Here is a 230,686-nt window from a genome sequence, read left to right on the forward strand (position 1 = left end):
GCCGCTCCCCCCCCACTCCCCGAGAGGAGGCCGACGATGCCGGAAGCGACTCCCCACTCCGGCGGGCACGCCTACCCGCCCGCCCACGCCTCCCAGCACACCTCGGCACACTCCGTCGCCCGCTCCGAACACACCCCGCACCAGGTGCCGATGCCTTCGGAGGCCTCGGCCCTGCCACCGGGCCTGAGCTCTTCTGATGCCTCGACCCCGCCGGGCCTGGTTCCTTCGGGGTCCACGGGCCTGTCCCACACCTCCGGCGGCCCGGGTCCCACGGCCGGCTCCGGGGGCTTCCCGGCGCCCCCGGCCCGGCAGCCGCTCCGCGTCATCGTCGCGGACGACAACCCCGTCGTCCGCGCAGGCCTCACCGTCCTGCTCTCCGGCCGCGACGACATCGAGGTCGTGGCGGAAGCGGCAGACGGCCGCCAGGCCTACGAGGCGGCCCAGCGCCACCGCCCCGACGTCGTCCTGCTCGACGTCCGCATGCCCGGCGTCGACGGCATCTCCGCCCTGCCGTATCTGGTGCGCATCGCCCCGGTCATGATGCTCACCTACAGCCGCGAGAGCGAGATCGTCCACGAGGCGCTGCGGCTCGGCGCCGGCGGCTATCTGGTCCACGGCGAGTTCACCGCGGACCAACTCGTCTCCGCCATAAGAGACATCAAGGAAGGCAGGGCCCACTTCACGCCTACGGCGGCGGGGGCGCTGCTCGCGCACGTACGGCAGGACCAGGGTCCGGGCGCCGGTTCGCCGTCGCTCCCCGATGGTCTTGGCAGGGCGGCGGATGCGACTGCATACGAAAATTCCCCTACGGCAACGCCGCAGCCATCTCCTCAACTCGCCCAGCAAAGCGGCTACTACCAGCAACAACCCGCCGCCTCCCCCTATCGTTCGCAACAAAGTCTTTCGCAACTGCAACCGAATGTGGCACAGTCGTCGTCTGGATCCTCGAGTGCGTCCCCAGGGTGGGGACGAGCGGATCAGGGCGCCCCTGACCGGGAGAGCTTCGGGCTGAGTTCGAGGGAGGCGGAGATCATGGACCTCATCACATCCGGCATGAACAACCAGCAGATCGCCGCCACCTGCTTCATCAGCGAAAAGACCGTCAAGAACCACATCAACCGGATCTTCGCCAAGCTGCACAGCACCAGCCGCAGCGAGGCCGTGGCCAAGTGGCTCGGCACGGCGCCCGGTTCGGTCACGGGGAGAGGGGCCACGGGTCGTGGCTGAACGGGGGAACGGGGGGCCGTGCTCGCGGGCCCAGCGCGTGGGCGGCCGGGCCCAGAGCACGCTTTGGGCCCGGGATTGGGCCCTGGGGCCCTCTGGTGGGACCGGTGTTCCGGCGTACGTTTCGGGTGTCGAAAGCGAGACCGGCAAGGAGGAAGCCGGTAACGCGAGTAGCACCACAGGGACTTACACGTCGGCCGGTCGGCGGCCGGCCGATACCGGAAGGGAACACGACCATGAGCAACTGGATCAACACCACCGTCGCGTACCTGCAGACCCGCGCCGCCCGCAACGACAAGGGCCAGACCGCGGTCGAGTACCTGGGGATCATCGCGGTGGTCGTGGCGATCGTCCTGGCGATCACGGGTACGGACATCGGCAACTCCATCTACACCGCGATCACGGACAAGATCTCCGAGGTCACCGGCGGCTGATGCGGGTCCGTAAGTACGGCGACGCAGGGCAGGTCTTCCCCATCTACATCACGGTGGTGGCGGGCCTGCTCTTCCTCGCGTTCGCGTACCTTGCGGTCGGCCAGGCCGCGGCGACACGGAACGGCGCGCAGACGGCGGCGGACGCCGCCGCCCTCGCGGCGGCTCAGGACCGGCGGGACCAGCTCGCGGGCAGATGGCTGGACAAGCTGCTCGACCCGGGCCTCTGGCAGGACATCTTCGACGGTGACGTGGACGGGCTCGACCCCTCGTGCTGGCGGGCGGAGCAGCTCGCAGACGACAACGACGCGCACGTCGTGCAGGGCGGCTGCACACCTAAGTGGTTCCCGCTGGGCTACACGGTCAAGGTCAAGACCAACGAGCCCGTCGGCGAAACGATCGTCCCCGGCACGGAACAGAAGTACGCGACGGCCGATGCCACGGCCGTGATCGAGCCGCGCTGCACGTTCCTGCTCCCCGACGAGGACAACGGCAACAACGTTGACCTGCCGCAGCTCAACTGCAGGAACAAGAACTGGGACCTCGACCCGAAGGATCCGTCGGGTCTCCCCGGTCCCGAGGACCTCTTCGACGTCCATCTGGCCGACTGACATAGAGAACGACGAACAAAGGAAGCGGAACTCATGAGCATTCGGTTCACTACGACGGCCCGCAGGGGGATGGCCGCAGCGGCGGTTGCGGTCAGCTTGGCCCTCGGCGTGGCCGGCTGCAACAGCGGCGACGACAAGGGCGGTGACACGTCGGCGTCCGCTTCCAAGGACACCGGCTCGGATCCGAGTGCTCAAGAAGGTCAGTCGGACGAGCCGCTGGCTGAGCTCAAGGGGCAGGACGGGCTACTGCTCACCATCACTTCGGCACAGCGTGACTCCGGCGGCTTCGTCACTGTGAACGGCAGCCTGAAGAACGACGGCTCGCAGAATGTCACCGTGCCTGCCGCGGTGAGGGGGAATGAAACCGAGATTCTCCGCAACGGTATGTCGTTCGGCGGCGCCACCCTTGTGGACTCCAAGGAGAAGAAGCGCTACTACGTGCTGCGCGACACCGAGGGGCGTCCGCTCACGACCACGGGCTTCACCCGGGTCAAGGCGGGTGACTCTCTGGCGGTCTTCATCCAGTTCCCGGCCCCGCCCGAGAGCACGACCGAAGTGAGCTTCCAGCTCCCCACCTTCGCGTCCGGCACCGTCAAGATCTCCGGGTGAGGCATAGACCATGACCCACACCCGAACCCAAGCCCCCCGCCTGGCGATCGTCCTCGCCGCGGCCTCCGTCATGGTCGCCACGAACGTCTTCGGCGCCGTGTCCGCCCATGCGGACGACAGCCCGAGCTACCCGCCGGGCACCGAACCGACCGCGAGTGCGCCGGTCGAGGTCGACGCGAACGACCCCGACCTGAAGCTCGTCGACGGCGCCACCCTCGCCGACCCCAAGGTCCTGGACATCAAGTCCGTCATCGAGGACGAAGGAGGGGAGGAGCGCCGCGAGGACACCAACTCGGACGTGAAGTTCGCGCTGCAGGCCGAGGTGCTGTTCGGCAAGGACAGCGCGAAGCTCAGCAGCCGGGCGGAGTCGCGGATCGCCGAGATCGCCGAGGAGATCAAGGCGCAGAACGCGAAGAAGGTCCGCGTCTTCGGCTTCACCGACAACCTGGGCTCGTCGGCCCACGGCGACGTCCTGTCCCGCCAGCGCGCGACTGCGGTGCACAACGTACTGGAAGAGGAGCTGGCGGACTCGGGCATCACGTACGAGGTACGCGGCTACGGCGAGCAGTATCCGATCGCGGACAACTCGACGGAGACGGGCCGCAAGAAGAACCGCCGCGTCGAGGTCTCTTTCCCACGCACCGAAAGCTGACGGCTGAACCCACGAGGCCGGTCCTGTAGGGACTCATGCTGCGGTCGTCATCGAACGGCCGATGTCGTACGGAGGTCATGTACGGCATCGGTCGTGAGACTCGCGAGGTTGGCCGACGCGCGGCGGCACGGGCTGCGGACACGGGCTGCGGGCACGGGTTGCGGGCACCGGCTGCAGGCACGGGCTGTGGGCGCGGCGGCGGGATCCGTTGGCGCTTGGTGCGCCGGAGCTGCAGGAACGGTCGGCGCGGCTCCGACTGCCGCCCGCGCAATGGGAGTTGGCCCGCAGCGGGAGTTCCGGCGGCCGGGCCTTGGCTAATCTGCACGGGTGACCACCGACCTGACCCTGCTGCCGCGTGTCGCCTATCGCGGACAGGAGATAACCGCGCCCCGGCTCCGCGGTCTCCTCGCGCTGCTCGCGGGCGACTTGCGCACGGGCTGCAGCACCGAGCGGCTTGTGGAAGGGCTGTGGCTGCCGGACGAGTTGCCGGAGCGGCCGGGAAAGGCGCTGCAGGTCCTCGTGTCCAGGGCGCGGTCGCAGCTGGGCGCCGACGTCATCGCCAGCACGCCGACCGGATACCGGCTCGCCCTCGCCGAGGACCAGGTCGACAGCTCAGCCCTGCTGCTGCACGCCGCCGCCAGCGCGGACCGGGCCAGGGCGGGGGACCACGCGGGATCGCTGGCCGCGGCCGAGGCCGGGCTCGCGCTGTGGGAGGGCACCCCTGACGAGGCGTACGACAGCGACGACCCCGTAGCCGCGTTGCGCACCGAGCGCGCCCCCGTCCGCGGCACCCTCATACGCGCGCGGGCGCTCGCGCTCGCCCGCCTCGGACGACACGCGGAGGCGGCCGGGCCGCTGGCCGTGGCCGCATCGGAGCATCCGCGCGACGAGGAAGTGCTCGCCGAGCTGCTGCGCGGCGAGGCGGCGACGGCGGGACCGTCCGCCGCGCTGATGCGGTACGAGGCGTACCGCCGTGAGCTCCGCGACGAGCTCGGCACGGATCCGGGCGCCGGGCTCAAGGCCGTACAGCGGGACTTGCTGAGCGGTGAGTCGCCCGTGGTCCGGCACGGCGTGCCGCACGAGCCGAACCCGCTCCTCGGCCGGGACGAGGACATCGCGGCGGTGCAGAGGCTGCTGCGCGCCTCCCGCGCCGTCACCGTCGTCGGCCCCGGCGGTCTCGGCAAGACCCGGCTCTCGCACGCCGTCAGCCGCCGGGCCGAGCAGCGCGTGGTGCATTTCGTGCCGCTCGCCGGCGTCACCGCGGACGAGGACGTGGCCGCGGAGGTGGCCTCCGCGCTCGGCGCGGGCGAGGGACGGCCCGGCGCCGTGAGCGGCCAACCCTCGGCCGACCCGGTGTCCGGCATCCTCGGCGTGCTCGGCTCCGGGCCCGCGCTGCTGGTCCTCGACAACTGCGAGCAGGTCATCCGTGGCGCCGCCGACCTCGTACAGGCCCTGGTCTCGTCCTCGAAGGACCTCCGGGTGCTCGCCACCAGCCGGGCCCCGCTGGGCCTCACATCGGAGGCGGTGTACGCGCTGCCGGAGCTCGGTCTCGACACCTCCATCGAGCTGTTCACGCAGCGGGCCCGGGCTGCCAGGCCCGGCGTGGAGCTGCCGCCGGACGCGGTGGCCGGGCTGTGCCGCCACCTCGACGGGCTGCCGCTCGCCGTGGAGCTGGCCGCGGCGCGGGTGCGGGTGATGTCGGTGTCGGAGATCGCCCGCCGCCTCGGCGACCGGTTCGCGCTGCTGCGCGGCGGGGCCCGGGACGTGCCGGAGCGCCACCGCACACTGCACGCGGTCGTGGACTGGAGCTGGAACCTGCTCGCGGAGGACGCCAGGGCCGCGCTGCGCACGCTGTCCGTCTTCCCCGGCGGCTTCTCGGGCGAGGCGGCGGAGCAGGTGCTGGGCGAGGACGCGCTGTCTCTGCTGGAGCAGTTGGCCGATCAGTCGCTGCTCACCGTCGCCGACACCACGGCCGGAGTGCGGTTCAGGATGCTGGAGACCGTACGGGAGTTCAGCGCGGCCCGACGCGCGGAGGCGGGCGAGGACGAGGAGGCCGTGGACCGGCTCCTCGCCTGGGCGCGGGACTTCGGGGTCGCGAACCACGACTGGCTCTTCCGCTCGGAACCGCTGACCGACTTGGAGCGGATCAGGGCCGAGCAGGACAACCTCGTGCTGGCCCTGCGGCATGCCCTGGCCCGTACGGACGGCCCCACCACTGCCGCCCTCACCGCCGTCCTAGCCGCCCTGTGGTCCATCGGTTCCAGCTACCCCCGCCTCGCCGCCCTCGCCGCGGACACCGGCCCGCCGCTGTCGCACTATTACCCCGAGCCCGAATACGTCGAAGTCGCCCGCGCCGCCGCGGTGTTGTGCACGGTGAGCCTGTTCATGGGCTACGGCCCGCACGTCGTACGCCAGCTCGTCACCCTCAGGCGGCTGCCCCCGGCCCCGCCGGACACGCTGCTGCGCGCCATCGCGCTGGTGCTGAGCTCGGTCCCCGAGATGCTGCCGCCCGACTATGAAGTGCTGCAGAAGCTCTGCGACAGCGAGCAGCCGCTGCTCGCCGGCACCGCCGAGTGCGTCGCCACCTACGTCTGGGAGTCGGAGCACGACATCGACCGCGCGCTCGCCTCGGCTCGGCGGATCATCGCCGCGCTGGGGCCGGTCGACAACCCGTTCCTGCAGGTCATGGGCCACTCCCGGCTGAGCGAGCTGTGCTTGCAGACGGAGCGGGGCGAGGAAGCGTACGGACACCTCAAGGCGGCGCTCCAGGCGCTGCTGCGGCTCCGCGACGAGCACGACCTCATCGGCATCCGCTGGAGCCTCGTCCTCGCCTGCCTCCACCGCGGCGACCCCGACGAGGCCGAGTACTGGCTGCGGCAGGCGGAGGGCGCCAACACCACGCAGCAGGACGACTACAGCATGGACATCCTCGGGCGCGCCGAGATCGCGCTCGCCCGCGGACTGACGGAGGTCGGGCTGGGCCTGTGGCGCAGCGCCGTGCAGCCGCTGCCCGCAGTCGGCTCGATACACGGCGGCGACCCCTTCTTCGACCGGTGGGTGCTGGAGATCCTGGCGGTGGCGGTGACGGCGCACGCGCACGCCGGCCGTCTCGAGCTCGTCGCGGAGCCGGTCGACCGACTGCGGCAGGGGCTACGGACCCTGCTCTCCGGTCCGTCCGGCTCGCCCATGGAGCTCCCGGTGTTCGGGACGGTGCTGCACGCGCTCGGCCTGGCGGGGCTCGCGTCCGGCGACACCACCGCCGTACGGATGATCGCGCTGGCCGAACGGCTGCGGGTGCTGCGCTCGTTCCAGCCGACGATGTCGGCGGACCGCGCCCGGAAGGCGGTCGGGGCCGCCGGGAACGCTGCCAGGGCGGCGTACGCCGACGCGGTGTCGGAGTACGCCGCCCTGGAGCGGGACGAGCTGCGGGAGGCGGCCCGCGCTGTCATGGCGGTTACTTCGGGTCTCGGTTGAACAGTGCCGTCGACCAGCGGTAGCCGAGCGCGGTCAGGCCGAGGCACCAGGCGATGGCAATCCACCCGTTGTTGCCGATCTCGGTGCCGAGCAGCAGGCCGCGCAGGGTCTCGATGGCCGGGGTGAACGGCTGGTACTCGGCGATCGGCTGGAACCAGCCGGGCATGGTGTCGGCCGGGATGAAGGCGCTGGAGATGAGCGGCAGGAGGATCAGCGGCATGGCCATGTTGCTGGCGGCCTCGGGGTTCGGGCTGGCCATGCCCATCCCGACCGCGATCCAGGTGAGCGCCAGGGTGAACAGTGCGAGCAGTCCGAACGCCGCCAGCCACTCCAGGGCCGTGGCGTCCGTCGACCTGAAGCCCATGGCCACGGCGACGGCGCCGACGAGTACCAGGCTGGCGAGCACCTGCAGCACGCTGCCGACGACGTGCCCGACGAGCACGGAGCCGCGGTAGACCGCCATCGTGCGGAAGCGGGCGATGAGGCCCTCGGTCATGTCCATGGAGACAGAGATCGCGGCCCCGATCACGGTACTGCCGATGGTCATCAGCAGGAGGCCCGGGACGATGTAGGCGATGTAGTCGGAGCGGTCGGCGCCGCCGCCACCGATGCCCGCGCTCATCACGTCTCCGAAGATGTAGACGAAGAGCAGCAGCAGCATGATCGGCGTGAGCAGCAGGTTCAGGGTGAGGGAGGGGTAGCGCCGCGCGTGCAGCAGGTTGCGGCGCAGCATCGTGGACGAGTCGCGTACGGCGAGGGAGAGGGCGCTCATCGGACAGTCTCCTTGGGCTCGTTGGGCTGGCTGGGGACGTTGGTGGAGCCGGTCAGGGCGAAGAACACGTCGTCGAGGTCGGGGGTGTGCACGGTCAGCTCGTCCGCCTCGATGCCGGCCGAGTCCAGCCAGTCGAGGATGGAGCGCAGCTCGCGCTGGCTGCCGCCGCTGGGGATCTGCAGCGCCAGCGCCTCGTCGTCCCTGGTGACCTCGCGGAGAGCGACGACGGCGGACTGGTACGCCGACGGGTCGGTGAAGCGGAGCCGGACGTGCCCGCCCGGGATGAGCCGCTTCAGCTCGTCGGCGGTACCCTCGGCGGCGATCTTGCCGTTGTTGAGCACGCCGATACGGTCAGCCAGCTCGTCGGCCTCCTCCAGGTACTGGGTGGTGAGGAAGACGGTGACACCGCCCGTGACGAGCTCGCGGATGATCCCCCACATGTTGTGGCGGCTGCGAGGGTCGAGGCCGGTGGTCGGCTCGTCGAGGAAGATGATCCGCGGATTGCCGACGAGGGTCATGGCGATGTCGAGGCGGCGCTTCATGCCGCCGGAGTAGGTGGAGACGGGCTTCTTCGCGGCCTCCACCAGGTCGAAGCGCTCGAGGAGTTCGGCGGCGGTGCGGCGGCCCTCGCTGCGGGAGAGGTGGTGCAGGTCCGCCATGAGGAGCATGTTCTCCTCGCCGGTGATCAGGCCGTCGACGGCGGAGAACTGCCCGGTGACGCCGATCGCGGCGCGGACCGCCTGCGGGTTGACGGCGATGTCGTGGCCGCCGACGTGCAGTTCGCCCGCGTCGGCGGTGATGAGGGTGGAGAGGATCTTGACGGCGGTGGTCTTGCCGGCGCCGTTCGGGCCGAGCAGCGAGAAGACCGTGCCGGCTGGCACCGCCAGGTCGATGCCGTCGAGGACCGTCTTGTCCCCGTAGGCCTTGCGCAGCCCCTTGGCCGCGATGGCGAGTGAGTGCGATGTCGTTGAAGTCATGCCGCAGAGGTTGCGGCAGGGCGCATTCAGCGCGGTTTCAGGATGGTTTCAGCGCCCTGGAACCGGGCGGCGGAGGGGCAATGCCTCATTGCCCCTCCCTGCTGTTGCGGCCTTAAGCGCGGGCGTATTACAGCAGGTGATCGGCCTTGCCCGCCTTGATGTCCTGGATGAGCGTACGGAGGGCTTCGCGGGTGTCGGTGACGTAGTGGTCTTCTTGTCCGGCGACGGTGATGTAGGCGTTGCCCTGGTCGTCGGTCCCTATGCGGAAGCAGGCCGATCCTTCAGCGCAGAATGGGTCTTCCCACCGGATGTCAGCCATGGAGTGTCCCCTCATAGGTCGCGCGCGATGGCGAGGATGAAGTCGCGTGAGTTTTCGACTGAGAGGCTAACTCGCTCCATACCGTCCAGCTGGGACCGGTACTTTGCCAGCTGCGCTTCTTGGTAGAGGAAGTCAGGGCCGTGCGTACTGTCGACTTGGACGGTGTCGAGTTGCGGTACCGGGCCGTCCGCGTAGATCACGGTCTGCCCCGCGCCGGGGAAGGCTCCGGCCTCGAAGGTGATGACGCGCAGTGTGATGTTGTCGCGCTCGGACGCTGTGAGCAGGTGCTCCAACTGGGCGCGGGCGACCGCGCGTCCACCGAACTGCATGCGCAGGGCGGCCTCATGGACGATGCCCACGTAGCCGGTCGGATGGTCCCCTTCCAGTACCTGCTGTCGCTCCAGCCTGTGAGCGACCCGCAACGCGATCTCGTGTTGTGGCATGGGTGGGACGCCCATCCGGAAAACGGTGCGCGCGTAGTCGTCCGTCTGGAGCAGGCCTGGAATGTGGACGGTGTGCGCAGTCCGCAGCCGTACGGCATGCCACTCGAACTCGGCGATGTCCAGCAACCCGGCGGGTAGGGTGCCGCGGTACTTCTCCCACCAGCCGCGGGTCGATTGGGTCATGGCGGCCAACGCTTCGACGTACTTCTCGTCGCGACAGTCGCAGTTGCAGGCCAGGGTCCGTAGACGCTCCGGGCTGATGGGGCGCAGACCCGCCTCCATGTTTGAGAGCCTGCCGCGATCCACGCCCAGGAGCCCGGCAGCGTACTCCGCGGAGGTGCCTGCCGCAGTCCGCAGCTTCCGCAGCTCGTTGCCCAGCCTCTGCTGTCGTTGAGTCGGCGCTGTCCTCTGGGCCATGAAGTTCCTTCCCTCTGCAGGCTGTTGAGAGTCTGCCGTCTGATCGGCGTCGGGTACCACGCGCGGTTATTAGTATCCGCAGACGAGGACAAATTTGCCCCTGCGTGCCCTACAGTATGTGACAGGTCGCTTACCGCACGACGTAATCGGAAGCGCATCGCGCGAGCCTGCCCGCAGCCTCCTGCCCTGGGAGGGGCGGGCCCGCGCCAGGGAGACAGGCCACCGGTCGTGTGGAGACGGCAGTCGCCGTACAGGCACCACCGCTCAACGATCAACGCACCCCCGAGGGAGTCGTCGTGTCCGTAACCATCTCGTCCTGCCCGAGCCCAACCCCTGTACAGCCGACGCCACCCCCCACCCCCGAAGCCCTGGCGTACAGCCTCACGCTGCCCGCCGCCCCGGCGAGCCCGGCGGTCGCAAGGGCGGCGGCCCGTACGATCCTGCGGACCCACGGCCTGCAGGACGTGACGGACGCGGCGGTGCAGGTGGTGGGCGAACTGGCGGCGTGCGCCTGCCGGTTCACGCCCACTGCCGAGGTGTACGTGTCGCTGCGCTACAGGGAGGGCGCGTTGAGGGTGATCCTGTACGACGGGCACCCGCGGCACACGCACCCCCGCCTCGCGGCGGCCTGCGAGGCGCGGCGCCGGGCGGACCTGCGGGTGCTGGCCTGCGTGGTACGGGCGTGCGGCGGCGACTGGGGCTTCGGCGAGGCCCGCGAACCTACGGGCGGTACGCGGATGTGGGCGGTGCTGTCCAGGCAGGGCGCCCGCACGTACACGCGACCGGACCGCACGCTCACGGAAGACCGAGGGGCCGGGTGACCGCAGAGACCGCCCGGCTCGCAGACGGCGCGGTTCGCAGGCCGCCCGGTTCGGGTTGCTCGGCTCGCAGGCGCCGCCCGCTGCTCAGGGCGCCGGGTGGTGAACGCCGAGCGCCCGCCGAATCGCGGAGATCATCGTCGCGGGGGAGCGGAACACCTCCTCCGCGGTGAACCGCAGGACGAACGGCACCTCGGTGCACTGTTGAAGGTCGTCGAAGCGGACGATGTCGCGGAGAAGGCGGCCAAGGAGGCCGACGAGGCGGCAGACGCGGCCGAGAAGGAGGCCAGGCATTCCGGGTCTTCGAAGTCGAGCGGTGCGGCCCTCTGCCAGCGCCTGCCCGTATGGTCTTCGCCCACGAGGATGTGACACTTCAGCGCCGAGTGTCACATCCTCGTGCCTCACCACTCGGGCGCCTGCGCTCCCCGGGCACCTCGACTTCGAAGACCCGGGAATCCGGCTGCACCCTCTCGGCGCCCCGCCACACCGCCCCGTACGTCGTCAACCCCGGCCTCACCGGCTCGTCCGGCACAGGCACCACGATCATCGCCGCAGGTCCGTCGAGCTCCCCCCCCACGTCATCCTCGCTGAGGACGGTTGCGACGAGCAGGCCAAGCCCTCACACCCCCACGGCGCGGACCCGGTCCCCGCAGAGCTTGTTCATGTCGTCCACGTCGGACGTGACGATGATGCGAGGGCCGGAGTAGCCCAAGGCCGTCGCGGCCACAACGGAGTCGACGGCGTACTTGTGGCCGTGCAGGTTCGCGTTCCGGAGCAGGTCGATGGCGCGCCACGTGACAGCGTCCGTGACGGGGAGAACCTCGAGCCGCGACACATGCCACCGGAGACGGTCCATGCGGATCTTGGAGTGCCAGGCTTCGATCAACGTCAGGTTGCTGACGGCGACGAGGGTGTCCTTGGCCTGGGCTGTACGGATCAGTCCCGTGACGTATGGGTCGTTGGCCATGAACTTGCTCAGCCCCTGACTGTCGAGGAGCAGTACGCCGTGGCTCAACTGGCTTTGTGTCCGCGCCACTCCGGATCCCCGTCCCCCTCGCGCTCTTCCACGGCGCGTTCGTCAGCCGCCATGGTCTCGGCCTCACGGAAGATCTCCTCGGCCCACTCCTGGATTCCGGGGGAGGGCGGGCCGATCTCCGCTTCCTTCGCCTGGAGCAGTTCCTCCAGCAGATCGCGCTGTATCTGCCGTTCCACCGCCGCGCTGACGTACGCCGAGAAGCCGCGTGCGCCCACCCGCGCCTTGACCGCCGCGATACGGCCCGCGGGCATGGACACGCTCACCTTCTGGGCCGGGCCCTCGTCCTTGCCGTACTGCTCCGGGGAGTCCATGTCTGGAGAGTAGCAAAACGATTCGCAATCCGTTTGTGCCAGCTTTCGTGCAGTCCGCGCACACGGTGCGTTTGTGCTGGTGAAGGCGGTGATCGTCACGCGCCGTCACTCGAACCGGTCAATGTGGATCAGGTGCTGTAGTGACCTCAAGCCGAGAGCGACCCCGGTGCCGGGGCTGCCGGTGAACTCCGTACTTCATGGGTCCCTCAACGCTGCTGTGGCCGACGTGAATTGGGGCCCTCCTTTGGGCCCGTGGGCCCATGTGGGTTGAGGCGGCGGAACTTTACGCTCTGGGCTCGTATTGATGAGGGGGATCTGACTGCCTTTGCCCCTGAACTCATCCTCCTGACGGCGAGTTGAGGAGTGGCATGTCTGCGTTTGGGGGCGTTCCGGCGATCGGCGGTGGCGGGTCCTCGTCGACGGGGAGCGGACGGCGGCAGGATCTGCCCGGACCGCTGTCGGTCGCGCTTGTCCTCGTCCACACCCTGTTCGCGTTCACGGTGCTGGGCGGGGTCGGGCTCCTGCTGACCGCCGCGTCGCTCGACGCTGTCGACGGCTGGCTGCTGGGGCAGGTGGTGTTCGCGGCGGCGCCGGGCACGATCGGGTGGGTGCTCGCCCGCCGGTCCTGGACCGGCGGCCTATGGGTGTGGCGGGGCTTGCTCGCCCTGCAGGCATGGCTGATCGCCGCCGCGATCGGCAATATCGGCGACGGCTCGGCCCGGGGCTTCACCCAGCTCTTCCTGCCCGTACTGATTGTCGTGTTCCTGACTCGCCGGGGGAGCCGGGAGTGGTTCCGTCTGGCGGATCGGGAGCGGGCGGAGCGTCGTCCGTTCTCGTTGGCGCGGATGATCCGCTGGCGTCGGGACGGCGGCCAGACCGCGGTGGAGTACGCGGGTCTGGTGGCCGTGGTCGCGGCGATCATCGTCGCGCTGCTGGTCAGTGGTCTGGGGACGCAGATCGCCACCGGGCTTCAGTCGGCGGTGTGCCGGGTGACCGGTGCGGCGTGTCCTGCGGACACGGGGGACGGCAGCGAGGAGGTCCAGGCCGGGGACGGCCGGGACGAGACGGGCGGTGACGGGGGAGCCGACGGCGGCACGGACTCGGGGGCGGACGGGGGTACGAACGCGGGGGCGGACGGGGGAGCCAACGCGGGGGCCGACGGCGGTACGGATGCAGGCGCCGACGGGGGATCCAACGCCGGGGCCAACGCAGGCGCCGACGGCGGCACGGACGCCGGCCAGAACCAGGACGGCCAGGAAAACGGCGGCCAGGACGCCGGCCAAGGCAACGAGGACGGCGGAACCGCTGACGGCGGCACCGGCAACGGCGGCACCGGCGACAACGGATCCGCTGCTACCGGTTCGGGCGGCACCGGCTCCAGCTCCGGCACCGGCTCGGCCGGCCAGGGCAGCGGCGGCTCCGCCTCGTCCGGCCAAACCAGCGGAGCAGACGGCGCCTCCGGCGAGGACTCCGCCTCGTACACCGAGGAGACCGACGAGGAGAAGAACGCCGCCGCGGAGGACGAGCCCGGGTGGGAGGAGGACGAGCAGGCCGCCGAGGACGGCGGTGACGAGGGCGGCGACGAGGGCTGCTTCTCCGGCTTCGGCGCCTTCTTCGGGTGCGCGGGCGACCAGATCAAACAGGTCGGCGAAGGTCTGTTCGTCGACGGCATCTGGGGCGACGTCACAGGCATCTGGGACACGGTCACCAACCCGGGCGAGGCCTGGGAGGGACTGAAGGACTACGGCAGCTCGCTCGGCGACCAGTGGTCGGAGGACTCCAAGGACGCGGGCGAGAAGTGGGAGAACGGCGACTACTTCGACGCCCTCACCGACTGGGGCGGCGCGTCGCTGAACACCGGGGTCACGGTCCTGGACGACATGTTCGTGGGCGACGGGGTCCGCGACCAGTGGAACAACGGCGAGAAGACCCGCGCCGTCACCAACGTCGTCTGGAACATCGGCTCGCTCTTCATCCCCGGCTATGGCGAGGCCAAGGTCGTCCAGAAGCTCGGCAAGCTGGGCAAACTCGGCAAGCTGGGCGAGAACGCCGCCGACGCGGCGGCGGACGCCCGTAAAGCGGCCAAGGCCGGCGACGCCGACGCCGCCGAGAAGGCCGCGAAGGAGGCCGACGACGCAGCGGACGAGGCCGAGGAGAAGGCCAGGAATTCCGGCTGCACCCTCACCTCGGGGCCCCGCCGGACCATCCCGTACGGCGATGCCCCCGGCCTGACCGGGTCCTCCGGTACGGGCACCACGGTCCTCGCCGCCGGCGGTACCCGCTCCCCGTATGTCCTCCTGGCCGAGACCGTCTGCGACGAGGAGGCCAAGAAGCAGGCGGAGGAGGCCCGCAAGCAGGCCGACGAGGCCGCGAAGGCCGAGAAGGAGGCGAAGAAGGAAGAGAGCCGCAAGAAGGTCGCCAAGTGGAAGAAGCCGACCTGGTACAAGGACCTGAAGAACCCGCGGAAGGGCTCCAAGGACGGCGGCGACGGCCAGTGGAAGGCCAAGAACTCGGTGGCGTACTGGCCGAGCATGGAACGCTGGATGCGCTACCAGGAGCAGGTCTCCGGGGTGAAGCGCGGCAAGGAATACGCTGTCAAGGACCCGAGGACCGGCAGGGACGTCGACTTCGACGGCTGGGACTCATCGCGGCAGACTTACGTCGAGGCGAAGTTCGGGTACGGCAAGAAGGTCGACAGCGACGGAAACCTTCAGAAGGCCCAGGCGGACAAGTTCATCGAGCAGGCGCGGCGCCAGCTGCGGGCAGCGAACGGGAAGCCGGTCGAATGGAACTTCTCCAACAAGCGGGCGGCTGACGCGGCACAGAAGGCCTTTGACGACGCCGACGTGGACGTGGTGGTCAAGTACACCCCGGTGGAGAAGTAGGAACCCCGGTGGAGAAGTAGGAACAGAGGAGCGCGCGTATGTCGGGCGAAGTGGTCGTGAAGGTGTCCTGGGGGCCCAGGCCCGAGACACCTCTGCAGCTGGCTCAGCGCTGGCTGGAGCTCCTGACCGGGCTGACCAGGCTGTCGGAGGGTGCGCCGGCCGAGTGGCGCTGGGACGAGGACGCCGGCCCGGGTGGGCTCGTCCCGGCGAACGCCGAGGAATTCGCGGCGGCGCTCGAGGCGGCCAACACGCATGACGACCTGGACATCCTCGGCTACACCGCCAACGTCGTAGCCACCCAGCCGGATGGCGCGTACGTACGAGGCAAGGTGATCGCGGGAGGCTCGGACGAGCACTCCCCGTTCACGGCGGTGCTGCAGCTCTTCCCCGCATCCGGCTCGTCGGCCGTTCCGCTGGCGGGCAAGTACGCCGAGGTCCTGGCGCTGTTGGCGGCCGCATGGGACCCGGACCACGGGCTGACCTACGACCGGCCGTTGTTCAACGAGCTCAGGTCGGCTTACGGTCTGCGGGCCTCCCACCCGCGCTCGGGGTGGGCGGTGTACCTGTCCGAGAACCGCGCCGCGCGCATCCCGGACGACTTCCACGCGCCCCGCCGGCTTCCCACCGAACACGGTGGAGTCGTCCTGGACCTCGCGGAGAGCCCCGGCGAGACACCGTCCACGCAGACGGTGCTGGCCGCCCACAAAGCCCTTGCCGAGAGCGGCGCCCTGGAACCCATGAGCGCACCCGCCCCCAGAGCCAAACTGTGAGTGGTTCCTCGATGCGTGTGCAGCAGTACGTCTCCCGGATCGACGAACTCCTCGCCCGCCCCTTGAACAGCGACGACGACTACCACCTCGTCATCCTGCACGAGAGCCGTGACTTCGCTCCCCCGAACGACGACTGGGACGAGCTCATGCGGACCAGTGAGGAGTTCGAGGAGGAACTGGGGGAGTTGGCGGCGGTGCTCGATGCCCGATGGGGCCCGCACGAGTCCATGTCCATGGAGGACTACTCCTCCATGGATCCGGACGACGACGAATTGCCGCCCTTCTTCGGCGAGCTCGTCGAGAGCGGATACTTCGGCGACCTGCTGTACTGGCGCGTCGGCGACCGCATCGTTGCGGCGAGCGTCGGCCATGAGGACAAGGAACAGCCGGTCGTGCTGTTCACCGGGGTGGTGACCGGCTCCGCCGAGGGGTTCCCCGAGTAGCAGGGCCGAGCCCGGCCGGATCGCGCGTGGTCGGCGCGTGCTCGACTCTGCGTCCTGCGCGGCCGAGATCGGTCGGACCGGGCGTGGTCGGCGCGTGCTCGCCCGCGTCCTGCGCTCAGACCGCCGTCTTCTTCGGCACGATGTTCGCGTTGAGACGGAACAGGTTTCCGGGGTCGTACGCCGCCTTCACCGCTGCCAGCCGCTCGTAGTTGGGGCCGTAGCCCTCGCGCAGGAGCTGATCGCCCTCCTCGAGGAAGCCGGGGAAGTTCAGGTAGATGCCTCCGGCCGAGAGCGGGCGCAGGCCGGCGAAGGTGTCGCGCACCCACGCCACGTTCGCGGCCGAGTCGGCCTCGGCCTCCCAGTTCCCCTCGATCCCGATCAGGTACGGGACGCCCCGGTTGGCGAAGGCGGTGTCCTCATCGGCCGGCTGTGCCATGGCGCCGCCCTGGTACCAGACGTCGATGGTCGAGGCCGGCGACGGCGCCGCGGCCGCGTGTTCGACAAGCCGTTCGATCAGCGTGTCGCTGAGTTCCGGCACGTTCAGGGACTTCCAGTAGTAGCGCCCGCCGTCCGGGTAGTCCTCGTCCAGGACGGTCTGCGCCTGTACGTAGGTGAGGCCGCCGCTGAGATCGCAGATCGGCTCGGTGATCTCCCGGAGCGGCCGCAGCGCCTGCTCGCCCTCCGCCGGGTCACCGGGAAAGAGGGCGAGGACCGCCACGAAGGGCTCTCCGTGGGCCTCCGCCGGGAATTCCTCGATCCCCGGAACCCGGCCGAGCACCCCGAGCGGACCGACCCCGTCGGGCGCCTTGGACACGTACTGCTCACAGGACCGCAGCACCTCTGCGGCACGGTCCGCTGGGTAGTACACGTTGCAGAAGAAGACCTCCGGGCCCACGGGATACAGGCGGTACTCGAACGAGGTCACGACGCCGAAGTTGCCGCCGCCTCCGCGGATCGCCCAGAACAGGTCGTCGTTCTCGCCCTCACTGGCGGTGAGCAGGTGCCCGTCGGCGGTGACGACCGTCGCGGACACGAGGTTGTCGCAGCTCAGCCCGTACATACGCCGAAGCCAGCCCATGCCCCCGGAGAGCGTGAGACCGGCGATCCCCGTCGCCGACACCACGCCCAGGGGAGCGGCCAGGCCATGGCGCTGGGTCGCGCGGTCGACGTCCGCCAGCGTGCAGCCACCCTGCGCACGCGCCGTCCGCCCCTCAGGGTCGACGTCGACCCCGGTCATGCCCGACAGATCGATGACCAGCCCGCCGTCGCAGACCGCATGCCCGGCCACGCCGTGCCCGCCCCCGCGCACCGCGAGCGGCAGTCCGTTGTCGCGGGCGAAGTTCACGGCCGCGACCACGTCCTCGTCGCCGTCGCACCGCGCCACCAGCGCGGGGCGCCTGTCGATCAGGCCGTTCCAGACCTCGCGGGCCTCGTCGTAGCCGGGCTCCCCGGGCCGTACGAGCTGCCCACGCAGCCTCGAGGCGAACTCGTTCACGAGTTCGCCCGCCGGCCTGTCCCCGGGGCTGTCCGTGCCTGTGCCTCGGCTCATGCAGCCCACCTCCCGCGCCGTCCGGCGTTCACCTTCAGGATCAGGCCGAGCGGGACGAGCCGCCATCCGGGCTCGTTGCGGATGTGCCCCGTATCTGTTCCCGGCGGGCGTATAACCTGCTTGGTTTTCCGGTAACTCCCTTGCAGGTGCAGGCAGATGGCTAGAATTCGGGTCAGCCTGCCGACTGTGACAGATGGTGCGGATGTGTCTTTCGGGGCTGATGCGCTTCACGTTAGGCTTCCTTGAGTTTTCAAGCATGTGGCTGGGGCGGGGGACACGTGTGCCCTGCGCCGGTCAGTCGGCAGGACCGAACTCAAGGAACACGTAAGGAACCCCCCCATGGCTGTTCCCCCCTCCCACCCCTCTTCCTCCGGGCCCTCCACGCCTTCCCAGCCCTCCGCCGCGGCGGTCCCCACGCCCGCCTCGCACCGCGCCAAGTCCCGCCTCACGCGCCGCGGTTTGATCGGCGCCGCGAGTGCCGTCGCCGCCGGGGCGGTGGTCACCCCCGCCGTCATGGCCGCCACCACCGACTCCACCGACTCCACCGACTCCAGCGGCGCGAGCGGTGCCCCGCAGGACGGCACGACCGCAGAGACGTTCCCCAGGACCCGCTCCAAGGCGGCCACCGGCGAAGCACCCGTCGAGGCCGCCTTTCCCATCGCCTACGTCGGCATCCGCTGGGAGGGCACGAACTCGGTGGACGGCGGCGGCATCCGCCTGCACGACGCCGACGGCGCCGGCGGGGACTGGAAGTCCCTGAGCGGCAGCGGCTGTTCGGACGCGAACGGCGGCGCGCTGCTCGTCCCCGCCGGCAGTGCGTCCGGGTACGAGGTGAAGGCGCCCGAAGGCGCCACCGGGCTGCGGTCGGTCGCCCTCGACACCAGCAACGGACCCGAGCGCAAGGTCGACGTCCCGTCGGACACCACCCGCGTACGCGGCGTCGCCTATCTGTCGCGGCCGGCCTGGGGCGCCGACGAGTCCAAGCGGTTCAAGCAGGACGGCACGGAGAACACGCCGACCGCGTACTACCCCTTCCAGACCATCACCGTCCACCACACCGCCACGGTCAACAACGACCCCGACCCCGCCGCCACCGTCCGCGCCATCTACGAGCTGCACGCGATCACCAACGACTGGGGCGACATCGGCTATCACTTCCTCATCGACGAGGAAGGCCGCGTCTACGAGGGTCGCTACTCCGGCGACGACGGCATCCCCGCCCATGACGGTGAGGGCAAGCTCGTCACCGCCTTCCACGCCGCCGGCTACAACTCCGGCAACCTCGGCATCGCCCTCCTCGGCAACCTGATGGAGCAGGGCCCGACGGACGCGGCCCGCGCCTCCCTCACCCGGCTGGTCCGCGTGCTGTGCCGTTTCCACGGCCTCGACCCGGGGGCCCAGCTCACCTACACGAACCCCATCAACGGCACGCAGAAGGACGTCCCGTCGATCAGCGGTCACCGCGACTGGATGGCGACGGAGTGCCCCGGCGAGGTCATGTACGGGGAGCTGGCGCTGCTCCGTGAGGCGGCCGCGGGCCGCTCGTGAGCGTCCGGAACCTGTGAGGCGCGTCGCCGAGGGTCTCCCCGGTCCAGTAGGGCGGGCCGTCCCGCGATGACGAAGGGCACCCAGGTCTCTAGGGCACCTGGGTGCTGTGCTCCACCGTCACCCGCGCACCCGGCCGCAGCCCCCACCCAGCCATCGTCCCCGCCCCCGACTCCAGGACGTGCCGGGCCCTCAGGCGCGGAAGGGTGAGACGGCCCGGCTTGAGGGTCTGGACGGTCAGGACGTTCAGGTTGCGGTCCAGGCAGGCGACATCGATCGCGAACCGCATGCGGAAGGTGTGCACGCTGCTCGCCGGGGACAGCAGGATCGCACCGTCGATTCCGTCGCGCCCGAGGAGGCCGCGCGTGCGGGCGCGGTACGAGGTCGCCAGCTCCAACGGGACCGTGACGGCGGGCCCTTCGGCGCCATCGCCGTCCCCGTGTACGACCAGCTTCGCCCGGCCGTCGCGCCAGCGTCCCATCGCCCGCCCCTGTCCGTCCGTTGCCCGTTCGTCCGTTGTCCTTCGACTGCTGTTGCCTGCCCTTCGGCGGCGTCCCCGACCGTATCCGCACCACACTGGGTCCTGTCATGGGCCCACGGGCCCATGCCCCTCGGCGCGTCGGCCAATAGGGTCACCCGCGTGTACCCGCTGCTGATCGCCGCGGCTGCCGCCTGGGGCGCCGCAACCGGGGCCCTGCTGCCCCGCGCCGCCTACCGGCTCGCCGTCGAACCCGAGGAGCCGTGGCGCGGCGACTGCCCCGCCGGGCACCCCATCACGGGGCCGTTCGGCGGCTGGGTGGGGCGCGCGCGGTGCGCGGACGGAACGGCGTACGGGCCGCACACGGCAGTCGTCGCCGTCGTCACCGCGCTGGCGTGCGCGCTGCTCGCCGCGGCCACAGGACCCCGTCCCGAACTGGCGGTCTGGCTGCTCGCCGCGCCCGTGGCCGTGCTGCTCGCGCTCACCGACTACGCCGTGCACCGGCTGCCCGACGTACTCACCCTGCCGCTCGCCGCCGCGGCCGCCCTGCTGCTCGGGCTCGCCGCCCTGCTGCCGGGTAGCGCGGGCTCCTGGCCCACGGCGCTGCTCGGTGCGGTCGTGCTCGGCGGCGCGTACTTCGTACTCTTCCTGATCAACCCCGGCGGCATGGGCTTCGGCGACGTCAAGCTGGCGGTCGGCCTCGGCGCGGCCCTCGGCTGGTACGGGTGGACGATCCTGCTCACGGGCGCCTTCGCCGGTCTGCTGTTCGGTGCCGTCTACGGGCTGTCGCTGATGGCACTGCGCAGGGCGGGCCGCAAGTCGGCGATCCCCCTCGGGCCATTCATGATCGGCGGGGCGTTCGTGGGCCTGGTGCTGGGAGGGCTCGCGGCGGGCTGAGACAGACACGCCGTCAGGCCTGGGCCGGCCCCCGCATCGCGCCCTCGGGCGCCGCGAAATTCGGTCGCGGGCCACCGCGCCCCGCTGGGACGATCACCCCATGGACAGGTTCGAGAAACTCGTCGCGGAAGCGGAGGCCGCCCCCGTCGACGGGTGGGACTTCTCCTGGTTCGAGGGCCGGGCCACGGAGGAGCGGCCCTCGTGGGGGTACGCGCGGGCGATGGGGGAGCGGATGGCGCGGGCCTCGGCCGCGCTGGACATCCAGACCGGCGGAGGGGAGGTCCTCGCCTCCGCCGCGAAGCTCCCGCCGCTGACCGCCGCCACGGAGGGCTGGCCGCCCAACGCCGCCAAGGCCACCGCACTGCTGCGCCCGCGCGGCGCGGTCGTCGTGGCCGCGCCGGAGGACGCGCCGCTGCCGTTCGCGGACGAGGCGTTCGACCTGGTGGTGAGCCGGCACCCGGTGCGCGCGCACTGGGACGAGATCGCGCGGGTGCTGGTGCCCGGCGGTACGTACTTCTCTCAGGAGGTCGGGCCGGCGAGCGCCTTCGAGGTCGTGGAGTACTTCCTCGGGCCGCAGCCGGAGGAGGTGCGCAGCGGGCGGCATCCCGACGCCGCGCGGGCCGCGGCCGAGGCGGCGGGTCTTGAGGTCGTCGACCTGCGGTCGGAGCGGCTGGGGATGGAGTTCTACGACGTCGGGGCGGTCGTCCACTTCCTGCGCAAGGTCGTCTGGATGGTGCCCGGGTTCACGGTCGAGCAGTACCGGCCGCGGCTGCGTGAGCTGCACGAGCAGATCGAGGCGGAGGGGCCCTTCACGGCCCACAGCGCCCGCTTCCTCATCGAGGCGCGCAAGCCGGCGCCCGCCTGAGCCGTCACCCGGACCCCGTGGGAGCGGGCGCAAAACGTCGCTGGACGACTTCGGAGAGTAGTTGTCGCGCGCCAATGCACGCAGCATCACTCACGAAGGGTTATGGTGGAAACCCCCCCTCGGGCCGGTCCGTCTCCCCCCCACGGACCGGCCCGTTTTTCTTTGCCGGCTGAAGCCTGCCGATCGAAGCCTGCCGGCTGAAGCCGCGCGGCTGTGACGAACCCTGTGCCCGAGTCGACATCTTCCGGCGGTAGGGTGTCGCCCTCGGGGACTGTCGTCCGCTGCACGGCCACACGGAGGGACTGACCACACGTGAACTTGCGCGACCTGGTGTACGGACTTTACGCACGCCGGGTGGAAGGCCGTCTGGACCACGACCAGGTCCCGAAGCACATCGGGGTCATCCTGGACGGCAACCGGCGCTGGGCGAAGGCCTCCGGTGGCACGACCGCGCAGGGACACCGCGCCGGGGCCGACAAGATCGCCGAGTTCCTCGGATGGTGTGCCGAGACGGACGTCAAGGTCGTCACTCTCTGGATGCTGTCCACCGACAACCTCGCCCGCCCCGAGGAAGAGCTCGTCCCGCTGCTCGGCATCATCGAGGACGCGGTACGCGACCTCGCCGCCGACGGCCGCTGGCGCGTCCACCACGTCGGCACGCTCGATCTGCTGCCGGCCGGCACCCAGTCCGTACTGAAGGAGGCCGAGCAGGCCACCCAGGGCAACACGGGGATACTCGTCAACATCGCCGTCGGCTACGGCGGTCGCCAGGAGATCGCCGACGCCGTCCGCTCCCTCCTTCTGGACCACGCCCAGAAGGGCACCACCTTCGAGGAGCTCGCGGAGCTCGTCGACATCGACGTCATCTCCGAGCACCTCTACACGCGCGGCCAGCCCGACCCGGACCTCGTCATCCGCACCAGCGGCGAGCAGCGCCTGTCGGGCTTCATGCTGTGGCAGTCGGCCCACTCCGAGTACTACTTCTGTGAGGTCTTCTGGCCGGCCTTCCGCAAGGTCGACTTCCTCCGCGCCCTGCGTGACTACGCGGCACGGCACCGGCGTTACGGCGGATAGCCGGCTGACCCCTGGGGCACGAGTAACGCAGAGTTCACCAACGCGCCGTCATATGCCATGGCATGGCTGCGCGTGTTCGAGGGAATAAGCCTTCCAGGTCGACGCCCGTGCTCGTGGGCGTCGTATCTCAGCGGACGGCACGGGGCCGTCCGCCCGGGAGGCCCTTTGCACCAGGACGACCGCGCGGGGAGCATCATCTCCGTCGGAAGCTGGAGGGCCGGCGCTCGGCCCGCGCATCGCGGCCGGGACCGGTCCCGATCCCTTTCGTCGCTCCCCGACCTCATCCGAGGGGGTACGTCCTTCCGTGGTGACCAGCACAAAGCGCCACAAGCCAGACCGGCGCACCTACGTTCTCGACACCAGCGTCCTGCTGGCCGATCCGAACGCCCTGTCCCGCTTCGACGAGCACGAGGTCGTGCTGCCTGTCGTGGTGGTCACGGAACTCGAGGCCAAGAGGCACCATCCTGAACTCGGCTACTTCGCCCGGCAGGCGCTGCGCCTGCTCGACGACTACCGGGTGAAGTACGGACGCCTCGACGCCCCGATACCGATCGGGGACCTCGGCGGGACCGTCCGGGTCGAGTTGAACCACTCCGACCCCGGCGTGCTCCCGGCGGGATACCGGCTGGGGGACAACGACTCCCGGATCCTCGCGGTGGCCCGCAACCTCCAGGCCGAGGGGTACGACGTCACGGTCGTGTCGAAGGACCTGCCGCTGCGCATCAAGGCGTCGTCGGTGGGCCTGCTCGCCGAGGAGTACCGGGCGGAACTCGCCATCACGGACTCCGGCTGGACGGGAATGTCCGAACTCACCCTTTCGGGAGAGCAGGTGGACCTCCTCTTCGAGGAGGAGACCCTGTATGTCCCGGAGGCGGCCGAGATTCCGGTGCACACCGGTCTGGTGATCCACTCGGAGCGGGGCAACGCGCTGGGCCGGGTCACCTCGGAGGGCAACGTCCGTCTCGTACGCGGCGATCGGGAGGCGTTCGGCATCAAGGGCCGCAGCGCCGAGCAGCGGATCGCGCTGGATCTGCTGCTCGACCCGGACGTCGGGATCGTGTCGATGGGCGGCCGGGCCGGCACCGGCAAGTCGGCGCTGGCGCTGTGCGCGGGGCTCGAGGCCGTGCTGGAGCGCAGGCAGCACCAGAAGGTGATGGTCTTCCGGCCGCTGTACGCGGTGGGCGGGCAGGAGCTCGGCTATCTGCCCGGCAGCGAGGCCGAGAAGATGAGCCCGTGGGCGCAGGCGGTCTTCGACACCCTGTCCGCGGTGACGAGTCGCGAGGTCATCGAGGAGGTGACCGCGCGGGGGATGCTGGAGGTGCTGCCGCTCACCCACATCCGCGGCCGGTCCCTGCACGACGCCTTCGTGATCGTCGACGAGGCGCAGTCGCTGGAACGGAACGTCCTGCTGACCGTTCTGTCCCGGATCGGGGCGAACTCCCGTGTCGTACTGACCCATGACGTCGCCCAGCGCGACAATCTGCGGGTCGGCCGGTACGACGGAGTCGTCGCCGTCGTCGAGAAACTGAAGGGGCATCCGCTCTTCGCGCATGTCACGCTCACCCGGTCCGAGCGCTCGCAGATTGCGGCACTTGTGACCGAAATGCTGGAGGACGGGCAGATCTGACCCATCCGTACCAGCTCGTCCCTGATCGCCCAATGAGTGGCGGTTACACGGGAGTTGGCGCCGTCCGGCAAAGGCGTAGAGCCTAGCCGGGCGGCGTCTTGGCGTGTTCGCTTTTCCGGAAAACTCCGGGGTCAAACGACGTGTGAGCTTTCACACGTACCTCAGAATTGCCTTGCAGTGTCCGGCTGCGGCAGTGTGTGGGTCCTGTCAGGCCCCGCATACGACACTTGTGTCCCGCCAGCAGTACGGCGTAACAGAACTACATAGAGACCGTCGTATGCCGCCCGAGCACCACGCGGCGCTCCCCGCAGGGGAGTTGCCCACCGGGCCCGTGCCTCCCGTGACCCGTCGTTGGGAGGCCAGTGCCAGGGGCACGATTGCGTCCGCGAGGGTCACCCACAAGCGGGCGATGCTGGAAGGAAACCGTGTGAGCCGGATCTCGGTCCGGGGATTCGCGGTGGCGTCCGCCACTGCGGTCACCACTGTTGGCGCCGTCGTGGGCGTTGCCTCGGGCAGCACCCAGCAGCCCTCGAACGACTTCGAGGCAACGGCAGGCGACGCGACCCTCCTCGCAGACATCCCCGCGGGCCAGCAGGCGCAGGTGCAGACCGCGTCACTGACGCAGCAGGCCGACGCGCAGGCCATCGCCGCCGACGCCGCCGCGAAGAAGTCCGCCGAGGAATCGGCGCGCAAGCAGGCCGCCGAGGACGCGATCGCCAAGCAGAAGGCCGCGGAGAAGGCCGAGCAGGAGGCCAAGGAGCGCCAGGAGGCCGAGGAAGCGGCCAGCCGCAGCGCGGCCCGCGACGCCTCCGACTTCGCCACCCAGAGCTCGTACACCATCGCCGAGATCCAGGCGATGGCACGGCAGATGGTTGCCGGCGACCAGTGGACGTGCTTCAGCAACATCGTGGACCACGAATCCGACTGGAACTACAAGGCCGTCAACCCCTCCTCGGGCGCCTATGGTCTCTTCCAGGCGCTGCCCGGCTCCAAGATGTCGTCCGCCGGCGCCGACTGGCAGACCAACCCTGCCACCCAGATCAAGTGGGGCCTGAACTACATGAACGAGCGCTACGGCAGCCCCTGCGGCGCCTGGTCGTTCTGGCAGGCCAACCACTGGTACTGAGCATCCCGGCCGCTCCGGAGCCGCTCAACCTTACGAAGCCCCTCACCGTCCTACGGTGGGGGGCTTCGGCCATGTACGGTCGGACCGGACCACTCCGGGGGGAGTGGTGGGGACATACGGGGGGAAGAGGACGGATATGTCGCGAGTGCCAGGGTGGCTCGACCGGTTCGGCGCCGGAGTGAGCCGTATGGGAGAGCGGCTGGCCGAGCGCCGCGCTCAAGCCGAGAAGGAGGACGCGGACGACGGACTCCCGCCGGTCGGCGGCGACCTCTCCGATCCGGCTGCCGGCCATGAGGTGCCGCCCAGGTCAGGTCAGGGCTCCGGCCCGGCCGATGTCCCAGCAGGGACGCCCGTCGCTCCCGGTGTGATCACCCGGCCCGATCCCGCCGCCGCCGTGCCCTGGGGTGTACGCGTCGCGGCCGAGGCCGGCTGGCGGATGCTCGTCCTCGCGGGCACGCTCTGGGTGCTGATGCGGATCATCAGCGCCGTGCAGCTCGTGGTGCTGGCGTTCGTCGCCGCTCTGCTCATCACCGCACTGCTGCAGCCCACCGTGGCGCGGCTGCGCAGGTACGGCGTGCCCCGCGGGCCGGCCACCGCACTCACCGCGGTCCTCGGGTTCGTCGTGATGGGCCTCGTCGGCTGGTTCGTGGCCTGGCAGGTCATGGAGAACATCGACAACCTCTCCGACCAGGTCCAGGACGGCATCGAAGAGCTCAGGAACTGGCTGCTCAACAGCCCGTTCCATGTGACGGAGACGCAGATCAACGAGATCGCCAAGAATCTGCGTGAGGCGATCAGCTCGAATACGGATGCGATCACGTCCGCGGGACTGGAAGGCGTCACGGTCGTCGTCGAGGCGCTGACCGGGATCCTGCTCGCGATGTTCTCGACGCTGTTCCTGCTCTACGACGGGCGGCGCGTCTGGGAGTGGACGCTCAAGCTGGTCCCCGCGAACGCCCGCCCGGGTGTCGCGGGTGCGGGGCCTCGGGCCTGGCGGACGCTGACGGCGTATGTGCGCGGCACGGTGGTAGTGGCCCTGATCGACGCCATCTTCATCGGGCTCGGCATCTACTTCCTCGATGTGCCGATGGCCGTGCCGCTGGCCGTCTTCATCTTCCTGTTCGCGTTCATCCCGCTGGTGGGTGCCGTGGTGTCGGGCGCGCTGGCGGTGGTGGTCGCGCTGGTGACGCAGGGGGTCTTCACGGCCCTCATGACGCTGGTGGTGGTGCTGGCCGTCCAGCAGATCGAGGGCCACATCCTGCAGCCGTTCATCCTGGGACGCGCGGTTCGTGTGCATCCGCTTGCGGTCGTGCTGTCGGTCGCCGCGGGTGGGATGGTGGCGGGAATCGGGGGAGCGGTGGTGGCGGTGCCGCTTGTCGCGGTGACCAACACCGTCGTCGGTTATCTGCGGGCGTACGACCGGGGGGTCGCCGGGCTCCGGCAGTCGCCGCGGCCGCATGGGTCCACTGCCGCGGGCGTTGCGCCGACGGAACGTCCGCCTTCTTCTGGCGGGGCGCCTTAGGAGGCGGCGGCTTCGCCGGACGGGCTGTTTTCAGCCCGTCCGGCGCTTGAGCACGAGCCCGTTAGGGCTACAGGGGGTCTGGGGCGCAGCCCCAGCCGGGAGGCGGGGCCTACTCGGCCAGCACCGCCTCCGCGTCCAGCGTCGTGCCGACCGCCTGGATCACCGCGGCGATCTTGAACGCCTCCTGGACCGTCTCGCGGTCGACGCCCGCCTTGCGGAGCACCTGCTCGTGCGAGTCGAGGCACTGCCCGCAGCCGTTGATCGCGGACACCGCGAGGGACCACAGCTCGAAGTCGGTCTTGTCCACGCCGGGGTTGCCGATGACGTTCATCCGCAGACCGGCGCGCAGCGTCCCGTACTCCGGGTCGGAGAGCAGGTGGCGCGTGCGGTAGAAGACGTTGTTCATCGCCATGACGGCGGCGGCCGACTTCGCCGCGGCGTACGCCTCGGGCGAGAGGTTCGCCTTCGCCTCGGGCTCCAGCTCGCGCAGGACCCGGGGGGAACGGGAAGCGATCGCGCACGCGAGCACCGTGCCCCACAGCTGCTGCTGCGGCAGTTCGGAGTTGCCGATCACCGAACCGAGGTTCAGGCGAAGGTCCTTGGCGTAGTCCGGTACGGCGGACTTCAGTTCGTCGAGAGCCATGTCAGTCAGACCTCGTTCACTCGCCGGAGAGGAGCTTGACCGGGTCGAGGGTGTCCTCGCCCTGCTTCCAGTTGCACGGGCACAGCTCGTCCGTCTGCAGCGCGTCGAGGACCCGCAGGACCTCCTTGGGATTACGGCCGACGGAGCCCGCAGTCACCATGGTGAACTGAATCTCGTTGTTCGGGTCGATGATGAAGACCGCGCGCTGCGCGAAGCCGTCCTCGCCCTCGACGCCGCAGTCGCGCATCAGCTCGTGCTTGGAGTCGGCCAGCATCGGGAAGGGCAGGTCACGCAGGTCGGCGTGGTCCTTGCGCCAGGCGTGGTGGACGAACTCGGAGTCGCCGGAGACGCCGAGGATCTGGGCGTCACGGTCGGCGAACTCGTCGTTCAGCTTGCCGAAGGCCGCGATCTCGGTGGGGCACACGAAGGTGAAGTCCTTCGGCCAGAAGAACACCACGCGCCACTTGCCCTCGTAGGACTTGTGGTTGATCTGCTCGAACTCCTTGCCGCTCTCCAGCGACACACAGGCGGTCAGGTCGTACGTGGGAAACTGGTCACCGACAGTGAGCACGAGCTCTCCTTGCAGCAAAAGGGAACCCCGCTTGCGGGATTTCCATGGGTTGGACTGATCACGAGGGTGGCACACGCTGCATTGATTAGTGAAATAGCTAGACTCGGTCAGGTTGATTGGTGGTGGCTATCAGTAGCGGTAGGTAATCGATGGCGTTGAGCGATACGGGGCGGCAAGTGGTGTGCGGTGACGGTTCGTGCATGGTGGTGAGCGACAGGTGAGTAAGCGGAGTGCGGCGCCGGGGAGCGGGCGGGCGCGTCAGCCGAGCCTTGCGCAGCTGCGAGCCTTCGCCGCCGTGGCCGAGCATCTGCACTTCCGGGACGCGGCCGCCGCGATCGGCATGAGCCAGCCCGCGCTGTCCGGCGCCGTCTCGGCTCTGGAGGAGGTTCTCGGCGTACAGCTCCTTGAGCGGACCACGCGCAAGGTGCTGCTGTCGCCCGCGGGGGAGCGGCTCGCGGCGCGGGCGAAGGCCGTACTGGCCGAGGTCGGGGCGCTCCTCGAGGAGGCCGAGGCGGTCCGTGCGCCCTTCACGGGCGAACTGAGGCTCGGTGTGATCCCTACCGTGGCCCCGTATCTGCTGCCGACCGTGCTCCGGCTGCTCCACGACACCTACCCGGACCTCGATCTCCAGGTGCACGAGGAGCAGACCGCGTCCCTGCTGGACGGGCTGGCCGCCGGGCGACTCGATCTGCTGCTGCTTGCGGTGCCCCTCGGCGTCCCCGGCGTCACCGAACTGCCGTTGTTCGACGAGGATTTCGTGCTCGTCACCCCGCTCGACCACTGGCTCGGCGGGCGCGAGGGGATTCCGCGGGAGGCCCTGCGGGAGCTGAAGCTGCTGCTGCTTGACGAGGGGCACTGTCTGCGGGACCAGGCCCTCGAGATCTGCCGGGAGGTGGGCCGCGACGACGCTCCGGTGACGACGACCGCGGCCGGCCTCTCGACGCTCGTGCAGCTCGTCGCGGGCGGTGTCGGTGTGACGCTGCTGCCGCGGACGGCCGTGAAGGTGGAGACCACTCGCAGCAATCAGCTGCTCACCGGTTACTTCGCGGAGCCCGCGCCGAGCCGGCGTATCGCCCTGGCGATGCGGACGGGAGCTGCGCGGTGCGCGGAGTACGAGGAGCTTGCCGGGGCCCTGCGGGAGGCGTTGCGGCCGCTGCCCGTGCGGGTGCTCTGACCTGCGCGGGTGACGCCGGGGCGACTGCCCGCGGCGGCGCGCCTGAGTGGCATTCGTGATGCTGTGGGTCAGTTGTGAGCCGTTCGCGCGCAACCTTCCGGGCGCTCCACTCGTCGGTTCCATGGGGACAGGTGCTCATTCTCACGTCCGGAAAAGACCGGATCGGGAGACCTTTGCCCCAGGGTGCGGTGTTAGCTTTCTGAGCTGACTTGGCCGGTATGCCTGTGAGGTCGCTGATGCGCCTGTGAGGCATACGCAGACGAGAACGAAGCGGAGCGGAACGGACGCATGGGACGAGCGGAAGAGCGACGAGCGCGGCAGCGCGGTGCGCGCCGGGCGGCGCACGTGCGCTCCTCCGGCGCCGAGCGCGGGGTGATACGCCGCCTCTTCACCTGGAAGAAGATCCTCGGGACGTTCTTCGGACTCTGCCTGCTGGGCATGGGCGCCTTCGTCGTCCTGTACATGGTCGTGGACGTGCCCAAGGGCAACGCGGACGCTCAGAAGCAGAGCAACATCTACAAGTACAGCGACGGCTCGGTGCTCGTCCGCACCGGTACGGTCAACCGCGAGATCGTGGAACTGGCCGATGTGCCCAAGGAGGTCCAGCGGACCTTCGTCGCCGCCGAGAACAAGTCCTTCTACAAGGACGCCGGCGTCGACTTCAAGGGCACCGCCCGCGGTCTCATCAACACCCTGTCCGGCAAGGGCAAGCAGGGTGGTTCGACGATCACCCAGCAGTACGTGAAGAACTACTACCTGAGCCAGGACCAGACCGTCACGCGCAAGCTGAAGGAACTGGTCATCTCGCTCAAGGTCGACCAGCAGTACTCCAAGGACGACATCCTCGCCGGGTACATCAACACCAGCTACTACGGCCGCGGCGCCTACGGCATCCAGGCCGCGGCCCAGTCGTACTACGGCGTCGACGCCAATGATCTCGACGTGGCCCAGGGGGCGTATCTCGCGGCGCTGCTGCAGGCCCCGAGCCAGTACGACTGGGCGGTCGCGTCGGACGAGGGCCGGAAGCTCGTCAAGGCCCGCTGGAAGTACGTCCTGAACAACATGGTCGAGGAGGGGTGGCTGTCCGCCTCAGATCTCCAGGGCCTGAAGTTCCCCGTCCCGGACGACCCCAAGGCGGCGCCCGGTCTGGAGGGCCAGACCGGCTATCTGGTGGACGCGGCCAAGGAAGCGCTGGAGAAGCAGCTCGTCGCCAAGGGCACAGCCGCCGACATGGACGAGGCCAAGGCGGTGGTCGACGCCGGCGGCTGGACCGTCACTCTCAACATCGACAAGAAGAAGCAGAAGCTGCTGGAGAAGGCCGTCAAGGCGAAGCTCACCAGCCGGCTGGACCCCGAGAAGCGCAAGGTCGACGCGAACGTCCAGGCAGGTGCCGCGTCCGTCGACCCCAGGACGGGCAAGGTCCTCGCGCTCTACGGCGGCCAGGACTTCACCAAGCACTACCGGAACAACGCCACCCGGCGTGACTACCAGGTCGCCTCGACCTTCAAGCCGCTGATCCTCGCGGCCGCGCTGGAGAACGGCTCCGAGACGCAGGACGGCCGGCCGATCACGGCGTCCACGGTCTACGACGGCACGAGCGAGCGCCCCGTCGTGGACGACGGCCGGAAGGTCGGGTTCGCGCCGCCGAACGAGGACGACGTCAACTACGGCGACGTCTCCGTGCAGACGGCGATGAACAAGTCCATCAACTCCGTCTTCGCTCAGATGGGCGTCGACGTGGGCATGGACGAGGTCATGAAGACCGCGGGCGAGCTCGGCATGGACGTCGACGGCCTGCAGTCCGTGCCCGCCCAGACCCTCGGTTCCATGGGCGCGAGCCCGCTGGAGATGGCCGGGATCTACGCGACGCTCGACAACCACGGCAAGAAGGTCACCCCGGCGATCGTGAAGTCCGCCAAGCACAAGGACCGCACGGTCGACTTCCCGGACCCGGTCGGCGAGCAGGTGATCAGCCGCGAGGCCGCCGACTCCGTGACCTCCGTGCTCACCGGCGTGGTGGACGACGGTACGGCCCGGCTCTCGGTGCGCGAGGCCCCGAACCGCAACGGCCAGCAGGTCGCCGGCAAGACGGGTACGTCCGACAACAACAAGTCGGCCTGGTTCACCGGCTACACGCCGAAGCTCGTCACGTCCGTCGGACTGTTCGGCGAGGGTGCCGTGGGCACCGCGAACGAGAGCAAGCAGGTCACGCTGAAGGGCGCGGCGGGCGGCGGCCGTGTCAACGGTGGTGGTTTCCCGGCCGAGATATGGGCGGCGTACACCTTCGGCGCGATGGGGTCGACGAGCGAGTTCGATCTCGACACGGACATGGGAGCGGCCGTGACGCCGACCGTCGAGCCCACGCCGACCGTCGAGGAGACGCCGTCGGACACGCCCTCGGCGCCGCCGACCAGCACCGAGCCGACCACGGAGGCGCCTACGAGTGAGGCGCCTACGGAGCAGCCGACCGTCGAGCCGACGGATGGGGCCACGACTCGGCAGCCGACTGCGCCGGCGACCACGCCGACGGTCGGGATCCCGGAGAATCCCGATGACAGCCGGGGTGACGGGGACTCCGGCTGACAGGCTGCGGCGCAAGCCGAAGGCGCCCGGAACTGAAGGTTCCGGGCGCCTTCGCGTCGGGGTGCGGTGCCCGACGCGTGAGGGAGTCAGCCGCCGTTGACTCGTTTGGCGATGCGGTCGCCCAGTTCCTTGTCGATGTTGCGCCAGTACTGGAGGGCGCGGTCCAGGACGGGGCGGGAGACGCCCGCGCTGAGGTGGCCGCTGACGTTGGACACCAGGCGTTCGCGGGCCGCGTCGTCCAGGACCTCCCGGACCAGCGTGCCCGGCTGACCCCAGTCGTCGTCCTCGCTGTGCAGCGCGTACGCCTCGCGGACCATCTCGCCCGCCGCATGCCAGCCCGCGGGCTCGCCGAAGGTCTCCGTGGCAGCCGCCGGCCCGCCGTACGAGTTGGGCGCGTACACGGCGCCGACGTTCGCCGGCTCGTACCGCATCGGGCCGTCCTTCGCGTACGAGTGGACGGCCGACCGCGGGCGGTTCGGCGGCAGCTGCGCGTAGTTGGGGCCGATCCGGTAGCGGTGCGTGTCCGGGTACGAGAAGAGCCGGCCGAGCAGCATCTTGTCCGGGGACGGGCCGATGCCCGGCACCAGGTTCGAGGGCTCGAAGGCGGCCTGTTCGATATGGACGAAGAAATCCTCCGGATTCTTGTTCAGCGTCATCCGGCCGACCTCGATCAGCGGGTAGTCGCCGTGCGGCCACACCTTGGTCAGGTCGAACGGGTTGAAGCGGTAGTCCGGCGCGTCCTCGAACGGCATGACCTGCACGTGCATCGTCCACGACGGGGCGTTGCCGGAGGCGATCGAGTCGAACAGGTCACGGCGGTGGATGTCGCCGTCCGTGCCCGCGAGCTCGTCGGCCTCGGCCTGGGTGAGGAAGTCGATGCCCTGGTCGGTCTTGATGTGGTACTTGACCCAGAACTTCTCGCCGCCTCCGTTGACCCACATATAGGTGTGGGAGCTGTAGCCGTTCATGTTGCGGTACGTCTTCGGGACGCCCCGGTCGCCCATCAGCCACGTCACCATGTGCGCGGACTCGGGGGACAGGGTCCAGAAGTCCCACTGCATGTTGTTGTCGCGCAGGCCGCTGTCGGGACGGCGCTTCTGGGAGCGGATGAAGTCCTGGAATTTCATCGGGTCGCGTACGAAGAAGACCGGCGTGTTGTTGCCGACCAGGTCGTAGTTACCGTGCTCCGTGTAGAACTTGAGCGCGAAGCCGCGTGGGTCGCGCCAGGTGTCGGGGGAGCCCTGCTCCCCGGCGACCGTCGAGAAACGCGCCAGCATCTCCGTCCGCTTCCCCGGTTGGAAGAGGTCGGCCTTGGTGAACTGGCTGACGTCGTTGGTGACTTCGAAGATTCCGTACGCGCCGGCGCCCTTGGCGTGCACCACCCGCTCGGGGACCCGTTCGCGGTTGAACTGGGCCATCTTCTCGATGAGGTAGTGATCCTGGAGAAGGACGGGGCCGGTATCGCCGACCGTGAGCGAATGCTCGTCGCTCTCCACCGGTACTCCGGCGTTCGTCGTGGTGTACGGAACCTTATGTACTGCTTCGGTCACGAGCGTCCTCCCGTCGTGCATTTGGGATAGGTCAGGTCGCTTCGCCCACCACAGCAGTCAACTCCGCCAACGCGACGTCGGCAACATTTGGATCTTGTCCAAGGTGAAACTCGTACAAAAGTCCCGGGTCAGCCGATGCTGGGGCTTCCCCGGGACGGCCTCAGCCCGACGAGGGCGTCGGCAGTTCGAACCAGACCACCTTCCCGGTGCTCAGCCGGGTCGCGCCCCAGCGGCGGGCCAGCTTGTTGACCAGGAAGAGCCCGCGCCCGCCCTCGTCCGTGGCCCGCGCCTGGCGCAGCCGCGGCAGCTGGGGCACGTCGTCGCCGACCTCGCACCGCAGCACGTCGGTGCGCAGCAGACGCAGCGTGACCGGGCGTGACGTATAGCGAACGGCGTTCGTGACCACCTCGCTGACCAGCAGTTCCACCGAGTCCGTCAGTTCCTCCAGGTCCCAGCGGGCCAGTGCCTTGCGGGCCAGCCCGCGGGCGCGGCGCGGTGCCGCGTCCTCCGGGTCCAGGTTCCAGTACGCGACGTCGCTCGGCGCGATCCCGTTGAAGCGCGCCGCGAGCAGCGCGATGTCGTCGTCCCGGTCACCCGGGCCGAGCATGTCGAGCACCTCGTCGCACAGCGCCTCCAGCGGCGGCGGGTGGTCCGGGCCGGTCAGCTGCGCGGTCGCGGAGAGCCGCTCGCGCAGCTGCTCTATGCCGGTCCACACGTCACGCAGCCGGGACTCGACGAGACCGTCCGTGTACAGCAGCAGCGTGGCCCCGGCGGGCGCGTCCAGCTCGACGGCCTCGAAGTCGACGCCGCCTACACCGATCGGGGCGCCGGGCGGCACCCGCAACACCTCGGCGCGGCCGCCCAAGTGCAGCAGCACCGGCGGCGGATGGCCCGCATTGGCGATGGTGATGCGGTGCGTCACCGGGTCGTAGACGGCGTACAGGCAGGTCGCCATGCGGTCCGTGCCGAGCCGCTGCGCCTGCTCGTCGAGGTGGTGCAGCACCTCCTGGGGCGGCAGGTCCAGTCCGGCCAGGGTCTGCGCGGTCGTCCGCAGCTGGCCCATGATCGCCGCCGAGGTCATGGAGTGGCCCATGACGTCGCCGACGACGAGGGCGACGCGGTTGCCGGGCAGCGGGATCGCGTCGTACCAGTCGCCGCCGACCCGGGCCGTCTCGGCGGCCGGCAGATAACGGGACGCGAGCCGCACGCCGTGCGGCTGGGGCAGCGACTCGGGCAGCATCGTGCGCTGCAGCTCGTCGGCGATGTACGCCTCGCGGTCGTACAGGACCGCCTTGTCGATGCCGAGCGCGCTGTGCGTGGCGAGCTGGGCGGCGACCAGCAGATCCTCGCTCTCGAACGCCGGCCGGTCAGGACGGCGCAGGAACACCGCGGCACCGATGACACGCCGACGGCCGCGCAGCGGAGCCAGGATCGTGTGCTGCCCGCCCGGTACCTGCCGCTCCCCTCCGAGCAGTTCGGGCAGCGCGCCCAGCGCGGCGGTAGCGTCCGCGAACACGGGACGTACGCCGCGCAGCACCTCGGCGAGCGGACCGCCAGGCCGCACCTCGCACAGCTCCGTGGTCCCCGTGACATCGGGCTGCAGCTGCAGCCCCGGAAACAGCCCCGGCGGCAGGCCGCCGTCGGTGTCCGCGTCCTCGGTTCCGTCCTCGATCCGCCGCAGCCGGTCGGTGCGCCGCAGCCGCAGGACGACGGGCCCGGAGGGCCGCTCGTCGCCGACCGGCAGCGGGTCGCGCAGATACACCAGGATCGCGTCGGAGAACGTCGGCACGGTGGCCCGGCACAGCCCCATCACGATCTCGTCGAGGTCCATGCCCCGCGCGATACGCCGGGTCGCGGCCCCGACGAACCGCAGCCGGTCGCCGTCGCGCTGCATCGCGGCAGGGCCGAGCGAGGGCGAGGGCGCCCCGGTCAGGGAGCGTGATCCCGCCTCGCCCGGGTGGAGCCCGGCCTCGGGGCTCTCTCTCGCGTCGGCCCAGTGCGTACTGTCGGCGCCTCGCTGAAGCGGTGCGCCCTGAGGTGCGGGGCGCGGACGATGAGGGTCGGGTTCGGCGGTCGAGGGCTGGGAGTGCTCGGTGCCGGCGCTGCCCACAGGGCCCACGGGACCGGATCCGGCAGGCCCGGCGGACCGGGCAGCTCCGGGGGGATCGGCAGGTCCGGAGGGCCCGGCAGCTCCGGGGGGACCGGCAGGTCCGGAGGGCCAGGCTCCGGAGGGCGTGCCGGAGGCGTCCGCGGCGCCGGATGCGTTTCCGGGACCGGCGGGGCCCGCGGCGTCGGACGCGTTCCCGGGACCAGCGGGGCCCGCGGCGCGCGGATTGCCGCCGCGCGGCCCGGTCGTGCCGTGCGCGGCCGAGGGGTCGCCGGGTCGGCCCTGCGCAGGTAAGGCGACCATGCCCGCTGCGTCAGGGACTTCCGGGTTCTCCGGGGTACGCAGCAGCGCCCCGCGCGGGTCCGCGGGGGCGGGAGGCGGGGCAGCGGTGGGCTGCCCGCGCTCGTGGGAGGTGGGGTGCTCCGTCACGCGTGTCGAATCCGTCCGTCCGGGGCTGCGCGCCGTGCGCGCCATGGGTCTCAGGAGCGCTGGCAGTTGAGGAACAGGTGCTGTTCGGGATCGGGGCCACTCCTGCTCGTGGTGGTTCCCCCGCGCCGGCCGAGCCGGGAGTGGGAGAGGAGCCGGGAGCCTGGGGGAGCATCGGGCATCGCCGGAACGCACGCGAACGTGTCCTCCCCGGCGATCCCGGAATCCTCGTCGCGCACGCCCTGGCGCAGTTCGTTCCGCAGAGAGGCCGATACCCGGAATACGTGTGCCAAGAACTGATTCTCGGTCCCCTGCCGACGAGGCGTCGGACAGCCACCGGACCGGCCCCTGCGATGGGCCCGGTACGCCCCGGCCATACCGTCCGCCCGGTACGGCGTCGCGCCACCGTACCGTTCGTAAGCCTCGCTACCCTCGCTCACGTCCCGCCGCCCCTCGATGACGTCGTGTCAGGCCTTGTCCCTGTGAAAGGAGTTGATGCTGTGCTGCTGCTGTGTACTTGCGGAGGACGATCCTACGTTTGCCCTACGGGGGCGCATCAAGGGTCTCATGACGGCACTCGAGCGGGCGTGCGATCCCAGTCGTCCGGAAGGAGCGGTATCGACCATTCCGGGTCCGGCCGCCAGTGCTGCCAGCCGTCCGAATAGGGCGCCCCCCACGAGCGGATCACCTCGACGGCATCGCGCCCGGCCCGGCGTACGGCCGCGGCCTGAGCGGCGTCCATCAGACCGGCCTGCTGCGCCTGCGCGAACTCGTCCTCGTCGCGCCACTGCCAGGTGCGGTCCGGATACACGCAGATGTCCAGGAAGTGGTCCTCGGAGTCGATTCCGCCGGCCCAACGCACACGCGGCTCCTCCAGGTTCACGTACCAGTTCTTGAACCGCCAGCCCGGCTCCCAGAACAGCCATACGGACCAGGCCTCACCGGGTCGCGCCAGCTTCAGCACGCCCGTGCCGAACCAGCGGTCGCGCCGCACCGTGCGCGGCTTCGTGTACCGCGTGTCCAGCGGCTCCACATGCACCGGCGTGCCGTCCGCGAGGACCGGCTTCACACACTCCGTACCGGGCGCCATCCATACGGCGAGCAGCTCGGCGGTGTCCTGGACGACGGTCACGGGACGGCAGATGTGGAAGCGGTCGCCGGCGTTCTCCCGGTAACGCCACAGGATGTGGTCGCCGGGAGCCCAGTGCGCCGTGCCGCTTCCGTCCATGAGTCCGCTCGCCCTGTCTGTCATGCGCAGATATTAGGTGCCCAGGGCATACGACGCTGCGGTGCCCGTCACGGATGCAGGAGTGGCAACACGGATGCGCCATGGCGAAACACGAATGCGCCATGGCGCAACATGACCGCAATGGAAAACCGCGGTGCGGGCCGCTACGGGTGTGTCATCCGCAGGACGTCCAGCGCCTCGTCCAGCTGCTCGAGCGTCAGGTCGCCCCGCTCGACGTACCCGGACTCCAGGACCACCTGGCGAATCGTCTTCCGCTCGGCCAGCGCCCGCTTCGCCACCTTCGCCGCCTCTTCGTATCCGATGTACCTGTTCAGCGGGGTCACGACGGACGGCGAGGACTCGGCGTACTCACGGGCCCGCTCGCGGTTCGCGGTGATGCCGTCCACGGTCCGGTCGGCCAGCAGCCGTGAGGCGTTCGCGAGGAGCCGGACGGACTCCAGCACGTTCTTGGCGATCACCGGCAGCATGACGTTGAGCTCGAAGTTCCCCGCGGCACCGGCCACCGTGACCGTCGTGTCATTGCCGGTGACCTGCGCGGCGACCATCAGTACGGCCTCGGGGACGACCGGGTTGACCTTGCCCGGCATGATCGACGAACCGGGCTGGAGGTCGGGCAGGGCGATCTCGGCGAGCCCGGTGCGCGGACCGCTCGACATCCACCGCAGATCGTTCGCGATCTTCGTCAGCCCGACCGCGATGGTCCGGAGCTGGCCGCTCGTCTCGACGATGCCGTCACGCGCGCCCTGCGCCTCGAAGTGGTTGCGCGCCTCGGTGAGCGGCAGCCCGGTGGCCCGCGCCACCTCGGCGATCACGGCGGCCGAGAAACCGGGAGGTGTGTTGATACCGGTGCCCACGGCCGTGCCCCCGAGCGGCAGTTCGGCCAGCCGCGGCAGCGAGGCCCGCAGCCGCTCCACGCCGTACCGCACCTGCGCGGCGTACCCGCCGAACTCCTGGCCGAGGGTCACGGGCGTGGCGTCCATGAGATGCGTACGCCCGGACTTCACGACATCGGCGAACTCGTCCGACTTCCGCTCCAGGGAGGCCGCCAGATGCTCGAGAGCCGGGATCAGATCGTGCGTCACGGCGGCGGTGGCGGCGATATGGATGGAGGACGGGAAGACGTCGTTCGAGGACTGCGAGGCGTTCACGTGATCGTTCGGGTGGACGGGACGCCCGAGCCGCTCGGTGGCGAGCGTGGCCAGCACCTCGTTGGTGTTCATGTTGGAGGAGGTGCCAGACCCCGTCTGAAACACATCGACGGGGAAGTGCTCGTCCCACCGCCCCTCGGCGACCTCCTGCGCCGCGTCCACGATGGCGTCCGCGATGTCCTTGTCGAGCACGCCGAGTTCGGCGTTCACCTTGGCCGCCGCCGCCTTGATACGCGCCAGCGCCTCGATGTGCGCGCGCTCGAGGCGCTGCCCGGAGATGGGGAAGTTCTCCACGGCCCGCTGCGTCTGCGCCCGCCACTTGGCGTGCGCGGGGACGCGCACTTCGCCCATGGAGTCGTGCTCGATGCGGTAGCGCTGGTCGCCGTTGTCTTCGGTCGTCGTCATCGTCGTACCTCCAGGGAGGAGAGCGTTGGGTCGGTGGGGCGTATTCCCCTTTCGGGATCTTCCCCTCTCAGGGCTTTGCTCTCAGGCGCGAGTAGGACTCCGGTAGGCCTTCCCGATCACGCGGGTAGGGAGCCTGTCGGTCGCATGCGGCTGATGGACGGTTTGACGGAGGTTCGGGATGGGTGCAGTGACGTCGCAGCGGGACAGGGATTTCCTGGACGGCGGGGTCCAGCTCGGCGACCCCTGGCAGGGAGTGGACAGGGAGGCCCTGGCGCGGGCCGTCCGTGAGCAGTCCGAGCGGCCGGTGCCCGGTGTGGACGACATGGCGTCCTATCTCGCGGCCCAGGTGTCGGACACCTCGCACCGCGAGGTGGTGGGGCCGCTTCTGGCTGGTCAGGGCGCGAGCGGTGTCGTGGTGCGGCGTGGCGTGGTCATCGCCTCGTGGGGCCACCCGACACGCGAGGAGATGGCCTACAGCGTGACCAAGAGCGTCCTGTCCCTGGTGGCTGGCGTCGCCTTCGACGACGGGCTGCTGCGCCTGGACGAACCTGTGTCCACGTCGGTCGACCTGCCACAGTTCGCCGACGCCCATGGGCGCGCGATCACGTGGCGGCATCTGCTCGACCAGACCAGCCAGTGGGAGGGCGAGCTGTGGGGCAAGCCGACACGAGTCGACGCTCAGAGCACCCGTGAGGGCACGGAGTCGGCGGGCGGCCCGCCCGGCGAGGGCTGGGCCTACAACGACGTACGCGTGAACCTCACCGCCCTCGCGCTCACGGCCTTGTCGGGCCGCTCCCTGCCGGACGTCCTGCGCGAGGGGATCATGACGGCGATGGTTGAACGACGACCGCACGGTGTGGCCCACAGCGCCCGCGACCGGGCGCTGCGCCCGTGGCAACGGCGGCAGCCACCTGCTGTGGGTCGATCCCGCGCGTGACCTGGTGATCAGCTCGCGCTGGGGGGCGGAGGTCGAGTCGCTCCTGGTGGGCGTCTCGCGGGCCGTGGCGCCCAGCGCGTGAGGCACGGGTGGGCGGTGCGCTACCGGTGAAGGCCGGGCATCGCCCAGTCCGTCGCGTTGTGCTCGCAGGAGCCGACCCAGCAGTTCAGCAAGGTACCGACGAGGTGCCGGTCGGCGGTGGGCCAGGAGTCAGTCGTCCTGGTCATCCTCCCGTCCGAGTGGGCGAAGAGCTCCTTGGTAGTCGCCGGTGGTTACTAGGTCATCGACGATCCGGACCATGGCGGGAATGCCAGCCTCCCGGACGATGAGCCCGTCCCAGCAGTAGAAGTAGCCTCCGTCCAGACATTCGCCTGTGTTCTTCCAGCGGTCCATCAGGTGCCGCACCTCATCGAGAGTGAGCACTGTCCCAGACCATCGGTTGCCACTGGCGAAGGTCACCCACATGTCGACGTTGCACACCTCATCCAAGTCTTCGCCTGCTCCCGGCACGAAACAGATCTCGTACTCGTCCCGCTTGACCCGGTAGAACGGCCCATCCCACACAGTGCCCCCAAGATGCTGTCGCCACATTCATAGCTGGCTCGATCGACTCGGCGCGGAAGCCACCACCGCGAATCGCGGGCCCACCACAGCGGTAGCAGGTCGAGCGGGGAACCGCGGTGTCAGCAACGCCAGGTCAGCCTGGCCACGGGACCAAGCGCTGTCGGTGGAGCCTTCTACAGTGCCCCCATGGGAAGCCACTTCCAAACCATCGTCGACCTGGACGCCACTGCCGTAGACGCTTCGGTACTCGCAGCCCGCGGCCGCGACTGGCTGGTTGCGGAAGGGGTAGTCCTCGCTGAGCGCACCAATTGCGTTCTCGGCGCCCCGCTGGGCCACCCGCCGGGCCCACTCTGGGCCAAGGCCGTCAGCCAAGAGGACTGGGAGCCCAGCGACGGACTCAACATCGAGAGCGGACGGACCGTGTTCCACGGCGGCCAGGGCGACGCCATGTACGCCATCTGCCCACGCTGCGCGGCATCCACAGACCTGTACACCGACCACTGGGACGTGATCGAGGGTGCCTGGGACCCGTTCGAGAAGGCTATCGAGACCTGGTACGACACGGGCAGGTCCACCGTCAGCTGCCAGCACTGCAATTGTTCCAGTGATCTGGCCGCGTGGACTTGGGCAGACGATTACTACGCTTTCGGGTACCTGGGTTTTGAGTTCTGGGACTGGCCCGAGTTCAGCCCCCGCTTTCTCAACCGCTTCGCACAGGCACTGGGGGGCCATCGCACGGTCCTGGTCGGGGGAAAGCTGTGAAGAAGCGTTGAGGCCCGCCGTCGAGGGCCACCGAGGTCGTTGATGCCCAACTTGTCAAACTGGCCTGATAGGACGGCATGAAATGAGCCCCACCAGCGTTCATGCGGGCTTCATGCGATCTGCGGTCCGCAAGTGGCTATGAGAGCGCGGAGTTGGCGCGGTCCGGTGGACAGCATCACCTCCGGCTCGTCGCTCTCGCGGAGCAGGATCGTTCCGTCCGGAGTGGCGGTCACGTACACGCAATCGGAGCCGTCCGGGCTGAACGTCGACTTCTGCCAGGCGAACGGGGGTATGTTGGCCACTGCTTCACAGGCTCCGGATGATGTCGGCGATGAGTTCGCGTGAGGCCTCTGGCTTGAGCGCGACGGCCTCCATGCGGTCGAGGATAATGCGGTACTTGGTCAACTGGGCCTGGGCGTCAAGGAAGTCACAGCCGTGGTGGGTGTCCAGCTGCACGGTGTCGAGGTGCGGGTCCGTGCCGTGCACGTAGTTGATCGACTGGCCGTTGCCGGGGAATCCCGAGCAGCTGTAGGGGATCACGCGGATGGTGATGTGGTCCTCTTCGCTCAGTTCGAGCAGATGGGTGAGCTGGGCGCGGGCGGTGTCCGGGCCGCCGTACTGGATGTGCAGGGCGGCCTCGTGGAGCAGCGCCGTGTAAGGCGGCGGGTTGTCGCGATGCAGGACCGTCTGCCGCTTGATGCGGTGTGAGAGTCGGTGCTCGATCTCGTGCGGGCGGAAGGCGGGTACCGCCTCGCGCAGCATGGCGCGGGTGTGGTCCGGGGTCTGGAGCAGCGCCGGGATGTGGATGGTCAGAGCGACCCTCAACGCCGTGGCGTGGTACTCCATTTCGGCGAGGTCGATGAGGTCGGGCGGCAGGTGGTCGCGGTACTCGTCCCACCATCCCCGCACCCGCCGACCGGTCATAGCAGCCAGAGCGTCCACGAGTGACTCGTCTGGGCAGGCGTACGTGAGGGCGATGGCGCGTACGCGGTCCGCGCTCACGGGGTAGCGGCCTGCCTCGATCATGCTCACCCGCGCCTGCTGCAAGCCCAGTTGCTGGGCCGCCTCGGTCGAGGAGAGCCCGGCGTGTTCCCGGAGCTTGCGCAACTCGGCGCCGAGTCGGCGCTGGCGCAGGGTGGGGGTGTTGGTGGGCGGCACTGCCCTTCCTCTCGCGTTGATGAGCGGCTCGGTCCGTGTCCGTCCCTCACACAGGTGATTCCACTACGAGTTATCACCTTCAAGGTGGCAGATCTATCACCTTACGCTCTACGGTCGTGGCATCAGCTGGCTCAACTGGCCTGGCCCGTAAGCCGGAAGCGCACCGCGCTGCCCTGCCCGCGCGGCACTGCCACCGCATGGCCGGACGCGTTGAGCGAACCAAGTCACCTACCGCAGGAGGCGTTCATGGTCACCGTATCCCCGCCCCAGTCAGAAGGGTCGCCGTTCTGGTCGTACGCCCTCCACCTGCCGTACGACCCCCGGGCCGCACGTATCGCCCGCCGAACCCTGCGGGCGGTGCTCGCCGAGCACGCTATGACTGAATTGGCCGAACCAGCAGAGCTGTTGACGTCCGAACTGGTCACCAACGCCTACCGGCACTCCAAGGGGCCCGCCGCTCTACGGCTGCGCGCGCTCGACGGCGGGCGGCTGCGGCTGAGCGTGTGGGACACCGATCCGCGCATCCCGCCTCCCTTCGACTGCGGGAGCGGTGCGCTTCGCCCCGTGGCCGTATCGGGGGATGTCGAGAGCGGGCGCGGGCTGTTTCTCGCATGCCATTACGCGCAGGCATGGGGCGGCTGGCGCCTGGGCGATGACCTGCTCGGACGGGGCGGAAAGCTGCTGTGGTGTGAACTCGGTGTCGCCCGGTTTCCTGCCCCAAACGGCACCGCCCTCACCTGCGACGCGACGCAGGTGAGGGCGGCCCATCAGACAGATGCGGTTACGCCAGCCCCGGCCCCCGCACCGGAATGCTCGTGAACGTAGGCGCCGGCGCCGGGTCCTGGAAGAAGTCGTTCCCCTTGTCGTCTACGACGATGAAGGCGGGGAAGTCCTCCACCTCGATCTTCCAGACCGCCTCCATGCCGAGCTCCTCGTACTCGACGACCTCGACCTTCTTGATGCAGTCCTGGGCGAGGCGGGCGGCGGGGCCGCCGATGGAGCCGAGGTAGAAGCCGCCGTGAGCGTCGCACGCGTCCGTGACCTGCTTGCTGCGGTTGCCCTTGGCGAGCATGATCTTGGAGCCGCCCGCGGCCTGGAACTGCTCCACGTAGGAGTCCATGCGGCCGGCCGTGGTCGGGCCGAACGAGCCGGACGCGTAGCCCTCGGGGGTCTTCGCCGGGCCCGCGTAGTAGACCGGGTGGTCCTTCAGGTACTGCGGCATCTCCTCGCCCGCGTCCAGCCGCTCCTTGATCTTGGCGTGGGCGATGTCGCGGGCCACGACCAGCGGGCCGGAGAGGGACAGGCGGGTCTTCACCGGGTACTTCGTCAGCTCGGCGAGGATGTCGTCCATCGGCTGGTTCAGGTCGATCTTCACGACGTCGGAGGACTCGTCCAGGTGCTCGTCCGTCGTGTCCGGCAGGAAGCGCGCCGGGTCCGTCTCCAGCTGCTCCAGGAACACGCCCTCGGCGGTGATCTTCGCGACCGCCTGGCGGTCGGCCGAGCAGGAGACGGCGATGGCGACCGGGCAGGACGCGCCGTGGCGGGGGAGGCGGACGACCCGGACGTCGTGGCAGAAGTACTTGCCGCCGAACTGCGCGCCGATGCCGATCTTCTGCGTCAGCTCGAAGACCTTCTCCTCCAGCTCCTTGTCCCGGAAGCCGTTGCCCAGCGGAGAGCCCTCGCTCGGCAGCTCGTCGAGGTAGTGCGCGGACGCGTACTTCGCGGTCTTCAGGGCGTACTCGGCGCTCGTACCGCCGACGACGATCGCCAGGTGGTACGGCGGGCAGGCGGCCGTACCGAGCGAGCGGATCTTCTCCTCGAGGAACTTCATCATGGAGGCCTCGTTGAGGACCGCCTTCGTCTCCTGGTACAGGAAGGACTTGTTGGCGGAGCCGCCGCCCTTCGCCATGAACAGGAACTTGTACGCGCCGCCGTCCGTCGCGTACAGCTCGATCTGCGCCGGGAGGTTGGAGCCGGTGTTCTTCTCCTCCCACATGGTGAGCGGAGCCATCTGCGAGTAGCGCAGGTTGAGGTTCAGATACGCGTCGTAGATGCCGCGGCTCAGGGCCTCCTCGTCACCGCCCTCCGTGAGGACGTTCTGGCCGCGCTTGCCCATGACGATCGCGGTGCCGGTGTCCTGGCACATCGGGAGCACGCCCGCGGCCGCGATGTTCGCGTTCTTGAGCAGGTCGAGGGCCACGAACTTGTCGTTCGACGACGCCTCGGGGTCGTCGATGATGCGCCGCAGCTGCGCGAGGTGCGCCGGGCGGAGGTAGTGCTGGATGTCGTGGATGGCCTCCTCGGCGAGCTTGCGCAGCGCCTCCGGCTCGACCTTGAGGAACGTCCGCCCGTCGGCCTCGAAGGTGGAGACACCCTCGGAGGTCACCAGCCGGTACGGCGTGGTGTCCTCTCCCGTCGGCAGCAGATCGGTATATGCGAACTCCGGCATTTCGCCCATTCCTCACTCGACAGACGCGGCGGCTGGCCCTCATCGGCAGCGCTCACAGCGTCCACCAGCGTAGAACTTGGCGAGTCGGGCGAGGTTGTGAGGTAAGGCTCAGTTCGATTGCTTCCGGCCGACCGCGCCGGGTCGTTCTCGGCCGGACTGTGGGGTAGTCGCGATCTATCGCGTTTGGGTACGCTGCTGTCGTGGACCTCGAGAAGCAAGACTCAGCGAAGGCTCAAGGCGACGGCCGGGCTCCGGTGGCGGAACCGGATCCGGGTCCTGTTCAGGAGTCGATGCGCGAGCCCGTGGCGCTCCGCGCCTCCGACGCGGACCGCGACCGGATCGCGGACATCCTCCGTGAGGCCCTCGCCGAGGGCAGGCTCACGGCCGACGAGCACGCCGAGCGGATCGACGGCGTCTATCGCGCGAAAACCCTCGGCGAACTCGAGCCGCTGGTCCGGGACCTTCCGGCGGGCCGCGATGCCACCGGCTCCGGCTCCGGCACCGACTTCCCCTCCGCGGCGTACGACCCGGCGCCGTCGCGGCCGACCGCGGGCGCGGTGCCGTCTGTCGCCGACGAGAACCTGGTCGCCGTCTTCAGCAGCTCCGTCCGCAAGGGCCGTTGGCGCGTGGGCCGCAGGACCCATGCGTACGCGATCTTCGGCAGCGTCGAGATCGACCTCAGCGAGGCGATCTTCGAGTACCAGCAGGTCGTGATCAAGGCGGTCTCGGTCTTCGGCAACGTGGAGATCCGCGTCCCGGAGAACATCTCGCTGCGCGGCAACGGCGGCGGCGTGCTGGGCAACTTCGAGGTGGACACGCTCGACTCGGCCGAGCGCGACGCCCCCGTGGTCTTCGTCGACGGCATGGCCGTCCTCGGCAATATCGAGGCGAGGCCCAAGCGGGGCAAGCTCGTGCGCGACCTGCAGGACCGTATCGACCGCCACATGCGCAAGCACTTGGGGCACTGAGCCGGTTCAGCGGTTGGGGCACTCAGCCGGTTCCAACGGTGGCACTGAGCCGGTTCAGCAGTGGGGGCACTGGAGCTGGTTCCGCAGGTGGGGTCCTGAGCCGGTTCGCGGTTCCCGGGGCTCCGGAGGGCGGCGAGTCGGCACGGCTTTTGTGCGGCGAACTTTCGTGCATCGGAACTCAGTGCATAGGCGCGCGCACAGCGGGTAGACCATGCTCCATCGCCGCTCGCTCGCGAAGCCGTCGTCAGGAGTAGACCGTGCTGCAACCGCCGCATCAGTCCCTGCAGGTAGCTGCCGTTCCGCCCCGGCGGGTCCCAGTGCGAGACCGCGATCAGGACAATCCATGGCACACCGAGGCCGTGTGCCGCCGCGATGAGGCCGGACTGTTCTTCGCCCCGTCAAAGGAACCCACCGCCGCCCGGCTGTCTCGCGAAGAGGCCGCCAAGCGCGTCTGCGCCCGCTGTCCCGTCATGGTCGAGTGCCGCGAGCACGCGCTGCTGCAGCCCGAGCCGTACGGCGTGTGGGGCGGCCTGACCGCCGCCGAGCGCCGCGTGGTCCTGGCCCGCCGCCGCAGGCGCGAGCTGGAGCTGAAGAAGGCGGCCCGGGCCGCCGATCCGATAGCCGCGGCCGGGTAGCCGGTAGCCCGTGGTCCATACGTGAAATGGGGCGCCCTCCCGCACAGAGGGCGCCCCATATCGCGTGGCCGTGGACCCGGCAGTCAAGCGCTTGGACCAGGCACTCAACTGCTTGGACCGGGCACTCAACTGCTTGGACCAGTCGGTCCAGACGGTCGGTTACTGCGCGCGGTCGAAGTCGATGGCGCTGTAGGCGCGCAGCTTCGACAGGCGGTGTACCGAGTCGATCTGCCGGATCGTGCCGGACTTCGACCGCATGACCAGCGACGACGTCGACGCCGTTTCCGCGCGGTACCGCACACCGCGCAGCAGCTCGCCGTCGGTGATGCCGGTCGCGACGAAGAACACGTTCTCGCCGGAGACCAGGTCGTTGGTGGAGAGGACGCGGTCGAGGTCATGGCCGGCGTCGAGGGCGCGCTGCCGCTCCTCGTCGTCCTTGGGCCACAGCTTGCCCTGGATGGTGCCGCCCAGGCACTTGATCGCGCACGCCGAGATGATGCCCTCCGGCGTACCGCCGATGCCCATCAGCAGGTCGATGCCGCTGCCCTCGCGGACGGCCAGGATGGAGCCCGCGACATCGCCGTCGGAGATCAGCTTGATGCGGGCGCCGGTCTCCCGGATCTCCTTGATGATCCCCTCGTGGCGGGGCCGGTCGAGGATGACGACGGTCACGTCCCCGGCAGAGCACCCCTTGGCCTTGGCGACCCGGCGGATGTTGACGGAGACGGGAGCGTTGATGTCGACGAAGTCCGCGGCTTCGGGGCCGGTGACCAGCTTGTCCATATAGAAGACGGCGGACGGGTCGAACATGGTGCCGCGGTCGGCGGCGGCCAGCACCGCGATGGCGTTCGGCATGCCTTTGGCGCACAGTGTGGTGCCGTCGATCGGGTCGACCGCGATGTCGCACTCGGCCCCCGTGCTGTCGCCGATGCGCTCTCCGTTGAAGAGCATCGGCGCCTCGTCCTTCTCGCCCTCGCCGATGACGACGACGCCGTTCATCGAGACGGTGGAGACGAGGGTGCGCATGGCCCGTACCGCAGCGCCGTCGGCGCCGTTCTTGTCCCCGCGGCCCACCCAGCGGCCCGCGGCCATCGCTGCGGCCTCGGTGACCCGGACGAGCTCCATGGCGAGGTTGCGGTCGGGGGCCTCGGGTGAGACCTCGAGTTCGGAAGGCAGATGATTCTCGGTCATCGAGACGCACCTTTCTGATACGAACAGGGCAGCGCCCGAAGGGCTCTTTGGAAGGGCGGTGGTGGGAGACGGGCGGGCGGCCGACTGAGGGTGATGAGTCCCGACTCTATCGGCAGGCTGACAAAATGAGCAGTGGGCCCCACGTATGAGCGGATGGGGAGCGGGCGGGCATAGCGCTCGTCACAGTTGTCGCGTTCGGGGCAGGGGGGTGCCGGGGCGTGGACGGGGACCTGCGACGATGGGGGCGTGGCAGGTACGAAAGGCAAGCAGACCGTGCGGGACATGGTGCTGTCGTTGGGCGTGATCATTCTGGTCGCGTTCTTCATATACCTCTTCATCCCGCACGACGGCACTCAAACACCCCTGAAGCGTGTCGACTACCGCGTCGATCTGCTGACGGCACGCCGCGCGGCGGCGTACCCGGTGGCGGCGCCGGAGGGCCTGCCCAAGGAGTGGAAGCCGACGTCGGTGCGGTTCCAGGGCGCCGACCACGACGCATGGCATCTGGGCTTCCACACGGCCGACGGCCAGTACGTCGCCGTGGAGCAGTCCACCGACAAGCCGGCCGACTTCATCGAGCAGAAGAGCCAGGGCGCAGAGAAGACGAAGGTCGCCGAGCAGATCGGCGACCAGACGTGGCACCGCTACGAGGGCCCGAAGTACGACGCGCTCGTACTCGAGGGCGACGGCTACACGACGGTGATCACGGGCACGGGTTCGTTCGGCCAGCTGACGAAGATGGCGGGCGCACTGAAGACGTCGTGAGTGGTGCGCTGACCGTTGTGGGCAGTCGTTCCGCTGGGGCGGAACCGGCGGGCACAACACCACGACGGCGGGTGCCTCGAGAAGTACGTGAAGGAAACGGAAAGGCCCCCGGCGATGCGCCGGGGGCCTTCCTCATGCCGTTCAGGGACGTCAGACCGTGGTGACGACCTGCTCGAACCCCAGTCGCGGAGAACGCGGGAACCACGCGTCCTCACCGGGCTTGCCGATGTTGACGATGATCAGCGGGGTGTGGTCGCCGTCCAGGAACTCCTTCTGGACACCCTCGAAGTCGAAGCCGGTCATCGGGCCGGCGGCCAGCCCGGCGGCGCGGACGCCGACGATGAAGTACGCGGCCTGGAGGGCGGCGTTCAGCCCGGCGGCCTGCTCGCGGACCGGGCGCTCCGAGAAGAAGACGTCCTTGGCCTGCGGGAAGTGCGGGAAGAGCTCCGGCAGCTCCTCGTGGAACTCGTTGTCCGCGGAGAGGATCGCGACGAGCGGGGCGGAGGCCGTCTTCGGCTGGTTGCCCTCGGCCATGTGCTTCACGAGGCGCTCACGGGCCTCGGGGGAGCGGACCAGGGTGACGCGCAGCGGGGACTGGTTGAAGGCGGTCGGACCGTACTTGACCAGGTCGTAGATCGCCTGCACCTGCTCGTCCGTCACCGGCTCGTCGGTGAAGGTGTTCGCGGTGCGGGCCTCACGGAAGAGCAGGTCCTGGGCGGCGGGGTCAAGAACGAGGGACATGAAATGAACCTTCTCGAGATACGCGGTCGATCCGGTGGATCAGGGCGATCCATGGATCAAGCTGGCAGGAACGACCGTACGCAGATTACGTTTAAAGTTCAACCAAAGCTTGGGCTCGGGTGACCGGTTTCACAAACCTGTAACGCCTGCGGAGGGCCGCACCCTTGTGGGGGCTGACAGTTCCACGATGCCGGGCGCATGCCGGTCTCCTCCACGGCCGATGTGCCTGCTCCGTACGGACGAGATGCCCTCTCCCCATGGCCGATGGGCCCGGACCACGGGCCACCGGCTGCGGTCAGCCGCCAGTCGGCTGCGGTCAGCCGTCAGCCGCCAGTCACCCGTCGGCTGCGGTCAGCCGCCTGCCGCCGCTCGTCAGTCGTCGGCGCCGCCCGCCGCGGCGCCGTTCCCCGTACCGTCGCCGGTTTCCGTTTCCTCGTCGGCGAGCGCGGCGTCCAGCCGGGCCCGCGCCCCCTCCAGCCAGCGTCGGCACACCTTGGCCAGCTCCTCGCCCCGCTCCCACAGGGCCAGTGACTCCTCGAGCGTGGTACCGCCCGCCTCGAGGCGGCGTACGACCTCGATCAGCTCGTCCCGCGCCTGCTCGTATCCGAGGGTGCCCGCCGCCTCGTTCGCCCCGGCCTCGTCCGTCCTGCTGGTCATGCGCCCACCCTATGCGTCGACTCGTCCCGCCCTGCCGGCCCCGCTGCTCGCACCGTGAACTCGCCTTCCGCGACCCGCGCCCGGAGCTCCTCGTCCACCGCCACCTCGTCCGGCGCCCGGACCACGTGGCCGTCCGCCTTCTGCAGGACCGCGTACCCGCGCTGCAGCGTCGCCGCGGGGGAGAGCGCCACCACGCGCGCGTGCGTATGCGTGAGCTCCGAGTCCGCGCGGTCCAGGCAGTGGGCCAGCGTGCGGCGGCTGCGCGCAAGCAGCGCCTCGATGTGCTGCTCGCGCTCCTCGACCATGCGGTGCGGATCCTGCATGCAGGGCCTGGTCAGGGCGTGTGCGAGGCCACGCTCCTCGCGGTCGACGAAGGCCTCGGCGCAGCGCCGGGCCCGGTTCCTCAGCGACTGCACCCGCTCGAGCTCCTCGCCGACGTCCGGCACGACCTTCTTGGCGGCATCGGTCGGTGTGGAGGCGCGCAGGTCCGCCACGAAGTCGAGGAGCGGGTTGTCCGGTTCGTGCCCGATCGCAGACACCACCGGCGTACGACAGGACGCCACCGCCCGTACCAGCTGCTCGTCCGAGAACGGGAGCAGGTCCTCCACGCTGCCGCCGCCGCGCGCCACGATGATCACGTCGACCTCGTCGAGCGCGTCCAGGTCCTTCACGGCCTGCACGACCTGCGGAACGGCGTGCACGCCCTGCACGGCGACGTTGCGTACCTCGAAGCGGACCGCCGGCCAGCGGTGCCGGGCGTTCTCCAGTACGTCCCGCTCGGCGGCCGATGCGCGGCCGCAGACCAGGCCGATGAGCTGCGGCAGGAACGGCAGCGGCTTCTTGCGCTCTGCGGCGAACAGGCCCTCGCCCGCCAGCGACTTCTTCAGGTGTTCGAGGCGCGCGAGCAGCTCGCCCACGCCCACCGGCCGTATCTCCGCCGCTCGCAGCGACAGCTGCCCACGCGGCGCGTACCACTCCGGTTTCGCGAGCACCACGACGCGGGCGCCCTCGGACACGACGTCCGCCACCGCGTCGAACACCTGGCGATAGCAGGTGACGCCGACCGAGATGTCGTACGACGGGTCGCGCAGCGTCATGAAGACGACGCCCGCACCCGGGCGCCGCGAGAGCTGGGTGATCTGGCCCTCGACCCATACGGCCCCGAGCCGGTCGATCCAGCCCCCGATGAGCCGCGACACCTCACCGACGGGCAGCGGTGCTTCGGCAGACGTGTTCACAGCCATGCGGCGAGCCTAGCCGCCGACACCGACAATCCCGGGGCCTCCTTTGCGAGCGGGCGGCTCCTTTACGAGCGGTCCGCACGCGCGCGTAGCGAACACCGAGCCCCACGCGCGCGTGAGCAAGCGCGTGAGCGAACCTGGAGTGGATCTTCGGCCCGCCAGGTGCGGCCTTACGATGGTGGGCATGACTGCTTCGCCTTCCCGCAAGGTCCTGCTCGCCGCCCCCCGTGGCTACTGCGCGGGTGTGGACCGCGCCGTCATCGCCGTCGAGAAGGCCCTGGAGCAGTACGGGGCCCCGATCTACGTCCGCCACGAGATCGTCCACAACAAGTACGTCGTGCAGACCCTGGAGCGGAAGGGCGCGATCTTCGTCGAGCAGACGGCGGAGGTCCCCGAGGGGTCGATCGTGATGTTCTCGGCGCACGGTGTCGCGCCGGTCGTCCACGAAGAGGCGGCCAAGGGCAAGCTCGCGACGATCGACGCGACCTGCCCGCTGGTCACCAAGGTGCACAAGGAAGCCGTCCGCTTCGCCAACGATGACTACGACATCCTCCTGATCGGCCACGAGGGCCACGAGGAGGTCATCGGCACGTCCGGTGAGGCCCCCGACCACATCACGCTGGTCGACGGCCCCGAGGACGTCGCGAAGGTCGAGGTGCGCGACCCGTCGAAGGTCGTCTGGCTCTCCCAGACCACGCTCTCCGTCGACGAGACCATGGAGACGGTCGACGCGCTCAAGGAGAAGTTCCCGCAGCTCATCTCCCCGCCCAGCGACGACATCTGCTACGCCACGCAGAACCGGCAGCTGGCCGTGAAGCAGATGGGCGCCGAGGCCGACCTCGTCATCGTCGTCGGCTCCCGCAACTCCTCCAACTCCAAGCGGCTGGTCGAGGTCGCCAAGCTCGCGGGCGCGCGCGAGGCGTATCTCGTCGACTTCGCCGAGGAGATCGACGAGGCCTGGCTGGAGGGCGTGACGACGGTCGGTGTCACGTCCGGCGCCTCCGTCCCCGAGGTGCTCGTGGAGGGCGTACTGGAGTACCTCGCCGCCCGCGGCTTCGAGGACGTGGAGATCGTCAAGGCCGCCGAGGAGTCGATCACCTTCTCGCTGCCCAAGGAGCTCCGCCGCGATCTGCGCGCCGAGGCGGCGGCGCTGATCGCGGAGCGCACCGAGAAGAAGTAACCGTCGAGGTGACCGTCACGCCGCCCGGAAGTGAGTGTCAGCAGGGCGCCGTAACGTAGTGCTCATGCAGATCTTCGGCGTGGACATCGGCGGCTCAGGGATCAAGGGCGCTCCCGTGGACCTGGACCGCGGAGACCTGGTGGACGACCGTTTCAAGGTGCTGACCCCGCACCCGGCCACGCCGGACGGGGTCGCAGACTGCGTCAAGGAGGTCGTCGACCACTTCGAGTGGAGCGGCCCGGTCGGCATCACGTTCCCCGGCGTGGTCACCGGTGGGTCCACCGTCCGTACGGCGGCCAATGTCGACAAGAGCTGGATCGACGTCGACGCGCGCGCCCTGCTGAGCGAGCGGCTCGGCGGCCTCCCGGTGACGGTGCTGAACGACGCGGACGCGGCGGGCGTGGCCGAGATGCACTTCGGTGCGGGGCGTGATCGCAAGGGGACGGTCATTCTGCTGACCTTCGGTACCGGCATCGGCAGCGCCGTGTTCATCGACGGCGCGCTCGTGCCGAACACCGAGCTGGGCCACCTGGAGCTGCACGGCCACGACGCCGAGAAGCACGCCTCGACGAAGGTCAAGGACGACGAGGGCCTGAGCTGGGAGCAGTGGGCGCGCCGCGTGCAGAAGTATCTGGCGCATGTCGAGATGCTCTTCTCGCCCGAGCTGTTCATCATCGGCGGCGGGGTCAGCCGCAAGGCACAGAAGTTCCTGCCGCTGATCAAGGGCATCAAGGCCGAGATGGTCCCCGCGGAGCTGCAGAACAACGCGGGCATCGTGGGCGCGGCGATGCGGGCGGCGGAGCGGGCGTAGACGCGCGGCGCGGGCGAGCGGATCCCGGCGCCCGCGGCGCGTCGGGCGGTACGGGCGCGTCAGCCGGTACTGGCGCATCAGCCGGTACGGCGCCTCAGGCCGTACGGGCGCGTCAGCCGGTACGGCGCCTCAGCCGTACGGCACCTCGGGCGTTTTCAGCGCCTCAGCCGTACGGCACCTCGGGCGTTTTCAGCGCCTCAGCCGTACGGCACCTCGGGCGTTTTCAGCACCTCAGCCGTACGGCACCTCAGACCGAAGGGCGCCGCAGGCCCTACGCGCTTCAGACCGAAGGGCGCCGCAGGCCCTACGCGCCTCAGGCCATAGGGCTCCTCAGGCCGTACGGCGTCGCGGCCGCGGCGGCCGTGGTGGCCGACGCCGCAGCTGTGCACGCCGCCGCGCCATTAGCCTGATCTTTCGTACGGTCGTGATGACCCCGGCGATCAGCGTGCCGCCGTACAACCAGCCGGCGTGCATCGCCAGCGCCGTGACCAGTCCCATGATCCGCTGGCCGAAGCCGCCCGAGCCCTCCATGATCGGCAGCAGCCCGACGACGAAGGCGATCGGCACCACGATCGGCGCGGTGACCAGGTCGGCTGGCCGTACCCAGAGCGCGGTCAGCGCGCTCACCGGCAGGAAGAGCACGCCGTACACGATGAGCGAGCCGCCGAACACCACCTGGTCCACACAGGCGAGCACGAACATGGAGGCGGTGCAGAACAGCCCGATGCCGATCCCCGTGAGGCGCGGATTCGGCATCCGGCGGGCGGCCTGCACCAGCCTGCGCACCGTGCGTACGTAGGACGCCGCGGGCTGGCGTGGACGGGGCGCCGCCCGCTGGACCGTGGCAGGCCGGCCACGTCCGCTCTGCGGGGGAAGAGGCGCGGTGCGTCGCGGCCGGGGCTGAGGGGGACGCATCCTGTGTTGCTCCACCGGTCCAACCTAGGTCGGGTAATAGGCGGAATACGTCCTGAGACACGCGTTTTGGCCGACCTTGGCCATCCGTTCGCCGCACTCGCACCAACCCCGACCGACGACGACGGACTCGGACGCGCACGGTGACCGCTTCCGTATACGGAAGCGGGGCTCCGGTACGGCCGCGGGAGTCCGAGCGTGGAACCCGGGACTCCAGGACGGCGAAAGCCCGGGCTCACCGCACGCCGTAGACTGGTGGATCGGCCCGCTGCTCGGGCTCGCCGTCCACCCAGCCCTCACGTACGGGAAGTCGCAACGTGTCGCTCACGATCGGAATCGTCGGTCTGCCGAATGTCGGCAAGTCGACCCTGTTCAACGCCCTGACCAAGAACGACGTGCTGGCGGCCAACTACCCGTTCGCCACGATCGAGCCCAACGTCGGCGTGGTCGGTGTCCCGGACACCCGCCTCACCAAGCTGGCCGAAATCTTCTCCTCACAGCGGACCCTGCCCGCCACGGTCGACTTCGTCGACATCGCCGGCATCGTGCGCGGTGCGAGCGAGGGCGAGGGCCTGGGCAACAAGTTCCTCGCGAACATCCGCGAGTCCGACGCGATCTGCCAGGTCATCCGCGCCTTCAAGGACGAGAACGTCGTCCACGTCGACGGCAAGGTCTCGCCGAAGGACGACATCGAGACGATCAACACCGAGCTGATCCTCGCCGACCTGCAGACCATCGAGAAGGTCCTGCCGCGCCTCCAGAAGGAGTCGCGGATCAAGAAGGACATCCAGCCGAAGGTCAAGGCGGTCGAGGAGGCGAAGGAGATCCTGGAGGGCGGCCGGACCCTGTTCGCGGCCGGCATCAGGCAGGGCGAGGCCAACGAGGACCTCCTCCACGACCTGCACCTGCTCACCGTCAAGCCCTTCCTCTACGTCTTCAACGTCGACGAGGAAGAGCTCATCGACGAGGCCTTCAAGGCGGAGCAGCGCGCCCTGGTCGCTCCTGCCGAGGCGATTTTCCTCAACGCGAAGCTGGAGCAGGACCTCGCCGAGCTCGACGAGGACGAGGCCCTCGAACTCCTCCAGTCCGTCGGCCAGGACGAGCCCGGCCTCGCCACGCTGGCCCGCGTCGGCTTCAACACCCTCGGCCTGCAGACGTACCTGACGGCGGGCCCCAAGGAGTCCCGCGCCTGGACGATCAAGAGGGGCGCCACGGCCCCCGAGGCGGCCGGCGTCATCCACACCGACTTCCAGAAGGGCTTCATCAAGGCCGAGGTCATCTCCTTCGAGGACCTGGTCGAGAGCGGCTCCGTCCACGACGCCCGCGCGGCCGGCAAGGCCCGCATGGAGGGCAAGGACTATGTGATGCGGGACGGGGACGTGGTGGAGTTCCGCTTCAACGTTTAGTCGCCGCCATAGCGTCGGTGCGGCGATCTGACAAACGTGCAGGTCAGACGGGGTCGGTCCTATTCGGGTCGGCCCCGTTCGCGTACCCGGTGCTGGTTCCGTGCTGGTTTTCCTGATGTCTCGTCACCTTTCGTCGTCCCTGGTCATCCGTACCGCTGCTGGGTCGACGCTGGGTTGGAGCGATGGCGCGCCTGCGGGATCTGCGGGGCGTCGGCCGCGAAATCCATAGCCGACGGGCCGTTGCGCTGGCCCCCGGGTCGGTGCTGGGCTGGTGGTCACAGTTCGGTGCTGTCACGGCTGTTGTGCGGCCGTCGTCGCGTCCGGCAGCGGCCGGACGGGTGCGTGCTGACTGACGCTACGCGTTGACGGACAAAAATATGAGCCCTGGGTTATATTTGTGGGGTGGCATGGGAGATCGTGCTCTTGGAGCCGGTGAACGACTGGTTCCTGGAGCTGTGCGACGCCGAACCGGAGACCGCTGTGTTGGTCGAGCGGGCGATCGATCGTCTGGCGATGGTGGGGCCCGCGTTGGGCAGGCCGTTGGTCGATACGCTGTGCGGGAGCAGCCAGCCTGGCGAACCTGAAGGAGTTACGGCCGGGGTCGAGGGGACGCACGGAGCTGCGCTCCTGGTGGCGGAGACAAGGCCGGCAGGTGGTCGCAGTGGTACGACGAGGCCATTCCGCTGGCCGAGAAGCGCTACGCGGCTTATCGCGAGGAGAAGAGCGCGCAGCAGGATCGGCAGACGAAGGGAGACGCACGATGAGCCCGGCACGTCGTTGGCAGGACGTGAAGGCGGAGGCGCACCGCCGTAATCCGCGGATGGACGATCCGGAACTGCGTGAGCGCGCCGATGCCCGGCTGGACGCTCAGGTCGCTGGCTACCACCTGCGGGAACTGCGCAAGCTTGTCGGCAAGACGCAGGCGGAGGTCGCCGCGCTGGTCGGGGTGTCGCAGTCCCGCATCTCGCAGATCGAGAACGGCGACATCGAGGCGATGGAACTGGAGACGCTGCGGGCGTACGCGGCTGCCCTCGGCGGCCGTGTCGATGTGACCGTGTCCATCGGCCCGCACGCGGTCAAGGTGGCGTGAAAGGCCGAGATCGGGGAGTGTCTTGTCCCTCAGACAGTCCCGGCCCTGGGCATCGTGGGGCCCATCGACACCGGTTCGTGGCAGCGTCGGCAAGGGACGATGGACTCCGCGGTCGACACCTTCGGCAGGGATACCGGGTTCATCGCGATCAGCGGTGGGGAATACAGGTCGTTCCGCCTGGATACCGACGACAGAATCGGCCAGCACTAATGTGATGACGGGCAAGGGTGCGGCGGTTCGAAAATGGGCGATAAGGTTCCCTGGCGGGAGCATTTCGACGTGGTTGAGGCGGAACGTATGACCGGCGGTAGTTCTTATGGGAGTCATCCGGAATACCTTCCGGACTTCATGAACGACCCCCGTGACGATGACGGCCGGCAGGTGGTGAAGCTGGATCTCGCCGAGAACCGCGCACTGGCGGCAGCGACGCTGAGCAGATTTCCGGCTGCCACCGGCGACGTGATCGACTTCGAATCCACTCCGTTCGAAGACCGCCTCTGGTGGGACGATGAGGAGCACTGGACGAGGATGGCGGCGGAGCTGCTCTCCTCGTACGTACAGCGGGGTGAGCGGATCGCCGTCATGTGGGGCAACTACCTGATGCCGGCCGTGACCATGCCTGCGGATGTCGCGGTGCGACACGCGCGGGACATCCTGGACGCCGGGCCGCACTTCTGGATCCACCCGCTTGGCGGTTCGGTGCTCATCGAATGCCTAATGGATGGACAGGTGACGGTCGTGACAATTCCGTCAGGCTAAGTACAGAACCCGCGAGAACGCCCCGCCGAGGAATCGGCGCTGCCGCTGAATGCGGTGCGGTGAGAACGGTGTACGGTCCCACGTCCTGGCGTGTGAATGAGGACTCATCGAAGAAGTGAGCCGGGATCGTGATGCGTTCGGAGCTCGTGGTCGGGACTCGGGGGAAATGGTGATGGGTCAGCGTGAGGTTGAATCCTCCCGGCACACGCGTGAGGACGAAGACATCCGGCGGGCGGAACGCGCCTGATGTCATGGCCAGGGTGAACGACTGTGCGTCACGGGCCCTCAGCCAGCGCTTCACCTCTTCGTTCCGCTCCTCATGGCGGCCCAGAGGGTTGGAGTAACCCGGAGTGCTGGTGAGGTAGGACCAGTAGGGACGCACGGACGTAAGACGGTGGACATCGGTCAGTACGACGAGTTCCTCGGGTTGCTTCCCGGTGGCCTTTTCGATGGCTTCGGCAAGCGGTGCCAGCCACTCGTCCGTCCTGCCTGGATCTGGGACACGGGTGGTCCGGGCGGGACGTGAGCCGTCACTGAGCGGGTAGCTCTGGCGGTATGCCAGATCGACTTCCCTGGTCAGAGCGGCATGCGCGTGTTGGAGGGTGGAGACGGCGAGGACGGCCGCCAGGCCGGCGAAGACGGGAAGGGACGCCCGCCACGACACCTGCGGCCTTCGGCGTACGGCGACCAGCAGTTCCCCGACGGCAAGGATCCCCGCGCAGTAGAGGTCGGAGAGCAGTACCGGGTGAACGCGGAACGACAGCAGGGTGGTTCCCGCGGCGATGGCCAGCTGGGACAGCACCGACCACGCGTAGCAGCAGCACACGAGACAGAGCAGCCCACCGGCGACCGCGTGCTTACGGGCGCGCAGGAGCAGCCAGGCAGTTCCCGTCAGACACAGAACAGCCGGCGGGTCCAGCGAGGTCATCGGCAGCAGATAGGTGATCTGCTGGTACGGGATGAACTTCAGAGCCGTGGTCGACGGTGATCCGAGGGGCAGGGACGCGAGCCAGTAGGGGAGCAGCACGACACAGCCCGCCGGCGCCGCCACACCTGCGACAACGGCGGTACGGAGGAGAAGGGTTGCGCCGCACCCGGGGTGCCGCGCGAAGCGGATTCCGACGAGAACAAGCAGGCAGAAGGCCCAGAACGCGGCCAGCATGGTGTAGCACAGGACGGCGAGCCCGAGTGAGGCCCCAAGGGACGCGAGCGCCCGCCATCGAGTCCGGTCGTCGCCCAGCACCCGGTACGCGATCACTGTCAAGGGCGGCAGCGCGGCCCCCACCAGCCAGGCGTAGGGCTCCCGGACGCCGAGCGACGGTTCGACGAATGCGCACACGCTGGTGGCGCCGGCGAGGAGCATGGCGAGCCGGGCGGTGACCAGCAGCCTCCACAGGGAGAGTGCCACGGCCGCGGCCAAGGCGGTGGAGAGAATGCTCAGCGGTTTGAAGACGGCCCACCCGTCGATCCCGAGGAGAGCCGCGGTGCGCCCGGCGGCCCAGAACCAACCGGGCGGGTACAGCGGCGGGACGCCTTGGTAGGCGAAGTCGGCCAGGTGGGGCGACGAGACGAACCGCGTCACGTACGCGATGCGGAACTGGTTGTCGGAGGCCAGTCCTCCCAGAAACCACCGCGTCCCGTGCAACGGAACGGCCAGGAGAAGCGTGGGGAGGGCTGACACGGCCGCGTACCCGGCCCAGGGAAGTGCGGCCGAGGCCCGGAGACTGGTAGCCAGGACCGTCACCACCGCCACCAGTGTCGCCGAGCAGAGCGATGCGAGAACGGTCGGCAGCAGTGACGGCTCGGGGATGGACAACCGCAGCACCGCGAACTGAAGCAGCAGGCTGACGGCGACCGCGATGGCGGCCCCGGCAACGGCCTCGATGACAAACCGAGTGAAGGTGAGCTGGAACGTCCGGGGGGCGGTGGGGCGCCCCGCGGGCGGCCGCTGAGCGGTCGACACCGGTGGACGGAGCTTTTGCAGAGTGGTCATGAGAGGGGGACCCTCCGGCGGAGATTCCGGTACGAGCGCCAAGCCCGGCGCAGCGCGGGGCTCAAGCGGTGTGAGGTGAGCAGTCGATCGCCGAGCGGACCGATGGGCAGCCCGCCGGGAAGCCGAAGACGGGTCAGCCGGCCCAGGCCGAAGTTCCTCCGGACCACGGCACTGCCCTTGTGCTGGGCGAGGAACTGCTCTGCGTCGCGACGGAGTTGGGGATACGCCTGAGGGTGCATGCAGTACGTCAGGGTCTTGACCAGGGGCCCGGGGTCGTCACCGCCGACGGGGGCACCTCCCCGGTCCTTGTCGCGCTGGGGGAGGGAGGGTGAGGACAGCCCGGCGTACGCGATCGCAAGAGGGATGCGGTTGCTGTTCGAGTAGGGCCTGAGACTGCTCAGCACGGTTTCGGTCCCGACTCGGAAGGCCGGGATTCCATAGAGGGTCCGTGCGGTGAACAGCCCTGTGGAGAAGCAGCCGATGACCGCGCTGGGCCGGACTTCCTGGAAGAGCACTTCGGCAGGTACGGGCGCCGTCGTGGAGCGGAACTCGACCCCGAGGTCCGCCGCGGACTTGCACAGCGCCTCTGTCTGTGTCCCGGGGGCACTCGGATGTGCCTTGAACACCACATGCCGGTGCCCTGCCTCCGCGGCCTGACGCAGCATCCTGAGATGGAGCCTGTCCTCCTCCTGGGCGCTGATGATTCCGGCAGCGGACAGATACTGGCCGAGAATGACCGCGGGTGCTTCACCCCCACGCAGTGGCGCGACGACGTCCGCCGCTTCCCGAGTGCGTGCCAGCTCGGCGAACACCGACCGCAGCGCGTCGTGCGGGATGGCCCGATGGGCCGGCGTGCGGTGGCCGAAGGCAGCCTCGTCCAGGACCAGCGGGCGCAGGCCCGGCACGAGGTCGGGGTGTACGAGATCCTCGATCCGCTGCAGAACCTGGTGCGGGATGCGGCTGCGCAGAGGGCCGTATGCCATCAGGCCGTCGGCATAGACATGGATGGGGCTGTCGCTGAACACCCTGGCAAGCGCCTGGCCGGGTGAGGTCTGGATGGACTCGACGACCAGTGAGACCGGCTCCTCGGGACCGATCCCCCAGCTGCTGCTCAGGACCCGCTGCAGGAGCGGGATGTCGCAGGGGCGGGGAGACCAGTCCCACGGGTGGTTGGGATGAATGGCGTCGTTCCAGGAGACCACCTCGTCGAACCGCTTGCGCAGGACGGCGAATCCGAGACGCTCCTCCCAGCTGGGAGTGGCCTCGGGCACGGCGGTGTTCGTCGAGGTCACCAGGACGCGACGCACGGGACCGGATGAGGCCAGGAGGCCGGCATCAAGGGCCGCGCACACGGTGGCAAGACCGTAGACGGTGGACACTTCGGTGATCTGGACCGTCACGGCCGCCGCCCTCCCTTGGGCCGGTACATCGACAGCAGACGATTGCGCCGCCGCTCGTCCATGCGGTGGATGACGTCCGCGAAAAGGTCCTGCGGAAGCGTGGCCGCGAACTGCCGGTAACGACGGCAGAAGCGCCGGGCCGTGGATCGCTGGTAGCCGGAGACCTGCTCGATGTGGTGGTGCACGATGCCGAGGAACGAGCGGATGGCCTTGGGCAGCAGGTGCTCGCTCATCGGATGCGATGCCACCTCGTTGATCACGTTCTCGAAGGCGGGCAGGAAGTCCAGCTGCCGGTCGTCGACCGCTCGGGTCAGGGACGTACGCACGTCTCTGCGGTAGCGCAGTCCGTCAAGTCCGACCACGGCGTACGACGTGGCGTTCATGTGAAGCCGCCAGGTCCAGTGCCGGTCTTCGCACGTGCGCAGTGCCGGGTCGAACGTGAGGAGTCCGGAGTCGACGAGTCGGCGGCTGTATACGCCGGACCAGGTGTTCGGATAGTCGATCATGGTCTCGCGCTGCTCGATGGCGACACCGTCAAGAGGGTGCAGGACCTGACGTCGGCGGTGCTCGGGGGCCCGGCACAGGGTGCGCCGTGTCCCTGTGACCCTGATGTGGTCGACCTTGATGAAGTCGGTGCCGAGGTCTGCCGCGGCCGCGGCGAGCCTCGGGTAGTACCCGGGGGCGAGCCAGTCGTCTCCGTCCAGGTACGTGATGTACTCACCGCCGGCCCGCGCGGTGCCCGAGTTGCGAGTGGCGGACACGCCACGGTTCTCCGAGTGCCGGATGAGGGTGCTGTTGGGAAGCGCGTGCACCGCTTCCTCCAGCAGCCTGGGGGTGTCGTCCGTCGAGTTGTCGTCGACGAAGACGAATTCGATGTCCGTACCTGCGTTGCGCTTCAGGGTCGCGATGCAGTCGGGCAGGTACGGCGCGACGTTGTAGCAGGCGATGACGGAGGTCAGCTTCACAGCAGTACCGTTTCTGCGGGCTGTTCGGGCTGTTCGGGCTGTTCGGGGACGCGGCGGAGCTTCTTCGGCCGGCCGGACTCCCAGTCGTGGACCTTCTTGGCCGCGACGCAGCCGCCCTCGGGGGCCACGTCGATCTGAGGAAACGTTTCTTCTGGCTGGGACGCTTCTTCTGAGGCGCTGTTGTGGTTGATGTCGATCTCGCAGGTGATGCCAGCGGACTGACCCGGGTCTGCAGAGCGGCTTCCGGGCATGCGAGGGCTGGGTGGGGGGTTCGTCACAAGGGGTTCCTTCCAAGGGAGGAGTCGCGACCTGGGTGCTGCCCGGACCACGAGCGGAACTCCGCCCACGGAGCAAGGTTCTTGCCGGGAACGCCCTGGAGCCCGCCGCGGGCGGGGATCGCGGCCAGGGCGGATGACATGGCACTCCTTGGGGGACGGCCAGTGCGTTCACGTGGCCAACGCGACAGGTTTCACCCGGGTTGTCGGCCTTAATGCGAAGTTCATCCGGATTCATCCGATGTTCATCCGCCTGCGCCATCGGCCGTGGGCTGACAGGACTCCTCGGACATGGCGTTCCGGACAGGAGGCCGGTACGGGCTCCTTGAAAGCCGCTCGCCGACCGGCCGCCCGGAGGTCCGATGGCCCTGTCCTACCGCCCTGCGCAGTCGGGCCACGGCCTTCGACGACTGACGCGACCGGCGGGGCGGACCGGCCGGCGCTCGCAGGCTGCCGCAGCGAACCGCCCCGCCCGTCACCGCACGCTCAACTCCCGTACCTCCCCCGGCTCGTCCTCCTCGTCTCCGGTCAGCGTGACGCGTACGTACCGTGCGGCGGCCCCCGGCTCGGGCGCCTGCCAGTGCGCCCCGTCCGTCGACGTCTGCGTCGTGTACGCGCGCGTGCCCGTCACCTGGATCTCGGAGAGCGGTGCCGTGCGGGCGAGCTCGACGGTCAGGGAGGCGCCGGGGTCCTCGGGGCGCCAGTACGTCGCGGCGTTGCCGTCGACGGCCGCCGCCGCGTACAGGCCGGGTTCCTCGGAGGTCGCCGTCGCCGGGCGGCAGCGGGCCGTGTTCGCCGTCGGCTCCAGGTCAGGGCGGCGGGTCTTGAGACGGGCGGGGAAGCCCTCGCTCACCGTCACGCGCCCCTGCGGCGACTCGACGGTGAACGGCTCGCCGGACACCAGCTGTACCGTCGTCTCCTCCGGTCCGATGGCGATGTCGTACGTACGCCCCTGCCAGCGCAGCCCCGACAGCCGCACACCGTCCTCGAGTTGGGGCGGCAGCGTCGGGTCCAGACGGACCGTGTTCTCGCGGAGGCGCAGGCCCGTCAGGCCGTGGGTGAAGACCTGCAGGAAACCGCCCTTGCCGGTGAGGAAGTCCTGTGCGGGCGAGCCCGCGAGCGGGTCGCCCGCACCCGCCTTGTCGCCGCGGGCCTCCGAGAAGAGCGCGAACGGACCGCGCGCGAAGGGCCGGTAGGCGCGCTGCAGGAAGGTGTACGCCGCGCAGCCCGGCTCACCGATCGCCGCGGCGTCGATCGCGTGGACGGAGTCCGTCATCGCGGGGCCGTCCGGGTCGGTCCGCTCGGTGTAGTAGTCGAGCGTGGCGGCCGCGGCGCCGTCCGGCATGGGCCACTCCAGCGGGTACATCAGCAGCACCGTGTCCGCCTGCTTGATCTGCGACCCCGCATAGCCGTCGTACTGCAGGAAGACCTTGCGGCCCGCGTCGTACGGGATCCGCATGCCGTCGGCGATCCTCGTCCAGGCGGGCGGGGCGGTGGCGCCGACGAGGGCGGACGCGCGCGTGGCGTTGCGCAGGGCGGTGGTGGCCACGGCGTTGGTGTAGACGGCGTCGTCGACGCCGTTGCTGTACTCGTCGGGGCCTGCCACGTTCTTGACCGAGTAGCTGCCGTCGCTGTTCGCCGTCACGCGGGACGTCCAGTACTCCGCGAGGCCGCGCAGCAGCGGCCAGCCGCGCGAGCGCAGCCACCCGCGGTCGCCCGTGGCCAGGTAGTACTGCCAGGCGGCCAGCGCGATGTCGCCCTGGAGGTGGTTCTGGGTGAGGCAGTGCGGCGGGTCCCAGCTCTGGCACTCCGAGTACAGCGCGCCGCGGCTCGCGCTGGTCCACGGGTAGAACAGGCCCTTGACGGAGGTGCGGGCGGCATTCTGAGCGGCGGCAGCGCGCGTCCTGTACCGGTACTCCAGGACGGTCCGGGCGAGTTCGGGGCGCATGGCCAGCAGCGCGGGGAACATCCACGTCTCGGCGTCCCAGAACACCATGCCCGCGTAGTTGTCGCTGGTCAGGCCGGTGGGCGCGATGCTGTCGCGGGCGCCGCGGCGCGTGCCGGACAGCAGCCCGTACTGCGCGGAACGCACCCAGAGCTGGATGTCCGGCCGCCCCGGCACCTCGATGGACGACGACCACAGGCGGCGCCATGCGGCGGTGTGGGCGGCGAACAGGGCGGGCCAGCCGCGCCGGGCGGCCAGTTGCGAGGCCCTCTGCGCGGCCGCGCGCGGGGAGCGGGAGGTGAGCGCGGTGTCCACCCCGACGTACTTCGAGACGTCGTACGTCCTTCCGCTGCGGACGGCGAAGGTGGCGGACTGCGCGGCGCTCAACTCCCGTGCGCCACCGGCCCGGCGGAACTCTCCCGGCGCTCGCAGCGTCGAGGCCACGGCGCCGTCCACGCCCGTGCCGTCCGTGCGGAAGGCGACGTCCATGGTGCGCTCCCCGGCCGCGCCGCCGCCCGTCTGGGCGATGCGCCGGGCGCCGCGCCCGTCGATCCGGTCGGTGACCGTCGCCTCGCCGTCCCAGTGCGGCGTCAGCCGCAGCCGTACGGCTGCGGTGTGCGCGGCGGTCCGGTCCGTCAGTACGTCGTACACCAGGTCCGTGCGGCGGCCGTCGGCCGCGGTCCAGGTGACCGCCGTGCGGACGAAACCGCAGCGCAGGAACAGCGTCTGCCGGTAGTTCGAGACACGGCTGCCGGGGCCGTACGTCTCATCGCCCGCGGTGACGTCCAGGCCCGTCCAGGCGGGCAGGGCGGCGATCGCCTCCCGGCCCTCGGTGTTCGCCGGACCGCGGCCGTACAGTCCGGTGACGAACGCGCCGTCGTAACGCGGTGTGTACAGCGGCCATCCGGTCTTCTCGCCCGTCGCCGCGTATCCGGCGCCGGCGGGCGGTACACGGGCGCCGAGATATCCGTTGCCCACGTACGCGTGGTACTTGTCCTCCGGATCGATCCGGTGCGTCGTGGGCGCCCAGCCGGACGAGGGTTCGCAGACGCCGACGGGACGCGGGCCCTCGGCGTGCGCGGCGGGATGCGGCAGGATCAGGGCGGCCGCGGCGAACGAGGCGATGAGCGGGTGGGTACGCGAGACGTTCACCCCCCGACGATGCGCCGGTGCCGTGCCACCGCCCGGCGCACGGCACGCGGGTGTCCCTCGGACGGGGGACCGGCTCCGGTGGCGGACCCCGCCCCTCACGCCCCGGACGAGGCCGCGAGCCCCGACTTCAGGCCTGCCCCGCACAGCGGCACCACCGCCGTACGGTCCCCGAGCGCCCCCTCCCGTACCGCGGCCCAGCACGCGGCGGCCGTCGACTCCACATAGAGCCCCCGCGACGCCAGATCGAGCTGTGCGTGCCGGATCTGGTCCTCCGTGACCGTCAGGAACGTACCGCCCAAGTCCCTTACGGCACGCAGGATCTGCCGCGCCCGCGGCGGCCGCGGAATCGCGATGCCTTCGGCGAGGGTGTCGGCGGCCGGGGTCTCCTCCACGAGATCGTCGGCGTCCGCACGCCAGGCCGCGGCGAGCGGGGCGACCGCCGCGGCCTGCACCGCCCACAGCGCGGGACGCCGGTCGAGCAGCCCGGCGCCGTACAGCTCGGCGACTGCGAGGAAGGCGCCCAGCAGCAGCGTGCCGTTGCCTGCGGGCACCACAAGGACCTGGGGCAGCCGCCCGCCGAGGTCTTCCCACAGCTCGTGGACATAGGTCTTGGTGCCGTGCAGGAAGTACGGGTTGTAGGCGTGGCTCGCATAGAACGCGTCCGGGTCGTCGGCCGCCTCGCGTGCCACCGCCGCCGTCGCCTCACGTCCGCCGCGGACGACCTCCACGCGCGCGCCGTGCGCACCGATCTGCTCCAGCTTCTTCGACGACGTACCGAACGGGACGTACACCGTGCAGGGCAGCGCGGCGCGGGCGCAGTACGCCGCGATCGCCGTGCCCGCGTTGCCGCTGCTGTCGGCGATGATCCGCGACGGCCGCAGCTGGAGCGCCAGTTCTGCGAGCATGACGGCGCCGCGGTCCTTGAACGACAGGGTCGGCATCAGATAGTCGAGTTTCGCCGAAATACCGTCCTTCAGGGCCACAAGCGGCGTCCGGCCCTCGCCGAGGGAGACCGAGGGCGTGGCCAGCGGCAGCACCTCGGCGTACCGCCACAGCGAATTCACGCGCCCGATCAGCGATTTCAGCGGCGCGGGCGTGGGCGAGAAGTCCAGGTCGAGAGGGCCGCGGCAGAGCGGGCAACACCAGGCGAGCGACCCCGCGGGCACGCGCGTGCCGTCGGTCGGGCAGAAGGAGTCCGGCAGTGGCGTCATGGAATCAGGCTAGATTGTGCTGTTTGTTGACGTTGTGTCATGGCGACCGCGCCCCTGGCAATCGGTCCGCAACCACCCGGCCGCCCACGAGCCGGGATCCATCGCGGCGCCCGCGCTCCACCCCAGGGGCCCGCTGCCCCTACGATGCGCCAAGTCGTACGCACGTTCTGCACGCACGTGCTCCGTGTTCTGGCAGAGGAGCAAGCAACTCGTGGACATACCGCCGCCGCCCCGCCCCGGCGGCCCTCAGCAGCCGCCACAGAACCCTTACGCCCCTCCGGGCCAGAACCCGTACGGCGAGCCCCCGTACGGCGAGCCCCCGTCCCCCCCCACCCCGCCCATGGGGCCCCAGCCTCCAGTCGGCGCCCAGCCTCCCCTGGCCGCCCAGCCCCTGCCCCCGTACCAGCCCTGGCCGCAGCCGCCGTACTTCGCGCCCGCCCCACCGCCCGGCCAGCCGCCCGTCAACGGGCTCGCCATCGCGGCCCTCGTGCTCGGCATCCTCTGCTTCCTGCCCGCCGTCGGCCTGGTCCTAGGCCTCGTCGCGCTGGCGCAGATCGAAAAGAGGGGCGAGCGCGGCAAGGGCATGGCCGTCGCCGGGATGGCCATGTCCGGGCTCGGCGTGGTGCTGCTGGTCCTCTCCCTCGTCACAGGCGCCGCGAGCGACTTCGCCGACGGATTCCGCGACGCCGCCCGGGAGTCGAGCGAGAACGGCGGCACGTTCTCGCTCGACAAGGGCCAGTGCTTCGACTCGCTCGGCGACTCGCTCGAAGGCACGGCGTACGACGTGGACAAGGTGCCGTGCCCGGGCGGGCACGACGGCGAGGTTTTCGCGACCTTCCGGATGACCGGCGGAACGTACCCCGGCGACAGCCGGATCACCGAGGTCGCCGACGAGAAGTGCTACGCGCTCCAGGACTCCTACGTGATGGACACCTGGGCGATGCCGGACGACGTCGACGTCTACTACTTCACGCCCACCCGCGAGAGCTGGGGGCTCGGCGACCGCGAGATCACCTGCTTCTTCGGCAGCATGAACGAGGGCGGCATCCTGAGGGGCTCGCTGCGCCGCGACGAGACGACCCTCGACGACGACCAGGTCGCCTATCTGAAGGCGGCCAACGTCCTGAACGCCGCGTACGCCTCGGCGCCCGAGGAGGAGTACGTCGACGACGATCTGCCCGGCCACAAGCGATGGGCGGGCCGGGTGTCGTCGGCGCTCGCCGACGAGGCGCGCGGGCTGCGCTCGCACGACTGGCCGGCCACGGCGGACAAACAGGTCGCCGCGCTCCTGCGCGACATCGAGGCGGCCCGGAAGCACTGGGCCCTGGCCGCCCGCGCCACCGACGCGGACACCTTCTACGTGCATTACGTGGCCGGGGACAAGCTCCTCGGCCACGAGAAGGCGATTGCAGTGCGCAAGGCTCTGGGGCTTGAAACGACGCTGAGCGATGAGGCGCCGGGCGGGAGCGGCACGGAAACCGGCGCCGAGGTGTGAGCGCGCACGCGACACGGAAGTCTCGTCCTGATCGCTGCGCTCCGGAGGCGGCCCGGAAAGCTCCTGCGTAAAACGCAGGACATCACAGTGAGTAATTCTTTGGCCCTTGGTTGCGGCCAACAACCGACGGTTGCCAGGCTGTTGCTGTCTGTCAATCTGAGGGGAGTGGCACGTGACCTTCGGTGAGCAGCCGGCCTATCTGCGCGTCGCGGGCGATCTGAGAAAGAAGATCGTCAACGGCTCGCTGCCGCCGCACACCCGGCTGCCGTCGCAGGCCCGGATCCGTGAGGAGTACGGCGTCTCGGACACTGTGGCGCTCGAGGCTCGCAAGGTGCTGATGGCCGAAGGGCTCGTCGAGGGCCGCTCGGGATCCGGCACCTATGTGCGCGAGCGGCCCGTGCCCCGCCGTATCGCCCGCTCCGGATTCCGGCCGCCGAGCGGCGCCAGCCCCTTCCGCCAGGAGCAGGCCGACACCGCGGCGCGCGGCACCTGGGAGTCCCAAAGCGCGCAGGCGGAGGCGAGCGCCGCGATCGCCGAGCGCCTCGCGGTCGCTTCCGGCGACCGCGTGATGTGCACGAAGTACGTCTTCCGGGACGCGGGCGAGGCGATGATGCTCTCCACGTCCTGGGAGCCCCTCGCCCTCACGGGGCGCACGCCGGTCATGCTCCCCGAAGAGGGGCCACTCGGCGGCATGGGAGTGGCCGAGCGCATGGCGGCGATCGATCTGGTCGTGGACAACGTGACGGAGGAGGTCGGCGCGCGCCCGGGGCTGGCGGAGGAGCTCCAGGCGCTCGGCGGGGTCCCCGGCCATGTCGTGATCGTCATCCAGCGGACGTACTTCGCATCGGGGCGACCGGTCGAAACCGCCGATCTCGTCGTGCCCGCCGACCGGTACCGCATCGCGTATCACCTGCCGGTGAAGTGAGAGGGGCCTCGGTCCGGGCCGTTCCGCCCGACTGAGAGGGGGCGTGAGAAGGGGCGCATCCTGCGGGATGCGCCCCTTCTCATGTTTTGCCACCTGCTCCGATGCCCTTCGACTGTGGCTGGTTGCGTATCTCTTTGTGAAAACCCGTATCCGCTGCGTGAAGGTCGGGCGTAGGCTCAGGCATATGCGGATTGCGGTTTCCTTAGAGAGCGGGGCAGGGCAGGTGGCGGTGGCGAGAAGAGGAGGAGGGGCGCGATGAACGACAGCATGGCGACACTCCCATGGCTCGTCATACGCCAGGACGACAACGGCAACCGCTATCGCGTGGGCAGGTACGCGACCAGGGCGGAGGCACAGAAGATCGCCGACAGTCTCGACGGCCGCGGGCACAAGCAGCTCTACTGGGTCGAGCGGATCGGCCAGAACGGCGTGTCGGACCGCGACCAGAACGGTATGCGCTGACCGCGACCGGAACGGTATGCGCTGACCGCCACCTGGTCGTTCCTGCCGTGTAGGCAGCCCACATGAACGCGCACTGCCGGCTCCCGTAGGCTCCGGCGCATGAGCGAACGGATCGTGGTGGTCGGCGCCGCCCTGTATGACCGGGGACGCTTGCTGGCCGCGCGCCGTAGTGCGCCCCCCGAACTGGCCGGCCGCTGGGAACTGCCGGGCGGCAAGGTCGAGCCCGGCGAGCTTCCCGAGCAGGCGCTCGTGCGTGAACTGCGCGAGGAGCTGGGTGTCGAGGCGGAGGCGGTGGCGCGCGTGCCCGGCGAGTGGCCGCTGAAGCCGGGGTACGCGCTGCAGGTGTGGACCGCGCGCCTGGTCTCCGGGGAGCCGGAAGCCCTCCAGGATCACGACGAACTTCGCTGGCTCGGCCCCGACGAGATCTGGGACGTGACCTGGCTGGACGCGGACGTCCCCGCGGTCAAGGAGACGACGCGGCGCCACGCGGCCCAGCGATCTCCGGGCGCCTGACGCGGCTCCCGGCGGGAGAGTCCCACCGGAATCCCGGCCGATCGCCCCGTCGCCCTGCAGCGCCGAATCGCCGGAAACCACCGCCGTATGGACGCCGTACAGAAGACGCGGCGCACGCTTGCCGGGGCATCTCGGCGGGGATGCCCCGTACGTGGTAATGCGCCAGAGGTACCGGGTATGGGGTGGGTGAACCCCCATGAACGGCCCCACGGAACCGGACGGCAATCCCTCGTCGCCCCAGTTCGTCTTGGAAGTGGTCGGCGTGAGCGACGACTCCGACGGCGACTGCGCCGAGTGGACCTTCCCTGCGCAGCCCGGCGCCGTACGCACCGCCCGGGCCCTCGTCCGCAAACGGCTGGCCGACTGGGGACTCGACCCGCTCGGTGACATCGCCGCCCTGCTCGTCAGCGAGCTGGTGACCAATTCCCTGCGCTACGCCTCCGGTCCCATAGGCGTGCGACTGGTGCGGCTCGCGTCGATCGGTGCCCTGCTCGTCGAGGTCTCCGACCCGCTTCCGGATCCGCCGCACACGCGCCCCGCCGCACCCGACGACGAGGGGGGCCGCGGACTCCAGCTGGTGGCGCGCACGGCGCGCCGCTGGGGCACGCGGCGTGGCGAACGCGGCAAGACGGTGTGGTTCGAACTGCCGCTGCCGGGTTAGTGCACCGGTCAAGCCGGTGAGAAGACGGTGAGGAGACAGTAGAGCTGGTCAGGGCGTTCTGGGCTGGTCGGGCGGATCGAACAGGTTCAAACCCGTCCGGACGTTACGGACCAAAAATCGTCGAGACCGTGCTGTGATCGTGAACGCCGTGTCGTGTGGCTCCGTAGTGCTGGATACTGCGGGCAGCCGCCTCCGGTGACCGGTGCCGGACGCGGTGAGCTGGAGGGGACGGTTCGCGTGAGCGAGAAACCAGCGAAGGCCACGGCGTCCAAGGACCCGTCGGGCGACGCGACATGGCAGAGCAGTCCACCCGGTTCGATCTACGACTACATCAAGGTCGCCTCGTTCTCGATCGGCCCCGATGGCCTGATCGACCAGTGGAGCCGACGCGCCGAGCAGCTCTTCGGCCTGTCGGCCAGGGATGCCGTGGGCAAGGACCCCATCGAGGCGTTCGTGCCGGACGACCTGCGTGAAAGCGGTCGCCGCAAGATGGCGGAGATACTCGACGGCCGCGAGTGGACGGGCGCCGTCCCGTTCCGTTTGCCCGCCCAGCGGCACGGCGACAGCGATGCAGGCCAGGTCGGCGGTGTGGACAGCGATGCCGGTTCGGTCAGGGCGACCGGTCCGGGCGCCGCCGCCGGTGGCGACAGTACCCCCCGTAAGGGCCGTGCCTACGGTGCGGACGGGATCGCCGAGATCTATGTGATGCCCACCGAGACGGAGTCCGGCGAACAGGCCGCCGTCTGCATCGTCGTCGACGTCCGGACACTGCGCCGCATCGAGACGGATCTCGCCGCCTCGCAGGCTATTTTCGGCCAATCTCCGTTCGGCTTCCTGCTGCTCGACACGGATCTGCGGGTCCGGCGGGTCAACAAGCGCTTCGCCACGGTCTTCGGCGGCGACGTCGACCAGCACCGCGGGCGAGGCGTCCACGACTATCTGCCGCGCCCCGAGGCCGACCGCGTGACCGCAACGCTGCGCCGTGTCCTGGAGACCGGCGAAGCCGTCACCGAGATGCTGATCACCGGCACCGTCCCCGGCTCGCTGGAGCGGCGCCACTGGTCCATCAACCTCTATCGCGTGCACAGCGGAACGGGCAGGCCGATCGGGATCGCCTGGCTCGGCACCGACGTCACCGCCCGCCGCGCCGCCGCACGCGAGGCCGCACATGCCCGCCGTAACCTCGCCCTGCTGAACGAGGCCGGCGCCCGCATCGGCAACTCCCTCGATCTGGAGACCACCGCCCGCGAACTCCTCGACGTCACCGTCCCGGGCTTCTGCGACCTTGCCTCAGTCGACCTCTATCAAGGCCTTCTCGAAGGCGACGAGACGCCGACCGGGGTCTGGGGCACGACGTCGCGGCGGGAGTCCGCGACCGGCAGCGCCGCACTGCGCCGCGTCGCCTTCGCGAGCGCCGTCGCCGACACGCCGTACATGGCGGGACCCGCGCCCGTCGCCGCGGGAGCCGTCCACCACTACCCCTTCAACTCGGCCCACGCCGAAGCCCTGCGCACGGCCCGCCCCCAGCTCGTCCCCGCCGGGGACGGGAACCTCATCCAGTCCACGCTCGCCGTGCCGATGGTCGCCCACGACACCGTCGTCGGCCTCGCCCAGTTCTCCCGTACGAAGGGCAGCGAGCCGTTCGGCGAACGGGACCGGGCCCTCGCCGTCGAACTCGCCGCACGCGCCGCCGTCTGTATCGACAACGCCCGTCTCTACCGCCGCGAGCATCAGCGCGCCCTGATCCTGCAGCGCTCGCTCCTCCCGCCCGGCGCCCCCGAGGCGGCCGGGCTCGACATCGCCTGCCGCTATCTGCCGGGCAACGCCGCCACCGAGGTCGGCGGCGACTGGTTCGACGTCATCGAACTGCCCGGCCACCGCACGGCGCTCGTCGTCGGCGACGTCATGGGCCGCGGTCTGCGCGCCGCCGTGGCGATGGGCGAACTCCGCACGGCCGTACGCACCTTGGCGCTGCTCGACCTGGAACCGGCGGAGGTGCTCTCCGCGCTGGACGAGATCGCCCGCGGACTGGGCACCCCCGGTGGCGTCCGGCAGGCCACGCGCGCGGCACGCCAGTCCCAGGACGCCGACCTCTCCGAGGTCTACCTCGCCACCTGCGTGTACGCGGTCTACGACTCCGTGACGCGCCGCTGCACCTTCGCCAACGCCGGTCATCTCCCGCCGGCCCTCGTCGAGCCCGGCGAGCCGGCCCTCATGCTCGACGTACCGCCGGGCATGCCGCTCGGTGTCGGCGGCGAACCGTTCGAGGAGGTCGAGGTCGAACTTCCCGAAGGCGCCCTGCTCGCGCTCTACACCGACGGGCTCGTCGAGTCCCGCGACCATCCGCTCGACGAGGGCCTGCAGGCCTTGCTCGGCGCCCTCGCCGATCCCGGCCCGGCCCTCGAGGACGTCTGCGACCACGTCCTGGGCGCCCTCGACACCCACCACGGCGAGGACGACATCGCGCTGCTCATGGCCCGCGTCCAGGGCCTGCCAGCGGACGCCGTCGGCGACTGGACGCTGCCGCGCGAACCGCGCAGCGTCGGCCGGGCCCGCGAGTACGCCCGCGCCCAGCTGCTGTCCTGGGACCTGGAACCCCTGGTCGACACCACGGAGCTGCTGGTCAGCGAGCTGGTGACCAACGCCCTGCGCTACGGCGAGGGCGACATCAGGCTCCGGCTCCTGCTCGACCGTACGCTCGTGTGCGAGGTGTGGGACGCCGGACTCGTCCAGCCGCGCCGCCGCAGAGCGCGCGTCACGGACGAGGGCGGCCGCGGACTGCAGCTCGTCGGGCTGCTGAGCGCGTCGTGGGGCTCACGGCGGACGCACCGAGGCAAGACGGTGTGGTTCGAACTACCCCTGCCCGACGGGGACTCGGGGCCGGGAGATCCTACGGAGGCTCTGCTCAGCCTCTTCTGAGGGCGGACCTGGTTCGGGCCGCGGTTCAGACTGCGGTTCAGACCGCGGTTCAGGCGTGCGCTTTGAGCGCGGCCAGGCGGGCCTCGATCTCCGCCGCGTCGCCCATGCTGTCGAGCTGCTCGAACTGCGCGTCCAGCGAGGAGTCGGCGAGTTCCTGCTTGCCGAGTGCCCTCGCCTCCTCGCGGCGTACCTTCTCCTCGAAGCGGCTCAACTCGGTGGTCGGATCGAGCACATTGATGTTCTTGGCGGCGTCCAGCATCTGGTTCTGCGCCTGGGCGGTCTTGGAGCGCGCCACCAACTGGTCGCGCCGGGACTGGAGTTCCGTCAGCTTGACCTTCATCTGGTCGAGACCGGACTTCAGCTTGTCGACGACCTCCCGTTGCGTGGCGATCGTCGGTTCGGCGTCCTTCGCCTCGCGCTCCGCCTGCAACTGCCGCTGCAGCGCCACCTTGGCGAGGCTGTCGAACTTGTCTCCCTCGGCGCCGGAACCGGAGGCCCGCAGCTCGTCCGCCTTCTTACTGGCGGCCTGCGCCTTCCTGCCCCACTCGGTGGCGGCCTCCACGTCCTCCTGGTGGTCCTGCTCCAGCAGGCGCAGATTGCCGATGGTGGTCGCGACCGCCTGCTCGGCCTCGCGGATGTTGTGGCTGTAGTCGCGGATCAGCTGGTCCAGCATCTTCTGCGGGTCCTCCGCCTGGTCCAGCAGGGCGTTGATGTTCGCCTTCGCCAGCTGTGCGACGCGGCCGAGGATCGTCTGCTTGGTCATGGGACCACCTCTCGTTCTCGCTTCCCCGAGTTGCGTTGCCTGGACTGCCTCGCTCAGAACCTGCCGCCCCCACCCCTCCGCCCGCGTGTCCCTCCGCCGCCGAAGCTGCCGGGGGCGCCCCCGCCGAAACCTCCACCCAAGCCCCCGCCGAAGCCGCCGCCGCGTCCCCCGCCGAAGCCGCCCCCGCCACCCGTCCCACGGCCCATACCGCCGAGGATGCCCCCGAGCACGATGCCGCCGAGCACCGCACCGCCCATGCCGCCCCCGCGCCCGCCGCCCATCGGACCGCCGTACCCGTACGGATTGCCGTACATCCGCACATCCCGCTCGGCCAGCTGCTGCGCGTCGCGGGCCAGCGCATCCGCCCGCTGGGCCTCGGCGAGCGCCGCCGTGGGATCGGCGGAAGCCCTGGGTGCCGGTCCGGCGCCGCCCGTGTCGTCGGCAGCCGCGGAGGCCTGCGCCAGCGCGAGGTGCCGCTGTGCCTCGGCGAGACGTGTCCTGGCCTCGCTGCCCACCGCGGCCCGGTGCGTCGTGATGAAGTCCGACGCGGCGCCCACGGCGCTGCGCGCGGTGAGCAGGGCCTGGTCGAGCAGGGCGCGGGCCTTCTGGTTGCTCACCTCGCGGGCGCGCGCTCCCGCGAGGGCGTCGTCGAGGGCCGCGTCGGCCTCCTCCACCCGGCGCAGCGCGTCGATGGGGTCGTACGAGCCCGTGGCGACCTGCGTCCGCACCTCGCCGACGACCGACTCCGCGCGGGCGATACGTCCGTGCAGGTCGGCGGTGGAGATGCCCTCGGGGGTGCCGACGAGCATGCCCCGCGCCTCCGCGAGGTCGGTCTCGGTCTCGGTCAGCGCGCCGGGCAGCTTGCCGACCGCCTCCGCGAGCTCCTTCGCCAGCCGGTCGACGGCGTCCACGAACGTGCCCGCCTGGTCGACGGCGCCCTCGGCGGCCCGCAGATGCACCGCGGCCGTGCCGCCCGCGCCTGCCCCGACGGCCTCGCGGGCCTGGCCGATGTGGGTCGCGGCGAACGCCAGCCGGTCCTTGGCCTGCTCGACGTGGCCCGTGACGGGCAGGACCGCGGTGGACGCGTACCGCGTGCCGAGCGCGGTGAGCGTGGCCTGCGCGGTGTCGGTGCGCCCGGTGATGTCCCGCAGCCTCGCCTCGGCGTGCTCCAGCGCCTGGGGCGCGTTCTGCTCCAGGGCGCGCAGCCGGTCGAAGCCCTCGGCCTCCGCGTCGAGCCGGCGATCGGCCTCGGTGCAGCGCGCGATGATCTCGTCCAGCATGTGGCGCTTCGTCGCATCGTCCTCCGGGATCGCGTCGTCGAGCTGCTGCCGCAGCCGGAAGGCCGCCGTGAGCTCCGACTTCGCGTACGCGAGCGCCTCACCGAACGGCGCGGCCGCCTCCTCGCCGAACTGGGCGGTGGCGAAGCCGAGTTCCTCGGTGCTGGTGCGGACCGCGTCGTCCGTCTCGACGAGCAGCTGCCTCGCCCGCTGGTCGAGCTCGGGCAGGGGCACGGCCTGCTGGCCGCGCCCGCCCCAGCCCCCACCGGGGGTGGTACGGGTCTGGACGCGCCTCTTGCGCCGGGTGTACGTGTACGCGGCGAGGGCCGCTGCGGCGCCGAGCGCCGCGATCGGCAGCATGAGGTCACCGATGAGGGCTTCGCCGTCGGCGCCGCCGCCGGGATCGGCCTCGCCCGGGGTGATCGCCGGAGTGGGCACGGGCCGGCCCGCGAGGACCGCGCCGATGCCGTTCGCCGCACCGATGGCGGCGCCCGCCCAGTCGTTCTGCCGCAGCGCCGGTTCGATGGCGGTCCCCGCGACGTCTCGCAGCTCGGCGTCGGTCAGCCGCATGTCCTGGTCCACGGAGTACGCGTACTGCCGGTCGTGCGTGGCGACGGCCAGCAGTACGTCGTTCAGGCCGAGGCCGTTGCGCTGGGCCGTCGCGTCGGCCCAGCTCTGTGCGGTGCGGCCGGAGAAGTCACGTACGTAGGCGACGAAGAGCTGGACACCCTGCTCGCTGTCGAGATCGTCCAGTGCCGCCGCGACGTCGCTCTTGCGGTCGCCGAGCGCGTCGACCCTGTCGGTGATCTGGCCGGTCCGCGACAGCGTGATCGGGTCGTCGGCACGGGCGCCCGTGGCGGGCGCGACGAGCCAGCACAGTGCCGCCAGCGCGCAGAGCAGGGTATACGCGAGGCGCAGGGAGTGCGGGAGGCGTATGCCGCTGGCCGACGGACCTCGGCTCCGGGGAAGCGTCACGTTTGTGAGGGTATGACCGCTTCTGGCCTATCGCGACCGGGCCCGCCCCGGGCTGGGGCGGGACCTGCGGAGACCGGCATCCCGGCGCCATGACGAGGGCGGCGGGCCGGAGCGGCCGAGACCGTCCCCTCTCCTCATGGCCTCACCGTCCTCATGGCCTCACGGTGATCGCCGCCCGATCTTCGACCCCAGCCACACCAGTGGGTCGTACTTCCGGTCGACCGCCCGCTCCTTCAGCGGGATCAGGGCGTTGTCAGTGATCTTGATCCCCTCGGGGCAGACCTCCGTGCAGCACTTGGTGATGTTGCAGTAGCCGAGACCGTGCTCGTCCTGGGCCGTGCGTTTGCGGTCGACGCCGGTCCTCTCGGCCTCGTCCAGCGGATGCATGTCCAGTTCGGCAACCCGCATCAGGAAGCGAGGGCCGGCGAACGCCGCCTTGTTCTCCTCGTGGTCGCGGACCACATGGCAGGTGTCCTGGCACAGGAAGCACTCGATGCACTTGCGGAACTCCTGCGAGCGGTCGACGTCCTCCTGCTGCATCCGGTACTCACCGGGACCCAGCCCCGCGGGCGGCACGAACGAGGGGATCTCCCGCGCCTTCTCGTAGTTGAAACCGACGTCCGTCACGAGATCCCGGACCACCGGGAACGCCCGCAGCGGCGTCACCGTGATCGTCTCCTCGCGGGAGAACACGGACATGCGGGTCATGCACATCAGCCGCGGACGCCCGTTGATCTCGGCGCTGCACGAACCGCACTTGCCCGCCTTGCAGTTCCAGCGGACCGCGAGATCGGGGACCTGGGTCGCCTGGAGGCGGTGGATGATGTCGAGCACCACCTCGCCGTCGTTCACCTCGACCTTGAAGTCCTCGAGCCCGCCGCCCTCGGCGTCCCCCCGCCAGACCTTGAATCGCGCCTCGTAAGAACTCATTCGTACAGCTCCTCTTCGGCGAGGTACTTGACCAGCTCCTCCTTGTCGAACAGGGCGAGCAGGTCGGGTCGGATGGGCTCCGTCGTCTCCCGGGCCAGGGAGATCTGGCCGCGGACGGGGTCGGTGGCCGCGAGACCGCCCGTCGGGTCGGCGAGCCGACAGAGCAGATTGATGTGCCGCCACTCGCGGTCCATCGTCGGATGGTCCTCGCGGGTGTGGCCGCCGCGGCTCTCCGTACGCTCCAGCGCGGCCCGCGCGATGCATTCGCTGACCAGCAGCATGTTGCGCAGGTCGAGGGCCAGGTGCCAGCCGGGGTTGAACTGGCGGTGCCCCTCGACCCCGGCCCGCCGCGCCCTCACCCGCAGCTCCGCGAGCTTCCGCAGCGCCTGCTCCATCTCCGCCTCGCGGCGGATGATGCCGACGAGGTCGTTCATCGTCTGCTGGAGCTCCTGGTGGAGGGTGTACGGGTTCTCGGGCGGCTCGCCGGGCGTCGGGCCCTCCGCCGAGAACGGGCGCAGCGCCTCGGCCGCCGCCGCGTCCACCTGCTCGGCGTCCACGGCCGGGCGGCGCTCCCCGGTGAGCCCGGACGCGTACTGCGCCGCGTGCAGCCCCGCCCGCCGCCCGAAGACCAGCAGGTCGGAGAGGGAATTGCCGCCGAGGCGGTTGGAGCCGTGCATGCCGCCCGCGACCTCCCCGGCCGCGTACAGCCCTGCCACCCCGCGGGCCGCCGCCGTGTCCGAGTCGACCGCGATGCCGCCCATCACGTAGTGGCAGGTCGGGCCGACCTCCATCGCCTCGGCCGTGATGTCGACGTCGGCGAGCTCCTTGAACTGGTGGTACATGGACGGCAGCCGCCGCTTGATCACCTCGGCGGGCATACGCGTCGACACGTCCAGGTAGACCCCGCCGTGCGGGGTGCCGCGCCCCGCCTTCACCTCGGCATTGATCGCCCGCGCCACCTCGTCGCGCGGCAGCAGCTCGGGCGGGCGCCGGTTGTTGTCCGGGTCGTCGTACCAGCGGTCCGCCTCGTCCTCCGACTCGGCGTACTTGTCCTTGAAGACGTCGGGGATGTAGTCGAACATGAACCGCTTGCCGTCGGAATTGCGCAGCACACCGCCGTCACCGCGGACCGACTCGGTGACGAGGATGCCCTTCACCGACGGGGGCCAGACCATGCCGGTCGGGTGGAACTGCACGAACTCCATGTTCAGCAGCGGCGCACCCGCGAGCAGCGCCAGAGCGTGCCCGTCGCCCGTGTACTCCCACGAGTTCGACGTGACCTTGAAGGACTTGCCGATGCCGCCGGTGGCCACGACCACCGAGGGTGCCTCCAGGACGAAGAAGCGGCCGGTCTCGCGGTCGTAGCAGAAGACCCCCGAGACGCGGCCGTCAGCGTCCTTGAGTACGCGGGTCACCGTGCACTCCTGGAAGACCTTCAGCCGCGCCTCGTAGTCGCCGAACTCGCGCTTGTCCTCCTGCTGCAGCGACACGATCTTCTGCTGGAGCGTGCGGATCAGCTCCAGGCCCGTGCGGTCGCCGACATGCGCGAGCCGCGGATACTCGTGCCCGCCGAAGTTGCGCTGCGAGATCCGCCCGTCCTTCGTACGGTCGAAGAGCGCGCCCCACGTCTCCAGCTCCCAGACCCGGTCCGGGGCCTCCTGGGCGTGCAACTCCGCCATCCGCCACTGGTTGAGGAACTTGCCGCCGCGCATGGTGTCGCGGAAGTGCACCTGCCAGTTGTCGCGCTCGTTGACGTTGCCCATGGCCGCAGCGATGCCGCCCTCGGCCATCACCGTGTGCGCCTTGCCGAACAGTGACTTGCAGATCACGGCCGTACGCGCACCCTGCTCACGCGCCTCGATCGCGGCCCGCAGCCCCGCGCCGCCGGCGCCCACCACCACGACGTCCCACTGCTGCCGCTCCACCTGTGACATCAGGCACCTTCCATTTCAAAACAGCCTCGGATCGTCGAAGGCGCCGCTGGCGAGCAGAAACACGTAGAAGTCGGCGAGCGCGACGCTCACCAGCGAGGTCCAGGCCAGGAGCATGTGCCGGGCGTTGAGCCTGCCCACCCACTGCCACAGCCGGTAGCGCACGGGGTGCTTGGAGAAGTGCTTCAGCTTGCCGCCGACGATGTGCCGGCAGGAGTGGCAGGAGAGCGTGTACGCCCAGATCAGCACGATGTTGACCAGGAAGACGAGAGTGCCCAGGCCCATGTGGCCCCACTCGTAGTTCTCGTCGCGGAAGGCGAGGACCGTGTCGTACGTCAGGATCCCGGCGACCGGGAGCGCCGTGTAGAAGAAGTAGCGGTGGATGTTCTGCAGGATCAGCGGGAAGCGGGTCTCACCGGTGTACTTCTTGTGCGGCTCGGCGACGGCGCAGGCGGGCGGGGACGCCCAGAAGCCCCGGTAGTACGCCTTGCGGTAGTAGTAGCAGGTCAGCCGGAAGCCCAGCGGGAAGATCAGGATGAGCAGGGCGGGGGAGAGGCCCCACCAGCTGCCGAAGATCTCCCAGTTCGGGCCCCCGCGCATCGGCTCGCAGTTCTCGGCCAGGCAGGGCGAGTAGAACGGCGAGACGTAGGGCGCCGCGTAGTAGTCCGCGTTCGCGAAGGCCCGCCACGTCGAGTAGACGACGAAGGCCAGCAACCCGGCCGCGGTGGCGGCAGGCGCCAGCCACCAGCGGTCGGTCCGCAGATGCGGGGCGGCGATGGCGGCGCGGGTGCCTTCTCGTACCCCGCCCGTATTCAGATGTGGTTCGGTGCCGGTGGCCAATGAAGTTCCACTCCCTCTTTTTGTGGCTCGGTTCGCCTCCGGGGCGGCAAAGCCGGTGTCGAGAGTGCGACCGTGCTCAGCCCTCCTTCGTCGGGCCTCCGCGCGCTCGCCCTCTCGACACCGGCGCGCCCCTTCGGCTCACTCGCCGAGTGGCCCGGGCCGGTCAGGGAGCGCGCCGGTCGCGGGCGCCCAGGCCCTCGTCGTCCGAGTCCGTCCACAGCGCGCTGTCGTACGGCGTGTCCGGGATGCCCACGAGCTCGGGTTTCTTCTGTACCCCGAGGGCGGGGGCCGCCTCGCGCAGCAGCGCGACGCTCTCACGCAGATGATCGGCGTCGGTGCGCACCCGGCGGATCTCCAGGCTGCGTCCGACGTGCTGTTCGAGCCGGCCGACGGACCGGACGAGGTCGTCGATGCAGCGTTGTACGGCGGTCAGATCGTCCTGCAGGGACATGACTTGCCCTCACTTCCGCGGTTGCGGTGGCAACGCTCACGCGCCTGCGAGTGTCGCGCGTCACATCTCGCCTGTGAAGGGATCTGCCCGGATTCCTGGTCCGCGCGCCACGCATGCGCCCCTTACGCGCCCCCGATCGGCCCAGTAGTCACAGGGGACGTCGCCATGTGCAGCAGCCTCACCGGAATCGCTTGCCACTTCCGCCGCGCGGGTGACCTTGGAGCCTCTCTCTGTCGTGTCGCTACCGACAAACCCACACGATCCACTTCAGTGGGGCGATACGTGTGATCAGCACCATACTCCGCACAGCATTCCGTACACCCTGAGCAGTCCCGGTCCGATCCGGCCCGGACCGGACCGGCGGCGGGCAGGCCGCGCGAGCCCCGGAGGTACCAGTGATGTCTCTCGACGGCGTCAGGCTGCGCCCTGTCATGCGATGCGTCGCGTTCCTCGCGGCAGGAGTGCTCGCCGTGCCCGCCATGGCCGGCTGCAGCAGCGGTAGCGAAAAGGCCGGCCGTCCGGTCGCCGGCCAGGACATCGCGTCGGCGGGGCGCGAGCTGATCAGCGACGGCGGCACCCTCCACTGGGCCGTCGACGCCCTGCCCGAGACGCTCAACGCCTTCCAGGCCGACGCCGACGCGACCACCTCCCGGATCGCCGGCGCCGTCCTGCCGTCCCTGTTCCGGCTCGACGAGCTGGGCCGGCCGCAGCGCAACCCCGCCTTCCTGGAGTCCGCCGAGATCGTCGAGCGCGAGCCCAAGCAGGTGGTGCTCTACAAGATCAACCAGCAGGCGGTGTGGAGCGACGGCCGCGAGATCGGCGCCGCCGACTTCACCGCACAGTGGCGCGCCCTGTCCGGCAAGGACACCGCGTACTGGACCGCGCGCAACGCCGGCTACGACCGGATCGAGAAGATCGAGCGAGGCGCCAGCGACCTGGAGGTACGGGTCACCTTCGCCAAGCCGTACGCGGACTGGCGCTCGCTGTTCTCGCCGCTGTACCCGAAGGACGTCATGGGCACCCCGGACACCTTCAACGACGGTGCGCGGTCCAAGCTGAAGGCCACCGCCGGGCCCTTCACCCTCACGAAGATCGACCGTGCCGCGGGCGATGTGACGCTGGAACGCAATCCGCGCTGGTGGGGCAACCCGGCCAAGCTCTCCACGATTGTGCTGCGTGCCGTGCCACGCGACGAGCGGGCCGCCGCGCTCGCCGAGGGCAGACTCGACCTCGCCGACGTCGAGCCGGCCGACGCCCAGCGCATCGCACTCGCCACCCGCGACAAGGGAGCCGACGGGGCACCCGTGCACGGGCCCGTCGCCGAGACCAGTCCCGCCCAGGCGCTGCGGTCCTGGGCCGTCGCGAACGGCTCGGACGCACAGGCTGCCCAGGCCGAGAAGCTCGCCCGCGAGCAGCGCAGCGAGGCGGCCGAGCAGTACACCAAGGAGCAGGCGAGCCTGCGCGACTACGTCCTCCGCAAGTCACTGGAGCCCGCCTACACGCAGCTCGCGCTCAACGGCTCCCAGGGCCCGCTCGCCGACGAACGCGTACGCCGCGCCGTGGCCCGCGCCCTCGACCGCGAGGAGCTCGCCCGGCTCGTGCTGACACCGCTCGGGCTGCCCGCTGAGCCGGTCGGCAACCATCTCGCACTGGCCGGCCAGGCGGCGTACGCCGACAACAGCGGGGCCCTCGGCGGCCAGGACACGGAGGCGGCGCGGGCGCTGCTCGCGGACGCCGGATGGGTGCCGGGCGGCACGACGAAGGACGGAAACGCCGCGGGCAGCGAGGCCCGGGACTCCGGGAAGTCCGCGGACGGGGCGCCGGGCGGATCATCCGGCGGCTCCGGCAGTTCCTCCGACTCAGACGACTCGGTGGACTCCGGGACGTACGACGAGGCCGGTGCGGCGGAGGAAGCCGCCGAGGACGACGACGGTACGTACATCGTCGGACAGGAGGACGACAAGCCCGGCAACAGCGGCAGCTCCGTGCTCGCGCCCGCTCCGGCCGTCGCTCTCCAGCGCGCCGCGCTCGTCCGCCAGGCAGATGCCCTGGTCATGCCCGGTGAGGCCGACAGGGAGAAGCTGCAGGATCCGCGAGGGCAGGACGGCCGGCAGCAGGCCAGGCGGGGCGGCGTCCCCGGCGCGTACGCACCGAAGGGAACGGCCGCCCCCAAGACGAGCGGCACCCCGCAGAACACGGCGTCCCCGGCCGGTGCCGTGGCCGACGGCGCCGCCGCAGGCCAGCTGGCCAAGGACGGCAAGCCGCTCACGCTCCGCTTCGTACTGCCCTCGGGCCCCGGATCGGAACAGCTGCGGGCCGTGGGCGACCGGATCACGCGGATGCTCGAGCGCATCGGGATCCGCACGGAGACGTCCAAGGTCTCCGACGACAGCTACTTCAAGGACCACATCGCGTCCGGCCAGTACGACCTGGCGCTGTACTCGTGGCCCGCGACCGCCTTCCCCGCCACCGACAACCGGCCGATCTTCGCCAAGCCGGTGGCCGCCGCGGACGGCTCGCTGAGCATCGAGCAGAACTACACGCGGGTCGGCACCGACCACATCGACCAGCTCTTCGACCAGGCGATCGCCGAGCTGGACGAGAAGGAGGCGGCCTCGCTCGTCAAGCAGGCCGACGCCCGCATCTGGGCCGCGGCCGGCTCCATCCCCCTCTACCAGCGCCCCCAGCTGGTGGCCGCCCGCCCGAACCTCGCCAACGCAGGCGCTTTCGGTTTCGAGACGCCGGTCTACGAGGACATGGGCTACCTGAAGTCGGGGGTCCACCAGGGCGCACCCAAGGGAAGCCCGAGCCACTGACAGGGCTGCCGAAGGGGGCCACCCAATGGCCCCCGCAAGCCCCACCCCGGAGCGCACCGTACGATGGGGTGAGGCCGTGGCGTGTCCAGCCCGGCAGGGCCCGCGTACCGAAGACGTACGCGCAGGCCGTCCACTCACCCCGGGAGAAGCGCCGCACCATGGCCACGCGCCAAGACATCCGCAACGTCGCCATCGTCGCCCACGTCGACCACGGCAAGACCACCCTCGTCGACGGCATGCTCAAGCAGGCCGGCGCCTTCGCAGCCCACGCCGCCGAGAACCTCGACGATCGGATGATGGACTCGAACGACCTGGAGCGTGAGAAGGGCATCACGATCCTCGCCAAGAACACCGCGGTGAAGTATCACCCGAAGGCCGGCGGCGAGCCCATCACCATCAACATCATCGACACCCCCGGCCACGCCGACTTCGGCGGCGAGGTCGAGCGCGGCCTGTCGATGGTCGACGGCGTGGTCCTCCTCGTCGACGCCTCCGAGGGCCCGCTGCCGCAGACCCGTTTCGTGCTGCGCAAGGCGCTCGCCGCCCGGCTCCCGGTGATCCTCTGCATCAACAAGACGGACCGCCCGGACTCCCGTATCGACGAGGTCGTCAACGAGACGTACGACCTGTTCCTCGACCTGGACGCGGACGAGGACCAGATCGAGTTCCCGATCGTCTACGCCTGCGCCCGTGACGGCGTGGCCTCGCTGACCAAGCCGGAGGACGGCACCGTCCCGGCCGACAGCGACAGCCTGGAGCCGTTCTTCTCGACGATCCTGGACACCATCCCGGCCCCGTCGTACGACGAGGAGGCGCCGCTCCAGGCCCACGTCACCAACCTGGACGCGGACAACTTCCTCGGCCGTATCGCGCTGCTCCGTGTCGAGCAGGGCGAGCTGCGCAAGGGCCAGACCGTCACGTGGATCAAGCGCGACGGCACGATGTCCAACGTGCGCATCACCGAGCTGCTGATGACCGAGGCGCTCACCCGCAAGCCCGCCGAGAAGGCCGGCCCGGGTGACATCTGCGCAGTCGCCGGTATCCCGGACATCATGATCGGCGAGACCCTCGCCGACCCCGAGAACCCGATCGCGCTGCCGCTGATCACGGTCGACGAGCCCGCGATCTCCATGACCATCGGTACGAACACCTCGCCGCTGGTCGGCCGCGGCGGCACCGGCAAGGGCGCGGACAACAAGGCGGCGGTCAAGGACCGCAAGGTCACCGCCCGCCAGGTCAAGGACCGCCTCGACCGCGAGCTGATCGGTAACGTCTCGCTCCGCGTGCTCGACACCGAGCGCCCGGACGCCTGGGAGGTCCAGGGCCGTGGCGAGCTGGCGCTGGCGATCCTCGTCGAGCAGATGCGACGCGAGGGCTTCGAGCTGACCATCGGCAAGCCGCAGGTCGTCACCAAGGAGGTCGACGGCAAGGTCTACGAGCCGGTCGAGCGTATGACGATCGACGTGCCCGAGGAGCACATGGGTGCGGTCACGCAGCTCATGGGCGTCCGCAAGGGCCGGATGGACAACATGTCCAACCACGGCTCCGGCTGGGTCCGCATGGAGTTCGTCGTACCGTCCCGCGGCCTGATCGGCTTCCGTACGGAGTTCCTGACCGGCACGCGCGGCACGGGCATCGCCCACTCCATCCACGAGGGCCACGAGCCGTGGTTCGGCACGCTGACGACCCGTAACAACGGTTCGCTGGTCGCCGACCGTTCCGGCGCCGTCACCGCGTTCGCGATGACGAACCTGCAGGAGCGCGGTGTGCTGTTCACCGACCCCGGCACCGAGGTGTACGAGGGCATGATCGTCGGCGAGAACTCGCGCTCCGACGACATGGACGTGAACATCACCAAGGAGAAGAAGCTCACGAACATGCGGTCGTCCTCGGCCGACTCGTTCGAGGCGATCGTCCCGCCGCGCAAGCTGTCGCTGGAGCAGTCGCTGGAGTTCTGCCGCGACGACGAGTGCGTCGAGGTCACCCCGGAGGCCGTCCGTATCCGCAAGGTGGTCCTGGACGCCCGCGACCGCGCCCGCTCGGCCTCGCGCGCGAAGCACGCCTGACGCTGGGCGCTGTGCCGTAAGGGGCGCCCCGCGCAGCCTGAGGCTGCGCGGGGCGCTCGGCATTTGCCGTCCCAGTGCCGAGTGCCCAGTGCCTTGAGGGCCTGGGATGCCCCCAGCGGGCGCACATTCCGGCACGTCCCCTTCGGCGCGTATGCGGCTGCCGGTCGGTGGCCGGTTCTGGCCCGCGGTGGGCGGCCGCGCCGGCCTGCGCTCGCCGAACATATGTCCCGACGCCGGCGGACACAGCATCGGCATTCGTCCGAAACATCTGGCCGGTACCACAGAGCCCGGACGCCCCTGACAGGTGGCGCCCGAAGCCTGTCGTACCGGAATGCCCCAAGTTGCGGATTGGGCCCCATCGGCGCCGCCAAGGAAGCCCGTCAGACCCGTATCTACGCGCGGGGACTGGCAGCTACCCTTCCTGTTATGGGCAGGCGAGGGTTGTGGCAGGGGTTGTCGGGAAGGGTATGGCAGATCATCGCCATGTTCACAACTGGTATTCCTTGGCTGACCGTCCGGAATGCGGACGCTGGTGCCCGATAGATATGTAACGCGTCCGTTTCGCGGCCATCTATCTCGGATCGGTTTGTCCGGATTTTGGACTAAGTAGGCGTCAGGTGTGATCGAACCGAGACCAAAAGGGTGTGGCCGGGTCGTAGCCCATGGCTAATAGTTAGGCGCGTAGAGCTCGGGTCAATGGGTCACGCGCTGTGGGGAGCGCCGACTCACGAGCACACTGGGGCACCGGATCTTTTCGCCGTCAGGGGTGGCGGCGTCGTTTCATGTGCACCCTCTTGACGTGAACAAGTGGACTCATGAGGAGGAGAACCCATGCGCGGTGCCAAGAGCGCCAAGTGGGTCGCGGGGGCAATCGTCGTCGCGCTGGCAGCAACGGCCTGTGGTGGCGGCAGCGGCGAGGACGAGCCGAAGGACAAGGGCGCGCTCGCGGGCTACGTCTCGATCGATGTCGGCGAGCCGCAGAAGCCGCTGATCCCGGCGGACACCAACGAGACCAACGGCTCGTACGTCATCCAGTCCCTGTTCACTCAGCTTCTGGACTTCGACGCCAAGGGCGAGATCGTCTACACGAACGCCGAGTCCGTCACCACCGAGGACTCCAAGACCTGGACGGTCAAGCTCAAGAGCGGCTGGAAGTTCCACAACGGCGAGGACGTCACGGCGCAGTCGTACGTCGACGCCTGGAACTGGTACGCGAACATCAAGAACAACCAGCAGAACTCGTTCTGGTTCGCTGACATCGCCGGCTACGACGACGTCCACCCGGAGAAGGGCGACCCGAAGGCCGACAAGATGTCCGGTCTGAAGGTCGTGGACGACACCACCTTCACCATCGACCTGAAGGAACGCGTTCCGTACTTCAACTACAAGCTCGGCTACACCACGTTCGCCCCGCTTCCGAAGGTCTTCTACGACGACCCGAAGGCGTTCGGCCAGAAGCCGGTCGGCAACGGTCCGTACAAGTTCGAGAAGTGGACCCACAAGAAGCTGATCCAGGTCCAGGCCTGGGACGACTACAAGGGCCCCAACAAGGCCGCGAACAAGGGCATCCAGTTCAAGAACTACGCCACCCTCGAGGCGGCGTACCAGGATGTCGTCTCCGGCAACCTGGACATCATCCGCCAGGTCGGCCCGACGGACCTGCCGAAGTACAAGCAGGACCTCGGTGACGGCGCCATCGAGGAGCCGTACGCGGCCATCCAGTCGCTGGTCCCGGCCTTCTACTCCAAGACGTTCAAGGACGTCGACCCGAAGGTCATCCAGGGTCTGTCCATGGCGATCGACCGCGACACGATCACCAAGACCGTCCTGAACAACACCCGTACGCCCGCGACGAGCTTCACGCCGCCGCAGGTCAAGGGCAACCAGGACCTGGACACGGACGTCTTCACGTACGACCCGAAGAAGGCCAAGGAGCTCATCGAAGAGGGCGGCGGCGTCCCGGGCAACAAGGTCTGGATCCAGTACAACACCGACGGCGGCCACAAGGAGTGGGTGACCGCGGTCTGCGAGTCGATCCGCAACGCCACCGGTGTCGACTGCGTCGGCGACGCGAAGCCGGACTTCGCCACCGACCTCGAGGCGCGCGACAACGACGAGGTGAAGTCGATGTACCGCGGCGGCTGGGTCGCCGACTACCCGGTCAACGTCAACTTCATCAAGGAGCTCTACCACACCAACGCCGAGTCCAACAACGGCCGTTTCTCCAACAAGGAGATCGACGCGCTGATGGCGGAGGGCGACAAGGCAGAGTCCCTGGACGAGGCCGTCAAGGCCTACCAGGAAGTCGAGAAGAAGCTCGTCGACGAGATGCCGGCCATCCCGCTGTGGTACTACCGCATCAACGGTGGCCACGGTAAGGGCGTGGACAATGTCAACGTGGACTTCCACGGCGACCTCGAGCTGACCCAGGTCACCACCAAGTAAGCGCCCACGGGCCAATTCCCACTAGGCCGTCAGTCCGCCGCCGCCGATCCGTCGGCGGTGGCGGAGGGCCGCGGGGGCCGCTCCTCACCGAGCGGCCCCCGCGACTGCAGTCATCCCTCACGGAGGCACACCCATGGGGCGTTATGTCGCACGACGACTGCTCCAGATGATCCCGGTGTTCATCGGGTCGACACTGCTGATCTTTCTCATGATGTACGCCTTGCCCGGCGATCCCGTCAGGGCGCTCATGGGAGACCAGGCGTACGACCCGGCCGTGGTCGAGAGCATCCGCCACGACCTTGGTCTCGACCTGCCCATCTGGCAGCAGTATCTGAACTACCTGGGTGGCCTTTTCCAGGGCGACTTCGGTACCGAGATCGGGAGCCAGCGTCCCGTCGCGGACATCATCGCTGACGCGTTCCCGGTCACCATCCGCCTCACCCTGTTCGCGTTCGCGTTCACGGTGCTCGTCGGCATCGGCCTCGGCGTCATTGCCGGGCTCCGCCCGGACTCCGTCCGGGACCGAGGGCTGCTGACCCTCACCCTGGTACTGATCTCCATGCCCTCCTTCGTGCTGGGCTACCTCATGCAGTACCTCTTCGCCTTCCAGTGGGGCCTCACCACGCCGACCGTGCAGGACTCCGAGAACTTCGGCGACCTGTTCCTGCCGGCAATCGTCCTCGGCTCCCTCTCACTGGCGTACGTGGCCCGGCTGACTCGTACGTCGATGGCGGAGAACCTGCGAGCCGACTACATGCGCACCGCGGTGGCCAAGGGGCTGCCGCGCGGCCGGATCGTCGGCGTCCACCTGATGCGCAACTCCCTGATCCCCGTGGTCACCTTCCTGGGAACCGACATCGGCAACCTGATGACCGGGGCGATCGTCACCGAGGGCATCTTCAACGTTCAGGGTGTCGGCGACGCCATCTACGAGGCGCTGTTCCGCCGTGAGGGTGCCACGGTCGTGGGTATCGCCTCTCTCATCGTGATCGTCTACCTCGTCGCCAGCCTGCTCGTCGACCTGCTTTACGCGGTCCTGGACCCGAGGATCCGGTATGCCTGAGAAGACCGCTGAGAAGGCCGGGAAGACCGTGGCGAACGACCTGGGCCAGGGAACCGCCGCCGTTGCCGGCGATTCCGGCCCCGCACCGGCGAAGGCGCGCAGCCTGTGGTCCGACGCCTGGCACGACCTGCGCCGCAACCCGCTCTTCCTCGCCTCGGCCGTGCTGATTGTGCTGCTGCTCGTCATGGCGGCCGCGCCGGGCCTGTTCACCAGCGCATCCCCGCGCGACGCCGACCTGGCCAAGCACTACCTCCAGCACCCGAACTGGGGCAACTTCTTCGCCCCGGACTGGCTCGGATACGACGGCCAAGGACGCTCCATCTATGCCCGAGTCGTCTACGGCGCCCGCGCCTCGATCCTCGTCGCCGTCGGCGTGACCCTGCTGGTGGCCGTGCTCGGCACCGCGGTCGGCATGACCGCCGGCTATTTCGGGGGCTGGCTCGACAGCTTGCTCTCCCGTATCACCGACGTCTTCATGGCCATCCCGTATCTGCTCGGCGCTCTGGTCGTCCTCACCACCTTCGAGGTGCGTTCGGTCTGGGTCGTGATGCTGGCGATGGCCTTCCTGGGGTGGACCCAGATCGCCCGCGTCGCCCGTGGTTCCGTGATCACCATCAAGCACGCGGACTACGTCGTCGCGGCCAAGGCGCTCGGCGCCTCCACGACACGCATCATGCTGAAGCACATCCTGCCCAACGCCCTCGCCCCGATCATCGTCGTGGCGACCATCGCGCTGGGCGGTTACATCGCGGCCGAGGCCACGCTGTCCTTCCTCGGCGTCGGACTCGCAGATCCGACGGTGTCCTGGGGCGTGGACGTTTCCACTGGCCGTGAGCAACTGCGCAACGCGCCGTACGTGCTGATCATTCCGTCGGTGATGGTCTCGATCACGGTCCTGTCGTTCCTCATGTTCGGCGATGCTGTACGCAACGCCCTCGACCCCAAGCTGCGCTGAGGGAGGCGTACGTGACCATCATCGACAAGCCTGCGGACGTTCCCGCGCCGCGTGCCGGGGGCGACTTCGACGGCCCGCTGCTCGAAGTCCGTGACCTGCACGTGGAGTTCCACACCCGGGACGGCGTCGCCAAGGCCGTCAACGGTGTCAACTACACCGTCAGCGCGGGCGAGACGCTCGCCGTGCTCGGCGAATCCGGTTCGGGAAAGTCCGTGACCGCTCAGGCGATCATGGGCATCCTCGACATGCCGCCGGCACGGATCCCCCAGGGGGAGATCTTCTTCCGCGGCGAGGACATGCTCAGGATGTCCGGCGAGGAGCGACGGAAGATCCGCGGCCGGAAGATCGCGATGATCTTCCAGGACGCGCTCTCCTCCCTCAATCCGGTCCTCTCCGTGGGCTACCAGCTCGGCGAGATGTTCCGCGTCCACCAGGGCCTCTCCAAGAAGGAGGCCAAGCTCAAGGCCATCGAACTGATGGACAGGGTGCGTATCCCGGCCGCCAAGGAGCGCGTGGGCGACTACCCGCACCAGTTCTCCGGCGGTATGCGCCAGCGCATCATGATCGCCATGGCGCTGGCCCTCGAGCCCGATCTGATCATCGCCGACGAGCCCACCACGGCCCTCGACGTGACGGTCCAGGCGCAGGTCATGGACCTGCTCGCGGAGCTCCAGCGCGAGTACAACATGGGTCTGATCCTGATCACCCACGACCTCGGCGTGGTCGCCGACGTCGCGGACAAGATCGCGGTCATGTACGCGGGCCGGATCGTCGAGACGGCGCCCGTGAACGAGCTGTACAAGCGCCCGGCCCACCCGTACACACGCGGCCTGCTGGACTCGATCCCGCGCCTGGACCAGAAGGGCCAGGAGCTGTACGCGATCAAGGGTCTGCCGCCCAACCTGACCCGCATCCCGTCCGGTTGCGCATTCAACCCGCGCTGCCCGAAGGCGCAGGACATCTGCCGTACCGAGGTGCCGGCACTGCTTCCCGTCACCGAGCGGGACGGCAGTGAGCTGGTCGGCCGCGGCAGCGCGTGCCACTTCTGGAAGGAGACGATCCATGGCTGAGCTCAGCAAGGCGGGTGAGCCGCAGGACGCCCTGGACGCGACTCCGAACGTCACCGACGTGGAGGTGGTCGACGCCCACTCCGACGCCGAGGCGGTCGCGGCCATCGAAGCCCCCGTCGAGCGCGGTGAGCCGATCCTTCAGGTCCGCAACCTGGTGAAGCACTTCCCGCTGACCCAGGGGATCCTCTTCAAGCGGCAGATCGGCGCGGTCAAGGCCGTGGACGGGGTCTCCTTCGACCTGTACCAGGGCGAGACTCTGGGCATCGTGGGCGAGTCCGGCTGTGGCAAGTCCACCGTCGCCAAGCTTCTGATGACCCTGGAGAAGGCGACCGCGGGCGAGGTCTTCTACAAGGGCCAGGACATCACCAAGCTGTCCGGGCGCGCGCTGAAGGCCGTACGCCGGAACATCCAGATGGTGTTCCAGGACCCGTACACCTCGCTCAACCCCCGTATGACGGTGGGCGACATCATCGGGGAGCCCTTCGACATCCACCCCGAGGTGGCGCCGAAGGGCGACCGGCGGCGGAAGGTCCAGGAGCTCCTGGACGTCGTCGGCCTCAACCCCGAGTACATCAACCGTTATCCGCACCAGTTCTCGGGCGGTCAGCGCCAGCGCATCGGCATCGCCCGCGGCCTCGCGCTCAACCCCGAGATCATCATCTGCGACGAGCCGGTCTCCGCCCTGGACGTGTCCGTCCAGGCGCAGGTCATCAACCTGATGGAGAAGCTGCAGGACGAGTTCAACCTGTCCTACATCTTCATCGCGCACGACCTGTCGATCGTCCGGCACATCTCGGACCGGGTCGGCGTGATGTACCTCGGCAAGATGGCCGAGATCGGCACGGACACCCAGATCTACGACCACCCGACGCACCCCTACACGCAGGCGCTGCTGTCGGCGGTCCCGGTGCCCGACCCGGAGGCCCGCGAGGGTCGCGAGCGGATCATCCTCACCGGGGACGTGCCCTCGCCCGCCAACCCGCCGTCCGGCTGCCGCTTCCGCACCCGCTGCTGGAAGGCCCAGGACAAGTGCGCCACCGAGGTACCGCTGCTCGCGGTCCCCGAGCGGTTCGCGTCCTCGGACTCCCCGGCCGCGCACGAGTCGGCGTGCCACTTCGCGGAGGAGAAGGACGTGGTGCACGCGGCGTGAGGCCGTGATGTACGTCGATCGGGCGCCCGGGGCCGGAAGCGGCTCCGGGCGCCCGTCGTTGTGGCGGTGCCGCGGCGCACGTCCGGCCGGGCCGTACCGCGGTCCTGCGGGAGCATGGCGGCAGATGATCCCCATGCCCTGGAAGGTATGCATGTCTGAGCATGTCGGCTCCGTCGGCGCCCTGCAGTGTGTCGTACTGGACTGCCCCGATCCCCGCGCTCTCGCCCGCTTCTACCGCGGGCTTCTCGGCGGTGAGGTCGACCGGCCCGATCCGCGGTGGTCGCTGGACGACGACTGGTCGACCCTGCACACCGACTCCGGTCTGGTGCTGGCCTTCCAGCGGGTCGGCGACTATCGGCCGCCACGGTGGCCCGGCCCGTCCGCGCCGCAGCAGTTCCACCTGGACATCGGAGTCGACGACCTCGACCGGGCCGAGGCCCAGGCCCTGGAGCTGGGCGCCGTCTGCCTCGGCGACGGAGGCGGAACCCGCGGTTGGCGCGTGTACGCGGACCCTGCGGGCCACCCGTTCTGCCTGGTGCGCGACTGACGGCGCCGCATCACCCCGAGGACCTGTTCAGCGGGGCTGACATCTGGGGTTGCCCCGTGCCGAGGCGGTTCCCACAGGGAGACGGCACCCGAGACCACGTCGGCTCCGGTGCCGCGATCGCCGCCGTCGCCGCAGTGTGCGTTGCCATCACCGTTGTCTCCCGGCCGTTCGTGGTGCGCGCCCGTGCCGTCCGTGTCGAGATGCCGACGCATGAGTCACGCCCACGCTCGGTTGCGTCGGCGGGGACGGCTTGGGCATGGCCGGGGCGCGGCCCCTGTACATGGGGTGTGGGCCGCGCCCCGGTTTCCCGTGTGGAGTCAGTCGGACCGTGCTCGGGTCAATGGGCCGGGGACTGGCTCCTCGGCCGGGCGTTGATCGGGGGGAGCGATCGGGCCTTGGCCGCGGGCTTTCTGTGGGTGGTCAGGCCCCCCGGGCAGGGGCCTTGAGGTCCTTGGTACTCGTCGAACCTTTGGATTCGGTGTGCGGGACCGATGACTCCGGATAGTGGCATGCCGTCAGATGGCCCTCCCGGCTTCCCTCCGCCCGTACCAGCGGCGGAGTCTCGCTCGCGCACCGGTCGGTCGCCTTCCAGCAGCGGGTGCGGAAGCGGCAGCCCGAGGGCGGGTTCAGTGGCGAGGGCACGTCACCGGCGAGCCGGATGCGTTCGCGGGCCGGCGCCGCGTCGTCCGCCGCCACCTCCGGGACAGCCGACAGCAGCGCGCGGGTGTACGGGTGGCGCGGGTTGCCGTAGAGCTGGTCGCGGTCGGCGATCTCCACGATCCGGCCCAGATACATCACGGCGACGCGCTGCGAGAAGTGGCGTACGACGGCCAGGTCGTGGGCGATGAAGAGGAAGGCGATGCCCAGGTCCTTCTGCAGCTCCTGCAGGAGGTTCACCACCTGCGCCTGGATCGAGACGTCCAGCGCCGAGACCGGCTCGTCCGCCACGATCAGCTTCGGTTCGAGGGCGAGCGCCCTGGCCACCCCGATACGCTGCCGCTGGCCGCCCGAGAACTCGTGCGGGAAGCGGTTGTAGTGCTCCGGGTTCAGACCCACGATCTCGAGGAGTTCGCGGACGCGCCGCTCGCGGCCGCCCGGCGGCTCGATGCCGTTGATCTCCATCGGGCCGGAGACGATCCTGCCCACGGTCTGCCGCGGGTTGAGCGAGGCGTACGGGTCCTGGAAGATCATCTGGATCTCCGGGCGGACGGGGGCCAGCTGCCGTCGCGAGGCGTGGGTGATGTCCCGGCCGCGGTATGTGATCCTGCCGCCGGTCGGTTCCAGGAGCCGGGTGATCAGCCGGCCCGTCGTCGACTTCCCGCAGCCGGACTCGCCGACCAGACCCAGGCTCTCACCGGCCGCGACCGTGAAGTCCAGCCCGTCCACGGCCTGTACGGCGCCGATCCTCCGCCGGAACGGAAAGCCGCCCATGACCGGGAAGTGCTTGGTGAGCCCGGAGACCTCCAGGAGCGGAGCCCCGGGCGAGGGGAGGCCCGCGGGAGCCGGGGATACCGCCGGAACCGGGGGTGTCGTGCTGCTCATGATGCTGAAGTCCCGTCAGTGTCAGGTCAGTTGGGCTGGATTCCGGCGAAGTCGGCGAAGAACTCCACTCGCTGGGCGGGGCTCAGATGGCACGCGGCCCCGCGCCCGTCCACCACCTCCAGCGGCGGCTGCGCGCCCGCACACAGCCCGCCCGCGACCTGCTCGAAAAACGCGCACCGGGGATGGAACCGGCACCCCGTCGGCGGATTGAGCAGGCTCGGCGGCGCGCCCGGGATCGGCGACAGCGGTACGTCGACGGGATGGTCGAGGGTCGGCATCGAGCCCAGCAGTCCCCAGGTGTACGGGTGCTGGGGCGCCCGCAGTACCTCCCTCTTCGTGCCGCGCTCCACACACCGCCCGCCGTACATCACCAGCACGTCGTCCGCGATGTCGGCGATGACGCCCAGGTCGTGGGTGATGAAGATGATCGACGTGCCGGTCTCCTGCTGGAGGTCCTTCAGGAGGTCCATGATCTGCGCCTGGACCGTCACGTCCAGCGCGGTCGTCGGCTCGTCGGCGATCAGCAGCGCCGGATCGCACACCAGCGCCATCGCGATCATCGCGCGCTGGCGCATACCGCCCGAGAACTGGTGCGGATAGTCGTCCACCCGCAGCTCCGGCTGCGGGATGCCCACCTTGGCCAGCATCTCGACCGCACGTTTCCCGGCCTCCTTCCGGGAGGCTCCGGTGTGCTTGCGGTACGTCTCGCCGATCTGCCTCCCGACGGTGTGGTACGGCGACAGGGACGCCAGCGCGTCCTGGAAGATCATGGACATCTTGTTGCCGCGCAGCCGCTCGAGCTGCCGCTCGGTGGCTGTCAGCACATCCTGGCCGTCCAGCACGATCTCGCCGTCGATCTCGGTGGTGCTTGGGTCGTGCAGGCCCAGGATCGCCAGGCTGGTGACGGACTTGCCGGAGCCCGACTCGCCGACGATGCCCAGCGTCCTGCCGCGCTCGAGGTCGAAGGAGAGCCCGTCGACGGCCTTGACGATGCCGTCCTCGGTGGAGAAGTGGACACGCAGATCGCGTACGGAGAGGAAGGGGGTGCTCATGGATCTCTCGGCTCTCCCTAGGCGAGGCGGACGCGCGGGTCGATGAAGGCGTACAGGGCGTCGACGGCGATGTTGAGGACGACGATGGCGCCGGCAGCCACCAGCGTGACCCCGAGCAGCATCGGCAGGTCGTTGTTGTTGACCGCGTCCACGGACAGCGCCCCGATGCCGTGGAGGCCGAACGTCGCCTCCGTGATGATCGCGCCACCGAAGAGACCGCCGAGGTCGAGGCCGAAGATGGTGATGATCGGGCCCATCGCACCCCGCCAGGCGAAGTGGAAGAAGACGGCATGGCGGGAGAGGCCCTTGGCGCGCGCCGTGCGCACGTAGTCCTCGCCGAGCGCCTCGACCAGCTGGGAGCGGGTCATGCGGGTGTAGTTCGCGGTGAAGATCAGCGCGAGGATGAGCCACGGCAGCAGCAGCCCCTTGAACCAGCCCATCGGGTTCTGCGTCAGCGGTATGTCCTGGGGACGACTGAGGATGTGCCACTGGTCGACCAGGTAGTACATGGCGACCAGGCCGACGATGTAGATCTGCAGGGAAGAGCCGATCAGCGACGCGGACGAGGCGATCTTGTCCACTGTTCTGCCCTGCTTGACCGCGGCGAGCATGCCGGCGCCCACACCGAAGAGGACGAACACGACCGCACTGCCGAGGGCGAGCGCGAGCGTGGTCGGGAAGCGGTTGAGGATCAGGCCCAGAACCGGCTCGTGATAGTGGAACGAGTAGCCGAGGCACGGTGCCGGACAGCGGCCGAACGAGGCGTAGTCGCGGCCGGTGAACAGGGCCTGGAGCCAGTGCCAGTACTGGACGGGCAGCGGGTCGGCGATCCCCAGGTTGCGCCGCACCAGCGCCAGGGTCTGCGGCGTGCAGGTCTTGCCGCAGGCGAGCCGGGCAGGGTCGCGCGGTGCGACATAGAAGAGGAGGAAGGTGATCGCGCTGATGATCAGCAGGATCACCACGGCGCCGAGGATCCGGCGGACGAGGAAGCGGAACATGGCGATGGTTTCCCTGGCAGATGCCGGCGGGCGACGGGCCCCCTGCACGGTGGGGCCCCCGGTCATGGGGATCCCCACTTGAGCGCAGTCCTGAGTGGGGGAGAGGCCGGGACCGGAGGGTGGTCGAAGTGCTTGGGGCCGGATGGGTGGGGCGGGGCGCCACGAAAGCGCCCCGCCGGGGGCGTCAGGCCTTGGCGTAGAGCTTGTACATGATGAAGGCGGAGAACAGCGGGTCGAAGAGCGCGCCGCCGACCTTCGAGCCGTGGAGGTAGAAGCGGCGCTGGTAGGTCTCCGGGATGATGGGCGCCTCATCCTTCATGATCTCGTTGTCCAGCGTTGCCCACGCCGTGCCCGCCTTCTTCGGGTCGGCGATCACGGCGTTCTTCTTGATCGCCTCGTTGACCCACTTGACGTTGAGCTGGGAGACGTTGTTGGAGCCGTTGCCGATGGTGCCGCCGTCGAACAGTGGCTGGATGACCGTGTAGCCGGTCGGCCAGTCCGGAGCCCAGCCGAACCACATCACGTCGAACTTGTTGTCGACCTGCTGGGCCTGGTCGTAGTACGAGGTGGAGTCGATCGGCTTGATGACCGGGTCGAAGCCCGCCGCCTTGAGGGCGTTCTCGATGACGACCTTGGTCTTGTTGTAGGTGTCGCTGATGGGATAGGCGTAGACGATCTTCCGGCCGAGCTGGCCCGCCTCCTTCAGCAACTTCTTCGCCGTCTCCGGGTCGCCCTGCGGCTTCTTCAGCTTGCCGTAGACGTCGGCGTGCTCGTAGCCGAGTATGTCGGGGCTCAGGATGGAGGACGCGTAGTCACCGGCGGACGGACCACCGTAGATCTTGCGGATCTGCTCCAGCGGCCAGGCGTATATGAGGGCCTGGCGCACCTTGAGGTCGGTGACGCGCTTGGTGTTGACGGCGTAGTAGTAGAGGCCGCTCAGCAGGCCGTTGATGGTGCGCTTCTTCAGCTCGGGGTCAGTGAGCACCTTCTGCATGCGCTCGGCTGGTATCCCGTAGTACGCCATGACGGCGTACTGGTCGTCGCCGGAGTCGGCGATGAGGCGGTCCGTCTGCGCGAGCGCCTGGGGGCCGAACTCGAAGGCGAAGGAGTCCGGGTAGGCGTTGCGGATCGGGTCGGTGGCCGGGTCCCAGTGCTTGTTGCGCACAAGCGTCATCGATTTGTCGACGGAGTGCTGAGAGATCCGGTACGGGCCGGCGGAGACCGGGTCCTTGTCGTACTTCTCCTTGGTGTCGTGCTTGACGGGCACGGCGCCGTAGGACTGCATCGCCAGCGTGAAATTGAGGTCCGGGCGGGCCAGCTTCAGCTTGAACGTGATGGTCTTCTTGGCGGTGTCGGTGTCGATCGAGTCGAGGTGCCTGCCGCTGAAGGGGCCCTTGTACTTGGCGCGGAAGTCCGTCCTGCCGGTCAGGTCGGTCTGGAGGTAGGTGGCGCCCTCGGTTGTGAAGCTCGAGAAGCCGCGCTCGATGCCGTGCCGGACGTCCTCGACGGTCAGCTCGCTGCCGTCCTCCCACTTGAGGCCGTTCTTCAGGGTGAAGGTCCAGGTCTTGCCGCCGTCGGACATGGTGCCCGCATCGGTGGCGAGGTCGCCGACCAGCTTCATGGACCCGTCCGGCGCGATCTTGTAGCCGGTGAGGCAGCGGACGTACAGGTTGGCGACCGTGGAGTTCCACGAGAAGTAGATGCGCTGCGGGTCGAGGTGGGAGAAGTCGTCCGGGGCGATGCCGCGGATCGTGCCGCCCTTGCGCGCGCCGCTCACCTCGGGGGCGGGTCCGGTCGAGTCATCCTTCGTCCCCACGGTGACCGAGGCGCCGGTGTACTTGGTGGCGCCGGCGTGCGCGGTGCCGCCGCCGGTCCCGCCACCGCCGCTGCTGCACGCGGAGAGCGCCATGGAGCCGCCGACGGCGACCGACGTGGCGATGACGAAGTTTCTACGGGAAAGGGACATGGTTTCCTGTCCTGAATCGATGAGAGAGGCTGATGGTCCGGCGGGCCCCGTCGCCCGGGCCGGTAGGGAAGGGGGCGACAGTTCAGCGCTTGGTCTTCGGGTCCAGTGCGTCGCGTACGGAGTCGCCCAGGAGGTTGAAGGCGATCACGAAGATCACCATCGACAGGCCCGGGAAGAGCATGAACGTGATGTCTGACTCGTAGTACTTGGCGCCGTTCTGGATCATCACGCCCCAGTCCGGGGTGGGGTCGGACAAGCCCACTCCCAGGAAGGCGAGGGCCGCCTCGGTGGTGACGAACATCGGGAGTGCGAGAGTCGCCTGGATGAGAATCGGCGTCCACAGATTGGGCAGCAGCTCCTTGAAGATGATCCGGGCGGGTGAGGCGCCGGTCACCTTGGACGCCTCCACGAACTCCCGTTCGCGCAGGGCGAGTACCTCGCCGCGTAGCAGACGTGCGATGGGGGCCCAGCCGAAGGCCGTCATGACGGAGATGAGGCTGACGACGGTCAGCCAGATGGGCGTGTTCTCCTCAGGAGAGACCATGATCGAGATGAGGACGGGCCAGAAGGCGATGAAGAAGAGGGTCGACGGAAAGGCCAGCAGGATGTCGATCACGCGGCCGATCAGGTAGTCGGTCCTTCCGCCGAGGTAGCCGACGGTGATGCCGACGACGATGCCGAGCGCGGTCACCAGCAGGGTGGTCGCCGTCGCGATGAGCAACGAGTTGCGGATGCCGTAGATCAAGAAGGTGAAGACGTCCCGTCCGAGCTGGGGCTCGATGCCGAACCAGAAGTGGCTGCTGATGCCGCCGTTGGGCTTGACCGGAAAGCCGAAGTCGTTGAGCAGGCTCGGGTCGTTCTGCCCGTACGTGGTGTACGGATTCTTTCCGTACACCGTCGCTATCAGCGGCGCGCAGATCGCGACCACGAAGAAGAACAGCACCACGTAGGCCGAGACCACACCCGTCCTGTCCCGTTTGAAACGGCGCCAGGCGAGTCGCCCGGGCGAGCGGCCCTCACCGCCCTGGGGTGCGGAGAGCTCCGCCACGGTGATGGCGCTGTCGGGCACCACCTCAAGAGGGGCGGCCACAGAAGAAGTTGGCAGGGTCATGGTGCTCCTGGCTCCTGGCCCGAAGGGTCGAGAAATCCGCAGGCGAGGCCACGGGTTAAGCGGACTCTCGCAACGCGATTCGTGAAGGGTCAATGAATCCCGGAAGTCCTTGAGGTGGTCTTTTGCCGTTTGACCCGCGCTCGACCAAACGGCGGGCCGGGCTTGTGGTTGCCATGGCAGAACCGAGAGCACGATCCGGACGCACCGGGTTGAATGCATCAATCGGTTCGATAACCGGGCGCCTGCGTCTCGCAATACGTACATCCGGATGGCCCTGGCCTGCTTCGGGCGGGGTGAATGTGTGGTTCATGACGTATGAGGCGATATTGGGCGGTACGTAACCCAGGCTTGAGGCAGAGCAGCGGGACCGGCCGCGGGACCGAGCAAGGGACCGAGCAAGGGACCGAACGCGGGACCTGGCAGGGGACCGAGGACGGCACCGAGCACTCCGAGGAGGAACTCCATGCGTGGAGCCACGCACGCCCGGTGGATCGTGAGCGCGGTGGCGGTCGCACTCGCGGCGACGGCATGCGGAAGCGCGGGCGACGGCGGCACCGGAGGCAGCGACGGCTCCGGAATCCTGAGCTCCTCCTGGGGCGACCCGCAGAACCCGCTCGAGCCGGCGAACACCAACGAGGTGCAGGGCGGCAAGGTCCTGGACATGATCTTCCGCGGCCTGAAGCGGTACGACGCGAAGACCGGCGAGGCCAAGAACATGCTCGCCGAGAAGATCGAGACCTCCGACTCGCAGAACTTCACGATCACCGTCAAGGACGGCTGGACGTTCAGCAATGGCGAGAAGGTCACCGCGAAGTCCTTCGTGGACGCCTGGAACTACGGCGCAAGCCTGAAGAACAACCAGCGGAACGCCTATTTCTTCGGCTATATCGACGGATTCGACCAGGTCCACCCGACATCCGGCGACCAGACCGCCGAGACGCTGTCCGGACTGAAGGTCGTCGACGACACGACATTCACCGTCCGGCTCAACCAGCGGTTCTCGACGTTCCCCGACACCCTCGGCTACGTGGCCTTCGCCCCGCTTCCCCGGGCGTTCTTCGACGACCACGACGCCTGGCTGAAGAAACCGGTCGGCAACGGCCCCTACACCGTCGACTCGTACACCAGGGGCTCGCAGATGTCCCTGCGCAGATGGGACGGATATCCGGGGGGCGACAAGGCGCAGAACGGGGGAGTGGACCTCAAGGTCTACACCGACAACAACACCGCCTACACCGACCTCATGGCGGGAAATCTCGACCTCGTCGACGATGTCCCGGCATCCCAGCTCAGAAATGTCCAGGCCGATCTCGGTGATCGCTACATCAACACCCCGGCCGGCATCATCCAGACCATCGCCTTCCCCTTCTACGAAGAGGCATGGTCGAAGCCGGGGACGGAGAAGGTCCGCAAGGGCCTGTCCATGGCCATCGACCGGAACCAGATCACCGACACGATCTTCCAGAAGACCCGCACCCCGGCCACCGACTGGACATCGCCGGTCCTCGGTGAGGAAGGCGGCTTCAAGGAGGGGCTGTGCGGCGAGGCCTGCGAGTACCGCCCGGACGAGGCGAAGAGGCTGGTCCAGGAGGGCGGCGGCCTTCCCGGCGGACAGGTCAGGATCTCGTACAACGCGGACACCGGCTCGCACAAGGAGTGGGTGGACGCGGTCTGCAATTCCATCAACAACGCGCTCGGCAATGACAGGGCCTGCGTCGGAAACCCGGTCGGCACGTTCGCCGACTTCCGCAACCAGATCACCCAGTCCAAGCTGACGGGCCCTTTCCGGGCCGGCTGGCAGATGGACTATCCACTGATCCAGAACTTCCTGCAGCCGCTCTACTACACGGGCGCCTCGTCCAACGACGGAAAATGGTCGAACAAGGAATTCGACGACCTCGTGGACAGGGCCAACGCCGAGACCGAGGCGCCGAAGGCCGTCGGCATCTTCCAGCAGGCGGAGGAGGTGGTCCGGGACAACATGGCCGCCATTCCCCTCTGGTACCAGAACGGCAGCGCCGGATATTCGGAGAGGATCTCCAATGTGGCGCTGAACCAGTTCAGCGTTCCGGTGTACGAAGAAATCAAGGTCGGCTGACCACCCAAGGAGCCACCCCTCGGAGCCCGCCATGGGACGCTATGTGATCCGGCGTCTGTTGCAGATGATCCCGGTCTTTCTCGGCGCCACCCTGCTGATCTTCCTGATGGTGAACGTGATGGGCGATCCCGTCGCGGGGCTGTGCGGAGAGCGGCAGTGCGACCCGGCGACGGCCGCCCAGCTCAAGAAGGAATTCGGCCTCGACAAGCCCGTGTGGCAGCAATACCTGACGTACATGGGCAACGTCTTCACCGGTGATTTCGGGACCGCGTTCAACGGCCAACCGGTCACCGAGCTGATGGGGTCCGCCTTCCCCGTGACGATCCGGCTCACGATCGTCGCGATCGTCTTCGAGATCGTCATCGGCATCACGCTCGGCGTGCTCACGGGGCTGCGCCGCGGCCGGCCCGTCGACACCACCGTGCTGTTGGTGACGCTGGTCGTCATCTCGATCCCGACCTTCGTCACCGGTCTGCTGCTCCAGCTGCTGCTCGGCGTCGAATGGGGCCTCATCAAGCCGTCCGTGTCCCCCGACGCCCCGTTCGACGAACTCCTCGTACCCGGGCTCGTCCTGGCGTCGGTCTCACTCGCGTACGTCACCCGGCTGACCCGCACCTCGATCGCCGAGAACCGCCGCGCTGACTACGTCCGCACCGCCATCGCCAAGGGCCTGCCCCGGCAGAGGGTGATCACCCGGCATCTGCTGCGCAACTCCCTGATCCCCGTGGTCACCTTCATCGGCACGGACATCGGCGCGCTGATGGGCGGCGCGATCGTCACGGAGCGGATCTTCAACATCCACGGCGTCGGCTACCAGCTCTACCAGGGCATCCTGCGGCAGAACACCCAGACCGTCGTCGGCTTCGTGACCGTCCTTGTGCTGGTCTTCCTGGTGGCCAACCTGCTCGTCGACCTCCTCTACGCCGTACTCGACCCGAGGATCCGCTATGCCTGAGACCGAGCGGCCGGAGGCGCTGCGGGGGTCCGCAGGCCGTCCCCCTGAAGATGGCCGTATCGCCGCGACCGGGGCGGGCGGCGCGATGGACCTCGCGGCGAGCGAGGCGACGACGCTCGAGAGGGCACCGGTCCTACCCGGCGTTCCGGGCCTACCCGGCGGGGGCCCGTCCGGGAAACCGCGCTCGCTCTGGTCCGACGCCTGGCACGACCTGCGCCGCAACCCCGTCTTCGTCGTCTCCGGCCTGGTCATCGTCTTCCTGGTCCTCATCGCGCTCTGGCCCTCGCTGATCGCCTCGGGCAACCCGCTCAGCTGCGACCTCGCCAAGGCCCAGGAGGGCTCACAGCCCGGACACCCCTTCGGCTTCGACGGCCAGGGCTGCGACGTCTACACGAGGACCGTGTACGGCGCCCGCACCTCGGTCACCGTCGGCGTCTGCGCCACCCTCGGTGTCGCCCTCCTCGGCTCGGTCCTCGGCGGACTTGCCGGATTCTTCGGCGGCGCCTGGGACGCGATCCTCTCCCGCGTCACGGACATCTTCTTCGCCATCCCCGTCGTCCTCGGCGGTCTGGTGCTGCTGTCCGTGGTGACCAGCTCGACCGTGTGGCCCGTCGTCGGATTCATGGTGCTGCTCGGCTGGCCGCAGATCTCCCGTATCGCCCGCGGGGCGGTCATCACCGCCAAGCAGCACGACTACGTGCAGGCCGCGCGGGCCCTCGGCGCCTCCAGTACGCGGATCCTGCTGCGGCACATCACGCCCAACGCGATCGCCCCGGTCATCGTCGTGGCGACCATCGCGCTCGGTACGTTCATCGCGCTCGAGGCGACCCTCTCGTACCTCGGGGTCGGGCTGAAGCCGCCCACCGTGAGCTGGGGCATCGACATCTCCGCGGCCTCCCCGTACATCCGTAACGCCCCGCACATGCTGCTCTGGCCGGCCGGCGCGCTGGCGATCACGGTGCTCGCGTTCATCATGCTCGGCGACGCCGTGCGCGACGCCCTCGATCCCAAGCTGAGGTGAGGAGGGCAGGGAAGATGCTGCTCGAAGTGCGCGACTTGCACGTGGAGTTCACGACCCGGGACGGAGTCGCCAAGGCCGTCAACGGGGTGGATCTCCACGTGGACGAGGGCGAGACGCTGGCGGTCCTCGGCGAGTCCGGCTCCGGGAAGTCGGTGACCGCGCAGGCCGTCATGGGCATCCTGGACATCCCGCCCGCCCGGATCACCGGCGGCGAGGTCCTCTTCCAGGGTCGGGATCAGCTGTTGCTCAAGGAGGACGAGCGGCGGAAGGTCCGCGGCGCCGGAATGGCGATGATCTTCCAGGACGCGCTGTCCTCGCTGAACCCCGTGCTGAGCGTCGGCGACCAGCTCGGCGAGATGTTCCGCGTCCACCAGGGGCTGTCGCGGAAGGACGCCAGGGCGAAGGCCGTCGAGCTCATGGAGCGGGTGCGGATCCCGGCCGCGAAGGAGCGCGTCGGGCAGTATCCGCACCAGTTCTCCGGCGGCATGCGTCAGCGCATCATGATCGCCATGGCGCTGGCGCTGGAGCCCGCCCTGATCATCGCCGACGAGCCGACGACCGCCCTCGACGTCACGGTCCAGGCCCAGGTCATGGACCTGCTGGCCGACCTGCAGCGCGAGTACCACATGGGTCTCGTCCTGATCACCCACGACCTGGGCGTGGTCGCGGACGTCGCCGACCGGATCGCCGTCATGTACGCGGGCCGCATCGTGGAGTCGGCACCCGTCCACGACATCTACAAGGCACCAGCCCACCCCTATACGAAGGGCCTGCTCGAGTCGATCCCGCGCCTCGACCGCAAGGGGCAGGACCTCTACGCCATCAAGGGACTGCCGCCGAACCTGATGAACATCCCGCCCGGCTGCGCCTTCCACCCGCGCTGCCCGCTGGCCCAGGACGTGTGCCGCACCGACGTTCCCGACCTCTTCGAGGTCTCCGGGGAACGCAGGAGCGCGTGCTTCTACTGGAGGGAGACACTCCATGGCTGAGCCGTACGCGCAGGCCCCGGAGGTGGCCCCGCCCGCCCGCGGCGAGCCCATCCTCCAGGTGCGCGGCCTCGTCAAATACTTCCCGCTCACCCAGGGCATCGTCCTCAAGAAGCAGGTCGGCTCGGTCAAGGCCGTCGACGGCGTCGACTTCGACCTGGGGCACGGCGAGACCCTCGGCATCGTCGGCGAGTCCGGGTGCGGCAAGTCGACGGTCGCGAAGCTCCTCGTCCAGCTGGAGAGGCCGACGGCCGGGCGGATCACGTACCGAGGCGAGGACATCGGCGCGCTGTCCGGCCGCGCCCTGAGAGCCGTACGCCGCAACATCCAGATGGTCTTCCAGGACCCCTACACGTCCCTCAACCCCCGCATGACCGTGGGCGACATCATCGGGGAGCCCTTCGAGATCCATCCCGAGGCCGCCCCGAAGGGCTCACGCCGACAGCGCGTTCAGGAGCTCCTCGACGTGGTGGGCCTCAACCCCGAGTTCATCAACCGCTATCCGCACCAGTTCTCCGGCGGCCAGCGGCAGCGCATCGGCATCGCCCGCGGGCTCGCCTTGCGCCCCGAGATCATCGTCGCCGACGAGCCGGTCTCCGCCCTCGACGTGTCGGTACAGGCGCAGGTCATCAACCTGATGGAGAAGCTGCAGGACGAGTTCGACCTCTCGTATGTCTTCATCGCCCACGACCTGTCCATCGTGCGGCACATCTCGGACCGGGTCGGGGTGATGTACCTGGGCCGGATCGTCGAGATCGGCACGGACGAGGAGATCTACGAGCACCCCACGCACCCCTACACGCAGGCGCTGCTCTCCGCCGTCCCCGTGCCGGACCCGGAGGCGCGCGAGCACCGCGAGCGAATCGTCCTCACCGGGGACGTGCCCTCACCGGCCAACATCCCGTCCGGCTGCCGCTTCCGCACCCGCTGCTGGAAGGCGCAGAAGCGGTGCGAGATCGAGGTGCCCCTGCTTGCGGTGCCGGAGGAATTCCGGACGGCGCCAGGGCCCGCGGCCCATGACTCGGCCTGCCACTTCGCCGAGGAGAAACACGTCGTCCCCACGCAGTAAGCGACATAACACGATAAATACCCATCAATTTCGTTAACACGTAGGCAACTTGCCTGACGCAGCTCCGATATACGGACGCGTCACGCTGAACAGCGTACGGCCGTGCGGGTGCCGTAGACCGGCCGGGGCGCGCCATGTCGCCCCGGCCGGTTGCATGTCCGGGACCGGTGAGCCGGTCCCGGACAGCAAAGGTTCGGGCTCCGCCGCCGGTCAGCCCGTCGCCAGGCCCAGGGACCGCTTGAGGAAGTCCACCTGGAGCAGCAGCAGGTTCTCCGCCACCTGCTCCTGCGGGGTCATGTGCGTCACACCGGACAGCGGCAGCACCTCGTGCGGCCGGCCCGCCGCCAGCAGGGCCGAGGACAGACGCAGAGTGTGGGCCGCCACCACATTGTCGTCGGCCAGACCGTGGATGATCATCAGCGGGCGATGCGCATCGGCAGGATCGGACAATCCGTCGTCGGTCACCAGCGAACTCGTCGCATACGTTTCCGGGGTGCGGCCCGGATCGCCGAGATAGCGCTCCGTGTAGTGCGTGTCGTACAGCCGCCAGTCCGTGACCGGAGCGCCCGCGATGGCCGCATGGAAGACATCCGGCCGACGCAGTACCGCGAGCGCCGCCAGATAGCCGCCGTACGACCAGCCGCGGATCGCCACCCGCGTCAGATCCAGCGGATACGACTCGGCCAGCCCCGACAGAGCGTCGATCTGGTCGTCGAGCGTGACCGTGAAGTCGCCGCGGATCGCCTTCTCCCAAGCGGGGGAGCGACCGGGCGTGCCCCGCCCGTCCGCGACGACCACCGCGAAGCCCTGGTCGGCGAACCACTGCGAGGTCAGGTGCGCGTTGTGCGCCGCCACGACGCGCTGGGCGTGCGGGCCGCCGTACGGGTCGAGCAGCACGGGCAGCGGGCCCTGGCCCTCCGCGTAACCGGTGGGGAGCAGGACGGCGCACGGGATCCGGCGCGTGCCCCCTTGCGTGAGCGTCACGCGCGGGGTGAGTACCGGACGCTCCGCGTACGACGCCACGGTCGCCACCCTCTTGCCCTCGCGCAGAACCTGCACATGCGCGCCCGGGGCGTCGAGCGTCGCCGAGACGAGAACCGTCACACCGCCCGAGCGCACCGCCGAATGCACGCCGGGCTCCTGCGAGACGCGCTCCACGCCGAGCTCGTTGACGCGGTACACATGCACCTCGCCGGTCTCGGGACCGGCCGCCGCGTCCCCCGCCGACGCCGAGACCAGCACATCGTCGCCCGTCACGTCGAGCACCGCGCGGACATGCAGCTGCGGCCCCGTCAGCGGGCGCTCGCCCACCGCCAGCACCCGCGCCCCGCCCTCGTCGGCGATCCGCACCAGCTGCCCGCTCGGCGACCAGCACGGCACACCGGCGAACAGCTCCAGCCAGCCCGTGTCCCCTGCGGCGCCGTCCGCGTGCACCATGCGCGTCGACCCGTCGTCCGGGTTCACCGCCAGATACACCTGGCTGAGCTGGTCGCGCGCCTGCACCAGCAGCAGCGGCGCCCCGGACTCCGACCAGTGCACCCGCGCCAGATACGGGTGGCGGGCGCGGTCCCACACGACCTCGGTGCGCGAGCCGTCCAGGCCGAGGACGAAGAGGCGCACCTCCGCGTTGTCCGTACCGGCCGCCGGATACGCCACGCGCGCCGGCTCACGGTCCGGTTGCGCCGGGTCCGCGATCCACCAGCGCCGTACGGGGGCGTCATCCACCCGCGCGACCAGCAGCCGGTCCGAGTCCGGCGACCACCAGAAGCCGCGCGAACGCGCCATCTCCTCGGCCGCGATGAACTCCGCCAGGCCGTACGTCACGGTGCCGGACTCCGGTTCCGCGAGGGCCCGGTCGTCGTCGCCCTCGGCACCCACGACGCGCAGTGCGCCCCGGACGACGTACGCGACGTGCCGTCCGTCCGGAGACGGGCGCGGGTCGATCACCGGTCCGGGGACGCGCAGTTCGCGGGCCGTGCCGGCGCGCAGCTCCGCGGTGAAAAGCCGGCCCGAGAGCGCGAACGCCGCCAACTCCACGGCCGTGTCGGTCGCATAGCCGACGATGCCCGCCGCGCCCTCGCGGCTGCGCTCGCGGCGCGCCCGCTCCTCGGCCGAGAGGCGCTCCGTCGCGCCGCCCAGCAGCACCGCCGGATCGGCGGCGACGCGCTCCCCGCCGTCCGCGACATCCAGGACCCAGAGAAGGTTCGCCCGTTCGGTACCGGAACGGGAGCGCAGAAACGCGACGTGGGACCCGTCGGGCGCCACCGTGAAGGCGCGCGGCGCTCCGAGCGAGAAGCGCTGCGTACGGGCATGCTGACGCGGAAATGAGACAGGCTCGGTGGTCATCCTCCGAGCCTAGGCCGACAGGGCCTGGTCCATGCGCCCCCTCGTGCTGCCGTGCTCCGATCCATGACCGCGAATGCATAGTTATGATCCATAGCGCCGGACGGGAGCCACCGGATCTTCCCCATGCCGGTGATCGTGCTGACCGTACACACGGCCGCGGTGATCAAGGCGCGGGACGAGTTCTTGGGAGGTGGGCCGCCGTGGCACTCTCGATTTCGGCGGTGGTGCTGCTGGCGATCATCGTCTTCATTCTGGTGAAGAAGTCAGGCCTCAAGGCCGGGCATGCGATCGTGTGCGTGCTCCTGGGCTTCTACCTGGCGAGTTCCTCGATAGCGCCCACGATCAGCGAGCTGACCACCAATGTGGCCGGGATGATCGGCTCCATAAAGTTCTGAGCCATCCGCCTGCCTCTTTCCGTTGCGGCGCCCTCGATCGTTCCGTCACACCGCCCTCGTAGTCTTGGGCGCATGACGGACCTGCCCGCCCCCAAGCTCTCGGCGCCTCCCCCGAGCTCTCGGCTTCGCTCGAGCAGGGGGAACTCCCACGAGCAGGGGGGACCCCTACGGCGTCTGCTGCTCGTGCATGCGCACCCCGACGACGAGTCGATCAACAATGGCGCGACCATGGCCAAGTACGCGGCCGAGGGCGCCCAGGTCACGCTCGTGACCTGCACCCTCGGCGAGGAGGGCGAGGTCATCCCGGCGGAGCTGGCACATCTGGCGCCCGACCGCGACGATCTCCTGGGCGAGTACCGGGTGCGGGAGCTCGCCGCCGCGATGTCCGAGCTGGGCGTCACCGATCACCGCTTCCTCGGCGGCGCCGGGCGGTACCGCGACTCGGGAATGATGGGCGCCCCGCAGAACCGGCGGCCGCACTCCTTCTGGCAGGCCGACGTCGACGAGGCCGCGGCCGCGCTGGTCGAGATCATCCGCGAGGTCCGCCCGCAGGTGCTCATCACGTACGACCCCGACGGCGGGTACGGCCACCCCGACCACATCCAGGCGCACCGCGTCGCGATGCGCGCCGCGGACCTCGCCGCCGAGCCCGCCTACCGCCGGGACCTCGGCGAGCCGCACACCATCGCGAAGATCTACTGGAACCGGGCCCCGCGTTCCGTGGTCGAGGAGGGCTTCGCCCGCCTGAAGGACGCGCTCGCCGAGCTGCCGTTCCCGGCCTCCGCCTCGGTCGACGACGTGCCGGGCGTGGTGGACGACGACGTGATCACCACGGTGATCGACGGCGGCGGCTTCGCCGCGGCCAAGGCGGCGGCCATGTGTGCCCATGCCACGCAGATCGAGGTCGTCGAGCCGTGGTTCGCCCTGTCGAACCGGCTCGCACAGCCGCTGTCCGCGGCGGAGTACTACGAGTTGGTGCGGGGCGAGCGGGGCGAGCGGGGCGACGGCGTCTCCGGCGGGTCGCCGGAGACGGATCTGTTCGCCGGCGTGACTGAGGCGGGAAAGGGTGCTGCCTGATGGGCGCGACGGGAAAGCCGGGAGAGGGCAGGTCCCGGGCGGGCAGGCCGGGGGTGAGCAAGTCGGCTGCGGGTGAGTCCGGGGCGGGCAGGTCCGCAGCGAATAGGTCCGCTGCGGGCAAGTCCGGTTCCGCGGCGGCCGGTTCGGTGGGTTCGGGTGGCGCCGACGGGAGCTATCTCGCCCAGCCGCCGAGGCCGGGGCGCGTGGGGGCCTACGCAGGGCTGTTGGTGCTCGGCGCACTGGTCGGTGCCGCCGGGGCGCTCGTCCAAGGGGCCTGGTTCCCGGGCGGGTTGCTGCTCGCGCTGGCCGGTGCGGCGGGGCTGTTCCTCGGCGGGGCGCGCGCGACCGGCACCAGAGGCGGGGCCCTGGCGTCCGCCGCCGGGTGGCTGGTTGCCGTCATCCTGCTCACCGCGACCCGTCCCGAAGGGGATTTCGTCTTCGCCGCGGGATCCGGCTCCTATCTCTTCCTGCTCGGTGGCATCGCCGTCGCTGTGATGTGCGCCACCCTTGGGCAATCCCGGCAACCTGACGGCCCACCTGCCCGACTTGCCAAGTGACGTACCACTTCGTCGTATCAGGAGGGGGCCCGGGCCGCACTTCTTTCCTCCGCGGTCGCGGGTTACCGGCCGACAGCGGCCAGTATGGTGGTGCCGCCGCCGAGCCTCCCCCCAGAGCACCATCGAGACGGGCGGCGGAGCCAACCGGGAGAACCTGCCTTGAGTCGTGAAACTGACACTTCGTCCTCCGGGCCCCAGGGGCGCGGCGGAGCCGCATATCCGTCGGGCACGCCGCCGTACGGGATTCCCGTCCAGGGCGCCGCTCCCGAGGAGGGCGCCGACGCCCCTGCGCGGCCCGAGGAGCGCAAGACCGAGACGACGCTGACCACGCGGATCAGAATCAACATCCCGGGTTCGCGGCCCATTCCGCCCGTCGTCATGCGGACACCGGTCTCCGACGCGGAAGCGGCGGCGAAGAGTGGGAACGGCCCGTCGGGCCGCACAGAAGACACCGAGGGTGCGGGGCGTCCGCGCAGCGGCGCGGGCGCGTCCGCGCCGGGCAGCGCCTCGTCCGGGTCGGCTGCCGGGTCCGCCGCGTCCGGGTCCTCGGCGCCGTCCGGTTCGTCCACCTCCGCTGCGCCTTCCGCGCCGGCGGAGGAGAAGACCAGCGACTGGTTCGCGCCGCGCAAGCCGGCCGCGGGCCGTGGCGGCGGCACGGGTGGCGGCTCGGCCAACTCCCGTACGACGCCCGACGGCTCCGGCCCGCAGGGGCCAGGGGCCGGTGCGGGCACGGGACTTGGTGCCGGTGCGGGTCCGAGGCCTGGGACCGGGGCAGGCGCGAGGCCTGGGACCGGGGCAGGCGCGAGGCCTGGGACCGGGGCTGGTGCGGGGCTTGGGGGCGGGGCCGGACTTGGCGCCGGTGCGGCCGCCACCGGTGGTGCCGGGCGCGGACCCGGGTCCGCGGGCGCCGGTGCCTCCGGTGCGGCGGGCGCGGGACTCGGTGCCGGACCGGGACGTTCCGGGCCGTTCGGCTCCGGGCCCTCGACGCCTGGCGCTTCGGGTGCGGCGGGCCCGGCCGGTCCGGGTGGCCCCGGCGGTCTCGGTGGCCCCGGTGCGGCGGGTCCGTCCCGGGCTTCCGGCCCGGGTGCCGGAGCAAACGGAGGCGGTTCATCGCTCGGGCCCGACCAGCAGCGCAGCGGCCTTCCGTACTTCTCCGACGGCGGCAACGGCCGCGGCCCCGCCGGCCCCACCGGTGGCCCCGCGACCGGCGAAGGCCCCCTGTTCGTACCGCCGGGGGACCCCGCACCGCCGAGCCCGCGCATGAGCGACGACACCGCGATACTCACTCCCCAGCGGCCCGCGCCCGTACCGGGTCCGGGTGGTCCGGTAGGTCCCGGTACCGGAGTGCCGGGTATCCCGGACCACGTCTCCGGGCACACCGTCACCAGCGGCATCCCCGTCGTGCCCCCGGCGTCTACCTCTCCGTTCGCGCCCGGCGGGCACCCCGACGGGCCGGTGCCGCAAACCGCCCCGAGGCCGCCCGAGCCGACCGGGCAGGCCGCTGCGCCTCCCAGGAAGAAGGGGCGCAGCAAGCTGGTGCTCATGGCCGTCGCCGTCGTCGGTGTGGCCGGTGTCGCGTACGGCGCCGGGCTGCTGATGAACCGCTCCGACGTGCCCAAGGGCACCACGGTGCTCGGCGTCGACATCGGCGGCGGCACCCGCGACGAGGCCGTCAAGAAGCTCGACGACGCCCTGGGCGACCGTACGACCAAGGCGCTCCAGCTGTCGGTGGACGGCGAGAAGGTCGCACTCGAGCCGGATCAGGCGGGTCTGCGGCTCGACAGCCAGGCCACGGTCAGCGCCGCCGCGGGCAGTGACTACAACCCCGTGTCGGTGATCGGCTCGCTGTTCGGCGGCGAGCGTGTCGTCGACCCGGTGATGCCCGTCGACGGGGAGAAGCTGCATGCCGCGCTGGAGCGCGTCGCGGGCAGCTCCGGCTCCGTGACCGAGGGCACGATCAAGTTCCAGTCGGGCAAGGCCGTCGCCGTCTACGGCAAGGCCGGCAAGGGCATAGAGGCCGCCAAGGCGGTGACGGCGGTCGAGGAGGCGTACCGCGCCCAGGTGGAGACCGGGCAGACCAACCCGGTACAGCTCCCCACCACCACGCGCCAGCCCACCATCACCAACGCCGAGGTCGACCGCATGATGAAGGCGTTCGCGAAGCCCGCGATGTCCGGACTCGTGACGGTGCAGACCGATGCGACGCACTTGGTGAGTTTCAGCCCGGAGCGTTCGATCTACAAGTTCCTGAGCGTGCGGGCGGTCGACGGCAAGCTGGTCGAGCACTACGACCTCCAGGTGCTCAAGAGCCTGTACGGCAGCGCCTTCGACGGCGTCACGATCACCAAGGGCAACGGCAGCAAGAAGGCGGTCAGCCCGCAGGACGTGGCATCCGCGCTCGGTCAGGCGCTGCGCGGGAAGACGGCCGCGGCACGCGTGGTGACGATCCCGACGAATCCTCAGTGATGGGCCCTCGGGCCGGGGCGGCCCTCGCCCGGTGCGTTGACGTCAGTTGAGCATCGCCCGGGCCGCCCGGGCCTGGCCGCGGATGCGGTCGGCTGCCGGCTCGTCGACCGCGGCCACCACGTCCGCGTATGCGTCGAGTTCCTTGGCGCCCGTGAGGAAGTCGCCGCGCTGGACGAGGAGCTGGGCGTGTTCATGGCGTAGGCGGGCCGGGTGGGACGGCAGGAGCAGGGACAGCTCGACCGCCCACAGCGACACGTCCGAGCGCTCGGGGCGGGCGGCGGCCCAGGCGCGGATGTTGTTCAGGATGCGCAGGATCACATCGAGCGGGTCGGCGGGCGCCAGCATCGACGGGTCGAGCGGTGCGCCGGTGGCGCCTGCCACCAGCAGTTCGGCGTCGGGGCCCGTCAGCACTCGGCCGCCGTCGAACGGATCCGCAAGCACCTGATCTTCGGGTGGGCCGAACCCCACGACGAAGTGGCCTGGCAGCGCCACCCCGTACACCGGTGCGCCCGCCCGCCGGGCGACCTCCATCCAGACCACCGACAGCAGGATCGGCAGGCCACGGCGGTGGCGCAGGACCTCGTGCAGGAGCGAGGACTCCAGGCGCTGGTAGTCGCCCGGCGTGCCGCGGAAGTCGCAGCGGCGGCCGAGCAGCTCGGCGAGGGCGGCGGCCCAGGAGCGCGAGCCGCCGGGCCGGAACGGCAGCAGTCCGGCCAGCCGGTCGAGCTCGATCTGAGCCGCGTCCATGCCCGCCTCGTCCAGCGTCGGGTCGGCCTCCGCGGCCACCAGCAGACACAGCAGCGACAGATCCGGCCGCTCGGCCCGCACCTCCTCGGCGAACCGCCGCCGCCCTTCACTGACGTGCTCTGCGCGCATATGTGCCTCGTGCCCTCTCAGGGGGCGTTCGATACGGGGGCTGGTCTTCCGCGGGCGCCGCCGTCACGTCGCGTCGGGCGCCCGATAGTGGTGGTACGAGTGGTGCGTAGAGAACCCCAGATCGTCGTACAGCGCCCGCGCACCCTCGTTGTCGTCCTCCACCTGCAGCCACGCGGCAGACGCCCCCTCGTCCAGGGCCCGGCGGGCAAGGGCCGCCATCACTGCGGTCGCCAGACCTTGGCGCCGGTGCGCGGGATCCACCTCGACCGCCATGAAGCCCGCCCAACGGCCGTCCACCACACAGCGGCCGATCGCCGCGGGTACCTCCCCGGCTGCACCGGGTACGTACGCGAACCACACAGAGGGGCCGCCGGCCAGTACCGCCCGCACATGGGGCCCCGGCACACCAGTCCGCTGGTAACGCCGGAGCCACCCCTCCCCGGCCTCGTCGAGCGAGCGCGCCAGCCGCACCCGCGCCACCGCGTCATCCGCGCCCGCGTCCGCGATCGGCGCCAGCGGCGCGATCCGCAGCAGCGCGGTCACTTCACGGACCCACCCACGCCGCTCCAGCTCGGCGCAGAGCACCTCCTGCGTGCCCTCCGCGCCGGTGGCCGTCTGGATGTACGCGGGCAGCCCCCGCTTCCCGTACCAGTCCTGGACGTACGAGAGCGCCTCGTCGAGCGGCATGCCCGGATCGCCGGCCGGCAGGACGGAGTTCGCGCGCCGCGTGAATCCGCCGGCCGCCCGCAGCTCCCATCCGCCGAGCCGCTCACTCTCCACGGGTGGCCAGGCCCGCGCGGTGACCCGCGCCAGCTCCTCGTACGACGCCGCAGGACCCCGTCGACGCGCCGGAGCGGACGGCACCACCTTCGCTGCGACCAGGGAGGATTCCGGGATACGGACGCTCTCTCCGGTCCGCCGTGTGATCACCAGCACACCCTCGTCCCAGGATGTGAGAACGCCGACCGTGTCGGTGAACTTCTCACCCTCGGCAGCGTGTTCCTCCAAGCGCCGTACCGATACGCGTTTGCCCACGTCAGAGGCGGAAATACGGACCTCGAGCCGACCGCCCGCCATGAATTCCACAGCTGTGTCCACCCCTCCTGTTCGGATCATGCCCAGGAACGGAGATACTAGGTGCGGGCATCGACGACGCCGCGCTCCCGCGCGCCAGGCGGCGGAGCCTGAAGCGGCCCGCCAGCGCCCTATCGAGGAGGAACGACAGCGTGACCTACGTCATCGCGCAGCCTTGTGTCGACGTGAAGGACAAGGCGTGCATCGAGGAGTGCCCGGTCGACTGCATCTACGAGGGCTCCCGGTCCTTGTACATCCACCCGGACGAATGCGTCGACTGTGGTGCCTGTGAGCCGGTCTGCCCGGTCGAGGCGATCTTCTACGAGGACGACACTCCGGAAGAGTGGAAGGACTACTACAAGGCGAACGTCGAGTTCTTCGACGAGCTCGGCTCGCCCGGCGGCGCCAGCAAGCTCGGCCTGATCGAGCGCGACCACCCGTTCATCGCCGCGCTGCCGCCGCAGAACCAGTAAGCGGCCCGCTGGGAGGATCGATCCCAGCCGTCGCCGAAGGAGCGTCGCCTCGGTCCCGTACGGTCGCCCGCCGTGCGGGACCGAGGCGTTTGCCCGTATGCGCAGCGCACACAGCGCACATACGGAAGGCAGGTACGGAACGTACGAACGTACGAGAAAGTGAGCCCGATCCCCGTGTCCGCAGTCTCCGACAGGCTTCCCGCCTTCCCCTGGGACAAGCTCGAGCCGTACAAGGCGACAGCCGCCGCGCACCCCGGTGGCATCGTCGACCTGTCCGTCGGCACCCCGGTCGACCCGGTTCCGGAGCTGATCCAGAACGCCCTGATCGCGGCCGCCGACTCCCCGGGCTATCCCACCGTGTGGGGCACGCCCGAGCTGCGGGACGCCCTTACCGGATGGTGCGAGCGTCGCCTGGGCGCACAGGGCATCACGCACCACCACGTCCTGCCGGTCGTCGGCTCCAAGGAGCTCGTCGCCTGGCTGCCGACGCAGCTCGGCCTGGGCCCCGGAGACAAGGTCGCGTACCCCCGGCTCGCCTACCCGACGTACGAGGTCGGCGCCCGCCTGGCCCGCGCGGACCACGTCGCCTACGACACGGAGACATTTGCGGCTGCCGCCGCGGGCACCCAGCTGGACCCCACCGGCCTGAAGCTGCTCTGGCTCAACTCGCCCTCGAACCCGACCGGCCGGGTGCTGGCCAAGGACGAGCTGACCCGCATCGTCGCCTGGGCGCGCGAGCACGGCATCCTCGTCTTCAGCGACGAGTGCTACATCGAGCTGGGCTGGGAGGCGGACCCGCTGTCCGTGCTGCATCCGGACGTGTGCGGCGGCTCGTACGAGGGGATCGTCTCCGTCCACTCACTGTCGAAGCGCTCGAACCTGGCGGGCTACCGGGCCGCGTTCCTGGCCGGGGACCCGGCCGTGCTCGGCGACCTGCTGCAGATCCGCAAGCACGGCGGGATGATGACGTCCGCGCCCACCCAGGCCGCCGTGGTCGCGGCGCTCGGAGACGAGCGCCACGTCCACGAGCAGCGCGAACGGTACGCCGCGCGCCGTGCCGCTCTGCGCGACGCCCTGCTGAGGCACGGCTTCCGCATCGAGCACAGCGAGGCGAGCCTCTACCTGTGGGCCAGCCGCGACGAGTCCTGCTGGAACACCGTCGCCCACCTCGCCGACCTCGGCATCCTGGTCGCCCCGGGCGACTTCTACGGCCCAGCGGGCGACCACTTCGTACGCGTCGCGTTCACGGCAACGGACGAGCGAGTGGCGGAGGCGGTACGGCGCCTGGGCTGACCGGTCCCGTTGTGGGCAGGCGTTCCGCCTGGGGCGGACGCGAAGGGGTCCAGGAAGCCTCAAGCTTCCTGGACCCCTTCGCGTAAAAACCGAGGCGCTCAGCCGAGCGGCAGCTCGGCACCCGGCAGCGGCACTGCAGGCAGGCCCGCCGTGGACCCAACGGCGTCCCCGACCGCCCCCTCCGCCTGCCCCACAACGGGCGCAACGGTGGACTCGGCAGCAGGCGCGACGGACTCGACGGCGCCGGCGTCGAGCGCGGTCAGCCCGCTCAGGCTGGGCGCGGCGGTGGGAAGGTCAACGGCGCTGGCGGAGCCGGCCGCACCGACCACGGGCGCCGCTCCCGCAGCGACGAGCAGCGCGGCACGGGCGATCCGACGGGTCAGAGGGAGGGACATGGTGCTCCTTAAGAACGGAAGAGAAACGTCGAGGAGTCCCGGCCGGTTCGGCGGGCCGATCCGCTTGATCGCCCCCGGCGCTCGGACGCAGTGACTACCGCTCGAAGACCGCGAAGGTTGCGGTGACCCAACGTAAAGAGTTGGCAATGCGTCGCATTATCGGCTCGGGATAAAAGCGGGCAAATCATTACTATCCGAACCCGCTGCTGATTCCTTACTCCGCTGTGTTCTCAAGGGTGTCGGCCGTCGGTGCGATCGCAGGCCAAAGCATCTGCGGGACGTGGCCGGAGCGCCCCTCACGGGTGAGGGTCCGAACTACTGGCCGCACACGATGCGAACCTCGTCGACGGCCTTCCCGCCGCTGCCCGCGGTGCGCTGACCGGCACCGTCGGAGGTGTCGCCGAGCGCGCTGTCGCCGGCCGACTCCTCCGTGCGCCACCCGTCCTCGGAGTCCTCGGCGGTCCACACCCGGCCCGCATACGAGACCCGGTCGATACCCAGCGCGGACGCGTTGGCCACGGCCCAGTGCGCGAGCTCCCAGCCGCGCCGCTGGGCGGCCCCGCCCGCGGACGACGCGGTCGAGGCGACCGGCACGACCACGGTGCCGCTCTCGCGGGCCGACGGTGACGCAGACGGCGAGGCTGCGGCTCTGTCCGACACGGTCGCGGCGCTGTCCTGCAGCACGTCCGTACCGAAGTCGCGTACGAGGGCCGTGCGCACCCGCGACGGGTCGGCGGCCTCGGTAGCCGGACCCGTCGTGCAGGTCAGGGACGCGGCAGCGCGGCCGGTCAGCGCGGCCGCCAGCAGCGTGGCATCCGGCTCGTGCTTCGCGTACGCCTGTGGATAGCCGCTGCGCTGCACGCGCTGCGCGGCGACCGTCAGCGGGAGCCGCGAATATCCAGGGACCTTGGCCAGGTGCTCGTAGAACTCTCCCGCCGAGTAGGCCGGGTCCATGATCTCTTTCGGCGTCCCCCAGCCCTGCGAGGGCCTCTGCTGGAACAGGCCGAGCGAATCCCGGTCGCCGTGGCTGATGTTGCGCAGCGCGGACTCCTGGAGCGCGGTGGCCAGCGCGATCGTCACCGCCCGCTCCGGCATGCCGCGCGAGGTGCCGACCGCCGAGATCGTCGCGGCGTTCACCGCCTGCTCGGGGGTGAGCTCGTACGGCGCCCCGTCGCCGTCGCCCGCGACGACCTCGCAGCGCGGAGCGCCCCGGTCCCCGTAGAGGTACTGCACGATCAGATAGGCCGTGAGCGCGAGAAGGGTCGCGACAGCCATGCCGATACGCAGGAGGCGGCCGCGCCGTACGAGGGTGGGTGGCTGTGACACGCGTACAAGGTACTGGAGAGTCACAAGGGGGCTGACGGGCCGGTACCGGAGAGTCACGAGGGTGCCGACAGGCCGGTCACGCCCTGGGCGTTAGGGTCACAGCATGGACAGCACCCCGCTTGACCTCACGCTGGATGCCGCGAAGCTCACCGCTCAGCTCGTCGACTTCCCGTCCGAGAGCGGCCAGGAGAAGCCGCTCGCCGACGCCGTGGAGGCGGCGCTGCGTGCGCTGCCGCACCTCACGGTGGACCGGTACGGCAACAACGTGGTGGCGCGTACGCATCTCGGACGCTCGGAGCGGGTGATCCTCGCCGGGCATATCGACACCGTGCCGATCGCGGACAACGTGCCGTCCCGGCTCGACGAGGACGGCGTGCTGTGGGGCTGCGGAACCTGCGACATGAAGGCGGGCGTGGCGGTGCAGCTGCGCATCGCGGCCACCGTGCCCGAGCCCAATCGTGATCTGACGTTCATCTTCTACGACAACGAGGAGGTCGAAGCCCATCTGAACGGCCTGGGGCATGTGGCTGACGCCCACCCCGACTGGCTCGAGGGTGACTTTGCGATCCTCCTCGAGCCCTCCGACGGGCAGGTCGAGGGCGGCTGCCAGGGCACGCTGCGCGTCCTACTGAAGACCAAGGGGGAGCGGGCGCACTCGGCGCGCAGCTGGATGGGGTCCAACGCCATCCACGCGGCCGCCCCGATCCTCGCCCGCCTGGCCGCGTACGAGCCGCGTTACCCCGTGATCGACGGGCTCGAGTACCGCGAGGGCCTCAACGCCGTCCGTATCGAGGGCGGCGTGGCCGGCAACGTCATTCCTGACGAGTGCGTCGTCGCCGTCAACTTCCGGTACGCGCCGGACCGCAGTGAGGAAGAGGCCCTTGCACATGTGCGCGAGGTCTTCGCGGACTGTGGTGTCGAGGAGTTCGTCGTCGACGACCACAGCGGCGGCGCGCTGCCCGGCCTCTCGCACCCGGCCGCGGCGGCCTTCATCGAGGCCGTCGGCGGGACCCCGCAGCCCAAGTACGGCTGGACCGACGTCTCCCGCTTCAGCGCCCTCGGCGTCCCCGCCGTCAACTACGGTCCCGGCAACCCGCACCTGGCGCACAAGCGCGACGAGCGCGTCGAGACCGCGAAGATCCTCGCGGGCGAGGAGCGCCTGCGCGCCTGGCTGACGGCCTGAGCGGTCCTCGCCGGGCCGCGGGCCATCCCGGGGCCAGTCCCCCGGGGCCGACGGGGGTCTGTACCCGGGGCCGACCCTGGTCTGTGCCCGGGGCCGACCGGGGTCTGTCCCTTGGACTGACCGTGGCCCGTCCCCGAGGTCCGTCCCCGTGGTCCGTCCCTGGTGTCGCTCCGCAGTTCGTCGGACATGCCGTGTTACGGCATTCGTAACACCCGTGGACCTACGCTGATACGGCAAGACCGTCAGCGGAAGGGGACGTACATGGGGAGTCCGGAAGGGCAGGGTCCGCCACCGGAGGAGCAGCGCCTCGGGCCGGTGGTGCGGCGACGGCAGCAGGTCAAGCCCGGCACGACCGATCAGCGGCTGCTGGACACCGTCGGCGATTCCGACTGGGTGCACACCGATCCGTGGCGGGTCATGCGCATACAGTCGGAGTTCGTGGAAGGCTTCGGCGCCCTCGCCGAGCTTCCCAGCGCGATCAGCGTCTTCGGCTCTGCGCGCACACGACCGGGCGAACCCGAGTACGAGGCCGGTGTACGCCTCGGCAAGGGCCTCGCCGAGGCGGGTTTCGCGGTGATCACGGGCGGCGGGCCCGGCGCGATGGAGGCCGCCAACAAGGGAGCGCGGGAGGCGGGCGGCATCTCCGTCGGCCTCGGCATCGAGCTCCCCTACGAGGAGGGCCTGAACCCGCACGTCGACATCGGCGTCAACTTCCGCTACTTCTTCGTCCGCAAGACGATGTTCGTGAAGTACGCGCAGGGGTTCGTGGTCCTGCCCGGCGGGTTCGGCACCCTCGACGAACTGTTCGAGGCGCTCACCCTCGTCCAGACCCGCAAGGTGACCCGCTTCCCGATCGTCCTGTTCGGCTCGTACTACTGGGGCGGACTCGTCGACTGGCTGCACAACACGGTGATCTCGCAGGGCAAGGCGTCCCAGCGCGATCTGCTGCTGTTCCACGTCACGGACGACGTGGAGGAGGCGGTGGGGCTGGTGACGAAGGAAGTGGGCCGCTGAGCTCAGGCGAGCCCTCGGCGGGCGACCGCCGGGGGCCGGTGGCCCGCGATGGACGCCACCATGTCCAGCACCTGCTTCGTCTCCGCCACCTCGTGCACGCGATAGACCTGGGCGCCCAGCCACGCCGAGACGGCCGTCGTCGCCAGGGTGCCCAGGACCCGCTCCTTGACCGGCTTGTCGAGGGTCTCGCCGACGAAGTCCTTGTTGGACAGCGAGACGAGCACGGGCCAGCCCGTCTCCACCATCTCGCCCAGCCGGCGCGTCGCCTCGAGGCTGTGCCGGGTGTTCTTGCCGAAGTCGTGCCCCGGATCGATCAGCACCGACTCGCGAGGCACCCCCAGCGCCACCGCCCGCTCGGCCAGACCCAGGGTGACCTGCAGGATGTCGGCCATCACGTCGTCGTACCCGGTCCGGTGCGGGCGCGTCCGCGGCTGCACGCCCCCCGCGTGCGTGCACACCAGGCCCACGCCGTGCCGTGCCGCGACCTCGGCCAGCTTCGGGTCGACTCCGCCCCACGCGTCGTTCAGCAGATCCGCGCCCGCCCCGCAGACCGCCTCGCCGACCTCGTGCCGCCAGGTGTCGACGCTGATGATCACGTCGGGGAACCGCCTGCGCACCTCGGCCACGAAGCCGACCGTGCGGCGCGCCTCCTCCTCGGCCGAGACCTCCTCCCCGGGACCGGCCTTTACCCCACCGATGTCGATGATGGCAGCGCCCTCTGACACCGCCTGCTCTACGCGGGCCAGTGCGGGCTCGTCCCGGAACGTGGCGCCCTGATCGTAGAAGGAGTCCGGGGTCCGGTTCACGATCGCCATGATCACCGGCTCGTGCGCCTCGAACTCGCGCCTGCCCAGCCTGAGCATCCCCTGTGACCCTCCTGATCGGATTTCCCTGTTCGGCCGCCTGCGACCTTAACTGTCAGCGTCGCATGGCACGATCGGACTCTGACGGTTTCGAGGCCTTGGCTTCGTGCCGGCGGTGTCTGCGCAGGCATTCCGTTCGGGACATTCCGCTCGGAACATTCCGAGCGGGCTTTTCGTACGGATATGTCGTACGAGCGGTTATGGGCAGTACGAGCAGTATTCAGCAGTCGGCATCGGAGCGTGGGGGCCCGGAGAGATGGTCTTGTTCTTGTTCTTGGTCATCGCGCTCGTCGTGGTGGTCGCGGCGGTGACGCTGGCCGTCGTGGGCGGCGGCGACAGCGCCGCGCTGCCGGAGGCGCCACCCGAGCGGCTCGCGGACCCGCTGCCCCCGGACCGCCCGGTGGGCCGCGCCGACGTGGAATCGCTGCGCTTCCCGGTGACCGTCCGCGGCTACCGCATGGCGGACGTGGACGACGCGCTGGGTCGCATCGGCGCCGAGCTGGCCGAGCGTGACGCGAGGATCGAGGAGCTCGAGACGGCGCTGGCCGGCGCCCGCACACGTTCCGCCGGCGGGTTCGCAGAGCCCTCCAACGGGTTCGCTGAGCCCTCCGGCGGATTCACTGGTCCTGGCGGGTTCGCAGAGCCTTCCGGCGGATTCGCGCGCCCCGGCGGTCGCGCAGGCTCCGGCGGCCCCGGCCTGTCCGAGCCGTACGGATCCGGGCCCGATCCGTACGGCGCCAAGGCCCCCGAGGACACCCCCGGCCGTCCGACGCCGGAGGACGACCGATGACCGGCGCCGCGCTGGCAGGCCCCGACGGAGTGCTGCGCTGCCCCTGGTCCCTGTCCGCCGAGGAGTATGTGGCGTACCACGACGAGGAGTGGGGCCGCCCGGTCCACGGCGACGACGCGCTGTACGAGCGGCTGTGCCTGGAGGCGTTCCAGTCGGGGCTGTCGTGGATCACCATCCTGCGCCGCCGCGAGGGTTTCCGCGCCGCCTTCGCGGACTTCAAGATCGCATCGGTGGCGGCCTTCACGGACGCCGACCGCGAGCGCCTGCTCGCAGACCCGGGCATCATCCGCAACGGCGCCAAGATCGACGCGACGCTCGCCAACGCGCGCGTGCTCGCCGACTGGCCCCTTGGAGAGCTGGACGCCCTGATCTGGTCGTTCGCACCGGATCCGGCGTCCCGCCAGGTCCCGCGCTCCCTCGCGGACGTCCCCGCGGTCACGGACGAGTCGACGGCGCTGTCCAAGGCCCTCAAGAAGCGCGGCCTGCGCTTCATCGGCCCCACTACGGCGTATGCGCTGATGCAGGCCTGCGGCCTGGTCGACGACCACCTGGCGGACTGCGTCGCGCGAGGTGGGTCCTTCAGCCCGTCTGGGGGCACCTCCTGGGGGCACCCCCAGCGTTAGCTGGGGGCTTGAGGGCGAGCCCGAAGGGCGATCGGGGGTCTGGGGGCAGAGCCCACCCACCCAGTTTCGGGACGGGGTGGGATCGGGGAGAGCCCCACACGCCCTCAGCCACCCACCTGCCTAGCGACCGAGATACGTCGGCTTCGCCTTCTGCACGAAGGCCTGGACCGCGATCGCGTGGTCCTCGGAACCGCCCGCCCGGGTCTGGAGCTCGTCCTCCTTCTCCAGCGTCTCGTCGAGCGAGTGGGACGCCCCGTACGCGACCGACTCCTTGAGCGCGGCATACGCCAGCGTCGGGCCCTCGGCCAGCGCCCGGGCCACCTTCTGGGCCTCGGCGGCCAGGTCGGCCGCCGGTACGAGGCGGCTCGCGATGCCCAGCTCGTACGCCTCCTGCGCCTTGATGGTGCGGGGGAAGAGCAGCAGATCGGCGGCGCGGCCCGGTCCGACGACCCGGGGCAGCGTCCAGGAGACGCCCGAGTCGGCGGTCAGCGCGACCCCGGCGAAGGAGGTGTTGAAGCTCGCCGTGTCCGCTACGACGCGGTAGTCGGCGGCCAGGGCGAAGCCGAAGCCGGCGCCGGCGGCGACGCCGTTGACGCCCGCCACCACGGGCTTCGGCATTCCCGTGAGGGCCCGGACGATGGGGTTGTAGTGATCCCGGACCGTATTCATGGTGGCGCCCGTGCCCGCCTCGCGGTCCGCGGCCAGCAGGCCGATGTGCTCCTTGAGGTCCTGGCCGACGCAGAACGCCCGGTCCCCGGCGGCCGTGAGCAGCACGGCGCGGACCGCCTCGTCCCGGGCGGCCGACTCGGCCGCGTCCCGGAGGGCGGCCTTGGTCTCGGTGTTCAGCGCGTTCATCGCCTCTGGGCGGTTCAGCGTGATCGTCGCGAGTCCGTCGTGCACTTCGTAGAGCACAGTGTCGGCCATGGCGGGCCCCTCCTGGTAGCGGCTCGGGCGTCGTTCTCGGCGCCCCAGGACAGCATGTCGGAGATCATCCGGCGTGGGCATGTGACCTGGGTCAAAGAATTCCGCTCCGGCCGAACGCGCGATTCGGAGCAGTATCGCAACCACATCGCCGAATTGAGTGGTTTTGCGAAAGTGCGTTGCCCAAGCGATGCCTACCGATGTTGGTCATCGGGTCCTGAGATGCGGGATAATGGCCTGGAAGCAATGTGTTCGAGGCCGGTGAGGCGTGCCCTTCGTGGGCCGACGGCTGACGATGAGCGGTTTCAGGAAGGGGAACGAGCATGGCGGCCATGAAGCCGCGGACGGGTGATGGCCCGCTCGAGGTGACCAAGGAGGGGCGGGGCATCGTCATGCGCGTTCCGCTCGAAGGCGGCGGACGGCTTGTCGTCGAGCTGACCCCGGACGAGGCCGACGCGCTCGGCGACGCCCTCAAGAAGGTCGTCGGCTGACGTAGAACGCCCGCACCTTTTTGCAGCTGCCCCGGCATCGTACGTCGTGCCGGGGCGGAGCTGTATCAGGGGTCTTTCCTATTTCTTGACCGCTATTTCTTGACCGCGCAGAGCAGCCCGTCGCCCACCGGCAGCAGCGAAGACACCAGGTCCTGGCTCTCCCTCACCGCGCGCAGCAACTCACGCTGGCGCAGCACCTCGGCCGGCTGCGGGCCGGGGCCGATCGTCCGGCCGTCGGAGAAAACGCCCTCGAAACAGACGAGACCGCCGGGGCGCAGGAGCCGCAACGATTCAGCGAGATAGTCGAGGTACTCCATGCGGTCGCCGTCGCAGAAGACGAGGTCATAGCCGCTGTCCGCGAGCCGCGGCAGTACGTCGAGGGCGCGGCCGGGGATGAACCGGGCCCGGTTGCCGGCGAAACCGGCGGCGCGGAAGGCCTGGCGGGCGAACTGCTGGCGCTCAGGCTCGGGGTCCACCGTGGTCAGAACTCCGTCGGAGCGCATCCCGTGCAGCAGATGGATTCCGGACACGCCGGTCCCGGTGCCGATTTCGGCCACGGCCTTGGCGCCCACGGTGGCGGCGAGCATCCGCAGCGCGGCGCCCGTGCTGGGCGACACCGGGCGCAGCCCTGCGTCCTGGGCCCGGTCGCGGGCCCAGAGCAGTGCCTCGTCCTCGGCGACATAGGCGTCGGCGAACGCCCAGCTCGTCTGCCGGTAGCCGGTAATGGCCCTCTCCTGTCCCCGTAGTTGCCTGGCCGTGACTGTAGCCGTTGGCCCCGGGAACCCGCAGATGGGACCGGGCGTTTAGAGGGGTGGGAAGGGAACGGGGGGCAAGCGGATGGATCAGGACGGCAAGCAAGTCCAGACGCAAGACCAGAAGCGCACACCAAATTCACGGAAAAGCGCTTATACGGAGCTAACGGGCGAGGTGGCTATGGTAGGGGCTCCACTGGACACCACCAGAGCCGACAGGGGAGGTGCGGCTGCGCCTGTGGATCGGAGAAGAGCGTTTCGGCGCTTTCTCAGGTCGGCGGGTGAGCCGAAATCCGTGATTGACACCGCTGACCGATTCCGCACCCAGCCCTTCAAGGGCATGGGAGGTGCGTCCACCGCTGAATCCGCTCAGACCGCGACCTTCGCCGCCGACGCGGATTCCCAGGCGTGGACCCCGCCCACCTGGGAGGAGATCGTCAGCACCCACAGCGGGCGGGTCTACCGGCTGGCGTACCGTCTGACCGGGAACCAGCACGACGCCGAGGACCTCACCCAGGAGGTCTTCGTCCGCGTCTTCCGCTCCCTGTCGACATACACGCCGGGCACCTTCGAGGGCTGGCTGCACCGCATCACGACGAACCTGTTCCTGGACATGGTCCGCCGCAAGCAGCGCATCCGGTTCGACGCCCTCGGCGAGGACGCGGCGGAGCGGCTGCCCAGCCGCGAGCCCACTCCGCAGCAGGCCTTCCACGACACGCACTTCGACGCCGATGTCCAGCAGGCCCTGGACACCCTGGCGCCCGAGTTCCGCGCCGCCGTCGTGCTGTGCGACATCGAAGGCCTGTCGTACGAGGAGATCGCCGCGACTCTGGGCGTCAAGCTCGGTACCGTCCGCAGCCGGATCCACCGTGGCCGCTCGCAGCTGCGCAAGGCCCTCAAGCACCGGTCGCCCGAGGCGCGTGCGGAGCGTCGCTCCGTCGCCGCGACCGCAGTCCCCGCTCTGGGGGGAGGGGGCGCGACCGCGTGAGTGGATCACGTCCGACCCCCGCAGAGCAGCATCTCGGAGACCGGCTCGCCGCCCTCGTCGACGGCGAGCTCGGCCATGACGCACGCGAGCGTGTGCTCGCACATCTCGCCACCTGTCCGAAATGCAAGGCCGAGGCCGACGCCCAGCGACGGCTGAAGAACGTCTTCGCGGAAGCCGCCCCTCCGCCGCCCTCCGAAACCTTCCTCGCACGCCTTCAGGGGCTGCCCGGAGGTGATGACAGCGAAGGAGATCCCTTCGGCGGGGGAGGCCTCGGGGGGAACGGAGTCTTCGGAGTAAGGCAAGGGGCGTCCTTCCGGTACGTCCCCTCGGCTGGCCACGCCGGGTTGCTCCCCGGCGAGGACCGTGGCTTCCGCATCCATGACGTAGGCCGTCACGACAGCCGCTCCGCGTCGCGCGGACGGCGGTTCGCCTTCGCCGCCGCCGGTGCGGTGTCGCTGGCCGCGATCGCGCTGGGCGGGGTGTCCGCGGGCGAGCCGGCGGGGACCGCCGACCCCCGTGGCGGATCGGGCCCCGGCTCCAATGTGACACCGGTCCGTACGCAGAGTGCGGGCGTCGTCGGTGCTCCCGATTCCCTGCGTCGCCGCAACAACGGTCCCCTGCTGGGGCAGGGACAGCGGCTGGGCGGTGCCCTCTCGGGTCCGGTGGACTCCACGGGGATCGGTGCCCCGCTGCTGCCCGGGCCGCCCTCACCGGCTTTCGGTACGGGGCTCGGCACAGGGCAGACACTGCACCCGCTCATGGCGCCGCTCATGGCCGGTGGCGCCGCCATGTCCCCGCTCATACGTCCGGTGCCGCCCGCCCTCATGGCGACGGCTGACGCACCCGCGGCGCTCATGGGCCCCACGAGTCCGGTGTGGGAGCTTGCCGCGACGCCGGTGCCGGCACCCTCGTCGACCGGTACGTCTACGGCACCCCTTGGCTGACCCCTGCTCTGCGCCACGGCACCTCTCGCTCTGAGTCCGGGCTCAACCTTGCTCTGCGCCGGGGCGCCTGAACCTGGTTGAATCGCGGGGTGGGCCGCGCCGGTATGGACATCGACGTGCGCGGAGTTGACGATTTCGGTCCGCGGTGATCACCGCGGCGCTGCCCGCGGACCGCCGCGGGCCGGGGTGTGGGGAGAGCATGGACGAGGGGAAGCCCACGAAGCCGAAGTGGTGGAGCCGCCCCCGGCCACATGAGCCGGGCGCCGGCGCCGAGCCGCAGGCGGCGGGCGGTGACGTACGACAAGGGCCGGGTGGCGGGCATGTTTCGGAGGGCTCCGGCGGGGGTGCCGAGCCGCGGGTGCCGGGCGGTGAGTCGTCCCCGCAGGCGTTGGGCGGTGAGTCGTCCGCTCCGGTGATGGGCAGCGAGTCGTCCCCGCAGGGGATGGGCAACGGGTCGTCCCCGGCGCTGGGCGTGGACCGCACCGAGGCGGCGGTCGTGGCCGTGCCAGAGGGCCCGGGCAGCGGGGACGCGTCCGAGGCCGTGGGCGCCGATGCCGCTAGTGCGGTGAATGATGCTAGTGCGGTGAACGATCGGGACCCGGCACAGGGCACCGCGGCGTACGGCACCTCGGGCCATGACGCCCAGGCGCTCAGTACCGCCGCGCATGACACTCCCACACCTCCGTACGGCAGTCCCACGCCTCCGTACGGCAGTCCCACGCCTCCGTACGGCGGTCCGTCGTCGGCCGTGCCCGCGCGGGGACCCGGCCCGCAGCCCCCGCACCACCCGGAGCACCACCTTGCCCAGGGCTCCGTGGCGCCGCAGGTGCGGCCGCAGGGCCCTGTCCCGCAGCAGGTGCCGCCGCAAGGTCCCGTGCCGCAGCAGGTGGCGCCGCAGGCATCCGTCCCGCAGCAGATGCCGCCGCAGGGCCCTGTCCCGCAACAGGTCCCGCCGCAGCCCCCGATCCCGCAGCAAGCGCCGCCCCAAGGTCCCGTCCCCCAACAAACGTTGCCGCAAGGGGAAGTGCCGCAGCACGCATCGGTGCACGACGCCGTGCCAGCACCCCAGCCCCACATCCCTCACGGCCAGCAGCCCCGGGAGCCCCAGCCCCACATCCCTCAGGGCCCCCAGCCCCAACCCCATCCCACAAGCGTTTCGGGTGGGCCCTGGCAGCAGTACGACCCCTGGCGGGCCGCGCCGCTGCAGCAGAACGGATCCGTGCAGGTGTCCCCGGAGCAGCGGCGGAAGCGGGCCACGAGGGTACTGGTCATCGGGTCCGCGCTCATCGCTCTCGTATCGGGCGGTGTGGGCGGCGCGATCGGTGCCTACCTGGAGCGCAACGGCGGAGTGAGCGAGGTCCAACTCCCGCAAGTCGGCGCGGAGTCACCGGACCGTGCCCCGGGCAGCGTCGCCGGAATCGCGGCCAGCGCGCTGCCCAGCGTCGTGACGCTCCATGTGAGCGGCGCCGAGGAGCAGGGCACCGGCACCGGGTTCGTCCTCGACGACAAGGGCCACATCCTCACCAACAACCACGTCGTGGAGCCCGCGGGCACAGGCGGCGACATAACGGTGACGTTCAGCGGGGGCCAGACCGCCCAGGCGGAGGTCGTGGGACGCGACAGCGGCTACGACCTCGCCGTCGTCAGGGTCTCCGGTGTGAGCGGCCTCAAGCCGCTGCCGCTCGGGAACTCAGACAACGTCCGGGTCGGCGATCCGGTCGTGGCCATCGGCGCCCCCTTCGACCTGGCCAACACCGTGACGTCCGGCATCATCAGCGCCAAGGAGCGGCCCATCACGGCGGGCGGCGAGAAGGGCGACGGCAGCGACATCTCGTACGTCGACGCCCTGCAGACGGACGCCCCCATCAACCCCGGCAATTCGGGCGGACCTCTGGTTGACTCCAGGGCCCGCGTCATCGGCATCAACAGCGCCATCCGGTCCGCCGACAGCGGATCGGGTCTGGACGGCGGCCAGGCCGGCTCGATCGGGCTGGGCTTCGCGATCCCCATCAACCAGGGCAAGCGCGTCGCCGAGGAGCTCATCAACACCGGCAAGGCGACGCATCCTGTGATCGGCGTCACGCTCGACATGGACTACTCGGGCGACGGCGCCCGCGTCGCCGCGAAGGGCAACGACGGCGGCCCGCCGGTCAACGAGAGCGGCCCCGGCGACAAGGCGGGGATCGCGGCGGGCGACGTCATCACCGAGGTCGACGGCCAGCGCGTTCACTCGGGCGAGGAGCTCATCGTGAAGATCCGCGCCCATCGCCCCGGCGACCGCCTGGAGCTGACCCTGAAGCGCGACGGAAATGAGAAGAAGGTCACACTGGTGCTCGGCTCGTCGGAGGGCGACTGAGGGCCGCCCGGACGACCGACGGCTGCCCGAGGGCTGTCCGGCGGTCGTTCGAGCAGACACCGGCTGACGGCGGCCGTCCGGGCGGTGTCTGGGAGCCGGCTGTGAATTCCCCGCGAATCGGCCGTGCATATCAATCCGGGGCGCCCGGGACAGTACCGGATCGACAGGATCGGCGGGTACCGTGGAGCCGGTCCGGACCACGCACGACCTGCCGCGGGCCGAGGACATCGCAAGGAGCTGAAGGTGTTCAATGACATAGGGCCACTCGAGCTGGTGACGCTCGTCGTCCTTGCCGTGCTCGTCTTCGGCCCGGACAAGCTCCCCAAAATGATCCAGGACGTCTCGCGGACCGTCCGTAAGATCCGTGAGTTCTCGGAGAGCGCCAAGCAGGACATCCGGGAGGAACTGGGCCCGGAGTTCAAGGACTTCGAGTTCGAGGACCTCAACCCCAAGACGTTCATCCGCAAGCAGCTGGACAACGACGACCTGGGGCTGAAGGAGATCCGTAACGGCTTCGACCTCAAGAAGGAGATGGCCGAGGTCACGGACGCCGTGCACGGCCGCGACAGCGACTCCGGCACCGCATCGTCCGGTTCGTCGGGGGCCGCCGGCGGCAGCGTCGACATGACCAAGAAGCGCCAGAGCCTCGAACGGGACGAGCGCCCGCCCTTCGACGCCGACGCGACCTGAGCCGGTGCGCGCGGCGCGGCCCGTGCGCCCCGCGCCCGGTTTGTCCGGTACGCCATTCGGTCTATAAACCTTTCGACCGGTACGACCCACGTATTTCCGGCATACCGCACTCCCGGAACCGGTGTGGCTATCCTGCCTTGTTGTTGTACGGACTGGACGTGAGGTCGCCCGTGGGGGGCGGGCCGCCCTGGTCCGACGAGAGCGAGGAGGCGTCCGGCCAGATGGAGACGACAAGTCGGGTAGGCGCGCAGCAGCCGACCGTGGAGGGTGGACAACAGGCCCTCGCCGACCGGGAGACGGTCGAAGATTTCCTGCTGGCGCCCTTCCCCTGGTACGGCCTGGACGAGGCCTTCACAGGTCCGCGTCGGCTGCTGGGGGTCGGCACCGCCGCCGACGGTTCCGTGGAACACGGTTCGATCGCCCATGGCGACGAGCCCACCGTGCGCGGCGATGCCGCGGAGGGCAAGGAGCGCTTCACGGTCGTGGTGACCATCGCGGCGAACCCCGTACGGCGCAGCGCCGACGGGACGGGGGTGCTCGAGGCGACCTCGGTGTCCTCCGCGGCCTGGCTCGCCGGGGTCGGTCTGCTGTCGTTCACCTGGCCGGCCCAGATGGACCACACGCTGCGTGACGACTGGCTGGAGCAGCAGACGGAGACCGCGTGGGCGCTCGCGGACGACCTCACGGGGGCCGCGTGGTCGACGCTGTCGCTGCCGGTCGACGGGGTGCCGACGCCGTTCCACTACCGCGAGTCCGAGTTCGGGTGGGTGCTGGCCGGGTCCACGCCGGAAGGGGTGCATGTGGGGGCGTATGGGCGGGGGATGAGTGCGTATGGGGTGGGGTTCTCGATGATCAAGGACATCACGACATACGCCTGAGCGGTGGGCTGAGCCGAAGAGGGGCGCCGTCTTGTGACGGCGCCCCCTTCCGTTTCAACTGGGCGACCCACCACGGCGGTGCCGCCCACAACGGCTACGTCCGCAACGGCAAGCGGTGTGCCCTAGAACTTATTCCTCGGCGTGATGCCGAGGGACATGCCCGACAGGCCTCGTTGGCGGCCGCCCAGTTTGCCGGCGATCGTGCGGAGGGCCGTGCCCGCCGGGGAGTCCGGGTCCGTCAGGACGACAGGCTTGCCCTCGTCGCCGCCCTCGCGCAGGCGTACGTCGATCGGGATGGAGCCGAGGACCGGGACGTTGGTGCCGGTGGTCTTCGTCAGGCCCTCGGCGACCGCCTGGCCGCCGCCCGTGCCGAACACGTCGACCATCTCGTCGCAGTGCGGGCACGGCAGGCCCGACATGTTCTCGACGACGCCGACGATCTTCTGGTGCGTCTGGACGGCGATGGCGCCGGCCCGCTCGGCGACCTCGGCCGCCGCCTGCTGGGGCGTGGTGACGACGAGGATCTCGGCGTTCGGGACGAGCTGCGCGACCGAGATCGCGATGTCGCCCGTGCCCGGCGGCAGGTCGAGGAGCAGGACGTCCAGGTCGCCCCAGAAGACGTCCGCGAGGAACTGCTGCAGCGCGCGGTGCAGCATCGGGCCGCGCCAGACGACGGGCGCGTTGCCGGGCGTGAACATGCCGATCGAGATGACCTTCACGCCGTTCGCGGACGGCGGCATGATCATGTTCTCTACCTGGGTCGGACGTCCGTCGACGCCCAGCATCCGGGGCACGGAGTGGCCGTAGATGTCCGCGTCCACGACGCCGACCTTCAGCCCGTCCGCCGCCATCGCGGCCGCCAGGTTCACCGTCACCGAGGACTTGCCGACGCCGCCCTTGCCGGACGCCACCGCGTACACGCGCGTCAGCGAACCCGGCTTGGCGAACGGCACCTCGCGCTCGGCCTGTCCGCCGCGCAGCGCGGCGGCGAGCTCGCGACGCTGCTCGTCGCTCATCACGTCCAGCGATACGTCGACGCGTGTGACGCCCTCGACCTTCGAGACCGCGTCCGTCACGCGCTTCGTGATCGTGTCGCGCATCGGACAGCCGGAGACCGTGAGGTAGACGGCGACCGCGACGGCACCGTCCTCACCGATCTCCACCGACTTGACCATCCCCAGCTCGGTGATGGGTCGTCCGATCTCGGGGTCGTTCACCGTCGCCAGTGCTGCGAGCACCGCGTCTTCCGTAGCCATACGCACGATGGTACGGCGCCGGGCCCCGCCGCCGGAAAGGCCCTCAGCGGTCGCTTAGGTCACTTGTCAGGCGTCGCCGAGATCACGTTGGCGGCCGCCGTCAGGGCGGATGAGGACCTGCTGTTCCTCGAGGTCCCTGATCAGGTCCTGGATTTCGGAGCGGATCCAGTCGCGCGTAGCCACCTCTCCCAGGCCCATGCGCAGCGCGGCGATCTCGCGCGTGAGGTACTCGGTGTCCGAGATGGAGCGCTCGTTCTGCTTGCGGTCCTGTTCGTACTGGACGCGGTCGCGGTCGGCCTGGCGGTTCTGTGCGAGCAGGATGAGCGGGGCGGCGTAGGAGGCCTGCAGCGAGAGCATCAGCGTCAGGAAGATGAACGGGAACTCGTCGAAGCGCAGCCCCGCCGGGCCGAGGACGTTCCAGGTGACCCACACGATGATGGTGACGGTCATCCAGGAGATGAACCGCCAGGTGCCGAGGAACCGGGCGATGCGCTCCGACATCCGCCCGAAGGCCTCCGGGTCGTACTCGGGCAGCACCCTGCGGCGCTGGGGCAGCGGCTGGTCCAGGCGGAACCTGGGCTGCAGGGGCGCCTCGGTGCGGCTCTCCCGATCGCGGTCAGGCGCCACCGCCGACCTCCCCGGCCATGTGGAACTCCGTCTCCCGCCAGTCCTCGGGCAGCATGTGGTCGAGTACGTCGTCCACCGTGACCGCGCCGAGGAGCGATCCGCTGTCGTCCACGACGGGCGCGGCCACCATGTCGTACGTCGCGAAGAACCCTGCCACCTCGGGCAGCACGGTGTCGGGGGAGAGCGCCTGCGGATCCTCGTCGAGCAGCGCGCCGACCAGCGTGAACGGCGGGTCGCGCAGCAGCCGCTGGAAGTGGACGGTGCCCAGGTACTTGCCGGTCGGGGTCTCGTCCGGCGGGCGGCACACATAGACCTGGGCGGCGAGCGCGGGCGACAGGTCTGGGTTGCGGACGCGCGCGAGGGCGTCGGCGACCGTCGCGTCGGGCCGCAGCACGATCGGCTCGGTCGTCATCATCCCGCCCGCCGTGCGTTCCTCGTACGCCAGCAGCCGGCGCATGTCGGCGGCGTCGTCCGGCTTCATCAGGTTCAGCAGCCGCTCCTGGTCGTCCTCCGGCAGCTCGGAGAGCAGATCGGCCGCGTCGTCCGGGTCCATGGCCTCCAGAACGTCGGCCGCGCGCTCCTCCTGGAGCTTTCCGAGGATCTCGATCTGGTCGTCCTCGGGCAGCTCCTCGAGTACGTCGGCGAGCCGGTCGTCGTCCAGGGCCGCGGCGACCTCGGCACGGCGCTTGGCGGACAGGTGGTGCAGCACGTTCGCCAGGTCGGCGGGGCGCAGCTGCTCGAAGGTGGCCAGCAGCCTCTCGGCGCCCTGGCCCGTCTCCTCGAGCGAGAAGCCCGTGACGGCCGACCACTCGACGGTGAGCGTCTCGCCCTTGTGTCGCCGGAAGGCGCCGCCCGCCCGCCTGCCGGCGCTCGACCAGGAGAGCCCTCCGCGCTTCTCCGGCTCCTTCCGTACGAACACACGGTCGATCTCCCAGTCGCGCCGGGCCGGCAGCGAGTGGATCGACACGTCGAGGACGGTCACTTCCTCGCCCGTCTCGGCGAGGCGTACCCGGCGGTCGAGCATCTCGCCGAGGACGAGCCGCTCGGTCGGCCGCTGCTCGAAGCGCCGTACGTTCAGGACGCCGGTGGTGATGACCTGGCCCGACTCGATGCCGGTCACCCGGGTCATGGGGAGGAAGATCCGGCGGCGGCTGGAGAGTTCGACGACGAGCCCGAGGAGCCGCGGCGGCCGGCGCCCGACCCGGAGCATGGCGACGAGATCGCGCACACGCCCCACCTGATCGCCGTTCGGGTCGAAGACGGAGACACCGGCGAGATGCGAGACGAAGATCCTGGGGGCGCTCGCTGCCATGCCACGCGCCTCCTTTTCGCACCGATTCGTCCCCCTGTTATGGGCTTCAGGCTAGCCCGTCCAGGTCGCATGCGCCCTGGTGGGCGGTCCGGACGGACTGACTCCGATACGACGAGGAGGCACAGGTACGCTGCCGTACGCCGTCGTGGACAATCGCATGAGAGGCAGCCCCACCTGTGTCTGCATTTCGCCTGGGTCGCATCCGCAGGGCCATGGGGGTACCGCCCTCGCCCTTCAGGCGATGGGGTCTTGTCGGCACGATGTGCGTGGGGCTGCTCGCCGTGGGGGGTGCGCTGACGGGCTGCGGAAGCGAGGACCCGGACGCGGGCACGAACGGAGTCGGCAAGCTGTCCGCGACGCAGATCCAGGCCAAGACCCGCAAGGCCGCCGAGGCCGCGGCCTCGCTCCGGCTCTCCGGCAAAGTGGTGGTGAGCGGCCGCACGTACAAGCTCGACATGCGCCTCAAGGACGAGGGCGGCAGCGGATCGGTCACCACGAAGGGCAGCACGTTCTGGCTGCTACGGGTCGGCACGCACCTCTATCTGAAGGCTGACGCGCAGTTCTGGACCCAGGACGAAGGGGCGGACGACGCCGAGTCGGCCGGTGCCGCCGACAAACTCGACGGCATGTACGTGAAGGTGCCGCAGGGCGACCCCTCGTACAAGCAGCTCAGCGGCTTCACGGACAAGGACGTCCTGCTCGACGGCCTGCTGTCGCTGCACGGCACGCTGGCCAAGGGGGACCGGGGGACCGCGGACGGGGCCCGCACCATCGAGATCACCGGGGACAAGGGCGCGGGCGGCACGCTCGCGGTGTCCCTCGAGGGCAAGCCCTACCCCCTCCTTCTCGAGCGCGCGGGGAACGCCGGCACGCTCGAACTCTCCGAGTGGGGCAGGGAGTTCAAGCTCCAGGAGCCCACGGACAAGCAGATGGTGGACTACGGGAAGCAGCTGCCCCGGTAGCAGCGGCGGCGGCCCTCATGCCCGGCCGCGGCCCGAAGGCGTACGTCCCGTCGGTGCGGCAAGTGCGTGGAAACGGCGCGCGATGCGGTGCCCTGCCAGTGCGTACGCGATGAGTGCGCCCGCGGTGTTGAGGATCACATCGTCCACATCGAAGGCGCGCCCGCGGACGACGGCGCCCTGCGCGAGCTCCACCAGCACCATCACGAGCGCGGTCAGCACCACGACGCGCACCAGCCGCAGCCGGCGCGGCACCAGCACCGGCAGTAGAAGCCCGAACGGCGCCCCGAGCAGCAGATTGCCGCCGATCTGCCGGCATGCGGCGAGGAATGGATAGTCCTCCGCGTACTGCCGCAGCGAGTGGCCCGGCGTCAGATTGGCGCCCGCGACCTGTGTGGACGCCGGAGACGGCGTCAGCGTCAGCCTGGCCAGCACGGCGGAGAACGCGACGAGCGCGACGAAGGCCGCGCCGAACATCGCCAGGCGCAGCAGCGTCCGGCCCCAGGGGCGGGGAGCGCGGGAGCGCCTTTTCCTTTCGTTGCGACGGCGGCCCGGCCGCAGGACCGCGGTGCTTCCCTGCCTCATCACAGCCGCTGCCTCATCACAGCCGGTGCCAGCGTGCGTGTGCGAAGGAGTGCAGACCGAACGCGGCGAGACCCAGGGCGATGACACCGAGGAGCCAGGGGCCTGCGGGGGCCTCGGCGAACGAGCGCAGTGTGTCGTCCACCCCCTTGGCCTCGCCGGGCTCGTACCGCACGGCCGCCGCGAGGGCGAATCCCCCGACCGCCGCCAGCACGATCCCGCGCACCGCGCCGCCGAACAGCCCGCAGGCATCGACCCAGGGGCGCAGCAGCGGCGGTATCGCGGCACCGTCGAGATCCCGCCGGTGGTGCCCGAGCAGCGCCCGGCCCGCCAGCCAGAAGCCCGCCACCACCAGCGCCACCGCCACGGCGCCGACGAGCCAGCGCCCGCCCGGCAGGTCCAGCGCCTTCGCCGTGACGTCCTGCGACTGGCGGTCGCTCGAGCCGCTGCCGCTGCTCTTGTCGCCGAGTGCGAACGCGAGAACGGAGTAGGCGACGAATCCGTAGAAGAGAAAACGGCCGACCGACAGCAGCCGCATGCCCGTCCGCTGACCGGCCGGCCCACCGCCCCCGGACACCGCTTCGGACAACCGCCACAAGGCCATGCCCGCGAGGCCGACCCCGAGCGCCCACAGCAGGACGCCCCCGAAGGGCTTGCCGGACATCTCGGCGAGCACACCACCGCGGTCCGCCTGCCGCCCCTCATGGTCGTTGAGGGCGATCCTCAGGGCCAGCACCCCGACCAGGAAGTACAGCACCCCGCGCGCGACGAAACCGGCCCGGGCGCCGGCCGACACCGCGGTCCGGTCGTGCGGGGCGCCGACCGCCCCGCCGGGAGCCGCCCTCCACAACCGCATGTGCCCTGGCCGCCACAGATGTCCCTCACGCGTCGCCATAGGTGACCTTCACCTCCTCGAACCCGAGGGAGCGCAGCAGGCCGTCGAGCATGCTGGTGGTGTTCTTCTCCGCGCGCGCCGTCAGTCCGCTCTCCTCGGCCGCGTCCGCGATATGCCGCACCGCCAGTCGCTGCACGGCCCGCTCACCGTTGGGGTTGTCGGAGAAGAGGTCACCGAGCCGGTCCAGCAGGCCCCGCTGCTTGGACACGGCGTACGAGCGGTCCGCGTCCAGCGCGGGTTTGCCCAGCCGGGCGTGCGGCAGCTTGAGGGAGGCCACCGTGCGGTCGTCGTTGACGACGACGTCGTCCTTCCCGATCTTCCCGAGGTCGACATAGGCGTCCACGGTGCCCGCGCCGACGTACAGGGTCCGTGTCCCGCGGATCGCGTCGGGCAGGAGCCGGGCGTCCTTCTCCAGGTCCACGACCACCTGGAAGTTGCCCGATGCCGCGTCGTAACGGCTGATGTCCTGAAGAGACTTGAGGAGCGCGGGGCCGGAGCGGTCGTGGGTGTCCTCCCCGAATAAGTCGCCGGGCCCCGGCAGCAGATCGAAACGGCTCACGGCGAACAGCGCGGCGAAGACCAGCACGGCAGCGCCGGCCACACGGGCCCACCAGGTCACACGCTTGCCAGACGTCATGGCGGCGGTACTCCTTTCCCCCTCCATGAGTGCCCGCAGCACGCGCGATCAGGCACCGGACGCGCTGGTCGGCTGGATGTCGCCGGTGGGCCCGGGACCGGGAGTCCCGATGGCGCCTGGTCGGCTGGACATCGCCGCGGGGGACCGGCCTCCGGCTTCGGCGACGCGCGTGGGAGCTACCGGCGCTTCCGGCGGAGGAGAAGGCGGGGCAGCGCCGCCGGGATCGGGCGGCGGGTCGTCGCCCCGCTGGGCAGGGGCGCGGCGGCCAGCGAGCCGTCGGGCAGGTCCGCCGTCGTCCCCAGCGGCTCCAGGCGCAGTACGCGGCACTCGCGCGCCCAGCGCCCAGGCATCGCCTCGCCGTCCGGTGCGTTCAGCCGCTTGCCCTTGAGCTCGGCGACGGCGGCCTCCCATTCGGCCGAGCCCGCGGGGAGTTCCGTGATCTTCGCGGCCCACTCGACGATGCGGCCGCCCTTGTCCTTGCTGCGCACGGTGACGGTCGCGGTGCCCCCGTCGGCGAGACCGGGGAGCGGCTGCTCGCCGGGACCGTCGCCGACCACATGGGCGGCGCCCTCGTGCCACGCGTGCCACAGCGCCCGGGCAGGGCCGCTGCCCTGGACCCAGATGAGCCCGGACTTCTTGGTGGCCTCCTCGACGAGGGCCTGGTCGAGCAGGGGTTCCGTCATGGGACCAGCCTAAGCGGCCCCGGGGAAGTGCGGGCACGCCCCCGGGGCCGCCCGACACGCACTCTCGCCGCACCGGCCAAAGGCCCAAGTAGCTCCGCTACGAGGGCCTTCGTCCGGCACGCCGAGAGCACGCACCGAACGACGCGGGAACGCACCCGCACTTCCCCGGCACCGCTTAGTGAGGCCCGGGCAGCGCGGGGCAACCGCGTCGGCCGACAGCGGTCCGCCTCGCCCGGGACCCCTCAGAGCCAGCCGTTCCGCTTCAGCGTGCGGTGGATGGTCAGACAGATGCCCACCGTCACCCCGAGCACCAGCGGGTACCCGAACTTCCAGTGCAGCTCCGGCATGTACTCGAAGTTCATCCCGTACACACCGCAGACCATGGTCGGCACGGCGATGATCGCCGCCCAGGACGTGATCTTGCGCATGTCCTCGTTCTGCGCGACCGATGCCTGCGCGAGGTTGGCCTGCAGGATCGAGTTGAGCAGCTCGTCGAAGCCGACGACCTGCTCCTGCACGCGCGCGAGGTGGTCCGCCACGTCCCGGAAGTACTTCTGGATGTCCGGGTCGATCAGCCGCATCGGCCGCTCGCTCAGCAGCTGCATGGGCCGCGCGAGCGGCGCGACCGCCCGCTTGAACTCCAGGACCTCGCGCTTGAGCTGGTAGATCCGCCCGGCGTCGACACCGCGCGACACTCCGCCCTTACGGCCCGGCGTGAACACCTCGGTCTCGACCTCGTCGATGTCGTCCTGCATGGCGTCGGCGACCGCGAGATAGCCGTCGACGACATGGTCGGCGATGGCGTGCAGCACGGCCGACGGTCCTTTGGCGAGCAGCTCGGGCTCGTCCTGCAGCCGGTGCCGCAGTGCGCGCAGCGACCCCTGGCCGCCGTGCCGCACGGTGATGAAGAAGTCCCGGCCGGTGAAGCACATGACCTCACCGGTCTCCACGATCTCGCTGGTCGCGGTGAGTTCGGCGTGCTCGACGTAGTGGATGGTCTTGAAGACGGCGAACAGCGTGTCGTCGTAGCGCTCCAGCTTGGGCCGCTGGTGGGCGTGGACCGCGTCCTCGACGGCCAGCGGGTGCAGTCCGAACTCGGCCGCGATGCCGGCGAATTCGGCCTCCGTGGGCTCGTGCAGCCCGATCCAGGCGAAACCGCCGTCGCGGCGGACCTGGAGCATCGCCTCGTGGGGCGTCAGGGTGTCGTCACAGGTGACGCGGTGGCCGTCGCGGTAGACGGCGCAGTCGACGACCGCGGAGGGCGTCGAGGCGTCACGGGTCGTGTCGTACGCGCTGTTGCCTCCCCCAAGCTCTCGGCTTCGCTCGAGCAGGGGGGACCCCCACCGCTCCTTGCGCGGCGAGGGGCGGACCGCGGCTCGCAGGTCACGGATCATCGACATGGGCAGGCTCCTTCGCAACAGAGCCGCCGGCGACGGGTGGAACTACCCGGAATGAGGACGTCCATACTTCGATGTTTGGCTCGTCCACAAAGCGGGGAGCACCGCATCGTCGCGGTGGCAGCTTCGCCGCTGACTCAGATCAGCAGTACTGAGACCAGCGGTACTGATACAGATCAGACAGATCAGGCGGAAACGAAGTGCTCTTCCGTCGAGCGCCGGAAATGCGCGCGCAGGGTGGGTCAGCTTGCGAAGCAGACAGCTCGCGAAGCTGTGTGACTCAGCGGCCGGAAGAGCGGGTGGTACTGCACGGTCGACTTCGGTCCATTGCAGCCCCACCTCCTCCGGCCGGTCCCCCGTAGGGGATGTCCCAGCGGTCGGGGCGCGGGAGCGACTCCAGCTGCTGCTGCGAGGGGCCCCGTCCGTGTGCTTCCCGACCGGCGGCTCAGCTTATCAGCGAACTGAAGTGTCAAGTCCCCAGTTTGCCCGTCACTGACGAGTTCTATGCTCGCCGCATGGCTGATGTTCTTCCTCTGGTGGAGGCCCGTTTGCGCACTGCGCTGGGCGAACCGGACGCCCGTGCTGCGGTGACGTTCCTCGGAACGGACCGCATCGAGATCCTGAGGTTCACGGAGGGAGACATCGTGAGATACGCCACGCTCGGGATGTCCGCGGCCCCCATGGCCGACCCCACTTCCCCCCTGGCGGACCCGGTCAAGGGCCCGCGCGCGGAGCTCCTCCTCTCCGTGCGGGCGGGACTCGCCGACACCGACAAGGTGCTGCGCCCGCTCGCCGTACTGGCCGCATCGCCCCAGGTCGAAGGGGTGATCGTGGCCCCGGGCGCCTCGCTCGACGTGGGCGAACCGCTGTGGCCCGGTGCTCCGTTCACCTCCGTGCTGGTGGCGGAGTCCGGCGGCCTCGTCGAGGACCTGGACCTGGACGCGCCCCTGGATCCCGTACGTTTCCTGCCGCTGCTCCCGATGACGCCGAACGAGGCCGCGTGGAAGCGGGTGCACGGCGCGGGGGCGCTCCAGGAGCGGTGGCTCGGCAGCGGGACGGACCTGCGTGATCCGCTGCGCAGGTCCGTCCCCCTCGACTGAGAACCGACCGTGATCATGTGACCTGAATCTGAATCGGTCCGGCGGTCGCGCACTCCGGACGGGTGATCGTCCTTGACGCGGCGACGGCCGGGGAGGACCGTTGAGCCCTATGAGGGGCGAACCCAGTTGCCCGAAGTGTGGTGGCCGGGTCAGGGCTCCCGGACTCTTTGCCGACTCCTGGCAGTGTGATGTGCACGGGACCGTGCACCCGCTGCAGCCCGTGATCCCGCCCAGCGTCGAGGCCCTCAGCGTCGTGGTGCACCGTGCGCAGGTCCCGGTGTGGATGCCGTGGCCGCTGCCGGTCGGCTGGCTCTTCACGGGGGTGGCCTCCGCGGGTGACGACCGCACCGGCGGGCGCGCGACCGCGGTGGCCTGTTCCGGGCCCGGACCGCTCGGCGGCATGGGCGAGTTGGTGCTGGTCGCCGAGGAGCTCGGCGTCGGGCTCGGCGCGCGGTACGCGGGCATCGAGGGCCCGGACCCCGGCCCCTACCTGGACGTCGAGAAACCGCCCCAGGCCAAGGTCCTCGCCGCCGGCAGGCCGACCCCGCTCTGGCTTGTGGCCGGTACGCCCGACGACCGCGCCGTCTTCGCGGGCGAGGCCCGCGGGCTGTGGCTGTGGGCGGTCGTGTGGCCGGAGCAGTCGGGCCTGCTGATGTACGACGAGCTGGTGCTGACGGATCTGCGCGAGGCGGGAGCGGAGATGGACCTGCTGCCGTGCGGGGCCCTGACACCGCGGATTCTGTCGCCGTGAGACACTTGAGCGCCTTCGCGTACGGTGGAGGTCGGCGGCTCTGACCGCAACCATCAAGTGAGCAACCACCGCGGCGAGCAACCACGTCCGCGAGAGCGGCGCCGGTTCAGGCGCAAGGAGGGGTGTCGTGCGCATCGATCTGCACACCCACTCCACCGCCTCGGACGGCACGGACACGCCGGCCGACCTCGTCCGCAACGCGGCGGCCGCCGGCCTGGACGTCGTCGCGCTGACCGACCACGACACCACCCGCGGGCACGCCGAGGCGATCGCCGCCGTGCCCGCCGGCCTGACGCTCGTCACCGGCGCCGAACTCTCCTGCCGCCTGAACGGCGTGCCCCTGCACATGCTGGCGTACCTGTTCGACGCCGAGGAGCCCGAGCTGCTGCGCGAGCGCGAGCTGGTGCGTGACGACCGGGTGCCGCGGGCGAAGGGCATGATCGCCAAGCTCCAGGAGCTGGGAGTCCCGGTCACCTGGGAGCAGGTCGCGCGTATCGCGGGCGACGGCTCGGTGGGGCGTCCGCACATCGCGGAGGCGCTCGTCGAGCTCGGCGTCGTCTCCAGCGTCTCTGACGCCTTCACGCCCGACTGGATCGCCAACGGCGGACGCGCGTACGTCGAGAAGCACGAGCTCGACCCCTTCGACGCCATCCGGCTGATCAAGGCCGCGGGCGGCGTGGCCGTCTTCGCGCATCCGCTCGCCGTCAAGCGCGGGGAGGTCGTCCCCGAGACCGCGATCGCGGAGCTCGCCGCCGCCGGACTCGACGGCATCGAGGTCGACCACATGGACCACGACCAGGCGACCCGCGCTCGGCTGCGCGGGCTCGCCGCCGAGCTTGGGCTGCTGACCACCGGGTCCAGCGACTACCACGGCAGCCGCAAGACGTGCGTGCTCGGCGAGTTCACCACCGACCCCGAGATCTTCGGGGAGATCACGCGACGGGCCACCGGGGCGTTTCCGGTCCCGGGTACCGGCGGACGCCTGTAGTCCCCGCGGCCCGCACCGCATGCTCCGCGGCCCGCACCGCGCACATCTGAGGCCCCGCACTCCGCGCACCACACCACACACCGCCTGATTCCGCGGCCCAGCGCCGCGCCTCAAGCTCCGCCTGGTACGGCTCGGCGGCGGTAAGTCCGTCCGCCCGCCCCCAGTGCCTTTCGTACGCCCGCCCCAACACCCCGCAAGGCCTTCCGTGTTCGATCTCGCTGTCTTCGGCTCCCTCTTCCTCACCCTCTTTGTGATCATGGATCCCCCCGGGGTCACCCCGATCTTCCTCGCGCTGACCTCGGGCCGTCCCGCCAAGGCGCAGCGGAAGATGGCGTTCCAGGCCGTGTGCGTGGCCTTCGGGGTGATCGCGGTGTTCGGCCTGCTCGGTCACCAGATCCTGGACTATCTGCACGTCTCCGTCCCCGCGCTGATGATCGCGGGCGGTCTCCTGCTCCTCCTGATCGCACTCGACCTGCTCACCGGCAAGACCGACGAGCCGAAGCAGACCAAGGACGTCAACGTCGCACTCGTACCGCTCGGCATGCCGCTGCTCGCCGGTCCCGGCGCGATCGTCTCGGTGATCCTGGCGGTGCAGAAGGCCGACAGCCTCGGCACGCAGCTGTCGGTGTGGGCGGCGATCGTGGCGATCCATCTCGTGCTGTGGGTGGTGATGCGCTACTCGCTGCTGATCATCCGCGTGATCAAGGACGGTGGTGTGGTGCTGGTGACGCGGCTCGCGGGCATGATGCTCTCCGCCATCGCCGTGCAGCAGATCATCAACGGCGTCACGCAGGTGATCCAGGGCGCCTGAGCTGCGCCCTTCGTCCGCGCCCGAGTCTGTGGCCGTACGGCAGAGCCCCCGTACCTGTGTGTACGGGGGCTCTGAAGTGCTGTGCAGCGTCGTCGATGCGGCGGCGTCATCGGCGGCGTCGATACGACGCGTTACGAGCTGTCGCGGCGCTTTACCGATGCGTCGCGAGCCGGTACGGCGTTATGAGGCCGAGGCTTCGGCCGGTCGGATGTACAGGCGCTGCCCGATGGCGGCGGCCTGCTGCACGATCCGCTTGACGGAGGCGGCGTCCACGACGGTGCTGTCCACGGCGGTGCCGTCGACGTCGTCAAGGCGCATGATCTCGAAGCGCATCAAGGCTTCTCCCTTCGTCTGGTGATCCTCCTGAAGGAGAACTGCTGTGATCCGGGACACAAGTCTCGCCCCGGGCTGAGGCCGGGCAGTTGCCCGACCGTTAAGAGTGGATTGCGTGGCTACAGTGCATCGCGTTCCGAATAGTCACAACACGTTGCATGGGGCCAACATTCCCTACGCTAAGGAAATTTTTCGCGAGCCTAAGTACGACCCGTAGGTGGACCGCTTGTGCTCTCTCCGTGACCACGCGGACAATGAGGCACATATGAACGACGAACCCGTGGGACGCGACGGACCTGCGGCGCTGGGCGCCCGCATCGACCGCACCAACGAGCTGCTCGAGCGCATGCTCGCCGAGGTGGCGAAAACCCCGTCGACCCACGCGATCTTCGTCGACGCCGGCTATCTCTACGCGGCCGCGGGCCGCCTCGCCGCCGGCACGGAGGACCGCAGGGCCTTCGACCTCGACGCCGAAGGGCTCATCGACGCACTGATCGACAAGGCCCGCTCGATCTTCGCGGACAGCCGGCTGCTGCGCGTGTACTGGTACGACGGCGCCCGCCGCCGTATCCACACCGCGGAACAGCAGTCGATCGCGGAGCTGCCGGACGTCAAGGTACGGCTCGGCAACCTCAACTCCAACAACCAGCAGAAGGGCGTCGACTCCCTGATCAGAACCGATCTGGAGTCACTGGCACGCCATCGTGCGATCAGTGACGCGGCGCTCATAGGCGGTGACGAGGACCTCGTGCCCGCGGTCGAGGCGGCGCAGGGATACGGGGCACGCGTCCACCTCTGGGGCGTCGAGGCGCCGGAGGGCCGCAACCAGGCGGAGCCCCTGCTCTGGGAGGTCGACAGTCAGCGCACCTTCGACCTCGAGTTCTTCAAGCCGTACATCACACGGCGAACCGTTCCTTCGTACGAGACGCCGTCGGTGCCGCGGCCCACACGCGAGGAGGTGCGGTTCGTGGGTGCCCAGATCGCGGCGAAGTGGCTGGCGGCGCGGGGGCGGGAGAGCCTGGCGGAGCTGCTGCCCGGGCATCCGTATCTGCCTGGTTCGTTCGACCAGGACCTGCTGGTGGAGGCGGAGGGGCTGCTGCAGTACTCGCTGCGCGGCCAGTCGGACCTGCGGCGGTCGCTGCGGGACGGCTTCTGGGAGCACCTGCAGGCGCAGTACTGAGGCGCGCGTTGCGGGCCTCGTGCTTCTGCGGCGGCGCCTGTGCGGCCGGATCCCGTGCTTCTGAGGCGGATCCCGTGCTTCTGAGGCGGCGCCTGTGCGGTCCGGTCCTGTGCTTCTGAGGCGGTGCTTGTGCGGTCCGGTCCTGTGCTTCTGAGGCGGTGCTTGTGCGGCCGGGACCCGTGCTGAGGCGAACGTCCGCGTGGTCGGGCCCCGTGCTGAGGCGAACGCTCAGCGTGGCCAGGCCCCCGTGCTGAGGCGGACGCCCGCGCGGCGCGCAGTGTTTGCGGCAGCGCTCAGCACGCGTCCCAGAACGCGGCGATTGCCGCCGCCGTCTCCTGCGGGCGGTCCGTGTTGGGGGAGTGCTCGGCCCCGCGTACGACGGTGCGGTGCGCGGCGAGACGTAGGGCCATGTCGTCCAGGAGCGGCACCGGCCAGGTGTCGTCGCGCTCGCCGGACAGCACGTGTTTGGGCAGCGGTACGGCGCCGAGCTCGGTGACGCGGTCGGGTTCGGTGCACAGCTGGGCGCCGGTGGCGATGAGCTGGGCGGGGCTGTTGCGCAGCCAGCGGTGCCGCAGGTGCCATGCGCCGTCGAGCCCCGGATCGGGGTCCGGGTCGTCCGGGTCGCCGTCCACGTCCGTGTCCTCGGGCGTCTCGATGGCCTGCATGGCCTCCCACACCTCTGCCATGTCCATCAGCGACAGGGCGTCCTGCAGCAGCTTCACGCGTTGCTGCTGGGAGGGCGAGATCTGGGCGGGTCCCGAGGCCATGAGGGTGAGCGAGACGAAGGGCGCGTGGTCCAGGAGGACGGCCGCGCGGGCGATCTGGCCGCCGAGCGAGTGGCCGACGAGGTGCACGCGTGTGCCGAGCGCGGCGGCCTGGGCGAGGACGTCACGCGCCAACTCGGCCTGTGCGTACGGTGCTTGGTCGTGGAGTGGACCGTCCGACTCGTACTGTCCGCGGCCGTCGACGGCGACGGTGCGGTAGCCGGCGGCGGCGAGCAGGGGGTGGAGGGCGATGAAGTCCTCCTTGCTTCCGGTGTAACCGGGGAGAAGGAGGGCGGTCCCCTTGTGAGGCCGACCCGTTGCCGGCGGTGCGTCGATGGCTGCGAAGTCGCCTCGCTCGGTGACGAGACGACGGGCCCGGGCGCCGGGCGGCGGGGCGAAGGTGGGCGGCCTGCTCATGCGACGAGGCTAGCGGGTCGTCCGGACTCGTCAGGTGACCGAGCGCACAGCCCGTCCGGCGTTGGAGGGCGAGCATTTCAGCCCGTCTGGGGGCACCCCCAGCGTTAGCTGGGGGAGTTTGAGGACGAGTGCATCCAGCCCGTCCGGCGTTTGAGGACGAGCCCGAAGGGCGATCCGGGGGTCTGGGGGCGGAGCCGCCCAGTTTCGGGAAGGGGCGGGGTAGGGGAAGAAGAAGCGCGCCCGGGCCGCCCCGCAGGCACAGGCGCATGGCGCACCGAAGCGTGATGGCCCGGCCCCACGAAGGGGACCGGGCCATCACGCATGGTGGGTCAGGCTTCCGCGCCCTCCGCAACGGCGGCCTTCGGGGCAGCCTTGCGGGTGCGGCGGCGGGGCTTGGCCTCGGCCTCGGGCGCCGTGGCTTCGGCAGCGGGCGTGGCCTCGGCGGCGACGCTCTTGCGGGTGCGGCGGCGGGGCTTGGCCTCGGTCACGTCGGTGTCCGTGGTGCCTTCGGCCGTGGCCACCGCAGCGTCCGCAGCCTTGCGGGTGCGGCGCTTGGGCTTGGCCTCGGTCTCCTCGGCCGCGGTCGCGGTGCCTTCGGCCGTGGTCACCGCAGCGTCCGCAGCCTTGCGGGTGCGGCGGCGGGGCTTGGCCTCGGCCTCGGGCGCCGTGGCTTCGGCGGCGGGCGTGGCCTCGGCGGCGACGCTCTTGCGGGTGCGGCGGCGGGGCGCGGCCTCGGTCGCGTCGGTGTCCGTGGTGCCTTCGGCCGTGGTCACCGCGGCTTCCGCGGCCTTGCGGGTGCGGCGCTTGGGCTTGGCCTCGGTCTCCTCGGCGGCGGTCGCGGTGGCTTCCGCGCCTTCCGCCGTGGTCACCGCCGCCTCCGCAGCCTTCCGGGTGCGGCGGCGGGGCTTCGCCTCGGCCTCGGGCGCCGTCTGGGCGGGGATTCCGGCCTCGACGGCCGCAACCGTCTCGGCCGCTGTCGCAGGGGCGGCCTCAGTGGCCGTCGCGGCTGCCGAGCCCGCGGACCTGCGGGTACGGCGGCGACGAGGCGCCTCGGTGGTCGTCTCCGACGCGGGCGCGACCGCGGCAGCCAGCTCAGCCGAAGCTGCCGCGTCCGCAGCCGATGCCGTCTGCTCGGGCACCAGCGTGATCGGCGCATCGGCGACGGCAACAGCGGACGCCGCAGCCGACGCCTCGCCCGTCACTCCGCCGCGGGTACGTCGACGACGACGCGGCGTACGCGCCTCAGCCGACTCGGTCGCGGAAGCGGAAGCCGAGAGCGACGGCTCAGCGACCTCCGAAGCCGTGGCGTCAGCCGTCGTGGCAGCGGCCGCGTCCAGCGGCGCTCCACCGCGCGTACGGCGGCGCCTCCGCGGCGTACGCGCCGGGCGCTCCTGCTCGGCCTCCGCGGACTGCGGACGCCCACCGCGACCACCGCGGCCACGCGGCCCGCGGCCACCCGTCTCGCCGAGATCCTCGATCTCCTCGGCCGCCAGTCCCTCACGGGTGCGCTCGGAGCGGGGGAGGACACCCTTCGTACCCTCGGGGATCCGCAGCTCCTCGAAGAGGTGCGGCGAGGTCGAGTACGTCTCCGGCGGGTCGTTGAAGGGCAGGTCCAGCGCCTTGTTGATCAGCTGCCAGCGCGGGATGTCGTCCCAGTCGACCAGCGTGATCGCCGTACCGGTGTTGCCCGCACGGCCCGTGCGGCCGACGCGGTGCAGGTACGTTTTCTCTTCTTCCGGCGACTGGTAGTTGATGACGTGCGTGACGCCTTCGACGTCGATGCCGCGGGCGGCGACGTCGGTGCAGACGAGCACGTCCACCTTGCCGTTGCGGAAGGCCCGCAGGGCCTGCTCGCGCGCGCCCTGGCCGAGGTCGCCGTGCACGGCGCCGGAGGCGAACCCGCGGCGCTGCAGTTGCTCGGCGATGTCCGCGGCCGTCCGCTTCGTACGGCAGAAGATCATGGCGAGACCGCGGCCCTCGGCCTGCAGTATGCGCGAGACCATCTCCGGCTTGTCCATGGAGTGCGCGCGGTACACGTGCTGCGAGATGTTGGCGACCGTCGCGCCCTCGTCGTCCGGCGCGGTGGCGCGGATGTGCGTGGGCTGCGACATGTAGCGGCGGGCGAGGCCGATGACGGCGCCCGGCATGGTCGCGGAGAAGAGCATCGTCTGGCGGCGGGCCGGCAGCATGTTGATGATCTTCTCGACGTCGGGCAGGAAGCCCAGGTCGAGCATCTCGTCGGCCTCGTCGAGGACCAGGCATTTGACGTGGCCGAGATTGAGCTTCTTCTGGCCGGCGAGGTCGAGGAGTCGTCCCGGGGTGCCGACGACGACGTCGACGCCCTTCTTCAGGGCCTCGACCTGCGGCTCGTAGGCCCGGCCGCCGTAGATCGCGAGGACGCGGACGTTGCGGACCTTGCCCGCGGTGAGCAGGTCGTTGGTGACCTGCGTGCACAGCTCGCGGGTGGGGACGACGACGAGCGCCTGCGGGGCGTCGGTCAGCTGCTCGGGCTGCGCCCGGCCGGCCTCGACGTCCGCCGGAACGGTGACGCGCTCGAGGAGGGGGAGACCGAAGCCCAGTGTCTTGCCGGTACCGGTCTTGGCCTGGCCGATGACGTCGGTGCCGGAGAGCGCGACGGGGAGCGTCATCTCCTGGATGGGGAAGGGATTGATGATGCCGACGGCCTCGAGGGCCTCGGCGGTCTCGGGAAGGATTCCGAGCTCTCGGAAAGTCGTACGCTGCGTAGTCAGGGTGTTGCCTCTTCTGTGTGGTGCGGTGCGAGGCGAACGCGGGGGTCGTGACCGTGCCGTCATGACGCCGGCCGCCTTTGTGTCGCGGGGCGGACGGCGCGGGACCACTGCCGACGCTCTAGCGCTCGAACCGCTGAGGGCCCCTCCATGGGAAGCCGTACGCACTGTCGCGTACGGCTTGGAGGGCTGTCGGGTCGGAGCCGATCGGGCCACCGACCGGGCATCCTCATTCGTGCGGCCCGTCGGTTTACCGTCATCATGCGGCGATGAACCCGGCGGGCGCATTACCACTGTACCCCGGAACGGCGCACACTCGATGGCCGAATTGGTCACGTAGTCGTCGTCACAGTGATTGACCAGGGACTTCCGTGCGACGGCAAGCGGACTATTGTGCGCTGCATGACCTCGCCTGACAACGCCCCTGACAAAGCCGCCGGCGCATCCGCTGAGCCGACCGGAATCGCCGCCCAGGACTGGGCGACGGCCTCCGCCGACCCCCAGTACCGTGCTGCGGTCGTCGATCTGCTCGGCGCCCTGGCGTACGGGGAGCTGGCGGCGTTCGAGCGCCTCGCGGAGGACGCGAAGCTGGCGCCGACGCTCGCCGACAAGGCTGAGCTGGCGAAGATGGCGTCGGCCGAGTTCCACCACTTCGAGCAGCTCAGGGACCGGCTCGCGTCCATCGGCGAGGAGCCGACCGGCGCGATGGAGCCGTTCGTGGCCGCGTACGAGGGCTTCCACAAGCAGACGGCGCCGTCGGACTGGCTGGAGGGCCTGGTCAAGGCCTACGTCGGCGACTCGATCGCGAGCGACTTCTACCGCGAGGTGGCAGCGCGTCTGGACTCGGACACGCGCGCTCTGGTGCTGGGTGTCCTCGACGACACCGGGCATGCGACGTTCGCCGTGGAGAAGGTCCGCGCCGCCATCGACGCGGACCCGCGCGTGGGCGGGCGGCTCGCGCTGTGGGCGCGGCGGCTGATGGGCGAGGCTCTGTCGCAGTCGCAGCGGGTGGTCGCGGAGCGCGACGCGCTGTCGACGATGCTGGTGGGCGGTGTCGCGGACGGGTTCGACCTCGCGGAGGTCGGGCGGATGTTCTCGCGGATCACCGAGGCGCACACGAAGCGGATGGCCGCCCTGGGACTGGCGGCCTAGTACGAACGACGACCTGCGGCGGGTAGTCGTTGCGTGCCCTTGAGGCGCCTCCCGGCATCGGCCGGGGGAGCAGCGAATGCCCGCAGCGGCCGGATCGATCCCTGGGCTGGGGTCCTTCGCTCCGGTTACCTGGGGACCTTCGCGACCTGGGGCCTTCGAGGCGTTACCTGGGGTGCCTTCTAGGCGGTGGCTGATCGGCGCAGTCCCGCCGGCCGGATCAACAGCGAGAGCAGAGCCGCCGCGACGGCCAGCGCGCCGAGCAGCGTGAGCGCCGTGTGTCCCGCACCCAGGGCGCTGTGCGTCACGAACGCACCGAACAACGCGCCGACGACGCCCGTCGGCAGGACGAGAGTGCGGGCGGGGAGACGGTGCGGCAGAAGCCGCGTCGCCAGCCAGGCGAGTGCAAGACCGATGAATGCGGAGCCGAGCGCTTCCAAGACCATCTGTGGTTCCCTCCCGCGCGGCCATGTCGTGCCGGTCGTAGCCCGTCTTACCCGGGGCGTCCGGAACGCAATCCTCCGCTGAGGGGAACATGTGGCGCAACTGTGAAGATGCCCTCGCAATGCCCGTCACGCCTGCAGGGCGGCCCTGCATGCGTGACGGGCCGCGCCCACGGGTGAAGCCGTACTCCGTCCGCAGTGCACGCAACTGACGCAACACAGGGGTGCGGCCCGGCAGTTGTCTGCCGGGCCGCACCCCTGACTGGTCTCGCTCGCGCCTGTTCGGGCCTTTTCGCGCCTAGAGGGCGCTGAAGCCCACCTTGCGGGCGGTCGGCTCGCCGATCTCCACGTACGCGAGACGGTCGGCCGGCACCAGGACCTTGCGGCCGTGGTCGTCCACGAGGCTCAGCAGCGGCGCCTTCCCGGAGAGCGCCTCGGACACCGCCTTCTCGACCTCCTCGGCGCTCTGACCGCTCTCCAGAACGATCTCGCGGGGCGCGTACTGCACGCCGATCTTGACCTCCACGGCTTTGTCCCTCCGACGGTCAGTGATGTGCGCGGCCGTCCGCGCGGTACCAGCACACATTAGCCCGGTGAGGGGACGCTCAGCCGTCGGGCGTGCACGCCGGTAGCGAACAGCGGACGGGAACAAACCATGCGGTCGGCGCGGCGGAAGGCCCTCTCTGTGGCTTGTATGGCCTGTATGGGCCCGTACGGCAACGGCATGGATGGCCCGTACGGGCAGGCGTGGACGGCCCGTACGGCAGGCGTGGACGGCTCGTACGGCAGACTCGGCCGACGTCAGTGCTGGTCGGTGCCGTGCAGCGGGAAACCCGCGATACCGCGCCACGCCAGTGACGTAAGCAGCTGCACCGCCTGGTCGCGCGACACGCTGCGGTCGCTGTGCAGCCAGTACCGCGCCACGACCTGCGCCAGGCCGCCCAGGCCGGACGCCAGCAGCATGGACTCGCCCCTGGACAGACCGGTGTCCTCCGCGATGACCTCGCAGATCGCCTCCGCGCACTGGAGTGTGACCCTGTCCACGCGCTCGCGGACCGCGGACTCGTTCGTCAGATCGGACTCGAAGACGAGCCGGAACGCGCCGCCCTCGTCCTCGACGTAGGCGAAGTAGGCGTCCATCGTGGCCGCCACGCGCTGCTTGTTGTCGGTCGTCGACGCCAGTGCCGTGCGCACCGACTGCAGCAGAGACTCGCAGTGCTGGTCCAGCAGGGCGAGGTACAGGTCGAGCTTGCCGGGGAAGTGCTGGTAGAGGACGGGCTTGCTGACTCCCGCGCGCTCGGCGATGTCGTCCATCGCCGCCGCGTGATAGCCCTGCGCGACGAATACCTCCTGTGCCGCGCCCAGCAGCTGGTTCCGTCGGGCACGGCGCGGCAGGCGCGTACCTCGCGGGCGTGCCGCCTCTGTCTGCTCGATGGCTGTCACGCCGCCTCCCAAGATCGTCCATGTGCGGTGTGCGCCCGCGTCCGCCATCGTACTTTTCAGTAACCGTGGTGTGCGCGGTGCGAGTGCAGAATTTCACGGACCGGACAGGGTTGGAACGGAACATAAACGGCCGGACGGGGGCAAGATCCCCTGGTGGTCGGCCACGGGTGGCCTGTCATCGCCGGCCCGTCATTGGTGGTCAGGCACGTCGGGCACCGGTACGGGGCATCGGTCCCGGTCATCGATCTCGGTCATCGGTAGTCGTCCTCGTCGAGGGCGACCACGCGCGCCTGTTCCACCCGGTCCGCCTCGTTGGCCTTGTCCGGGTCCGAGTCCTGCAGTGAGTCGTCGCGGTCCGGCGCGAGGTCGGCGTGCTGCTCGGCGGCGTCCGCCTCCGGAGCCTCGACGTCGGTGGTGGGTGCGGCTTCCGCGGCGTCCTCGAACGTCTCGGGGTCGGTGGGGTCGACGGTCATGTGTCCTCTTCCCGGCGGTGTGAGCGCGCTCGTTGTCCGAGTGCAGTCGGTGCAGTCGGTGCAGTCGGTGCAGTCGGTGCAATCGGTGCAATCGGTGCAATCGGTCCGAGTGTTCTCATGGGTGTCGAGTCGTCTTCTCGTGCGGTCCGAGTCTCTGCACGGTCCAGACCGACGAACCGTGCGTGCATGTGAACGTTCGAGTGCTCTCCCTAAGAGCGTAGGAAACACCCGATTCCAGCGCTACGCGATCTGTGACGGCGAACACACAAACAGGTGCGTGATCGTCTCGTAACATTGCCGCATGTCTTCGACCGAGCTGCCGCATGCCCTTGCCGCCACTGTCACGCCCAGGGTGGGCGCTGTCAGGGTCGCGGCCGGCGAGCGGCTCCGCTCGGTGACCCTTTCGGGACTCACGCTGAACGTCCGTTCGCGGCCGCCGGCCCGCGAAGGGCTGCCGCCGGCTCTCTATATCCACGGGCTCGGCGGCTCCTCGCAGAACTGGTCGGAGCTGATGCTGCTGCTCGAGGGCGTCGTGGACGGCGAGGCGGTCGACCTGCCCGGCTTCGGGGACTCCCCGCCGCCGGACGACGGCGACTACTCGGTCACCGGGCACGCCCGGGCCGTCATCCGCTATCTCGACGCGCAGGCGCGCGGGCCCGTGCATCTCTTCGGGAACTCGCTGGGCGGGGCGGTCGCCACACGCGTCGCCGCGGTCCGGCCCGATCTGGTGCGAACGCTGACCCTGATCTCGCCCGCACTGCCGGAGCTCCGGGTGCAGCGCGGTGCGGTGCCGACGGCCCTGCTCGCGCTGCCCGGGGTCAGCATGCTGTTCACCCGGATGACGCGGGGCTGGACGGCAGAGCAGCGGGTCCGCGGCGTCATGCAGCTCTGTTACGGCGATCCCGGGCGGGTCTCGGCGGAGGGGTTCCGGGCCGCGGTCGAGGAGATGGAACGACGGCTCCAGCTCCCCTACTTCTGGGACGCCATGGCACGTTCGGCGCGCGGCATCGTGAACGCGTACACGCTGGGCGGCCAGCACGGGCTGTGGCGCCAGACCGAGCGGGTGCTCGCCCCGACCCAGCTCATCTACGGCGGCCGTGACCAGCTGGTCGCGTACCGCATGGCGCAGCGCGCGGCGCGCGCTTTCCGCGACTCCCGGCTGCTGACCCTGCCTGACGCCGGGCACGTGGCGATGATGGAGTATCCGGAGGCGGTCGCGAAGGCCTTCCGGGAACTGCTTGCCGAAACGGGCACGCGGACCGACGTGGACGCAGGGAGCTGAGACGGCGCGTGGGACGTCATAGCCGCCGGGGCCCGGTGGACAACCGCCGTAGCCCGGCAGACACCGGCGTCACCGCCGAGAGGCAGGCAGCAGATGTACGGGCAGGCGTAGCCGCGCAGCCGGAGGCGTGGCCGGGGACCCGCACGGCTCCCGCGGATCCCGGCTCTGCACATCGGCCGGGACCAGGGCGGCCTGCGGATCAGGGGCAGGCCCGGCCGGGCCCGCAGCGGACACAGGTGCCGGGGCAGGCGCCGACGCCTCGACCGGAGGGGACTCGGACTCCAGCGGACGGCGCCCCGCGGATGTGGGACGGGACGCCGGCTCGTGGCGTCCCGCGGGTGCCCGACGGCACGCCTGCGCACGGGTTTCCGAGGGAGCACGACGGTACGTCTGCGCAGGGGTTTCCGAGGGAGCAGGGCACCCTCGGGCGTGGTGTTCCGCAGATGCCCGATGGCACTCCAGCGCGCGGAGTTCCGCGGATGTGGGACGGGACTCCGGCGCGTGGGGTTCCGCGGGTGCCTGATGGCACGCCTGCCCCTGGGATTCCTCGGTTCGCGGACGGGACTCCGGCGCGTGGGGTTCCGCGGCTGCCTGATGGGACTCCGGCCCATGGGGTTCCCCGGGCGCCGGACGGCACTCCGGCGGGTGGGGTTCCGCGGATGTGGGACGGGACCCCTGCTCGTGGCGTCCCGCGGCTGCCTGATGGCACGCCGGCCCATGGGGTTCCCCGGGGCACGGATGGCACTCCCGCGCGCGGGGTCCCGCGGATTCCTGACGGGACCCCGCCCAACGGGGTTCCCCGGATGTGGGACGGCACGCCGGCTCGTGGTGTCCCGCGTATACCCGAGGGCACCCCCGCCCATGACGTGCCGCACGTGCGAGGGGGGCACCCCGAGGGGCCGGAGTCGGAGCCAGGTGGTGGCTGGGGCGCCCGTGGTGGTGGGCCGCGGATGGGCGCTTCGTACGCCGCTCCGGTCGCGCCTGCGGGTCCGCGGATCCCCGGGCCGCGCAAGGACTACGTCGACGCGTTCGATGACGACGACGTGTTCGCCCCACGCAACGCCCCCATGGCCGATCGGGCGGCGAACCCCACGGCGCCCGCCGGCCCGCACGCACCCGTCACCGACTGGCGTACGGCTGACGATGCCGATGAGCCGACAACATTCGCACCCGGCGGACCCGAGGACCCCGACGGCCTCGCCGGGCCGAACCGCGCCAAGGACACCGGGGGCGGCAAGGGCCGCGCGCTGGCCGGGGTCGCGGCCGCCGCCGTCACCACCGTTCTCGCCGTGGTCGTCGCCGGACAGGTGACCGGGGGCTACGACACCGCCGACACGCAGACGCAGGCCGCGGACGCCGAACGGGGCACCGACGCCCAGGCCTCGCGTTCCGACGGCCGGGCCACTCCCTCCAAGACGGCGATCGCGGTCCCGGCGACGTACGCCCAGAAGATGAGCAAGAAGTACGCACTCGACCCGCAGATGAAGGCGTCGGGGAAGTTCGCGGTGGTCGCGGGATTCGACAAGGCGCCCGGCACGGGACAGTTGTTCCGCTACCGCGTGGATGTCGAGCAGGGACTCGGACTGGACGGCGAGCTCTTCGCGCAGGCCGTGCAGAAGACCCTGAACGACGACCGGAGTTGGGCCCACAACGGCGGCCGCACCTTCGAGCGGGTCTCATCGGGCAAGGTCGATTTCGTCATCACGCTGGCGAGCCCGGGCACGACGGGAGTCTGGTGCGCCAAGTCCGGGCTCGACACGACTGAGGACAACGTCTCCTGCGATTCGGCTGCCACGGAACGCGTCATGATCAACGCCTACCGCTGGGCGCAGGGCGCGAAGACCTACGGCGACCGGATCTACGCGTACCGGCAGATGCTCATCAACCACGAGGTCGGCCACCGCCTCGGCTTCAACCATGTGACCTGCAGCAGGAACGGCGCGCTCGCACCGGTCATGCAGCAGCAGACGAAGTTCCTGACGTACGGCGGAATCACCTGCAAGGCCAACCCTTGGCCGTATCCGGGGAATTGAGCATCCGACGCAGCATTGCCGCAGCCGTTACGCGGCTTGGGCGTGACGTTGACGCAGCGTAGCCAAATGATCTCCTAGCGCGACAAAACGCGCCCCGCACGGGAAAGTTACGTCCGTTCACCCCTTTTGGTGGCGCGATGGACAACCGTCCATCGCGCCACCGGCATGTCCGCATACGTTCGTCCTGCTGCGGGCCGCCCGGCCGACATGGCGGCCACCTATGGCAGATCGGGGGTGCACTCGTGCGCATCGGACTACTTACGGAGGGTGGCTATCCGTATATGAGCGGTGATGCCAGGCTCTGGTGCGACCGGCTCGTGCGCGGGCTCGGGCAGCACGAATTCGACGTCTACGCGTTCAGCCGCAGCCGGCAGCAGGAGGACGAGGGCTGGATCGCGCTGCCGCCGCAGGTCAACCGGGTGCGGACGGCACCGCTGTGGTCGGCGGACGGCGGAGGCGTGACGTACGGGCGGCGCGCGCGACGGCGGTTCGCCGAGTGCTACGGCGAGTTGGCGGCGGCGCTGTGTGGGGGCGCGGCCGGCGGCGCGGGTGGAGTCGCGGGTGGCGTGCGCAGCGCAGGGGGCGCACGCGGGGCGCGCGGTCACGGCGGGGACGAGGTGTCGGCGGACGGGGTCTCGGGGGCTTCGGTGCCGCGTTCCCTGCAGGGCTCCACGGAGGTGTCCAGCGGCGACGACAGGTGCGTCGGCACCGAGGAGGACCGTTTCTGCAACGCGCTGTACGGGCTCGCCGAACTCGCCCGCGACGAGGGCGGACTGACCGCCGCCCTCCGCTCCGAGACGGCGGTGCAGGCGCTCGAGCGCGCCTGCCGCGCGCCCGGCGCGCCGCGCGCCGCGCAGCTTGCCCGGGTGCCCGACCTGCTCGCCGTCACCGCCCATCTGGAGCAGGCCCTGCGCCCCCTCTCCCTCGACTGGTACGAGGACGACGGGCTCGGCTCGGTCGATCTGTGCCACGCCACGTCCGGCGGCGCAGCCGCACTGGCCGGACTGCTGGCAAAGGACTTCTCCGGGGTGCCCCTGCTCGTCACCGAGTACGGCGTGCAGTTGCGGGCGCACTACCTGGCGGCCCAGGAGGAGCGCTGGCGCGCACCGGTGCGCGCGCTGCTCGCCGCGTTCCACGGCCGGCTCGCCGCCGAGGTCTACCGGAAGGCCACGCTCATCACGCCCGGCAACACACACGCCCGGCGCTGGCAGGAGCGGTGCGGCGCCGACCGGGCCAAGCTGCGCACCGTCTACCCCGGCATGGAGGCGTCCCACTTCGCGGAGGTCGGCGAGAGCACCGAGTGCGCCGACCCCGGAACGCTCGTCTGGGTCGGCCGTATCGAGCCCGGCAAGGACCTGGTCTCGCTGCTGCACGCCTTCGCGGAGATCCGCAAGGAAGAGCCCAAGGCGCGGCTGCGGATCGTCGGTGCGCCCGCCGACGGCGCGGAGGCAGCGACGTATCTCGCCAACTGCCGTGCACTGGCCGCGCAATTGTTCCCCGACGAGGCGGAGGGCGTGCACGCCGTCGGGGACAACCCGGTGTCGTTCGAGGAGTTGGGCGCTCCCGAGGTGCCGGATGTGGCGGAGGCGTATGCGGCCGGGAGCGTCGTCGTGCTGTCGAGCGTCGTGGAGGGCTTCCCCATCGGCCTCGTCGAAGCGATGTTCTGCGGGCGCGCGACCGTGTCCACGGACGTCGGCGCCGTGGTGGAGGTCATCGGCGGCACCGGGCTCGTCGTACCGCCGCGCAATCCGCGCGCGCTCGCGGAGGCCTGCCTCGCGCTGCTGCGCGATCCCGAGCGGCGCGCGCGGCTGGGTGCGGCGGCGCGTGCGCGGGCGCTCGAACTGTTCACCGTCGAGCAGAACATCGCGGCGTTCGGCTCCCTCTACCTGGAGGTCGTCTCGCACTGCCCCGTACGCCGTGAGGCCGTGGACGACGCCGGAGAACCACTCCCCTTCGGCTTGCCGCCCGAGGCCCATGTGCCGGGCAGCTGGACGGGGTTGGCCGACATCGCGGATCAGTCCGGGGGCGGGCCGGCCGGAGGGCCGGTGTCCGGGCGGACCGCGCCGCGTTGGGTGACGCCGACCGGGGCGGCGGGCGGGGCCCGGGCCGGGTTCCCCGCTGGCGCCCGGGCCGCCTTCGGTTCGGGGGAGGGGGCGCTGTGAGCATGCAGGGCACGGAGGAGGCGCTGGCTGAGGTGGGCGCGGCGGGCGTGGCGGGGGCCTCGGGATCGGATGCTGCGTCCGGCGATGCGTCGGACGCGTTGTCCGAGATTTTCGACGCGACTCGTAAGCCTGGGGGGCCGGGGGCCTGGGACAGCCGGTCGGAGGCTCTGCTTTCGCCGGAGCCGGAGCCGGAGCCGGAGCCGGAGCCGGAGCCGGAGCGGGGGCGCGAGCGGGAGCCAGGGGCGAGGTCGGAGCCTGGGCCGGGGTCTGAGCCGGGGTCGGCTTCGGAGCCGCCGTCGGGGCCGGATCCGGGGGCGGCGCCGGAGCGTGAGGCACAGGCCGGGGAAGGGCCGGATGTCTGTGGTGAATCGAACGCCTGGGCGCTGTTGGACCCGTGGGCTCGGTTGGGCTCTGGACTCGGGTCGGAGCGCGAGTCCCTGGCGCGGGGAGGGTCCGAAACCGAGGCGGAGGGCCACACGATCACTTCGGAGGAGGGCGGTTGGCCGTCGCTGACGGAAGGCGAACCCGTGTCTCCGGCGAAGGGTGACGCGGTGTCTCCAGCGAAGGGCGACGCCATGTCTGCGGCGGAGGGCGAATCCATGGCGACGGCAGCGGGCCGTTCCAGGGCTGCGGTGGATGGCGGCGAACTGATCCGACGCGGTTCGGCCGAGGCGCGCGGTCCGGTGTCCACGGGTTCTGGAGATGCTCCCTCGGATGACGGCAGCCACAGCTGGAGCACCACTGACCGGGCCCTCCGCGACGGGGCCGGCGACGGCGACGGCGGTCGTCGTGGCGGTCCCTCTCGCACCGCAGCCCGTACCGAGGGACGCGACGCGCCGCGCGACGGGCGTCAGGACCGGAGCGAACGGCGGCCCGACGGCGCCCGGCGCCGGGCCGTCGACCCCGTCAAGGGCCTGATGCACCAGCACCGCGAGCTCTGCGAGCAGGCCATTGACCCGCTGGAGATCGCCGCCGGGCTCGAGGCACATGGCGTGACCGACCGGACGGCCGCACGATTCCGGCACAGGGACGTCTTCTCGCTCGCCGAGGAGATGTACGCGCGCGTGCCGCGCGCCGGCGAGCCCGCCGAGGCACCCACGGCGCCCGGCGCGCCCGAGGAACGCGCCGGATGGGCCGCGATGGCACTGCTGCCCGGCGCCGTGTGCGTCCTCGTGGTCGCCGGGATGCACTTCCTCGGGGGGCAACTCCGGCTGGCGGTCGGCATCGGTGGCGCCATCGCCGTCACGGCCACCCTGTGTCTCGCGCTCCGCCACGGACCACTGCGCTCGCCGGGACGTACGGGGACCGCCACGCGCGCGTGGACGTGCTGGCTCATCGCGTACGCGGTGTGCGGCGACGGCTTGCTGACAGCCGCCCTCGCGGGCGGGCCCGACGAGCCCTTGCCACTTGCCACGGCGCCTGCCCTCGGCCTCGCGCTCGCCGTGGCACCCGCCACCTGGGGCGCGTACCTCTTCGCGGCCAAGGCCCGGAGCAAACTGGCCCTCAGCCGTGGCCTGGACGAGTTCGGCGCGGCCGTACGGCCCCTGCTGCTCGGCATCTTCGCGCTGTTCTTTACCGCGCTGGGTGCGCTGCTCGGGCTGTCCGGGGCGGTTCTCGGCGAGGCCCCCGCATACGCGGGAGCCGGTGCCCTCGGTGCACTGCTGCTGCTCGCCCGGCTCCTCGCCGTGCACGGTGCCGGCCACGTTCCCGCCGCCGTGCTCGGCGCTGCGGGCGGCCTGGAGATGCTGGCCCTGGCCTCGGCGTTCGCGGGACGCGTGCCCGGTTGCTCCGTCCTGGCCGCTCCCGTCGAAGCCGCCGTCGACGCCGGAGGGCCCGGACTCGTCCCAGCCGCCGTCTGCGGGGTCGCGGCTCTGATGCTGCTGATCCACGCGGTCCGGGGGCTGGCGGCCGCGTCCGCCCATGCGACGCCCGAGGACGCGTCGTGAGCCGCCCGCGCGCGGCTTCCCGCACCTGCGGCCCGGACCCGGCGCCACACCCGTCTGCACCTGCCTCACCCTCCGCCCGCGGTGTCCGCACCGCGGGACCCCTCGACCCAAGGCAAGACCCCGAAGGAGAAGCCCAGATGACCACCACCCTCCCTGGAGAGTCCGTCCCAGGAGCCGCCCGATGAGGGTGTTGCTGATCGGAGCCAACGGATACCTCGGACGGTTCGTCGCCGACCGGCTGGTGGCCGACCCGGCCGTCCAGCTCACCACGCTCGGCCGCGGCGATGACGCGGACGTGCGGTTCGACCTCGCCAGCGGCAGCCCCGGCGCGCTCACCCGCTTCCTGGACGCCGTGCACCCAGGGGTCGTCATCAACTGCGCGGGCGCCACCCGAGGCGGCGCGCGGGAGCTGACCCGGCACAACACCGTCGCCGTCGCCACCGTCTGCGAGGCCATGCGGCGCAGCGGCTGCGCGGCGCGGCTCGTACAGATCGGCTGCGGCGCCGAGTACGGGCCGAGCCAGCCCGGATCGTCCACCGCCGAGGACGCCGTACCGCGCCCTGGCGGCCCGTACGGCGTCAGCAAGCTCGCCGCGACCGAGCTGGTCCTCGGGTCGGGGCTCGACGCGGTGGTGCTGCGCGTGTTCTCGCCCGCCGGGCCGGGTACGCCCGCCGGATCCCCGCTCGGCCGGCTCGCCGAGGCCATGCGCCGCGCCATGCAGTCCGGCGACGGCGAGCTCAAACTCGGCGGACTCGGCGTACAACGCGACTTCGTCGACGTACGTGATGTGGCGCGCGCCGTACACGCCGCCTCCCTGTCAGCCGCCCAGGGCGTCGTCAACATCGGCTCGGGGCGCGCCGTGCGGCTGCGGGACGCCGCCGCCGTCCTCGCCCGGGTGGCCGGTTACGGCGGTGCGCTGCACGAACTCGACACACCGCCCGGTCCGGTGCGGCCGGTCCTCGGGCACCCCCGCCCCGACCCCGACCACCCGTCCCCGCCAGCCACAGCCTTCCCCTATCCGGACGGCTGCGGCAGCTGGCAGCAGGCCGATGTGCGCACTGCACGCGACCGTCTCGGCTGGCGGCCCCGGATCAACCTCGAGGAATCCCTCGCCGACATCTGGATGGAGGCAGCATGCCGTATCTGACCAGTACCGCCACGGGAACCGCGAGCACCGACGTACGTCTCGGGTTCGGCATCCCCGGCTACGCCCACCCCCTCGTCGCCCCCGTGGAGTGGGCCGAACTCGCCCGCCCGGGCACCCCCCTGCACTGGGTGGTACTGAATGTCGCGGGCGGGCCGGGCGTCTGGCCCGACCCCCACTGCCTGGAGGCCGTGGGCCGGGTGCGGAACACCGCACGGGCGCAGGCACGCGACGCCGCGCAGGGCGGGCGCCGGCCGGCGGGCGCGGGGCGTGTTCTCGGTCACCTGGACGCGCGATACGGCGCCCGCGCCTTCGGTGAGCTCGTCTCCGACGCGCACCGCTATCTCGACTGGTACCAGGTCGACGGCTTCCTCATCGACCACTGCCCGACCGAGCGCGCCGCGCTGCCGGAGATACGGCGGACGGTCGCCGCGCTACGCGCACTCCTCGAAGAGCCCCACATCGTGTTCGGGCACGGCACCCACCCCTACCCGGGCTACGCCGAGGTCGCCGACCAGCTGGTGACCTTCGCCGGGTCGTGGAGCGACTACCGCTGGTCGCAGGTGGCCGAGTGGACCGCCGACCATCCGCCCGAACGCTTCTGCCACCTGGTGCACGGCGTGCCCCGCGGCCACCTCGACGAGGCGCTGCGGATCGCACGCTGGCAGGGTGCGTCGACCATCTACTTCACCGATCGCACCCCTCGCGCGGGCTCAGCCGATCCCTGGGCGGGCATGCCCGGCTACTGGGACGAAATCGTCTCGCTGCTCGGACCACCTGTCTCGGAATGAAGAGGGGCGTGGCAGTGTTACACGCAGAACAACCTTCCGTAATACCGACCAACGGAGTCCCCGTGTCGCTGCCACCCCTGGTCGAGCCAGCTGCTGAGCTCACCGTAGACGAGGTCCGCAGGTACTCCCGCCACCTGATCATCCCGGATGTCGGGATGGACGGGCAGAAGCGGCTGAAGAACGCCAAGGTGCTGTGTGTGGGCGCCGGCGGCCTCGGATCGCCGGCCCTGATGTACCTGGCCGCGGCCGGCGTCGGCACGCTCGGAATCGTGGAGTTCGACGAGGTCGACGAGTCGAACCTGCAGCGCCAGATCATCCACAGCCAGGCGGACATCGGCCGCTCCAAGGCGGAGTCCGCGCGTGACTCCGTCAAGGGCATCAACCCGTACGTGAACGTGATCCTTCACGAAGAGCGGCTCGAGGCCGAGAACGTGATGGACATCTTCAGCCAGTACGACCTGATCGTCGACGGCACGGACAACTTCGCGACCCGCTACCTGGTCAACGACGCGTGCGTGCTGCTGAACAAGCCGTACGTCTGGGGTTCCATCTACCGCTTCGACGGCCAGGCCTCCGTCTTCTGGTCCGAGCACGGCCCCTGCTACCGCTGCCTCTACCCGGAGCCCCCGCCGCCGGGCATGGTCCCCTCCTGCGCCGAGGGCGGCGTGCTGGGTGTGCTCTGCGCGTCCATCGGCTCCATCCAGGTCAACGAGGCCATCAAGCTCCTCGCGGGCATCGGCGAGCCGCTCGTCGGCCGCCTGATGATCTACGACGCCCTGGAGATGCAGTACCGCCAGGTCAAGGTCCGCAAGGACCCGAACTGCGCGGTCTGCGGTGAGAACCCGACCGTCACCGAGCTCATCGACTACGAGGCCTTCTGCGGCGTCGTGTCCGAGGAGGCCCAGGAGGCGGCCGCCGGTTCGACGATCACTCCCAAGCAGCTCAAGGAGTGGATCGACGACGGCGAGAACATCGACATCATCGATGTCCGCGAGCCGAACGAGTACGAGATCGTCTCGATCCCCGGCGCCCGTCTGATCCCGAAGAACGAGTTCCTGATGGGCAACGCCCTGCAGGACCTCCCGCAGGACAAGAAGATCGTCCTGCACTGCAAGACGGGTGTCCGCAGTGCGGAAGTCCTCGCCGTGCTGAAGTCCGCGGGCTTCGCGGACGCGGTGCACGTCGGCGGCGGTGTGATCGGCTGGGTCAACCAGATCGAGCCCGAGAAGCCGGTCTACTAGGCCGCGTCGGGCCACCAGGCCTGGCACGCCTCGCTCTCCGGAAGGGGCCTTGCTCGCGACATGCGAGCGGGGCCCCTTCTGTGTGCCAAGCGAGGCTCCCTCCGTGTGCCAAGCGGGGCCCTCCGTGTGCCGAGGCACGCGGCGCTGGGACGCGGGTGTCAGGAGCAGACCTTGCCGTCCTTCGGCACCGTGCCGTCCAGCAGGTAGTCGTTCACCGACTCGTCGACGCAGTCGCTTCCGCTTCCGTACGCGCCGTGGCCCTCGCCCTTCCAGGTGAGCTCCACGCCGACGCCCTCGCCCAGCTCGTCAGCCATCTTGCGGGCGCCCTCGTACGGCGTGGCGGGGTCACCCGTGTTGCCGACGACCAGGATCGGCGCGGCGCCCGGTGCGCTCACCTCAGGGCTGTCGTACAGACCCGGCACGGGCCAGTCGTGGCACCAGCCCGCCGTGTCCCAGCCCAGGAACTCCCCGAAGACCGGCGATATCTTCCGGAATTCGGCCAGCCGCTTCTCGGCCTCCTCGGGCGTCGGGCGGTCCTTGGTGTCCAGGCAGGAGATCGCACGCTGGGCATGGCTCTGCGTGCTGTAGTGCCCCGACGGGTCCCGCTCGTTGTAGGCGTCGGCCAGCGCCAGCAGTTCCGTGCCGTCGCCCGCCTCCGCCGACTCGAGGGCGCTGGTCAGCGCGGGCCAGTACTGCCGGCTGTACAAGGTCACCGTGATCCCTGTGGTCGCGAGGGTCTGGTTGAGCTCACGGTCGCTCGACGTCGGCAGGGGCTTCGCGTCTATTCGCTCGAGAAGATCCACGATCTTCTGTGTGCCCTGCTTCGGGTCCTGGCCGGTGGACTTCAGGTAGTTGTCCAGGGCCCGCTGGAAGCCTCGGGTCTGGTTCTCGGCATGGCCCACCGCGCCGACGCTGGGGTCCACCACGGCGTCGAGCACCAGGCGGCCCGTCCTTCCTGGGAACAGGTGTGCGTACACACCGCCCAGTTCTGTGCCGTACGAGATGCCCATGTAGTGCAGCTTGTCGTCGCCGAGGACCTGGCGCATCAGGTCCATGTCGCGGGCGGCCTCCTCCGTGGAGACGTGAGCCAGCAGCTTCCCCGCGTCGCGTTCGCAGCCCTCGCCGAACTCGGCCGCGTCCTTGAAGTACCTCTTCTCCTCCGTCGCCGTGTCCGGCGTCAGGTCGACCGACTCGGCCGCCTGGATCTCCTTGTCGCTGCGGCAGCGCACACCCTCGCTGGCGGCGACCCCGCGCGGGTCGAAGCTCACCAGGTCGTACCGCTCGCGCAGCGTCGCGTACTGGTCGGCGAAGGACGGGAGCATCGAGACGCCCGAACCGCCCGGACCGCCGAAGTTGAACAGCAGCGAGCCTATGCGCTCACCCTCGCCCGTGGACCTGGCGCGGATGAGCGCGATGTCGATCGTCTCGCCGTCCGGTTTCGCGTAATCCAGCGGCACCTTCAGGGTCGCGCACTGCCAGTGGCTGCCCGGGGCGGGAGCGTCCGCGGTCGCCTTGCAGCGGCCCCAGGCGAGCTTTTGGGAGGTGAGGGACGCCGGCAGGTCCGAGCCCTCGGCGCCCGGGGACGAAGGGGCGGTCGCCGACGGCTTCGCGTCCTCCGACGTGCCGCCCGAGCCGCTGCAGCCGGTCGCCAGCAGTACTGCGGCGGCCAGAGCTGCTGACCGTACGAAGCGCGGCATGGCGCGTCCTTCCCCCTCGAAGCCCCACGAACGACTGTCAGGCCATAGTAGGCAGCGCCACCGACAACGGCAGGCGGGCCCGACCGGCCGGTGGCAGTGCGGCAGTGGCGGGCTGACGGCAGCCACGGCGCGCAGCGGCTCACGAGCGGACAGTGCCCACCGTGCCGTACAGGCGCACCGCGCACCGGCGTCACGCGCAGACCGTGCCCGCCTTCGGCACCGAGCCGTCGAGCAGATAGTTGTTCACGGCGCCCGTCACGCACGTGTTGCCGCTGTCGTAGGCGCCGTGCCCCTGGCCCTTGTACGTCAGTTCCACGCCGACGCCCTTGCCCAGTGCCTGGGCCATCCTGCGCGCGCCCTCGTACGGCGTGGCCGGGTCGCCGGTGTTGCCGATGACCAGGATCGGCGCCGCCCCGGCCGCGCTCACATCGGGGTGGTCGGCAGCTCCGGGGACGGCCCAGTCGGTGCAGCCGAGCAGGCCCCAGGCGAGATAGTCGCCGAACATCGGGGACTCCTTGCGGAACTCCTGGAGGTTCGCCTCCACGTCCGCCATGGTGTAGCGCGGCTTGTCGTCGGAGCAGTTGATGGCGACGTTGGCCGGCACGAGGTTGCTGTACTCGCCGTCCTCGTTGCGTCCGGTCAGCGAGTCCGACAGGAACATCAGGATCTGGCCGTTGCCCTCGTACGCCTGCTGCAGCCCCTCGGTGAGGTACTCCCAGAAGTCCTTCGAGTACAGCGCCTGCAGAATGCCGTTCATGGCGAAGGTCTGGGTCAGGTCCCGCGGGAAGATGCCGGGGATCGGCTTGGCCTCCAGGTCCTTCAGCAGCTTCGCGATGCGGTCCTTCACGTCCTGCACGGTGTCGCCGACCGGGCATTCCTCGACCTTGGACGTGCAGTCCTTCGCGTAGTTGTCGAGCGCGAGCTGGAACCCGCCGGCCTGGCCGAGGGAGCTCTCCTCGGGCGTCACGGTGGGGTCGACGACGGCGTCGAACACGGCACGGCCCACCCTCTTCGGGAACAGATGTGCGTAGACGCCGCCCAGTTCCGTGCCGTACGAGATGCCGAAGTAGTGCAGCTTGTCGTCGCCCAGGACCTGGCGCATCAGGTCCATGTCGCGGGCCGTGTCCGTGGTGCGGACATGGGGAATGATCTTGCCAGAGTTCTTCTCACAGGCGGCGTTGAACGACTTGGTGTTGTCGAGGAGCGCCGTCTGCTCCGCGGTGTCGTCGGGGGTGCCGTCCTGCTCGAAGAACTCGTCGAGCTGCTCGTCGTTCTCGCACACCACGGGGGCGCTGCGGCCGACGCCGCGCGGATCGAAGCTCACCAGGTCGTAGCGGGTGCGCAGCTTGGTGTACTGCTCGCCGAAGGCGGGCAGCGCGGTCACGCCCGATCCTCCCGGGCCGCCGAAGTTGAAGACGAGGGAGCCGATCCGTTTCTCCTTGGGGCCGCTGGCCTGGGCGCGGATGAGCGCGATGCCGATCGTGTCGCCCTTGGGGTCGCTCCAGTCGAGCGGCGCCTTCATGGTGGCGCACTCCCATTCGTCGCCGCCCGGCAGCGGTGAGGGGGACTCACTGCTGCCCTCCAGCGGCGACGGGACCGGGCAGGGTGCCCACTTCAGCTGCTGAGCCGTCAGGTCCTCGTCCTTCGGACTGTCGTCGGTGCAGCCCGCGACCGTGACGGAGAGCAGGGCGGCGGTGGCGAGCAGGGCGGCAGTACGCAGACGGGCTGGGTTCGGCATGCCTTCATCCTGCGGCGGCACCGAACCTCCCGCGCGCGGGGCGCGGGCCGTGCGGGTGAGTTGCGGGGGAGCCCGGGAGCGGTGTCGGGAGAGGGCGGGAGGCGGGCGGCCCGTGAGCGGCGGGGGAGGCGGTGAGCCGCGGTGGCCGGCGCCTCAGAGCGCGCCCTTATGTGTCGTAGCGCGCCCCTTGTCTTTCGGAGCGCACCCTTATGCGGCAGAGCACACCCTTTCCACTCAGAGCGCACCCTTGCGCGTCAGATGGTTGAAGAACAGCCAGCCCGGAAGCACCGGCAGCCACAGCGTCAGCAGGCGGTACAGCAGCACCGCGGGCGTCGCCACCTCCAGCGGCAGCCCCACCGCCACCAGGCCGAACGTCAGCGCGCCCTCGACCGCCCCGATACCGCCGGGCGTGGGCGCCGCCGACCCCAGCGCGTTACCGGCGAGGAAGACGACGGCGACACTGGCGAGGCTCAGCGACGTCGTGTCGTGGCCGAAGGCCCGGATCGACGCGTCCAGGCACATCACGAAGCACGCGGTCAGCAGCAGGACACCGCCGATTCCGGTGACCAGCTTCTGCGGCCTCTGCAGTACGTCGAGCATGCGCGGCACGACACCGGCGAACAGCGACCGCACGCGTGTGACCACGAACTTCCGCAGGAACGGGATCGACGTCACGACCAGCAGCAGCACCGCGACCGTCAGCAGGCCCGCGATGACCGTGCGGGACGGCGACAGCGAAGGCGTCTTCTCCGTACCCGTCAGATAGCCGAAGGCGAGCAGCAGCAGAATGTGCGATCCCAGGCCGACCAGCTGGGACGCGCCGACGCTCGACACCGCGAGCCCTGGCCGCACCCCGGCGCGCTGCAGGAAGCGCGTGTTCAGGGCGACACCGCCCACCGCCGCGGGCGCCACGATCTTCACGAACGACCCGGCGACCTGCGCCGCCACGGCCCTCAGGAACGGCACCCGCTCCGGTACGAAGCCCAGCAGGCTCATGGCCGCTGCGAAGTAGCTGAGCGCCGCGAACAGCACGGCCGCTGCCACCCAGCCCCACTCGGCCTGGGTGAAGAGCGTGCCGAAGTTGATGTGGGTCAGCTGCGTCAGCAGGAAGTACGCACCGATCGCCCCGGCCATGAAGCTGACCAGTGTGCGCGGCCTGATCCGTTCGAGGCGGGCCGGTTCGACGGGCGCCTGCGGCCTGATGAGCAGCACCTGGTGGCGGATCTGGGTGAGCAGATCCTCCTCGCGTGCCTCCTCCAGGGCTTCGTCGATCGCCCGCTTCTCCGCGCGTTTCGCCGCGCGGACCGCGTGCTTCTCGGCTCGGGCGCCCTCTTTACCGGACCGTTTGTCCAGTACAGACCGGTCTGCCGCGGCCTCCGCCTCCTCCGGGGACGCCGCCTTGCCCGTCGCGGCCGCTGCCAGGACCGCCTCGCGTTCGCGGTGCGAGCGCTCGCGGGCCAGCCTGCGCAGCGTCGCGCGCTGGGTGCGGGTCAGCGCGATCGGCTGCAGCAGCGGCAGACAGTCCGCGACGGCGTCAGGACCCAGCACGGCGACCGCCGAGGCGACCGCCCGTTCGGCGCCCACCCGCAGCCCGAGGGTGGTCAGCAGCTGCGCGATGTCCATGCGCAGCAACAGATCGCCGGCCGCGATCTCTCCGCCGCGCAGATCGGTGAGCATCACCTTGCCGGAACGGTCCACCAGGATCGCGTCCCCCGCGAGCCTCCGGTGCGCGATACGCCGCGACTGCAGCGCCTGCACCTGGCGCCAGGTGTCGTGCAGCAGCTCGTCGGTGATCTCCTCGTCCGGCACCGCGTCCAGGGTGCGGCCGCCCAGGTGCTCGTAGACGAGAATCACCGCGTCCGGGCCGAGCTCGGACGTCGCGATCAGCCGGGGGGCGTTGGCGCCGGCCGCGATCGCCGCGTACGCGAGGAGGGCCTCCTGCTCCAGTGCCTGGCGCAGCGACTGCAGGCTTCTGCGGGTCGTGATGCCGCGCAGCGTCAGCCTGCGCCATACGCGGTAGAAGAAGCCCTGCGCCTGCTGCTCACGGTCGACCACCGTGACGTCCAGGGGTGGGCCGTCCTCCAGCGTGACGAAGTAGCGCCGACCGCGGTCCCCGTTCTCCGAGGCGGCGTCCGGCGGCTCGACGCGGGCCGCGCTGACCGGGTGGAATCCGACGTGCCGCAGGCCTGCGAGCAGGGTCTGGCCGGTCGGCTGGACGTTCGGGGAACCGACCGCGTACAGCGTTCCGTACGCCACGGTCCAGCCGATGAGCACCGTCAGGATGATCGAGAACGCCGTCGTGTAGCCGGTGACGAGCATCGAGAAGGCGTCGAGCAGCACCACCACCCACAGCACCGCCCGCCAGCGCGGCCTGCGCGACATGCCGACGGCCGTCATGTACGCGATGACGGGGGCGAGATAGCCGTGGACCGGGTCGGTGAGGGCGTTCATGTCGCCCGGCGACGGCTGGGTCAGCGCGTCCTGGATGGAGTCGGGAGCGGCTCTCGCGACCCACAGGTCGGTGGCGAGTGTCACGCCGTGTGCGAGCACCGCCGCCAGGACGCCGTCCGCGATGCGCAGACCGTCCCGCTTGATCAACCGCTCGATCGCGAAGGCGACGGGCACGAGGAGGATCGCGATGCTGGACGCCAGACCCGCGATCTTGATCAGCAGGTCGGGCGCCTGGCCCGTGCCCTTGTTGATGTCCTGCTCGAGCCCCGTCGTGGTGCCGTGCGCGAACCCCGCGATCGCCAGCACCACGACGATCGCCAGGATGCCGACGAGCAGCCGCATCAGGTCGGAGGGACGGTGCACGCGCGCGGGGAGCAGCGGTTCGTCGCCCTCGAGCTCTTCGGCGTGGGGGTCGGTGGTCTGGTGCCGGGGGCCTGCGGTGGTCTGGTGCCGGGCGCCGGCCTTGCCCGAGGTCTCCTGGGTTTTCTCCGGGCCGTGAGCCTTCTTCATGCTGGTCTTCGGGCTCGGTTCGGCGGCGTCCGCGGTGTCCGGGCCAGTGCCCTGGTCAGAGCCGCGTCCGGTGTCCTGACCAGCGTCCCGGTCGGTCTCCGGGCGCGAGGCATCCGCAGAGGTGCCCGCCGTCTCATCGGGGTGCACGCCCTGCTGCTCCGTCGTCTCTTCCTGATCTCGTATCACCAGACACCGCCCGCACGATGGTGGCATGCCCCGCCGACAGACGTGGGCATCAGGGTGCATTGCGGGGGAGCAAGGCCCCGCCGAAGCCCTCCGCTCCGCCGCTCGGCCCTTGTGCGTGCACACTCCGTCAGGACCCGGTCACGGTGTCGGTGGTGTGCGGCAGGATGGGTCGGATGAGCGAGGAGAGCCCCCCGGCGGGGGACCTGCCGGAGCCCCCGGCGGGAGAGCTGCCGGAGTACGCGGAGCGGGTGCTGGAGGTCGCGGAGCTGATCCCGCCGGGCCGAGTGATGACGTACGGCGACGTGGCCGAGTGGCTGGCGGAGGGAGGTCCCCGCCAGGTCGGCCGTGTGATGGCGCTCTACGGAGGCGCGGTGCCGTGGTGGCGCGTGGTGCGCGCGGACGGAGCCCTGCTGCCCGGCCACGAGCTCGAGGCGCTGGGGCACTATCGCGCGGAGGGCACCCCGCTGCGAGAGGCGGGCCGCTCGGCGGACGGACATCTGCCGCGTATCGACATGAGGCGCGCGAGATGGGACGGCGAAGAAGCCACCCAGGAAGGAGGCACCTAGGACCGAGGCACCTGGGACGCAGGCACCTGGGACGCAGGCACCTGGGACGCAGGCACCTGGGAAGCAGGCACCTGGGAAGCAGGCACCTGGGAAGGAGGGACCCAGGACGGCTCGCAGTGCTCCCCCGGAAAGGGAACCGGGGTACACAGGCGGGTTCACACCAGAAAGCTTCCGGCATTCCGGGGCGTCGCGGAGAACCTGTGGCCCGTACGGGGGAACCGGGCCGCCTTCGGAGACCGCGATACTTGGGCCGCGGGCACCGGGACCTTCCCCCGCCCTCGGCCGGGAGCGCCTCGCGCTCACCGCCCTCGACGCAGCCACCGCTCCACCCGTGCGGCTGCTGCCCCACAACCAGCACATCCACCAGGACCGGCGAACCACGTGAGCTCCTCTTCTTCCACCCGGCGCCTGTCGCACCCCCAGGTACGACAGGGGACCCGTGGCGCGTACCGACTGGTGCGTACCCCGCCGGCTCCGGTGGATCCCCCTCGTCTGGACGCACGACAGCGCGCGGTGGTTGACCATCCGGGCGGTCCCCTGCTCGTCCTGGCGGGACCGGGCACGGGCAAGACCACCACCCTGGTGGAGGCCGTCGCCGCGCGGATCGCGAAAGGCACCGACCCGGAGCGCATCCTGGTCCTGACCTTCAGCCGCAAGGCGGCCGTGGAGCTGCGCGACCGTATGGCGCTGCGCATCGGAGCCGCAAGCGCCCCGCAGGCCACCACCTTCCATTCATTCTGCTACGCACTCGTACGGGCCTATCAGGACGCCGAGATGTTCGTGGAGCCGCTGCGGCTGCTTTCCGGACCCGAGCAGGACGTGACGGTGCGCGAACTCCTGGCCGGCCAGGCCGCACTCGCACAGGAGGGGCTGCTCCATGTCCGGTGGCCGGACGAGCTGCGCGCCTGCCTGACGACGCGGGGCTTCGCCGACGAGGTGCGCGCCGTGCTGGCCCGCAGCCGTGAGCTCGGCCTGGGGCCGGACTCGCTGGCGGCCTTCGCCGCGCGTATCGGCCGCCCGGACTGGGGGGCCGCGGCCGCGTTCCTCGCCGAGTACCTCGACGTACTCGACATGCAGGGAGTCCTCGACTACGCGGAACTGGTGCACCGCGCGGTGCTGCTCGCCCAGCGGCCCGACGTCGCGGACGAGCTGTCCGCGCGCTATGACGCGGTCTTCGTGGACGAGTACCAGGACACCGATGCCGCGCAGGTACGGCTGCTGGGGGCGCTGGCCGGGAACGGCGGAGGGACGCCACTGCGTGGGGGCGCCCGCGCGCGGGGGGCCGATGTGCCGGGGGCCGATGTGCGGGGGTCTGGTGTCGCACGGGGGTCTGGCGTCGAACAGGGCGCTGGCGTCGAACGAGGCTCTGGCGCGTGGGGCGGTGGTGCTCGTGGGGCTGGTGCGCGGGGCGATGGTGCGCGCGGGGTTGGCGCGCGGGGCGACGGTGCGCGTGGGGCTGGCGCGCGCGGGGCCGGCCGCACGCTCGTCGCGTTCGGCGATCCGGACCAGTCGATCTACGCGTTCCGGGGCGCCGATGTGAACGGCATCCTGGAGTTCCCGGAGACCTTCCGCCGCGCGGACGGCACACCGGCGCCCGTGGAGGTGCTGCGCACCTCCCGCCGCTCGGGTTCCGCACTGCTCGCGGCCACCCGGCTGCTCGCCCAGCGCATGCCGCTGACACGCCTGCCCGCCGACAAGGTGCGGGCGCACCGTGAGCTGACCGCGGTGCGGGACGGCGGCCGCGTCGAGGTCTACACGTATCCGACGCCCGGCACGGAGCTCGACAACATCGCGGACATCCTGCGCCGGGCCCACCTCGAGGACGGCGTCCCCTGGAGCGAGATGGCCGTCCTGGTGCGCGCCGGTTCTCGCACCATCCCCTCGGTACGCCGCGCCCTGACCACGGCAGGCGTACCGCTCGACATCGACGGCGACGACCTCCCGCTGCGCCACGAACCGGCGGTCACCCCGCTGCTCACCGCCCTCAGGGCGGTGGCGACGGCGGCGCTGGCACAGGGCGAGCAGGGTGCGCCCGAGGAGCCCGGCGCGCCCGAGGATCCGCCCGTTGCCGAGGCGTCCCAGGAGCCCCCCGCTTCGGACGCGCCTCAGGAGCCGCCCGCTGCCGAGCGGTCGGCCGCGCCCGAGGAGCCCGGGGAGTCGCCCGCGCCCGCCGCACCCGGAGAGTCGCCCGCGCCCGCCGCACCCGGAGAGTCGCCCGCGCCCGCCGCACCCGGGCAGTCGCCCGCGCCCGCCGCACCCGGGCAGTCGCCCGCGCCCGCCGCACCCGGGCAGTCGCCCGCGCCCGCCGCACCCGGGCAGTCGCCCGCGCACGTCGCGGCTGGCGCGTCCGGCGCGCCCAGCCCGCCCTGGCTCGACACCGAGACCGCGCTCACCCTCCTCACCTCACCCCTCGCCGGCATGGACGCCGCCGATCTACGCCGTCTGGGCCGCGCCCTGCGCGAGGAGGAGCGGGCCGGCGGCAACCATGTGCCGCCGCCCTCCGACGCGCTGCTCGCGCGCGCCCTCGCCGAGCCCGAGCGCCTCGCCGCGCACGACCCGTCGTACGCGCGCGGGGCCCAGCGCCTGGGCGCTCTGCTGCGCAAGGCGCGGGAGCTCCTCGCGGGCGGGGGAACCGCGGAAGAGGCCCTGTGGGAGCTCTGGGACGGCACCCCGTGGCCACGGCGGCTCGAGCGGACCGCACGCCGCGGCGGCGCCGCGGGGCGCAACGCGGACCGCGACCTCGACGCGGTGTGCGCGCTGTTCGCGACGGCCGCTCGTGCCGAAGAGCGCACCGGCGGCCGCGGAGCCCTCAACTTCCTCGAGGAGATCGAGGCGCAGGACATCGCCGCGGACACGCTCGCCGGCAGGGCGGTACGGCCCGACGCCGTACGCCTGATGACCGCCCACCGCTCCAAGGGCCTTCAGTGGCGGCTCGTCGTCGTCGCGGGCGTGCAGGAGGGCCTGTGGCCCGACCTGCGCCGCCGCGGCTCCCTCCTGGAGGCCGACCGCATCGGACGCGACGGCCTCGCAGAGCCGCTCACTCCCGGCGCGCTCCTCGCCGAGGAGCGCCGCCTGTTCTACGTGGCCGCCACGCGCGCGCGGGAACGCCTCGTCGTGACCGCCGTGAAGGCGCCCGCGGACGACGGCGACCAGCCCTCGCGCTTCCTCACCGAGTTCGGCGTCGAACCCAAGGACGTCACCGGCCGCCCCCGCCGCCCGTTGTCCGTCGCTGCCCTGGTCGCCGAACTGCGCGTCACCACGGTCGACCCGCGCGTCTCCGAGCCACTCCGCGAGGCAGCCGCCCGGCGCCTGGCCCGCCTCGCCGCACTCACCGACGAGGACGGCAGGCCGCTCGTACCGTCCGCGCATCCGTACCGCTGGTGGGGCATGTACGACCCCACGCAGAGCAAGGTGCCGCTGCGGGACCGCGACCAGCCCGTCGTACTCTCCGGAAGCTCCCTCGACCAGCTCGCCAACACCTGCGCCCTGCAGTGGTTCCTCGGCCGTGAGGTGAAGGCCGACGCGCCTGCGACCGCCGCCCAGGGCTTCGGCAACGTCGTGCACGTCCTGGCCGATGAGGTCGCCTCCGGCCGTACGCCGGCCGACCTCGCCGTCCTCATGGAGCGCCTCGACTCGGTGTGGGACGCGCTCGCCTTCGACGCGCCCTGGAAGTCCGCGCAGGAGAAAGAGCACGCGCGCGTGGCGCTCGAACGCTTCCTCCAGTGGCATGTGACAGACCGCGGGGGCCGGACCCCGGTCGCAAGCGAACACGACTTCGACGTGACCCTCGAGGCGGGCTCCTACGAAGTACGCATCCGGGGCTCCATGGACCGCGTCGAACAGGACGCGGAAGGCCGCGCGTACGTCGTCGACTTCAAGACCGGCAAACAATCGGTGAGTACCGCCGACGTGGCCCGCCACCCCCAGCTCGCCGTCTACCAGCTGGCCGTCCGCGAAGGCGCCGTCGATGAGTTCTTCGACGGCGAGCGACCCGAACCGGGCGGTGCCGAACTCGTCCAGTTGCGTCAAGGCGCCATCAGGAAGAACGGCGGCGAGGACTTCCCCAAGGTCCAGGATCAGAAGCCGCTTTCCGGCGACTGGGTCGGCGACCTGCTGGCCACCGCCGCGGGCAAGGTCCTCGACGAACGCTTCACCCCCGCCGCCGGCCAGCACTGCACGCACTGCGCATTCCGCGCCTCGTGCAGCGCACGCCCCGAGGGACGGCACGTGGTCGAGTGACGCAGCGGGTCGCACCAGGGTGACGCGGCGTTCGCACGAGGGGTGAGGCGGTGGTCCGCAACCGGAGTGACATACCGCACCACACGCGCTGACCTGCGCTTCTTCCGGCCAGGGCGGCAGAAGCGGTCCGGGCTGTCAGCGGGCGCGGCTAGCCTCTCTGAGGTGTCGGCCCGTATCACTGACCCCGAGCAGCTCAAGGAGCTCCTCGGGATTCCGTTCACCCCGGAGCAGATGGCGTGCATCACCGCACCGCCCGCTCCGCAGGTGATCGTGGCCGGAGCCGGGTCCGGCAAGACGACCGTGATGGCGGCACGCGTGGTGTGGCTCGTCGGCACCGGCCAGGTCGCCCCGGAGCAGGTCCTCGGCCTGACCTTCACCAACAAGGCCGCCGGCGAGCTGGCCGAGCGCGTACGGAAAGCACTGATCAAGGCGGGGGTCACCGATCCCGACGTCATCGACCCCGACAACCCGCCGGGCGAGCCCGTCATCTCCACGTACCACGCCTTCGCGGGCCGCCTGCTCACCGACCACGGACTGCGCATCGGCGTGGAGCCCACGGCCCGGCTGCTGGCCGACGCCACCCGCTTCCAGCTCGCCGCGCGCGTGCTGCGCGAGGCGCCGGGCCCCTATCCGGCGCTGACCCGCTCCTTCCCGGACCTCGTCAGCGATCTGCTGGCGCTCGACGCCGAGCTCGCCGAGCATCTTGTACGCCCCGAGGAGCTGCGGGCGTACGACGCCGAGCTGCTGCACACCCTGGGGCGCGCGAAGCTCACCAACGCCGACCTGCGCAAAGTCCCCGAGGCGGCCGAGGCCCGGCGGGAACTGGCCGAGCTCGTGGCGCGCTACCGGGCGGCCAAACGCGACCGCGACCTCCTCGACTTCGGCGACCAGATCGCCCTCTCCGCGACACTGGCCAGCACACGGCCCGAGGTCGGCGCGATCCTGCGCGACGAGTTCCGCGTCGTGCTGCTCGACGAGTACCAGGACACGTCGGTCGCCCAGCGGATCCTGCTGGCGGGCGTGTTCGGCGGCGGCACCGGCCACCCCGTGACCGCCGTCGGTGACCCCTGCCAGGCGATCTACGGCTGGCGCGGCGCCTCCGTCGCCAACCTCGACGACTTCCCCGAGCACTTCCCGGGGGCCGACGGCCGGCCCGCCACCCGCTTCGCGCTGAGCGAGAACCGCCGCAGCGGCGGCCGCCTCCTCGACCTCGCCAACGGCCTCGCCGAGCCCCTGCGCGCGATGCACGCGGGCGTGGAGGCCCTGCGGCCCGCACCCGGCGCCGAGCGGGACGGCGTCGTGCGCTGCGCCCTGCTGCGCACCCACGCCGAGGAGATCGACTGGCTCGCGGACTCGATCGCCCACCTCGTCCGCACGGGCAAGGCGCCCGGCGAGATCGCCGTGCTGTGCCGCACGGCGGCCGACTTCGCCGAGATCCAAGGAGCCCTCGTCGCCCGCGAGATCCCCGTCGAGGTCGTGGGCCTGTCCGGGCTGCTTCATCTGCCGGAGGTCGCCGATCTCGTCGCCGTCTGCGAGGTCCTCCAGGACCCGGGCGCCAACGCCTCCCTCGTACGGCTGCTGACCGGCCCCCGCTGGCGCATCGGCCCCCGCGACCTCGCCCTCCTGGGCCGCCGCGCCCGCCTCCTCGTCGCGCACGCACGCGTGGGGGACCAGGACGATCCCGACCGGCGGCTCGCCGAAGCCGTCGAGGGCGTCGATCCGGCCGAGGTCATATCGCTCGCCGACGCACTGGACACGTTCCTGGAGACCCCGTTCGACGCGGATGGCGCGGCAGGGGACGACGACGGGCTGCCCTTCTCGGCGGACGCACGCGTACGGTTCGCGCGCCTCGCCGCCGAACTGCGCGACCTGCGCCGCTCCCTGTCCGACCCGCTGATGGACGTACTGCACCGCGTCCTGGCCGTCACCGGCCTTGAGGTCGAACTCTCCGCCTCACCCCACGCGCTGGCCGCCCGACGCCGGGAAACGCTGTCGAACTTCCTCGACATAGCCGCGTCCTTCGCCGCCAACGAGGGCGAGGCGAGCCTGCTCGCGTTCCTCGGCTTCCTCCGTACCGCCGCCCAGTACGAGAAGGGGCTCGACAACGCCCTTCCCGGCGGCGAGAACACGGTCAAGGTCCTGACCGCCCACAAGTCCAAGGGGCTGGAATGGGACGTCGTCGCCGTTCCGGGCCTGGTCACGGGTACCTTCCCCAGCACCCAGGGCCGCGAGAAGTGGACCGCCCAGGGCAAGGTCCTGCCCCACGCCCTGCGCGGCGACGCGGCCACGCTGCCCGACATCCAGGCCTGGGACGCGAAGGGCATGAAGGCCTTCCACGAGGCGATGAAGGACCACCAGCGCACGGAGGAACTCCGCCTCGGCTACGTCACGTTCACCCGCCCCCGCTCCCTCCTGCTCGCCTCCGGCCACTGGTGGGGCCCGTCCCAGAAGAAGCCACGCGGACCGTCGGACTTCCTCCAGGCCCTGCACGACCACTGCGCGGCAGGCCACGGCGAGATCGAGGCATGGGCCGAAGCACCGGACGAGGACGAGGAGAACCCGGCCCTGCGGCAGACGTCCGGCGACCACGCCTGGCCGCTCCCGCTGGACGAGGCGGCAACGGCCCGCCGCCGCGCGGCTGCCGCCACGGTGCTCGCGTATCTGGAGCGGCAGACGGGGGGCGCAGACGCTCCCACAGGGGGCGCGGGCACCACGGAGGCCGCCCGCGCCCACGCTGAGGCGCACCCGGCGGCGTACAGCGTCCCGACCGCGCACGACGCCGCATCCGCGTACGACGACCCGGAATGGCCCCCTCCGCCCGAGGACGACGAGCCCCCGTACGAGGACGGAGACTTCCCCGAGGGGGATATCCCGGAAGGGGACTCCCCGGAGCGGGACGTCCCTGAGGAGGTCTTTCCCGAGGAGGTCTTCCCCGAGGACGACACAGCCGACTGGGACTCCTGGACGCCCGAGCGTCCCACCGTCCCCAGCCAAGCCACCGCCCACGCGCGCGTGCCGCACCAGTCGCCGCCGCCGGACATCCGCCCGCACCCCGCCGACACAGACGGCGACGCCACGGTCCTGCCGGAGGTCTTCACCCCGGAGGCCCACACCCCCGAGGAGGCCCGCACCATCGCCTCCTGGGACCGCGATCTGGACGCCCTCACGGGTGAACTCCTCCGGGCCCGGGAAGGCGTCAGGGACGTCCCCGTGCCGTCCTCGCTCACCGCCTCCCAGCTGCTGCGCCTCGCCGCCGACCCGGACGGCTTCGCACAGGACCTGGCCCGCCCCATGCCCCGCCCGCCGGGCCGCGCCGCGCGCCGCGGCACGCGCTTCCACGCCTGGCTGGAAACCCGCTTCGACGCGCTGCACCTGCCGATGCTCGATCCGCTCGATCCGGAGGAGCTGCCCGGCAGCGAGGCGGAGATCGCCGACGAACGCGACCTCGAGGCACTCAAGGAGGCCTTCGAGCGCACCCCGTACGCGCACCGCACCCCGTACCGCGTCGAAGTGCCCGTGCAGCTGGTGATCGCCGGCCGCGTCATCCGCGGCCGCATCGACGCCGTCTACAAGGACGGCGACGGCGACGACACCACGTACGAGATCATCGACTGGAAGACCGGCCGTACGAGCCCGGTGGCCTCTGCCGTCGGCGACCCGCTCCAGCTCGCGGTCTACCGCCTGGCCTGGGCCGAGCAGCACGGCGTCCCGCTCGAGTCCGTACAGGCCGCGTTCGTCCATGTGCGCAGCGGGGAGAGCGTTCGCCCCCACCGTCTTCCCGGCCGCGCCGAGCTGGAACGCATCCTGCTCGCGCGGCCGGAGCCGGGGGACCGGGATCCGGCGTCCCAGGAAGCGCCCGGGCGCACCTCCGCGGACCCCCGTGGCGGGGAGCCCGCGGCACCGCCCGGACAAGCCCCCGGCGAACCCCGGAACGCGGCCCTCGACGAGCCCCGGGAAGCGTCCCCGGAGGAACCGCCGGACGAGCCCGCCCACGTGGGCCGATAAGGTCGTGAGCATGAGCAAGCCCGTTGACAGTGCCGTCAGCGCCGTCCGTACGTACATCCAGCACCACCGTGAGGCCTTCCTCGACGATCTCGCCGAGTGGCTGCGCATCCCGTCCGTCTCGGCCCAGCCCGACCACGCGGGCGACGTACGGCGCAGCGCCGACTGGCTCGCCGCGAAGCTCAAGGAGACCGGATTCCCGGTCGCCGAGGTCTGGGAGACCGCAGGCGCACCCGCCGTCTACGCCGAATGGCCATCGGACGACGCCGGGGCGCCCACCGTGCTGGTCTACGGCCACCACGACGTGCAGCCCGCCGCCCGCGAGGACGGCTGGGACACCGACCCCTTCGAACCGGTCGTCCGCGGAAACCGCCTCCACGCGCGCGGGGCGGCCGACGACAAGGGGCAGGTGTTCTTCCACACACTCGGTGTACGGGCCCACCTCGCCGCGACCGGCCGCGCCACCCCCGCCGTCCACCTGAAGCTCCTCATCGAGGGCGAGGAGGAGTCCGGCTCGCCGCACTTCCGTGCCCTCGTGGAGGAGCACGCCGACCGCCTCGCCGCGGACGCGGTGATCGTCTCCGACACCGGCATGTGGTCCGAGACCACACCCACCGTCTGCACGGGCATGCGCGGCCTCGCGGACTGCGAGATCCAGCTCCACGGCCCCGACCAGGACATCCACTCGGGCTCCTTCGGCGGCGCCGTACCGAACCCCGCCACCGCCGCCGCCCGCCTCGTCGCGGCTCTCCACGACGACCACGCGCGCGTGGCGATCCCCGGCTTCTACGACGGCATCAAGGAACTCACGCCCCACGAGCGTGAACTCTTCGCCGAGCTGCCCTTCGACGAAGAACAGTGGCTGCGCACGGCCAAGTCGTACGCCACCCACGGCGAGGCCGGACACACCACCCTGGAGCGCATCTGGGCCCGCCCCACCGCCGAGGTCAACGGCATCGGCGGCGGCTACCAGGGCCCCGGCGGCAAGACGATCATCCCGTCCTCCGCGATGCTCAAGCTCTCCTTCCGGCTGGTCGCGGGCCAGGACCCGGACCACATCGAAAAGGCCGTACGCGCCTGGGTCGCCGAACAGCTCCCCGCCGGCATCCGGCACGAGATCACCTTCGGCGGCGCCACGCGCCCGTGCCTCACGCCGCTCGACCACCCGGCCCTCCAGTCCCTCGTACGCGCCATGGGGCGCGCGTTCGGGCAGGAGATCCTCTTCACCCGCGAGGGCGGCTCCGGACCGGCCGCGGACCTGCAGGACGTACTCGCCGCACCCGTCCTCTTCCTCGGCATCTCGGTGCCCTCCGACGGCTGGCACGCGCCCAACGAGAAAGTCGAGCTCGACCTCCTCATCAAAGGCGTCGAGACCACCGCATACCTGTGGGCGGACCTCGCGGAGAACTGGCGCGATGCAGGCTGACGCTCCCGTGAACCACCGGGGCAGGCGCCCGCACCACCTGCCGGGGGCCCAGCAGCCGACGCCAGGCACACTGGGAACACACGTCCGCACGCCCACGGCCCGCCGCACCCCGGCCCGCCGAACCTCCTGCTCAACCGCCGCGCAGCAACACCCAAACCATCGGGGGAGTTGGAAGCACCTGTGACCACCTGGACCGACCGCACCGGCAACCGCCCGCTCGCCCTCACCGCACCGAGCGGCATCGACCGCGCCGCCCACCACCGCCTCGACGAGGCATGGCTGGCCGCGGCGTGGAGCCACCCGACGACCCGCGTCTTCGTCGTCTCCGGCGGTCAGGTGCTCATCGACGAGACCCCGGACGGCACCACGGAACTCGTCACCACGCCGTCCTTCGAAGCCCCCCTCACCGAAGCCCACCGCTACTTCCTGGGCACCGATGACGACGGCGTCAGCTACTTCGCCCTGCAGAAGGACTCCCTGCCCGGCCGCATGGACCAGTCCGCACGCCCCGCGGGCCTCCGCGAAGCGGGCCTCCTGCTGTCCCCCCGCGACACCGGCCTCATGGTGCACGCCGTCGCCCTGGAGAACTGGCAGCGCCTCCACCGCTTCTGCTCCCGCTGCGGCGAACGCACCGTCATCGCCGCCGCCGGCCACATCCGCCGCTGCCCCGCCTGCGGCGCCGAGCACTACCCGCGCACCGACCCCGCCGTGATCATGCTCGTGACCGACGACGAGGACCGCGCACTGCTAGGCCGCCAGGTCCACTGGCCGGAAGGCCGCTTCTCGACCCTCGCCGGCTTCGTCGAACCCGGCGAGTCGATAGAGCAGTCGGTACGCCGTGAGGTACTCGAAGAGGCAGGCATCACAGTCGGCGACGTCGAATACGTCGCAAGCCAGCCCTGGCCCTTCCCCTCCAGCCTCATGCTGGGCTTCATGGCCCGCGCCACCTCGTCCGAGATCGACGTCGACGGCGAGGAGATCCACGAGGCGCGCTGGTTCTCCCGGGACGAGCTGCGGGCCGCCTTCGAGTCCGGGGAGGTCCTGCCCCCCTACGGGATCTCGATAGCGGCCCGCCTGATCGAGCTCTGGTACGGCAAGCCCCTGCCGACACGGCCCGGCCCTGTCGCCTAGCCGACGTCGACGCGGGCGCTGTAGGGCCGGTGCAGCCATCGCCGCCCCGGCCGGCCCACGGCCCGTCCTCAGACGCCGAGGGCCTGCTTCACCTGCGCGAGGCTCGGGTTCGTCATGACCACCGGCTCGCCGCCCGAGACGGGAACGATCGATACGGTGGGAACCGTCTGGTTCCCGCCGTTCGCCTTCTCGACGAACGCCGCGGACTGCGGGTCCTGCTCGATGTTGATCTCCGCGTACGCGATGCCCTCGCGGTCAAGCTGGCTCTTCAGCCGACGGCAGTAACCGCACCACGTCGTGCTGTACATCGTCACGGAACCCTGCATGTCTCTCGCGCTCCCTTGTCGTGTTGCTCGTAGGTCTGCTTGCAGTGAGAGGAACGTACGTGACACGGGCAACCATTCCCGCCACGTAAGGGCCACACCTCTCCCGCATTAGTACGACTGCGACCACCCGCCTGTGGACAACCCGCTCACCGGTCTCCGGCGACCTGGCAGCATGGCGGGGTGACACCAGCAACGCACTCCACCCTCTTCCCGCAGGTTCCGGACAGCGCCGACGCCGTGCTCGACGGGCTCGACCCCGAGCAGCGCGAGGTCGCGACCGCCCTGCACGGACCGGTGTGCGTACTGGCCGGAGCAGGCACGGGCAAAACGCGGGCGATCACCCACCGCATCGCGTACGGGGTCCGCGCCGGAATCCTGCAGCCGTCCAGCGTCCTCGCCGTCACCTTCACCAACCGCGCCGCAGGCGAGATGCGCGGCCGCCTCCGCCAGCTCGGCGCCGCCGGAGTCCAGGCACGCACCTTCCACTCCGCCGCCCTGCGCCAGCTCCAGTACTTCTGGCCGAAAGCCGTCGGCGGGCAGCTGCCCCGGCTCGTGGAACGCAAAATACAGCTCGTCGCCGACGCCGCAGCCGCCTGCCGCATCCGCCTCGACCGGAACGAGCTGCGCGACGTCACCGCCGAGATCGAATGGTCCAAGGTCACCCAGACCGTCCCGTCGGACTACCTCGCCGCGGCCGCCAAGGCCGGCCGTGACGTCCCCCGCGACCCGGCCGAGATCTCACAGCTCTACGCCACCTACGAGGACCTCAAGCGCGAGCGCTCCGTCATCGACTTCGAGGACGTACTGCTGCTGACCGTCGCGATCCTCCAGGACCGCCACGACATCGCAGACCACGTCCGCAGCCAGTACCAGCACTTCGTCGTCGACGAGTACCAGGACGTCAGCCCGCTCCAGCAGCGCCTCCTGGAACTCTGGCTCGGCGACCGCGACAGCCTGTGCGTCGTCGGCGACGCAAGCCAGACCATCTACTCCTTCACCGGCGCCACCCCCGACCACCTGCTCAACTTCCGGACCCGGCACCCCGGCGCCACCGTCGTCAAACTCGTCCGCGACTACCGCTCCTCGCCCCAGATCGTCCACCTCGCCAACGGCCTGCTCTCCCACGCCCGCGGCCGCGCCGCCGAACACCGCCTCGAGCTGGTCTCCCAGCGGAAGCCCGGCCCCGAACCCGTCTACGCCGAGTACCTGGACGAGCCCGCCGAAGCCGAAGGCGCCGCCCACCGCATCCGCGATCTCATCGCCTCCGGCGTCCCCGCCAGCGAGATCGCAGTCCTCTTCCGTACGAACAGCCAGTCCGAGACATACGAGCAGGCGCTCGCGGACGCAGGCGTGCCCTACCAGCTGCGCGGCGCCGAACGGTTCTTCGAACGCACCGAAGTACGCGAAGCAGGCGCCGCCCTGCGCGGGGCCGCCCGCTTCGGCGCCAACGACACCCTCCTCGACGACGCCGTCGACCTGCCCTCCCAGGTGCGGGCGGTCCTCTCCACCAAGGGCTGGACCACACAACCCCCGGCCGGCTCCGGTGCCGTCCGTGAACGCTGGGAGTCACTCGCCGCTCTCGTCCGTCTCGCCGAGGACTGCGCCCGAGCCCAGCCGTCAGCCACCCTCGGCGACCTCGTCGCCGAACTCGACGAGCGCGCAGCCGCCCAGCACGCCCCCACGGTCGAAGGCGTCACCCTCGCCTCCCTGCACGCGGCGAAAGGCCTCGAATGGGACGCCGTGTTCCTCGTCGGTGTCGCGGAAGGCATGATGCCGATCACCTATGCCAAAACGGACGAACAGATAGAGGAAGAGCGGCGGCTCCTCTACGTGGGCGTCACCCGGGCGCGGCAGCACGTGTTCGTGTCCTGGGCGCTGTCCCGCTCGCCCGGCGGCCGCCCGAGCCGCCGCCCCAGCCGCTTCCTCGACGGTTTGCGACCCGGCTCCTCCACAGCCGCGACCCGCGGTGCCGGGGCCCCGGTCGCCGCGGGCGGCATCGAGTACGGCTCCAGGGGCACCGGCACCACCGCCGCAAGGCCCCGTCGCCAGCCCAGGACACCTGCCCGCTGCCGTGTCTGCGGCCGCACCCTCACCGACGCCGGCGAAATGAAACTGATGCGCTGTGAGGACTGCCCGTCGGACATGGACGAAGGCCTCTACGAACGACTCCGCGACTGGCGCGCCAACGAGGCCCGGCAGCTGGGGCAGCCCGCGTTCTGCGTCTTCACCGACAAGACACTCATGGCGATCGCCGAGGCCGCACCCGACGAGGAGGCCGAACTGGCTCGTATCCCTGGGGTCGGAGTGCGCAAACTCAACCGGTTCGGAGCCGATGTGTTGGCCATCTGCGCAGGTGAGACCCCTGGGAGCCACCAGTAGGCCGACTGACGCAAACTCGTCGGAAAAATAGTTTGCGCATGCCCCGGCAATCCCCATAGGTTCTTAAGCACGGAAACGGCGGCTTCTCGAAGCCCCGGTTCCGTGCTGTACTTAAAAGCCGTCGGACCGGTCCTGACCGGTCCCCTGAGACGCCGAGAGGAGGCGATTCCAGTGATCAGCATCAACACCAGCTCCGTCAGCACCGTCAAAATGACCGATCGCTCGGTCGTCGCTTCCTGCCTGCTCGGCCTCTCCAACCTGGGCACCGGTCTGTCCGGCATTCCCGCCGTGCGTCCGGCGTCCTCCGTGTCTCCCTCGGGTCTTGAGATCCGGGAGCGCAATGAGCGACCGACCCAGGCACCGGAAGCAGTAGCAGCAGTGGCACAGGCCTCGGCCTATGCCTTTGCGGCGGCCGGTGCCGGATCCCGCAAGCAGACGCAGCACCACACGATGTGGGCCTTCCGTGGGCTCGAACCCTGGAGTGATCCAGCCTGATATGCCATCAGGCCGGCGCCTTCAGGGCCGCGGAACCCCATCCGGGATCCGCGGCCCTTCTGTTTTCCCCCAACGGGGACGACGGAGCGAAGGGGCCTCGGGACAAGAAAGACCCGGTACAACCAGCCGCCACCCGGCCAACAGGCCGGAACGACCAGACGAGGAAGACGAACCGTGCAACTCGAAGCGCACGCCCCGTCCGTACCGCCTTCCGAAACGATCCCCCCGCCCGGCCTCACGGAGGACTCCACCTTGACCCCGCTCACTGCGCTCTCCGCGCTCGACGACGCCATCGAGAACCTCGGCGTACCCGTCCCCTGCCGCTCCTACGACCCGGAGGTCTTCTTCGCCGAGTCGCCGGCCGATGTCGAGTACGCCAAGTCCCTCTGCCGCACCTGCCCGCTGATCGAGGCCTGCCTCGCCGGCGCCAAGGAGCGGCGTGAGCCGTGGGGCGTCTGGGGCGGCGAGCTCTTCGTCCAGGGCGTCGTGGTTGCCCGCAAGCGGCCGCGTGGCCGCCCGCGCAAGAACCCGGTCGTCGCATGAACGCCACCGGAACGATCGACCGCCCTCACACGCACGACCCCCAGAAGCAGGCCCCGATGACGACGTCCACCAGCGAGCCCGTCGGCTCCGCGACCCCAGACTTCACCACCACCGGCGCGACCGACTCGCGCCAGAACAGGACCCGAGAGATGCAACTCATCCCAGAAGCCCTGGCTCGTGCGCATATGCACGACCGACTGCGTGAGGCCGAGGCGGAACGCCAGGCCGTGCGCCTGGCCGTCGCCCGGCGGATGCAGCGCCGCGCCGAGCGCGCGTCGCTCCGCGCCCGCCGCGCCCTGGCCCTGGCCGTGATGCAGTAACGGCCGCAGCCGCACACCACGCGTACATGCGCTCCCCGCGGGGGCCGGTCCGAACAGACCGGCCCCCGCGGTGCGTTACCCGACGACGCCTGATTCGGCGGTACCGTCACGACGTGACGTGTCTTCCCGGGGACAGTGAGATCGGTGGCCCTGCAGCGGCGCCCCAGCCTCCCGCGCGGACCCAGAGCCCTGCCCGGCTGCCGGACGACGAGGGCATCATGTGCGCCCGCTGCGGCACACGGGCTGAGGTCGCACCGCTCACCTGGACCTGCTCCGTGGAGAACGGCACGCGCAGCTACTTCTGTGATGCGTGTGCGCGCACCCATCTGAGGGCGATTGAGGGACGGCTGGACTCTGCTTGGTGGTGACACCTGGATGACTCTTGCTGAACCTCCCGGGCCCCTCCCTCCGCCGCTACGAGCGCGCAATGGCCGTACACACGGCGGTGGGAGACAGCTCGGCAGCCCTGATCTCGCTGTTTCGGCTCGCTGTCACGCCTCAGCCGCCGGCTCCTCCTCGGTGAGATCGGCGAACTCCTCCAGGGTGTCGAAGTCGCCCGTGCGGGGCTCGCTCTCGACGAAGCCCGGCAGCCAGGCCTCGAGCTCTTCCCTCAGCCGGACCCTGGCGCCCAGCTGGCACAGCACGCCGATGGTGCTCAGCGTCACCCGGTGTATCAGCAGATACGACGGTGGCAGGTTAAGCCGCTTGCCCAACTGGTAGGCGGGGGAGCGGGGATCGGCAATGCGCGCCGCCTGGCTGCGCATCCAGCTTCGGGTGAACTCGAACTCCTCGACCTGTGCCGGCTCGATGATCGGCAGTAGATAGTCGAGCACCGCCTCCGGGTCGAGCTCCACCTCCTCGTTGACGAAGCCTTCCTCGCGCAGCTTTGAGTAGACCGACTCGGCTTGGCCGACGAGCGCCATGCGCAGCGAGTCACCGATCGTGGACGGGAGTCCCCCGGGCAGCCGGTCCACCGTGCCGAAGTCCAGTACCCCGAGCCGCCAGTCGTCGTTGTCGCCGGGCAACAGCCGGAAGTTGCCCGGGTGCGGGTCCGCGTGCAGCAGGCCGGTGCGGGCCGGCCCCGAGAAGAGAAAGCGGGCCAGCAGCTGCCCTGCCCGGTCGCGCTGCTCGGGGAGGCCGTCGGCGATCACCTCCGACAGCGGTACCCCGTCGATCCACTCGGTGACCAGCACCTGCTCGCACTGGTGCACCACGGCGGGCACCAGCACATCCGGGTCGTCCGCGAACACTTCGGCATGGACCTGCTGGGCCTGTGCCTCCAGTCCGTAGTCGAGCTCCTCGGACACCCGGTCCCGTAGTTCCGCGATGAGAGGCTTGATGTCCACCCCAGGGATCAGAGGCCCCAGCAACCGTGCAAATCGGCTGAGTTGGTTCAAATCAGACAGCAGCGCCTCTCCGGCGCCCGGGTACTGCACTTTGACGGCAACCTCGCGCCCGTCGTGCCACACGGCCCGGTGCACCTGGCCGATCGACGCGGCCGCGGCGGGCTTGTCCTCGAACTGCAGGAAATGTTCGCGCCACTCCTCGCCGAGCCGCTCCTCCAGTACGGAGTGCACGGTGCGGGTCGGCATGGGCGGAGCCGCCTCCTGCAGTTTGGTCAGCGCGGCACGGTAGGGCCCGGCGATCTCCTCCGGCAGCGCGGACTCGAAGACGGACAGGGCCTGCCCGAACTTCATGGCGCCGCCCTTCAGCTCCCCGAGCACCTTGAACAGCTGTTCCGCGGTGCGCTGTTGCAGCTCGCGCCCCACGATCTCCGCAGACTTGCCGCCGATGCGCTTGCCCAGCCCCCACGTGGCGCGCCCGGCGAATCCGAGCGGCAGCGCGGCGAGCTTGGCGGTACGGGTGACCGCCTTCCGGGGAAGATCAGACATGCGCCCCTCCAATTCCCAGACAGCCGTACCCTGTGCGGCGGTCACCCGGCCATTGTCTCGTGCCGCTCCCCGTCACCCGAGGTCTGTTCACTCTTACCTTGCTCGATGGCTCCGCACGGGCATGCCGGGTGCGGCCACATGGGTCGCGGATGCCAGTCGAGTCCTGGTAGTGACGCTTCCCAGCGGGCTCCCGTGCTCGCCGGTGATCCCCCGTCCAGAAAGGCCAGGGCGTGTGCCGCCGCCAGTCCTGCGACCGCCATCGCCAGAGCGGCATCGCAGGCGGCGACATGACGCTGATGGCCTGAGCGCCACTGAGCCACCAGACGCGGCCACGTGGGATCCCGGTCCGCGCGTCCCAGCGACAGACAGCCCGCACAGGCCGTCGTGCCGGGCAGGACCAAGGGGCCGACCACGCCGGTGCCTTCCACCACGCCCGCGTAGAGGTGAGGTGTCCCGGAGGCGACGAGGGGTTCCGCGGCGGCCGGGTCAGGGACGTGGGCGGCCAGGCCGTCGCGCGGGGCGAGGATCACAAGGGACAGCCCCGGCTCGCCTGCTGTCGTCTGATCTGACCTGGTACGGCGGGGTACGCGGTCGGGGGCCGCTCGTCGTACGGCCTGACGAGCGGCTTCCGTCCTGCGGTCGCCGACGGAGTCGGCGGACAGGCCACCGGGTGCCACGTCACACGGTTCGACGCATCCGACGTCCTGTACGTCGATGTGGCCCACACCGGCTGCCGCCAGGACGGAGGCCATGACCGCTCCCACCCGGCCCGCGCCCTGGATCTGCACGCGCAGGGCGCGGCGTGCGGCCAACTTCGTCATGGCGCCGCCCGGTTCTGACGTGACGACCGAGAGCGACGCAAGGTCGGGCTGCAGGCGCTGAAGGGTGCTTTCGCGCTTGCGCAGGGCTTCGGCGGCAGGGCCGCCGCCTGTCGCATCGTCCAGGAGCCCTGCTGCGGACAGGCGCTCAACGAGCCTGTCTACATGTCCGTCGGGCAGCCCTATGCGCCGGCCTTCGTCGCGCAGGAGCTCCAGTCCGCGGGTCCCGTCCAGCAGGGTCAGGAAGCTGCCGGTGGCCGTGTCCACCGGGCCGAGCACGACCGCGTGTGCGGGTGCCACACCGAACTGCACGGTGTTGCGGTCGCGCCAGCCGCGCCGCAGCGCGGGTTTCAGGATCGGATGCATGGCTGTCCCCCGTTGCCAACGTGGATTCGCCGAGAGATCAGCTCAGGTCTCGGCATGCGTGTTCCAGGCCGGCGAAGCGTCGGTGCCTCCGCCGGTCGGTGTCGATGGCCAGCATGCAGCGGTCGGGCAGAAGGATGCGCTGAGTTGTCCACAGGCAGTGGGGATTAGTCGTATAAATCAAGTGTTCGGGGAGTGGATCGGTGGCGAACCCTCCGGGAGGCAGGACTTCCCCTACGTCCAGCGGGTAACGTCGGGGCGTGTCCGCCGACCCGTTGCACCGCGCCGGAACCCCACAGCGCAGCACGACCAGCCCGCCGTCAGGCGGCTCGCGGGCGAGCGCGGTCGAGGTCCGCAGGAGCGCTCGCCGACGCAGAACCGTCTCCGCATACCGCGAGGGCGATCGCACCGTCGTGCTGATCCCCGCCCGTATGTCCGAGGCCGAGGAGCAGCGCTGGGTCAGGGTCATGCTCGACAAACTCGCTGCCCAGGAGAGCAAGCGGGTTCTGGGGGATGCCGAGCTGACGGAGCGCGCCGAGCGGCTGTCGGAGCAGTATTTCGGCGGTCGGGCGCGGCCCACATCGGTCCGATGGGTGACCAATCAGAACACACGCTGGGGCTCCTGCACCCCGTCGGAGGGCAGCATCCGTCTTTCGCACCGGTTGCAGGGCATGCCCGAGTACGTCGTGGACTACGTCCTCGTCCACGAGCTGGCCCACCTTCTGGTCCCCGGCCACGGGCCGGGGTTCTGGCGGCTTCTCGAGGCGTATCCGCGCACAGAGCGGGCTCGGGGCTATCTCGAAGGGGTCGTCGCGGCCGACCGGCTGCCGCATGTGCCGGCCGCTCGCCGCGAATGACAGCGGAGCGCGAAGTGGCGGCCGCGCACGTACACGGCCCGCCATGAAAGGCCTCGTCCGCCGTTCCGCACGCCGCGCGAGCGGGACTGACCGTACGTCACCCTGTCCGAAGCGTTGATTCTGTACCGGCTCTGTATCGACTGCGTCGGTTGTCAGCACTTGCGGTTAGCCTGGCGCGACGTAATCAACTCTGGGATGGGGGACGGTCTTACGCATGGCCAGGGAATTCCAACGCGGCCACAAGGCCAAGATCAGTGATCTCACCGCGGGGACCGATCTGTATGTGGGTGTGCAGATCTCTGGCCCCGGGCTGACGTTCGACATCAGCTGCTTCGGTCTCGACGCCAACGAGCAGCTCTCGGACGACCGCTATTTCGTCTTCTTCAACCAGCCGAAGACGCCCGAGGACGCGATTCAGCTGCTCGGTGCGCAGGCCGGCGACACGGAGTCCTTCCGCGTCACGCTCGACCGGATACCGGCGCACATCCACAAGCTGTCCTTCACCGCGACCATCGACGGCGCCGGGCAGATGTCGCAGATCGCGCCGGGTTGCATCCGGATCGTCGCGGGAGGTGAGGAGGTTGCGCGCTACGCCTTCAGCGGCGCGGAGTTCTCCACCGAACGCGCCGTGATGCTGGGCGACTTCTACCTGAAGGACGCATGGCGGTTCGCCGCCGTCGGGCAGGGCTTCGACGGCGGACTCGATGCACTGCTGAAGAATTTCGGCGGTGAGGTCGCGGAAGAGGAGTCGGCGGCGCAGGAGCCCCAGGAGACTGGTGCCCCCGGGTTCGCCCCGCCCGCGCAGACCGCCCCGGCCCCGTCGTTCGGCGTCCCCGCCACCCCCCAGACGCCTCAGGCACCGCCGCCCGCCCCGTCGTTCGGCGCGCCCAACATCCCCCCTCAGGCCCCCGCGCCCGCACCCGCACCGGCACCCGCGCCTGGGAACCCGCAGATGTACACGGCGCCGACGGTCGCCGGCCCGATGACCCCGCCCGCCCCCGCCCCCGCCCCCGCGCCCTTCGCGACCCAGCCGCCGGGGCCGCCCGTCGGCCCACCCGGGGTGCCGGGCCAGCCCTTCGGCGGTGTCCAGGCGCCGGGCCCGGTCCCCGCCGAGGCCGGACTGCGCGTCGTCCTGACCAAATACGCCGAGGTCGCCGTAGGAGACCGGTGGACCGAGCAGAACGCGCAGCAGGTCAGGGCCACCCTCACCAAGGGCCAGCCCATCCTCGCCAAGCAGGGCAGCATGGTCGCCTACCAAGGCGACATCGACTTCGCCTACAAAGGTTCCGGCCTGCTGGGCAAGCTCACGGGTCAGCTCACCGGCCAGGGCATGTCCCTCATGCGCTGTTCCGGCGACGGCGAGGTGTTCCTCGCGGACGAGGCCAGCCGGCTCTTCGTGATCCGTCTCGAGGGCGACCAGCTCTACACCAGCGCGCACGGCGTTCTCGCCTTCGACGAGTCGCTGGACACAGAGATCCGCCGCATCGAGGGCGTCGGGCTGCCCGGCGGCGGCTTCTTCTCGATGCTCTTCTCCGGCACCGGAGCAGTCGTCGTCAAGACGCGCGGCATCCCGGTCGTCCTCCCGGTCGGCCCCGCGACGTACGTCGACGGCAACGCCGTGATCGCGTGGTCGGCGGGCGCACAGGCCGTCACCACCACCGCGCTGCGGCTGCGCCGCTCCGGCTACGCCAGCAGCCAGTCCGAGGCGATCAACCTCCAGTTCCGGGGCGCCCCTGGCAACTTCGTCGTCGTCCAGCCCTTCGAGGTGTGAGGCAGGCCATGGATACGAACATGCTCACCGCCCACCGCGCCGTCTCCACCGGCGTACGCATGGCCGTGCACAGCGCCAAGACGCTGAAGGTCACGATGGTCACGGGCCAGGACCTGATCGCCAAGTCCGGATCGATGATCGCGTACGACGGCTATGTGCAGTTCGAAGCGCCCCCCGCCACGCTGCGCCGCTCCGCCGAGGAGATGGTCACCGGAGAGGGCGGCAGGCTCATGCTCTGCCGCGGCGACGGCGATCTCTATCTCGCGGACTACGGAGCCGACGTCCTCGTGGTCCACCTCGCGGACGAGGCGCTGTCGGTCAACGGCGCGACGCTCCTTGCCTGCGACGCCACCCTCCAGCTCGCCATCGAGCCGGTCAAGGGCCTCGCCAAGCTCTCCGGCTCCGGCCTGACGAACCTCGTCATCCGTGGCACCGGCTGGGTCGCCCTCGTCAGCCGGGGCATCCCGACCGTGCTCGACTGCGCCGAGCGCGAGACGTACGTCGACCCCGACGCACTCGTCGCGTGGACCACCAATCTCGACATGAAGGCACGCCGCACGATCAAGGCGGGCGCCCTCATCGGCCGGGGCAGCGGTGAGGCACTGCAGGTCGGCTTCAAGGGCCAGGGCTTCGTGGTCGTCCAGCCCAGCGAGGACACCGGCGACCGATTCAAGATCCGGGGCTGAGAGGAGCACCCATGCACAGCACACTCTTCGCGCACGTCCCGGTGGAGTCCACCGACCGGTACACGCTGCAGAACCCTCAGCTGCTCAAGGTCGACGTGAACCGGGGAACCGGAGCCATCCTCGCCCGGCAGGGCGCGATGGTCGCCTTCGAGGGCCAGATCGAGTTCGACAGCCAGTACCGCAGCCGGAGCTGGCGCAACGTCGAGCGGATGACCAACGAGCGACTTGAACTGATGCGCTGCAAAGGCAACGGGAACGTCTACCTTGCCAACTTCGCGCAGCACATCCATGTCATGGAGGTCGGCCAGGGCATCACGGTCGACAGCTCCTCCGTCCTCGCCTTCGACGGTACGCTCGGCGTCGGCATCGTCGCCGTGGACAGCGCCGTCGGCGTCGCCTCGGCGGGCGCGTACAACCTGGAGCTGACCGGAGCGGGCAAGGTCGCCCTGCTGACCTCCGGCGAGCCGCTCCTCCTGGAGGTCGCCCCGGACCGCAATGTCTGCGCGGACGCCGACGCGGTGATCGCCTGGTCCACATCGCTGCACACGCAGATGCAGGCGCCGACCTCGACCTCCGCCGTCTGGCGCCGCAGGGGCTCGACCGGTGAGGGCTGGGAGATGCAGTTCCAGGGCCATGGCCACGTGCTCGTCCAGCCGAGCGAGCTGCTGCCTCCGCAGCATCTGCGGAGCTCCGGCCTCCTCGGCCAGTTCGGCATGGGCGGCGGCGGGCTGCGGGGCAACTCCCTGGGCGGCAACCGCAGCTGACCGCGCGGACGGCCGCGAAAGGGGCGGCCCCGCTCGGCGGGACCGCCCCTTCAGCAGCCTCGTGGCGAACCGGCTGCAAGAGCCGGCTGTGAAGGCTCAGAGCCTTGCGCGGGTGGCCTTCACCAGGTGCACAACGGACTCGTCGGCGACGTCCGCCACCTCGTCGTATCCGAACCAGCGCAGGTCCAGCGACTCGTCGCTGATCGACTCGACCGCCCCCGCAGGGGCGAGCGCCGCGTACTGCACATCCAGATGCCATGCGCAGGGCGTCAGATGCCGGTCCAGGCGCACCGGACCCCCGCCGAGCAGGCTCAGCCCGGCGATGCCCGACTCCTCGGTGGCCTCGCGCAGCGCCGCATCAGCGAGCGTCGCGTCGCCGGGCTCGCAGTGGCCGCCCATCTGCAGCCACTTGCGGATCTTCCCGTGGAGGGTGAGCAGCACACGCTCGTGCCCGGGGTCGATCACCAGGGCGCTCCCGGTGATGTGCCCGGCCGAGCAGGCCTTCCACATCCCGTCCGGATACGTCTTCAGATGGTCGAGATACGCCTGGCGCAGCTCTGCCTGGTCCTCGTGGCTCTCGTAGCTCTCCAGTACGAGGACGGCGTCGTCGTGAAGGCTCACTTGCCGTCGTGGCCCTCGCTGTCGTCGCTGCCGGTGTCCTCGGGATCGTCCTTCTTGACGCCTTCCGACTCGTCCTTGCGGAGGTTCGGCGCTTCGGAGGTGCCGCCCGCCGCCTCGCCGAGCATCTTGTCCAGCTCGGAGAAGTCCAGATGCTCGCGGTGCACGAAGCCGTCCGGGTCGTCCAGGTCGGAGGCGGTCGGCAGCATGTCCGGGTGGGCCCACAGGCCGTCCCGGCCGTCGACCCCGCGCGCGTCCGTCAGCGAGGCCCACAGGCGCGACGCGTCGCGCAGCCGGCGCGGACGCAGCTCGAGCCCGATCAGCGTCGCGAACGTCTGCTCGGCGGGGCCGCCCGTCGCGCGGCGCCTGCGCAGCGTCTCGCGCAGCGCGTTCGCCGACGACAGACGCGGCTTGGCCGCCTCGTGCACCACGGCGTCCACCCAGCCCTCGACGAGCGCCAGCGCCGTCTCCAGACGGGCCAGCGCGGCCTTCTGCTCGGGGGTGTCCTCCGGCTGGAACATGCCCTGCTGGAGGGCGTCCTGCAGCTGCTCCGGGTTCTGCGGGTCGAGCTGGCCGACGACGTCCTCCAGCTTCGCCGTGTCGACCTTGATCCCGCGCGCGTACCCCTCGACCGCACCGAACAGGTGCGAGCGCAGCCACGGCACATGCGCAAAGAGCCGCTGGTGGGCCGCCTCACGCAGCGCCAGATAGAGCCGGACCTCGTCCTTGGGGATGCCCAGGTCCTTGCCGAACGCCTCGATGTTCGCCGGCAGCAGCGCGGCCTTTCCGGCCGGGCCGAGCGGCAGGCCGATGTCCGTCGAACCGACGACCTCGCCCGCGAGCACGCCCACGGCCTGCCCGATCTGCGTACCGAACATGGCGCCGCCCATGGAGCGCATCATGCCGAGCAGCGGGCCTGCCATGGCCTGCATCTCCTCGGGCAGGACATCGCCCATGGCCGCGCCGACGCGCTCGGCGACCGGGTCCACGAGGTCCTTCCACACCGGAAGGGTCGCCTCGACCCACTCGGCGCGGCTCCAGGCCAGCGCGGATCCCGCCCCCGACGGCAGTGACGTCACGCCGTCCAGCCACAGGTCGGCCAGGCGCACGGCCTCCTCGACGGCCGCGCGATCAGCGGGGCCGACGCTCGCGTCCTTCGTGCCGTCGGGCGTGCCCTGGGAGACGGTCTGGCGGGCGATCTGCTTGGCCATGTCCCAGTTCACAGGGCCGCCCTCGTAGGAGAGCATCTGGCCAAGCTGCTGGAAGGCGGCGCCCAGGTCGGAGGGGTTCAGCGACCCGAACATCGCGGCGAACGGATTGTCCGCGCCGCCCGGACCGCCTGCTCCCGGCAGCCCTCCGAAACCGAAGGGGTTGGCAGGTCCCTGACCACCACCGCCGCCCTGCTGGTCCTTCTTCTTGCCCTCGTCGCCGTTCTCCGGCTCCTCCGGCGGAAGGCCGAATCCGAATGGGGTGTCACTCACGGGATTCCTCGGCTTGTTGGGCCGCCGGTACGACACCGGCGGCGGCTGCCCGAACTTCACCACCCAGCGTAGACACCATGACCGGATCGGGCCTCAGTGCTTCGCCGACGGGGGGCCTGCGGCAGGATGGATGCCACCTGGTACGTGCGCGTTATTCACGAACGTACTGAAGACAACCGCTGGAGACGCCTGGTGAGTTCCCCAGATCCGCAGGTTCGCGCACCGCGAAACCCATCAACCCACCCGTCGCCCGGCCGCCACCCCTCAACGACGGCGCTTCGGGCCGGTGAGTCGACTGCCTCGCGCGGGCCCGTCGTAGCGGTCACCGGCGCCGCGTCCGGCGTCGGGGCGCTGCTGACCGAGCGTCTCGCCGCCAGCGACGAGATCAAGCAGGTCGTGGCCATCGACGAACGCCGCGGAGAGTGCGCGTCCGCCCAGTGGCACATCCTCGACGTACGGGACCCGGCGATCGCCGAGCGGCTGCGCGGAGCGGACGTCGTGGTGCACCTGGCCGTCGACCTGGACCTGGGGACGGACCCGGCCGCCCGCACCGCGTACAACGTGCGGGGCGCCCAGACCGTGCTGACCGCCGCGGCCGCAGCGGGCGTCCACCGTGTGGTGCTGTGCACCTCCGCCATGGTCTACGGGGCGCTGCCCGACAACGAGCTCCCGCTCTCGGAGGACGCGGAGCTGCGCGCCACCGCCGAGGGCACGGGCGTCGGCGACCTGCTCGAGATCGAGCGGCTCGCGCGCCGAGCGCCGCGGGCACATCCCGGGCTCAACGTCACCGTGGTCAGACCCGCCGTCCTGGTCGGCGGTACTGACACCGCGCTCACCCGCTACTTCGAGTCGCCCCGGCTCCTCGTCGTCGCCGGCTCCCACCCCGCGTGGCAGTTCTGCCACGTCGAGGACCTGTGCAGCGCCCTGGAGTACGCCGTGCTGGAGAAGGTCGACGGTGAGCTGGCCGTCGGCTGTGACGGATGGCTGGAACAGGAGGAGATCGAGGAGCTCAGCGGGGTCCGCCGCATGGAGCTGCCCTCCGCGGTCGCCCTGGGGGCCGCCGCCCGGCTGCACCGCATCGGGCTCACGCCGTCGCCGGCGGGCGACCTCGCGTACACGATGTACCCGTGGGTCGTCAGCGTCAGCCGGCTCCACGACGCCGGGTGGCGGCCGCAGTGGACCAACGAGGAGGTCCTCGCCGAGCTGCTCGAGGAGGTCGCCGGGCGGCACACCGTGGCCGGGCGGCGGCTTGGGCGCAAGGACGCGACCGCGGCGGGGGCGGCCGGGGCGACGGTGGCTCTGCTGGGGGCGGCGGCTGTGGTTCGGCGGGCTCGGAAGGCTCGGCGGCGGGGCTGAGGGGCGCCGGGCTGCGCCCTGCCCTGTCCAGGTGGGCCTCTCGCGCGCGGTGCCCGCCGTCGTGGGCTGCGTCCACCGTCCCCCAGCTATCGCGGGGAGGTGCCTCCAGCCCTGTGGAACGCCTGCACACAGCGGAGCGGGAAGACTGTCCACAGCTCGTGCGGGGCGTCTGCCCGGCTGTCGGTGTTGTGCGGCACCATGGGGCTATGGCACCCACCTATGACCACCCCGGTGAGCAGGCCGGGCAGGATCCCATCCGGCTTCTTGCGCTTCGTGACAGTGCGCTTTCTGTCGACGAGGTCTTCCGGGCCGCCGGTGACGATGCCGCGGGTGGCACCGCGCTGTTCGTCGGGACGGTGCGCAACCACGACGGCGGCTCCGACGTGGACGCGCTCGGATACTCCTCCCATCCGACCGCCGAGGCGGAGATGCGCCGCATCGCGGAGAAGGTCGTCGCCGAGTACCCGGTACGTGCGCTCGCCGCCGTCCATCGCGTCGGCGACCTGCGGGTGGGCGACATCGCGGTGGTCGTCGCCGTGTCCTGCCCGCACCGGGCGGAGGCCTTCGAGGCGTGCCGCAAGTTGATCGACGATCTGAAGCACGAAGTTCCGATCTGGAAGCACCAGAAGTTCTCGGACGGGACAGAGGAATGGGTGGGCGCGTAGCGGCGTCGTCGGGGAGTGGTGGTCGGGCGACGGGAGGGCGGGTCGGCGCGTAGCGCCGTCGTCGAGGGGTGGGTGCCAGGCGCCATGCCGACGTGCCTACTTGCCGAAAAACATTCCAGTTGCGTAACCGCACCCCTGCCGTGAGCGTTGACGGTGCGGATGGTTAATCTGCTGATCAGTCAGTTGCGGTCGCTTGTGGGGTTGGGAGGACGGGATGGCGGCGCTCGCGTGGTTGCTGATTCCGCTTGTGGCCGCGATCGGGGCGGGCGTGTGGGGCAGCTGGGCCACCAGGCACCGCGGAGCGGGGGACGGCCCGGAGCTCGCCGGCTATGAGCGCTTCCGCGAGGCGATGGAGAGGTCCCACGGCACCGACGTGGCCTGACCCGTCCCCGGGCCCCGTACGGACGGCCCCGGCAGTGCACTGACAGACCCGTCCCGTACTGTCGTTCCATGCCACGCCGCACTGCGACGATGCTCGCCTCCACTCTGATGCTGATCGCGCTGCTCTGCGCAGGCGTGCTCATCCAAGTGCCCTACTCGGAGATGACGCCGGGCCCCACGGTGAACACGCTCGGCGATCACGACGGCGAGCCGGTGCTGCAGATCTCCGGCCACAAGACCTACCCGACGACCGGCCACCTCAACATGACGACGGTCAGGGTCACCAGCGCCGACTACAACATGAACCTCGTCCAGGCCGTCTACGGCTGGCTGGCACACGACAGCAAGATGGTTCCGCACGAGACCCTCTACCCGGACGGCAAGACCGAGGAGCAGTCGACCCAGGAGAACGCCGAGGAGTTCAGCCAGTCCCAGGAGAGCGCCAAGGTCGCCGCCCTGAAGGAGCTGGACGTCCCCGTGAAGTCGTGGGTGATCGTCGAGTCGGTGCTCAAGAACAGTCCGGCCGTCGGCAAGCTGCACGCGGGCGACGTCATCAAGGCCGTCGACGGCACGAGTGTCAAGGAGCCGCAGGACGTCGCGGACCTCGTCACCAGGCACAAGCCCGGCGAGAACGTCGTCTTCACCGTCGTCCCCGCCAAGGAGCAGGCCGCCGCCGAGAAGGAGGGCAAGGAGGCGACCCGCACCCAGAAGATCACGATCACCACAAAGAAGGCGGAGGACGGTGACCGCGCCATCGTCGGCATCCAGGCCGGAACCGATCACACGTTTCCGTTCACCATCGACATCAAGCTCGCCGATGTGGGCGGCCCGAGCGCCGGTCTGATGTTCGCCCTCGGCATCGTCGACAAGCTCACGCCGGACAGTCTCACCGGCGGCAAGTTCGTCGCAGGCACCGGCACCATCGACGACAGCGGCAAGGTAGGCCCGATCGGCGGGATCGAAATGAAGACGGTCGGCGCCCGCGACAAGGGCGCGCAGTACTTCCTGACCCCCAAGGACAACTGCGCGGCGGCCGCAAAGGAGGTCCCCAAGGGGCTCACGCTCGTCAAGGTCAACACCATCGACGATGCGCTGAACTCCCTCGAGGACATCCGGGAGGGCAAGACGGCCGACCTGCCCCGGTGCACCACAAAGGGTTAGCGCACCGGGGGCGGGGACAAGGCCTGACGCCCTGCCCGAAGACGCCCGCTGCTCGAAGGCCGCTGGCTCCTCGACGGCCGCCTACTCCGCGAAGGTAGCCGCCAGCGCCTCGGCGAGGCCCGGCACCAGGCCGGAGCCCGTGAGCACCTCGGTCGACGAGTCCTTCTCGCGCAGCCGCAGCGCCGACTCGCGCTCCCCGTCGCGCAGCACCGCGACCGTCATCCGCACCTCCTGGCGCTCCGGATGCTCGGCGACCCACTTCGCGAGCTGTGCCTCGTCCAGGCCGTCCGGTACGGAGGCCTCCGCGGACGACGGAAGCATCAGCCGTTCCACGGAGAGCGCACAGCCCACCACGGCGTCGGGCCACGCGATCGTGCCGAGGAACTCGTCCAACGGGCTGTCCGCCGGAAGTTCGTCCTGCTCGATGGGGGTGAAGGAGCCGGCGGACGCGTCATCGGTGAGGCCGAGGCGCTCCGCGAGCCCCGGCTCCTGGGAGCGCAGCTGAGCGGTGTCGACGAGCGCGAACAGCCGGGCCGGCTGGTCCCAGCCGAGCCCTGCGACGTACTCGTCGATCTCGAGAACGGCACGGGTGAGCGGACCGGCCGCCATGGGGGTGCCTGAGGAGGCGGTGTTGGACATGGTCACAATCCTGCCTCGTTCCGCCCCGGAACCGGGAACTGAGTAAAGCATCAGTAAGTTGCATAGGGTGTGGCCCGGCGATCGCGGGGCCCGAGAGACCAACCAGCGAACTTCGAGGTGCACACCTTGGCTTTCCAGATGCCGGACCGCGGCGGAGGCCCGACGGGGCCGCGGATGAGAGTGGGCCGACCGTCCCGGCGTGTCCGGACTCTGCTCATGACACTGGGCGTACTGGCCGCCTTGGCCATGGCGTTCGTCATGTTCGCAGGGTTCTGGACGGACTGGCTCTGGTACCGGTCGGTGAAGTACTCGTCCGTCTTCACGACCACCCTGTGGACCAAGATCGGTCTGTTCTTCGTCTTCGGGCTGCTGATGGCCTTGGCCGTCGGCGTGAACGTCTGGCTGGCGCACCGGCTCCGGCCGCCGCTGAGCGCCATGTCGATGGAGCAGCAGAACCTCGACCGCTACCGCATGGGCATCGCCCCGTACAAGAAGTGGATCCTGCTCTCGGTCGCCGCGCTGGTCGGGCTGATCGCGGGCGCCTCCGCGGCCGGACAGTGGCGCACCTGGCTGATGTGGATCAACGGCGTGCCCTTCGGCCAGAAGGACCCGCAGTTCAACCTCGACGTGTCGTTCTACGCGTTCGACCTGCCCTGGTACCGCTTCCTGCTGGGCTTCGGCTTCGCCGCCGCGGTGCTGTCGCTGATCGCGGCCGCCCTCACCCACTACCTGTACGGCGGGCTGCGCATCACCAGCCCGGGCGCGCGCGCCACGGCCGCCGCCACCGGCCATCTGTCGGTGCTGCTCGGCCTCTTCGTCACGCTCAAGGCCGTCGCCTACTGGCTCGACCGGTACGGCCTGGCGGTGAAGTCCAGCGACTTCAAGGCCACGGGCAACTGGACGGGCCTGAGGTACGTGGACGCGAACGCGTATCTGCCGGCCAAGACGATTCTGTTCTGCATCGCCGTGATCTGCGCGCTGCTGTTCTTCGCCACGCTGTGGCGGCGGACCTGGCAGCTGCCGGTCATCGGCTTCGGCCTCATGGTGCTCTCGGCGATCCTCATCGGCGGTCTGTACCCGGCGATCGTCCAGAAGTTCCAGGTCCAGCCGAACGAGCAGGCCAAGGAAGCGCCGTACGTCGAGAAGAACCTGAAGGCGACTCGCCAGGCATACGGCATCGACGGCGCCCAGGTGCAGGACTACGAGGGCAAGAGCAACACGGAGGACAAGTCCGAGCTCCGTGAGGACGCCGACAACGCGGCGAGCATCCGCCTGCTCGACCCGAACATCGTCTCGCCGACGTTCCAGCAGCTCCAGCAGATCAGGAACTACTACGCGTTCCCCTCGAACCTGGACGTCGACCGGTACAACATCGAGGGCCAGGAGCAGGACACCGTCATCGGGCTGCGCGAGCTCAACATCAACGGCATTCCGAAGAACAACTGGATCAACGACCACTTCCGCTACACCCATGGCTACGGCGCGGTCGCGGCCAAGGGCACCACGGCGGACGCCGAGGGCCGGCCGGTCTTCACCGAGTCCGACCTGCCGTCCCGGGGAGCGCTCGGCGAGTACGAGCAGCGGATCTACTACGGCGAGAAGACCACGCAGTACTCGATCGTCGGCGGTCCGCAGAAGGAGATCGACTACTCCGACGACAGCGGCGAGAAGACGACCAGTTACAAGGGCAACAGCGGCGTCAACCTCTCCAACCCGATCAACCGGGCCGCGTACGCGGCGGCGTTCAACGAGCCGCAGATCCTCTACTCGGGCGCGATCGGCGAGGGCTCGCGGATCCTGTACAACCGCACACCCAAGGAGCGCGTCGAGGCGGTGGCCCCCTGGCTCACCATCGACGGCGACGCCTATCCGGCGGTGGTCGACGGCCGCATCCAGTGGATCGTCGACGCGTACACGACCACGAACGGATACCCGTACGCCTCGCGCACGACGCTCGGCGACACCACGGCCGACTCGCTGACCGCCGCCAACAACCAGCGCGCGGTGGTGGCCCAGCAGAACCAGGTCAACTACATCCGCAACTCGGTGAAGGCGACCGTCGACGCCTACGACGGCACCGTCAAGCTGTACCAGTGGGACACCCAGGACCCGGTCCTGAAGACCTGGATGAAGGCCTTCCCAGGCACGGTCGAGCCCAAGGGCGACATCTCCCAGTCCCTCCTGAGCCATCTGCGGTACCCGCAGGACCTGTTCAAGGTCCAGCGTGAGCTGCTGACGCGCTATCACGTGAAGGACGCGCAGACGTTCCTCAGCGGCAGCGAGGTGTGGCAGGTGCCGGACGATCCGACCAACAAGTCGGGCAACGCCGTGCCGCCGTACTACCTGAGCATGAAGATGCCCGACGAGACGGCGCAGGCGTTCTCGCTGACGACGACGTTCACGCCGAACGGCCGCGACAACTTGAGCGCGTTCATGTCGGTCAACGCCGAGGCGGGCACGTCCGACTACGGCAAGATCAAGATCCTGAAGCTGCCCTCGAGCAGAACGGTCGACGGGCCCAAACAGGTCCAGAGCCAGTTCAACTCCGAACAGGACATCGCCGAGTCCATCAGGCTGCTGAGAGGCGGCGACTCGGAGGTCGAGTACGGCAACCTGCTGACGGTGCCGCTCGACGGAGGTCTGCTGTACGTGGAGCCCGTCTACGTACGCGGTGGTGGACTGAAGTACCCGCTGTTGCGCAAGGTTCTGGTGACCTACGGAGGCGCGACCGCCTTCGAGGACACGCTCGAGCAGGCGCTCAACAAGGTCTTCGGGGCCGAGGGAGCCACGCAGCCACCAGCCGAGGAACAGCCGGCCGAGCCGCCGACGTCGGAGAACCCGACGGTGCAGGAGGCGCTCGACGATGCGCAGAAGGCCTTCGAGGCCGGACAGGAAGCCCTCAAGAAGGGCGACTGGGAGGCGTACGGCCAGGCGCAGCAGGACCTCGAGGATGCGCTGAAGCGCGCGGAGGACGCTCAGTCCAGGACCGCTGACAAGCCGGGAGACGCGTCGGGCGACAAGTCCGGTGAGACCTCGGGCGACCAGAGCGGCAGCCAGGAGGGCAGCAGTAACGAGGCGGCCGGCAGCGGCCAGAGCAGCGAGAACACGACCTGACCAGGGCGGCTCCGTCTCGCGTCGTGATACTGTTCCAGAACACGGCGCGGGGTGGAGCAGCTCGGTAGCTCGCTGGGCTCATAACCCAGAGGTCGCAGGTTCAAATCCTGTCCCCGCTACTGAAGTCGAAGGCCCGGATCCATTCAGGATCCGGGCCTTCGACATGTCTGCGTTCGCCGACCCGGTTCCCTCGCTCGCCGACCCGGCTCCGTCCGTGAGTTCACCCGTGAGAGCTGTTGACGACTGACGCTTGTACGAAGACTGCTCCAGCCGGTGGGAGTTGGGGAATCTGTGTTTCACTTGTCTCTCTGTGGGCATGTCGACAAAACGCTGAAGTGACCTCAATGGCTGCGGTATACCAGGTGTACCCAGGTTGCAGGTGGTGCGACGATGGACGTTATGGGGGACAAGGCAACTCTGTACGAGACGGGGCGGTTTGTGCATGCGGCCGACCGGGACGAGACCGGTGCGGCCGCGGAAGAGGCACGCAGGCGGCTCGCCGCCGCGAGCGGCGACGTCGAGGCGATGAGCGTTCTCGGGGCCATGCTGCTGCGCCGCGGCGACCTCGACGGGGCCGAGCCCCAGCTGCGCGCGGCCACCGCGGCCGGTGACCGTGCGGCCGCCAACAACCTGGGCGTCCTTCTGCACCAGCGCGGCTACGCCGACGAGGCGGCCGGATGGTGGCGTATCGCCGCCGTCGCGGGTTCCGCGGCAGCCGCACACGCGCTCGGCCGTTACCACCGAGAGCGCGGCGACGAGCCCGCGGCGGAGTACTGGCTGCGTCAGTCCGCCGAACAGGGCCATGCCCTCGGCGCCTACGCCCTCGCAGATCTCCTCGAGCACCGCAGCGACTCCGAGGCGGAGACCTGGATGCGGGCCGCCGCCGACCGTGGCCACCGCGAGGCCGCATACCGGCTGGCCCGGGTGCTCGACCGGCGCGCGGCACAGGAGCACGGCGACGACGCCCGCGCGGGCACGGTCCCGGGGCACGCGGGCACCGTCCCGGCGCAGCGGCGACGCACGGCCGACAAGTCGCAGGCAACTGCGGCCGACGCCGCGCCGGACGGGGACGCCGGCCTGCCGGAAGGGGACGGCAGGCGGCCGGAAAGGGGCGGCGTCAGGCCGTCAGGGAACGGCGTCGGGCAGGAAGGGAACGGCGTCAGGCCGTCAGGGAACGGCGTCAAGGAGGAAAGGGACAGCGTCAGGCCGGAGGGTGATGGCGTCAGGCCGGAGGGTGATGGCGTCAGGCCGGAGGGTGATGGCGTCAGGCCGGACGGGGACCATCCGCCCGCGCTGACGCTCGCCCGGGAGGCCGAGCAGTGGTACCGGCAGGCGGCAGCCCGTGGGCACCGGCGCGCAGCGCTCCAGCTCGGCGCGATCCTCGAGAAGCGGGGGGAGCTGAAGGAGGCAGGGCGCTGGTATCTGACGTCCGCCAAGGACGGCGAAGCGCGTGCCGCGTGCGCGCTCGGCTTTCTGCTGCGCGACGCCGGGGACGAGGAGAACGCCGCCGTGTGGTGGCTCAAGGCCGCCCACGAAGGCGACGGAAACGCCGCCAACGCGCTGGGCGCCCTGCACGCCGAGCGCGGCGAGCCCCAGACCGCCGAGCGCTGGTACCGGGCGGCCATGGACGCGGGCGACGTCAACGGCGCCTACAACCTCGGCCTGCTCTGCGCCGGCCAGGGCCGCACCGCACAGGCCGAGCAGTGGTACCGGCGCGCGGCCTACGCCGGCCACCGTGAGGCCGCCAACGCGCTCGCCGTTCTGCTGCTGCAGGGCGGCGACGCGGCCGGTGCCGAACCGTGGTTCTCCAAGGCTGCCGAGGCGGGCAGCGTGGACGCCGCGTTCAACCTCGGCATCCTCTGTGCGGGCCGCGGCCAGGAGGCGGGCGCGCTGCAGTGGTACGAGCGGGCCGCAGCGGCCGGGCACACCGAGGCCGCCCTCCAGGCCGGCATCGGGCGTCTGCGGGAAGGCGACGAGCGGGCCGCCGAGCGGCATCTGCGGTGCGCGGCGGGCGGCGGCAGCGCGGAGGCGGCGTACCGGCTCGCGAGCCTCCTGGACGCACGGCGCCCGCCGGCGAAGGCCCACGAACTCGGTGAGCCCGCGACGGAGAAGACCGAGTGCGAGGAGTGGTACGAGCGGGCCGCCGAGCAGGGGCACCGGCGCGCCCAGGTCCGGGTCGGCATGCTTGCTGCCGCGCGCGGCGACGTGGTCGAGGCGGCGCGTTGGTACCGGGAGGCGGCCGAGGCCGGCAGCCGGAACGGCGCGTTCAACCTCGGGCTGCTGCTCGCCCGCGAGGGCAGCGAGCCGGAGGCCGCGCTGTGGTGGACACGGGCGGCCGACGCCGGGCACGGGCGTGCGGCGCTCCGGCTCGCCCTGCTCTACGCGCGTCGGGGTGAACTGGCGGAGGGGCAGCAGTGGTGTGACCGGGCGGTCGCGCTGGGGCCGGGGGAGGTCGCGGAGAGGGCTGCGCGGTTGCGGGACGCACTTCGGCAGGAGCTCTCTGCTTAGGTCTGCTCAGGGCGCCGGACCGGCTCCGCCGGCCCCCGGCCCCGCCCGCTGTGAAAGCGATTTGCTCTCGCGCGTCAGGCTCGCGTAGTGTGGGGTTCACCGACGCGGGGTGGAGCAGCTCGGTAGCTCGCTGGGCTCATAACCCAGAGGTCGCAGGTTCAAATCCTGTCCCCGCTACTGAAACGGAAGGCCCGGATCCTCAGGATCCGGGCCTTCCGGCTTTTGTGGCTATGCAGTGAGTGGCCGCCTACGGTTTGTGGCCGACCGCCTCCTCGTACAGTGCGCGGTTCACCGCCTTCTCCTCCGGCACCGGATCACCCTCGGAGACGCCCGCCGCGTTGTACGCGGCCTGGAGCCGGTCCGTCGTGCCCGAGCGGATCTCCCAGTCCATGCGCAGCGACGGGGTCGACTCCAGGACGGCCTCGTCCGTCTTCAGGAGCTTCGCCAGCTCGGCGACGAAGGACTTGTCCGATTTGTAGTCGCCGGCGAAGTAGGTGTTCACCGTGCGGATGTAGGCGCGCAGCAGGGCCACGCCCGCGTCTGTGTCCTGTCTGTCCCCGTTCAGCAGTTCCGGCCCGAACAGCATCCCGCCGAGCGGCTCGGCGGGCGGCTGGCCGCCCAGGAACGCGTAGCGGTCGTCGCCGTCGACCTTGCGCCACACCGGGTCGAGCAGCCAGGCCGAGTCGACGCCGCCGTTCTGGAGGGCTGTCAGGACGTCGGCCGAGCCCAGCTGCTGGAACTGGATCTTGTCGAGGCCGCCGCCGTGCTTCTTCAGCGCCTTGTTCATCGGATACGCGATGACCGAGCCCTTGCCGATCATCGTGCCGAGCTTGCGGCCCGCCATCGGGACGTGGTCCGCGCTCTCGCCCTCCTTGAGCCGCACCCACAGGCCGCTCTTCGACGCTGGGTCGGGCGAGAAGTTACCGGCCACCCACTTGATGTCGAACCCGCCGTTGATGCCGTTCATCACCGCGGCCTCGGGCGCCGCCCACTGTGCGTCGATGTCGCCCTTCGCAAGGAGCGGCAGGGCGTCCGGGGTCGGCAGCACCTTGAGCTCGACGTCCAGGTTCTCCTTGGCGAACTCGCCCTTCTCCAGGGCCACGGTCAGCGGCGCCACGTACTCGGCGCTCAGGGTGCCGGTGGCGATCGTCAGTTTGCGTTTCTTCGCGAGCGGCTGCGGGGCGGGCGCGCCCTTGTCGCAGCGGGCCGGTTCCCGGTCCGCGGACAGGTCCGCAGGGTCCGTCCAGCTGCCCTCGCCGCAGCCGGACACCGCCTTGACGGCGCGGGGCTTTGTGGCCGCCCCGGGGCTCGAGCCGTCGTTCTTCGCACAGCCCGCCGAGGCGAGCAGGCCCCCGGCGACGAGCAGGGCGGTCGCGACAGTACGGGTGTGCATCAACCCTCCGTACGGAAGTTTCGAAAGCGTCCGACGTGTCATGACTGGCCCCGCCCCCGGTCGCGCGGGGCCCACGGAGTGAGCAGCCGGCCGACGAGTCGTACGACCTCGGAGAAGACGACGCCCAGCACGGCGACACAGACGATGCCGACGAACATCACGTCGTTCTGGAAGAGCGCACGTGAATCGAAGATCAGATGGCCCAGGCCGTTCGCCGCGGCGATCTGCTCCGACGCGACGATCACGAGAACCGCGACACCCGCAGCGATCCGGGCGCCGACCAGCACCGCGGGAAGTGACGCGGGCAGGAGTACGTGGCGGAACATCTGCCACGGCGAGGCGCCGAAGACCTGCCCGGCGTCGCGGTGTCCCTCCGGGACGGCGAGCACCGCCGCCATCGTCGAGATCCAGACGAAGAAGAAGACCGTGGCCGCGACCAGCGCGACCTGCGGGCCCTCACCCAGGCCGAACATGTTCAGGAAGATCGGCAGCAGGGCCAGCTTGGGGACGACGTACAGGGCGTCGAGGAGGGGTTCCAGGGCGGCCCGTACGAGGGAGAGCGAGCCCATGAGCAGGCCGAGCGCGTAACCGGCCAGCGTGCCGATCGCGTATCCGGCGAGCACGCGCTTGAGCGTGGCCCATACGTCCGGCCAGAGATCGCCGTCCGCGGCCCGCTCCCAGCCGTCCGCGAGGATCGTGCTGGGCGCCGGGTAGACGCGGTCGTCGATCCAGGCCTGTACCGCGGCCAGCTGCCACAGCAGGACCAGGACGAGGGGCACGGCGACCGCCAGGGAGAGTTCCAGGGCGCGGCGCCTGCGGTGGGTGCGTACGGGGTTCAGCTCCTGCGGGCCGGGGCGGCGGACCAGTACCGCCTCGTCGCCGGCGCGTTCCTTGCGTACGTGTGCGGGTGCGGGGTGGATGCTCATGCCGGCACCGCCTCCCTGCGGACCTCGCCGCGCAGCAACTCCCACAGCTCGCTCTTGAGCGCGGTGAACTCCGGGGCCGAGCGGACGTCGCCGGAGCGCGGGCGGCCGAAGGGCGGCCGGCGCTCGGCGATGATCCGGCCCGGACGGGCCGACATGACGAGGACCCGGTCGCCGAGGACGATCGCCTCTTCGAGACTGTGGGTGATGAAGACGGTGGTGGTCCTGGTGGTCTGCGTGAGGTCGAGGAGTTCGTCCTGGAGGATCGTGCGCAGCTGGGCGTCGAGCGCCGCGAACGGCTCGTCCATCAGGAGGATCTCGGGCTCGACGGCGAGCGCACGGGCGATCGCCACGCGCTGTCGCATACCGCCGGAGAGTGTGGCGGGGTAGGCGCCCGCGAAGTCGGCGAGGCCCATGCGGGCCAGCCAGTCGTGTGCGCGGGCGCCCGCCTCGCGGCGCGGGACGCGCTGGATGTCGAGGCCGAAGCGGACGTTGGCCAGGACCGTCTTCCAGTCGTAGATGCCGTAGTCCTGGAAGATCATCGCGGCGGGGCGGGGGGATGCGGTGCGGATCTGCAGCTCGCCCGTGGTGGGGCGGAGGAGGCCCGCGGCTATGCGGAGGAGGGTGGACTTTCCGCAGCCGGAGGGGCCGACGATGCAGGTGAACTCGCCGGGGGCGATGTCGAGGTCCACGGGCCCGAGAGCGTGGACCGCCCTCGGGCTCCGGCCGAAGCTGCGGGTGAGGGCGGTGGCCCTGAGTTTGGGGGTCTGGGGGGCCCTGGGGTTTGGGTGCGGCTCTCCCACGGGTCTTCTCCTTGCGGATGGGGGTCCCTCCCTGCTCGAGCGATGCCGAGAGCTTGGGGGAGGATGTGTGAGCGCCGTTGACGATATGACGGACCGTCAGGTTCTGGAAGAGGGTGCGCTGATGTGGGTCGGGGTGCTGCGGGTGGCAAACACAAGAAGCCCCGGCACCTTTCGGGGCCGGGGCGTCCAGAAGTGCGTGTCAGGCGCCCGTGCAGTTGGGGCAGACGCCCCGGTACGTGACCTCGACGTCCGAGATCGTGAAGCCGAAACGCTCGGTGTCGGGGAGGTCGGCGAGCGGGTTGCCGCTCGGGTGGACGTCGCGGATGGCGCCGCACTGGCCGCAGACCAGGTGCTGATGCGGCCGGTGCGCGTTCGGGTCGTACCGCTTCGCGCGCTTGTCCGTGCTGACCTCGATCACTTCGCCGAGTGATACGAGCTCGCCCAGCGTGTTGTACACCGTCGCCCGGGAGATCTCGGGCAGCTTGGCAACGGCCCGGGCATGCACCTCGTCGGCCGTCAGGTGGACGTGTTCGCCGTCGAGGACCTCGGCCACGACACGCCGCTGCGCGGTCATTCGCCATCCGCGTCCGCGCAGTCGTTCCAACAGGTCACTCATGAAAACCAGCCTAACAGCAGGGGACCAGATTCCGAACGGGTGTGACTTTGGAAGATTACTTGACTTAGACATTGTCTATCGTAGGATCGAGGTCGGCTTTGGCCAAGCGACAGGAACAGGCAGAAGTGACGTTGGCACCATGACCGAATCCCAGATTCCGACCACCGCCGCGGAGCCGCGCGGTGTCGGCCCCCGGGTGAAGGCCGCCCGCGTCCCGCTGCACGGGACCGTCCGGGACGGCGACCACCTCGGCGTCGACGCGATCGCCTCCGGGGTGCGCGATCGCGTAGGCCACATCTCCCCCCGCAGTTCCTGATCACCGTGATCTACCTAGTCCGGAAGGATTCCCATGGCTGAGAACCCTGACGCAATCGTCACAGACCCCAAGACGGAGGGCACGGGCGGCTGCCCGGTCGCGCACGGGCGCGCCCCGCACCCGACTCAGGGCGGCGGTAACCGCCAGTGGTGGCCGGAGCGGCTCAACCTGAAGATCCTGGCCAAGGACCCGGTCGTCGCGAACCCGCTCGGCGAGGAGTTCGACTACGCCGAGGCGTTCCAGGCCCTTGACCTGGCGGCCGTGAAACAGGACATCGCCGAGGTGCTGACCACCTCGCAGGACTGGTGGCCCGCCGACTTCGGCAACTACGGCCCGCTGATGATCCGGATGGCCTGGCACAGCGCCGGCACCTACCGCATCAGCGACGGTCGCGGCGGTGGCGGCCGTGGTCAGCAGCGCTTCGCGCCGCTGAACAGCTGGCCGGACAACGGCAACCTCGACAAGGCCCGCCGTCTGCTGTGGCCGGTCAAGAAGAAGTACGGCCAGTCCATCTCCTGGGCCGACCTCATGATCCTCACGGGCAACGTCGCGCTGGAGACGATGGGCTTCACGACCTTCGGCTTCGGCGGCGGCCGCGCCGACGTCTGGGAGGCCGACGAGGACGTGTACTGGGGTCCCGAGACGACCTGGCTCGACGACCAGCGCTACACCGGCGACCGTGAGCTGGAGAACCCGCTCGGCGCCGTCCAGATGGGCCTCATCTACGTCAACCCGGAGGGCCCCAACGGCAACCCGGACCCGATCGCCGCGGCCCGCGACATCCGTGAGACGTTCCGCCGCATGGCGATGAACGACGAGGAGACCGTCGCCCTCATCGCCGGTGGCCACACCTTCGGCAAGACTCACGGCGCCGGCCCGGCCGACGCGGTCGGCAACGACCCCGAGGCCGCCTCCATGGAGGAGCAGGGCCTGGGCTGGAAGTCCACGTACGGCACCGGCAAGGGCGGCGACGCCATCACCTCCGGTCTCGAGGTCACCTGGACCACCAAGCCCACCCAGTGGAGCAACGACTTCTTCGACATCCTCTTCGGCTACGAGTGGGAGCTCACGCAGAGCCCCGCCGGCGCCAACCAGTGGGTGGCCAAGGACGCCGAGGCGATCATCCCCGACGCGCACGACCCGTCGAAGAAGCGTCTGCCCACGATGCTCACCACCGACCTCTCGCTGCGCTTCGACCCGATCTACGGTGAGATCTCGCGCCGCTTCCACGAGAACCCGGCCGAGTTCGCGGACGCCTTCGCCCGCGCCTGGTACAAGCTGACCCACCGTGACCTGGGCCCGAAGTCCCTGTACCTCGGCCCGGAGGTCCCGGCGGAGACGCTGCTGTGGCAGGACCCGCTGCCGCAGGCCGAGGGTGAGGCCATCGACGCCGCCGACGCGACGGCGCTCAAGGCCAAGCTCCTCGACTCGGGCCTCACGGTCTCGCAGCTGGTCTCCACCGCGTGGGCGTCGGCCTCGACATTCCGCGGCAGCGACAAGCGCGGCGGTGCCAACGGCGCCCGCATCCGCCTCGAGCCGCAGCGCGGCTGGGAGGTCAACGACCCGGACGAGCTCGCCCAGGTCCTGCGCGTCCTCGAGGGCGTCCAGGCCGAGTTCAACTCCGGTGCCAAGAAGGTCTCCCTGGCCGACCTGATCGTCCTCGGCGGTGCCGCCGCGGTCGAGAAGGCCGCCAAGGACGCCGGCTTCGACGTGGCGGTTCCCTTCACGCCGGGCCGCGTGGACGCGACCGAGGAGCACACGGACCCGGAGTCCTTCGCCGCGCTGGAGCCGACCTCGGACGGCTTCCGCAACTACCTCGGCAAGGGCAACCGCCTGCCGGCCGAGTACCTGCTGCTCGACCGCGCCAACCTGCTCACCCTGAGCGCCCCCGAGCTGACCGTCCTCGTCGGCGGCCTGCGCGTCCTCGGCGCCAACCAGGGCGGCTCGTCGCACGGCGTCTTCACCGAGACCCCGGGCAAGCTGACCAACGACTTCTTCGTCAACCTGCTCGACCTGGGCACGGAGTGGAAGTCGACGTCCGCGGACCAGACCACGTTCGAGGGCCGTGACGCCTCGGGCGCGGTCAAGTGGACCGGCACCCGTGCCGACCTGGTCTTCGGCTCGAACTCCGAGCTGCGCGCGCTCGCGGAGGTCTACGCGAGCGACGACGCGAAGGAGAAGTTCGTGAAGGACTTCGTCGCGGCGTGGGCCAAGGTCATGGACCTCGACCGGTTCGACCTCGTCTGAGTTGTTGGACCCCTGAGGGCCGGACCCTTCCGGGGTCCGGCCCTCTCCGGCGCCCGTGCGGATGTGATCCGTACGGGCGCCGTCGTGATCAGCCGGCCAGCGACGTCGTATGCCGCCGGCTCGGTGCCCAGCAGCGGATGATGTCGCGTACCGAGACGATGCCGACCGGCTCGTGGCCGCGGTCGTCGAGCACGACCAGATGCCGGAAGCCGCCGTGCGTCATGGCGTCCGCGGCATCCTCCAGAGTCCACGTCGGGGCGGCGAAGACGACGTTGTTGGTGGTGTGGGTGCCGGCCTTCTCGTGGTCCGGGTCCTGGCCGAGACCGACTGAGTTCAGGATGTCGCGCTCGGTCAGAATGCCGAGCCCGCTCGTGTCGGGGTCGAGAACGACGGCCGCGCCGACACGGCGTGCCGACATCAGCTGGGCTGCCTGGCGGAGGGTGTGGTCGGGGCCGATGATGAGGACCAACGTGCTCATGGCGTCACGGACGAGCATGGGATGGAGCCACCTCCTGCGGTTCCGCTTCCGAGCCCCCGGTGCCCCGAGCAGAGCACCTGTTGAACACTTCACAAGTTCACAAGTGGGGGGACTCTCAGAGTTGCAGCGAAGCGGGAACTCAACAAGGGGCGCGTACGGGCACAGGGCGCGCCTGGTTACGCGCCGTACCCGCCGACGTCAGTACCGCTGGTTCAGATAGCCCAGCAGCTCCTCGTGGAGCGGACCGTTCGACGCGGCCGCGTTTCCGCTGTGCGGGCCAGGACGCCCGTCAAGGCCGGTGAACGTGCCGCCTGCCTCCGTCACGATGATCGCGTTGGCCGCCATGTCCCACAGGGACAGCTCCGGCTCCGCGCAGATGTCGACGGAACCCTCGGCGACCATCATGTACGGCCAGAAGTCGCCGTAGCCGCGGGTACGCCACACCGCCCGCGTGAGATCCAGGAAGCCGTCGAGCCGCCCCTGCTCCTCCCAGCCGCTCAGGCTCGAGTACGCGAAAGAGGCGTCGGCCAGCCGCGACACGCGCGAGACGTGCAGTCGGCTCGCGGACGTCAGGCTGCGCCCCGTGAACGCGCCGTGCCCCTTCGCCGCCCACCAGCGGCGGCCCAGCGCAGGCGCCGACACCACGCCGACAACCGGCTGGAAGCCGCCCTCGCCCGCCTCCATCAGCGAGATGAGCGTCGCCCAGACCGGCACACCGCGTACGTAGTTCTTGGTGCCGTCGATCGGGTCGATCACCCAGCGGCGCGGGCCCGTGCCCTCGATCCCGTACTCCTCGCCGAGGATCGCGTCGCGCGGGCGCGCCCGCCCGAGGTGGCCGCGGATGAGCTCCTCGGCCGCCTTGTCGGCCTCGCTCACCGGCGTCATGTCCGGTTTGGTCTCCACCTTGAGGTCGAGGGCCTTGAACCGGTCCATCGTCGCCGCGTCGGCGGCGTCCGCGAGGACGTGGGCGAGACGCAGGTCATCGTGATAGTCGGGCATGGGCGAACAGTATCGATCTCCTTGCGGATGCGGCCACATGGCCTCTGGGACCAAGGGCTGCGCCGGTTCCCGTCCATTACGGGCAGTCACGTACGAACCCTTGACAGTGCTCGTGGGCGCGTCAACCCTGACACGGGAGCCGCTCGGCCGGGGAGGCGATGATGCCTGCAGCGCGGGAATCCTTGTTGGACGCGGCCTACATGGCGCTGGCGCGACGTCCGTGGTCCGGGGTGCGGATGGTCGACGTCGCGGCCGTGGCCGGGGTCTCGCGGCAGACTCTGTACAACGAGTTCGGAAGCAAGGACGGGCTCGCCCGCGCGCTGGTGCGCCGTGAGGCCGACGCGTATCTGTCGGGTGTCGACCGCGCCCTGGCGAGCCATGTCGAACCGCGGGAACGGCTCGCTGCCGCTGCCGAGTGGACCGTCGTGGCGGCGCGCGGGAACGTGCTGGTGCGGGCTGTGCTGACCGGGTGCTGGAGTGAGCGGCTGCCGTCGCTGACGCTTTCCGCCGTGCCGTCGTCGTCCGCTGTGCCGGCGCAGCGGCGGGCGGACGGGCCGCTGCCGTCGCCCTCCGACGTGGTCGGGCTTGTCCGGGACCGGGCTATGGCCTACCTGGCCCCGGCGGGTACCTCGAGGTACGAGGCGGTGGAGGTGGCGCGGGCGTGCGAGGTCGCCGTGCGGCTGGCTTTGTCGTGCGTGGTTGCCCCTGTGGGCGAGGGCGGGGTCGGGCAACTGGTGCGGGAGGCGTTGGGCAGCGGTGCGCTGCGGTTGTGATCTTTCTGCGGGCGATCGCCCGCAGTGTCAGCACGACCGCCCGCGGTCAGTACGACCACCCAGAGTGTCAGCACGACCGCTTGCAGTCAGTACGACCACCCCCAGTGTCAGTACGACCGCCACCAGTGTCAGTGAGCCGACCCCGAGAGCTGGAGCCCGATCACGCCGACGATGACCAACGTGATCGAGACGATCTTCATCGTCGAGACCAGGTCGCCGAGGAAGACCATGCCGTAGATCGCGGTGCCCGACGCGCCGATCCCCGTCCACACCGCGTACGCCGGACCGATGTCGAGGCGTCGCAGGGCTAGCGTCAGCAGTCCGAAGCTGCCGAGCGCGAAGCAGGCGAAGGCGATCGTGGGCCAGAGTCTGGTGAAGCCGTGCGAGAGCTTGAGGCAGACCGCGAAGCCCGTCTCCAACAGACCGGCCACGATGACCAGCAGCCATGCCAACGCCATGTATCCGCCTCCCGCGTCAGGTGATCGCGTCAGATGACCGTTCCTCCCCCAGTGCCTTAAGGGCCTGGGAGGTACCCCCATCCGCTTCGTCTGGCTTGGGTCCAGCTTGGTGCGATTATGCACTTACCGTTGCGGTCCCGGCGCAAACACCGGGAGGTCAGCCAGCGAACTCAGGACGTCGGTCAGTGACGTTCAGTCGCCTTCGCGGCGCTCCCGGGTCGCCAGCAGCCGGCGCAGCGAGTACAGCCGCGCCGGATCAGCATGGCCCTCGGCCACCCACTCGTCGAGCGCGCAGTCCTGCTCGTCGTGGCTGCAGGCGCGCGGGCAGCCCTCCGTGCCGGGCTCCAGGTCGGGGAAGGCGTGGATGACCCGGGACGGGTCGACATGGGCGAGGCCGAAGGACCGTACGCCCGGAGTGTCTATCACCCAGCCGTCGCCCGAGCCGTCCCCGGCGCCGAGCAGGGGCAGGGCCAGGGCTGATGTGGTGGTGTGCCGGCCGCGGCCCGTCACCGCGTTGACGAGCCCGGTGGTCCGTCGGCGGTCCTCCGGGACCAGCGCGTTGACCAGCGTCGTCTTGCCCACACCGGAGTGGCCGACGAACGCGGTGATCTTTCCGTCGAGATGCTCGTGCACGCGCTCCGCGGCGCTGCCGTCCTCCAGCTCGCCACGGCTGGTGACGACATACCGGACACCGAATGCGCCGTACATCTCGAGCAGCTTGTCCGGCGGGGCGAGGTCGGACTTGGTGAGGACGAGCAGCGGTTCGAGCCCCCCGTCGTACGCCGCGACCAGACAGCGGTCGATCAGGCGCGGCCGCGGCTCGGGGTCGGCGAGGGCGGTGACGATGGCGAGCTGGTCTGCGTTGGCGACGACCACGCGCTCGTACGGATCGTCGTCGTCGGCCGTGCGCCGCAGGACGGAGGTGCGCTCGGAGATCCGCACGATGCGGGCGAGGGTGTCCTTCTGGCCGGACAGATCGCCGACCAGGTGGACCCGGTCGCCCACGACGGCGGCCTTGCGGCCGAGCTCGCGCGCCTTCATCGCGAGGACGACGCGGTCCTCGACGAGGCAGGTCAGCCGCCCGCGGTCCACGGTGAGGACCATGCCTTCCGCGGCGTCCTCGTGCTTCGGACGGATGCTCGTACGGGGCCGGTTGCCCTTGCGGTTGGGGCGGACCCGGACGTCGTCCTCGTCGGTGTGCTTGCCGTAGCGGCGCATGGCTCGGAATCCCGCCCGTCAGTTCCCGAGCATTCCGGCCCACATGTCGGGAAAGTCCGGCAGGGTCTTCGCCGTCGTCGCGACGTTCTCGATCTGCACGCCTTCCACGGCGAGGCCGATGACGGCACCGGCGGTCGCCATGCGGTGGTCGTCGTAGGTGTGGAAGACGCCGCCGTGCAGCGGGCGCGGGCGGATGTGGAGCCCGTCCGCGGTCTCGGTGACGTCGCCGCCCAGCTCGTTGATCTCCTTGGTGAGGGCCGCGAGCCGGTCCGTCTCGTGCAGACGCAGATGGGCGACGCCGCGCAGGGTCGACGGGGAGTCGGCGAGGGCCGCCACGGCCGCGATGCCCGGCGTGAGCTCGCCGACCTCGCTCAGGTCGGCGTCGATGCCGTGGACCGAGCCGGAGCCGGTGAACACCAGGCCCTGGTCGGTCAGCTCGCAGGAGCCGCCCATCTCGGTGAAGAGCTCGCGCAGCCGGTCGCCGGGCTGGGTGGTGCGCTCGGGCCAGTCCGGGATGACGACACGGCCGCCGGTGACCAGGGCCGCGGCCAGGAACGGCTGGGCGTTCGACAGGTCCGGCTCGATCGTGAGATCCACACCGAGCACGGCGCCCGGAGTGACTCGCCAGACGTTCGGTTCGCCGCCCGCCTCCGGCGTGTCCACCTGGGCTCCGGCGTTGCGGAGCATGTCGACGGTCATCCGGATGTGCGGCATCGAGGGCAGGGCCGAGCCGGTGTGGCGGACCTCGACGCCCTGGTTGAAGCGCGGGGCCGAGAGCAGCAGAGCGCTCACGAACTGCGACGACGAGGAGGCGTCGACCTCGACCGGACCGCCGTCCAGCGCTCCGCCGCCGAAGACGGTCATCGGGAGGGCCCCGCGGCCGTCGTCGTCGATCCGCGCACCGAGGACGCGGAGGGCGTCGATCACGCCGTTCAGCGGACGCTCGTACGAGCGGGGGTCGCCGTCGAACCGCACGGGACCGTCCGCGAGCGCCGCGACCGGCGGCAGGAAGCGCATCACGGTGCCGGCGTTGCCGACGTCGACCGTGGCCGGCCCCTGCAGCCCCGAGGGGATCACGCGCCAGGCCTCGCCCGACGCGGCGGGGCCGCCGGCGACGGTGGAGCTGGAGGACACCGTCTCCTCGATGCCGACACCCATGGCGCGCAGACCGCCCGCCATCAGCAGCGTGTCGCGGGAGCGCAGCGGACGCCGCAGCCAGCCGGGCTCGGCGGCCAGTGAGGCCAGGACGAGGGCCCGGTTCGTGACCGACTTGGATCCGGGCACGTGGACCGTCGCGTCGACGGCCGCGCTCGCGTGCGGGGCGGGCCAGAGGTCGATGTGCGCTGGGTTCTCGGTCATGCCCCTCACTTTAGTGGTTGGCCATGTCCGGAGATCTTGATCAAATGTGGCGAAACCCATGCGAAACAGTGCGCTGATATGCGGCTGGGTGCGCATTCTCGTCGAACATCGGTCCGCTCGGCCCAACCGGTTGCTCTGACCGGCTCATACGGGGTCCCCTGACCGGCTCATACGTCGAGCAGCCACCGGCCGCCGCCGATGAGCGAGCAGAGCGACACGGCATGGAAGAGGAAGAGCCACATCCCCGCCGGAACGTGCGTGAGCCGCGACAACTGGTCCGCGTCCGAGTCGCCGGCACTGCCCCTCCGCCGCTTGGCCTGCAGTTCGAAGGCGGGCCGTACGCCGCCGAGGAGCAGGAACCACACCACGACGTACGCGAAGGCCGCCTGCACCTGCGGACCCGTGAGCCAGGAGACGAGCAGGAACGCACCGCCGGTGACGATCACCGTCAGGGCGCCGTACGCGTTGCGGATCATCACCAGCATCGCGACGAGCAGGGCGGTGGCGAACCACAGCAGGGCCGTGATGTGGTCCGCGGCAAGCAGCGCAGCGCCACCGAGGCCGAGCAGCGGGGGAGCGGTGTACCCGGAGGCCGCGGTGAGGATCATGCCAAGGCCGGTGGGTCTGCCGCGGCTGACCGTGAGGCCACTGGTGTCGGAGTGCAGGCGTATGCCGTCCAGGCGGCGGCCGGTGAGGAGGGCGACCAGGCCGTGACCGCCCTCGTGGGCGATGGTGATCGCGTTGCGGGCGAGCCGCCACGGGCGGTACGGCACGACCACGGCGAGCGCGACGGCCGCGGTGGCGAGCACCACCCACTGGTCGGGGTCCGGCTGGGTGCCGAAGACGCGGTCCCAGAGAGAGGCGAGTGATGCACTCGCGGTGGTCGTTGCGCTCTCCATGTCTGGGGCGGGCTCCTCTCGGGCGGTGAAGCTCCCTGGAAGGGTGGTGGTGGGAGACGGGTGGGGCTGGCAGTGTGGCACGTATGTGCGGACGGTATGCATCGAGTCGTAGGCCAGAGGATCTCGCAGGAATCTTTGAGATCGAGAAGTGGGACGCCAAGGAGACGCTGGAGCCCGACTACAACGTGGCTCCCACCAAGGACGTCTACGCGGTACTCGACCGTCCTCTGAAGGACGCCGACAGCCCACGACCGGTTCGCCAGCTGCGGACGCTCACCTGGGGACTCGTACCGTCGTGGGCCAAATCACCCGAGGGCGGGGCGCGGATGATCAACGCGCGTGCGGAGACGGTGCACGAGAAGCCGTCGTACCGGCGCGCCTTCTCCTCCCGGCGCTGCATCATCCCCGCCGACGGCTATTACGAGTGGGTGACCGGGTCCGCCGAGCGCGATCTCGAGGTCCAGGGCAAGAAGAAGCGGCCGCGGAAGCAGCCGTACTTCGTGACGCCCGCGGACGGGTCCGTCTTCGCGATGGCCGGGCTGTACGAGTTCTGGCGCGACCGGACGCTGCCGGACGATCATCCGCGGGCGTGGTGGGTGACGTGTGCCGTGATCACGACGGAGGCGGAGAGCGGGCCGCTCGGGGTCGCCCCGGCGGAGGGGCCGGGGTCGTTGGCCCGGATTCATCCTCGGATGCCGTTGATGCTTACGCCTGATCGGTGGGATGCGTGGCTGGATCCGTCTCGGACGGATCCTGAGGATCTGCGGGGCCTGCTTGCCCCGCCTCCCGAGGGGCTGATGCGGGCCTATCCCGTTTCCACGGCGGTCAGTGATGTGCGGAACAACGGGCCCGAGCTTTTGAAGGAGCTGGACGCCCCCGAGGTGGGCACGCTGTTCTGAGGGCTCACCCTCATGGGCCAGGGCGCCTTTCGTCGTGGGCACGGCCCACAGCAGTGCCCGCAGTGGTAGCGCGGCAGTATGGGGCTGTGACGCGTACTGAGAACGTGGAGACCGATGCCGGTCCTGCTCGGATCACCTGGTGTGCCGCCGAGGCGAAGGCGCGGATCGTGCTTGCTCTCGGGCATGGGGCCGGTGGGGGGATCGAGGCGCGGGATCTGCAGGCGCTCGCCGGGGTGCTGCCTGCGCGCGGGGTGACCGTTGCGCTTGTCGAGCAGCCCTGGCGGGTGGCCGGGAAGAAGGTGGCGCCCGCGCCGAAGACGTTGGACGTGGGATGGCGGGGGGTGTGGCCGGCGCTCGCGAAGCCCGGGCTGCCCGTCGTCTCGGGCGGCCGCAGCGCCGGGGCCCGCGTCGCCTGCCGTACGGCCGTCGAGCTGGGCGCCCACGCCGTGCTCGCCCTCAGCTTTCCGCTGCACCCGCCCGGCAAGCCGGAGAAGTCCCGCGCCGAGGAGCTGCTCGGCTCCGGCGTGCCCACACTCGTCGTCCAGGGCGGCAACGATCCCTTCGGGAGGCCGGAGGAGTTCCCGAAGGGGGACTACGAGCTCGTCGACGTGCCGCACGGCGATCACGGGTTCGCCGTCCCGAAGAGGGCCGCGCTCGGCCAGGACGAGGCCCTGGAGATCATCACCGGCGGTGTCGCCGAGTGGCTTGTGTCACTCGAATGACGCCATTGTTGCCTGCCGGGAATGTTCGAGCCCCGAACCACTGTTGTGGCGGACAGACGGTACCGACAGCCGGTACCGGACCGTTCGTAGTTCGTAGGAGAGGAAGTCCGCCGCATGGGTTCGACCATCTGCCCGACCCGCCGCAGCGCCGCTGACCTGGACTGGACGGTGCTGTACGCGGCCAAGAGCGCCCCCAATCGGGCGGCGGGCGGACCGGATAGTCGTCTATCCTCCGATTCGAGTGGGGTCGGACGCGGCTCCGCCACATCGCTGGAGGAGGTGGGTCCGGTCGCTGGGACCGACGCAGGGACCGACAACGGCCAGGCGGATCAGCCCGAGGGCGCGGAGACGGCTGCCGAGCGCAACGCGCGCTTCGAGCGGGATGCCCTGGAGTTCCTCGACCAGATGTACTCGGCCGCGCTGCGCATGACGCGCAACCCCGCCGATGCCGAGGACCTGGTGCAGGAGACGTATGCCAAGGCGTACGGCTCGTTCCACCAGTTCCGCGAGGGCACGAACCTCAAGGCGTGGCTGTACCGCATCCTCACGAACACGTTCATCAACAGCTACCGCAAGAAGCAGCGCGAGCCGCAGCGCAGTGCCGCCGAGGAGATCGAGGACTGGCAGCTGGCGCGCGCCGAGTCGCACATGTCGACGGGGCTGCGCTCCGCCGAGTCGCAGGCGCTCGATCACCTGCCCGACTCGGACGTGAAGGCGGCGCTGCAGGCGATCCCCGAAGAGTTCCGTATCGCCGTGTATCTGGCGGACGTTGAGGGCTTTGCGTACAAGGAGATCGCGGACATCATGGGTACACCCATCGGTACTGTGATGTCGCGGCTTCACCGCGGCCGCCGCCAGCTGCGGGGCATGCTGGAGGACTACGCCCGCGACCGCGGGCTCGTCCCGGCCGGCGCCGGAGAGTCGGACGAAGCGAAAGGGTCGGGCTCATGAGCTGCGGAAAGCCGCACGAGACTGACTGCAGTGAGGTACTCGACCATCTCTATGAGTACCTGGACCATGAGATGCCGGACACCGACTGCAGCAAGTTCGAGCACCACTTCGAGGAGTGCTCGCCCTGCCTGGAGAAGTACGGGCTCGAGCAGGCCGTGAAGAAGCTGGTCAAGCGCTGCTGCGGCCATGACGACGTGCCCGCCGGGCTGCGGGCGAAGGTCATGGGACGCATCGAGCTGATCCGGTCCGGCCAGGCCGTTCCCGATCACGACGTGACGATCTCGGACCTGCCGGCGGGCGCCCAGGAGGGCTGAGAGTCCCCGCACGCATACCTACCAGGCCGCGGCATTGCGCCGCGGCCTGGTGGCGTTCTGTATGCAGGCTTGGCGGGCGTTCTGTACGCAGGCTTGGCGGCGCCCTGTATGCAATATCGTCACCCGAATGTGCTAATCCGTGGCCGCGGCGCCACGGGAATCACCCATTGCCGCCCCCGTGCCCCTCGCCCCGCTCTATTCTCCGGAGCCTTGACGGGCTTTGCCCGGCCGTACGGCCCGGGCTACGCGAGGGGAGCGCCATGCGGTCGGTTCCACCGTGCGCCCGCGTCTTCATCGCCTGCGTCACCGTGGCCGCCGTCGCCTGTGCGGTTCCCGCTCTGACGCCGCGTACCCCCTGGCTCGCGGTGGCGCTGCTCGCCCTGCTCTACGCCGGGTGCGAGCAGGCGCCGCGGTTCCGGATCGCCGGGCGCCGGGCTCCCGAGGGCATGGGCACCTTCTTCCCTGTGCTGCTTGCCGGAGCGTTCCTGCTGCCGCCCGCGGCCGCCGCGCTGGTCGCCGTGCCCGGCGGGCTGCTCGCCCCCGTCGAACAGCGGCCCCAGTGGGTACGCCGGGTCTGGCGCGCCGCCCAACTCGCCCTGAGCGCCTGGGCGGCCGCCACGGTGCAGGCGCCGCTGGGCGGGCTCGGCGCCGTGACCGCCGCCGACTTCCCGTACGTCCTCGTCCCCGTCGGGGCCGCCGTGCTGGCCTTCTGCTGCGTCCTGTCGTACCTGGACAGCGGCATCCTCGCGGCGGCGAGGGGAGTGCCTCCCGTGCCCTTCCGGCGGAGGGGAGGGGCGGCGGTGTCCGCCGCGGGGCGGGGGCTGCTCCTACGCTCGCTCGCACCCGTCGGGGTGCACGGGCTCGCCGGGCTGATGATGGCCGTGCTGTGGCGCAGCCCGTACGGTCCGCTCGCGGCGCTGCTCGTGCTGCTGCCGATGTACGTCTCCTGCTGGGTCTTCGCGCAGTACCACCACGAGCGCAACGCCCATCGGGCCACCATCCGTGCACTCGTGCAGGCGGTCGACATCAAGGACGAGTACACGCGCGGGCACAGCGAGCGCGTCGGACAGGCGTCGATGATGATCGCGCGGGAACTGGGCATGGACGACGAGCGGGTGGAGGTGCTGCGGTTCGCCGGCATCCTGCACGACGTGGGCAAACTCGGCGTACCGACACGGCTGTTGAGGAAGGACGGTCCGCTGACCCCGCAGGAGCGGCGCATCATCGAACTGCACCCGGAGTACGGGCACGAGATGGTGCGCGGCATCGGGTTCCTGGGGGAGGCGCGGACCGCGATCCTCCACCACCACGAGCGGCTGGACGGCAGCGGTTACCCGTACGGGCTCGTGGGCCACCAGATCCCCGAGTGCGCGCGGGTGGTGGCCGTCGCCGACGCCTTCGACGCGATGACGTCGACACGGTCGTACCGGAGGGCACGGCCGGTGGCGGTCGCGGTGGAGGAACTGAAACGGTGCGCCGGGGCCCAGTTCGACCCCCAGATGGTACGGGCCCTGGTGCGCGCCCTCGAGCGCCACGGCTGGCACCCGGCGGTCACGGCGGACGAGCCCGGCCCCCACGGGGCGGTCCCCGCCGCTCGACCGGCACCCGTCCGCGCGGACAAGGCGTCATGACCGGGCACGGGGGCCCGGACCCGGGGGCCCTACGCCGCTCAGCGACCCGGTCCTCGCGCCGCTCCGCGGCGGGCATTCCGCGCCGCTCCGCGCCGGGGGCTCTGCGCCGCTTGGCGGCACGGATCTTGCGTCGCTCTTCGCCGGAGTCGTCGCGCCGTGACGCGTCGGCCGTGCCGCCTCGCGTGGGGCCGGGGGTGTCGCGCCGTGACGCGTCGGACGAGCGGCCTCGCGTGGGGCCGGGGGTGTCGCGCCGTGACGCGTCGGAGCCAGCCCGCCGCTTCGTGCCGGGGGAGGCCTCGCGTCGCCCCTCGGCTCGGGGCTCGCACCGCTCTCCGTCGGGCGACGGCCGCCGTTTCGCGGCCCGTATCCCCGTCCTCGTCCATACTTCCGCCGCCCTTCTCACCCTCGGCGCCCTCGCCTGGACCCTCTGGTGCGGGCTCGAGGAGCGCGGGACCGCTCTGGCGTTCGGGGTGCTCATCGTCGTCGGGGAGCTGGCGCGGTGGAGTGGTGGTGGGGCGGCCGTCGACCGGGAGCCCGCGCCGCTTGCGACCGCCGCGGCGCTGGCGTACGCGCTGCTCGGTGACAATGCGGGGCAGCCCACGCACCACGGCGTCCACCAGGTGGTCACCGTCGCTGTCGCGGCCGGGCTCGTCGGCTGCGTACCGCATGTGGCGGCGGGCCGCGGGCCCTCGCTCGACCACATGGCGCGGCGCGTGCTGACGGTGGCATTCGCCGCCGTCTGCTGCCAGCCGCTGTACAACGCGGGGAAACTGCAGGAGTGGGTGGGCAGCGGGCCGTACCACGCGCTGTGGGTCGTCGGCGTCCTCGCGCTCAGCGCCCTCTGCGACGCCGTGCTCGCCGCTGCCATGGCGCACGCCCGCACCGGCTGGCCGTTCGGGCCCCTGCTGCGCGACGAACTGCGCGCCATGCTCGGCATCGGCTCCGCCGTCTGCGCGACGGGAGCGGTGATGTCGCTGGCGGTCACGGTCGCCGGGCTGTGGGCGCTGCCCGTCTTCTCGCTGCCGCTGCTGCTCACCCAACTCGCCTACCGCCGCTACGCCGCAGTGCGTACCACCTATCGGCAGACCATCGCATCCCTCGCCCGGGCCACCGAGATCGCCGGATACACCCCGGCGGGCCACGCCCGCCGCGTCGCCGCGCTCAGCCGGGCGGTCGGCCGCGAGCTGGGCCTGTCGGAACCGGACCTCACCGTCCTCGAGTACGCGGCCCTGATGCACGACATCGGGCAGCTGTCCCTCGTCGACCCCGTCGCGGCCGGGGCCACCGCGGCCCTGCCCGCCGAGGAGCAGCGGCGCATCGCCCTGCTCGGCGGCGCCGTGGTGCGCCAGACAGGGGTGCCCGCCGAGGTCGCCGTCGTCGTGGAGCGGCAGGCCGATCCGTACCGCGACCAGCCCCTGCAGGCCCGCATCGTGCGCGCAGCCAACGCGTACGACGAACTGGTGCGCGAGGAGGGCCCCGGAGGGCCGCTCACCGCGCTGGAGCGGCTGCGGCTGGCCACCGGCCACGACTACGCGCCTGAGGTGGTGGAATCGCTCACCCGGGTGCTGTCGCGGGGGACCTCGGTCCTGTGGCAGCGGGCCGTCTGACCATGCCCTAGGCCGGGTAACCGATGGGTAATGAGCGGCCGTCCGACCGTACGTGGTTGGATGCGAAGAACAGGGGCAGGACCGAGGCTGCACTGTCTTCACCACACTTGCAGGCGGGAATCGTGAGGATCTTCGGCAAGGGACGGCATCGGCCCTCCGCCTCATGGCGGCAGGCCACCGACCGGGCGTTCACGCTCATCGGGGACGGCCGGTACGAGGACGCTGGCGCGCTGCTGACACGCGCGGCGGACCTGGAGCCGTGGCTGTCCGAGTCCTGGTTCAACCTCGCCCTTCTCCACAAGTTCCGGCACGACTGGGAGCAGGCGCGGGCCGCGGGGCTGCGCGCGGTGGCCCTGCTGGACCGGGACACGGGCGCCCCCGACTGGTGGAACGTCGGCATCGCGGCGACCGCCCTGCAGGACTGGCCGCTGGCGCGGCGGGCCTGGCAGGCGTACGGGCTGCGGGTGCCCGGCGGTGCGGCGGCCGGCGGTCAGCCCACCGGCATGGATCTGGGCAGCGCGGCCGTGCGGCTCTCGCCCGAGGGCGAGGCGGAGGTCGTGTGGGGCCGTCGGCTCGACCCGGCGCGGATCGAGGTGCTCTCCGTCCCGCTGCCGTCCTCGGGCCGCCGCTGGGGCGAGGTCGTGCTGCACGACGGCGTCCCGCACGGCGAGCGCACCACGTCCACCGGCCACTCGTACCCCGTCTTCGACGAGATCGAGCTGTGGGCCCCCTCGCCCGTGCCCACCTGGGTCGTGCTCCTGGAGGCCGACACCGAGGACGACCGGGACGCCCTGGAGCGGCTCGCGGCCGACGCGGGCTTCGCCGCCGAGGACTGGTCCTCGTCAGTACGGCTGCTGTGCCGCATGTGCTCGGAGAGCCGGATGCCGAGCGACGAGGGCGACGGCGACCACCTCGACCCGCACGACCACAGCGAGCCGGGCCACCCCGGGCCGCTGGGCCACCGCACCGACGGACAGCTGTGGGTGCCCGAACGGGAGTGCGGCATAGCCGCGCCCGCCTCCCTGGTGCGCGGGCTGCTGGACGGCTGGGTGGCCGACAGCCCCGACTCCCGGGACTGGCGGGATCTCGAAGAGGTCTGCTGATTCCTCTGATTCCTCGCCGCTGATTCCTCCCCGTAGGCTGTACCAGCACCACATTCGAAGGTTTCCATGGAAGGCGTACGGCGGAGATGGCGCAGCAGGACACTGAGCAGGAGCGGGCAGGGAGCTCGGCGGTTCTCCCCGTGGACGACGAGGGTTTCGTCATCGACACCGAGGACTGCGAGGCCCGTGAGACGGCCTACCGCGAGCGCGGGACGTCCCGGCCGATCACGGTCGTCGGCAACCCGGTGCTGCACAAGGAGTGCAAGGACGTCACAGAGTTCGACGACAAGCTCGCGCAGCTCGTCGACGACATGTTCGCGAGCCAGCGCACCGCCGAGGGCGTGGGCCTCGCCGCCAACCAGATCGGCGTCGATCTGAAGGTCTTCGTCTACGACTGCGGGGACGACGAGGGTGTGCGCCACGTGGGCGTCGTCTGCAACCCCGTCCTCCAGGAGCTGCCGGCCGACCAGCGCCGCCTCGACGACTCCAACGAGGGCTGCCTCTCCGTCCCGACGGCCTACGCCTCGCTGGCCCGCCCCGACTACGCGGTGGTGACGGGCCAGGACGAGAAGGGCAACCCCATCAAGGTGCGCGGCACGGGCTATTTCGCGCGCTGCCTGCAGCACGAGACGGATCATCTGTACGGGTACCTGTACATCGACCGGCTCTCCAAGCGGGACCGCAAGGATGCTCTGCGGCAGATGGCGGAGGGCACGCCGCGCTACCCGGTCGTCCCGAACGACTGACCCACTCCCCACCCCCCAACTCGTAGGACTCCCGGTGCTGTTGAGGCGCCCGGGATCCTGTTCGGCGCCTGTCCGGGATCTCCCGGCAGGCGCCGATCGCGTATGCGGGCGCGTGCCCCGTCATGGCCCCGCCCCGGGCGCCGTCCGAGCCTCTCGCATGTGGTCACGTTCCGGCCTGGAGTGGTCGATATCTATCTCAAGCGAACAGGAATCGGATGTGCTGTGTGATGTTCTTGTCACCGTGGGGTGGTGAATGAAGCAAATCCGTTCCCTGAATGGTCAGTTGTAGTGCTCAATGGAATGTGACGCGGGGATACGCGTTGACGTGCGCTCTGAGGGGGAGGGTGCCGCGTCACTGGTGGCTGAGAGGAGTTTGCGCATGCACGCCTTCTCGCGCGGCACGTTACGGACACACGCTCCGGTTTCACCGGCACTTTCTCTCCCGGTGATCGAGTCGGAGTTTCCACGGCAAATAGATCCGTACTGGCCGGGGCTCCAGGAGAACACCCGGGCATGGATGGACCACCGGCACGACCGCGACGTGGCCCATGGCAGGGGGGCGGCCTGGAAGCGGCTGCGCGGCGAGCCGTACAGGGCACAGGACGCACTCCGCCTCGCCGACGGGCTGACGGACGGTACCGCCCAGGGGACCGAACCGGGCGCCGCTGCGCCGGGTGCCGGCAGGGCGGGCACAGCTGTTACGCCCGTTTGTGGCGGGCAGATAAGGAACATGCCATGAAAAGCGAGGCAATTACCCCTGTTTCCCGGCTGGATGGCTCCGTTGAATTCTCTACGGTGACCTTGCCGGGGCCGAGGGCGTTCCAGGAAGAGCTTCGGCTTTGGCCGTTTGATCTGCCTTTCCCGTACAGGATCAGTCACGAAGGCGACCGCGTGGCCGCCCATAATCGTGAGTGGGTCCAGCGGATGGGGTTGGTTTCCGGCGAAGCGGCACTACGGCGCCATGATCGTTATGGCATGTCTCTGTTCGCCTGCCTGAACTACCCCGACGCGCCTCGCGAGGGTCTGGAACTGGTCAGCGACTGGGTTTCCTGGTGGGCGATTTGGAGCGACCTTCCCGACGACCCGGCTTTCGTCCAGGAGCCGGGCCGCGCGGAACGGTTCTTCGCGTCGCTGACTGCGGTCGCCAGCCCCTCACCCCAACCTCTGACGTCCGTGTCGACCGATCCCCACATCAACGCTTTCACCGATATCTGGAGGCGCTGGTGCGAGGGGATGTCGCCTCAGTTCATCAGGCGTACAAGGAAGAACTGGGTGGACTGGTTCGCTTCCTACCGCACACGCTCCGAGCATCGTCGCGAAAGCCGCACCCTGGATCTCGAGGAATACCTCGCGCTTCGCGATGTGACGGGAGGGGGGCTGCTGGAGATGGATGCCGCTGAGAGGGTCGGCGGCTACGAGGTGCAGCCCGAGTTCTTGGAGAGCCCTCCCCTCAAGGCGATGCGTCATAGCGCCACGCGGTCAATCAACATCACCCAGGATGTGCAGTCCCTCGCAAAGGAAGAGGCCGCAGGCGATCAGCACAACATGGTGATCGTTCTGGAGCGACAGCAGAACCTCACACGCGAGAAAGCTCTCCGGCAGATTCATGAACGAATACGCGGGTACACCGACTCCTTCCTCCGATACGAGGCGGAGATGCCCCAATTCCTCGACATGCTCATGGTGCCCGTCGAGGAGCGGACGTCGATCTACCGCTACGCCGCCGATCTACGCCAGCTGATGCGTGGCTGCGTCGACTTCTGTCAGGCGTCCGGGCGCTACCACCAGTAGGCCCTTCCGGGACCAGCACAAAGCCCGTCCGGAGAGCCGCGGAGGTGGTGGGCGGCGCCGCACGTTCAGGCGGCCTTCGGGCCCCTGAACGTGCGCCGGTACGCGTTCGGGGTCGTCCCCAGCGCCCGCAGGAACTGATGACGCATCGCCGCCGCATTGCCGAAACCGGCACGCCCGGCGATCGCATCCACCGTCTCGTCCGAACGCTCCAGCAACTCCTGGGCGAGGAGGACACGTTGCCGCAGCAGCCACCGGTACGGCGTGGTGCCGGTCTCCTGCTGGAAGCGGCGGGCGAACGTCCGCTGCGACATATGAGCCCGCGCCGCCAGCCGCTCCACGGTGATCTCCTCGTCGAGGTGCTCCTCCATCCACGCCAGTACGCCGCCGACGGTGTCGCACGGACTGTGGGGCAGCGGCCGCACGACGTACTGGGCCTGGCCGCCGTCGCGGTGCGGCGGGACCACCATGCGCCGGGCGATGGCGTTGGCGACCTCCACGCCGTGCTCGTCGCGGATGATGTGCAGGCACGCGTCGATACCGGCGGCGGTGCCCGCCGAGGTGATCACGGTGCCCTCGTCGACGTACAGCACATCGGGTTCGACACGGGTCCGTGGGTGACGCACGGCCAGTTCGGCGGCGTGCCGCCAGTGAACGGCACAGCGGCGGCCGTCCAGCAGGCCCGCCGCGCCGAGCACGAAGACGCCGGAACAGACGGACAGGACACGCGCGCCGCGCTCCGTGGCGCGGCGCAGGGCGGCGAGCAGCTCCTCGGGGTAGGTGCGGTTCACATACGACTCGCCGGCGGGTACGGCGATGAGGTCGGCCTCCTCGAGCCGGTCGATGCCGTGCTGCGTCTGCACGGAGAACCCGGCGTGCGTACTGAGCACCAGGCCTTCCGCTGAGGCCACCGCGAAGTCGTACACCGGCAGCCCTTCGTCGCTGCGGTCGAGGCCGAACACCTCGCACACCACACCGAGCTCAAAGGGATGCACGCCGTCGAGCAGTACTGCGGCCACGTTGTTCAGCACGACTCACCTCGCCTGGACGCGCAGGTCGGCTTGTCCCACCTGCTTTTCCGGCCGGGGTCCGGGGGCGGTCCCCCGGGCAGGCACAGCCGGCATGTTCACCAGTGTGCCGCAGGCGTGGCAGTAATTCGAGGGTTGGTGACAGTTCTGCCACTGACGCCCTCGCCCGGCGCGCGCGACAGTAGCGACATGAACGCATTCCTGGACTACCTGACCGTCCTGTCCCTCTTCCTCCTCCTCGCCGCACCGGCACTCGCCGGCCACGCCCACGAACGCCGCGTCGACCGCCAGCTGCGTGCCGCCGAGTCCGCAGACGGCGATGCCGGGGGTCCGCTCCTCCCCCGTGGGGAGCGGACCCGCCGGCACGACTTCGGGCGCGCGGCCTGAAAGGCCACGCGGCCTGGAGGGCCATGCGGCCCGAAAGGCGCCATGCGGCCCGAAGCGGTCTAGAAGTCGTCGTCGAACGAGACCGAGCCCTCCACCGCCACCTGGTACGCCGACGGGCGGCGCTCGAAGAAGTTGGTGAGCTCCTGGACGCCCTGCAGCTCCATGAAGGAGAACGGGTTCTCGGAGCCGTACACCGGTGCGAAGCCGAGCCGCTGCAGCCGCTGGTCGGCGACGCACTCCAGGTACTGCCGCATCGACTCCGTGTTCATGCCGGGGAGGCCGTCACCGCACAGGTCGCGCGCGAACTGCAGCTCGGCCTCGACGGCCTCCCGCAGCATGTCGGTGACCTGCTGCTGGAGCGCGTCGTCGAACAGCTCTGGCTCCTCCTTGCGGACGGTGTCCACGACGTCGAAGGCGAAGCTCATGTGCATCGTCTCGTCACGGAACACCCAGTTGGTGCCGGTGGCCAGGCCGTGCAGCAGACCCCGGCTGCGGAACCAGTACACGTAGGCGAAGGCGCCGTAGAAGAACAGCCCCTCGATGCATGCCGCGAAGCAGATCAGGTTCAGCAGGAAGCGGCGGCGGTCCGCCTTGGACTCCAGGCGGTCGATCTTCTCCACCGAGTCCATCCATTTGAAGCAGAACTCGGCCTTCTCGCGGATGGAGGGGATGTTCTCGACCGCGGCGAAGGCGGCCGCGCGGTCCTCCGGGTCGGGCAGGTATGTGTCGAGGAGCGTCAAGTAGAACTGGACGTGGACGGCCTCCTCGAAGAGCTGCCTGCTGAGGTACAGGCGGGCCTCGGGGGAGTTGATGTGCTTGTAGAGCGTCAGCACCAGGTTGTTCGCCACGATCGAGTCGCCCGTCGCGAAGAACGCGACCAGGCGGCCGATCAGGTGCTGCTCGCCCGGCGTGAGCTTCGCGAGGTCCGCGACGTCCGAGTGGAGGTCGACCTCCTCCACGGTCCAGGTGTTCTTGATCGCGTCCCGGTAACGCTCGTAGAAGTCGGGGTAGCGCATGGGGCGCAGGGTCAGTTCGAAGCCCGGGTCGAGGAGGTTGGTATTACGGGTGGTCATTACTGGCAGGCCTCGCAGGACTCGGGGTTCTCAAGGGAGCAGGCGACGGCGTCTTCCGGGGCCGGCTGCTGTACGGGGACGGGGGTCTGCGCCTGGGCCGCGCGGGCGATGCGCGTCGCCGGGCGTGAGCGCAGGTAGTACGTCGTCTTCAGGCCCGACTTCCAGGCGTACGCGTACATCGAGGAGAGCTTGCCGATGGTCGGCGTCTCCAAGAAGAGGTTCAGGGACTGGGACTGGTCCAGGAACGGGGTCCGGGCGGCCGCCATGTCGATCAGGCCGCGCTGCGGGATCTCCCACGCCGTGCGGTAGAGCGCGCGTACGTCCTCGGGGATCCAGGCGAAGTCCTGCACCGAACCGCCCGAGTCGCGCAGGGCCTCGCGGGTGCGGGCGTCCCATACGCCGAGCTGCTTCAGGTCGTTCACCAGGTACGAGTTGACCTGGAGGAACTCGCCGGACAGCGTCTCGCGCTTGAAGAGGTTCGAGACCTGCGGCTCGATGCACTCGTAGACGCCCGCGATCGAGGCGATCGTGGCGGTGGGTGCGATCGCGAGGAGCAGGGAGTTGCGCATGCCCGTCTCGGCGATGCGCTCCCGCAGGGCCGCCCACCGCTCCGGCCAGGTCAGCTCCACGTCGAAGTGGTCGGGGTGCAGGACGCCACGGGCCGTTCGGGTCTTCTGCCAGGCCGGGAGGGGACCGTTGCGGTCGGCGAGGTCCGCCGACGCCTCGTACGCCGCGAGCATGATCCGCTCGGCGATCCGCGTGGACAGCGCCTTCGCCTCGGCCGAGTCGAACGGCAGCCGCAGCTTGAAGAACACGTCCTGCAGGCCCATCGCGCCCAGGCCCACCGGACGCCACTTGGCGTTGGAGCGGCCGGCCTGCTCGGTCGGGTAGTAGTTGATGTCGACGACGCGGTCGAGGAACGTCACGGCCGTACGGACCGTCGCGTCCAGCCGCTCCCAGTCGATGTCGCCGTCGACCACGAACGCGCCCAGGTTGACGGATCCCAGGTTGCAGACGGCCGTCTCCCCGTCGTTCGTGACCTCGAGGATCTCGGTGCACAGGTTGGAGGAGTGGACCGTGTGGCCCGGCTCCGCCGTCTGGTTGGCGGTTCGGTTGGCGGTGTCCTTGAAGGTCATCCAGCCGTTGCCGGTCTGCGCGAGGGTGCGCATCATGCGGCCGTACAGATCGCGGGCCGGGATGGTCTTCCTGGCGAGGCCCGCGGCCTCCGCCTTGCGGTACGCCGTGTCGAACTCGTCGCCCCACAGGTCGACCAGCTCGGGTACGTCGGCGGGGGAGAAGAGGGACCACTGCCCGTCGGCGTCGACCCGGCGCATGAACTCGTCCGGGATCCAGTGCGCGAGGTTGAGGTTGTGGGTGCGCCGGGCGTCCTCGCCGGTGTTGTCGCGCAGCTCCAGGAACTCCTCGATGTCGGAGTGCCAGGTTTCCAGGTAGACCGCGGCCGCGCCCTTGCGCCTGCCGCCCTGGTTCACCGCGGCGACCGAGGCGTCGAGGGTCTTGAGGAACGGCACGATGCCGTTGGAGTGGCCGTTGGTGCCGCGGATCAGCGAACCGCGGGAGCGGATACGGGAGTACGACAGGCCGATGCCGCCCGCGTGCTTCGAGAGGCGGGCCACCTGCTGGTACCGCTCGTAGATCGAGTCGAGCTCGTCCAGCGGCGAGTCCAGCAGATAGCAGGAGGACATCTGCGGGTGCCGCGTACCGGAGTTGAAGAGCGTGGGGGACGAGGGCAGGTAGTCGAGGCGGCTCATCAGGGCGTACAGGGAGCCGACTTCCTCGACGGACCGGGGAGTGTCGTCCTCGGCGAGTCCGGCGGCGACCCGCAGCATGAAGTGCTGTGGCGTCTCGATGACGCGCCGGGTGATCGGGTGCCGCAGCAGATAGCGGCTGTGCAGCGTACGCAGCCCGAAGTAGCCGAAGCGGTCGTCGGCGCCCTCGGTGATCGAGGCGTCCACCAGCGCGTCCAGCCGAGCTGCGTGCAGGCGCACGAACTCGGCCGTGCGGTCGGCGATCAGGCCCTCGTGACGCCCGACCGCGACCGACTCGGAGAAGGACCTGACGCCCTGTGAGGCGGCCTCCTCGACGATGCTGATCGTCAGCAGCCGCGCCGCCAACTTCGAGTACGCCGGGTCCTCCGAGATCAGCCCGGCGGCGGCCTCGGTGGCCAGTTCGCGCAGCTCGGTCTCGTCCGCGGCGGCGGACCGGCCGCGCAGCGCGGCGGCGGCGACCCGGCCGGGGTCGGCGTCGGGGAGATCGGCGGTGAGGTCGGTCAGGGTGCGCAGCAGTGCGGCACCGGGACCTCCCGACTCGGGCTCGGCCTCTGCCTGGCGGACTGAAACCGGATCGGCTGGCGCGATGGTCACGTGGAGCTCTCCCTCGCTCGGCTCGGGGCCTGGCGGAGGGCAGCGGGCGCACGGGCACGCACGCAGGGCGGCGCGCGGCGCGTCCACCGGCCTGTACCGCGAGGCCCGGACGTCATGGGCACCCGGAACGGACGGACCGGGCGCACCGTCGGCAGGTCCTCGGACTCACGGGTACGCGAAAGCGCACCAGTACACCGTTGCGGGACAGTTCCGGACTCGCACCGAATTCCCCTGCGGCGACAGCGAGCATGAGCATACATGTGGGGGTGGACCATCGGGTGTACCCCCACATGTAGTGAGTCGCGTGTGAACAGGCAGCGGCTGTCGGTGCGCTCCGCTATCGTCGAAGGACGTCAGGAAGGAGGTCCCCATGACACTGTCGGCCGAGCACCTTGAGATCACTGACAAGTTCCACATCCACCCCGATGAATTCGACGAGGGCACGCGCATACTCGCCGCCAAGTCCCAGCGGATGCGCATCGAACTCATCGACGGCAGGGTCAGGAGCAGGGCTGTGCCCGACGGGGACCACGGACGGATCATTCAGTGGCTGTCGCGCATCTGCATGCAGCACCGGCCTGACTTGTGGCTCCATCCCGAGCAGGGGCTGAAGGTGCAGGAGTACCGGCTTGGCCGCGCTCGCCCGGACGCCTCGCTCGCGCCCAGTGACGCCTTCGTCGGCCAGGGCGAGTGGGCCGATCCCTCCCCCGTGCTGATGGCCGTCGAGGTCACCTCGTACGACGCGGACACCGACCAGCGCGACCGGGTGGAGAAGCCGCGCGCCTACGCCCAGACCCGCATCCCCGTCTACCTCCTGATCGACCGGGACAGTTGCGAGGTCACGGTCTTCAGCGAGCCGGACGGCGTCCGGTACGAGAACGCCCACACGGTGCCGTTCGGCAAGACCGTCACTCTGCCTGCGCCGCTGGACAACATCGTCCTGGAGACCGAACAGCTCAAGGACTGGGTGCGCTGACCCACGGCTACGGGCCGCCGCTCCCCGGCAAGGGAGTGGCGGCCCGCATCATGCACCCGTTAAGCGCTAGGACTCAGTGCGTCGCCCCCGCCGTCGCCGGCGGCAGCTCCGTCTGGACGCCCGGGTCGCCCGCGTCCGCCGTGTAGTCCTCCGGCGACGTCTCGTCGACACCGTCCGGCGCCTTCACCGCGCGCAGGACGAAGGTGAGGACCACCGTCACCACCAGGTTCAGCACGAAGGCCGTCAGG

199 protein-coding genes, 2 tRNA genes, 2 pseudogenes and 1 riboswitch (1 of these 204 running past the window's edge) are annotated in these 230,686 nt (G+C 70.3%); of the genes and pseudogenes, 115 read left to right on the top strand and 88 right to left on the bottom strand.

Features of this window, described 5'->3' with window-relative positions; genetic code table 11:
- Positions 1-36 precede the first annotated feature (36 nt).
- The 6 genes from ACSMXV_RS26595 (at position 37) to ACSMXV_RS26620 (ending at position 7,001) form a co-directional block, all read left to right on the top strand.
- A complete protein-coding gene (locus ACSMXV_RS26595) occupies positions 37-1,227 on the top strand; it encodes a response regulator (protein WP_473173748.1) in 1,191 nt (396 codons plus the stop codon).
- A 233-nt stretch (positions 1,228-1,460) separates the two neighbouring features.
- Positions 1,461-1,658, top strand: coding sequence for a Flp family type IVb pilin (locus tag ACSMXV_RS26600; protein ID WP_473173749.1), 198 nt, complete (start codon positions 1,461-1,463; stop codon positions 1,656-1,658).
- Positions 1,658-2,266: a pilus assembly protein TadG-related protein gene (locus tag ACSMXV_RS26605; RefSeq protein WP_473173750.1), complete on the top strand. Its 609-nt coding sequence runs from the start codon at positions 1,658-1,660 to the stop codon at positions 2,264-2,266. The genes ACSMXV_RS26600 and ACSMXV_RS26605 overlap by 1 nt, the downstream gene beginning before the upstream one ends.
- A 33-nt stretch (positions 2,267-2,299) precedes the next feature.
- Positions 2,300-2,875, top strand: a complete 576-nt coding sequence (locus ACSMXV_RS26610; RefSeq protein ID WP_473173751.1) for a hypothetical protein — start codon at positions 2,300-2,302, stop codon at positions 2,873-2,875.
- Between the two features lie 10 nt (positions 2,876-2,885).
- The gene (locus ACSMXV_RS26615; RefSeq protein WP_473173752.1) at positions 2,886-3,527 is read left to right on the top strand and encodes an OmpA family protein; all 642 of its coding nucleotides are present in this window, start codon (positions 2,886-2,888) and stop codon (positions 3,525-3,527) included.
- A 327-nt stretch (positions 3,528-3,854) separates the two neighbouring features.
- On the top strand, positions 3,855-7,001 hold the full coding sequence (locus tag ACSMXV_RS26620) for an ATP-binding protein (RefSeq protein WP_473173753.1): 3,147 nt from the start codon (positions 3,855-3,857) through the stop codon (positions 6,999-7,001).
- Here the strand turns inward: ACSMXV_RS26620 and ACSMXV_RS26625 are convergent.
- The 4 genes from ACSMXV_RS26625 to ACSMXV_RS26640 form a co-directional block, all read right to left on the bottom strand.
- A complete protein-coding gene (locus ACSMXV_RS26625) occupies positions 6,982-7,773 on the bottom strand; it encodes an ABC transporter permease (RefSeq protein WP_473173754.1) in 792 nt (263 codons plus the stop codon). The genes ACSMXV_RS26620 and ACSMXV_RS26625 overlap by 20 nt on opposite strands.
- Positions 7,770-8,750, bottom strand: a complete 981-nt coding sequence (locus ACSMXV_RS26630) for an ATP-binding cassette domain-containing protein (protein ID WP_473173755.1) — start codon at positions 8,748-8,750, stop codon at positions 7,770-7,772. The genes ACSMXV_RS26625 and ACSMXV_RS26630 overlap by 4 nt, the downstream gene beginning before the upstream one ends.
- Positions 8,751-8,877: 127 nt before the next feature.
- A complete protein-coding gene (locus tag ACSMXV_RS26635) occupies positions 8,878-9,069 on the bottom strand; it encodes a hypothetical protein (RefSeq protein WP_473173756.1) in 192 nt (63 codons plus the stop codon).
- Between the two features lie 11 nt (positions 9,070-9,080).
- Entirely contained in the window at positions 9,081-9,929 is an 849-nt protein-coding gene (locus ACSMXV_RS26640) for a helix-turn-helix domain-containing protein (RefSeq protein WP_473173757.1), read from the bottom strand.
- A 296-nt stretch (positions 9,930-10,225) separates the two neighbouring features.
- Between ACSMXV_RS26640 and ACSMXV_RS26645 the strand changes: the two genes are divergently transcribed.
- Positions 10,226-10,750 carry an ATP-binding protein gene (locus ACSMXV_RS26645; protein WP_473173758.1) on the top strand — a complete coding sequence of 175 codons (525 nt, stop codon included), beginning with the start codon at positions 10,226-10,228 and terminating at the stop codon, positions 10,748-10,750.
- A gap of 84 nt (positions 10,751-10,834) precedes the next feature.
- Here the strand turns inward: ACSMXV_RS26645 and ACSMXV_RS26650 are convergent, their stop codons facing one another.
- From ACSMXV_RS26650 to ACSMXV_RS26660, 3 genes are all read right to left on the bottom strand, one after another.
- Positions 10,835-11,041, bottom strand: coding sequence for a hypothetical protein (locus tag ACSMXV_RS26650; RefSeq protein ID WP_473173759.1), 207 nt, complete (start codon positions 11,039-11,041; stop codon positions 10,835-10,837).
- 325 nt (positions 11,042-11,366) lie between these two features.
- Positions 11,367-11,762: a PIN domain-containing protein gene (locus ACSMXV_RS26655; RefSeq protein WP_473173760.1), complete on the bottom strand. Its 396-nt coding sequence runs from the start codon at positions 11,760-11,762 to the stop codon at positions 11,367-11,369.
- Entirely contained in the window at positions 11,759-12,094 is a 336-nt protein-coding gene (locus tag ACSMXV_RS26660) for a hypothetical protein (protein ID WP_473173761.1), read from the bottom strand. Before ACSMXV_RS26660 ends, ACSMXV_RS26655 begins: the two co-directional genes overlap by 4 nt.
- 368 nt (positions 12,095-12,462) lie before the next feature.
- Between ACSMXV_RS26660 and ACSMXV_RS26665 the strand changes: the two genes are divergently transcribed.
- The 3 genes from ACSMXV_RS26665 to ACSMXV_RS26675 are packed head-to-tail and all read left to right on the top strand — an operon-like array spanning position 12,463 to position 16,192.
- A complete protein-coding gene (locus tag ACSMXV_RS26665; protein WP_473173762.1) occupies positions 12,463-14,979 on the top strand; it encodes a Tox-REase-5 domain-containing protein in 2,517 nt (838 codons plus the stop codon).
- 38 nt (positions 14,980-15,017) lie between these two features.
- Positions 15,018-15,749 carry a hypothetical protein gene (locus ACSMXV_RS26670; RefSeq protein ID WP_473173763.1) on the top strand — a complete coding sequence of 244 codons (732 nt, stop codon included), beginning with the start codon at positions 15,018-15,020 and terminating at the stop codon, positions 15,747-15,749.
- A gap of 11 nt (positions 15,750-15,760) precedes the next feature.
- Positions 15,761-16,192 carry a hypothetical protein gene (locus tag ACSMXV_RS26675; protein WP_473173764.1) on the top strand — a complete coding sequence of 144 codons (432 nt, stop codon included), beginning with the start codon at positions 15,761-15,763 and terminating at the stop codon, positions 16,190-16,192.
- 115 nt (positions 16,193-16,307) lie between these two features.
- On the opposite strand, the gene ACSMXV_RS26680 is transcribed toward ACSMXV_RS26675, so the two are convergent.
- On the bottom strand, positions 16,308-17,741 hold the full coding sequence (locus ACSMXV_RS26680; protein ID WP_473173765.1) for an FAD-binding oxidoreductase: 1,434 nt from the start codon (positions 17,739-17,741) through the stop codon (positions 16,308-16,310).
- A 339-nt stretch (positions 17,742-18,080) separates the two neighbouring features.
- Between ACSMXV_RS26680 and ACSMXV_RS26685 the strand changes: the two genes are divergently transcribed.
- Positions 18,081-19,289: a peptidoglycan recognition protein family protein gene (locus ACSMXV_RS26685; RefSeq protein WP_473173766.1), complete on the top strand. Its 1,209-nt coding sequence runs from the start codon at positions 18,081-18,083 to the stop codon at positions 19,287-19,289.
- Positions 19,290-19,377: 88 nt separating this feature from the next.
- On the opposite strand, the gene ACSMXV_RS26690 is transcribed toward ACSMXV_RS26685, so the two are convergent.
- The gene (locus ACSMXV_RS26690) at positions 19,378-19,767 is read right to left on the bottom strand and encodes a DUF192 domain-containing protein (protein WP_473173767.1); all 390 of its coding nucleotides are present in this window, start codon (positions 19,765-19,767) and stop codon (positions 19,378-19,380) included.
- Positions 19,768-19,926: 159 nt separating this feature from the next.
- On the opposite strand from ACSMXV_RS26690, the gene ACSMXV_RS26695 reads away from it, so the two are divergent.
- The 6 genes from ACSMXV_RS26695 to ACSMXV_RS26720 all read left to right on the top strand — a co-directional run bounded on the left by ACSMXV_RS26695 (position 19,927) and on the right by ACSMXV_RS26720 (position 26,875).
- Positions 19,927-20,661 (top strand): prepilin peptidase, encoded by a 735-nt coding sequence (locus ACSMXV_RS26695; protein WP_473173768.1) that lies wholly within the window; start codon positions 19,927-19,929, stop codon positions 20,659-20,661.
- 100 nt (positions 20,662-20,761) lie between these two features.
- Positions 20,762-21,526 carry a class I SAM-dependent methyltransferase gene (locus ACSMXV_RS26700; RefSeq protein WP_473173769.1) on the top strand — a complete coding sequence of 255 codons (765 nt, stop codon included), beginning with the start codon at positions 20,762-20,764 and terminating at the stop codon, positions 21,524-21,526.
- Positions 21,527-21,838: 312 nt separating this feature from the next.
- Entirely contained in the window at positions 21,839-22,600 is a 762-nt protein-coding gene (locus ACSMXV_RS26705) for an isoprenyl transferase (protein WP_473173770.1), read from the top strand.
- A gap of 304 nt (positions 22,601-22,904) precedes the next feature.
- Complete coding sequence (locus tag ACSMXV_RS26710; RefSeq protein ID WP_473173771.1) at positions 22,905-24,227, top strand: PhoH family protein; 1,323 nt, start codon at positions 22,905-22,907, stop codon at positions 24,225-24,227.
- A 427-nt stretch (positions 24,228-24,654) separates the two neighbouring features.
- A complete protein-coding gene (locus ACSMXV_RS26715) occupies positions 24,655-25,353 on the top strand; it encodes an aggregation-promoting factor C-terminal-like domain-containing protein (protein WP_473173772.1) in 699 nt (232 codons plus the stop codon).
- A 136-nt stretch (positions 25,354-25,489) separates the two neighbouring features.
- Complete coding sequence (locus ACSMXV_RS26720; protein WP_473173773.1) at positions 25,490-26,875, top strand: AI-2E family transporter; 1,386 nt, start codon at positions 25,490-25,492, stop codon at positions 26,873-26,875.
- A gap of 109 nt (positions 26,876-26,984) precedes the next feature.
- Here the strand turns inward: ACSMXV_RS26720 and ACSMXV_RS26725 are convergent, their stop codons facing one another.
- Positions 26,985-27,518, bottom strand: a complete 534-nt coding sequence (locus ACSMXV_RS26725; RefSeq protein WP_181655242.1) for an alkyl hydroperoxide reductase — start codon at positions 27,516-27,518, stop codon at positions 26,985-26,987.
- 16 nt (positions 27,519-27,534) lie between these two features.
- Positions 27,535-28,089, bottom strand: coding sequence for a peroxiredoxin (locus tag ACSMXV_RS26730; RefSeq protein WP_473173774.1), 555 nt, complete (start codon positions 28,087-28,089; stop codon positions 27,535-27,537).
- Between the two features lie 217 nt (positions 28,090-28,306).
- Here ACSMXV_RS26730 and ACSMXV_RS26735 point away from each other — a divergent pair, with 217 nt between their 5' ends.
- A complete protein-coding gene (locus tag ACSMXV_RS26735; protein ID WP_473173775.1) occupies positions 28,307-29,263 on the top strand; it encodes a LysR substrate-binding domain-containing protein in 957 nt (318 codons plus the stop codon).
- Positions 29,264-29,551: 288 nt separating this feature from the next.
- Entirely contained in the window at positions 29,552-31,846 is a 2,295-nt protein-coding gene (locus ACSMXV_RS26740) for a transglycosylase domain-containing protein (protein WP_473173776.1), read from the top strand.
- 86 nt (positions 31,847-31,932) lie between these two features.
- On the opposite strand, the gene ACSMXV_RS26745 is transcribed toward ACSMXV_RS26740, so the two are convergent.
- The 5 genes from ACSMXV_RS26745 to ACSMXV_RS26765 form a co-directional block, all read right to left on the bottom strand.
- Positions 31,933-33,396 (bottom strand): catalase, encoded by a 1,464-nt coding sequence (locus tag ACSMXV_RS26745; protein ID WP_473173777.1) that lies wholly within the window; start codon positions 33,394-33,396, stop codon positions 31,933-31,935.
- A 160-nt stretch (positions 33,397-33,556) separates the two neighbouring features.
- Complete coding sequence (locus ACSMXV_RS26750) at positions 33,557-35,932, bottom strand: SpoIIE family protein phosphatase (RefSeq protein WP_473173778.1); 2,376 nt, start codon at positions 35,930-35,932, stop codon at positions 33,557-33,559.
- A 50-nt stretch (positions 35,933-35,982) separates the two neighbouring features.
- Positions 35,983-36,222, bottom strand: coding sequence for a hypothetical protein (locus ACSMXV_RS26755; protein WP_473173779.1), 240 nt, complete (start codon positions 36,220-36,222; stop codon positions 35,983-35,985).
- A 272-nt stretch (positions 36,223-36,494) separates the two neighbouring features.
- On the bottom strand, positions 36,495-37,181 hold the full coding sequence (gene fomD, locus ACSMXV_RS26760; RefSeq protein WP_473173780.1) for a cytidylyl-2-hydroxypropylphosphonate hydrolase: 687 nt from the start codon (positions 37,179-37,181) through the stop codon (positions 36,495-36,497).
- A 140-nt stretch (positions 37,182-37,321) separates the two neighbouring features.
- The gene (locus tag ACSMXV_RS26765) at positions 37,322-38,731 is read right to left on the bottom strand and encodes a class II fumarate hydratase (protein ID WP_473173781.1); all 1,410 of its coding nucleotides are present in this window, start codon (positions 38,729-38,731) and stop codon (positions 37,322-37,324) included.
- Between the two features lie 178 nt (positions 38,732-38,909).
- Here ACSMXV_RS26765 and ACSMXV_RS26770 point away from each other — a divergent pair, with 178 nt between their 5' ends.
- The gene (locus tag ACSMXV_RS26770) at positions 38,910-39,668 is read left to right on the top strand and encodes a serine hydrolase (RefSeq protein ID WP_473173782.1); all 759 of its coding nucleotides are present in this window, start codon (positions 38,910-38,912) and stop codon (positions 39,666-39,668) included.
- A gap of 210 nt (positions 39,669-39,878) precedes the next feature.
- Here the strand turns inward: ACSMXV_RS26770 and ACSMXV_RS26775 are convergent, their stop codons facing one another.
- A complete protein-coding gene (locus ACSMXV_RS26775; RefSeq protein WP_473173783.1) occupies positions 39,879-40,259 on the bottom strand; it encodes a hypothetical protein in 381 nt (126 codons plus the stop codon).
- 159 nt (positions 40,260-40,418) lie between these two features.
- On the opposite strand from ACSMXV_RS26775, the gene ACSMXV_RS26780 reads away from it, so the two are divergent.
- Entirely contained in the window at positions 40,419-40,994 is a 576-nt protein-coding gene (locus ACSMXV_RS26780) for a hypothetical protein (protein WP_473173784.1), read from the top strand.
- 110 nt (positions 40,995-41,104) lie between these two features.
- Here ACSMXV_RS26780 and ACSMXV_RS26785 read toward each other — a convergent pair whose 3' ends face one another.
- The gene (locus tag ACSMXV_RS26785) at positions 41,105-41,296 is read right to left on the bottom strand and encodes a DUF397 domain-containing protein (protein ID WP_473173785.1); all 192 of its coding nucleotides are present in this window, start codon (positions 41,294-41,296) and stop codon (positions 41,105-41,107) included.
- A gap of 4 nt (positions 41,297-41,300) precedes the next feature.
- The gene (locus ACSMXV_RS26790; protein WP_473173786.1) at positions 41,301-42,152 is read right to left on the bottom strand and encodes a helix-turn-helix domain-containing protein; all 852 of its coding nucleotides are present in this window, start codon (positions 42,150-42,152) and stop codon (positions 41,301-41,303) included.
- Between the two features lie 246 nt (positions 42,153-42,398).
- Between ACSMXV_RS26790 and ACSMXV_RS26795 the strand changes: the two genes are divergently transcribed.
- The gene (locus ACSMXV_RS26795) at positions 42,399-42,971 is read left to right on the top strand and encodes an ATP-binding protein (RefSeq protein WP_473173787.1); all 573 of its coding nucleotides are present in this window, start codon (positions 42,399-42,401) and stop codon (positions 42,969-42,971) included.
- On the opposite strand, the gene ACSMXV_RS26800 is transcribed toward ACSMXV_RS26795, so the two are convergent.
- Complete coding sequence (locus tag ACSMXV_RS26800) at positions 42,934-44,601, bottom strand: fumarate hydratase (protein ID WP_473173788.1); 1,668 nt, start codon at positions 44,599-44,601, stop codon at positions 42,934-42,936. The genes ACSMXV_RS26795 and ACSMXV_RS26800 overlap by 38 nt on opposite strands.
- Before the next feature lie 200 nt (positions 44,602-44,801).
- Here ACSMXV_RS26800 and ACSMXV_RS26805 point away from each other — a divergent pair, with 200 nt between their 5' ends.
- Entirely contained in the window at positions 44,802-45,569 is a 768-nt protein-coding gene (locus ACSMXV_RS26805) for a DUF1707 SHOCT-like domain-containing protein (RefSeq protein WP_473173789.1), read from the top strand.
- A gap of 257 nt (positions 45,570-45,826) precedes the next feature.
- On the top strand, positions 45,827-46,204 hold the full coding sequence (locus ACSMXV_RS26810; RefSeq protein WP_473173790.1) for a WhiB family transcriptional regulator: 378 nt from the start codon (positions 45,827-45,829) through the stop codon (positions 46,202-46,204).
- Between the two features lie 159 nt (positions 46,205-46,363).
- On the opposite strand, the gene glpX is transcribed toward ACSMXV_RS26810, so the two are convergent.
- Entirely contained in the window at positions 46,364-47,395 is a 1,032-nt protein-coding gene (glpX, locus tag ACSMXV_RS26815) for a class II fructose-bisphosphatase (RefSeq protein ID WP_473173791.1), read from the bottom strand.
- Positions 47,396-47,641: 246 nt separating this feature from the next.
- On the opposite strand from glpX, the gene ACSMXV_RS26820 reads away from it, so the two are divergent.
- Positions 47,642-48,160 carry a DUF4245 domain-containing protein gene (locus ACSMXV_RS26820; protein WP_473173792.1) on the top strand — a complete coding sequence of 173 codons (519 nt, stop codon included), beginning with the start codon at positions 47,642-47,644 and terminating at the stop codon, positions 48,158-48,160.
- Between the two features lie 150 nt (positions 48,161-48,310).
- Here the strand turns inward: ACSMXV_RS26820 and ACSMXV_RS26825 are convergent, their stop codons facing one another.
- The 3 genes from ACSMXV_RS26825 to xseA all read right to left on the bottom strand — a co-directional run bounded on the left by ACSMXV_RS26825 (position 48,311) and on the right by xseA (position 50,802).
- A complete protein-coding gene (locus tag ACSMXV_RS26825; protein ID WP_473173793.1) occupies positions 48,311-48,901 on the bottom strand; it encodes a malonic semialdehyde reductase in 591 nt (196 codons plus the stop codon).
- A gap of 372 nt (positions 48,902-49,273) precedes the next feature.
- Positions 49,274-49,558: an exodeoxyribonuclease VII small subunit gene (locus tag ACSMXV_RS26830; protein ID WP_473173794.1), complete on the bottom strand. Its 285-nt coding sequence runs from the start codon at positions 49,556-49,558 to the stop codon at positions 49,274-49,276.
- Positions 49,555-50,802, bottom strand: a complete 1,248-nt coding sequence (gene xseA / locus ACSMXV_RS26835) for an exodeoxyribonuclease VII large subunit (RefSeq protein ID WP_181867775.1) — start codon at positions 50,800-50,802, stop codon at positions 49,555-49,557. Before xseA ends, ACSMXV_RS26830 begins: the two co-directional genes overlap by 4 nt.
- A 172-nt stretch (positions 50,803-50,974) precedes the next feature.
- On the opposite strand from xseA, the gene ACSMXV_RS26840 reads away from it, so the two are divergent.
- Together ACSMXV_RS26840 and ppgK are read left to right on the top strand one after the other, a co-directional pair.
- Positions 50,975-51,979, top strand: a complete 1,005-nt coding sequence (locus ACSMXV_RS26840; RefSeq protein ID WP_181867774.1) for a 4-hydroxy-3-methylbut-2-enyl diphosphate reductase — start codon at positions 50,975-50,977, stop codon at positions 51,977-51,979.
- 64 nt (positions 51,980-52,043) lie between these two features.
- A complete protein-coding gene (ppgK, locus tag ACSMXV_RS26845) occupies positions 52,044-52,790 on the top strand; it encodes a polyphosphate--glucose phosphotransferase (RefSeq protein WP_473173795.1) in 747 nt (248 codons plus the stop codon).
- Positions 52,791-53,120: 330 nt separating this feature from the next.
- On the opposite strand, the gene ACSMXV_RS26850 is transcribed toward ppgK, so the two are convergent.
- Positions 53,121-53,576: a DUF6542 domain-containing protein gene (locus ACSMXV_RS26850; protein ID WP_473173796.1), complete on the bottom strand. Its 456-nt coding sequence runs from the start codon at positions 53,574-53,576 to the stop codon at positions 53,121-53,123.
- 443 nt (positions 53,577-54,019) lie between these two features.
- Between ACSMXV_RS26850 and ychF the strand changes: the two genes are divergently transcribed.
- The 3 genes from ychF (at position 54,020) to ACSMXV_RS26865 (ending at position 56,957) form a co-directional block, all read left to right on the top strand.
- Positions 54,020-55,108 carry a redox-regulated ATPase YchF gene (gene ychF / locus ACSMXV_RS26855; protein ID WP_473173797.1) on the top strand — a complete coding sequence of 363 codons (1,089 nt, stop codon included), beginning with the start codon at positions 54,020-54,022 and terminating at the stop codon, positions 55,106-55,108.
- Positions 55,109-55,868: 760 nt separating this feature from the next.
- Positions 55,869-56,198, top strand: a complete 330-nt coding sequence (locus ACSMXV_RS26860; RefSeq protein ID WP_473173798.1) for a helix-turn-helix domain-containing protein — start codon at positions 55,869-55,871, stop codon at positions 56,196-56,198.
- 243 nt (positions 56,199-56,441) lie between these two features.
- Positions 56,442-56,957 carry a hypothetical protein gene (locus tag ACSMXV_RS26865; RefSeq protein WP_473173799.1) on the top strand — a complete coding sequence of 172 codons (516 nt, stop codon included), beginning with the start codon at positions 56,442-56,444 and terminating at the stop codon, positions 56,955-56,957.
- Here ACSMXV_RS26865 and ACSMXV_RS26870 read toward each other — a convergent pair.
- The 6 genes from ACSMXV_RS26870 to ACSMXV_RS26895 form a co-directional block, all read right to left on the bottom strand.
- A complete protein-coding gene (locus ACSMXV_RS26870; RefSeq protein ID WP_473173800.1) occupies positions 56,902-58,950 on the bottom strand; it encodes an arabinofuranosyltransferase in 2,049 nt (682 codons plus the stop codon). The genes ACSMXV_RS26865 and ACSMXV_RS26870 overlap by 56 nt on opposite strands.
- On the bottom strand, positions 58,947-60,350 hold the full coding sequence (locus ACSMXV_RS26875) for a polysialyltransferase family glycosyltransferase (protein ID WP_473173801.1): 1,404 nt from the start codon (positions 60,348-60,350) through the stop codon (positions 58,947-58,949). Before ACSMXV_RS26875 ends, ACSMXV_RS26870 begins: the two co-directional genes overlap by 4 nt.
- Complete coding sequence (locus ACSMXV_RS26880) at positions 60,347-61,315, bottom strand: glycosyltransferase family 2 protein (RefSeq protein WP_473173802.1); 969 nt, start codon at positions 61,313-61,315, stop codon at positions 60,347-60,349. The genes ACSMXV_RS26875 and ACSMXV_RS26880 overlap by 4 nt, the downstream gene beginning before the upstream one ends.
- Entirely contained in the window at positions 61,312-61,593 is a 282-nt protein-coding gene (locus ACSMXV_RS26885; RefSeq protein WP_473173803.1) for a hypothetical protein, read from the bottom strand. Before ACSMXV_RS26885 ends, ACSMXV_RS26880 begins: the two co-directional genes overlap by 4 nt.
- 472 nt (positions 61,594-62,065) lie before the next feature.
- A complete protein-coding gene (locus ACSMXV_RS26890; protein WP_473173804.1) occupies positions 62,066-64,687 on the bottom strand; it encodes a glycosyl hydrolase family 65 domain-containing protein in 2,622 nt (873 codons plus the stop codon).
- Between the two features lie 95 nt (positions 64,688-64,782).
- Entirely contained in the window at positions 64,783-65,898 is a 1,116-nt protein-coding gene (locus ACSMXV_RS26895) for a pyridoxal-phosphate dependent enzyme (RefSeq protein ID WP_473173805.1), read from the bottom strand.
- A 211-nt stretch (positions 65,899-66,109) separates the two neighbouring features.
- Between ACSMXV_RS26895 and ACSMXV_RS26900 the strand changes: the two genes are divergently transcribed.
- The 6 genes from ACSMXV_RS26900 (at position 66,110) to ACSMXV_RS26925 (ending at position 72,873) form a co-directional block, all read left to right on the top strand.
- Entirely contained in the window at positions 66,110-67,393 is a 1,284-nt protein-coding gene (locus tag ACSMXV_RS26900; RefSeq protein WP_473173806.1) for a DUF4190 domain-containing protein, read from the top strand.
- Positions 67,394-67,565: 172 nt separating this feature from the next.
- Positions 67,566-68,318 carry a GntR family transcriptional regulator gene (locus ACSMXV_RS26905; RefSeq protein ID WP_473173807.1) on the top strand — a complete coding sequence of 251 codons (753 nt, stop codon included), beginning with the start codon at positions 67,566-67,568 and terminating at the stop codon, positions 68,316-68,318.
- Between the two features lie 255 nt (positions 68,319-68,573).
- A complete protein-coding gene (locus tag ACSMXV_RS26910) occupies positions 68,574-68,780 on the top strand; it encodes an SPOR domain-containing protein (RefSeq protein ID WP_181655277.1) in 207 nt (68 codons plus the stop codon).
- A gap of 99 nt (positions 68,781-68,879) precedes the next feature.
- Complete coding sequence (locus ACSMXV_RS26915) at positions 68,880-69,293, top strand: (deoxy)nucleoside triphosphate pyrophosphohydrolase (protein ID WP_473173808.1); 414 nt, start codon at positions 68,880-68,882, stop codon at positions 69,291-69,293.
- Between the two features lie 196 nt (positions 69,294-69,489).
- Complete coding sequence (locus tag ACSMXV_RS26920; RefSeq protein ID WP_473173809.1) at positions 69,490-69,954, top strand: ATP-binding protein; 465 nt, start codon at positions 69,490-69,492, stop codon at positions 69,952-69,954.
- 237 nt (positions 69,955-70,191) lie between these two features.
- On the top strand, positions 70,192-72,873 hold the full coding sequence (locus tag ACSMXV_RS26925) for a SpoIIE family protein phosphatase (RefSeq protein WP_473173810.1): 2,682 nt from the start codon (positions 70,192-70,194) through the stop codon (positions 72,871-72,873).
- A gap of 49 nt (positions 72,874-72,922) precedes the next feature.
- Here ACSMXV_RS26925 and ACSMXV_RS26930 read toward each other — a convergent pair whose 3' ends face one another.
- The 6 genes from ACSMXV_RS26930 to ACSMXV_RS26955 all read right to left on the bottom strand — a co-directional run bounded on the left by ACSMXV_RS26930 (position 72,923) and on the right by ACSMXV_RS26955 (position 80,040).
- On the bottom strand, positions 72,923-73,636 hold the full coding sequence (locus ACSMXV_RS26930) for a PspA/IM30 family protein (RefSeq protein ID WP_473173811.1): 714 nt from the start codon (positions 73,634-73,636) through the stop codon (positions 72,923-72,925).
- A 53-nt stretch (positions 73,637-73,689) separates the two neighbouring features.
- Entirely contained in the window at positions 73,690-75,849 is a 2,160-nt protein-coding gene (locus tag ACSMXV_RS26935) for a TPM domain-containing protein (protein WP_473179075.1), read from the bottom strand.
- 198 nt (positions 75,850-76,047) lie between these two features.
- Positions 76,048-76,818 carry a succinate dehydrogenase/fumarate reductase iron-sulfur subunit gene (locus tag ACSMXV_RS26940; protein ID WP_473173812.1) on the bottom strand — a complete coding sequence of 257 codons (771 nt, stop codon included), beginning with the start codon at positions 76,816-76,818 and terminating at the stop codon, positions 76,048-76,050.
- Positions 76,815-78,752: a fumarate reductase/succinate dehydrogenase flavoprotein subunit gene (locus ACSMXV_RS26945; RefSeq protein WP_473173813.1), complete on the bottom strand. Its 1,938-nt coding sequence runs from the start codon at positions 78,750-78,752 to the stop codon at positions 76,815-76,817. The genes ACSMXV_RS26940 and ACSMXV_RS26945 overlap by 4 nt, the downstream gene beginning before the upstream one ends.
- Before the next feature lie 15 nt (positions 78,753-78,767).
- Positions 78,768-79,589, bottom strand: a complete 822-nt coding sequence (locus tag ACSMXV_RS26950) for a hypothetical protein (RefSeq protein WP_473173814.1) — start codon at positions 79,587-79,589, stop codon at positions 78,768-78,770.
- Between the two features lie 163 nt (positions 79,590-79,752).
- Positions 79,753-80,040 carry a hypothetical protein gene (locus ACSMXV_RS26955; protein ID WP_473173815.1) on the bottom strand — a complete coding sequence of 96 codons (288 nt, stop codon included), beginning with the start codon at positions 80,038-80,040 and terminating at the stop codon, positions 79,753-79,755.
- Between the two features lie 398 nt (positions 80,041-80,438).
- Here ACSMXV_RS26955 and ACSMXV_RS26960 point away from each other — a divergent pair, with 398 nt between their 5' ends.
- The 8 genes from ACSMXV_RS26960 (at position 80,439) to ACSMXV_RS26995 (ending at position 92,152) form a co-directional block, all read left to right on the top strand.
- The gene (locus ACSMXV_RS26960) at positions 80,439-82,856 is read left to right on the top strand and encodes an ABC transporter family substrate-binding protein (protein ID WP_473173816.1); all 2,418 of its coding nucleotides are present in this window, start codon (positions 80,439-80,441) and stop codon (positions 82,854-82,856) included.
- Positions 82,857-83,014: 158 nt separating this feature from the next.
- Complete coding sequence (gene typA, locus ACSMXV_RS26965; protein ID WP_473173817.1) at positions 83,015-84,922, top strand: translational GTPase TypA; 1,908 nt, start codon at positions 83,015-83,017, stop codon at positions 84,920-84,922.
- A gap of 831 nt (positions 84,923-85,753) precedes the next feature.
- The gene (locus ACSMXV_RS26970; protein WP_473173818.1) at positions 85,754-87,367 is read left to right on the top strand and encodes a peptide ABC transporter substrate-binding protein; all 1,614 of its coding nucleotides are present in this window, start codon (positions 85,754-85,756) and stop codon (positions 87,365-87,367) included.
- Between the two features lie 133 nt (positions 87,368-87,500).
- Positions 87,501-88,430 carry an ABC transporter permease gene (locus ACSMXV_RS26975; RefSeq protein ID WP_473173819.1) on the top strand — a complete coding sequence of 310 codons (930 nt, stop codon included), beginning with the start codon at positions 87,501-87,503 and terminating at the stop codon, positions 88,428-88,430.
- Positions 88,423-89,385: an ABC transporter permease gene (locus ACSMXV_RS26980; RefSeq protein WP_473173820.1), complete on the top strand. Its 963-nt coding sequence runs from the start codon at positions 88,423-88,425 to the stop codon at positions 89,383-89,385. Before ACSMXV_RS26975 ends, ACSMXV_RS26980 begins: the two co-directional genes overlap by 8 nt.
- A gap of 11 nt (positions 89,386-89,396) precedes the next feature.
- Positions 89,397-90,455, top strand: coding sequence for an ABC transporter ATP-binding protein (locus tag ACSMXV_RS26985; protein ID WP_473173821.1), 1,059 nt, complete (start codon positions 89,397-89,399; stop codon positions 90,453-90,455).
- Positions 90,448-91,605, top strand: coding sequence for an ABC transporter ATP-binding protein (locus ACSMXV_RS26990; RefSeq protein WP_473173822.1), 1,158 nt, complete (start codon positions 90,448-90,450; stop codon positions 91,603-91,605). Before ACSMXV_RS26985 ends, ACSMXV_RS26990 begins: the two co-directional genes overlap by 8 nt.
- Positions 91,606-91,756: 151 nt before the next feature.
- Complete coding sequence (locus ACSMXV_RS26995; protein WP_473173823.1) at positions 91,757-92,152, top strand: VOC family protein; 396 nt, start codon at positions 91,757-91,759, stop codon at positions 92,150-92,152.
- A 420-nt stretch (positions 92,153-92,572) separates the two neighbouring features.
- Here the strand turns inward: ACSMXV_RS26995 and ACSMXV_RS27000 are convergent, their stop codons facing one another.
- The 5 genes from ACSMXV_RS27000 to ACSMXV_RS27020 form a co-directional block, all read right to left on the bottom strand.
- On the bottom strand, positions 92,573-93,694 hold the full coding sequence (locus ACSMXV_RS27000; RefSeq protein ID WP_473173824.1) for an ABC transporter ATP-binding protein: 1,122 nt from the start codon (positions 93,692-93,694) through the stop codon (positions 92,573-92,575).
- A 26-nt stretch (positions 93,695-93,720) separates the two neighbouring features.
- Complete coding sequence (locus ACSMXV_RS27005; RefSeq protein ID WP_473173825.1) at positions 93,721-94,746, bottom strand: ABC transporter ATP-binding protein; 1,026 nt, start codon at positions 94,744-94,746, stop codon at positions 93,721-93,723.
- 17 nt (positions 94,747-94,763) lie between these two features.
- Positions 94,764-95,744, bottom strand: a complete 981-nt coding sequence (locus tag ACSMXV_RS27010) for an ABC transporter permease (protein ID WP_473173826.1) — start codon at positions 95,742-95,744, stop codon at positions 94,764-94,766.
- A gap of 184 nt (positions 95,745-95,928) precedes the next feature.
- Positions 95,929-97,710, bottom strand: a complete 1,782-nt coding sequence (locus ACSMXV_RS27015) for an ABC transporter substrate-binding protein (protein WP_473173827.1) — start codon at positions 97,708-97,710, stop codon at positions 95,929-95,931.
- An 82-nt stretch (positions 97,711-97,792) separates the two neighbouring features.
- Positions 97,793-98,821 carry an ABC transporter permease gene (locus ACSMXV_RS27020; RefSeq protein WP_473173828.1) on the bottom strand — a complete coding sequence of 343 codons (1,029 nt, stop codon included), beginning with the start codon at positions 98,819-98,821 and terminating at the stop codon, positions 97,793-97,795.
- 463 nt (positions 98,822-99,284) lie between these two features.
- On the opposite strand from ACSMXV_RS27020, the gene ACSMXV_RS27025 reads away from it, so the two are divergent.
- The 5 genes from ACSMXV_RS27025 to ACSMXV_RS27045 are packed head-to-tail and all read left to right on the top strand — an operon-like array spanning position 99,285 to position 104,950.
- Positions 99,285-100,919 carry a peptide ABC transporter substrate-binding protein gene (locus tag ACSMXV_RS27025; RefSeq protein WP_473173829.1) on the top strand — a complete coding sequence of 545 codons (1,635 nt, stop codon included), beginning with the start codon at positions 99,285-99,287 and terminating at the stop codon, positions 100,917-100,919.
- Positions 100,920-100,950: 31 nt separating this feature from the next.
- Positions 100,951-101,874 carry an ABC transporter permease gene (locus ACSMXV_RS27030; protein ID WP_181655312.1) on the top strand — a complete coding sequence of 308 codons (924 nt, stop codon included), beginning with the start codon at positions 100,951-100,953 and terminating at the stop codon, positions 101,872-101,874.
- A complete protein-coding gene (locus ACSMXV_RS27035; protein ID WP_473173830.1) occupies positions 101,867-102,895 on the top strand; it encodes an ABC transporter permease in 1,029 nt (342 codons plus the stop codon). The genes ACSMXV_RS27030 and ACSMXV_RS27035 overlap by 8 nt, the downstream gene beginning before the upstream one ends.
- A 14-nt stretch (positions 102,896-102,909) precedes the next feature.
- Positions 102,910-103,884, top strand: a complete 975-nt coding sequence (locus ACSMXV_RS27040) for an ABC transporter ATP-binding protein (protein ID WP_473173831.1) — start codon at positions 102,910-102,912, stop codon at positions 103,882-103,884.
- A complete protein-coding gene (locus tag ACSMXV_RS27045; RefSeq protein WP_473173832.1) occupies positions 103,877-104,950 on the top strand; it encodes an ABC transporter ATP-binding protein in 1,074 nt (357 codons plus the stop codon). Before ACSMXV_RS27040 ends, ACSMXV_RS27045 begins: the two co-directional genes overlap by 8 nt.
- 210 nt (positions 104,951-105,160) lie before the next feature.
- Here ACSMXV_RS27045 and ACSMXV_RS27050 read toward each other — a convergent pair whose 3' ends face one another.
- Positions 105,161-107,296, bottom strand: a complete 2,136-nt coding sequence (locus ACSMXV_RS27050; RefSeq protein ID WP_473173833.1) for a S9 family peptidase — start codon at positions 107,294-107,296, stop codon at positions 105,161-105,163.
- Positions 107,297-107,496: 200 nt separating this feature from the next.
- Between ACSMXV_RS27050 and ACSMXV_RS27055 the strand changes: the two genes are divergently transcribed.
- From ACSMXV_RS27055 to ACSMXV_RS27070, 4 genes are all read left to right on the top strand, one after another.
- Entirely contained in the window at positions 107,497-107,691 is a 195-nt protein-coding gene (locus ACSMXV_RS27055) for a hypothetical protein (RefSeq protein ID WP_181655317.1), read from the top strand.
- A 72-nt stretch (positions 107,692-107,763) separates the two neighbouring features.
- Positions 107,764-108,768, top strand: a complete 1,005-nt coding sequence (mshB, locus tag ACSMXV_RS27060) for an N-acetyl-1-D-myo-inositol-2-amino-2-deoxy-alpha-D-glucopyranoside deacetylase (protein ID WP_473173834.1) — start codon at positions 107,764-107,766, stop codon at positions 108,766-108,768.
- Positions 108,769-108,914: 146 nt separating this feature from the next.
- Entirely contained in the window at positions 108,915-109,325 is a 411-nt protein-coding gene (locus ACSMXV_RS27065) for a DUF6113 family protein (RefSeq protein ID WP_473179076.1), read from the top strand.
- A 159-nt stretch (positions 109,326-109,484) separates the two neighbouring features.
- On the top strand, positions 109,485-111,791 hold the full coding sequence (locus tag ACSMXV_RS27070; protein WP_473173835.1) for a hypothetical protein: 2,307 nt from the start codon (positions 109,485-109,487) through the stop codon (positions 111,789-111,791).
- 42 nt (positions 111,792-111,833) lie between these two features.
- Here ACSMXV_RS27070 and ACSMXV_RS27075 read toward each other — a convergent pair whose 3' ends face one another.
- Positions 111,834-112,667: a transglutaminase family protein gene (locus tag ACSMXV_RS27075; protein ID WP_473173836.1), complete on the bottom strand. Its 834-nt coding sequence runs from the start codon at positions 112,665-112,667 to the stop codon at positions 111,834-111,836.
- Positions 112,668-112,730: 63 nt separating this feature from the next.
- Complete coding sequence (locus tag ACSMXV_RS27080) at positions 112,731-113,753, bottom strand: GNAT family N-acetyltransferase (RefSeq protein WP_473179077.1); 1,023 nt, start codon at positions 113,751-113,753, stop codon at positions 112,731-112,733.
- Positions 113,754-113,893: 140 nt separating this feature from the next.
- Between ACSMXV_RS27080 and fdxA the strand changes: the two genes are divergently transcribed.
- Together fdxA and ACSMXV_RS27090 are read left to right on the top strand one after the other, a co-directional pair.
- Positions 113,894-114,214: a ferredoxin gene (gene fdxA, locus ACSMXV_RS27085; protein ID WP_018089397.1), complete on the top strand. Its 321-nt coding sequence runs from the start codon at positions 113,894-113,896 to the stop codon at positions 114,212-114,214.
- A 174-nt stretch (positions 114,215-114,388) separates the two neighbouring features.
- Positions 114,389-115,507, top strand: coding sequence for a bifunctional succinyldiaminopimelate transaminase/glutamate-prephenate aminotransferase (locus ACSMXV_RS27090; protein ID WP_473173837.1), 1,119 nt, complete (start codon positions 114,389-114,391; stop codon positions 115,505-115,507).
- Between the two features lie 98 nt (positions 115,508-115,605).
- Here the strand turns inward: ACSMXV_RS27090 and ACSMXV_RS27095 are convergent, their stop codons facing one another.
- Both ACSMXV_RS27095 and ACSMXV_RS27100 read right to left on the bottom strand, forming a co-directional pair.
- Positions 115,606-115,902, bottom strand: a complete 297-nt coding sequence (locus ACSMXV_RS27095) for an ATP-binding protein (protein ID WP_473173838.1) — start codon at positions 115,900-115,902, stop codon at positions 115,606-115,608.
- A 315-nt stretch (positions 115,903-116,217) separates the two neighbouring features.
- Entirely contained in the window at positions 116,218-117,177 is a 960-nt protein-coding gene (locus ACSMXV_RS27100; RefSeq protein ID WP_473179078.1) for a VldE C-terminal domain-containing protein, read from the bottom strand.
- Between the two features lie 154 nt (positions 117,178-117,331).
- Between ACSMXV_RS27100 and dapE the strand changes: the two genes are divergently transcribed.
- Positions 117,332-118,411, top strand: coding sequence for a succinyl-diaminopimelate desuccinylase (gene dapE, locus ACSMXV_RS27105; protein WP_473173839.1), 1,080 nt, complete (start codon positions 117,332-117,334; stop codon positions 118,409-118,411).
- A 261-nt stretch (positions 118,412-118,672) separates the two neighbouring features.
- Complete coding sequence (locus tag ACSMXV_RS27110) at positions 118,673-119,425, top strand: LOG family protein (RefSeq protein ID WP_473173840.1); 753 nt, start codon at positions 118,673-118,675, stop codon at positions 119,423-119,425.
- A 2-nt stretch (positions 119,426-119,427) separates the two neighbouring features.
- On the opposite strand, the gene folP is transcribed toward ACSMXV_RS27110, so the two are convergent.
- Positions 119,428-120,288, bottom strand: coding sequence for a dihydropteroate synthase (gene folP, locus ACSMXV_RS27115; RefSeq protein ID WP_473173841.1), 861 nt, complete (start codon positions 120,286-120,288; stop codon positions 119,428-119,430).
- Between the two features lie 256 nt (positions 120,289-120,544).
- On the opposite strand from folP, the pseudogene ACSMXV_RS27120 reads away from it, so the two are divergent.
- Together ACSMXV_RS27120 and ACSMXV_RS27125 are read left to right on the top strand one after the other, a co-directional pair.
- Positions 120,545-120,862 (top strand): annotated as a pseudogene (locus ACSMXV_RS27120) (DivIVA domain-containing protein); the annotation flags it as partial.
- Between the two features lie 212 nt (positions 120,863-121,074).
- Complete coding sequence (locus tag ACSMXV_RS27125) at positions 121,075-121,701, top strand: DNA-3-methyladenine glycosylase I (protein WP_473173842.1); 627 nt, start codon at positions 121,075-121,077, stop codon at positions 121,699-121,701.
- A gap of 120 nt (positions 121,702-121,821) precedes the next feature.
- On the opposite strand, the gene chcB is transcribed toward ACSMXV_RS27125, so the two are convergent.
- Entirely contained in the window at positions 121,822-122,625 is an 804-nt protein-coding gene (gene chcB / locus ACSMXV_RS27130; RefSeq protein WP_473173843.1) for a 2-cyclohexenylcarbonyl CoA isomerase, read from the bottom strand.
- A 320-nt stretch (positions 122,626-122,945) separates the two neighbouring features.
- Between chcB and ACSMXV_RS27135 the strand changes: the two genes are divergently transcribed.
- The gene (locus ACSMXV_RS27135; RefSeq protein WP_003966491.1) at positions 122,946-123,113 is read left to right on the top strand and encodes a DUF3117 domain-containing protein; all 168 of its coding nucleotides are present in this window, start codon (positions 122,946-122,948) and stop codon (positions 123,111-123,113) included.
- Between the two features lie 92 nt (positions 123,114-123,205).
- Here the strand turns inward: ACSMXV_RS27135 and ACSMXV_RS27140 are convergent, their stop codons facing one another.
- Positions 123,206-123,904, bottom strand: a complete 699-nt coding sequence (locus tag ACSMXV_RS27140; RefSeq protein WP_473179079.1) for an O-methyltransferase — start codon at positions 123,902-123,904, stop codon at positions 123,206-123,208.
- A gap of 142 nt (positions 123,905-124,046) precedes the next feature.
- Between ACSMXV_RS27140 and sigE the strand changes: the two genes are divergently transcribed.
- The 5 genes from sigE (at position 124,047) to ACSMXV_RS27165 (ending at position 129,721) form a co-directional block, all read left to right on the top strand.
- Positions 124,047-124,853 carry an RNA polymerase sigma factor SigE gene (gene sigE / locus ACSMXV_RS27145; RefSeq protein ID WP_473173844.1) on the top strand — a complete coding sequence of 269 codons (807 nt, stop codon included), beginning with the start codon at positions 124,047-124,049 and terminating at the stop codon, positions 124,851-124,853.
- Positions 124,850-125,797 carry an anti-sigma factor family protein gene (locus ACSMXV_RS27150; protein ID WP_473173845.1) on the top strand — a complete coding sequence of 316 codons (948 nt, stop codon included), beginning with the start codon at positions 124,850-124,852 and terminating at the stop codon, positions 125,795-125,797. The genes sigE and ACSMXV_RS27150 overlap by 4 nt, the downstream gene beginning before the upstream one ends.
- 748 nt (positions 125,798-126,545) lie before the next feature.
- Entirely contained in the window at positions 126,546-128,153 is a 1,608-nt protein-coding gene (locus tag ACSMXV_RS27155) for a S1C family serine protease (RefSeq protein ID WP_473179080.1), read from the top strand.
- Between the two features lie 243 nt (positions 128,154-128,396).
- Positions 128,397-128,843: a sec-independent translocase gene (locus ACSMXV_RS27160; RefSeq protein WP_473173846.1), complete on the top strand. Its 447-nt coding sequence runs from the start codon at positions 128,397-128,399 to the stop codon at positions 128,841-128,843.
- Between the two features lie 221 nt (positions 128,844-129,064).
- Positions 129,065-129,721: a hypothetical protein gene (locus ACSMXV_RS27165; RefSeq protein ID WP_473179081.1), complete on the top strand. Its 657-nt coding sequence runs from the start codon at positions 129,065-129,067 to the stop codon at positions 129,719-129,721.
- 122 nt (positions 129,722-129,843) lie between these two features.
- Here ACSMXV_RS27165 and ACSMXV_RS27170 read toward each other — a convergent pair whose 3' ends face one another.
- The 3 genes from ACSMXV_RS27170 to ACSMXV_RS27180 form a co-directional block, all read right to left on the bottom strand.
- Positions 129,844-130,977, bottom strand: coding sequence for an Mrp/NBP35 family ATP-binding protein (locus ACSMXV_RS27170; protein ID WP_473173847.1), 1,134 nt, complete (start codon positions 130,975-130,977; stop codon positions 129,844-129,846).
- A gap of 66 nt (positions 130,978-131,043) precedes the next feature.
- Positions 131,044-131,604 (bottom strand): DUF1003 domain-containing protein, encoded by a 561-nt coding sequence (locus tag ACSMXV_RS27175; protein ID WP_473173848.1) that lies wholly within the window; start codon positions 131,602-131,604, stop codon positions 131,044-131,046.
- Positions 131,594-132,916: a magnesium transporter MgtE N-terminal domain-containing protein gene (locus ACSMXV_RS27180; protein WP_473173849.1), complete on the bottom strand. Its 1,323-nt coding sequence runs from the start codon at positions 132,914-132,916 to the stop codon at positions 131,594-131,596. Before ACSMXV_RS27180 ends, ACSMXV_RS27175 begins: the two co-directional genes overlap by 11 nt.
- 212 nt (positions 132,917-133,128) lie before the next feature.
- Between ACSMXV_RS27180 and ACSMXV_RS27185 the strand changes: the two genes are divergently transcribed.
- A complete protein-coding gene (locus ACSMXV_RS27185) occupies positions 133,129-133,878 on the top strand; it encodes a hypothetical protein (protein WP_473173850.1) in 750 nt (249 codons plus the stop codon).
- 15 nt (positions 133,879-133,893) lie between these two features.
- On the opposite strand, the gene ACSMXV_RS27190 is transcribed toward ACSMXV_RS27185, so the two are convergent.
- From ACSMXV_RS27190 to ACSMXV_RS27210, 5 genes are all read right to left on the bottom strand, one after another.
- Complete coding sequence (locus ACSMXV_RS27190) at positions 133,894-134,460, bottom strand: VanZ family protein (protein ID WP_473173851.1); 567 nt, start codon at positions 134,458-134,460, stop codon at positions 133,894-133,896.
- Positions 134,461-134,476: 16 nt separating this feature from the next.
- Positions 134,477-135,352, bottom strand: coding sequence for a DUF1206 domain-containing protein (locus ACSMXV_RS27195; RefSeq protein WP_473173852.1), 876 nt, complete (start codon positions 135,350-135,352; stop codon positions 134,477-134,479).
- Positions 135,339-135,989, bottom strand: coding sequence for a DUF4230 domain-containing protein (locus tag ACSMXV_RS27200; protein WP_473173853.1), 651 nt, complete (start codon positions 135,987-135,989; stop codon positions 135,339-135,341). Before ACSMXV_RS27200 ends, ACSMXV_RS27195 begins: the two co-directional genes overlap by 14 nt.
- Positions 135,990-136,165: 176 nt before the next feature.
- Positions 136,166-136,672 (bottom strand): hypothetical protein, encoded by a 507-nt coding sequence (locus ACSMXV_RS27205; RefSeq protein WP_473173854.1) that lies wholly within the window; start codon positions 136,670-136,672, stop codon positions 136,166-136,168.
- A 242-nt stretch (positions 136,673-136,914) separates the two neighbouring features.
- Complete coding sequence (locus tag ACSMXV_RS27210) at positions 136,915-138,072, bottom strand: magnesium and cobalt transport protein CorA (RefSeq protein WP_473173855.1); 1,158 nt, start codon at positions 138,070-138,072, stop codon at positions 136,915-136,917.
- A 512-nt stretch (positions 138,073-138,584) separates the two neighbouring features.
- Between ACSMXV_RS27210 and ACSMXV_RS27215 the strand changes: the two genes are divergently transcribed.
- From ACSMXV_RS27215 to ACSMXV_RS27230, 4 genes are all read left to right on the top strand, one after another.
- Positions 138,585-139,169 (top strand): suppressor of fused domain protein, encoded by a 585-nt coding sequence (locus ACSMXV_RS27215; protein WP_473173856.1) that lies wholly within the window; start codon positions 138,585-138,587, stop codon positions 139,167-139,169.
- Positions 139,170-139,278: 109 nt separating this feature from the next.
- Positions 139,279-139,920, top strand: a complete 642-nt coding sequence (locus ACSMXV_RS27220) for a DUF6758 family protein (RefSeq protein WP_181655342.1) — start codon at positions 139,279-139,281, stop codon at positions 139,918-139,920.
- Positions 139,921-140,047: 127 nt separating this feature from the next.
- A complete protein-coding gene (locus tag ACSMXV_RS27225; RefSeq protein WP_473173857.1) occupies positions 140,048-140,908 on the top strand; it encodes a PHP domain-containing protein in 861 nt (286 codons plus the stop codon).
- 205 nt (positions 140,909-141,113) lie between these two features.
- The gene (locus ACSMXV_RS27230; RefSeq protein ID WP_181655344.1) at positions 141,114-141,719 is read left to right on the top strand and encodes a MarC family protein; all 606 of its coding nucleotides are present in this window, start codon (positions 141,114-141,116) and stop codon (positions 141,717-141,719) included.
- 180 nt (positions 141,720-141,899) lie between these two features.
- Here the strand turns inward: ACSMXV_RS27230 and ACSMXV_RS27235 are convergent, their stop codons facing one another.
- Positions 141,900-142,052: a hypothetical protein gene (locus tag ACSMXV_RS27235; RefSeq protein ID WP_181655345.1), complete on the bottom strand. Its 153-nt coding sequence runs from the start codon at positions 142,050-142,052 to the stop codon at positions 141,900-141,902.
- 265 nt (positions 142,053-142,317) lie between these two features.
- Here ACSMXV_RS27235 and ACSMXV_RS27240 point away from each other — a divergent pair, with 265 nt between their 5' ends.
- Positions 142,318-143,232, top strand: a complete 915-nt coding sequence (locus ACSMXV_RS27240; protein ID WP_473173858.1) for an NYN domain-containing protein — start codon at positions 142,318-142,320, stop codon at positions 143,230-143,232.
- Positions 143,233-143,525: 293 nt separating this feature from the next.
- Here ACSMXV_RS27240 and ACSMXV_RS27245 read toward each other — a convergent pair whose 3' ends face one another.
- Both ACSMXV_RS27245 and ACSMXV_RS27250 read right to left on the bottom strand, forming a co-directional pair.
- Positions 143,526-144,413 carry an alpha/beta fold hydrolase gene (locus ACSMXV_RS27245; RefSeq protein WP_473173859.1) on the bottom strand — a complete coding sequence of 296 codons (888 nt, stop codon included), beginning with the start codon at positions 144,411-144,413 and terminating at the stop codon, positions 143,526-143,528.
- A 329-nt stretch (positions 144,414-144,742) separates the two neighbouring features.
- On the bottom strand, positions 144,743-147,061 hold the full coding sequence (locus ACSMXV_RS27250) for a DEAD/DEAH box helicase (protein WP_473173860.1): 2,319 nt from the start codon (positions 147,059-147,061) through the stop codon (positions 144,743-144,745).
- Positions 147,062-147,562: 501 nt separating this feature from the next.
- Here ACSMXV_RS27250 and ACSMXV_RS27255 point away from each other — a divergent pair.
- On the top strand, positions 147,563-148,312 hold the full coding sequence (locus ACSMXV_RS27255) for a ferritin-like fold-containing protein (protein WP_473173861.1): 750 nt from the start codon (positions 147,563-147,565) through the stop codon (positions 148,310-148,312).
- 179 nt (positions 148,313-148,491) lie between these two features.
- Here ACSMXV_RS27255 and ACSMXV_RS27260 read toward each other — a convergent pair whose 3' ends face one another.
- The 4 genes from ACSMXV_RS27260 to ACSMXV_RS27275 form a co-directional block, all read right to left on the bottom strand.
- Complete coding sequence (locus tag ACSMXV_RS27260; RefSeq protein WP_473173862.1) at positions 148,492-148,755, bottom strand: hypothetical protein; 264 nt, start codon at positions 148,753-148,755, stop codon at positions 148,492-148,494.
- 295 nt (positions 148,756-149,050) lie between these two features.
- On the bottom strand, positions 149,051-149,278 hold the full coding sequence (locus ACSMXV_RS27265) for a DUF3107 domain-containing protein (RefSeq protein ID WP_181655351.1): 228 nt from the start codon (positions 149,276-149,278) through the stop codon (positions 149,051-149,053).
- Positions 149,279-149,553: 275 nt separating this feature from the next.
- Entirely contained in the window at positions 149,554-150,195 is a 642-nt protein-coding gene (locus ACSMXV_RS27270) for a TetR/AcrR family transcriptional regulator (RefSeq protein WP_473173863.1), read from the bottom strand.
- Between the two features lie 251 nt (positions 150,196-150,446).
- Positions 150,447-150,668: a hypothetical protein gene (locus tag ACSMXV_RS27275; protein ID WP_181655353.1), complete on the bottom strand. Its 222-nt coding sequence runs from the start codon at positions 150,666-150,668 to the stop codon at positions 150,447-150,449.
- Between the two features lie 301 nt (positions 150,669-150,969).
- Here ACSMXV_RS27275 and ACSMXV_RS27280 point away from each other — a divergent pair, with 301 nt between their 5' ends.
- The 7 genes from ACSMXV_RS27280 (at position 150,970) to moeZ (ending at position 161,267) form a co-directional block, all read left to right on the top strand.
- A complete protein-coding gene (locus ACSMXV_RS27280) occupies positions 150,970-151,950 on the top strand; it encodes an alpha/beta fold hydrolase (RefSeq protein ID WP_473173864.1) in 981 nt (326 codons plus the stop codon).
- Positions 151,951-152,900: 950 nt separating this feature from the next.
- Positions 152,901-153,983: a DUF3152 domain-containing protein gene (locus ACSMXV_RS27285; RefSeq protein WP_473173865.1), complete on the top strand. Its 1,083-nt coding sequence runs from the start codon at positions 152,901-152,903 to the stop codon at positions 153,981-153,983.
- A 281-nt stretch (positions 153,984-154,264) separates the two neighbouring features.
- Entirely contained in the window at positions 154,265-156,145 is a 1,881-nt protein-coding gene (locus ACSMXV_RS27290; protein ID WP_473173866.1) for a glycosyltransferase, read from the top strand.
- A gap of 575 nt (positions 156,146-156,720) precedes the next feature.
- Complete coding sequence (locus ACSMXV_RS27295) at positions 156,721-158,091, top strand: hypothetical protein (protein WP_473173867.1); 1,371 nt, start codon at positions 156,721-156,723, stop codon at positions 158,089-158,091.
- 181 nt (positions 158,092-158,272) lie between these two features.
- Positions 158,273-159,238: an NAD-dependent epimerase/dehydratase family protein gene (locus ACSMXV_RS27300; RefSeq protein WP_473173868.1), complete on the top strand. Its 966-nt coding sequence runs from the start codon at positions 158,273-158,275 to the stop codon at positions 159,236-159,238.
- Positions 159,226-160,026: a spherulation-specific family 4 protein gene (locus tag ACSMXV_RS27305; protein WP_473173869.1), complete on the top strand. Its 801-nt coding sequence runs from the start codon at positions 159,226-159,228 to the stop codon at positions 160,024-160,026. Before ACSMXV_RS27300 ends, ACSMXV_RS27305 begins: the two co-directional genes overlap by 13 nt.
- 62 nt (positions 160,027-160,088) lie before the next feature.
- Complete coding sequence (moeZ, locus tag ACSMXV_RS27310) at positions 160,089-161,267, top strand: adenylyltransferase/sulfurtransferase MoeZ (RefSeq protein ID WP_181655359.1); 1,179 nt, start codon at positions 160,089-160,091, stop codon at positions 161,265-161,267.
- Positions 161,268-161,425: 158 nt separating this feature from the next.
- Here moeZ and ACSMXV_RS27315 read toward each other — a convergent pair whose 3' ends face one another.
- The 3 genes from ACSMXV_RS27315 to ACSMXV_RS27325 all read right to left on the bottom strand — a co-directional run bounded on the left by ACSMXV_RS27315 (position 161,426) and on the right by ACSMXV_RS27325 (position 167,849).
- Positions 161,426-162,964 (bottom strand): alpha/beta hydrolase, encoded by a 1,539-nt coding sequence (locus tag ACSMXV_RS27315; RefSeq protein WP_473173870.1) that lies wholly within the window; start codon positions 162,962-162,964, stop codon positions 161,426-161,428.
- 190 nt (positions 162,965-163,154) lie between these two features.
- On the bottom strand, positions 163,155-164,702 hold the full coding sequence (locus ACSMXV_RS27320; RefSeq protein ID WP_473173871.1) for an alpha/beta hydrolase: 1,548 nt from the start codon (positions 164,700-164,702) through the stop codon (positions 163,155-163,157).
- Positions 164,703-164,936: 234 nt separating this feature from the next.
- A complete protein-coding gene (locus ACSMXV_RS27325) occupies positions 164,937-167,849 on the bottom strand; it encodes a lysylphosphatidylglycerol synthase domain-containing protein (protein WP_473173872.1) in 2,913 nt (970 codons plus the stop codon).
- Between the two features lie 173 nt (positions 167,850-168,022).
- On the opposite strand from ACSMXV_RS27325, the gene ACSMXV_RS27330 reads away from it, so the two are divergent.
- The 5 genes from ACSMXV_RS27330 to nudC all read left to right on the top strand — a co-directional run bounded on the left by ACSMXV_RS27330 (position 168,023) and on the right by nudC (position 179,213).
- Positions 168,023-168,415, top strand: a complete 393-nt coding sequence (locus tag ACSMXV_RS27330) for an MGMT family protein (RefSeq protein WP_473173873.1) — start codon at positions 168,023-168,025, stop codon at positions 168,413-168,415.
- 381 nt (positions 168,416-168,796) lie between these two features.
- A complete protein-coding gene (locus ACSMXV_RS27335) occupies positions 168,797-172,654 on the top strand; it encodes an ATP-dependent helicase (RefSeq protein WP_473173874.1) in 3,858 nt (1,285 codons plus the stop codon).
- Between the two features lie 162 nt (positions 172,655-172,816).
- A complete protein-coding gene (locus tag ACSMXV_RS27340; RefSeq protein WP_473173875.1) occupies positions 172,817-176,659 on the top strand; it encodes an ATP-dependent helicase in 3,843 nt (1,280 codons plus the stop codon).
- Between the two features lie 10 nt (positions 176,660-176,669).
- Positions 176,670-178,082 carry a dipeptidase gene (locus tag ACSMXV_RS27345; RefSeq protein WP_473173876.1) on the top strand — a complete coding sequence of 471 codons (1,413 nt, stop codon included), beginning with the start codon at positions 176,670-176,672 and terminating at the stop codon, positions 178,080-178,082.
- Positions 178,083-178,262: 180 nt separating this feature from the next.
- Positions 178,263-179,213: an NAD(+) diphosphatase gene (nudC, locus tag ACSMXV_RS27350; RefSeq protein ID WP_473173877.1), complete on the top strand. Its 951-nt coding sequence runs from the start codon at positions 178,263-178,265 to the stop codon at positions 179,211-179,213.
- A 68-nt stretch (positions 179,214-179,281) separates the two neighbouring features.
- On the opposite strand, the gene ACSMXV_RS27355 is transcribed toward nudC, so the two are convergent.
- Entirely contained in the window at positions 179,282-179,539 is a 258-nt protein-coding gene (locus ACSMXV_RS27355; protein WP_181868128.1) for a mycoredoxin, read from the bottom strand.
- A 117-nt stretch (positions 179,540-179,656) separates the two neighbouring features.
- Here ACSMXV_RS27355 and ACSMXV_RS27360 point away from each other — a divergent pair, with 117 nt between their 5' ends.
- The 5 genes from ACSMXV_RS27360 (at position 179,657) to ACSMXV_RS27380 (ending at position 183,644) form a co-directional block, all read left to right on the top strand.
- Positions 179,657-181,918: an ATP-dependent DNA helicase UvrD2 gene (locus tag ACSMXV_RS27360; RefSeq protein WP_473179082.1), complete on the top strand. Its 2,262-nt coding sequence runs from the start codon at positions 179,657-179,659 to the stop codon at positions 181,916-181,918.
- Between the two features lie 171 nt (positions 181,919-182,089).
- Positions 182,090-182,413 (top strand): hypothetical protein, encoded by a 324-nt coding sequence (locus tag ACSMXV_RS27365; RefSeq protein ID WP_181655368.1) that lies wholly within the window; start codon positions 182,090-182,092, stop codon positions 182,411-182,413.
- A 174-nt stretch (positions 182,414-182,587) separates the two neighbouring features.
- A complete protein-coding gene (locus ACSMXV_RS27370; protein ID WP_181655369.1) occupies positions 182,588-182,956 on the top strand; it encodes a WhiB family transcriptional regulator in 369 nt (122 codons plus the stop codon).
- Positions 182,953-183,276: a hypothetical protein gene (locus tag ACSMXV_RS27375; RefSeq protein ID WP_181655370.1), complete on the top strand. Its 324-nt coding sequence runs from the start codon at positions 182,953-182,955 to the stop codon at positions 183,274-183,276. Before ACSMXV_RS27370 ends, ACSMXV_RS27375 begins: the two co-directional genes overlap by 4 nt.
- Positions 183,277-183,389: 113 nt before the next feature.
- Positions 183,390-183,644, top strand: coding sequence for a hypothetical protein (locus ACSMXV_RS27380; RefSeq protein ID WP_473173878.1), 255 nt, complete (start codon positions 183,390-183,392; stop codon positions 183,642-183,644).
- A 123-nt stretch (positions 183,645-183,767) separates the two neighbouring features.
- Here ACSMXV_RS27380 and ACSMXV_RS27385 read toward each other — a convergent pair whose 3' ends face one another.
- Entirely contained in the window at positions 183,768-185,168 is a 1,401-nt protein-coding gene (locus ACSMXV_RS27385; protein WP_473173879.1) for an ABC1 kinase family protein, read from the bottom strand.
- Positions 185,169-185,209: 41 nt separating this feature from the next.
- On the bottom strand, positions 185,210-186,352 hold the full coding sequence (locus tag ACSMXV_RS27390; RefSeq protein ID WP_473173880.1) for a TOMM precursor leader peptide-binding protein: 1,143 nt from the start codon (positions 186,350-186,352) through the stop codon (positions 185,210-185,212).
- 257 nt (positions 186,353-186,609) lie between these two features.
- Here ACSMXV_RS27390 and ACSMXV_RS27395 point away from each other — a divergent pair, with 257 nt between their 5' ends.
- The 4 genes from ACSMXV_RS27395 to ACSMXV_RS27410 all read left to right on the top strand — a co-directional run bounded on the left by ACSMXV_RS27395 (position 186,610) and on the right by ACSMXV_RS27410 (position 190,427).
- Entirely contained in the window at positions 186,610-187,206 is a 597-nt protein-coding gene (locus ACSMXV_RS27395) for a M48 metallopeptidase family protein (protein WP_181655373.1), read from the top strand.
- A 214-nt stretch (positions 187,207-187,420) separates the two neighbouring features.
- On the top strand, positions 187,421-188,977 hold the full coding sequence (locus ACSMXV_RS27400) for a TerD family protein (RefSeq protein WP_473173881.1): 1,557 nt from the start codon (positions 187,421-187,423) through the stop codon (positions 188,975-188,977).
- An 8-nt stretch (positions 188,978-188,985) separates the two neighbouring features.
- A complete protein-coding gene (locus ACSMXV_RS27405) occupies positions 188,986-189,663 on the top strand; it encodes an AIM24 family protein (RefSeq protein WP_181655375.1) in 678 nt (225 codons plus the stop codon).
- Positions 189,664-189,674: 11 nt separating this feature from the next.
- A complete protein-coding gene (locus tag ACSMXV_RS27410) occupies positions 189,675-190,427 on the top strand; it encodes an AIM24 family protein (protein WP_473173882.1) in 753 nt (250 codons plus the stop codon).
- 96 nt (positions 190,428-190,523) lie between these two features.
- Here the strand turns inward: ACSMXV_RS27410 and ACSMXV_RS27415 are convergent, their stop codons facing one another.
- Together ACSMXV_RS27415 and ACSMXV_RS27420 are read right to left on the bottom strand one after the other, a co-directional pair.
- Positions 190,524-191,048, bottom strand: coding sequence for an NUDIX hydrolase (locus ACSMXV_RS27415; RefSeq protein ID WP_473173883.1), 525 nt, complete (start codon positions 191,046-191,048; stop codon positions 190,524-190,526).
- Positions 191,045-192,526, bottom strand: coding sequence for a zinc-dependent metalloprotease (locus ACSMXV_RS27420; RefSeq protein ID WP_473173884.1), 1,482 nt, complete (start codon positions 192,524-192,526; stop codon positions 191,045-191,047). Before ACSMXV_RS27420 ends, ACSMXV_RS27415 begins: the two co-directional genes overlap by 4 nt.
- 192 nt (positions 192,527-192,718) lie before the next feature.
- On the opposite strand from ACSMXV_RS27420, the gene ACSMXV_RS27425 reads away from it, so the two are divergent.
- The 4 genes from ACSMXV_RS27425 to ACSMXV_RS27440 all read left to right on the top strand — a co-directional run bounded on the left by ACSMXV_RS27425 (position 192,719) and on the right by ACSMXV_RS27440 (position 196,089).
- On the top strand, positions 192,719-193,882 hold the full coding sequence (locus ACSMXV_RS27425) for an SDR family oxidoreductase (RefSeq protein WP_473173885.1): 1,164 nt from the start codon (positions 192,719-192,721) through the stop codon (positions 193,880-193,882).
- A 206-nt stretch (positions 193,883-194,088) separates the two neighbouring features.
- Positions 194,089-194,547, top strand: coding sequence for a molybdenum cofactor biosynthesis protein MoaE (locus tag ACSMXV_RS27430; protein ID WP_473173886.1), 459 nt, complete (start codon positions 194,089-194,091; stop codon positions 194,545-194,547).
- 214 nt (positions 194,548-194,761) lie between these two features.
- The gene (locus tag ACSMXV_RS27435; RefSeq protein ID WP_473173887.1) at positions 194,762-194,929 is read left to right on the top strand and encodes a hypothetical protein; all 168 of its coding nucleotides are present in this window, start codon (positions 194,762-194,764) and stop codon (positions 194,927-194,929) included.
- Between the two features lie 68 nt (positions 194,930-194,997).
- Entirely contained in the window at positions 194,998-196,089 is a 1,092-nt protein-coding gene (locus ACSMXV_RS27440; protein ID WP_473173888.1) for a YlbL family protein, read from the top strand.
- A gap of 81 nt (positions 196,090-196,170) precedes the next feature.
- Here ACSMXV_RS27440 and ACSMXV_RS27445 read toward each other — a convergent pair whose 3' ends face one another.
- On the bottom strand, positions 196,171-196,728 hold the full coding sequence (locus ACSMXV_RS27445; RefSeq protein ID WP_473173889.1) for a PPA1309 family protein: 558 nt from the start codon (positions 196,726-196,728) through the stop codon (positions 196,171-196,173).
- Positions 196,729-196,866: 138 nt separating this feature from the next.
- Between ACSMXV_RS27445 and ACSMXV_RS27450 the strand changes: the two genes are divergently transcribed.
- The 4 genes from ACSMXV_RS27450 (at position 196,867) to ACSMXV_RS27465 (ending at position 202,527) form a co-directional block, all read left to right on the top strand.
- Positions 196,867-199,842, top strand: a complete 2,976-nt coding sequence (locus tag ACSMXV_RS27450; RefSeq protein ID WP_473179083.1) for a UPF0182 family membrane protein — start codon at positions 196,867-196,869, stop codon at positions 199,840-199,842.
- A gap of 45 nt (positions 199,843-199,887) precedes the next feature.
- Positions 199,888-199,961 (top strand) — tRNA-Met (locus tag ACSMXV_RS27455).
- A 271-nt stretch (positions 199,962-200,232) separates the two neighbouring features.
- Positions 200,233-202,350, top strand: coding sequence for a tetratricopeptide repeat protein (locus ACSMXV_RS27460; RefSeq protein ID WP_473173890.1), 2,118 nt, complete (start codon positions 200,233-200,235; stop codon positions 202,348-202,350).
- A 103-nt stretch (positions 202,351-202,453) separates the two neighbouring features.
- Positions 202,454-202,527, top strand: a tRNA-Met gene (locus tag ACSMXV_RS27465).
- 70 nt (positions 202,528-202,597) lie between these two features.
- Here the strand turns inward: ACSMXV_RS27465 and ACSMXV_RS27470 are convergent.
- From ACSMXV_RS27470 to ACSMXV_RS27485, 4 genes are all read right to left on the bottom strand, one after another.
- Positions 202,598-203,743 (bottom strand): ABC transporter substrate-binding protein, encoded by a 1,146-nt coding sequence (locus ACSMXV_RS27470; protein WP_473173891.1) that lies wholly within the window; start codon positions 203,741-203,743, stop codon positions 202,598-202,600.
- Positions 203,744-203,781: 38 nt separating this feature from the next.
- Complete coding sequence (locus ACSMXV_RS27475; RefSeq protein WP_473173892.1) at positions 203,782-204,669, bottom strand: ABC transporter permease; 888 nt, start codon at positions 204,667-204,669, stop codon at positions 203,782-203,784.
- Entirely contained in the window at positions 204,666-205,469 is an 804-nt protein-coding gene (locus ACSMXV_RS27480; protein WP_473173893.1) for an ABC transporter ATP-binding protein, read from the bottom strand. The genes ACSMXV_RS27475 and ACSMXV_RS27480 overlap by 4 nt, the downstream gene beginning before the upstream one ends.
- 199 nt (positions 205,470-205,668) lie before the next feature.
- A complete protein-coding gene (locus ACSMXV_RS27485; RefSeq protein ID WP_473173894.1) occupies positions 205,669-206,085 on the bottom strand; it encodes a Fur family transcriptional regulator in 417 nt (138 codons plus the stop codon).
- 139 nt (positions 206,086-206,224) lie between these two features.
- Between ACSMXV_RS27485 and ACSMXV_RS27490 the strand changes: the two are divergent.
- Both ACSMXV_RS27490 and katG read left to right on the top strand, forming a co-directional pair.
- Positions 206,225-206,386: pseudogene (locus ACSMXV_RS27490) on the top strand (transcriptional repressor); the annotation flags it as partial.
- 48 nt (positions 206,387-206,434) lie between these two features.
- Positions 206,435-208,648: a catalase/peroxidase HPI gene (katG, locus tag ACSMXV_RS27495; RefSeq protein WP_473173895.1), complete on the top strand. Its 2,214-nt coding sequence runs from the start codon at positions 206,435-206,437 to the stop codon at positions 208,646-208,648.
- An 88-nt stretch (positions 208,649-208,736) separates the two neighbouring features.
- Here katG and ACSMXV_RS27500 read toward each other — a convergent pair whose 3' ends face one another.
- On the bottom strand, positions 208,737-209,144 hold the full coding sequence (locus tag ACSMXV_RS27500) for a CBS domain-containing protein (RefSeq protein WP_473173896.1): 408 nt from the start codon (positions 209,142-209,144) through the stop codon (positions 208,737-208,739).
- Between the two features lie 180 nt (positions 209,145-209,324).
- On the bottom strand, positions 209,325-210,125 hold the full coding sequence (gene hisN, locus ACSMXV_RS27505; protein WP_181655390.1) for a histidinol-phosphatase: 801 nt from the start codon (positions 210,123-210,125) through the stop codon (positions 209,325-209,327).
- A 158-nt stretch (positions 210,126-210,283) separates the two neighbouring features.
- On the opposite strand from hisN, the gene ACSMXV_RS27510 reads away from it, so the two are divergent.
- Positions 210,284-210,898, top strand: a complete 615-nt coding sequence (locus ACSMXV_RS27510; RefSeq protein WP_473173897.1) for a TetR/AcrR family transcriptional regulator — start codon at positions 210,284-210,286, stop codon at positions 210,896-210,898.
- A 128-nt stretch (positions 210,899-211,026) separates the two neighbouring features.
- Here ACSMXV_RS27510 and ACSMXV_RS27515 read toward each other — a convergent pair whose 3' ends face one another.
- The 4 genes from ACSMXV_RS27515 to ACSMXV_RS27530 form a co-directional block, all read right to left on the bottom strand.
- On the bottom strand, positions 211,027-211,350 hold the full coding sequence (locus ACSMXV_RS27515; RefSeq protein WP_181655867.1) for a DMT family transporter: 324 nt from the start codon (positions 211,348-211,350) through the stop codon (positions 211,027-211,029).
- Positions 211,351-211,548: 198 nt separating this feature from the next.
- Positions 211,549-212,574 (bottom strand): ribosome small subunit-dependent GTPase A, encoded by a 1,026-nt coding sequence (rsgA, locus tag ACSMXV_RS27520; RefSeq protein ID WP_473173898.1) that lies wholly within the window; start codon positions 212,572-212,574, stop codon positions 211,549-211,551.
- Positions 212,575-212,592: 18 nt separating this feature from the next.
- Positions 212,593-213,933, bottom strand: a complete 1,341-nt coding sequence (gene aroA, locus ACSMXV_RS27525; RefSeq protein WP_473173899.1) for a 3-phosphoshikimate 1-carboxyvinyltransferase — start codon at positions 213,931-213,933, stop codon at positions 212,593-212,595.
- Between the two features lie 167 nt (positions 213,934-214,100).
- Positions 214,101-214,832, bottom strand: coding sequence for a M50 family metallopeptidase (locus ACSMXV_RS27530; RefSeq protein ID WP_473173900.1), 732 nt, complete (start codon positions 214,830-214,832; stop codon positions 214,101-214,103).
- Between the two features lie 83 nt (positions 214,833-214,915).
- On the opposite strand from ACSMXV_RS27530, the gene ACSMXV_RS27535 reads away from it, so the two are divergent.
- From ACSMXV_RS27535 to ACSMXV_RS27575, 9 genes are all read left to right on the top strand, one after another.
- A complete protein-coding gene (locus tag ACSMXV_RS27535; RefSeq protein WP_473173901.1) occupies positions 214,916-215,731 on the top strand; it encodes an SOS response-associated peptidase in 816 nt (271 codons plus the stop codon).
- A gap of 86 nt (positions 215,732-215,817) precedes the next feature.
- A complete protein-coding gene (locus ACSMXV_RS27540) occupies positions 215,818-216,453 on the top strand; it encodes an alpha/beta hydrolase family protein (protein WP_473173902.1) in 636 nt (211 codons plus the stop codon).
- Positions 216,454-216,732: 279 nt separating this feature from the next.
- Positions 216,733-217,404, top strand: coding sequence for a sigma-70 family RNA polymerase sigma factor (locus ACSMXV_RS27545; protein ID WP_309484188.1), 672 nt, complete (start codon positions 216,733-216,735; stop codon positions 217,402-217,404).
- Positions 217,401-217,718 (top strand): mycothiol system anti-sigma-R factor, encoded by a 318-nt coding sequence (rsrA, locus tag ACSMXV_RS27550; RefSeq protein WP_181655398.1) that lies wholly within the window; start codon positions 217,401-217,403, stop codon positions 217,716-217,718. Before ACSMXV_RS27545 ends, rsrA begins: the two co-directional genes overlap by 4 nt.
- Before the next feature lie 260 nt (positions 217,719-217,978).
- The gene (locus ACSMXV_RS27555) at positions 217,979-219,349 is read left to right on the top strand and encodes an HD-GYP domain-containing protein (RefSeq protein WP_473173903.1); all 1,371 of its coding nucleotides are present in this window, start codon (positions 217,979-217,981) and stop codon (positions 219,347-219,349) included.
- 365 nt (positions 219,350-219,714) lie between these two features.
- Complete coding sequence (locus ACSMXV_RS27560; protein WP_473179084.1) at positions 219,715-220,956, top strand: HD-GYP domain-containing protein; 1,242 nt, start codon at positions 219,715-219,717, stop codon at positions 220,954-220,956.
- A gap of 122 nt (positions 220,957-221,078) precedes the next feature.
- Positions 221,079-222,059, top strand: coding sequence for a tetratricopeptide repeat protein (locus ACSMXV_RS27565; protein WP_473173904.1), 981 nt, complete (start codon positions 221,079-221,081; stop codon positions 222,057-222,059).
- A gap of 86 nt (positions 222,060-222,145) precedes the next feature.
- The gene (gene def, locus ACSMXV_RS27570; protein ID WP_181655401.1) at positions 222,146-222,805 is read left to right on the top strand and encodes a peptide deformylase; all 660 of its coding nucleotides are present in this window, start codon (positions 222,146-222,148) and stop codon (positions 222,803-222,805) included.
- Between the two features lie 735 nt (positions 222,806-223,540).
- Positions 223,541-224,596: a terpene synthase family protein gene (locus ACSMXV_RS27575; protein ID WP_473173905.1), complete on the top strand. Its 1,056-nt coding sequence runs from the start codon at positions 223,541-223,543 to the stop codon at positions 224,594-224,596.
- 65 nt (positions 224,597-224,661) lie between these two features.
- Here the strand turns inward: ACSMXV_RS27575 and ACSMXV_RS27580 are convergent, their stop codons facing one another.
- Entirely contained in the window at positions 224,662-225,624 is a 963-nt protein-coding gene (locus ACSMXV_RS27580; RefSeq protein WP_473173906.1) for a helix-turn-helix domain-containing protein, read from the bottom strand.
- Between the two features lie 186 nt (positions 225,625-225,810).
- On the opposite strand from ACSMXV_RS27580, the gene ACSMXV_RS27585 reads away from it, so the two are divergent.
- Positions 225,811-226,008, top strand: a complete 198-nt coding sequence (locus ACSMXV_RS27585; RefSeq protein ID WP_473173907.1) for a hypothetical protein — start codon at positions 225,811-225,813, stop codon at positions 226,006-226,008.
- A 59-nt stretch (positions 226,009-226,067) separates the two neighbouring features.
- On the opposite strand, the gene ACSMXV_RS27590 is transcribed toward ACSMXV_RS27585, so the two are convergent.
- Together ACSMXV_RS27590 and ACSMXV_RS27595 are read right to left on the bottom strand one after the other, a co-directional pair.
- Positions 226,068-227,081, bottom strand: coding sequence for a ribonucleotide-diphosphate reductase subunit beta (locus tag ACSMXV_RS27590; protein ID WP_473173908.1), 1,014 nt, complete (start codon positions 227,079-227,081; stop codon positions 226,068-226,070).
- Positions 227,081-229,462 carry a ribonucleoside-diphosphate reductase subunit alpha gene (locus ACSMXV_RS27595; RefSeq protein WP_473173909.1) on the bottom strand — a complete coding sequence of 794 codons (2,382 nt, stop codon included), beginning with the start codon at positions 229,460-229,462 and terminating at the stop codon, positions 227,081-227,083. Before ACSMXV_RS27595 ends, ACSMXV_RS27590 begins: the two co-directional genes overlap by 1 nt.
- A 133-nt stretch (positions 229,463-229,595) precedes the next feature.
- A riboswitch (cobalamin riboswitch) is annotated at positions 229,596-229,718 on the bottom strand.
- 114 nt (positions 229,719-229,832) lie between these two features.
- Between ACSMXV_RS27595 and ACSMXV_RS27600 the strand changes: the two genes are divergently transcribed.
- Positions 229,833-230,438, top strand: coding sequence for a Uma2 family endonuclease (locus ACSMXV_RS27600; protein ID WP_473173910.1), 606 nt, complete (start codon positions 229,833-229,835; stop codon positions 230,436-230,438).
- A 73-nt stretch (positions 230,439-230,511) separates the two neighbouring features.
- Here the strand turns inward: ACSMXV_RS27600 and mctP are convergent, their stop codons facing one another.
- On the bottom strand, positions 230,512-230,686 hold the 3' end of the coding sequence (gene mctP / locus ACSMXV_RS27605) for a monocarboxylate uptake permease MctP (RefSeq protein WP_473173911.1). It continues 1,454 nt past the right edge of the window; 175 of the gene's 1,629 nt are visible here — the last part of the coding sequence; the start codon falls outside the window, past its right edge — the gene reads right to left on this strand; it ends in the stop codon at positions 230,512-230,514.

The sequence above is a fragment of the Streptomyces sp. DSM 42067 genome, from assembly GCF_055792885.1.

Coding starts and splice junctions, on each gene's coding strand:
- rsrA (WP_181655398.1), top strand. CDS start 217,401: ATGAGCTGCGGAAAGCCGCACGAGACTGACTGCAGTGAGGTACTCGAC.
- ACSMXV_RS26895 (WP_473173805.1), bottom strand. CDS start 65,898: ATGACGCCACTGCCGGACTCCTTCTGCCCGACCGACGGCACGCGCGTG.
- ACSMXV_RS26980 (WP_473173820.1), top strand. CDS start 88,423: ATGCCTGAGAAGACCGCTGAGAAGGCCGGGAAGACCGTGGCGAACGAC.
- ACSMXV_RS26600 (WP_473173749.1), top strand. CDS start 1,461: ATGAGCAACTGGATCAACACCACCGTCGCGTACCTGCAGACCCGCGCC.
- ACSMXV_RS27075 (WP_473173836.1), bottom strand. CDS start 112,667: ATGCGCGCAGAGCACGTCAGTGAAGGGCGGCGGCGGTTCGCCGAGGAG.
- rsgA (WP_473173898.1), bottom strand. CDS start 212,574: ATGCGCCGCTACGGCAAGCACACCGACGAGGACGACGTCCGGGTCCGC.
- ACSMXV_RS27585 (WP_473173907.1), top strand. CDS start 225,811: ATGAACGCATTCCTGGACTACCTGACCGTCCTGTCCCTCTTCCTCCTC.
- ACSMXV_RS27020 (WP_473173828.1), bottom strand. CDS start 98,821: ATGACCCTGCCAACTTCTTCTGTGGCCGCCCCTCTTGAGGTGGTGCCC.
- def (WP_181655401.1), top strand. CDS start 222,146: ATGGCGCAGCAGGACACTGAGCAGGAGCGGGCAGGGAGCTCGGCGGTT.
- ACSMXV_RS27575 (WP_473173905.1), top strand. CDS start 223,541: ATGAAAAGCGAGGCAATTACCCCTGTTTCCCGGCTGGATGGCTCCGTT.
- typA (WP_473173817.1), top strand. CDS start 83,015: ATGGCCACGCGCCAAGACATCCGCAACGTCGCCATCGTCGCCCACGTC.
- ACSMXV_RS26920 (WP_473173809.1), top strand. CDS start 69,490: ATGAACGGCCCCACGGAACCGGACGGCAATCCCTCGTCGCCCCAGTTC.
- ACSMXV_RS27445 (WP_473173889.1), bottom strand. CDS start 196,728: ATGTCCAACACCGCCTCCTCAGGCACCCCCATGGCGGCCGGTCCGCTC.
- ACSMXV_RS27180 (WP_473173849.1), bottom strand. CDS start 132,916: ATGGCAGCGAGCGCCCCCAGGATCTTCGTCTCGCATCTCGCCGGTGTC.
- ACSMXV_RS26830 (WP_473173794.1), bottom strand. CDS start 49,558: ATGACCAGCAGGACGGACGAGGCCGGGGCGAACGAGGCGGCGGGCACC.
- ACSMXV_RS27355 (WP_181868128.1), bottom strand. CDS start 179,539: ATGCAGGGTTCCGTGACGATGTACAGCACGACGTGGTGCGGTTACTGC.
- ACSMXV_RS27025 (WP_473173829.1), top strand. CDS start 99,285: ATGCGTGGAGCCACGCACGCCCGGTGGATCGTGAGCGCGGTGGCGGTC.
- ACSMXV_RS27405 (WP_181655375.1), top strand. CDS start 188,986: ATGGATACGAACATGCTCACCGCCCACCGCGCCGTCTCCACCGGCGTA.
- ACSMXV_RS27255 (WP_473173861.1), top strand. CDS start 147,563: ATGACCTCGCCTGACAACGCCCCTGACAAAGCCGCCGGCGCATCCGCT.
- ACSMXV_RS26680 (WP_473173765.1), bottom strand. CDS start 17,741: ATGAGCCGAGGCACAGGCACGGACAGCCCCGGGGACAGGCCGGCGGGC.
- ACSMXV_RS26595 (WP_473173748.1), top strand. CDS start 37: ATGCCGGAAGCGACTCCCCACTCCGGCGGGCACGCCTACCCGCCCGCC.
- ACSMXV_RS27275 (WP_181655353.1), bottom strand. CDS start 150,668: ATGACCGTCGACCCCACCGACCCCGAGACGTTCGAGGACGCCGCGGAA.
- ACSMXV_RS27435 (WP_473173887.1), top strand. CDS start 194,762: ATGGCGGCGCTCGCGTGGTTGCTGATTCCGCTTGTGGCCGCGATCGGG.
- xseA (WP_181867775.1), bottom strand. CDS start 50,802: ATGGCTGTGAACACGTCTGCCGAAGCACCGCTGCCCGTCGGTGAGGTG.
- ACSMXV_RS26860 (WP_473173798.1), top strand. CDS start 55,869: ATGAGCCCGGCACGTCGTTGGCAGGACGTGAAGGCGGAGGCGCACCGC.
- ACSMXV_RS27345 (WP_473173876.1), top strand. CDS start 176,670: ATGAGCAAGCCCGTTGACAGTGCCGTCAGCGCCGTCCGTACGTACATC.
- ACSMXV_RS26650 (WP_473173759.1), bottom strand. CDS start 11,041: ATGCCTGGCCTCCTTCTCGGCCGCGTCTGCCGCCTCGTCGGCCTCCTT.
- ACSMXV_RS27500 (WP_473173896.1), bottom strand. CDS start 209,144: ATGCTCGTCCGTGACGCCATGAGCACGTTGGTCCTCATCATCGGCCCC.
- ACSMXV_RS26775 (WP_473173783.1), bottom strand. CDS start 40,259: ATGTGGCGACAGCATCTTGGGGGCACTGTGTGGGATGGGCCGTTCTAC.
- ACSMXV_RS27440 (WP_473173888.1), top strand. CDS start 194,998: ATGCCACGCCGCACTGCGACGATGCTCGCCTCCACTCTGATGCTGATC.
- ACSMXV_RS27015 (WP_473173827.1), bottom strand. CDS start 97,710: ATGTCCCTTTCCCGTAGAAACTTCGTCATCGCCACGTCGGTCGCCGTC.
- ACSMXV_RS27315 (WP_473173870.1), bottom strand. CDS start 162,964: ATGCCGCGCTTCGTACGGTCAGCAGCTCTGGCCGCCGCAGTACTGCTG.
- ACSMXV_RS27450 (WP_473179083.1), top strand. CDS start 196,867: ATGCCGGACCGCGGCGGAGGCCCGACGGGGCCGCGGATGAGAGTGGGC.
- ACSMXV_RS27045 (WP_473173832.1), top strand. CDS start 103,877: ATGGCTGAGCCGTACGCGCAGGCCCCGGAGGTGGCCCCGCCCGCCCGC.
- ACSMXV_RS26615 (WP_473173752.1), top strand. CDS start 2,886: ATGACCCACACCCGAACCCAAGCCCCCCGCCTGGCGATCGTCCTCGCC.
- ACSMXV_RS27215 (WP_473173856.1), top strand. CDS start 138,585: ATGGCTGATGTTCTTCCTCTGGTGGAGGCCCGTTTGCGCACTGCGCTG.
- ACSMXV_RS26960 (WP_473173816.1), top strand. CDS start 80,439: ATGTCTCTCGACGGCGTCAGGCTGCGCCCTGTCATGCGATGCGTCGCG.
- ACSMXV_RS27590 (WP_473173908.1), bottom strand. CDS start 227,081: ATGACCACCCGTAATACCAACCTCCTCGACCCGGGCTTCGAACTGACC.
- ACSMXV_RS26630 (WP_473173755.1), bottom strand. CDS start 8,750: ATGACTTCAACGACATCGCACTCACTCGCCATCGCGGCCAAGGGGCTG.
- ACSMXV_RS26840 (WP_181867774.1), top strand. CDS start 50,975: ATGGTGGGCATGACTGCTTCGCCTTCCCGCAAGGTCCTGCTCGCCGCC.
- chcB (WP_473173843.1), bottom strand. CDS start 122,625: ATGGCCGACACTGTGCTCTACGAAGTGCACGACGGACTCGCGACGATC.
- ACSMXV_RS27030 (WP_181655312.1), top strand. CDS start 100,951: ATGGGACGCTATGTGATCCGGCGTCTGTTGCAGATGATCCCGGTCTTT.
- ACSMXV_RS26870 (WP_473173800.1), bottom strand. CDS start 58,950: ATGACCACTCTGCAAAAGCTCCGTCCACCGGTGTCGACCGCTCAGCGG.
- ACSMXV_RS27235 (WP_181655345.1), bottom strand. CDS start 142,052: ATGCGCTTCGAGATCATGCGCCTTGACGACGTCGACGGCACCGCCGTG.
- ACSMXV_RS27200 (WP_473173853.1), bottom strand. CDS start 135,989: ATGACGTCTGGCAAGCGTGTGACCTGGTGGGCCCGTGTGGCCGGCGCT.
- ACSMXV_RS26975 (WP_473173819.1), top strand. CDS start 87,501: ATGGGGCGTTATGTCGCACGACGACTGCTCCAGATGATCCCGGTGTTC.
- folP (WP_473173841.1), bottom strand. CDS start 120,288: ATGCTCAGGCTGGGCAGGCGCGAGTTCGAGGCGCACGAGCCGGTGATC.
- ACSMXV_RS26675 (WP_473173764.1), top strand. CDS start 15,761: ATGCGTGTGCAGCAGTACGTCTCCCGGATCGACGAACTCCTCGCCCGC.
- ACSMXV_RS26740 (WP_473173776.1), top strand. CDS start 29,552: ATGGGACGAGCGGAAGAGCGACGAGCGCGGCAGCGCGGTGCGCGCCGG.
- ACSMXV_RS27295 (WP_473173867.1), top strand. CDS start 156,721: ATGTCTGCGGCGGAGGGCGAATCCATGGCGACGGCAGCGGGCCGTTCC.
- ACSMXV_RS27285 (WP_473173865.1), top strand. CDS start 152,901: ATGGGCGCTTCGTACGCCGCTCCGGTCGCGCCTGCGGGTCCGCGGATC.
- ACSMXV_RS27000 (WP_473173824.1), bottom strand. CDS start 93,694: ATGAGCAGCACGACACCCCCGGTTCCGGCGGTATCCCCGGCTCCCGCG.
- ACSMXV_RS26825 (WP_473173793.1), bottom strand. CDS start 48,901: ATGTCCCTCGTTCTTGACCCCGCCGCCCAGGACCTGCTCTTCCGTGAG.
- ACSMXV_RS26945 (WP_473173813.1), bottom strand. CDS start 78,752: ATGTCACAGGTGGAGCGGCAGCAGTGGGACGTCGTGGTGGTGGGCGCC.
- ACSMXV_RS27095 (WP_473173838.1), bottom strand. CDS start 115,902: ATGTCCCTCCCTCTGACCCGTCGGATCGCCCGTGCCGCGCTGCTCGTC.
- ACSMXV_RS27220 (WP_181655342.1), top strand. CDS start 139,279: ATGAGGGGCGAACCCAGTTGCCCGAAGTGTGGTGGCCGGGTCAGGGCT.
- ACSMXV_RS26700 (WP_473173769.1), top strand. CDS start 20,762: ATGGACAGGTTCGAGAAACTCGTCGCGGAAGCGGAGGCCGCCCCCGTC.
- ACSMXV_RS26670 (WP_473173763.1), top strand. CDS start 15,018: ATGTCGGGCGAAGTGGTCGTGAAGGTGTCCTGGGGGCCCAGGCCCGAG.
- ACSMXV_RS27260 (WP_473173862.1), bottom strand. CDS start 148,755: ATGGTCTTGGAAGCGCTCGGCTCCGCATTCATCGGTCTTGCACTCGCC.
- ACSMXV_RS27185 (WP_473173850.1), top strand. CDS start 133,129: ATGGGGGTACCGCCCTCGCCCTTCAGGCGATGGGGTCTTGTCGGCACG.
- ACSMXV_RS26865 (WP_473173799.1), top strand. CDS start 56,442: ATGGGCGATAAGGTTCCCTGGCGGGAGCATTTCGACGTGGTTGAGGCG.
- ACSMXV_RS26605 (WP_473173750.1), top strand. CDS start 1,658: ATGCGGGTCCGTAAGTACGGCGACGCAGGGCAGGTCTTCCCCATCTAC.
- aroA (WP_473173899.1), bottom strand. CDS start 213,933: ATGACCGAGAACCCAGCGCACATCGACCTCTGGCCCGCCCCGCACGCG.
- ACSMXV_RS27010 (WP_473173826.1), bottom strand. CDS start 95,744: ATGTTCCGCTTCCTCGTCCGCCGGATCCTCGGCGCCGTGGTGATCCTG.
- ACSMXV_RS27460 (WP_473173890.1), top strand. CDS start 200,233: ATGGACGTTATGGGGGACAAGGCAACTCTGTACGAGACGGGGCGGTTT.
- ACSMXV_RS27250 (WP_473173860.1), bottom strand. CDS start 147,061: ATGACGCTCCCCGTCGCGCTCTCCGGCACCGACGTCATCGGCCAGGCC.
- ACSMXV_RS27195 (WP_473173852.1), bottom strand. CDS start 135,352: ATGGCGACGCGTGAGGGACATCTGTGGCGGCCAGGGCACATGCGGTTG.
- ACSMXV_RS27530 (WP_473173900.1), bottom strand. CDS start 214,832: ATGGAGAGCGCAACGACCACCGCGAGTGCATCACTCGCCTCTCTCTGG.
- ACSMXV_RS27245 (WP_473173859.1), bottom strand. CDS start 144,413: ATGAGCAGGCCGCCCACCTTCGCCCCGCCGCCCGGCGCCCGGGCCCGT.
- hisN (WP_181655390.1), bottom strand. CDS start 210,125: ATGCCCGACTATCACGATGACCTGCGTCTCGCCCACGTCCTCGCGGAC.
- ACSMXV_RS26990 (WP_473173822.1), top strand. CDS start 90,448: ATGGCTGAGCTCAGCAAGGCGGGTGAGCCGCAGGACGCCCTGGACGCG.
- ACSMXV_RS26725 (WP_181655242.1), bottom strand. CDS start 27,518: ATGGCTCTCGACGAACTGAAGTCCGCCGTACCGGACTACGCCAAGGAC.
- ACSMXV_RS27305 (WP_473173869.1), top strand. CDS start 159,226: ATGCCGTATCTGACCAGTACCGCCACGGGAACCGCGAGCACCGACGTA.
- ACSMXV_RS27385 (WP_473173879.1), bottom strand. CDS start 185,168: ATGTCTGATCTTCCCCGGAAGGCGGTCACCCGTACCGCCAAGCTCGCC.
- ACSMXV_RS27050 (WP_473173833.1), bottom strand. CDS start 107,296: ATGACCACCGAGCCTGTCTCATTTCCGCGTCAGCATGCCCGTACGCAG.
- fomD (WP_473173780.1), bottom strand. CDS start 37,181: ATGACAGACAGGGCGAGCGGACTCATGGACGGAAGCGGCACGGCGCAC.
- dapE (WP_473173839.1), top strand. CDS start 117,332: ATGGACAGCACCCCGCTTGACCTCACGCTGGATGCCGCGAAGCTCACC.
- ACSMXV_RS27035 (WP_473173830.1), top strand. CDS start 101,867: ATGCCTGAGACCGAGCGGCCGGAGGCGCTGCGGGGGTCCGCAGGCCGT.
- ACSMXV_RS26955 (WP_473173815.1), bottom strand. CDS start 80,040: ATGTCCCTGCAGGACGATCTGACCGCCGTACAACGCTGCATCGACGAC.
- ACSMXV_RS27475 (WP_473173892.1), bottom strand. CDS start 204,669: ATGAGCATCCACCCCGCACCCGCACACGTACGCAAGGAACGCGCCGGC.
- ACSMXV_RS26720 (WP_473173773.1), top strand. CDS start 25,490: ATGTCGCGAGTGCCAGGGTGGCTCGACCGGTTCGGCGCCGGAGTGAGC.
- ACSMXV_RS26940 (WP_473173812.1), bottom strand. CDS start 76,818: ATGAGTTCTTACGAGGCGCGATTCAAGGTCTGGCGGGGGGACGCCGAG.
- ACSMXV_RS26910 (WP_181655277.1), top strand. CDS start 68,574: ATGAACGACAGCATGGCGACACTCCCATGGCTCGTCATACGCCAGGAC.
- ACSMXV_RS26635 (WP_473173756.1), bottom strand. CDS start 9,069: ATGGCTGACATCCGGTGGGAAGACCCATTCTGCGCTGAAGGATCGGCC.
- ACSMXV_RS27555 (WP_473173903.1), top strand. CDS start 217,979: ATGCGGTCGGTTCCACCGTGCGCCCGCGTCTTCATCGCCTGCGTCACC.
- ACSMXV_RS26660 (WP_473173761.1), bottom strand. CDS start 12,094: ATGGACTCCCCGGAGCAGTACGGCAAGGACGAGGGCCCGGCCCAGAAG.
- ACSMXV_RS27510 (WP_473173897.1), top strand. CDS start 210,284: ATGATGCCTGCAGCGCGGGAATCCTTGTTGGACGCGGCCTACATGGCG.
- ACSMXV_RS27205 (WP_473173854.1), bottom strand. CDS start 136,672: ATGACGGAACCCCTGCTCGACCAGGCCCTCGTCGAGGAGGCCACCAAG.
- ACSMXV_RS27600 (WP_473173910.1), top strand. CDS start 229,833: ATGACACTGTCGGCCGAGCACCTTGAGATCACTGACAAGTTCCACATC.
- ACSMXV_RS27210 (WP_473173855.1), bottom strand. CDS start 138,072: ATGTCGATGATCCGTGACCTGCGAGCCGCGGTCCGCCCCTCGCCGCGC.
- ACSMXV_RS26610 (WP_473173751.1), top strand. CDS start 2,300: ATGAGCATTCGGTTCACTACGACGGCCCGCAGGGGGATGGCCGCAGCG.
- ACSMXV_RS27400 (WP_473173881.1), top strand. CDS start 187,421: ATGGCCAGGGAATTCCAACGCGGCCACAAGGCCAAGATCAGTGATCTC.
- ACSMXV_RS27125 (WP_473173842.1), top strand. CDS start 121,075: ATGACCGGCGCCGCGCTGGCAGGCCCCGACGGAGTGCTGCGCTGCCCC.
- ACSMXV_RS26685 (WP_473173766.1), top strand. CDS start 18,081: ATGGCTGTTCCCCCCTCCCACCCCTCTTCCTCCGGGCCCTCCACGCCT.
- ACSMXV_RS27280 (WP_473173864.1), top strand. CDS start 150,970: ATGTCTTCGACCGAGCTGCCGCATGCCCTTGCCGCCACTGTCACGCCC.
- ACSMXV_RS27320 (WP_473173871.1), bottom strand. CDS start 164,702: ATGCCGAACCCAGCCCGTCTGCGTACTGCCGCCCTGCTCGCCACCGCC.
- ACSMXV_RS26665 (WP_473173762.1), top strand. CDS start 12,463: ATGTCTGCGTTTGGGGGCGTTCCGGCGATCGGCGGTGGCGGGTCCTCG.
- ACSMXV_RS27470 (WP_473173891.1), bottom strand. CDS start 203,743: ATGCACACCCGTACTGTCGCGACCGCCCTGCTCGTCGCCGGGGGCCTG.
- ACSMXV_RS26625 (WP_473173754.1), bottom strand. CDS start 7,773: ATGAGCGCCCTCTCCCTCGCCGTACGCGACTCGTCCACGATGCTGCGC.
- ACSMXV_RS27390 (WP_473173880.1), bottom strand. CDS start 186,352: ATGCATCCGATCCTGAAACCCGCGCTGCGGCGCGGCTGGCGCGACCGC.
- ppgK (WP_473173795.1), top strand. CDS start 52,044: ATGCAGATCTTCGGCGTGGACATCGGCGGCTCAGGGATCAAGGGCGCT.
- ACSMXV_RS27330 (WP_473173873.1), top strand. CDS start 168,023: ATGAGCGAGGAGAGCCCCCCGGCGGGGGACCTGCCGGAGCCCCCGGCG.
- ACSMXV_RS27535 (WP_473173901.1), top strand. CDS start 214,916: ATGTGCGGACGGTATGCATCGAGTCGTAGGCCAGAGGATCTCGCAGGA.
- ACSMXV_RS27135 (WP_003966491.1), top strand. CDS start 122,946: ATGGCGGCCATGAAGCCGCGGACGGGTGATGGCCCGCTCGAGGTGACC.
- ACSMXV_RS27110 (WP_473173840.1), top strand. CDS start 118,673: ATGGGGAGTCCGGAAGGGCAGGGTCCGCCACCGGAGGAGCAGCGCCTC.
- ACSMXV_RS27290 (WP_473173866.1), top strand. CDS start 154,265: ATGAGCGGTGATGCCAGGCTCTGGTGCGACCGGCTCGTGCGCGGGCTC.
- ACSMXV_RS27040 (WP_473173831.1), top strand. CDS start 102,910: ATGCTGCTCGAAGTGCGCGACTTGCACGTGGAGTTCACGACCCGGGAC.
- ACSMXV_RS26640 (WP_473173757.1), bottom strand. CDS start 9,929: ATGGCCCAGAGGACAGCGCCGACTCAACGACAGCAGAGGCTGGGCAAC.
- ACSMXV_RS27410 (WP_473173882.1), top strand. CDS start 189,675: ATGCACAGCACACTCTTCGCGCACGTCCCGGTGGAGTCCACCGACCGG.
- ACSMXV_RS26770 (WP_473173782.1), top strand. CDS start 38,910: ATGGGTGCAGTGACGTCGCAGCGGGACAGGGATTTCCTGGACGGCGGG.
- ACSMXV_RS26995 (WP_473173823.1), top strand. CDS start 91,757: ATGTCTGAGCATGTCGGCTCCGTCGGCGCCCTGCAGTGTGTCGTACTG.
- ACSMXV_RS26780 (WP_473173784.1), top strand. CDS start 40,419: ATGGGAAGCCACTTCCAAACCATCGTCGACCTGGACGCCACTGCCGTA.
- ACSMXV_RS26795 (WP_473173787.1), top strand. CDS start 42,399: ATGGTCACCGTATCCCCGCCCCAGTCAGAAGGGTCGCCGTTCTGGTCG.
- ACSMXV_RS26765 (WP_473173781.1), bottom strand. CDS start 38,731: ATGACGACGACCGAAGACAACGGCGACCAGCGCTACCGCATCGAGCAC.
- katG (WP_473173895.1), top strand. CDS start 206,435: ATGGCTGAGAACCCTGACGCAATCGTCACAGACCCCAAGACGGAGGGC.
- ACSMXV_RS26970 (WP_473173818.1), top strand. CDS start 85,754: ATGCGCGGTGCCAAGAGCGCCAAGTGGGTCGCGGGGGCAATCGTCGTC.
- ACSMXV_RS26915 (WP_473173808.1), top strand. CDS start 68,880: ATGAGCGAACGGATCGTGGTGGTCGGCGCCGCCCTGTATGACCGGGGA.
- ACSMXV_RS27190 (WP_473173851.1), bottom strand. CDS start 134,460: ATGAGGCAGGGAAGCACCGCGGTCCTGCGGCCGGGCCGCCGTCGCAAC.
- ACSMXV_RS26690 (WP_473173767.1), bottom strand. CDS start 19,767: ATGGGACGCTGGCGCGACGGCCGGGCGAAGCTGGTCGTACACGGGGAC.
- glpX (WP_473173791.1), bottom strand. CDS start 47,395: ATGACCGAGAATCATCTGCCTTCCGAACTCGAGGTCTCACCCGAGGCC.
- ACSMXV_RS27430 (WP_473173886.1), top strand. CDS start 194,089: ATGGCACCCACCTATGACCACCCCGGTGAGCAGGCCGGGCAGGATCCC.
- sigE (WP_473173844.1), top strand. CDS start 124,047: ATGGTAGGGGCTCCACTGGACACCACCAGAGCCGACAGGGGAGGTGCG.
- ACSMXV_RS27165 (WP_473179081.1), top strand. CDS start 129,065: ATGGAGACGACAAGTCGGGTAGGCGCGCAGCAGCCGACCGTGGAGGGT.
- ACSMXV_RS27170 (WP_473173847.1), bottom strand. CDS start 130,977: ATGGCTACGGAAGACGCGGTGCTCGCAGCACTGGCGACGGTGAACGAC.
- ACSMXV_RS27375 (WP_181655370.1), top strand. CDS start 182,953: ATGAACGCCACCGGAACGATCGACCGCCCTCACACGCACGACCCCCAG.
- mshB (WP_473173834.1), top strand. CDS start 107,764: ATGACGGACCTGCCCGCCCCCAAGCTCTCGGCGCCTCCCCCGAGCTCT.
- ACSMXV_RS27300 (WP_473173868.1), top strand. CDS start 158,273: ATGAGGGTGTTGCTGATCGGAGCCAACGGATACCTCGGACGGTTCGTC.
- ACSMXV_RS27005 (WP_473173825.1), bottom strand. CDS start 94,746: ATGAGCACCCCCTTCCTCTCCGTACGCGATCTGCGTGTCCACTTCTCC.
- ACSMXV_RS27240 (WP_473173858.1), top strand. CDS start 142,318: ATGAACGACGAACCCGTGGGACGCGACGGACCTGCGGCGCTGGGCGCC.
- ACSMXV_RS26930 (WP_473173811.1), bottom strand. CDS start 73,636: ATGACCAAGCAGACGATCCTCGGCCGCGTCGCACAGCTGGCGAAGGCG.
- ACSMXV_RS26800 (WP_473173788.1), bottom strand. CDS start 44,601: ATGCCGGAGTTCGCATATACCGATCTGCTGCCGACGGGAGAGGACACC.
- ACSMXV_RS27100 (WP_473179078.1), bottom strand. CDS start 117,177: ATGGCTGTCGCGACCCTTCTCGCGCTCACGGCCTATCTGATCGTGCAG.
- ACSMXV_RS27485 (WP_473173894.1), bottom strand. CDS start 206,085: ATGAGTGACCTGTTGGAACGACTGCGCGGACGCGGATGGCGAATGACC.